The sequence below is a fragment of the Bacillus sp. SM2101 genome, assembly GCF_018588585.1.
In the GTDB taxonomy this organism is placed as follows: Bacteria; Bacillota; Bacilli; order Bacillales; family SM2101; genus Nanhaiella; species Nanhaiella sioensis.
On record NZ_JAEUFG010000002.1, the window covers coordinates 76,838 to 307,523 of the forward strand.

The 230,686-nt window shown below is 34.0% G+C and carries 199 protein-coding genes, 5 pseudogenes and 1 riboswitch (1 of these 205 only partly in view); of the genes and pseudogenes, 63 read left to right on the forward strand and 141 right to left on the reverse strand.

Features of this window, described 5'->3' with window-relative positions; genetic code table 11:
- The 3 genes from JM172_RS02585 to JM172_RS02595 form a co-directional block, all read right to left on the reverse strand.
- Positions 1–184 (reverse strand): hypothetical protein (locus JM172_RS02585; RefSeq protein ID WP_214480520.1); only part of this gene is annotated, 184 nt, incomplete at its 3' end.
- Positions 185–654: 470 nt separating this feature from the next.
- Entirely contained in the window at positions 655–1,287 is a 633-nt protein-coding gene (locus tag JM172_RS02590; protein ID WP_214480521.1) for a response regulator transcription factor, read from the reverse strand.
- 2 nt (positions 1,288–1,289) lie between these two features.
- Positions 1,290–2,213 carry a sensor histidine kinase gene (locus tag JM172_RS02595; RefSeq protein WP_250886475.1) on the reverse strand — a complete coding sequence of 308 codons (924 nt, stop codon included), beginning with the start codon at positions 2,211–2,213 and terminating at the stop codon, positions 1,290–1,292.
- Positions 2,214–2,680: 467 nt separating this feature from the next.
- Positions 2,681–2,799: riboswitch (SAM riboswitch) on the forward strand.
- Between the two features lie 151 nt (positions 2,800–2,950).
- On the opposite strand from JM172_RS02595, the gene JM172_RS02600 reads away from it, so the two are divergent.
- From JM172_RS02600 to metH, 4 genes are read left to right on the forward strand one after another with little or no spacing between them, the layout of a single operon-like run.
- Complete coding sequence (locus JM172_RS02600; protein WP_214480523.1) at positions 2,951–4,075, forward strand: methionine biosynthesis PLP-dependent protein; 1,125 nt, start codon at positions 2,951–2,953, stop codon at positions 4,073–4,075.
- Positions 4,068–5,252, forward strand: coding sequence for a cystathionine beta-lyase (metC, locus tag JM172_RS02605; protein WP_214480524.1), 1,185 nt, complete (start codon positions 4,068–4,070; stop codon positions 5,250–5,252). The genes JM172_RS02600 and metC overlap by 8 nt, the downstream gene beginning before the upstream one ends.
- Entirely contained in the window at positions 5,249–7,102 is a 1,854-nt protein-coding gene (locus JM172_RS02610; RefSeq protein WP_214480525.1) for a bifunctional homocysteine S-methyltransferase/methylenetetrahydrofolate reductase, read from the forward strand. Before metC ends, JM172_RS02610 begins: the two co-directional genes overlap by 4 nt.
- Positions 7,092–10,553, forward strand: a complete 3,462-nt coding sequence (metH, locus tag JM172_RS02615; RefSeq protein WP_214480526.1) for a methionine synthase — start codon at positions 7,092–7,094, stop codon at positions 10,551–10,553. The genes JM172_RS02610 and metH overlap by 11 nt, the downstream gene beginning before the upstream one ends.
- A gap of 83 nt (positions 10,554–10,636) precedes the next feature.
- Here the strand turns inward: metH and JM172_RS02620 are convergent, their stop codons facing one another.
- Entirely contained in the window at positions 10,637–11,620 is a 984-nt protein-coding gene (locus tag JM172_RS02620; RefSeq protein ID WP_214480527.1) for an alpha/beta fold hydrolase, read from the reverse strand.
- Positions 11,621–12,442: 822 nt separating this feature from the next.
- Between JM172_RS02620 and JM172_RS02625 the strand changes: the two genes are divergently transcribed.
- Both JM172_RS02625 and JM172_RS02630 read left to right on the forward strand, forming a co-directional pair.
- The gene (locus JM172_RS02625) at positions 12,443–13,033 is read left to right on the forward strand and encodes a matrixin family metalloprotease (RefSeq protein WP_214480528.1); all 591 of its coding nucleotides are present in this window, start codon (positions 12,443–12,445) and stop codon (positions 13,031–13,033) included.
- A 14-nt stretch (positions 13,034–13,047) separates the two neighbouring features.
- Complete coding sequence (locus JM172_RS02630) at positions 13,048–13,686, forward strand: hypothetical protein (protein WP_214480529.1); 639 nt, start codon at positions 13,048–13,050, stop codon at positions 13,684–13,686.
- 412 nt (positions 13,687–14,098) lie between these two features.
- On the opposite strand, the gene JM172_RS02635 is transcribed toward JM172_RS02630, so the two are convergent.
- Together JM172_RS02635 and pdxR (JM172_RS02640) are read right to left on the reverse strand one after the other, a co-directional pair.
- Entirely contained in the window at positions 14,099–14,521 is a 423-nt protein-coding gene (locus tag JM172_RS02635) for a DUF5412 family protein (RefSeq protein ID WP_250886476.1), read from the reverse strand.
- 266 nt (positions 14,522–14,787) lie between these two features.
- On the reverse strand, positions 14,788–16,197 hold the full coding sequence (gene pdxR, locus JM172_RS02640) for a MocR-like pyridoxine biosynthesis transcription factor PdxR (RefSeq protein WP_214480530.1): 1,410 nt from the start codon (positions 16,195–16,197) through the stop codon (positions 14,788–14,790).
- A 102-nt stretch (positions 16,198–16,299) separates the two neighbouring features.
- On the opposite strand from pdxR (JM172_RS02640), the gene JM172_RS02645 reads away from it, so the two are divergent.
- Complete coding sequence (locus JM172_RS02645) at positions 16,300–16,863, forward strand: pyridoxamine 5'-phosphate oxidase family protein (protein ID WP_352222770.1); 564 nt, start codon at positions 16,300–16,302, stop codon at positions 16,861–16,863.
- Positions 16,864–16,943: 80 nt separating this feature from the next.
- Here JM172_RS02645 and JM172_RS02650 read toward each other — a convergent pair whose 3' ends face one another.
- From JM172_RS02650 to JM172_RS02670, 5 genes are all read right to left on the reverse strand, one after another.
- A complete protein-coding gene (locus tag JM172_RS02650; RefSeq protein WP_214480531.1) occupies positions 16,944–17,564 on the reverse strand; it encodes a class I SAM-dependent methyltransferase in 621 nt (206 codons plus the stop codon).
- 67 nt (positions 17,565–17,631) lie between these two features.
- Positions 17,632–18,570, reverse strand: a complete 939-nt coding sequence (locus tag JM172_RS02655; protein WP_214480532.1) for an aminoglycoside phosphotransferase family protein — start codon at positions 18,568–18,570, stop codon at positions 17,632–17,634.
- Between the two features lie 723 nt (positions 18,571–19,293).
- Complete coding sequence (abc-f, locus tag JM172_RS02660; protein WP_214480533.1) at positions 19,294–20,931, reverse strand: ribosomal protection-like ABC-F family protein; 1,638 nt, start codon at positions 20,929–20,931, stop codon at positions 19,294–19,296.
- 392 nt (positions 20,932–21,323) lie between these two features.
- Positions 21,324–21,824, reverse strand: coding sequence for a GNAT family N-acetyltransferase (locus JM172_RS02665; protein ID WP_250886477.1), 501 nt, complete (start codon positions 21,822–21,824; stop codon positions 21,324–21,326).
- A 380-nt stretch (positions 21,825–22,204) separates the two neighbouring features.
- Positions 22,205–23,095, reverse strand: a complete 891-nt coding sequence (locus JM172_RS02670) for a TetR/AcrR family transcriptional regulator (RefSeq protein ID WP_214480535.1) — start codon at positions 23,093–23,095, stop codon at positions 22,205–22,207.
- Positions 23,096–23,915: 820 nt separating this feature from the next.
- Between JM172_RS02670 and JM172_RS02675 the strand changes: the two genes are divergently transcribed.
- Complete coding sequence (locus tag JM172_RS02675; protein ID WP_214480718.1) at positions 23,916–25,424, forward strand: MDR family MFS transporter; 1,509 nt, start codon at positions 23,916–23,918, stop codon at positions 25,422–25,424.
- Between the two features lie 119 nt (positions 25,425–25,543).
- Positions 25,544–26,086: a hypothetical protein gene (locus tag JM172_RS02680; RefSeq protein ID WP_214480536.1), complete on the forward strand. Its 543-nt coding sequence runs from the start codon at positions 25,544–25,546 to the stop codon at positions 26,084–26,086.
- A gap of 109 nt (positions 26,087–26,195) precedes the next feature.
- On the opposite strand, the gene JM172_RS02685 is transcribed toward JM172_RS02680, so the two are convergent.
- From JM172_RS02685 to JM172_RS02700, 4 genes are all read right to left on the reverse strand, one after another.
- The gene (locus tag JM172_RS02685) at positions 26,196–28,106 is read right to left on the reverse strand and encodes a glycoside hydrolase family 3 protein (RefSeq protein ID WP_250886478.1); all 1,911 of its coding nucleotides are present in this window, start codon (positions 28,104–28,106) and stop codon (positions 26,196–26,198) included.
- A gap of 379 nt (positions 28,107–28,485) precedes the next feature.
- Positions 28,486–29,811, reverse strand: a complete 1,326-nt coding sequence (locus JM172_RS02690; RefSeq protein ID WP_214480537.1) for an ABC transporter substrate-binding protein — start codon at positions 29,809–29,811, stop codon at positions 28,486–28,488.
- 87 nt (positions 29,812–29,898) lie between these two features.
- Positions 29,899–30,789, reverse strand: coding sequence for a carbohydrate ABC transporter permease (locus JM172_RS02695; RefSeq protein WP_214480538.1), 891 nt, complete (start codon positions 30,787–30,789; stop codon positions 29,899–29,901).
- A 22-nt stretch (positions 30,790–30,811) separates the two neighbouring features.
- Entirely contained in the window at positions 30,812–31,702 is an 891-nt protein-coding gene (locus tag JM172_RS02700) for a carbohydrate ABC transporter permease (RefSeq protein WP_250886479.1), read from the reverse strand.
- A 157-nt stretch (positions 31,703–31,859) separates the two neighbouring features.
- Between JM172_RS02700 and JM172_RS02705 the strand changes: the two genes are divergently transcribed.
- Together JM172_RS02705 and JM172_RS02710 are read left to right on the forward strand one after the other, a co-directional pair.
- The gene (locus JM172_RS02705) at positions 31,860–33,671 is read left to right on the forward strand and encodes a sensor histidine kinase (RefSeq protein WP_352222836.1); all 1,812 of its coding nucleotides are present in this window, start codon (positions 31,860–31,862) and stop codon (positions 33,669–33,671) included.
- A gap of 204 nt (positions 33,672–33,875) precedes the next feature.
- On the forward strand, positions 33,876–35,486 hold the full coding sequence (locus JM172_RS02710) for a response regulator (RefSeq protein ID WP_214480540.1): 1,611 nt from the start codon (positions 33,876–33,878) through the stop codon (positions 35,484–35,486).
- Between the two features lie 302 nt (positions 35,487–35,788).
- Here JM172_RS02710 and JM172_RS02715 read toward each other — a convergent pair whose 3' ends face one another.
- The 8 genes from JM172_RS02715 to JM172_RS02750 all read right to left on the reverse strand — a co-directional run bounded on the left by JM172_RS02715 (position 35,789) and on the right by JM172_RS02750 (position 43,843).
- A complete protein-coding gene (locus JM172_RS02715) occupies positions 35,789–36,394 on the reverse strand; it encodes a DUF2306 domain-containing protein (protein WP_250886480.1) in 606 nt (201 codons plus the stop codon).
- A gap of 180 nt (positions 36,395–36,574) precedes the next feature.
- Positions 36,575–37,315, reverse strand: a complete 741-nt coding sequence (locus tag JM172_RS02720; protein ID WP_214480541.1) for a toast rack family protein — start codon at positions 37,313–37,315, stop codon at positions 36,575–36,577.
- Positions 37,316–37,659: 344 nt separating this feature from the next.
- On the reverse strand, positions 37,660–38,343 hold the full coding sequence (locus tag JM172_RS02725; RefSeq protein WP_214480542.1) for an ABC transporter permease: 684 nt from the start codon (positions 38,341–38,343) through the stop codon (positions 37,660–37,662).
- Between the two features lie 57 nt (positions 38,344–38,400).
- A complete protein-coding gene (locus JM172_RS02730) occupies positions 38,401–39,324 on the reverse strand; it encodes an ABC transporter ATP-binding protein (protein ID WP_214480543.1) in 924 nt (307 codons plus the stop codon).
- A gap of 95 nt (positions 39,325–39,419) precedes the next feature.
- On the reverse strand, positions 39,420–40,355 hold the full coding sequence (locus JM172_RS02735) for a sensor histidine kinase (RefSeq protein ID WP_214480544.1): 936 nt from the start codon (positions 40,353–40,355) through the stop codon (positions 39,420–39,422).
- A gap of 1 nt (position 40,356) precedes the next feature.
- Positions 40,357–41,055 carry a response regulator transcription factor gene (locus JM172_RS02740; RefSeq protein WP_214480545.1) on the reverse strand — a complete coding sequence of 233 codons (699 nt, stop codon included), beginning with the start codon at positions 41,053–41,055 and terminating at the stop codon, positions 40,357–40,359.
- A 569-nt stretch (positions 41,056–41,624) separates the two neighbouring features.
- Entirely contained in the window at positions 41,625–42,911 is a 1,287-nt protein-coding gene (locus JM172_RS02745) for a S41 family peptidase (protein ID WP_214480546.1), read from the reverse strand.
- Between the two features lie 14 nt (positions 42,912–42,925).
- Entirely contained in the window at positions 42,926–43,843 is a 918-nt protein-coding gene (locus tag JM172_RS02750; protein WP_214480547.1) for a hypothetical protein, read from the reverse strand.
- 1,012 nt (positions 43,844–44,855) lie between these two features.
- On the opposite strand from JM172_RS02750, the gene JM172_RS02755 reads away from it, so the two are divergent.
- Both JM172_RS02755 and JM172_RS02760 read left to right on the forward strand, forming a co-directional pair.
- On the forward strand, positions 44,856–46,418 hold the full coding sequence (locus JM172_RS02755; RefSeq protein WP_214480548.1) for an ABC-F family ATP-binding cassette domain-containing protein: 1,563 nt from the start codon (positions 44,856–44,858) through the stop codon (positions 46,416–46,418).
- Between the two features lie 565 nt (positions 46,419–46,983).
- A complete protein-coding gene (locus JM172_RS02760; protein ID WP_214480549.1) occupies positions 46,984–47,730 on the forward strand; it encodes a MerR family transcriptional regulator in 747 nt (248 codons plus the stop codon).
- Positions 47,731–47,799: 69 nt separating this feature from the next.
- Here JM172_RS02760 and JM172_RS02765 read toward each other — a convergent pair whose 3' ends face one another.
- On the reverse strand, positions 47,800–49,956 hold the full coding sequence (locus tag JM172_RS02765) for a PAS domain S-box protein (protein ID WP_214480550.1): 2,157 nt from the start codon (positions 49,954–49,956) through the stop codon (positions 47,800–47,802).
- 393 nt (positions 49,957–50,349) lie between these two features.
- A complete protein-coding gene (locus JM172_RS02770; protein WP_214480722.1) occupies positions 50,350–51,750 on the reverse strand; it encodes a sigma-54 interaction domain-containing protein in 1,401 nt (466 codons plus the stop codon).
- Positions 51,751–52,107: 357 nt separating this feature from the next.
- Between JM172_RS02770 and JM172_RS02775 the strand changes: the two genes are divergently transcribed.
- Positions 52,108–53,307 (forward strand): ornithine--oxo-acid transaminase, encoded by a 1,200-nt coding sequence (locus tag JM172_RS02775; RefSeq protein ID WP_214480551.1) that lies wholly within the window; start codon positions 52,108–52,110, stop codon positions 53,305–53,307.
- A 218-nt stretch (positions 53,308–53,525) separates the two neighbouring features.
- On the opposite strand, the gene JM172_RS02780 is transcribed toward JM172_RS02775, so the two are convergent.
- On the reverse strand, positions 53,526–53,942 hold the full coding sequence (locus tag JM172_RS02780) for a DUF6326 family protein (protein WP_214480552.1): 417 nt from the start codon (positions 53,940–53,942) through the stop codon (positions 53,526–53,528).
- A gap of 264 nt (positions 53,943–54,206) precedes the next feature.
- A complete protein-coding gene (locus tag JM172_RS02785; protein WP_214480553.1) occupies positions 54,207–55,184 on the reverse strand; it encodes an NAD(P)-dependent alcohol dehydrogenase in 978 nt (325 codons plus the stop codon).
- A 168-nt stretch (positions 55,185–55,352) separates the two neighbouring features.
- On the opposite strand from JM172_RS02785, the gene JM172_RS02790 reads away from it, so the two are divergent.
- Positions 55,353–55,970: a TetR/AcrR family transcriptional regulator gene (locus JM172_RS02790; RefSeq protein WP_214480554.1), complete on the forward strand. Its 618-nt coding sequence runs from the start codon at positions 55,353–55,355 to the stop codon at positions 55,968–55,970.
- A gap of 103 nt (positions 55,971–56,073) precedes the next feature.
- Here JM172_RS02790 and JM172_RS02795 read toward each other — a convergent pair whose 3' ends face one another.
- Positions 56,074–56,385, reverse strand: a complete 312-nt coding sequence (locus JM172_RS02795; protein WP_250886482.1) for a winged helix-turn-helix transcriptional regulator — start codon at positions 56,383–56,385, stop codon at positions 56,074–56,076.
- Between the two features lie 566 nt (positions 56,386–56,951).
- On the opposite strand from JM172_RS02795, the gene JM172_RS02800 reads away from it, so the two are divergent.
- On the forward strand, positions 56,952–57,956 hold the full coding sequence (locus JM172_RS02800) for an LLM class flavin-dependent oxidoreductase (RefSeq protein WP_214480556.1): 1,005 nt from the start codon (positions 56,952–56,954) through the stop codon (positions 57,954–57,956).
- An 878-nt stretch (positions 57,957–58,834) separates the two neighbouring features.
- Here the strand turns inward: JM172_RS02800 and JM172_RS02805 are convergent.
- Positions 58,835–59,677: an SDR family oxidoreductase gene (locus JM172_RS02805; protein WP_214480723.1), complete on the reverse strand. Its 843-nt coding sequence runs from the start codon at positions 59,675–59,677 to the stop codon at positions 58,835–58,837.
- Between the two features lie 238 nt (positions 59,678–59,915).
- Between JM172_RS02805 and JM172_RS02810 the strand changes: the two genes are divergently transcribed.
- On the forward strand, positions 59,916–61,172 hold the full coding sequence (locus JM172_RS02810) for an MDR family MFS transporter (protein WP_214480557.1): 1,257 nt from the start codon (positions 59,916–59,918) through the stop codon (positions 61,170–61,172).
- A gap of 290 nt (positions 61,173–61,462) precedes the next feature.
- On the opposite strand, the gene JM172_RS02815 is transcribed toward JM172_RS02810, so the two are convergent.
- Positions 61,463–65,047 carry a chitobiase/beta-hexosaminidase C-terminal domain-containing protein gene (locus tag JM172_RS02815; RefSeq protein ID WP_214480558.1) on the reverse strand — a complete coding sequence of 1,195 codons (3,585 nt, stop codon included), beginning with the start codon at positions 65,045–65,047 and terminating at the stop codon, positions 61,463–61,465.
- Between the two features lie 346 nt (positions 65,048–65,393).
- The gene (locus JM172_RS02820; RefSeq protein WP_214480559.1) at positions 65,394–66,155 is read right to left on the reverse strand and encodes an aminoglycoside adenylyltransferase domain-containing protein; all 762 of its coding nucleotides are present in this window, start codon (positions 66,153–66,155) and stop codon (positions 65,394–65,396) included.
- 264 nt (positions 66,156–66,419) lie between these two features.
- Here JM172_RS02820 and JM172_RS02825 point away from each other — a divergent pair, with 264 nt between their 5' ends.
- Complete coding sequence (locus JM172_RS02825; RefSeq protein WP_250886483.1) at positions 66,420–67,208, forward strand: nucleotidyltransferase domain-containing protein; 789 nt, start codon at positions 66,420–66,422, stop codon at positions 67,206–67,208.
- A 489-nt stretch (positions 67,209–67,697) separates the two neighbouring features.
- On the opposite strand, the gene bluB is transcribed toward JM172_RS02825, so the two are convergent.
- The gene (gene bluB, locus JM172_RS02830) at positions 67,698–68,360 is read right to left on the reverse strand and encodes a 5,6-dimethylbenzimidazole synthase (protein ID WP_214480560.1); all 663 of its coding nucleotides are present in this window, start codon (positions 68,358–68,360) and stop codon (positions 67,698–67,700) included.
- A 598-nt stretch (positions 68,361–68,958) separates the two neighbouring features.
- Complete coding sequence (locus tag JM172_RS02835; protein ID WP_214480561.1) at positions 68,959–69,180, reverse strand: YdbC family protein; 222 nt, start codon at positions 69,178–69,180, stop codon at positions 68,959–68,961.
- A 268-nt stretch (positions 69,181–69,448) separates the two neighbouring features.
- Here JM172_RS02835 and JM172_RS02840 point away from each other — a divergent pair, with 268 nt between their 5' ends.
- Positions 69,449–69,868 carry a hypothetical protein gene (locus JM172_RS02840; protein WP_214480562.1) on the forward strand — a complete coding sequence of 140 codons (420 nt, stop codon included), beginning with the start codon at positions 69,449–69,451 and terminating at the stop codon, positions 69,866–69,868.
- A 169-nt stretch (positions 69,869–70,037) separates the two neighbouring features.
- Here JM172_RS02840 and JM172_RS02845 read toward each other — a convergent pair whose 3' ends face one another.
- Both JM172_RS02845 and JM172_RS02850 read right to left on the reverse strand, forming a co-directional pair.
- Positions 70,038–70,364: a nucleoside triphosphate pyrophosphohydrolase gene (locus JM172_RS02845; protein ID WP_214480563.1), complete on the reverse strand. Its 327-nt coding sequence runs from the start codon at positions 70,362–70,364 to the stop codon at positions 70,038–70,040.
- 184 nt (positions 70,365–70,548) lie between these two features.
- Positions 70,549–72,336 (reverse strand): S9 family peptidase, encoded by a 1,788-nt coding sequence (locus JM172_RS02850; protein ID WP_214480564.1) that lies wholly within the window; start codon positions 72,334–72,336, stop codon positions 70,549–70,551.
- A gap of 389 nt (positions 72,337–72,725) precedes the next feature.
- Here JM172_RS02850 and JM172_RS02855 point away from each other — a divergent pair, with 389 nt between their 5' ends.
- A complete protein-coding gene (locus JM172_RS02855) occupies positions 72,726–73,898 on the forward strand; it encodes an oxalate decarboxylase family bicupin (RefSeq protein ID WP_214480565.1) in 1,173 nt (390 codons plus the stop codon).
- 490 nt (positions 73,899–74,388) lie between these two features.
- On the opposite strand, the gene JM172_RS02860 is transcribed toward JM172_RS02855, so the two are convergent.
- A complete protein-coding gene (locus tag JM172_RS02860; protein ID WP_214480566.1) occupies positions 74,389–75,855 on the reverse strand; it encodes a protein adenylyltransferase SelO in 1,467 nt (488 codons plus the stop codon).
- Positions 75,856–76,100: 245 nt separating this feature from the next.
- On the reverse strand, positions 76,101–78,833 hold the full coding sequence (locus tag JM172_RS02865) for a GTP-binding protein (protein WP_214480567.1): 2,733 nt from the start codon (positions 78,831–78,833) through the stop codon (positions 76,101–76,103).
- A 217-nt stretch (positions 78,834–79,050) separates the two neighbouring features.
- Between JM172_RS02865 and JM172_RS02870 the strand changes: the two genes are divergently transcribed.
- The gene (locus JM172_RS02870) at positions 79,051–79,494 is read left to right on the forward strand and encodes an SRPBCC family protein (protein ID WP_214480568.1); all 444 of its coding nucleotides are present in this window, start codon (positions 79,051–79,053) and stop codon (positions 79,492–79,494) included.
- Positions 79,495–79,660: 166 nt separating this feature from the next.
- On the opposite strand, the gene JM172_RS02875 is transcribed toward JM172_RS02870, so the two are convergent.
- The gene (locus JM172_RS02875) at positions 79,661–79,852 is read right to left on the reverse strand and encodes a YwbE family protein (RefSeq protein ID WP_214480569.1); all 192 of its coding nucleotides are present in this window, start codon (positions 79,850–79,852) and stop codon (positions 79,661–79,663) included.
- Positions 79,853–79,908: 56 nt separating this feature from the next.
- Entirely contained in the window at positions 79,909–80,505 is a 597-nt protein-coding gene (locus JM172_RS02880; protein WP_214480570.1) for a GNAT family N-acetyltransferase, read from the reverse strand.
- 368 nt (positions 80,506–80,873) lie between these two features.
- On the opposite strand from JM172_RS02880, the gene JM172_RS02885 reads away from it, so the two are divergent.
- Entirely contained in the window at positions 80,874–81,530 is a 657-nt protein-coding gene (locus JM172_RS02885) for a hypothetical protein (protein WP_214480571.1), read from the forward strand.
- Between the two features lie 377 nt (positions 81,531–81,907).
- Here the strand turns inward: JM172_RS02885 and JM172_RS02890 are convergent, their stop codons facing one another.
- The 4 genes from JM172_RS02890 to JM172_RS02905 form a co-directional block, all read right to left on the reverse strand.
- Entirely contained in the window at positions 81,908–83,989 is a 2,082-nt protein-coding gene (locus JM172_RS02890; protein WP_214480572.1) for a choice-of-anchor J domain-containing protein, read from the reverse strand.
- 775 nt (positions 83,990–84,764) lie between these two features.
- Entirely contained in the window at positions 84,765–85,832 is a 1,068-nt protein-coding gene (locus JM172_RS02895) for a tetratricopeptide repeat-containing glycosyltransferase family 2 protein (RefSeq protein WP_214480573.1), read from the reverse strand.
- A gap of 476 nt (positions 85,833–86,308) precedes the next feature.
- Entirely contained in the window at positions 86,309–86,848 is a 540-nt protein-coding gene (locus JM172_RS02900) for a hypothetical protein (protein ID WP_214480574.1), read from the reverse strand.
- Positions 86,849–87,164: 316 nt separating this feature from the next.
- Complete coding sequence (locus JM172_RS02905; protein ID WP_214480575.1) at positions 87,165–88,205, reverse strand: class I SAM-dependent methyltransferase; 1,041 nt, start codon at positions 88,203–88,205, stop codon at positions 87,165–87,167.
- A 564-nt stretch (positions 88,206–88,769) separates the two neighbouring features.
- Between JM172_RS02905 and JM172_RS02910 the strand changes: the two genes are divergently transcribed.
- Positions 88,770–89,318: a hypothetical protein gene (locus tag JM172_RS02910; RefSeq protein WP_214480576.1), complete on the forward strand. Its 549-nt coding sequence runs from the start codon at positions 88,770–88,772 to the stop codon at positions 89,316–89,318.
- A gap of 117 nt (positions 89,319–89,435) precedes the next feature.
- Here JM172_RS02910 and JM172_RS02915 read toward each other — a convergent pair whose 3' ends face one another.
- Together JM172_RS02915 and JM172_RS02920 are read right to left on the reverse strand one after the other, a co-directional pair.
- A complete protein-coding gene (locus JM172_RS02915) occupies positions 89,436–90,824 on the reverse strand; it encodes a sensor histidine kinase (protein WP_214480577.1) in 1,389 nt (462 codons plus the stop codon).
- A complete protein-coding gene (locus JM172_RS02920; RefSeq protein ID WP_214480578.1) occupies positions 90,817–91,491 on the reverse strand; it encodes a response regulator transcription factor in 675 nt (224 codons plus the stop codon). Before JM172_RS02920 ends, JM172_RS02915 begins: the two co-directional genes overlap by 8 nt.
- Before the next feature lie 612 nt (positions 91,492–92,103).
- Here JM172_RS02920 and JM172_RS02925 point away from each other — a divergent pair.
- Positions 92,104–93,171, forward strand: a complete 1,068-nt coding sequence (locus JM172_RS02925) for an MBL fold metallo-hydrolase (protein WP_214480579.1) — start codon at positions 92,104–92,106, stop codon at positions 93,169–93,171.
- 102 nt (positions 93,172–93,273) lie between these two features.
- On the opposite strand, the gene rlmD is transcribed toward JM172_RS02925, so the two are convergent.
- Genes rlmD through JM172_RS02945 form a run of 4 tightly spaced genes read right to left on the reverse strand, consistent with a single transcriptional unit; the run spans position 93,274 to position 96,691 of the window.
- Positions 93,274–94,707 carry a 23S rRNA (uracil(1939)-C(5))-methyltransferase RlmD gene (gene rlmD / locus JM172_RS02930; protein ID WP_214480580.1) on the reverse strand — a complete coding sequence of 478 codons (1,434 nt, stop codon included), beginning with the start codon at positions 94,705–94,707 and terminating at the stop codon, positions 93,274–93,276.
- A gap of 11 nt (positions 94,708–94,718) precedes the next feature.
- The gene (locus JM172_RS02935; RefSeq protein WP_214480725.1) at positions 94,719–95,591 is read right to left on the reverse strand and encodes a DNA-3-methyladenine glycosylase family protein; all 873 of its coding nucleotides are present in this window, start codon (positions 95,589–95,591) and stop codon (positions 94,719–94,721) included.
- Positions 95,592–95,630: 39 nt separating this feature from the next.
- The gene (locus tag JM172_RS02940) at positions 95,631–96,182 is read right to left on the reverse strand and encodes a ribonuclease FAU-1 family protein (RefSeq protein ID WP_214480581.1); all 552 of its coding nucleotides are present in this window, start codon (positions 96,180–96,182) and stop codon (positions 95,631–95,633) included.
- 35 nt (positions 96,183–96,217) lie between these two features.
- Complete coding sequence (locus JM172_RS02945) at positions 96,218–96,691, reverse strand: 8-oxo-dGTP diphosphatase (RefSeq protein WP_214480582.1); 474 nt, start codon at positions 96,689–96,691, stop codon at positions 96,218–96,220.
- 557 nt (positions 96,692–97,248) lie between these two features.
- Between JM172_RS02945 and JM172_RS02950 the strand changes: the two genes are divergently transcribed.
- On the forward strand, positions 97,249–98,136 hold the full coding sequence (locus tag JM172_RS02950; protein ID WP_214480583.1) for a DUF4097 family beta strand repeat-containing protein: 888 nt from the start codon (positions 97,249–97,251) through the stop codon (positions 98,134–98,136).
- 191 nt (positions 98,137–98,327) lie between these two features.
- The gene (locus tag JM172_RS02955; protein ID WP_214480584.1) at positions 98,328–98,723 is read left to right on the forward strand and encodes a VOC family protein; all 396 of its coding nucleotides are present in this window, start codon (positions 98,328–98,330) and stop codon (positions 98,721–98,723) included.
- A 97-nt stretch (positions 98,724–98,820) separates the two neighbouring features.
- On the opposite strand, the gene JM172_RS02960 is transcribed toward JM172_RS02955, so the two are convergent.
- From JM172_RS02960 to JM172_RS02970, 3 genes are all read right to left on the reverse strand, one after another.
- A complete protein-coding gene (locus tag JM172_RS02960) occupies positions 98,821–99,345 on the reverse strand; it encodes a GNAT family N-acetyltransferase (protein ID WP_214480585.1) in 525 nt (174 codons plus the stop codon).
- A 268-nt stretch (positions 99,346–99,613) separates the two neighbouring features.
- Positions 99,614–99,907 carry an antibiotic biosynthesis monooxygenase gene (locus tag JM172_RS02965; RefSeq protein ID WP_250886484.1) on the reverse strand — a complete coding sequence of 98 codons (294 nt, stop codon included), beginning with the start codon at positions 99,905–99,907 and terminating at the stop codon, positions 99,614–99,616.
- Positions 99,908–100,064: 157 nt separating this feature from the next.
- Positions 100,065–100,547 (reverse strand): XRE family transcriptional regulator, encoded by a 483-nt coding sequence (locus JM172_RS02970; RefSeq protein WP_214480587.1) that lies wholly within the window; start codon positions 100,545–100,547, stop codon positions 100,065–100,067.
- 238 nt (positions 100,548–100,785) lie between these two features.
- Here JM172_RS02970 and JM172_RS02975 point away from each other — a divergent pair, with 238 nt between their 5' ends.
- Positions 100,786–101,148, forward strand: coding sequence for a GIY-YIG nuclease family protein (locus JM172_RS02975; protein ID WP_214480588.1), 363 nt, complete (start codon positions 100,786–100,788; stop codon positions 101,146–101,148).
- Between the two features lie 216 nt (positions 101,149–101,364).
- Here JM172_RS02975 and JM172_RS02980 read toward each other — a convergent pair whose 3' ends face one another.
- From JM172_RS02980 to JM172_RS03005, 6 genes and pseudogenes are all read right to left on the reverse strand, one after another.
- Positions 101,365–102,030: a glycosyltransferase gene (locus JM172_RS02980; protein ID WP_483297236.1), complete on the reverse strand. Its 666-nt coding sequence runs from the start codon at positions 102,028–102,030 to the stop codon at positions 101,365–101,367.
- A gap of 592 nt (positions 102,031–102,622) precedes the next feature.
- Positions 102,623–103,219 carry a histidine phosphatase family protein gene (locus JM172_RS02985; protein WP_214480589.1) on the reverse strand — a complete coding sequence of 199 codons (597 nt, stop codon included), beginning with the start codon at positions 103,217–103,219 and terminating at the stop codon, positions 102,623–102,625.
- 98 nt (positions 103,220–103,317) lie between these two features.
- The gene (gene htpG / locus JM172_RS02990) at positions 103,318–105,198 is read right to left on the reverse strand and encodes a molecular chaperone HtpG (RefSeq protein WP_214480590.1); all 1,881 of its coding nucleotides are present in this window, start codon (positions 105,196–105,198) and stop codon (positions 103,318–103,320) included.
- A 288-nt stretch (positions 105,199–105,486) separates the two neighbouring features.
- A complete protein-coding gene (locus JM172_RS02995; protein WP_214480591.1) occupies positions 105,487–106,047 on the reverse strand; it encodes a GNAT family N-acetyltransferase in 561 nt (186 codons plus the stop codon).
- Between the two features lie 237 nt (positions 106,048–106,284).
- Positions 106,285–107,286 (reverse strand): annotated as a pseudogene (locus JM172_RS03000) (phosphotransferase enzyme family protein).
- Between the two features lie 45 nt (positions 107,287–107,331).
- Positions 107,332–107,832, reverse strand: a complete 501-nt coding sequence (locus tag JM172_RS03005) for a GNAT family N-acetyltransferase (protein WP_214480592.1) — start codon at positions 107,830–107,832, stop codon at positions 107,332–107,334.
- 314 nt (positions 107,833–108,146) lie between these two features.
- Here JM172_RS03005 and JM172_RS03010 point away from each other — a divergent pair, with 314 nt between their 5' ends.
- On the forward strand, positions 108,147–109,076 hold the full coding sequence (locus JM172_RS03010) for a phosphotransferase enzyme family protein (protein ID WP_214480593.1): 930 nt from the start codon (positions 108,147–108,149) through the stop codon (positions 109,074–109,076).
- A 513-nt stretch (positions 109,077–109,589) separates the two neighbouring features.
- On the opposite strand, the gene JM172_RS03015 is transcribed toward JM172_RS03010, so the two are convergent.
- The 5 genes and pseudogenes from JM172_RS03015 to JM172_RS03035 all read right to left on the reverse strand — a co-directional run bounded on the left by JM172_RS03015 (position 109,590) and on the right by JM172_RS03035 (position 113,775).
- The gene (locus JM172_RS03015; RefSeq protein ID WP_214480594.1) at positions 109,590–110,462 is read right to left on the reverse strand and encodes a toast rack family protein; all 873 of its coding nucleotides are present in this window, start codon (positions 110,460–110,462) and stop codon (positions 109,590–109,592) included.
- 230 nt (positions 110,463–110,692) lie between these two features.
- A complete protein-coding gene (locus JM172_RS03020) occupies positions 110,693–111,388 on the reverse strand; it encodes a Type 1 glutamine amidotransferase-like domain-containing protein (RefSeq protein WP_214480595.1) in 696 nt (231 codons plus the stop codon).
- Positions 111,389–111,481: 93 nt separating this feature from the next.
- Positions 111,482–112,261 (reverse strand): Cof-type HAD-IIB family hydrolase, encoded by a 780-nt coding sequence (locus JM172_RS03025; RefSeq protein WP_214480596.1) that lies wholly within the window; start codon positions 112,259–112,261, stop codon positions 111,482–111,484.
- Between the two features lie 318 nt (positions 112,262–112,579).
- Positions 112,580–113,006, reverse strand: a pseudogene (locus tag JM172_RS03030) (NUDIX hydrolase).
- Between the two features lie 298 nt (positions 113,007–113,304).
- Positions 113,305–113,775: a GNAT family N-acetyltransferase gene (locus JM172_RS03035; protein ID WP_214480597.1), complete on the reverse strand. Its 471-nt coding sequence runs from the start codon at positions 113,773–113,775 to the stop codon at positions 113,305–113,307.
- A 308-nt stretch (positions 113,776–114,083) separates the two neighbouring features.
- Here JM172_RS03035 and JM172_RS03040 point away from each other — a divergent pair, with 308 nt between their 5' ends.
- Positions 114,084–114,242, forward strand: coding sequence for a hypothetical protein (locus JM172_RS03040; RefSeq protein WP_214480598.1), 159 nt, complete (start codon positions 114,084–114,086; stop codon positions 114,240–114,242).
- Between the two features lie 70 nt (positions 114,243–114,312).
- On the opposite strand, the gene JM172_RS03045 is transcribed toward JM172_RS03040, so the two are convergent.
- From JM172_RS03045 to JM172_RS03075, 7 genes are all read right to left on the reverse strand, one after another.
- A complete protein-coding gene (locus JM172_RS03045; RefSeq protein WP_214480599.1) occupies positions 114,313–114,789 on the reverse strand; it encodes a GNAT family N-acetyltransferase in 477 nt (158 codons plus the stop codon).
- Positions 114,790–115,318: 529 nt separating this feature from the next.
- Positions 115,319–116,086: an SDR family NAD(P)-dependent oxidoreductase gene (locus tag JM172_RS03050; protein WP_214480600.1), complete on the reverse strand. Its 768-nt coding sequence runs from the start codon at positions 116,084–116,086 to the stop codon at positions 115,319–115,321.
- A gap of 475 nt (positions 116,087–116,561) precedes the next feature.
- Positions 116,562–119,564 carry a carbohydrate-binding protein gene (locus JM172_RS03055; RefSeq protein WP_214480601.1) on the reverse strand — a complete coding sequence of 1,001 codons (3,003 nt, stop codon included), beginning with the start codon at positions 119,562–119,564 and terminating at the stop codon, positions 116,562–116,564.
- A gap of 278 nt (positions 119,565–119,842) precedes the next feature.
- On the reverse strand, positions 119,843–120,385 hold the full coding sequence (locus tag JM172_RS03060) for a GNAT family N-acetyltransferase (RefSeq protein WP_214480602.1): 543 nt from the start codon (positions 120,383–120,385) through the stop codon (positions 119,843–119,845).
- A 51-nt stretch (positions 120,386–120,436) separates the two neighbouring features.
- Positions 120,437–121,429, reverse strand: a complete 993-nt coding sequence (locus tag JM172_RS03065; RefSeq protein ID WP_214480603.1) for a phosphotransferase enzyme family protein — start codon at positions 121,427–121,429, stop codon at positions 120,437–120,439.
- Between the two features lie 47 nt (positions 121,430–121,476).
- The gene (locus tag JM172_RS03070) at positions 121,477–121,797 is read right to left on the reverse strand and encodes a MazG nucleotide pyrophosphohydrolase domain-containing protein (RefSeq protein WP_214480604.1); all 321 of its coding nucleotides are present in this window, start codon (positions 121,795–121,797) and stop codon (positions 121,477–121,479) included.
- Positions 121,798–121,848: 51 nt separating this feature from the next.
- Positions 121,849–122,181 (reverse strand): ASCH domain-containing protein, encoded by a 333-nt coding sequence (locus tag JM172_RS03075; RefSeq protein ID WP_250886485.1) that lies wholly within the window; start codon positions 122,179–122,181, stop codon positions 121,849–121,851.
- A 250-nt stretch (positions 122,182–122,431) separates the two neighbouring features.
- Here JM172_RS03075 and JM172_RS03080 point away from each other — a divergent pair, with 250 nt between their 5' ends.
- A complete protein-coding gene (locus JM172_RS03080) occupies positions 122,432–122,782 on the forward strand; it encodes a DUF952 domain-containing protein (protein WP_214480606.1) in 351 nt (116 codons plus the stop codon).
- A 175-nt stretch (positions 122,783–122,957) separates the two neighbouring features.
- Here the strand turns inward: JM172_RS03080 and JM172_RS03085 are convergent, their stop codons facing one another.
- Complete coding sequence (locus JM172_RS03085; protein ID WP_214480607.1) at positions 122,958–123,314, reverse strand: rhodanese-like domain-containing protein; 357 nt, start codon at positions 123,312–123,314, stop codon at positions 122,958–122,960.
- A gap of 261 nt (positions 123,315–123,575) precedes the next feature.
- On the opposite strand from JM172_RS03085, the gene JM172_RS03090 reads away from it, so the two are divergent.
- The 5 genes and pseudogenes from JM172_RS03090 to JM172_RS03110 all read left to right on the forward strand — a co-directional run bounded on the left by JM172_RS03090 (position 123,576) and on the right by JM172_RS03110 (position 129,379).
- Positions 123,576–124,754: a TsoY family (seleno)protein gene (locus tag JM172_RS03090; protein ID WP_214480608.1), complete on the forward strand. Its 1,179-nt coding sequence runs from the start codon at positions 123,576–123,578 to the stop codon at positions 124,752–124,754.
- A 138-nt stretch (positions 124,755–124,892) separates the two neighbouring features.
- The gene (locus tag JM172_RS03095) at positions 124,893–125,588 is read left to right on the forward strand and encodes a response regulator transcription factor (RefSeq protein ID WP_214480609.1); all 696 of its coding nucleotides are present in this window, start codon (positions 124,893–124,895) and stop codon (positions 125,586–125,588) included.
- Positions 125,581–126,585: a sensor histidine kinase gene (locus tag JM172_RS03100; protein WP_214480610.1), complete on the forward strand. Its 1,005-nt coding sequence runs from the start codon at positions 125,581–125,583 to the stop codon at positions 126,583–126,585. Before JM172_RS03095 ends, JM172_RS03100 begins: the two co-directional genes overlap by 8 nt.
- A 100-nt stretch (positions 126,586–126,685) precedes the next feature.
- Positions 126,686–127,447, forward strand: coding sequence for an ABC transporter ATP-binding protein (locus tag JM172_RS03105; protein WP_214480611.1), 762 nt, complete (start codon positions 126,686–126,688; stop codon positions 127,445–127,447).
- A pseudogene (locus JM172_RS03110) lies at positions 127,437–129,379 on the forward strand (ABC transporter permease). Before JM172_RS03105 ends, JM172_RS03110 begins: the two are co-directional and overlap by 11 nt.
- Before the next feature lie 160 nt (positions 129,380–129,539).
- On the opposite strand, the gene JM172_RS03115 reads toward JM172_RS03110, so the two are convergent.
- From JM172_RS03115 to JM172_RS03130, 4 genes are all read right to left on the reverse strand, one after another.
- Positions 129,540–130,070, reverse strand: coding sequence for a GNAT family N-acetyltransferase (locus JM172_RS03115; RefSeq protein ID WP_214480612.1), 531 nt, complete (start codon positions 130,068–130,070; stop codon positions 129,540–129,542).
- Positions 130,071–130,108: 38 nt separating this feature from the next.
- Entirely contained in the window at positions 130,109–130,570 is a 462-nt protein-coding gene (locus JM172_RS03120) for a hypothetical protein (RefSeq protein WP_214480613.1), read from the reverse strand.
- 466 nt (positions 130,571–131,036) lie between these two features.
- Positions 131,037–132,794 carry a hypothetical protein gene (locus JM172_RS03125; RefSeq protein WP_214480614.1) on the reverse strand — a complete coding sequence of 586 codons (1,758 nt, stop codon included), beginning with the start codon at positions 132,792–132,794 and terminating at the stop codon, positions 131,037–131,039.
- Between the two features lie 463 nt (positions 132,795–133,257).
- Entirely contained in the window at positions 133,258–133,968 is a 711-nt protein-coding gene (locus JM172_RS03130) for a DsbA family oxidoreductase (RefSeq protein WP_214480615.1), read from the reverse strand.
- A 137-nt stretch (positions 133,969–134,105) separates the two neighbouring features.
- On the opposite strand from JM172_RS03130, the gene JM172_RS03135 reads away from it, so the two are divergent.
- Positions 134,106–134,672: a TetR/AcrR family transcriptional regulator gene (locus tag JM172_RS03135; protein ID WP_214480616.1), complete on the forward strand. Its 567-nt coding sequence runs from the start codon at positions 134,106–134,108 to the stop codon at positions 134,670–134,672.
- A 477-nt stretch (positions 134,673–135,149) separates the two neighbouring features.
- Here JM172_RS03135 and JM172_RS03140 read toward each other — a convergent pair whose 3' ends face one another.
- The 12 genes from JM172_RS03140 to hypB all read right to left on the reverse strand — a co-directional run bounded on the left by JM172_RS03140 (position 135,150) and on the right by hypB (position 146,594).
- Positions 135,150–135,653: an NUDIX hydrolase gene (locus JM172_RS03140; RefSeq protein ID WP_214480617.1), complete on the reverse strand. Its 504-nt coding sequence runs from the start codon at positions 135,651–135,653 to the stop codon at positions 135,150–135,152.
- Positions 135,654–136,499: 846 nt separating this feature from the next.
- Positions 136,500–137,132 carry an HAD hydrolase-like protein gene (locus JM172_RS03145; protein WP_214480618.1) on the reverse strand — a complete coding sequence of 211 codons (633 nt, stop codon included), beginning with the start codon at positions 137,130–137,132 and terminating at the stop codon, positions 136,500–136,502.
- A gap of 422 nt (positions 137,133–137,554) precedes the next feature.
- Complete coding sequence (locus JM172_RS03150) at positions 137,555–137,737, reverse strand: hypothetical protein (RefSeq protein WP_214480619.1); 183 nt, start codon at positions 137,735–137,737, stop codon at positions 137,555–137,557.
- Positions 137,738–137,986: 249 nt separating this feature from the next.
- Entirely contained in the window at positions 137,987–138,151 is a 165-nt protein-coding gene (locus tag JM172_RS03155) for a hypothetical protein (protein ID WP_214480620.1), read from the reverse strand.
- 391 nt (positions 138,152–138,542) lie between these two features.
- The gene (locus JM172_RS03160) at positions 138,543–139,037 is read right to left on the reverse strand and encodes a DHHA1 domain-containing protein (protein WP_214480621.1); all 495 of its coding nucleotides are present in this window, start codon (positions 139,035–139,037) and stop codon (positions 138,543–138,545) included.
- Between the two features lie 272 nt (positions 139,038–139,309).
- A complete protein-coding gene (locus tag JM172_RS03165) occupies positions 139,310–140,398 on the reverse strand; it encodes a hypothetical protein (RefSeq protein WP_214480622.1) in 1,089 nt (362 codons plus the stop codon).
- 563 nt (positions 140,399–140,961) lie between these two features.
- A complete protein-coding gene (locus JM172_RS03170) occupies positions 140,962–141,123 on the reverse strand; it encodes a CD3324 family protein (protein WP_352222802.1) in 162 nt (53 codons plus the stop codon).
- Between the two features lie 317 nt (positions 141,124–141,440).
- Positions 141,441–142,217 carry a class I SAM-dependent methyltransferase gene (locus JM172_RS03175; protein WP_214480623.1) on the reverse strand — a complete coding sequence of 259 codons (777 nt, stop codon included), beginning with the start codon at positions 142,215–142,217 and terminating at the stop codon, positions 141,441–141,443.
- Between the two features lie 258 nt (positions 142,218–142,475).
- Positions 142,476–142,817: a hydrogenase maturation nickel metallochaperone HypA gene (locus JM172_RS03180; RefSeq protein WP_214480624.1), complete on the reverse strand. Its 342-nt coding sequence runs from the start codon at positions 142,815–142,817 to the stop codon at positions 142,476–142,478.
- Positions 142,818–142,955: 138 nt separating this feature from the next.
- Positions 142,956–143,111: a hypothetical protein gene (locus JM172_RS03185; protein WP_214480625.1), complete on the reverse strand. Its 156-nt coding sequence runs from the start codon at positions 143,109–143,111 to the stop codon at positions 142,956–142,958.
- Positions 143,112–143,198: 87 nt separating this feature from the next.
- Positions 143,199–145,889 (reverse strand): FAD-dependent oxidoreductase, encoded by a 2,691-nt coding sequence (locus JM172_RS03190; RefSeq protein ID WP_214480626.1) that lies wholly within the window; start codon positions 145,887–145,889, stop codon positions 143,199–143,201.
- Between the two features lie 36 nt (positions 145,890–145,925).
- Entirely contained in the window at positions 145,926–146,594 is a 669-nt protein-coding gene (hypB, locus tag JM172_RS03195; protein WP_214480627.1) for a hydrogenase nickel incorporation protein HypB, read from the reverse strand.
- A 473-nt stretch (positions 146,595–147,067) separates the two neighbouring features.
- Here hypB and JM172_RS03200 point away from each other — a divergent pair, with 473 nt between their 5' ends.
- Together JM172_RS03200 and JM172_RS03205 are read left to right on the forward strand one after the other, a co-directional pair.
- Positions 147,068–147,622 carry a PadR family transcriptional regulator gene (locus JM172_RS03200; RefSeq protein ID WP_214480628.1) on the forward strand — a complete coding sequence of 185 codons (555 nt, stop codon included), beginning with the start codon at positions 147,068–147,070 and terminating at the stop codon, positions 147,620–147,622.
- A 103-nt stretch (positions 147,623–147,725) separates the two neighbouring features.
- Positions 147,726–148,238: an anthrone oxygenase family protein gene (locus JM172_RS03205; RefSeq protein WP_214480629.1), complete on the forward strand. Its 513-nt coding sequence runs from the start codon at positions 147,726–147,728 to the stop codon at positions 148,236–148,238.
- Between the two features lie 397 nt (positions 148,239–148,635).
- On the opposite strand, the gene JM172_RS25590 is transcribed toward JM172_RS03205, so the two are convergent.
- Both JM172_RS25590 and JM172_RS03215 read right to left on the reverse strand, forming a co-directional pair.
- Positions 148,636–148,929, reverse strand: coding sequence for a shikimate kinase (locus JM172_RS25590; RefSeq protein ID WP_483297237.1), 294 nt, complete (start codon positions 148,927–148,929; stop codon positions 148,636–148,638).
- A 293-nt stretch (positions 148,930–149,222) separates the two neighbouring features.
- Positions 149,223–150,245, reverse strand: coding sequence for a Gfo/Idh/MocA family protein (locus tag JM172_RS03215; RefSeq protein ID WP_214480630.1), 1,023 nt, complete (start codon positions 150,243–150,245; stop codon positions 149,223–149,225).
- A gap of 404 nt (positions 150,246–150,649) precedes the next feature.
- Between JM172_RS03215 and JM172_RS03220 the strand changes: the two genes are divergently transcribed.
- On the forward strand, positions 150,650–150,886 hold the full coding sequence (locus tag JM172_RS03220) for a hypothetical protein (protein ID WP_352222839.1): 237 nt from the start codon (positions 150,650–150,652) through the stop codon (positions 150,884–150,886).
- 128 nt (positions 150,887–151,014) lie between these two features.
- On the opposite strand, the gene JM172_RS03225 is transcribed toward JM172_RS03220, so the two are convergent.
- The 7 genes from JM172_RS03225 to JM172_RS03255 form a co-directional block, all read right to left on the reverse strand.
- Positions 151,015–152,121 carry a DUF4179 domain-containing protein gene (locus JM172_RS03225; protein WP_214480632.1) on the reverse strand — a complete coding sequence of 369 codons (1,107 nt, stop codon included), beginning with the start codon at positions 152,119–152,121 and terminating at the stop codon, positions 151,015–151,017.
- On the reverse strand, positions 152,118–152,684 hold the full coding sequence (locus JM172_RS03230; RefSeq protein ID WP_214480633.1) for a sigma-70 family RNA polymerase sigma factor: 567 nt from the start codon (positions 152,682–152,684) through the stop codon (positions 152,118–152,120). The genes JM172_RS03225 and JM172_RS03230 overlap by 4 nt, the downstream gene beginning before the upstream one ends.
- Positions 152,685–153,056: 372 nt before the next feature.
- Positions 153,057–154,085, reverse strand: coding sequence for a LacI family DNA-binding transcriptional regulator (locus JM172_RS03235; protein WP_214480634.1), 1,029 nt, complete (start codon positions 154,083–154,085; stop codon positions 153,057–153,059).
- A 235-nt stretch (positions 154,086–154,320) separates the two neighbouring features.
- On the reverse strand, positions 154,321–156,690 hold the full coding sequence (locus tag JM172_RS03240; RefSeq protein ID WP_214480635.1) for a glycoside hydrolase family 31 protein: 2,370 nt from the start codon (positions 156,688–156,690) through the stop codon (positions 154,321–154,323).
- Between the two features lie 37 nt (positions 156,691–156,727).
- Entirely contained in the window at positions 156,728–157,570 is an 843-nt protein-coding gene (locus JM172_RS03245) for a sugar ABC transporter permease (RefSeq protein WP_214480636.1), read from the reverse strand.
- Position 157,571: 1 nt separating this feature from the next.
- Positions 157,572–158,855 carry a carbohydrate ABC transporter permease gene (locus tag JM172_RS03250; protein ID WP_214480727.1) on the reverse strand — a complete coding sequence of 428 codons (1,284 nt, stop codon included), beginning with the start codon at positions 158,853–158,855 and terminating at the stop codon, positions 157,572–157,574.
- A 104-nt stretch (positions 158,856–158,959) separates the two neighbouring features.
- Complete coding sequence (locus tag JM172_RS03255; protein WP_214480637.1) at positions 158,960–160,249, reverse strand: extracellular solute-binding protein; 1,290 nt, start codon at positions 160,247–160,249, stop codon at positions 158,960–158,962.
- Positions 160,250–160,506: 257 nt separating this feature from the next.
- On the opposite strand from JM172_RS03255, the gene JM172_RS03260 reads away from it, so the two are divergent.
- Positions 160,507–162,282, forward strand: coding sequence for an alpha-glycosidase (locus tag JM172_RS03260; protein WP_214480638.1), 1,776 nt, complete (start codon positions 160,507–160,509; stop codon positions 162,280–162,282).
- A gap of 114 nt (positions 162,283–162,396) precedes the next feature.
- On the opposite strand, the gene JM172_RS03265 is transcribed toward JM172_RS03260, so the two are convergent.
- From JM172_RS03265 to dnaN, 12 genes and pseudogenes are all read right to left on the reverse strand, one after another.
- Positions 162,397–163,395, reverse strand: coding sequence for a hypothetical protein (locus tag JM172_RS03265; RefSeq protein WP_214480639.1), 999 nt, complete (start codon positions 163,393–163,395; stop codon positions 162,397–162,399).
- A gap of 148 nt (positions 163,396–163,543) precedes the next feature.
- On the reverse strand, positions 163,544–163,762 hold the full coding sequence (locus tag JM172_RS03270; RefSeq protein ID WP_410625941.1) for a hypothetical protein: 219 nt from the start codon (positions 163,760–163,762) through the stop codon (positions 163,544–163,546).
- Between the two features lie 24 nt (positions 163,763–163,786).
- Positions 163,787–164,353, reverse strand: coding sequence for a nucleotidyltransferase domain-containing protein (locus tag JM172_RS03275; protein ID WP_214480640.1), 567 nt, complete (start codon positions 164,351–164,353; stop codon positions 163,787–163,789).
- Positions 164,343–164,906 (reverse strand): histidine phosphatase family protein, encoded by a 564-nt coding sequence (locus JM172_RS03280; RefSeq protein ID WP_214480641.1) that lies wholly within the window; start codon positions 164,904–164,906, stop codon positions 164,343–164,345. Before JM172_RS03280 ends, JM172_RS03275 begins: the two co-directional genes overlap by 11 nt.
- A gap of 188 nt (positions 164,907–165,094) precedes the next feature.
- The gene (locus JM172_RS03285) at positions 165,095–165,451 is read right to left on the reverse strand and encodes a nuclear transport factor 2 family protein (protein ID WP_214480642.1); all 357 of its coding nucleotides are present in this window, start codon (positions 165,449–165,451) and stop codon (positions 165,095–165,097) included.
- Positions 165,452–165,499: 48 nt separating this feature from the next.
- Positions 165,500–165,736, reverse strand: a pseudogene (locus tag JM172_RS03290) (SAM-dependent methyltransferase); the annotation flags it as partial.
- A 67-nt stretch (positions 165,737–165,803) separates the two neighbouring features.
- A complete protein-coding gene (locus JM172_RS03295; protein WP_214480644.1) occupies positions 165,804–166,184 on the reverse strand; it encodes a DUF6463 family protein in 381 nt (126 codons plus the stop codon).
- Between the two features lie 19 nt (positions 166,185–166,203).
- Positions 166,204–167,127: an AraC family transcriptional regulator gene (locus JM172_RS03300; RefSeq protein WP_352222810.1), complete on the reverse strand. Its 924-nt coding sequence runs from the start codon at positions 167,125–167,127 to the stop codon at positions 166,204–166,206.
- Positions 167,128–167,651: 524 nt separating this feature from the next.
- Positions 167,652–168,509, reverse strand: coding sequence for a phosphotransferase enzyme family protein (locus JM172_RS03305; protein ID WP_214480646.1), 858 nt, complete (start codon positions 168,507–168,509; stop codon positions 167,652–167,654).
- A gap of 261 nt (positions 168,510–168,770) precedes the next feature.
- Positions 168,771–169,037, reverse strand: a complete 267-nt coding sequence (locus tag JM172_RS03310; protein ID WP_214480647.1) for a CD3324 family protein — start codon at positions 169,035–169,037, stop codon at positions 168,771–168,773.
- Between the two features lie 405 nt (positions 169,038–169,442).
- Positions 169,443–169,880 (reverse strand): VOC family protein, encoded by a 438-nt coding sequence (locus JM172_RS03315; protein ID WP_214480648.1) that lies wholly within the window; start codon positions 169,878–169,880, stop codon positions 169,443–169,445.
- A 288-nt stretch (positions 169,881–170,168) separates the two neighbouring features.
- On the reverse strand, positions 170,169–171,299 hold the full coding sequence (gene dnaN / locus JM172_RS03320; RefSeq protein ID WP_214480649.1) for a DNA polymerase III subunit beta: 1,131 nt from the start codon (positions 171,297–171,299) through the stop codon (positions 170,169–170,171).
- 316 nt (positions 171,300–171,615) lie between these two features.
- Here dnaN and JM172_RS03325 point away from each other — a divergent pair, with 316 nt between their 5' ends.
- Positions 171,616–172,836 (forward strand): MFS transporter, encoded by a 1,221-nt coding sequence (locus tag JM172_RS03325; protein WP_214480650.1) that lies wholly within the window; start codon positions 171,616–171,618, stop codon positions 172,834–172,836.
- Between the two features lie 282 nt (positions 172,837–173,118).
- Here the strand turns inward: JM172_RS03325 and JM172_RS03330 are convergent, their stop codons facing one another.
- Positions 173,119–174,045, reverse strand: a complete 927-nt coding sequence (locus tag JM172_RS03330; protein ID WP_214480651.1) for a DMT family transporter — start codon at positions 174,043–174,045, stop codon at positions 173,119–173,121.
- 100 nt (positions 174,046–174,145) lie between these two features.
- On the opposite strand from JM172_RS03330, the gene pdxR (JM172_RS03335) reads away from it, so the two are divergent.
- A complete protein-coding gene (gene pdxR / locus JM172_RS03335; RefSeq protein WP_214480652.1) occupies positions 174,146–175,621 on the forward strand; it encodes a MocR-like pyridoxine biosynthesis transcription factor PdxR in 1,476 nt (491 codons plus the stop codon).
- A 94-nt stretch (positions 175,622–175,715) separates the two neighbouring features.
- Here the strand turns inward: pdxR (JM172_RS03335) and JM172_RS03340 are convergent, their stop codons facing one another.
- Entirely contained in the window at positions 175,716–176,570 is an 855-nt protein-coding gene (locus tag JM172_RS03340; protein WP_214480653.1) for a GNAT family N-acetyltransferase, read from the reverse strand.
- Positions 176,571–176,730: 160 nt separating this feature from the next.
- On the opposite strand from JM172_RS03340, the gene JM172_RS03345 reads away from it, so the two are divergent.
- Positions 176,731–177,570 (forward strand): alpha/beta fold hydrolase, encoded by an 840-nt coding sequence (locus JM172_RS03345; protein WP_214480654.1) that lies wholly within the window; start codon positions 176,731–176,733, stop codon positions 177,568–177,570.
- 33 nt (positions 177,571–177,603) lie between these two features.
- Here the strand turns inward: JM172_RS03345 and JM172_RS03350 are convergent, their stop codons facing one another.
- From JM172_RS03350 to pdaA, 4 genes are all read right to left on the reverse strand, one after another.
- The gene (locus JM172_RS03350) at positions 177,604–178,641 is read right to left on the reverse strand and encodes a sensor histidine kinase (protein WP_214480655.1); all 1,038 of its coding nucleotides are present in this window, start codon (positions 178,639–178,641) and stop codon (positions 177,604–177,606) included.
- A complete protein-coding gene (locus JM172_RS03355; protein WP_214480656.1) occupies positions 178,638–179,348 on the reverse strand; it encodes a response regulator transcription factor in 711 nt (236 codons plus the stop codon). The genes JM172_RS03350 and JM172_RS03355 overlap by 4 nt, the downstream gene beginning before the upstream one ends.
- Positions 179,349–179,399: 51 nt before the next feature.
- On the reverse strand, positions 179,400–180,026 hold the full coding sequence (locus JM172_RS03360; protein WP_214480657.1) for a DM13 domain-containing protein: 627 nt from the start codon (positions 180,024–180,026) through the stop codon (positions 179,400–179,402).
- A 132-nt stretch (positions 180,027–180,158) separates the two neighbouring features.
- On the reverse strand, positions 180,159–180,923 hold the full coding sequence (gene pdaA, locus JM172_RS03365) for a delta-lactam-biosynthetic de-N-acetylase (RefSeq protein WP_483297239.1): 765 nt from the start codon (positions 180,921–180,923) through the stop codon (positions 180,159–180,161).
- Positions 180,924–181,260: 337 nt separating this feature from the next.
- On the opposite strand from pdaA, the gene JM172_RS03370 reads away from it, so the two are divergent.
- Positions 181,261–182,928 carry a DUF3981 domain-containing protein gene (locus JM172_RS03370; protein ID WP_214480659.1) on the forward strand — a complete coding sequence of 556 codons (1,668 nt, stop codon included), beginning with the start codon at positions 181,261–181,263 and terminating at the stop codon, positions 182,926–182,928.
- 724 nt (positions 182,929–183,652) lie between these two features.
- On the opposite strand, the gene JM172_RS03375 is transcribed toward JM172_RS03370, so the two are convergent.
- Positions 183,653–185,185, reverse strand: coding sequence for a fumarate hydratase (locus JM172_RS03375; protein ID WP_214480660.1), 1,533 nt, complete (start codon positions 185,183–185,185; stop codon positions 183,653–183,655).
- 245 nt (positions 185,186–185,430) lie between these two features.
- Between JM172_RS03375 and JM172_RS03380 the strand changes: the two genes are divergently transcribed.
- Entirely contained in the window at positions 185,431–185,676 is a 246-nt protein-coding gene (locus JM172_RS03380) for a hypothetical protein (protein ID WP_214480661.1), read from the forward strand.
- Positions 185,677–185,856: 180 nt separating this feature from the next.
- Here the strand turns inward: JM172_RS03380 and JM172_RS03385 are convergent, their stop codons facing one another.
- The 3 genes from JM172_RS03385 to JM172_RS03395 form a co-directional block, all read right to left on the reverse strand.
- Positions 185,857–186,075 carry a hypothetical protein gene (locus JM172_RS03385; RefSeq protein ID WP_214480662.1) on the reverse strand — a complete coding sequence of 73 codons (219 nt, stop codon included), beginning with the start codon at positions 186,073–186,075 and terminating at the stop codon, positions 185,857–185,859.
- A gap of 305 nt (positions 186,076–186,380) precedes the next feature.
- Positions 186,381–187,295: an NAD-dependent epimerase/dehydratase family protein gene (locus JM172_RS03390; protein WP_250886486.1), complete on the reverse strand. Its 915-nt coding sequence runs from the start codon at positions 187,293–187,295 to the stop codon at positions 186,381–186,383.
- A gap of 265 nt (positions 187,296–187,560) precedes the next feature.
- Positions 187,561–187,743 (reverse strand): SE1561 family protein, encoded by a 183-nt coding sequence (locus JM172_RS03395; RefSeq protein WP_214480739.1) that lies wholly within the window; start codon positions 187,741–187,743, stop codon positions 187,561–187,563.
- Between the two features lie 275 nt (positions 187,744–188,018).
- Here JM172_RS03395 and yfkAB point away from each other — a divergent pair, with 275 nt between their 5' ends.
- Together yfkAB and JM172_RS03405 are read left to right on the forward strand one after the other, a co-directional pair.
- Entirely contained in the window at positions 188,019–189,155 is a 1,137-nt protein-coding gene (yfkAB, locus tag JM172_RS03400; protein WP_214480663.1) for a radical SAM/CxCxxxxC motif protein YfkAB, read from the forward strand.
- 84 nt (positions 189,156–189,239) lie between these two features.
- Positions 189,240–190,121, forward strand: coding sequence for a mechanosensitive ion channel family protein (locus tag JM172_RS03405; RefSeq protein ID WP_250886500.1), 882 nt, complete (start codon positions 189,240–189,242; stop codon positions 190,119–190,121).
- Positions 190,122–190,330: 209 nt separating this feature from the next.
- Here the strand turns inward: JM172_RS03405 and JM172_RS03410 are convergent, their stop codons facing one another.
- Together JM172_RS03410 and cax are read right to left on the reverse strand one after the other, a co-directional pair.
- On the reverse strand, positions 190,331–191,140 hold the full coding sequence (locus JM172_RS03410; protein WP_214480665.1) for a YfkD famly protein: 810 nt from the start codon (positions 191,138–191,140) through the stop codon (positions 190,331–190,333).
- A gap of 928 nt (positions 191,141–192,068) precedes the next feature.
- Positions 192,069–193,121, reverse strand: a complete 1,053-nt coding sequence (gene cax / locus JM172_RS03415) for a calcium/proton exchanger (RefSeq protein WP_214480666.1) — start codon at positions 193,119–193,121, stop codon at positions 192,069–192,071.
- Positions 193,122–193,410: 289 nt separating this feature from the next.
- Between cax and JM172_RS03420 the strand changes: the two genes are divergently transcribed.
- On the forward strand, positions 193,411–194,598 hold the full coding sequence (locus JM172_RS03420) for an MFS transporter (protein WP_214480667.1): 1,188 nt from the start codon (positions 193,411–193,413) through the stop codon (positions 194,596–194,598).
- 368 nt (positions 194,599–194,966) lie between these two features.
- Entirely contained in the window at positions 194,967–195,113 is a 147-nt protein-coding gene (locus tag JM172_RS03425; protein WP_214480668.1) for a BH0509 family protein, read from the forward strand.
- A gap of 195 nt (positions 195,114–195,308) precedes the next feature.
- Here JM172_RS03425 and JM172_RS03430 read toward each other — a convergent pair whose 3' ends face one another.
- Positions 195,309–196,256, reverse strand: coding sequence for a DMT family transporter (locus JM172_RS03430; protein ID WP_214480669.1), 948 nt, complete (start codon positions 196,254–196,256; stop codon positions 195,309–195,311).
- Between the two features lie 271 nt (positions 196,257–196,527).
- Here JM172_RS03430 and JM172_RS03435 point away from each other — a divergent pair, with 271 nt between their 5' ends.
- Positions 196,528–198,477: a heavy metal translocating P-type ATPase gene (locus tag JM172_RS03435; RefSeq protein WP_214480670.1), complete on the forward strand. Its 1,950-nt coding sequence runs from the start codon at positions 196,528–196,530 to the stop codon at positions 198,475–198,477.
- Between the two features lie 376 nt (positions 198,478–198,853).
- Here JM172_RS03435 and JM172_RS03440 read toward each other — a convergent pair whose 3' ends face one another.
- The 3 genes from JM172_RS03440 to JM172_RS03450 are packed head-to-tail and all read right to left on the reverse strand — an operon-like array spanning position 198,854 to position 200,534.
- Positions 198,854–199,696, reverse strand: coding sequence for a YihY/virulence factor BrkB family protein (locus JM172_RS03440; protein WP_250886487.1), 843 nt, complete (start codon positions 199,694–199,696; stop codon positions 198,854–198,856).
- Positions 199,697–199,709: 13 nt separating this feature from the next.
- Entirely contained in the window at positions 199,710–200,036 is a 327-nt protein-coding gene (locus tag JM172_RS03445; RefSeq protein ID WP_214480671.1) for a YtxH domain-containing protein, read from the reverse strand.
- A gap of 27 nt (positions 200,037–200,063) precedes the next feature.
- Entirely contained in the window at positions 200,064–200,534 is a 471-nt protein-coding gene (locus tag JM172_RS03450) for a low molecular weight protein-tyrosine-phosphatase (RefSeq protein WP_214480672.1), read from the reverse strand.
- Between the two features lie 522 nt (positions 200,535–201,056).
- On the opposite strand from JM172_RS03450, the gene JM172_RS03455 reads away from it, so the two are divergent.
- Both JM172_RS03455 and JM172_RS03460 read left to right on the forward strand, forming a co-directional pair.
- Positions 201,057–201,281 (forward strand): DUF1128 domain-containing protein, encoded by a 225-nt coding sequence (locus tag JM172_RS03455; RefSeq protein WP_214480673.1) that lies wholly within the window; start codon positions 201,057–201,059, stop codon positions 201,279–201,281.
- A 303-nt stretch (positions 201,282–201,584) separates the two neighbouring features.
- Positions 201,585–201,725, forward strand: coding sequence for a hypothetical protein (locus tag JM172_RS03460; RefSeq protein WP_214480674.1), 141 nt, complete (start codon positions 201,585–201,587; stop codon positions 201,723–201,725).
- A gap of 574 nt (positions 201,726–202,299) precedes the next feature.
- On the opposite strand, the gene JM172_RS03465 is transcribed toward JM172_RS03460, so the two are convergent.
- Both JM172_RS03465 and JM172_RS03470 read right to left on the reverse strand, forming a co-directional pair.
- Positions 202,300–202,680, reverse strand: coding sequence for a phage holin family protein (locus tag JM172_RS03465; protein ID WP_214480675.1), 381 nt, complete (start codon positions 202,678–202,680; stop codon positions 202,300–202,302).
- A 406-nt stretch (positions 202,681–203,086) separates the two neighbouring features.
- On the reverse strand, positions 203,087–203,281 hold the full coding sequence (locus JM172_RS03470; protein ID WP_214480676.1) for an XtrA/YqaO family protein: 195 nt from the start codon (positions 203,279–203,281) through the stop codon (positions 203,087–203,089).
- Positions 203,282–203,519: 238 nt separating this feature from the next.
- On the opposite strand from JM172_RS03470, the gene JM172_RS03475 reads away from it, so the two are divergent.
- Positions 203,520–203,876: a helix-turn-helix domain-containing protein gene (locus JM172_RS03475; RefSeq protein ID WP_214480677.1), complete on the forward strand. Its 357-nt coding sequence runs from the start codon at positions 203,520–203,522 to the stop codon at positions 203,874–203,876.
- 107 nt (positions 203,877–203,983) lie between these two features.
- Positions 203,984–204,463: an ImmA/IrrE family metallo-endopeptidase gene (locus tag JM172_RS03480; protein WP_214480678.1), complete on the forward strand. Its 480-nt coding sequence runs from the start codon at positions 203,984–203,986 to the stop codon at positions 204,461–204,463.
- 124 nt (positions 204,464–204,587) lie between these two features.
- Here JM172_RS03480 and JM172_RS03485 read toward each other — a convergent pair whose 3' ends face one another.
- From JM172_RS03485 to JM172_RS03495, 3 genes and pseudogenes are all read right to left on the reverse strand, one after another.
- Positions 204,588–205,106 (reverse strand): RNA-binding S4 domain-containing protein, encoded by a 519-nt coding sequence (locus tag JM172_RS03485; RefSeq protein WP_214480679.1) that lies wholly within the window; start codon positions 205,104–205,106, stop codon positions 204,588–204,590.
- A 374-nt stretch (positions 205,107–205,480) separates the two neighbouring features.
- Positions 205,481–206,017 (reverse strand): annotated as a pseudogene (locus tag JM172_RS25595) (methyl-accepting chemotaxis protein); the annotation flags it as partial.
- Between the two features lie 952 nt (positions 206,018–206,969).
- Positions 206,970–207,509, reverse strand: coding sequence for a GNAT family N-acetyltransferase (locus tag JM172_RS03495; protein ID WP_214480681.1), 540 nt, complete (start codon positions 207,507–207,509; stop codon positions 206,970–206,972).
- Between the two features lie 394 nt (positions 207,510–207,903).
- On the opposite strand from JM172_RS03495, the gene JM172_RS03500 reads away from it, so the two are divergent.
- Both JM172_RS03500 and JM172_RS03505 read left to right on the forward strand, forming a co-directional pair.
- The gene (locus tag JM172_RS03500; RefSeq protein ID WP_214480682.1) at positions 207,904–208,455 is read left to right on the forward strand and encodes a pyridoxamine 5'-phosphate oxidase family protein; all 552 of its coding nucleotides are present in this window, start codon (positions 207,904–207,906) and stop codon (positions 208,453–208,455) included.
- A gap of 88 nt (positions 208,456–208,543) precedes the next feature.
- Positions 208,544–209,395 carry a phosphotransferase gene (locus JM172_RS03505; RefSeq protein WP_214480683.1) on the forward strand — a complete coding sequence of 284 codons (852 nt, stop codon included), beginning with the start codon at positions 208,544–208,546 and terminating at the stop codon, positions 209,393–209,395.
- A gap of 134 nt (positions 209,396–209,529) precedes the next feature.
- Here JM172_RS03505 and JM172_RS03510 read toward each other — a convergent pair whose 3' ends face one another.
- The gene (locus JM172_RS03510) at positions 209,530–210,438 is read right to left on the reverse strand and encodes a pseudouridine-5'-phosphate glycosidase (protein ID WP_214480684.1); all 909 of its coding nucleotides are present in this window, start codon (positions 210,436–210,438) and stop codon (positions 209,530–209,532) included.
- On the reverse strand, positions 210,439–211,533 hold the full coding sequence (locus JM172_RS03515) for a carbohydrate kinase (protein WP_214480685.1): 1,095 nt from the start codon (positions 211,531–211,533) through the stop codon (positions 210,439–210,441).
- Between the two features lie 426 nt (positions 211,534–211,959).
- On the opposite strand from JM172_RS03515, the gene JM172_RS03520 reads away from it, so the two are divergent.
- Positions 211,960–212,634: a response regulator transcription factor gene (locus JM172_RS03520; protein ID WP_214480686.1), complete on the forward strand. Its 675-nt coding sequence runs from the start codon at positions 211,960–211,962 to the stop codon at positions 212,632–212,634.
- Positions 212,631–214,013 carry a HAMP domain-containing sensor histidine kinase gene (locus JM172_RS03525; protein WP_214480687.1) on the forward strand — a complete coding sequence of 461 codons (1,383 nt, stop codon included), beginning with the start codon at positions 212,631–212,633 and terminating at the stop codon, positions 214,011–214,013. The genes JM172_RS03520 and JM172_RS03525 overlap by 4 nt, the downstream gene beginning before the upstream one ends.
- A gap of 289 nt (positions 214,014–214,302) precedes the next feature.
- Here the strand turns inward: JM172_RS03525 and JM172_RS03530 are convergent, their stop codons facing one another.
- A complete protein-coding gene (locus tag JM172_RS03530; protein WP_214480688.1) occupies positions 214,303–214,770 on the reverse strand; it encodes a GNAT family N-acetyltransferase in 468 nt (155 codons plus the stop codon).
- 235 nt (positions 214,771–215,005) lie between these two features.
- On the opposite strand from JM172_RS03530, the gene JM172_RS03535 reads away from it, so the two are divergent.
- Entirely contained in the window at positions 215,006–215,779 is a 774-nt protein-coding gene (locus JM172_RS03535; RefSeq protein ID WP_214480689.1) for an SDR family oxidoreductase, read from the forward strand.
- Positions 215,780–216,157: 378 nt separating this feature from the next.
- Here the strand turns inward: JM172_RS03535 and vanY are convergent, their stop codons facing one another.
- From vanY to JM172_RS03560, 5 genes are all read right to left on the reverse strand, one after another.
- Positions 216,158–217,036: a VanY-A/VanY-F/VanY-M family D-Ala-D-Ala carboxypeptidase gene (gene vanY / locus JM172_RS03540; protein ID WP_214480690.1), complete on the reverse strand. Its 879-nt coding sequence runs from the start codon at positions 217,034–217,036 to the stop codon at positions 216,158–216,160.
- A gap of 103 nt (positions 217,037–217,139) precedes the next feature.
- A complete protein-coding gene (locus JM172_RS03545) occupies positions 217,140–218,255 on the reverse strand; it encodes a sensor histidine kinase (RefSeq protein WP_214480691.1) in 1,116 nt (371 codons plus the stop codon).
- A complete protein-coding gene (locus JM172_RS03550) occupies positions 218,248–218,949 on the reverse strand; it encodes a response regulator transcription factor (protein WP_214480731.1) in 702 nt (233 codons plus the stop codon). The genes JM172_RS03545 and JM172_RS03550 overlap by 8 nt, the downstream gene beginning before the upstream one ends.
- A gap of 460 nt (positions 218,950–219,409) precedes the next feature.
- Positions 219,410–220,051 carry a metal-dependent hydrolase gene (locus tag JM172_RS03555; protein WP_214480732.1) on the reverse strand — a complete coding sequence of 214 codons (642 nt, stop codon included), beginning with the start codon at positions 220,049–220,051 and terminating at the stop codon, positions 219,410–219,412.
- Positions 220,052–220,263: 212 nt separating this feature from the next.
- The gene (locus tag JM172_RS03560; RefSeq protein ID WP_214480692.1) at positions 220,264–221,802 is read right to left on the reverse strand and encodes a glycosyltransferase; all 1,539 of its coding nucleotides are present in this window, start codon (positions 221,800–221,802) and stop codon (positions 220,264–220,266) included.
- 1,038 nt (positions 221,803–222,840) lie between these two features.
- Between JM172_RS03560 and JM172_RS03565 the strand changes: the two genes are divergently transcribed.
- From JM172_RS03565 to JM172_RS03580, 4 genes are all read left to right on the forward strand, one after another.
- Positions 222,841–223,932 carry an NAD(P)/FAD-dependent oxidoreductase gene (locus JM172_RS03565; protein ID WP_214480693.1) on the forward strand — a complete coding sequence of 364 codons (1,092 nt, stop codon included), beginning with the start codon at positions 222,841–222,843 and terminating at the stop codon, positions 223,930–223,932.
- 162 nt (positions 223,933–224,094) lie between these two features.
- Positions 224,095–225,009 carry an ABC transporter ATP-binding protein gene (locus JM172_RS03570; protein ID WP_214480694.1) on the forward strand — a complete coding sequence of 305 codons (915 nt, stop codon included), beginning with the start codon at positions 224,095–224,097 and terminating at the stop codon, positions 225,007–225,009.
- Entirely contained in the window at positions 225,006–225,719 is a 714-nt protein-coding gene (locus tag JM172_RS03575) for an ABC transporter permease (protein WP_214480695.1), read from the forward strand. The genes JM172_RS03570 and JM172_RS03575 overlap by 4 nt, the downstream gene beginning before the upstream one ends.
- Complete coding sequence (locus JM172_RS03580; protein WP_214480696.1) at positions 225,720–226,451, forward strand: ABC transporter permease; 732 nt, start codon at positions 225,720–225,722, stop codon at positions 226,449–226,451. It abuts the gene before it with no gap.
- A gap of 147 nt (positions 226,452–226,598) precedes the next feature.
- On the opposite strand, the gene JM172_RS03585 is transcribed toward JM172_RS03580, so the two are convergent.
- The 4 genes from JM172_RS03585 to JM172_RS03600 form a co-directional block, all read right to left on the reverse strand.
- Positions 226,599–226,865: a DUF3949 domain-containing protein gene (locus tag JM172_RS03585; RefSeq protein ID WP_214480697.1), complete on the reverse strand. Its 267-nt coding sequence runs from the start codon at positions 226,863–226,865 to the stop codon at positions 226,599–226,601.
- Positions 226,866–227,158: 293 nt separating this feature from the next.
- Positions 227,159–227,509 (reverse strand): HIRAN domain-containing protein, encoded by a 351-nt coding sequence (locus tag JM172_RS03590; RefSeq protein ID WP_214480698.1) that lies wholly within the window; start codon positions 227,507–227,509, stop codon positions 227,159–227,161.
- A 541-nt stretch (positions 227,510–228,050) separates the two neighbouring features.
- Complete coding sequence (locus JM172_RS03595; protein WP_214480733.1) at positions 228,051–229,895, reverse strand: ABC transporter ATP-binding protein; 1,845 nt, start codon at positions 229,893–229,895, stop codon at positions 228,051–228,053.
- A protein-coding gene (locus JM172_RS03600) for an ABC transporter ATP-binding protein (protein WP_214480699.1) crosses the window boundary here: on the reverse strand, positions 229,876–230,686 show its 3' portion. Its footprint extends 932 nt past the window's final position; only the last 811 of its 1,743 coding nucleotides appear in the window; its start codon lies beyond the right edge, outside the window; it ends in the stop codon at positions 229,876–229,878. Before JM172_RS03600 ends, JM172_RS03595 begins: the two co-directional genes overlap by 20 nt.

Here is a 230,686-nt window from a genome sequence, read left to right on the forward strand (position 1 = left end):
TACTATCCAATTCTCCATTTTTACTATCCAATTCACTACTTTTACTATCCGTACCCTTGTATTTACTATCCAATTCTCTACTTTTACTATCCGTACCCTTGTATTTACTATCCAATTCTCCACTTTTACTATCCGTACCCTTGTATTTACTATCCAATTCTCTACTGTTACTGTCCGAAGTCAAACTGTATGAAAAAAAGAGCCTTTTCGGCTCCCAACCTACGCACTAAGCTTTAATCACGTTAGATCATTGTTTTATCGCAATCCTAAATGCATTATCAAGCTTCGAAGAAACAATGTTAGGATAGTAATCCATCGCTTGTTTTGAAGATAATACAAAATAAGCGTCACTTGATCACCCACAACCTGTTGGGTGATCGCGATTAACTCTTTGCTAATACCTCTTTGTTAAAATGGTGCTGACACAGCTAAATCTGATAAGTAACAACAATAATAGTATGCAATGCCCACAAGCTCATCTCCATCCCAAGCACTCAAAACGTTGTTAAAATGTGAAAACACCTTCTCAATTCTTTCATGGTCATCATATGGTCGCTATATACTAGAACTTTGGAATACATGTGCAATGTCTTGCCGACATAATGGTACATTAATCTAGTAATTAATCACCGTACTTTTCTCATTTTTATCTTCTTAGGTAATATCATTTTTCACAGCAAAGATGGCGAGTTGTGTGCGATCCCGTAAATCAAGCTTCTGTAGTATTTGCGTAATATGATTTTTTACAGTGCCTATCGACAAGTGCAATTCCTCAGAAATTTCCTTATTTGTTTTTCCTTCGCCTACTAACTTTGTTACAGCAAGCTCACGGTTTGTTAATGGAATGTCTATTTTTCCCCGATGTCTATCTGTCAACAACCGAGGCATCACTTTTGCAGCTACTTCGTCATGTATAGTCATACCTCCGTTTAAGCTACTATGTATTGCACTAACGAGTTTCGCTGGCTCTGCTGTTTTTAGCATAAAGCCATTGGCACCATCTTTAAGTGCTTGCATTGCATATTCATCATCGTTAAACGTCGTTAATATTAATATTTTCACTTGTGGCCATCGCTGTTTAATTTGGCGAGTAGCTTCAAGACCATTCATATGGGGCATTCTTATATCCATTACAACAACGTCAACCATATGCTTCTCCAATTGTTCAATTGCCTCATGGCCATTTCCAGCTTGAGCCACTACTTGAAATTGGTCTTCTTGTTCAATCATCATGACAAGTCCCTGCCTAACAATTGCTTGGTCTTCTACTACAATAATGTTATACATATTTATATAACCTCCTTTGCATATACAGGAAATGATCCTTTAACTACAAAATGAGACTCTGTTTGATTGAAGTTTATATCCCCATTTAGCTCTTCAACACGTTTCTGCATGTTACTTAGTCCAAATCCAATAGTAAAAGATTCGGTTTTAAAAATCTTATTCGTCACTTCAAAATAAAGATCTCCAACAGCTGATTTACCAATAGTTACAAATACTTCACGAGATTGTGCATGTCGCATCGCATTTGTTAGTGCCTCTTGTATAACTCTATATAAAGTAACACTTTGTTGATTGGACAAGCTCACAGATAAAGCTCCTTGCTTCGTCGTAAAATGCACGAGTATATGACTCTCTGATTCTAACTTTCTAATTAATTGAAGCACTGACGACAGACCTGCAAATTCTTCATCTTTAAGTGTTTTAACCGCATGCCTCGTTTCTTCTAAACTTTCACGAACAAGCTTTCTCAAAATTCCATATTCCTGTCGTTTTTCTTTCATCGAAAGCATTTCGATTTGCATGAGCAATGCTGTTAATTTATGACCGACAGAATCATGAATCTCACGAGCAATTCCTGTTCTTTCTTCTAATCGAGCTGCCCGTTCATTTCGTAAACTAATACGTTTTAGATTTCGATATTCACCTAAAAGCTCTTCATACATGTCTTGTTTATAATTGGTCTCCGTCATTTTTTTATTTAACAAAATGCTCAAATAATAAAAAAATATGAGTATAACAACCAATTCAACATTTATAGCATTAGTAAAAATCACCAGCATACCCATTAAACCGGCACTAACGGCTGAAAATAGTTGATAATGCTTTTGTGATAGTAGTGAAATAGCATCTATCGTTATATACAAAAATAGTAATTTACTAAAGGTATATTCGTCTTGAATAAACAAAACACTCGAAATAAACAACATACAAAGAAGCAGAGAATAGAATATTAGCTTTTTTTTAACAATAGGAATGAAAAAGAAACAGACGAACGACAAAGCACAAACCAAAATGGATATGTACCACCTTGTTGAATAAGATACTTCTACATAGAGAAACCCTCCCCACAAAGCTGAAAAAGTAGTCAACCTTATTAAAAAGGTTTTCATATATAACACACCACCTGCATACAATTTACCTAATTATTTTCTGTATTCTTTATCCTTGTTGAACACGTTATATATTGATCATACCATTTTTTAACTTATAAAAAAATTCTAAAAATATCTTGCAAAACAGTCAAATCTATTGTAAATTTATATGCAATCAATATTTAATACATTAACTCATTCAACTTAAAATCATTAAATCAGGTGGTAAATATAGCCCACGTGATCGAAAGCTCCATCTTTTAGAGGTAGGAGTCTTAAAAACTAAGATAAATAAACAATTCATCTTATCAAGAGAGGTGGAGGGACTGGCCCTTTGAAACCTCAGCAACCAGCCGAATTTATGGTCAGGTGCTAAATCCAGCAAGCGAAATGTATATACTTTTCGCTTGGAAGATAAGGAGAGCTGATGATTAAACTCAAAGCCTTCTTATCAGAAGGCTTTTTTTATTTCTCTTTTATGGATTTAAAAGTCCTTAACGTTCTAAAACTACCACAAAACTTTACCACTTTAAACAAGTATAGAAAACCAAATGAAATGAGGAGGAATTTATATGACAAGAATAAATATCGAAACAGCATGTGCCCAGATTGGAAACAGAAGTGAAAATGTTACTGGGACGGTCAATCCACCTGTCTATTTGTCTACAGCCTATCGTCACACAGGTATAGGCGAATCTACAGGGTATGATTACATTCGAACGGGTAATCCAACACGACAAATTGTCGAACAGGCAATAACACAACTTGAGGAAGGTGATCAAGGCTTTGCTTGTAGTTCAGGTATGGCTGCGATTCAAACAGTATTAGCTCTCTTTGAGCAGGGTGATGAACTGATCGTTACACATGATTTATACGGAGGAACATATCGGCTATTTGAAGAATCTTTTCGAAAAAATGGGTTTACTTTTCACTATGCTGATTTTAGTGACATAAATGCTGTAGAAGGGTTAATAAACAGCAATACGAAAGCTTTATTTATAGAAACTCCAACAAATCCACTTATGCAAGAGGTTGATTTAAAAATTGCAGCAGAGCTTGCAAAGAAAAATGATTTATTATTAATCGTGGACAATACATTTTATACTCCACTGTTACAAAAACCTATAACTCAAGGGGCAGACATTGTCATCCATAGTGCGACAAAATACTTGGGGGGCCACAACGATGTGCTAGCAGGGTTAATTGTTTCAAAAGGAGAGGAGCTATCTGCTCAACTCGGTAATTACCATAACGCAATTGGTGCTGTATTATCACCTTTTGATTCATGGTTACTCATCCGTGGAATGAAAACTCTTCATTTACGTCTAAAACAGCATGAAGAAAATGCAAAAAAAATCGCTTCATTTTTGCAAACGCATGAAGATATTGTAGAAATCTATTATCCACAGCGTGGTGGCATGTTGTCGTTTAAAATTCGAGAAGAAAAGTGGGTTAATCCATTTTTACAAAACTTACGCCTAATCACTTTTGCTGAAAGTCTTGGTGGCGTTGAAAGCTTCATCACCTATCCAGCTACACAAACACATGCAGATATACCTGAAGAAATAAGAGTTGCAAACGGAATTTGCAATCGCTTATTAAGATTTTCAATAGGTATCGAGAATGCTGATGATCTCATAGATGACCTTATATCAGCATTAAAAGCTGCTAAGGAAGGAGTAAACACCTATGACTAATTCATTTTCTGATCAAACTAAGCTACTTCATAATAAGCATAAAGTAGATCCTCATACAGGAGCAGTAAGTGTTGCAATTCAGCATGCATCAACATTTCATCAAGATGATTTAGAGAATTTTTCAAAATATGACTATAGTCGTTCTGGTAATCCTACCCGTGAAGCTTTAGAAGAGACGATAGCAGAATTAGAAAATGGTGTGAGAGGCTTTGCTTTTTCCTCTGGAATGGCAGCCATATCAAGTGCTTTTATGCTGTTATCAAAAGGAGATCACGTCCTCATAAGTGAGGATGTGTACGGTGGAACATTTCGGGTTGTAACGGAGGTACTAACCAAATTCGGCATCGATCACACATTTGTTGACATGACGAACTTACAGGACGTTAAAAACTCTATTCAAACAAATACGAAGGTAATATATATTGAGACACCGTCAAACCCTTTACTTAAAGTGACTAATATTAGAGCGATTGTCACACTAGCTAAAAAGCAAGGTTGTCTCACATTTTTAGACAATACGTTTATGACTCCAATTTTACAGCGACCATTGGATTTAGGTATAGATATCGTTTTGCATAGTGCAACAAAATTCATATCAGGACATAGTGATGTCATCGCGGGGCTAGCCGTTGTCAAAGATGAGCAGTTAGCCACCCAACTTGCCTTTATTCAAAATGCATTCGGTGCAGTCCTTGGGGTTCAAGATGCTTGGCTCGTCTTACGAGGCATAAAAACATTGCACGTCCGCATGACACAATCTTCACAAAGCGCATTACAGCTTGCGCAATTTTTACAACAACACCCCAAAGTTGAGGAGGTTTACTACCCAGGTTTAACTGACCATGAAGGATATACCCTTCAACAAGAGCAGTCTACTAGCCCAGGTGCTGTATTATCTTTTAAATTAAAGAATGTTGAAAGTGTACGTATTCTTTCAAAATATATAAAAATACCAGTATTCGCTGTTAGCCTAGGTGCTGTTGAATCCATTTTATCTTATCCGGCAAAAATGTCGCATGCAGCTATGCCTGCTCAAGAAAGAAATAAAAGAGGAATCACTGACGGGCTTTTGCGACTATCTGTTGGTCTTGAAAATCCTCTTGATCTTATAGCAGATTTCTCACAAGCATTAGATCAACTTCCAACACAGCAGCCAGAGTATAAGGTGAGCCTATGAAACTACTAGAACGTTTAAAAAATGACATTTTAATTGCTGACGGTGCGATGGGGACCCTCCTCTATTCATACGGTGTCGACTATTGTTTTGAGGAACTTAACCTCACTCAACCAAATCGGATCCAACAAGTACATGAAGCATATATTCAAGCAGGAGCTAATGTTATCCAAACTAATACGTATGGAGCAAATCGTGTTAAATTAGCTAGATACGACCTTGAAAATAAAGTAAAAGAAATTAATAGAGCTGCAGTTCAAATAGCAAAACGTTCCATCGGGAAAAGTAACGAGCATTATATATTAGGAACTATAGGTGGAATTCGTGGCGTAAGGAAAAGTATTGCCGAACTTGAAGAAATTAAAGGGGCTTTTATCGAACAGCTTGATGCACTGTTAGAAGCAAATGTTGATGGAATCTTACTGGAAACCTATTATGACATTGAAGAACTATACACCGTACTGCAAGAAGTAAGGAAAAGAACAACAAAACCAGTCGTTGCCCAAGTGTCTATGCATGAAGTTGGCGTACTACAGGATGGTACCCCATTACATGAAGCATTTTCAAAGCTCGAGCAACTTGGAGCAAATGTGATTGGAACAAACTGCCGACTCGGTCCTTATCATACAATTAAGTCACTTGAGCAAGTTCCTTTGCCTAACAATGCATACCTTTCTGCCTACCCTAATGCAAGTTTACCAGACTTAGTTGATGGAAGACTGATTTATGAATCTGATGCTGAATATTTTGCAGAGGCAGCTATTAGCATGCGCGAGCAAGGAGTTAGATTGTTAGGTGGTTGTTGTGGAACGACACCAAAGCATATTGAGGCGATGAGGAAAGCAATAAATGGTTTAACTCCAATTGATGAAAAACGTGTAAAGGAGCGTAAACCAATTTCAGTCAGTAAGCCTACCGTTGCTGCTGAACCTCATTTACACGAAATGGTACAGTCTAGACGCACAGTCATTGTTGAGCTTGATTCACCGAAACATTTGGATACAGATACATTTTTCAAAGGTGCACAAGCACTTCAACAGGCTGGGGTTGATGTGATTACCTTAGCAGATAACTCTCTAGCAACTCCACGCATAAGTAATGTTGCAGTTGCTTCAATTTTAAAAGAAAAATATAATATACGCCCTCTCGTTCATATTACTTGTCGTGATCGAAACATCATAGGGCTTCAATCACATATTATGGGTATTCATACACTTGGTATTAATCAAGTATTGGCTGTAACTGGTGATCCGACTAAAGTTGGTAATTTTCCAGGTGCTACTTCAGTATATGATGTTTCATCATTTGAATTAATACAAATGATCAAACAATTTAATAACGGACAGTCTATCTCAGGAACGTCATTAAAATTACAGACGAACTTCGGTGTTTCAGCTGCCTTTAACCCAAATGTCCGTCATTTAGAACCAACCGTAAAAAGGCTTGAAAAGAAAATCGCATTCGGTGCTGATTCATTTATTAGTCAGCCTGTGTTTAGCCAAGAGCAAATAATCCAAATATATAAAGCGACCAAGCATTTACAAGTTCCTATCTTTCTTGGTATTATGCCGTTAACAAACTATCGTAATGCCCAATTTTTACACCATGAGGTTCCTGGTATTAAGCTTGCTGATGACATCTTACACCGTATGAAGAGCTGTGGAGACGATAGAGAAATATGCTCAGCAGAAGGTGTGAAAATTGCACAGGAGTTAATAGATACGGCTATGGAATATTTTAAAGGAATCTATTTAATTACACCATTTTTACGCTATGACATGACTGTAGCATTAACAAACTATATCCGTAAAAAAGATGGAGTAAGAGAAAGGAAGGTTCATCATGTGCTTTGAGCGTTTTCAACAAGAGATCAACAAGCGAATTTTAATAATTGATGGAGCAATGGGGACGATGCTTCAAGAAGCAAACCTAACAGCTGAAGATTTTGGAGGAGAAGAACTTGACGGCTGTAACGAACATTTAAACATCACAGCTCCTCATGTCATTGACTGGGTTCACCGATCTTATCTAGAAGCGGGGGCTGATATCATTGAAACGAACACTTTTGGAGGAACCCCCCTCGTTCTAAATGAATACCAACTCGGACATAAAGCCTATGATATAAACAAAATTGCAGCTGAAATTGCCAAAAAAGCAGCCGAGGATTTCTCAACTACTGATAAGCCTCGCTTTGTTGCTGGATCTATGGGACCAACAACAAAAACACTTTCTGTTACTGGTGGAACAACATTTTCTGAATTAGTTAATGAGTATGAAACACAAGCTAAAGGCTTAATTGATGGTGGCTGTGACCTTTTATTACTTGAAACATGTCAAGATATGCTTAATGTAAAAGCTGCTTTTTTTGGTATTAATAATGCTTTTACATTAACAAATAAAACCTTACCACTCATGGTTTCAGTTACGATAGAACCGATGGGTACAACGCTTGCTGGACAAAATATTGAAGCATTTTATTTATCTTTAGAGCACATGCAACCAGTATCCATCGGCTTAAATTGTGCGACAGGCCCTGAATTTATGACCGACCATCTACGCACATTATCACAATTATCTCAAACAGCTGTGAGCTGTTACCCTAATGCTGGTTTACCTGATGAAGAAGGTCAATATCATGAGTCTCCACAATCATTAGCAAGGAAAATAGCAGGCTTTGCTAAAAATGGTTGGCTAAACATTATTGGAGGGTGCTGTGGGACAACACCTGAACATATCCGAGCGATTGCAAAAGAGGTAGAAGGTCTTAAGCCTCGAAGTGTCCAAGAAGGTAATCATCAACACACTGTAGCTGGGATAGAACCACTTATATACGATGATTCTATGCGACCGTTATTAGTTGGAGAGCGTACAAATGTAATCGGCTCAAGAAAATTTAAAAACCTCATTGCTGATGGTAAGTTTGAAGAAGCTGCTGAAGTCGGTAGAGCACAAGTAAAAGGTGGGGCCCACGTAGTTGATATTTGTCTAGCCGATCCAGACCGCGAAGAGCTAGATGATATGGAGCAATTTATTCAAGAAGTTGTAAAAAAGGTGAAAGTACCACTTGTTATTGATTCTACAGATGAAGCAGTGATAGAAAAAGCGCTATCTTATTCACAAGGAAAGGTGATCATTAACTCAATTAACCTAGAAGATGGCGAAGAACGTTTTGAAAAGGTCGTTCCACTTATTCATCGATATGGGGCTGCTGTTGTTGTTGGAACCATTGATGAAATTGGCATGGCTGTAACGAGAGAACGGAAGCTAGAGGTCGCAAAACGTTCCTATGATCTACTAGTAAATAAATATAAACTTAAGCCAGAAAATATTATATTTGACCCTCTCGTCTTCCCTGTAGGTACAGGTGATGAGCAGTATATAGGCTCAGCGAAGGAAACTGTTGAAGGGATTAGGCTTATTAAAGAAAAATTACCACATTGTTTAACAATGCTTGGCATAAGCAACGTCTCTTTCGGATTACCTGGTGTAGGGCGTGAAATTTTAAATGCCGTTTTCCTTTATCATTGCACAGTAGCTGGTTTAGATTATGCGATTGTCAATACACAAAAGCTTGAAAGATTTGCTTCCATTCCACAAGAAGAAGTGACTCTAGCAGAGAATTTATTATTTGAAACAACAGATGACATTCTAGCTGAATTTACAGCTTTTTATCGCGGGAAAAAGAAGGAGCCGAAAAAAGCAGCCATCAATAGATCCCTTCCAGAACGACTCGCTGACTATGTGATTGAAGGTACGAAGGAAGGCTTAATACCTGACTTAGAAATCGCCTTAACTAAATATGATACACCGTTAGATATTATTAACGGACCTCTTATGGAAGGTATGGCTGAAGTCGGTCGTCTCTTCAACGACAATCAGCTGATCGTAGCGGAAGTATTACAAAGTGCAGAAGTGATGAAAGCTTCGGTTTCCTTCCTCGAGCCTTATATGGAAACAAATGATGGAGCTGGTCATGGAAAAGGGAAAGTATTATTGGCAACTGTTAAAGGTGATGTCCACGATATAGGTAAAAACCTTGTAGAAATTATTTTAAGCAATAATGGCTTTCAAGTCGTTGACCTAGGTATCAAAGTGACACCACAACAGCTGATATCAGCCATTCAACAAGAACAGCCTGATATCATCGGCTTATCAGGGTTACTCGTTAAATCAGCTCAACAAATGGTCTTAACTGCTCAAGATATGAGCCAATCAAACATATCAATTCCTATATTAGTTGGTGGGGCAGCTCTATCTCGAAAATTTACCGATCGAAAAATTGCTCCCGAATACGAAGGTCCAGTCCTATACGCGAAAGATGCGATGGATGGCCTTTCAATCGTTAACCGCCTGCAAGATGAAGACGAAAAGAATAAGATTTTATCAGATGTAGCAACGAAGAAAGAAGCTTATAAACAGATCAATACAGCTACTAAAAAAGAAACTGCTGTAGCCGTATTAGAAAAAATTAAATCTAGTGTAGCGACTAATATTCCAATAACATTGCCAAATGATTTAAAAAGGCATGTCTTAAAAGGTTATCCTATAGGTCATCTTGAGCCATATATTAACATGCGCATGTTATTAGGACATCATTTAGGGCTCAAAGGAAAGGTAGATCAGTTAATAGCTGAACAAGATGAGCGAGCACTTGCCTTAAAAGAAGTAGTTGATAACTTACTTCTTGAAGCAAAAACAGCTAACCTATTACGAACTGCAGCTGTTTATCAATTTTTCCCTGCTCAATCAAAAGACGATGACGTCATCATTTACGACCCAAATGATAAAACAACAATCCTAGAACGTTTTACGTTTCCTCGACAACGTAAAAAGCCATATTTATGTTTGGCTGATTATATTCGTTCAGTCGATAGTGGTGAAATGGATTATGTTGGTTTCTTCGTCGTTTCAGCTGGCTTTGATGTGAGAGAAAAGGCAAATATGTTAAAAGAAAAGGGCGAGTTTTTAAAAAGTCATGCCATTCAAGCACTCGCACTTGAGCTAGCAGAAGGGTTTGCCGAACGCATTCATCAAATGATGAGAGATCAATGGGGATTTCCTGACCCAGCTGACTTTACAATGCAGCAGCGCTTTGCAGCCAAATATCAAGGTCAACGCTTTTCATTTGGTTATCCAGCATGTCCAAATTTGGACGATCAAGGAAAGCTTTTCCGCTTATTAAAGCCAGATGACATTGGAATTTCTTTAACTGATGGCTTTATGATGGAACCTGAAGCATCTGTCTCGGCTATTGTTTTCTCACATCCTGAAGCGAAATATTTTAACGTGATCGAAAATAACTAATTGAATGAATTGAAACAAATGAAGGGAAACCTCAATTATTATAGAGGTTTCCCTATTATGTTCAATACCTTTGTCAATAAAATCTATTGAGCGACAGACATGCAAACTTCATAAAACTTATTAGGTTCTTCAAAATTTGGAGCATGAGCAGAATTCTCAAACCATATAAGCTCTTTTTTGGGTGCTTCCACTATATTAAAATAATCCACAACTAATTCGTGAGGCGTCTGATAATCATAACGCCCAACACAATAAAACACTGGAACTTTAAATGTATGAGCCTGTTTAATTAAATTTACTTCCATCAACTCATCCCAAAGATTATTAATAGAAAAACGTTCTCCATTTGCCATATACTTTACTAAATCGACAAATGAATATTCACGAAATGATATCGATGAGAGAATAAACTTACTTAATGACATATTGTGAAATGATCCACCAAATTTCCGTAACCATTTTCTTTGTAAAAATAAATCTACCTGATCTTTATATGGGGGATTGCCAATTTTCATCAACTGTTCAAGCGCTTTTTTATTATTCGTTTCATTTGCTTTATGTAACGTATATTCATAGGAGATTTCTTCATTTCTCTCCATATTGACTACTTGACCTACACCAATATATGCGTGAATTAACTCAGGATACTTCGAAATGAACAGAGACCCTAATACACTCCCCCATGAATGACCAACTAAATAGAGTTTTTCTTGCTTAAAGCGCTGTAGTAGCTCTTCAATAAGTTCATGAAGATCAAGCAAAAACTGATCTATATTCATGCTAGAAACTGGGATATTACTAGCATAAGATTTACCAGCCCCTTTTTGATCCCAATTCACTACTACAAAATGTTCTTCTAATTCTCTTTGAAATTTCGGTGCAAAACCTATTTGGGCAGTACCTGGACCCCCGTGTAGAAAAAGTAGTATTGGATTCTTTTTATTCTTCCCTCTCATTAAGACACATTGTTGAATTTTTCCAAGTCGCAACATTTCTATAGATGCGACGCTCTCTTCGATAAGTCTACCATTTAAATCTTTAAAACTAGGCGTTCTACTTATAATCATGTGTATCCTCCCCCTAGTCTTCTTAAAATATGAATATTATAATTTACTGCCAAGTACTGTTACCCTTTGACTATACTTGATAACGAATGTTTAAGTAACAGCCTTTAGCAGGTTATTACTTCCACCTAAAGGAGGATTATTCAACAACCAAGGCGAGTCCAACCTCCTCCTATCTGAAATATTTTGATGTGACATCTCCCACTACGTAGAGGTCTCTAGAGGATTTTTTACAGAATAAATATTAATTCCAAATTAATAGATAAAGCACTATTGATAGAACACACCGAAGAAAAATTTAAAGGGAGAACTTTATCCGACTATAAAGAAATAACACCAATCATCGTAAGCTCTGCCACGATTGTTACTAAATTTGAATAACAAGCAAGACAAGGGTATTTGATACTAACCGTTTTAGCTATCACAATATGTTTAGTTATCGTACGAAAACAAATTGTTATTCCAAAGCAGCTAATGAACAGATTTAGTTTTTTCAGCAGTATACCACTAAGACATGATCTATGTTGTTACCAATTCAATTTACAGAAATATTCTACAAAGTGATTGGACATTAGAGCAAAGATTCCCCTCCCAAATGAGTTGTCAATGAGTCTTTATCTTTACAAATAGACAGTATGTCAATAAAGTGGATAAGCACTTACTTAGGCATTTAATATCATTTTGCTATTTCAATATTAAAAAGAGTGTTTTTTATAAAATAACGATCGTATACATCAGAAAAAGCTAGAAGGTGAGGTGAAAATGTAAATTAGTTACCATGTTAGTAGTTTGTTGGCCATTTTAATTAGAAGGGAGAAAATTTTTATGTCTTCTCGTATTAGCTCTAAAGTTAGAGTGTTATTTCTATCAGCCTTGACGATGTTGATGCTTTTTGGAATAGTTATAGGTTCGACAAATGCTGCTCCAACAGATGAACACCCCTCCTCAAATTGCTATAAAAAGATTTCTCGTTATAGTGGATGGGAATATGATAACAATCAACAAATTAACATTAATTTCACGTATACTCAGAATGGATCTTATGATTACAGTTATCGCATTGATCTCGCTGGTGAAGAATGGAATGAACATTTTAGTTTCTTTAATTTCAATGAAGTATCAAGAGGAAATAATCTTGCAATAGAAAGTGATGATTATGGGGATACCGGATGGGTCGGTGCTGCTTATTATGCACGTTCACCAAAGGATATATATTTAAATGAATATTACCATAAAAATTATTCTTGGTACGGATTTGTTGAGTATGAACGTACTGCCATTCACGAGTATGGTCATACTCATGGATTAAGCCATACTAGTTGTACAACTGAAATTATGAGTAATAACTCTAATAGAGATATTAGTCAAGTTGATCTTGGTGATGGAGATATTAGTGGTATTAGAAGTATTTATTAAAAGGAGGAATCAACATGAAAAAATGCCTCATTGCATTGGTTACGGTAATTACATTAGTAGGTTGTAACAATATTATTCAAAGTTCTAATCCTGTTAAAGCTCCTTATCAACAAGGCGTGGATGCTAACCCTTCAGAGGTTTTCGCAGATATGAATGAATTAGCCCAAAATACACCTATCGTAATAGTTGGGCAAGTAAAAACTGAAGGCAAGGCATTTGATTATAAAGGGATCAACTTCTATGAATCTACAATTCAGATTAAAGACATTTACCGAGATCATGATAATAGTCTTTCGAAAGGAGACACGATTACACTATTACAAAATGATGTAGGTGAATTGGACCCTCTTGTCAAAAAAAATGAAAAGGTTCTATTCTTCTTAAAGAACTATGAAGGTCCAGTTATTGATGATGCTTACAGATTTATGGGACTTTATCAAGGTCATTACAAAGTCAAAAAAGATGGAGAAATTGTTGCTGTCGGCAGCAAAAAATTAGAAGGTGTAGAAGGGCTATTAACTTCAGATCTTAATGCTATGTTAGAAGATTCTCCATACGTACCGATTGAATTAGACGTAATGACTGCAGAAGAGATTGAGAAAGCAAATGAAGAAGAAAGAAAACTAAAAGAAGAGCATGATAATAACAACTAATATATCAATAACAACTTTTAATAAACGCTTTTACCTCACAGATAGTAGTTATTTACAACATTAAAACATACAATCCTATTAAGGTTCTTCTAGTTTTTAATAAACCTCAAACAAAGTTTATGAGAAGAGTCCTAAAAACAACGACGTTAACCACACCTGTTTTGATCTAAGGTTGATCAAAACAGGTTCTTTTACATAGTCTGTCTTCGTATGATTGTTGTTTTTCCGACAAGCCACATTTTTTCTCCATTAAAATGAAGACAACAGAATAAAATTACTACCTGCTAATCTAATTAATAACAATACAACAAAGTTTACGAAAAGATCCTTTCATATTAAAACTACTCATTCGAATATTGTTTAACCCTCTATATAATGAATACTATCTAGTAAACACCCGCTATCACGATAACTATTCATATTGATAACAAGTCTCATATTCATCCTGCATTAACCAACTTTTACACGCTAAACCATATTCATGATAGATCTCTTTACCAATTTCCAACATAATACTTCTGCTTGAATTTGGAACTTCTGAGTTTTCATTTTTTATATATAGAATATTCTCGTCATTCCAGCTCATAGAAAAACCACTTTTTGCTTCACTATAATAAACTGTTTGAATTTTATCATTCTCATCATGATATGTAACATCTACCCATATTTTCACGCCACCAGCTGCGCCACCGTATGGCATATAGTAGGCATTTGCAGTGTATTTCATTGTTGGAGAAGTCAATGGAATTAAGTAAGACTCACCCTTAAGGCTATCAAATGTAAAGAAATAGTTCCTATAAACAAATAATCCTAGAAATAAAATTAATCCTGACAAAGTAGCAAGTAATAATTTTGTGGGGAATTTTTTCTTTTTAACAAAGAAGATTATTAATTTAATAGTAAAGATGAAAAATACCAGTAAAGTAGTAACAAATAGAAAGAAACCGATTATATTTAATAAAATAGCTATCCCCTCATTTTTGAACCTTTATGTTATTGATATTACATGAGCTCTTACTTACAATGAAAATACTCCAAATACATTGACTACTAACCGTTTTTCCAAAAAGAGCCAGGTTTTTAATATCATAATAAAAGCATTTAATCTGCAAACCAAACTTTACTTAAATGTTTTATCCCTTCATCAATTTTTTCTGATGACATCCCTCCAAAGCCAAGGATAAAATGAGCGGTATCTGCTGTTGACTCTCCCACCCAATATTTTTTAGCTGAATATATATTAACTCCAGCAGAAATTGCTTTTTCATGTAGCTCTGTTTCATTACGATGTGGAATGCTAATAATTACATGAACTCCTGCATGTGTACCTTGTACGTTCACTTTATTCCCCATATAGTTATGGATTGCCTCAATTAATACACGATGCTTTTGAGCATATACTTTACGCATTTTCCGGATATGGCGTTCAAAATGACCCTTTGCTAAAAAATGTGCTAATGTTTTTTGAATAAGTGCAGCAGCTGGTTGGCTGTACGTTACAAAATGAGAATGATATGTATGTAATAACCTTGTTGGTAAGACCATATAATTCACTCTGATGGCTGGCATAAAAGATTTAGAAAATGTGCCAATATAAATGACACGTTCATCTCGATCCAGTGCTTTTAATGCAGGAATCGGATTTCCCTGATAACGAAATTCACTGTCATAATCATCCTCAATAATAAAGCCATTATTTTGGATCGCCCATTGTATGAGGCGAAGACGTTTTTGAATAGGTAGAACCATCCCCATTGGGAATTGATGTGACGGTGTGACATATACAGTTTTAGCGCTTCCCTTTGCCAATTGATCTATATTTAAACCATCCTCTTCGAGTGAAATAGCTTCTAAATTAAAGCCATGATTTGCAAAAACCCGCTGTGCACCATCATAACAAGGGTTTTCTACGGCAACCGTATCATTTGTCTTCATAAGTATTTGACTTATAACACTTAACATTTGATACATGCCAGCTCCGATAATAATCTCGTCAGTCGTACAAGAAATTCCTCTTGCTTGATACAAATAATGAACAAGCTGCTGTCGTAACTGTATATCACCTTTTTTATCACCATAAAATATGAGCTGATCATCATTAGTTGCCAACACTTCATTCATGTGTCTTTTCCACAGCTTATAAGGAATATGTTCAAGGTCAACATTTCCATATCGAAAATCGTACGTAAAATGCTTTTCCTGTTGAACATCTGCGGTATCTTTTTTAGTAGGTATAGTATGTATTTGAGATAGAAGGTCTTTGTCCAGTTGGTTAACAATTAGTCTTTTCCGTGGCTCACTTCTTACGTACCCTTCTGTAATCAATTGTTGATACGCATACTCTATCGTATTTCTACCGACACTTAAGTGGTCGGCAAGGCCACGAATCGATGGAAGTTTTGCTTGTGGTGGGATTTTACCCGTTTCTATCTCTTTTATAAAGTATTGATACACTTGCATATATAATGGCGTTTCACTATCCTTATCTAAGCTTAATGTGACTTCAAGCATGTGTTCCTCCAATCTATCCCCTAGTGAAATGTAAAAACTGTACCTTTTCGAATAGTCAGATTGTTAATACAATTACTTTACTAAATAAAAGGAGGGGCTTCAATGTATACAATGAGAAGAGAAGAAAAACAAAGTGTGAATCGACAAAAAGTTAATGAATTTTGCCACCGTATCAAAGCGGGTTATTTAGGTTTAGCAGATGGTCATTTACCGTATGTCGTTCCACTTAATTATGTATGGATGAATGATTGCATATATTTTCACGGAGCTGAAGAAGGGAGAAAACAACGTATCATTGAAGAAAATCCACAAGCCTGCTTCACAATTGCAGAAGATCAGGGTACAATTACAAATCCAGTACCAGCACATACAAGCACTGGCTATTACAGTGTGATGATCTTCGGTAAACTCGAAATTGTACATGACATTGAGGAAGCAACCTATGCTATGCAAGTCATGCTTGATAAATATGTGCCAGGCTATTTTAGTGATAAACTATCAAAGCACCACGTATCTTCATATCGTTCTTCTAAAAATAGTAAAACCGTAGTGTACCGCCTTCGTGCTGAACAGGTTACAGCGAAAGAAAACAAACTAATAGATGAGGCACTATTTTACAATGGTCGTACAAGAGAGCAAGATTTAGAGGAAAGACCGTCTGAATAACAAAAATTTATGAGCTCTTAAAATAACCTCCCTATGTTCACTTTTCTTTTTATTCAGGGAGGTTACATTTGCAATTTCATCTATTTTTTGGCTATGATGTATCTTAATTTGTAAGTTCTTTCAGTTTGATCTATATACTCTAACTTTTCGTCTATTGAGCCTGTCTGAATGACTTCAGCATGTTTGAAATGGTTTACTAAGTCCTCCTCACTAAAAAAATGAGCGACTTTTCCTGGCTTATATTCAAATGTGTCCTTTTCTACCTCTACACCTTGACCATAAGAAGAGTCTTCGTTCGAAAAGCAGGTTAAAAAAATCATTCCATCTTCAGCTAACTGATCGATACACTTCTGAATAAATGTCATTCTTTCAGATAACAAAAACAAGTGTAATAGATTATAACAATAAATCCCATCATATTTTTTATGAGGAATAGGTAAATCGAATACTGACCCTTCAATATACGACGTCGACTTATCATGTTCTTTAGCAGTAGCAATAGCTTGCTGTGAAAGTTCTATTGCATCAACTTTAAAAGTAGTCGCAAGTGCTTTCGAATTTCTTCCATAGCCTGCGCCTGGTACTAAAACAGTTTTTGCACCATTGTTCAAGAAAAGTTTAGTAGCAGTCTCTACCGTATTGCTTGGCAGTTCTCCCCATATCTTTCCTTTACTAAAACGTCTATTCCAATAACCTTTCATGATACCCGTCCTTTATAGTTATAAACTATAACTAAGTTTCAGCTTATGAAACAACTCATTATTTGTTTTAGTTTACATATTTTAATGCTTCAATTTCCATTCCATAATTAGCTTCATACAGCTTGTGAAATATGTCAATTGCTTGATAAAATTTATCGTCATAAGTTCCATCATGATCAACTGTCCATGAAGTAGCTAACACGGTATGACAGTAGCCCCACAGCAGTAAGCGTTCTTTATTAAGCTTCAATTCCTGCGTAAGAATATCAACTCTTTTTGCTACTACGTCGTAAGCGTTTTGGTCAGGTAATTTATTTAGCAGAAATTGAATTAAATCATATTCGATTTCACCGACTAACCCTTTAGGGTCAATTGCTGTCCATATTTCATCTGTAAATGATAGAACATTGTAATGATGAAAATCTCCATGAAGGAGAAAGTGTTGTTCTATCGTTCGATTTAAATATGTAAAAACTTTCAAAGCTACTTCTAGTGTATGTTGTGAAATAGGGCCAAATCCTTCTGGGTGTTCTTTAATCAGGTTCCGAAGCTTTTCTTCTCTACCATGTGTTGATGCGATCCTAGTTTCCTTTGGAGCACGTATAGATAGTTTTTTGATTACGTTAGCGGCTAGTCGACAAGCTTTAGCATCATCTTCAATTTCTGCTAAAGTGTGTCCAGGTGAGACTTTTTCCAGTATCATTATTCCTTTGTCTTTGTCGAAATCGATTAGTTGAACCATGCCTTTGCCACCGAATAACGTTAACGCTTCAATCTCATCAAGAAAACCTTCTCCCGGAATGCAAATTTTCACTACTACCTCCCTCCCATCATTCATAATCGCAGCGGCAACGTAATTTATCGATAGGGTAAAAGGCTCTTTTATCTTCAAATGCCACTTTTGCTCGCAATCACGGATTAATTCAGGTAGCCTTTGTAACCAAGCTGCTCCTTCTTCTTTAAAATATAAATGAACTGTTTTAACAAAGTGATCTTGTAATTCCATATATGCCCCCGTCTCTACAATATTCCATGTGATGAATGAAGGTCTATCCTTTCAAGCCTTAAATAAGGCTTTATATAATTAGCAAGCCATTAACGAAGAAGTTTTATTCTTAATCTGATAGCTTTTTATTCTACTAATTGTATATACGGAAAATTTATAGAATAGTTTCATATTTTGGTATTTTTATATAATCTCAGTTTTTGTGAACATTTTGTATGTGTTGTTAGTATTCGTATTAAGAGATAGTGACACAAGCATAACAAGAGTTTCTGAATCGTATTTTAATGAAGGAACTTAACAACTAAGCTTCCAAATGTCCTTCTTACTAAAAGGCTATTTTCGCATTAATTGTTGTTCTTCGTAATTAGGTCTAGATTCGATAATAACTAACGTTCGGGACATCTTTTCTTCTGTACAACGAAGACTAACATATAAAACGACTTTTCATGGTAATAATTTGGTAACCATAGCAACAAAGTTTATGAAAAAAGCCTACAAAATAAAAGACCAATCCACGTTGTGAATTGCTCTTTTACAATAGCTGTTTGTATTAATTGTTATTTTTCTTACTAAGAATTAGATACCTTCACTACTAGAAATCTGGGCATCTTTTCATCTGAAATTCGATGACAAACGTTTATAAGCACTTGCTTTTTGGTTAATCCACACTGTTTACAAGCTTCTCTATTCTAGTTTCAACTCTCCGCAAGGTAACCGTCAAGACTATTTTCGAGATTTCTTATTCACTAACTGCTTCTTTTGTGCTAGTAAATTCGAAAACCTAGCTTCAAGCATTTGTTTTTCATCTTCATTTGTGATTAGTGATAATCTACTTAACACTTCTGTTAACTCCATTTCAACCGCTAACAAATTCGTTTCTTCTTGTTGTTGTTCAACAGAATCATTTGACTCTAATAAGTCAATATCTTTCAAAACACCTTTGTCATGCTCAATTTGTAAAATATGTGTCGCCAATTCTTGGACGAAATAACGATCATGAGTTACAAACAAAATTGTTCCTGGATAAGATGTTAACACCATTTGTAACGCTTCTTTTGTTTGAAGGTCAAGGTAATTGGTCGGTTCATCTAATAGCAGAACATTATAATCTCCTAAAAAGACTTTTACTAATTCAGTTTTTACCCGTTCTCCTCCACTTAACATGGAAACTTTATTATGGACATTTTCCCGTTTAAATCGTAGCCTCGATAACACAGTTCTAATAAATTGCTCTGAATAATGACTGGATTCTTTTACATTTTCTAAGATCGTTTTATGCTCATCTAGACTTTCTAATTTTTGATGGAAATATCCTATGGAAGCAGGTTTAGCAATAGAAATATCCTCATGCCTTGTTGCTATCATATTTAATAATGTTGTTTTGCCTACACCGTTTCTTCCAATTATAGCAACTCTTGCCCCTGGTTTAATGGCACCGTTTAAGTCACTAAATAACAAACGATTTCCCATTTTTACACTTACTTCATTAAATGCAATTGCCCTTTTGCTATGAATTTTCTTAAACTGACTAATGTCAAAGGTGATATCTTCTTCTTGCTTTGGTTTTTCCTTTTTCTCAAGTTGATCAATTCTCGATCTAAGTGCATGTACACCTTTATCTAATTTCGCTTTCTTTTGACCAACACTTCTTTTATGCAATCTCGCTTCAGAATTACCCATGCGGCTTGGTGCTTTTTTCAATGATTTTGACTTTTGGCTTTTTTCTACTGCAGCTTGTTCTAGACGTTGTTTCTCCTTCACATATTGCTCGTACTCAAACTGCTGTCTATCTTTCAAATGTTTCTTTTGCTCAACATATGCTTCATAGTTGCCATCATAGCAATGTACCTTTCCTTTATCCAATTCCCAGATCGTGGTACAAACTTGATTAAGAAGTTGTTGATCATGAGAAATAATAATGACACTTCCAGCAAATGCTTTTAACTCTCTTTCAAATTGTTCTATTCCTTCTACATCTAAATGACTTGTTGGTTCGTCAGCAATGATTAATTTAGCATTTGCAGACAAAGCTGATGCTATTTTCTTTCTCGTTTCTTCTCCCCCACTTAAAAATTGCTTCCTTTCTTTAGGAATTCTCCAATGGCCATTCAATTTTTGAGGAATATCGCTAACTTCGAGATCTTCAAGCTGCGGTATATAAGCAATCGGACAATATACGTTGACAATTCCACTATCTGGCTCAAGTTGTTCCACTAAAATTTTCAATAACGTAGATTTCCCTTCCCCATTCTTACCGACAACCCCTATTTTTTCACCATTAAACACTTGTAATTGTTGAATATTTAATATCGTACGGTCTCCATAAGACTTTTCAATTTGATTCGCATCTAACAATAGCATAAAAAATCCTCCCTACAATTCTAGAGAGGATTAGCTGTAATATTTAGGTATGTAATGATGTTAAAAAGTTCAGCAAAAACGGCTCAATTTTTCAAAAAGATTAGAAATTGGTACATTTACTCCAATTATTCTTCACCATTTTTTTGAACACATCATTCCTGCTATAATTTCAACCATATTAATGGTCCAATTATAACACATATAAAAATAGTACCTAAAAATGCATAGACTAATCCTATCTAGACAACATTTATTAAAAATAAACTATTTAAATAATGTCTAAAAAAATAGGATTAATTCCACATTCGTTTAAGTACCGTTCCTTTCCACTTTAATTATTATTATCATTACATAAATTTGCAATTAATGTCAACCACATTTTTTTCTTGACATCAATAAGGGAATGAATCATTAATACACGTTACAGTGTTCTTTTCCCAATCACTTCTTATGATCGTATATCCGACACCATCGTGTAATATCCCCCCTTGAGGCCAACCATTTCTATGGTATGCTTCTTTTACGTACCCACAATTATATAGCGTTTTTCGCATCGCATAATTATCATGTCGCGTATGTGCTTCTATTCTTACAATATGAGCAAAGTTTTTAAAAACGTATCTTGATAGCCAGTTTACACATATTGAACCAAACCCCTTGCCTCTATATCGGTTTTTAAGGCGTAGATCAAATAGACATGTAGGATCAGCTAAATCAAAGATTCTTATCATGCCAATAGTCTCATCATTCATAGTTATCAAAAATGTTTCATTGCCATTTTCGGTGTAATATCCATTTGTTATAGATTCTCTAATCATATCTTCTGACGGCATTTCATGTCCATGAAAAGGCCAGGTTTCAGAAGTTAACAATTTTACTAATTCGGCATACATTTCTTTAGATAGTTTGTTGAAGTTTAGCATAATTCCCCCGCCTATTTTTATAGGAGTTTTTTATAATACTATTAACATAAGTTACAAAATGTAAATTTCGAACTCCCCTCGACTTCAGATCTCAAGGGATTGTATTGGGGGTCTTCTGACCGAGAAATAATAAAATATAAACGGAATCCCAAAATTGATCATACACATTGTTGGACCCCTTATTTTAATAAGATTGTTTTCGTATTGGTTGTTGCTTTTCGTTCTAATAGATAAGCAGGTATAAACCTACCGTTCGTAACATCTTTTCTATTGTTACAATAATTTAGGTTTCATAAAAACTCTTCTTACTCTCCATTTTTGAATAACAACAGAGTTAACGAAAAGAGCCTTTACAAATAAATTTCAAGAAGTTTTTCAATTTTTTTTACTTCACTATTGATTTGCGAATCTTGCTGGCTTTTCAAGAAAAATAGGAGGCTTTCAATTAACACCACTTTAAGCTCTTCCTTGTTCATTTCCTCTTCAAGTGCAAGGAGCGTCGAAACAAATCTTTCCTTCACCATCTCTTCAAGTGACGTCTTTTGTACATGCTCTCTCATCTTATGAATGCTATGAGTAATTTGATCTCTCAGATGCTCTTTTGCAGTCCGTTCCCCTATCATTTCATGGTCAAAAATTGAGTTTGTCAATAAGGGCTCTTCATCATCCATCATGCTCTCAACAATGGCATCAAGTCTACGCACGATGAAAGCACCCATCCTCTTGACATCCAATTCTGCTTCGCCAACGAGTAAATTAAATGTATACTCCCTTTGAATTCCATTTAGCATCGTTACACAATCTAATAAATGTTTTTCTATTTTATTACCATATACTTCACGTAAACGCAGACTGTACCAACTTAGAAATTGCGATCGCATTCGAAAGATATATTGGCGAATGTCATCATTGACTTGAATGATTTGTTCTCTCATTTGCAATCGCATAAAATCCTTATAATTAACTGCTTCTTGGAGCTGAACACTAATTTGCTCAATGAGTATTTCTTTTGGGGTTAGCTTTGAGTTTCTTTCTACCATTGAAACTTTTTCAAACAGAACGTCATAGTAATGCTTAAAAATAGTCATTAACAACTCTTCTTTAGAACTGAAATAATTGTATAATGAGCTTTTAGCAATTCCACTCTGAACCGCTATTTCTTGCATAGATGTAGCATGATAGCCTTTTCTAGCAAATAGCTTCATTGCTGAACTCACAATTTCTTGCTTTCTACTCTTCAATTCGATTCTCTCCCTAATTATTGATCATGAAATGGAAGACCTTATCCACCCTCAACGAAGGAAATTTATTAATTTGAGCTCCTCACGCCACCAAGGTAATTTCGAGGGCTTTGTGCTGAAGCCCAACAATATTAAACATTCATTTTAAGCACAAATATACAAATGAGCTCATTTAAATATTTCAAATAGGTTGTTATTGCATTGGTAGTTATTTTTCGTACTAAAACTTAAACACACATAGTGTTACGTAACATATTACCTTCTCTATAGCATTGAAAATGGCTACAACTACCAATTAGTAGCTCAAATTTTCTTGGAATAGCGACAAAGATTATGAAAAGAACCTTACCCAAAAAAGTTTAAAATAATACATACTTATGTGACCGAACGGTCGTTTTCTTCCATCTTATCCTAATAGTTATACAATTTCAATAAGCTTGTATTCACAGCTTTATATTTGACTTATGAAGTTGATTATCATATACTATGACCGAATGGTCGGTATATATATAAGAATAAATTATTTATAAGAAAAGTATAACATAGCTAAGGTTATAAATCGTTTTCTAATTTTAGCTACATTAAGAATGAAAAAGCATACTCATTATTCATAAGTACCTGCACAAACGACCGAATGGTCGTTTGTGTTTAACTTATATTATATTAATTCCTTCTAATCATCATTACCATCAATACTTTAATTTTGGCATACTAATGATGAATTAAACAAATTGTATATATTTTAAAAAAGGCGGGGAGAAAATTGGGCACACAACAAGGTATTAATACAAAGTTAGTCTTAACTGGCTTAATCATTGGGATGTTTTTTAGTGCACTCGAGCAAACTGTTGTTGGAACAGCCATGCCAACTATTATTCATGATCTAAATGGTTTTTCAATATTTGCATGGGTGACAACAGCTTATTTAATTACTTCGACAACAGTCATTCCAATTGTAGGTAAGCTAGCCGACTTATACGGTAGAAGAGGCTTATATTTGTTAGGGGTTATTATCTTCATGATAGGTTCGGCACTCTGTGCCACTGCTTCATCTATGGAGCAGCTTATTATTTATCGAGGTATACAAGGAATTGGTGGCGGTATGATTATGCCGTTATCACAAACAATTGTTGGTGATATTTTCACAGCCGAACAACGTGCTAAATGGCAAGGTGTCTTTGGGGCTATCTTCGGCTTAAGCTCAGTCATTGGGCCATTCATTGGTGGATTTATCGTCGATACAATTAGCTGGCATTGGATTTTTCTCATTAATGTCCCATTTGGAATACTATCAGCTGTACTCATTTTTATCGGCTTAAAGCAAGAGGATTTTTCAAGGAAAGAAAAAGTAAATATCGACTTTTTAGGGATTTTCACATTAATTCCATCTGTTGTACTGCTACTTCTAGGTTTAACTTTTGGTGGAGATAAATTTGAATGGGCTTCAAGTACTAGTTATATCATATTTGGTGGTTCATTATTATTACTCATTATTTTCATATTTATTGAAAGAAAGGCCAAGGATCCAATATTAGATTTACAGTTATTTAAAAATCGTGTCTTTGCAACAACAAGTGGTTTAGGTTTCTTATTAGGTTTAGGAATGTTCGGAGCAATTATGTTCGTCCCAATGTTTATGCAATATATTTTTGGTGTAAGCCCAACAGAAGCTGGATCTACTATGACACCAATGATGATCTCCCTTATCGTTGCAAGTATTATCGGAGGAAGATTATTGCTCCGCCTTCGCTACCGCACAGTATTAACTGCTGGCATGGCTATTACGATGACTGGCTTTTATCTTATGAGTACGATGGGAGTTGAATCGAATCAGTCTATAGCATATGGTTATATGATTGTCATGGGGTTTGGAATGGGGCTTGTCATGCCAACACTCATGATTGCTGTCCAAAATGAATTTCCTAAATCTCGATTAGGTGCTGTTACTTCAGCCTCAACCTTTTTCCGTTCAATTGGCGGAACAATCGGGATCACGGTTTTAAATGCGGTGATGAATAAATCAATCGAAACAAAGTTAGCTGCTGCAGCTTCAACTGAAACTAACCAAGTTGCTTCTGGTATTCTCGATAGCTTAGTCGGTAAAACAGATGACTTACTTAAAACCATGCTTGCACCTATGACACCTGACATGCCAGAAGATGTAAGTAATATAGTTGTTAACACAATTCAATCAGTGTGGACACAATCCTTTTCCACCGTCTTCTTAACAGGTCTTATCTTCATTGCTCTTGGAATAATCGTTGCACTATCGGTAGGAAGTGGCAAGATTGAAAGAGATACAAAGAACAAGAAAGTAAAAGCTTCTTAAATTAAAGCCCCATCTATACAGATGGGGCTCTTTCTTACTTAGCTTCTGTGTACTATTTCTAAACACGATGATATGCTTAAACTAGTTGATATCAGTAGCTGCACAGGGGGAGAATTTCATTGGAAACTGTATTTATACTAAGCTATGGCTGTAGTTTGGATCATAGCAATATTGATTTTTTACTAAAAGACCGATTAATGCCTTTTAAAAAATTTTATAATAACGTAAATAAAAATATTTCTAGCAATCCAGAGATTAAATTAATTTATGATGTTTTTGATGTACATAGTGAGAGGCACATCGAAAATAAGTATTTTTTGGAGGAGTTTTATATAAGTAAAACTCAATTGGCTTCCTTTGAACACTCACTATTTAAATTAAAAGGAAATCATATTCGATGTAGACCTAATACAAGAGGGCATATTAATACATATATGAACGGTAAAGAATACACTGGTCGTGTTTTCGTTACATCAGAGAACAACAATCGTTTAATATTCCTCGATGATGAATCTATGGATAATGCAGAACTTAGGCAAAAGCTACACCTTTTACCTGAGCAATTGCAATGGCTTGTTTTCTCAAACGACTTTGAGTACAAAGATATTGAATCTATTTTTACAGAATGGATTCAAATTCTCATTGAAAGACTCGTAAAATGATACTCAAAAAGCACCATCTGCAAGGTGCTTTTTGAGTATTAGTATTTAATCATTTGTAAGAGCAATGATCGTAGCTTAGGCAGTTAATTTCCTTCGTTTAGTCACACAACTACGGTGTAACCTCTGACTTACTTAAGCCAAAGCCGTAGTCAAATAAAATATACTCATCAAAATTGTCACGATTGTCATAAGCATCTAAATGAGTTGGCCAGCTAATTGGCAGCTTACCAGTAAAGTCTTTATCACCAAACAGTACATCTGCTACACCTGCACCTTCAGTCCCAGGGAGCCATGCAGCAACTAAGCCTGACCAATCATTCAGTTGTTCTGTCACAATCATAGGTCTACCAGCTACAAGTATTACAATGATTGGAATATTAGGATCTTCTGTACGAATATTTTGTATCGTTTCTAGGTCTACTTGCTTTAAATTAAGGTCATTCGTGTCACCATCAGTTTCTGCGTAAGGTTCTTCACCAATAACGACAAGTGCCACATCATGCCCCGCAGCACCTTTACCATTAACATCGTACGTAACAGTTTTATTAGGAGCTACTTCTTTTATCCCTTCAAGAATAGTTGTTCCATCAGTAATATCACCAGATTTACCTTGCCAAGTGATCGTCCATCCTCCTGATTGGTTACCAATATCATCTGCATTTTTACCAGCTACAAATATTTTATCCATATCAGGTAATTGATTAAAAATTGGTTGCCCACTTATTTCATCATTTTTCAATAATACTAAAGATTCGCTCACAGCTTGACGTGCTAATGATTGATGTTCTTCTGACCCAAACGAATCAGCAAGTGACCGATCAGTTTTAGGATTTTCAAATAAGCCCGCCTCAAATTTCACACGTAAAATACGAGACACTGCATCATCAAGCCGTTCCATCGTAATTTCATTGTCATTAACTAATTGTAATGTTAATTTTAACGTCTCTCTCCAGTTCTCGGGCTGCATTAACATATCAACACCAGCATTAACAGAGACTTTGATTTGCTCTTTTAATCCAGAAACAGGATTTCCGTTATGATCCATAGTAATTTGTTGTATTCCATACCAATCAGAAATAACAAATCCATCAAAGCCTAATTCATCTTTTAGAAAGTCTGTTAATAATCGTTCATTAGCATGCATTTTTAATCCTTGTATGCTATGAAAGGATGCCATAACTGTTCTAACTCCAGCTTTTACTGCTTTTTCGTAAATTTCCTTATCCATTTCAATAATTTCTTCCTCAGTATATTGCGTTATATCACCTTGGTTTTTTCCACCATCTGTATAACCTTCACCGATAAAATGCTTTGCCGTCGCAACTACCTTAGAGGTTTGTTTTAAATCGCTAATGCTAGTCCCTTGAAATCCTTCGATATAAGCCACACCCATATCAGCAACTAAAGTGGCATTTTCACCGAAACCTTCATAGGACCTTCCCCAACGAATATCTTGAACACTTGCTACAGTAGGTGCAAATGTCCAGTTAGGACCCGAAGACTTGATCTCCTTTGCTGTTGCTATTCCTATTTCACGTATTAAATCAATATTTCTCGTTGAGCCTAAGCCTACACTATGTGGAAATATTGTTGCACCCTTTACATTATTATGCCCATGAACTGCATCAACACCATAAATAAGTGGTATACCTAATCTAGTAGCCAAAGCTCCATCTTGATATGAATTAACCATTTCTTCCCACAATTCCCTTGTGCTACTTTCTTCCACATTTAGTTCTGGGAAGGATCCACCACCATTCAATATTGAACCTAAATAGTAATCTTTCACATCATCTTTCGTAACAGATTTTTCTTCAGCTTGAATCAGCTGTCCAACTTTTTCTTCAACTGTCATTTTAGATAATAAGTCTTGGACACGATCTTCTATCGAAGCCTCTGGATCTAAATACACTACCTTTTGTGCGGGTTGTTCTAGTTGTCCGTATTTTACAATTATAATTCCAACTACCGTTACTATAATAATCATAAAAACAGAAATAATCAGCGGTTTTTTCTTCATAGCTTACCCTCCTAAAACCATTCTTCTATCCTCCTCAAAGAGTATAGAAATCCACTTTATAATCATAATGAAAAAGCAAGCTATACATAAGTAATGATATTTTGGAAAACGTTTTCTTTTTTTGGATGAAGTAGTCTTGAACATGATAAAGTTTCTCAATCATTGAAAAGGGAATACAATTATTTATTGTATTCCCTTCTTAATCATAATTACTTATGGCTCTTTTCATAAGCTTTGTTGCTATTTTTATTAATAATGGACAATTTGACGAGTTTTAAGAGTCCTCAATAATTGTTTAAGTAGAAAAGATGCCACGAATGCTATATGTTTACGTTCTTATACCTTTGAACGAAAAGCAACAATCAATGCGAAAACAGCCTTACTTATTGTTATTTTTTTCAGCGGCATCGTCCAACTGCTCAACAAAATCTTCAGGGCTAAGTTGATCAGAAAGTAATTGTTGATGTTGTTGCATAATTTCTTCTTTGAATTCTGGTGTTCCCTTATCTAATACTGGTGTTCCACTTGAAGTCTCAATAGAATTAAACAGTTCAATTAAATCATTTTGTAACTCTGTTTCATCTCCTGTTAAGTAACTGTCAAACTGTTGAGCTGGGATTGTTGCACCACTTTGCCATGAAGATTTCACCCAGTTTTCTTGTTTAAAGAAGTATTGCAAGAACTTCACTGCCTCTTCCTTATTCTTAGAATTATTTGAAATAGAGTAGCCACCACCAAACCAAGCAGCCACATCATTTACACTGCCTTTATCAGTCGAAGGATACGGCATAACACCAACATTCTCTCTGAAGCTCTCTGAAAAATTCTCATCAGCTGCAAGGCCCATTTCCCAAGAACCCATTAAATACATAGCCGCTTGTTCTTGACCGAATAAATTGCGTGCAGCACCATAATCAGATGTTAAAAATCCGTCTTGAAAACCGCCTGCATCAGCCAATGTTTTCATGAACTCAGCAGCCTTAATAAATTCTTCTGAAGTAAAGCTATCTTCACGACTTAAAGCTTTATCCATTTTTGAAAAGTCGCCTGTTTCACGTTGGAGTACATATTCAAACCAAATTGGTAGTGACCAGCCATCCATACCATTAATAGAAATTGGATTTATATTTTCTGCTCTTAATTTCCCAATAACATCTAAAAGCTCATTTTGTGTTTTAGGAATCTCTATATTATTTTCTGCAAAGATTTTTTTATTGTAATAGAGTACGAATAAATCTGCATTTTTAGGTAAACCATACGTTTTACCACCTTTTGAGTAACCATCTAAAGAACCATTAACAAATCCATAATCTGTATAGTCTTCTTGATTTAATTCTAATAATAAGTCATTATCAATAAGTGGAGCTATAAATGATTCCTGTCCCCAAGTATGCATAATATCTGGTAGTTTGTTAGTTGAAGAGTAAATTTTAATCTTATTCTTATATTGTTCATCCTGTAAAGCTTCTACTTCAATCTTAATATTAGGATTTTCTTCCATATAAACATCTATAATTTCTTGCTCAACCTTACCAACTCCGACTGAACGATCTGGGTTTGCACTAAAGAATGTAAGCGTGACTTTACCTTCATCATCGGCGCCTCCCTCATTATCACCTGTTGAGTTTTCTGTACCACATGCAGCAAGACTTAAAATAACCATAATACTTAACAACATTGTCAAAAGTGCTTTCAATTTTCCCACGTTTATTCCCCCTTCACTAACATTTATCATAATGTAAAGGCTTTCATAGCGTAATGTATTATTTTTTAGATAATGTTTTCATTTTTACTATCCTTTTACAGCACCTGATGTAATCCCTTTTGTCATCTGTTTACTAAAGATTATATAAATGATAATAGACGGTACTGCTATCATCGTCATCACTGCAAACTGTGCCCCATAATTAGAAGAGTATTGACCAGTGAATTTTAATATTGAAAATGGTAACGTTTTTAATTCATCAGAAACGAGGAACGTATTTGCGATAATAAATTCATTCCACCAAGTAATGAAGTTTAATACACTAATTGTTGCAATCGCTGGCTTTGTCATCGGTAACATAATTCTAAAAATGATACCAAACACACCAGCCCCGTCCATTACTGCTGATTCTTCTACCTCTTTTGGAATTGTTTCTAGAAATCCTGTCATAATAAACATACTAATTGGTAGAGAAAATGCAATATACGGCAATATAAGTGTAAACATATTATCTAACATATTTAATTTATTAAATATAATAAAGTTTGGTAGCAAAGTCGCATGGATCGGAATAATCATGCCGAGAAGAATGATATTCATAACAGTAGTTTTATATTTCCACTTCATTCGTGTAAAGGCATATGCAAGCATTAGAGACAAAATAGCAGAAACGACCACAGTGATCATAGTAATTAATAAACTATTAAAAAAGTATCTCGGAACACTACCGTAAGTAAAAGCATCAATATAATTCTGCCATTCAAACGTTTCTGGCCATTTAAAAAATGCAGAACCGAAAAAATCACCACTTTTTAAAAATGAAAAGTTTATTAACCAAATTAATGGAAATATTTGTCCGAGTGCTAATATGATCATGAGAGTAAATAATAGCATCTTTTTTATCGAAAATCGCTTACTAGTACCTTTATCATTTAAAAACAGCGTTTTGTTACTAGACACTGGTAATTTGGACTCCATTTTAATCCCTCCATAATTCCTGTTAGTATTCTCCCACTTCCTTCTTCAAGGTTTTGTTTAATACGACCGTTAAAATCAAGCAGAAGATTACAAACAAGACAGATATTGCATTTCCATACCCATATAAAGAGGAGGAAAAAGCAGTATTATATAGATAGTTTCCTAAAAATTCTGTACTATCCCCAGGTCCACCATTTGTCATTAGAAAAACCGTTTCCATTTGTTTTAAACTAGTTACAACAGCAATTACAATGGCTATTCTCATCACTGGTGACAATAGCGGAATAATAACTTTTGTATATAATTGAAAATTATTTGCTCCATCAAGCCTAGCTGCTTCAAACACAGAGTTTGGGATCGACTGCAGCCCAGAATGGTATAGTAATAGGGCATATCCAAATCCTTGCCACATAACGACAATGATAATTGACCAAATTGCAATGTCTGGATCACCTAACCAATTTTGTTTTAGAAATGACAGACCAACTGAATCTAAAACTTTGTTTAGCAAACCATAGTTAGGATGAAGGATGCTTACCCATAATTTAGATGTCACAACAATAGATATGACAGCTGGAATAAAGAAAATTGCCGAAAAGAACTTTTCCCATTTACCACAATGAGTTAAAAAAATGGCAATAAGAATAGCTATCGGATGTTGAATAAGTACTGTTGCTCCAGCTAATAACACAGCATTCCATAGCGATTTCCAGAAAACTGAATCATTAAATAAAATTTCTTTAAAATTGTCTAAACCTATAAAACTGTAACTTCCAATTCCACTCCAATCTGTTGACCCATAATAGATACTCATTAAGACTGGTATTCCAATCATAAAAAAGAAAATAGATACCCCTGGAGCAACTAGAAGAAATATAGTCCATTTATTACTTAATACCTTATGCAGTTTCATCACCTCCAGTAAATCTTCTATTCCATCATAAAAAATTTCAAAATTAATGTTAATGCGTCATATTTTAGATAGCGTTTTCATTTTTCATAATTTCTATCGTACTTATAAATTTAGTTTCTACTTTCGTGATATGATAGGGTATACAAAATTGATTAAGGTGATGAGAATGATTCCATCTAAGCTTTTATTTTGGTATATTAACCTCCCAATACGACATAAATTACTCGTTTGGTTTGTACCATTAATTCTTACAACTGTAGCGATAACAGGCTTCATATCTTATCAAATTGCAGCAAAGCAAGTATTTAGCAAGATTGATCAAAACCAAGATAACCTACTAAAAAAAAGTATTGACCAATTTGATCTCATTGCTCAAGATGTGAATGATTTTACAAACTACCTTTTTTTATCATCTTCCGTACAAGATTATTTGAGTTCAAATAGCCCCAATACTAACCTAAGGCAACAAATGAATGAATCATTATCAAAAATATTAGTAACGAGACCAAACATTCATTCTCTTATTGTTTATGATATAAATAGTCTAAATCCATTTGAGCAGCCATTGACAATTAATCAAGGAAAGATAAGTGCAGAATCATATGAGTTCTTCCGTCACACAATAATATATGACAAAGCAAAGAAACAAGACGGTGATTCAATTTGGTATTTAGCTAACTCTGAAAATAGCTTATTTATAGGAGATAACCAATTTAAACTTCTTAATGTAAGAATGATTAAAAATATTTATGATTTAAACCCTGAGGGATTCGTCGTAACTGGAATTAACGAAAAATTCTTACGAAAAAAATATATGTCTTTAGAAGACCCAGAAACAGAGATGCTAGTAATGAATAATGATGGCCAAATTTTAACTGCAACAAATCAAGATTGGGTTGGTAGTTACTACTTTGATATACCCCCTTTTCAAACTAGTAAACATGTAATAGAAGAAATGCCTAGAAAATATACGACAGACGATTGGATCATTAGTCATGATCAATCTCCATTAACCGAATGGCGTGTTGTCATCATTCAATCAAAAAAGACCGTATTACTTGAGCTTAATCAGATTCGATTAATTACAGTAATTGCGATCATTTTGTGCTTTATCGGCGGTAGTATAGTTTCGTGGTTTGCGGCTTTTAGACTAACTAGTCCACTTAAGAAGCTTATAAGGTCGATGAGAAAACTAGAAAATGGAGATTTCTCGCAAAGTGTGAAATTTGTTGGAAATGATGAAATAGGACAACTAGGACAAGGCTACGACAATATGGTTCATAGAATAAAAAAATTAATAGATGACGTATATTTCTCTAAAATCCAACAGCGAGAAGCAGAGTTAAAAACATTACAAGCTCAAATAAATCCCCATTTTTTATATAACACACTTAATACAATATGCTGGACTGCTCAAAGGAAAGGGGAACCTGAGATTGCTAATATGGCATACGCTCTATCAAGTGTTTTTAGACTAAGTCTTAATAATGGAAAAGACTCAATTACAATTAGACAAGAAATTGAACTAGTAAAAAATTATTTGTACATACAAGAACAGCGCTTCAAACCAAAATTAACATATGAGATTGACATAGTCCCTGAAGTACTAGACATTGAAATACCCAAATTGTTAATACAACCATTTATAGAAAATGCAATTCTTCATGGTATAGAGCCTAATAACGAAAGTGGCTACATTAAAGTTCAAATTAGCCACCATCATGACACATGCCTAATTGAAGTAACAGATAATGGTGTAGGAATGAACGAGAAGACAGTATTAGAATTAAATCGCTCATTAAAATCCTATCAATTTAATAGCACTAACGAAAAACAAGATAGAAGCTATGCAATTTTAAATATAAAAGAGAGATTGAAACTATTGTATGATGAACAAGCTACCTTAACTTTCCATAGTGTTAAAGGACGAGGAACCAGAGTAGAACTTCGTCTACCACTAGAAAAATAATTATACTTGACCAATACCGGACAAGCGTTGAAATATAGTTTTTATTATGGATTTTTTCATATATATATATTGTTGTTTAACGCACGAAAATCTTATTTTAAAATGATTACAGTCATATAATTACTCATCTTCCTCTTCTAATATAAAAATACAAAGAAATATAATAATGAGAAACTAAACGACTTAGGAAGGAGAAAGTTCAATATGTTTAAACTATTAATTGTTGAAGATGAAATAACCATTCGAGAAGGTATGGAAGAAATGATTAATTGGCAACAATACGGAATTGAGGTATGTGGTATTTGTGAAGATGGCTTAACAGGCTATCAAACATTCCTAGCTACAAAACCTGATATTTTATTAACAGATATACGGATGCCCCAAATGAATGGCTTAGAACTTATTGAAAAAGCACAAGAAACTGGATATGATTTTTTAGCCATTCTACTTTCCGGCTACAATGAGTTTAGTTATGCACAAGAAGGTATTAGGTTAGGTGCTCACGATTACCTGCTTAAACCCTGCCTCCCAAATGACATCTTAAATGCAGTTTTAACAGCCAAGGAAAAGCTAGAAACAGCAAGAGAGTCAAAGGTTGTTAAAAAGACTTGGGATAAACATTTACCTACATTAAAATGGCAAAAGCTTTCAAGTTGGCTAAAAAGTGCTGATCATAATTATAAAAAACATTTAGACGATATTGAGGAACTAAGGATATCATTGCAGGATGCAAATATACAAGTCGGTGTAATTAAAATTCACTATCCAACTACACATAATACTAGTAAACAAAAGGACAATCATTATTTTCAAACTGTCCTTGACATAACCAATAAGTTTATTAGTGATTTTTATAATAATAATTATATAGAAGTTTTCCAACATAATTATGAAATTGTATGGTGTGCCAATGTAACAACGTCTTATAATGAGCAACGTCTTAATGAACACTTAACTAGCATGGTGCTCCATATTAATAAAGCAATTGAATACTCAATCAGCATAGGTGTGGGGTCTATACAACCAAGCATTAACCTTCTCCATTTGTCATACAAAGAAGCATTAAATGTCATCGAATATCAATTTTATGAAGAAGCAAGTGACTCTTTCCTTTATTCACAATTGGCTCAAAGAGCAGCAAGCACTCTTAATGAACCAACTTTTCACACTAAAGCTATTGCTGAGCAAGAAGAAAAGATATTACATTACTTAGAACAAGAAGAATTTAACTTAGCAAATGATCAGTTATATATTTGGCTGCATCAACTTAGCCAAAATTCAACAACCTCGAGAAAAAACCTTAACATGATAGCAACAGCTTTTATCCTAGAGCTGGGAAAACTATTACATCGAAAAAACATTCAAAGTAATGAATGGATTCAAAACCAGCCATATCAAATAGACTTAATAACAAAAGCAGAATCATTTAATGAATTAGTCAATCTTGTTCAAGAAAATGTGGATATTATTATTTCGTTAATTAAAACCCAAGTACCTATTCACAAAACTGTAAAAGCAGCTTTAGAAATAATTCATGAAAAATATCATGAAAATATCACACTGGATTGGCTCGCAAAAGAAGTCTTTGTATCTACGACTTACCTTAGTTCACTTTTCAAGCAAGAGCTCGGGATAAACTTCTTAGACTACTTACACAACTTTCGTATCAATAAGTCTAAGCCTTTGTTAAAGGATGGGTTGAAGGTTTATGCAGTAGCAAAACTTGTTGGCTACCAAGATGAACGTCACTTTAGCAGCACATTTAAAAAACGGGTTGGACAAACCCCTTCAGAATACCAGCGAAAGGTGGGATAAACGATAACAAGAAGTATATAATTTATTATCCGTATTTTGCTTTATAGACACACTTTAAAGAAAGTATGTGTATTTATAGTGAACGTACAAAAATGAACAAAGCTCTTTAGCTAAAAATAAAGGCTCTTTTCGTAAAGTTTGCTGCTATGTTTCAATAAAATTAGAACAGCATGATGTGGTTTTATACGGGTTTCCTCATTGCCTATAAATCATGATGTCACGAATGCTAATTGCTTACCGGTTTATTCCTAGTCCGGTAAATAATATTCTAAGCGATAGCTACTTAAATAAAAGTTCTCAAATTAAAGTTTAAGAGCATTGTCATGAAAGGCTTGTGACCTCATAACTAGTTCTACAACAATCAGGTTAGGAACCCAACATAACCACGAGATTATTTGATAGCTAATATGAAACGAAGCCTCACCAAAGATCAGTATAAATATTGGTAACCATATTCGTAGCATCACTGCTGCAAATGTCAGTGCATAGTTTCTCATCATCCATTTGCGATGTAAAAGGATTTTTTGCTCTTTAATCATTTTTAGAGCAATTAAGCCAGATAATAACCAGCTTACAGCTAACAATCCAAAGCCAACCTGTGCTATCAAGCCCCCTGTTGCGTAAAATGCTAACAATAAACCTGAAATACCACCAATGAAAACACTAAGGAGATAAACTTTGCCCATCATTTTGTGAACATTAATATTTCTTTTCCTGAACCTTTCAGATAAAAGAAATGGACCAAGTAGCAAGGAGCATAAACTACCGAAAACATGAACAAAGAGTGTCACATACCACATCTTACTTTGTGGTCCGTATTGTTCAATTTTATCACTTATAAAGCCTGAGGTTTCTACACCAAAAAAGCCGTATTGTAACACTGCATAACTGCAAATTACAAGTGCCAATAAAAGTATCCCCCACCATCCCAACCTCTTCACTCTCTACACTCCCATCCCTACGAAAAGGACCTTCTAAGGATTACTAGGTCAAAATCACTCTCTAAACGATATTTACACCGTTCAGAGAGAAGTGTTAATTCAATATAATTCTAAATATTTTTAATATTCAATATATATGACGCTACATTATTTTACTTCAAATGTAATTTCACCAATACCGACATCTGTATCAATATCTATTATCACATCAGCATTTTCAAAGGCATCATTTACATAGATTCCGTTACCATCAGAAATCAGTCCTTTGAAATTAGCAGATCCGATCCCCTTTTCTGAATGAACCCTTACTCCCACTTCATTAGGAAGCAGAATTGTTGTACTCCCTATACCAGCGTTAATACGGACATCAAAGCTCTTTTCCCAATCACCTCTTAAATCTAATGTCATATCACCAACACCAGTATCAATCTCTAAATTACTTAACAACAAACCACGTAAATCTAATTCAGTATCGGATACCCCAGCATCAACGTTAAGGTCTATTGGAACCTCATCCGATAATTTTAAATCCCAATTATTTTTAAAGCTACCTTTACCAGGAATATCAAAATTAAGATCGAAAAAGGAATTTTTACGGTTTTGGGTAATTTCTACCTTCCCAGTCTCTCTTCTCACATCATATGATACATCAGGTTTTAAATTTTTATCTTTGTATGCTATATTTCCTTCAACCCATTCATTTGCCCCTTCAGATACATGTATATCACCTACTCCAAAGGAAAGATTAACATCTAGTTCTTTCGCTTGATCTTTTTTTATCTCAATTGTTTCTTCTCTCTGAGTAGTTCCGCCGGTTGTCATACTAAACCCAAATGCAGCAATTAATAACGTACCGATTACAATACCTACAAGTGTAATTTTCCTCATTGAAAATTTCCCCCTTTTAGTTAGCTAATATTTATCATACTGGAGATTCCCGTTACCATTAACGCTCTTGAGCTCTAATTGTTGCTAAGACCTGAGGCTTAGAAGATGGATCTTTCCTACTAAGGGATTACCCAATACAGACTAATATTGAACGTTCAAGTAAACTTAAGCCTTTAATATTAGGGAACCGTTTTCGATTTGCTGTTATAAGAGACTAATTAAGGACAGCAACAACTAAATCTATGCATTGAACTCATGCTACATGAGCAAAGATATCACGAATGCTTGGGTTATACGTATTTATTTTTTAGTACGAAAAGCAACAATCAATGTGAAAACAGCCATTACAAAACATCTTCATTTTCTATATTTCTTATCGATACGTAAGCAACCCCTACCCCTATAGCACATAGAGCCAATGGTATGATGATAATGGAACTTAAGGAAAAGCCACCATTATTTGAATTAAGTATTGAAATAATTATTATGGAGGAAACAATCGTTGCTGGTACTGATTTTTTCTTCATACCAAAATAAAGCGGAATTAAGCAAATGCCTGAAGCTGCAACGGCTTGAACCGCCATTCTACTAAACTGATTTACAATTAAATCCGTCGTCATAACATCTGGGATATAATGATTGTATGACTCAAGTATAATAAAAATAGTAGCTATAATTATATTAGATAACAAAATTGTAAAAAAAGTAAATCCGCTAATCATGATCAGCTTCGAAAATATCAACTTTTTTCTGTTAATAGGATAAGTAAATAGGACAGAAATTGTTTTATTTTTATATTCATCAATAATTAATTTAGCAATAAGAACTGCCGCAAAGATTACAAAGGTAATTCTAACAAACGTATCAATTATTAAAAATAACTCATTATAATCTGGGATAAAGTTGTCTTTTTCTATATAATAAATCATAGCAAAAAAAAGTGTAATTGAAATATTCGCTATAATTACTCCTCTCATAATCCCTTTAAAATTATGTTTCTTTAGTTCTAATTTCATTAAATTTAGCATCATATCCACCTCTCATCGTTATACCTTTATTCTTCCTCAGTTCTTACCTCATTCAGTTTAAGCAATCTTCCCATCCCCATTAATCATTTTTAAGAAATATTCCTCTAGTGTATTGTTTTTCTTTGTAATAGATTCAATGTCGACATCCTTTAAAATTAACGCTTTGGAAATTTCACTTTGTGAAATATTTGAATCATAAATTCTAATACATTTTTCATCCATTATCTTAAAATTTGATATGCTAAGCGTATGTTCTAAAACAAAAACAGCCCTTTTACAATCTGTTACTATCATTTCGATAAACTCAGTATTTAATTGTCTAACATTATCCATTGAAAGCTCCTCAATTAATATTCCGTCCTTAATGATGCCAATTGTATCTGCAATTTGTTCAATTTCTCCTAATATATGACTCGAAATGAGTAACGTAATACCGTACTCCTTGCTTAACATTTTGAATAAATCTCTTAGCTCCTTTATACCAACAGGATCAAGTCCATTTATCGGTTCATCTAAGATTAATAACTCCGGTTTTGTAATAATCGCTCGTGCTATCCCAAGCCTTTGTTTCATACCTAGCGAAAAATGTTTAACCAATTTGTCGTCTACATTTTTTAAATTTACAAGTTGCAACGCATGATTTATAGCACTTTTATCGTGATATCCCATATACTCACAGTGCAACTCCAAATTCTCCTTTGCTGTAAGCTTTTCATAAAAAATGGGATACTCAATAATACTTCCCAATCTCTTTAAAATTTCGTAAGATGTGTTCGTTAATTTCTCACCGAAGATCTCTATTTCACCACTCGTTGGCTTAAATAAATTTGTTATCATCTTCATAATTGTTGTTTTACCAGCCCCATTAGGCCCTAAAAAACCATAAATTTCACCTTTTTTTACTTTCATGTTTACATTAGAAATTATTTCTTTACCTTCTATTACTTTAGTCAACTGGTTAGTTTTCAAAATAAAAGTCATGTTCATTCCCCTTTCTTAAAGCTTCTATGTCATATCATACCCATCATAATTTTCTTTTTTATCTCTTATTTCTTACAAAAATCTTAAGATTGCGATCATAATGTTAATCTGTTTAATTTAAAGCAAAAACTTGTTTTTTCATGTGGAATACTATGTAAAGTTATTTCCCCTGATAATTCTTCAATCAGTCTCTTCGTAATTGTAAGTCCAAGTCCACTCCCTTGAAACTGTTTATTTCTTGAATCGTCAAGGGTAAACAACCGTTCAAATACTAGGTCTTTATGTAATTCATGAATCCCTTTCCCTTTATCCCAAACTTCTACGTATACGTACTCAGGATCGTTCGATAAGTTAATTCCAATTGTCTTTCCATCGCTCCCATATTGAATCGCATTCGAAATTAAATTGTTTAATATTCTATCAAGAGCTTCTTCATTTGCTAGTGAAAAAATCGTATTTTCAGGTATATCTATAACAACTTTGAAACCTTCTGCTGTTAAAATATCATAAAAGCTCAATATGTTTTTTTTACAAATCTCATTCATATTCACTCTAGTCAAAGCTATTTCTTTATCCCCTGACTCCAGCTTTGCTAAATCGAAAAATTTATTAATGAGTTCAGATACTTCAATCGTTTTGTTATGTATTTTCGTTAATAATCTATTTCTTTCTTCCATGCTTATATTAGGATTTTGAATGATCGTTTCAATATAACCTAACACGACAGTCAATGGTGTTTTTAAGTCGTGAGAAATATTTGAAAGCATTTTCTTCATTGATATTTCTAATTTAGTGAAATCAGAAATCATTTGTTGATTCTTATTCAATAGCCGATTGATTTCAATTAACAGCATTTGTAGCTCATTATGACTTGTGACAAGTAATAACTTTTCACTAGAATCTTGTGTAATAATGTTGCTTAGCTTCTTATAGATATACGTTATATCATTATCTCGATTACGCATCGATTTATATTGTACGAAAATAACAATTGTTAATAGGCCTATTACCATAAGCAAGAAAAAAGTCATTTCAAACGTCCCCTAACTTATAGCCAATGCCCCATAAAGTTTTAATATAAATAGGCGAAGAAGGGTTCTCTTCAATTTTTTCTCGCAACCTTCTCATATGTACATTAATGATATTCTCATCTCCAAGATAACCATCATCCCATATCAATTGATAAATCTGCTCTTTAGTAAAAACTCTATTCGGATGTGAAATAAATAACTTTAAAATATGAAATTCTTTTGAAGTTAGCTTAATTTCCTTCCCATTCTTACTAACTGAAAAATTATTAAGGTCAACTTTAAGTCCATTATATTTCACTATCTTCGCTTCATTAGTTTCCCTATTTTGCGAATATTGTTTAGCGCGCCTTATTGCTGCTTGAACACGAGCGGACAACTCTATCATTGAAAATGGCTTTGCAATATAGTCATCTGCACCAAAACCTAAACCTAATGCTTTATCAACATCACTGTCCTTAGCTGACATGATTAAAATTGGGATCGTACTTTTTTCTCTGATTAACTTTAATAAATCTATACCATTAAGTTGTGGAAGCATAATGTCTAATAAAATCAAATCAAATTCGTTATTTATTAGTATTCTTTCAGCTTCTCTTCCATCATAGGCAGTCGTTATCAAATACCCTTCTTTTGTCAAATATTCTTCAACCATTTCACTAATTGATAGATCATCCTCTACAACCAAAACTTTTGCTTCCATAACCCATTCACCCTTTTCTTAAAAATGCATAGTCACAAAATCTGTTTTTATTGTTGATAAACTAATAGCCTTTACTAACATTACTAGATATAAATTAACAAATCCTTTATTATTAGTATGTTTTATGGAATTTTACAGCTCTAATATGTTATTTTTTTACACCTTTAATATGTAATTTAAATTATATTTTCATAGACTGCAGTATGTAAAAATAATGCTCACTTCTCAACAATTGATTACGATATAAAAAATGAATCATTTGTTAAAGAGATGGTTGTATGGTATTTAGCCTATGTTACCAACATAGATAATTCTACTGATTCCAGTATTGATGTAAAAGCTCATAGCTTCATAGCGACCATATATGATGCATAAGGCCAAAGTATAATTTCATTTGTCCCGAACTGGCTTGATATGGACCACATAAACAAAGACGCTTTTTAATATAAAAGCGTCTTAATGAATAACAATGACTATATTATGAATATAAGTTGTTATTATTAAATGAACTCTAAGGATCAATAATTGTTTTGTAATAGTCGTAAACCAGATCAAGCGTTCATTCCATTTTAATGAACGCTTGACTTCATTAAAATCTTTTGTGCTTCTTTTAAATCTATATCTTCAACAATATGTAACGGTGTCCAAGGAATATAAACATCTGGCTTAATGCCTACACCTGACATCCCCCTACCTTGCTCAATTCTAGTTAACCTAGTAGTTGGATACCATAGTTCGAATAAATTATTCCATTTCATAACTGCGAGGCTAGAGTAATCATTTACACCTGCTGTAGGTCTGCCGATTACTGTGACCTTTGAAGACTTTTTACATAGTTCAACAAAAGAGTCACCTGAACTTCCACAATATACATCTGTAAGTATAATAATTTTATTTGGGGATTTTGAACCTGAAAAGATGGCTAATTGCTTTAAATCACTGAAATCAAACTTAACGAACCCTTTCCCTTGATGTTTTTCCCATTCATCACGTAAAACCGTAAGAGATTTCAATGCAATTGGATCTTTTGTCATTTTTATAGAGTTATTGATGCTATCGATACAAAGACGATAATTACGGTCAGTACAATGAAAATACATGTCATCTTCACTTTCATCAAAAAGGTTAATAACCCTATCTTCAAAAATGTACGGAAGTAATGAATAAAAGGAAGTATCACTCCCACCATGGTTTACTCTTACGTCAATTAATAGATTTTCACTATTTGCTATTTCTTCCGCATGCTCATTAATTAAGTTGGTAATCGCCTCTGGGTTATCAAAATCAGTAATAGTCATCAATAATGTACGGTGTTGTAGCTTTTCAATCGTATATGTTGGAATATAAGAAGTTTGCTCATATTTTGTTAGTCCAACAGTTTTTTTCACTCCTTCATGATCGATTAGCTCGCAATATTCATATTGATTTATTACTGCGTTCCAGTCCTGTCTTTCTGGATTGGCTGATTTTAAATTTCTTTCGTGTATTTTTGCTAATACAGGAATTGATATATTGTCGATTGAAATAATTTTTTGTCCTTTTTCTACACTTGTTGTTTCTTTACCAACTGAAGTGATGTACAAAAAATCATTATATCTCCTAACTTTAAAATCGCTTTCATACTGTTTTCCTTCGCTGCTATTTAATAATCGAAATTTTATATGATGGTCTTTAAAATCAATTAGATAGTCTTTAACAATTTCAACAAATTTTTGTGGATTTAAAGCACTGTCCTCCTCTAGACTCTTAATCTTAGAAAGGTAATTATTTGGATGATCCCATCCTCGTTTATCAACACACCCTGAATAATCATGCTGCATAATAGAAACAATTTCGTTAAAAATTTTATAATACATTCGGTATCCTCCAATTACCTTTGATATGTTATGAGCGTCGGCGAAGGTGAAAACGGAAAAAAACTTGCCATTGCTACGGAATATGGATCAGTATTATCGATTTCAGCTTCAATGGCTTTATATGCTCTAGTTTTTGCGAAGTTAATTTGATGAGCCGTCAGTAGTAAAATTAAGTTTTCATCTATACCATTCTTTGTTCCACGCCAGCCAAATTCAAGTTTATTCATATCATCTGAATAGTGTAAAAGCGAAAATGCCAATACATTACTTTTATATACTATAATATAACTACCTTCTAAAAGGGTGTCCTCGTTATATATTAATTGTTCCCATTTATTTAAGTCATGAACACCTAATGGGTTGATAGTATGTGTTGATTCATACGTCTTTTTTATAAGCATAACAATTTCTTCTTTAAGTTCGTTGTTACAGCTAATATCCGAAAGGCTCACTACCGAGTATTCATCATGTTTAAGCTGTAATTCGTTTACAATCACTGACAAATCAGCTACTGATGAAAGATCTAATAAACTGTTATACGTTCTTCTAACTTCTCTGAAACCCGTTGATTCATAGAAATTCTTAAGCTTAAGCGTGGTTTCCCAAATTGATGTTTGTAAAGGAAGCATATCGTCACAATAGTACTGAAGTTGTTCAAGTAATTTATGCAAGTCAACAATATATAATGGCTTAGCAGCTATAGAGATGTACGTACAGTACGGATGGAATACCGATTTCCAAGCTACTGCCATCCCTACTAAATTCTTATTATATAAAACAGAGATGGAACATATTTTCATGGTACTCTTGAACCCTCTTAAGAAATACTCCTTTGACTGTTCATCATCTCCAAAGCAAGAACGCAGTAATTCTTTCATTTGTTTTTCTGACTGAAAACTGTTTATGTCATATTCTAATCTATTATCTATCATAAAATCTCCATACCCTTAGTATAAATATTTGACCACAATATACCCATTTCAATTACCTACGCTTTATTGTCTTTAACATATTAATATGTGACTTTATTGGTTTTCTAGATAATTTTATTATTTAATATTTATACCCCCAATCCATATTTATCCTGTTTTTATATATTTTATTAGTTTACGAACACTTATGCTACTAGAATAAATAACAAAAAACATTTAATTGTCAACTTTTCACTATGACTACGATTAGAGGTAGATTGCTTTTAGGCTTTGACTTGGTGTTCATATCAATCATTCAGACTCATTTTATGTTTATTGAAGAAATTATTTTATGTAGTTTACCTAATCTATCAGTAATAAAAAATCTGTTGTGAAAATCATGACAATTTTTTATCTCTTGACCGAATACCTTAGTATCTACACAAGTACTTCATTATATTGCTTGTAATTTTATTATCTTTTACTCAGCTTAGCGTTTATTATAAAGAATCAACTACTTACATGCTGTAATATGAGTGACAGACCATTTCTTTAATTATTTGATAACATATATTTTTATACATTAATTCGGTGTATTGAAAATCCTTCTTCATCCTGACGGGATCTAGAAACTTAACTTTGTTGCTACTTCTACTAAACTTTGACAATATGATGAGTTTTATGAGAACTCAATCATTGTAAAAGTAGCAAAGATGCCACGAAAACAACCTATTATTAAAAGTAACAATGAATGCGAAACCAAGCTTCATCACAAAAAAAATAATCTGTCTTTTTTAGAGTGGTTTCCCACCAATTAGTGTACTTTATCCTAGAATATCATCGAGATAAAATTGGAATATATCCACGATACTGCTTCTTCATTCTATATGTTATGATTGACAGAAGAAACTACAGAAAAAAACCTATATAATTAGGCTGTTTATTTACAATTGAAAACAATAGTAATCTAGACTCCTATTTAGTATTATGAGTCGAGGTAATTCTTTAAGATATATATTGGAGGAATAAATCAATGAGTTTATTAGCAATTGATGACTTAAGTCATAGTTTTGGAGATCGTACGCTTTTTAAAGATGTTTCTCTACGACTATTAGCTGGAGAACATGTGGGGCTAGTCGGGGCAAACGGTGTAGGTAAGTCGACGTTAATGAATATAATTACCGGACAACTAATCCATGATACCGGTAGAGTGGAATGGACGCCGAATGTTGAATATGGCTACCTTGATCAACATACAGTATTAACTCCTGGAAAAACAATAAAAGACGTGTTAAATGATGCTTTCTTACCACTTTTTGAACAAGAAAAACAGTTGAATGAGATAACATCACAAATGGCTACTGCCTCTCCAGAGGAATTAGAAGTCTTACTAGAAAAAATGGGAGATATTCAAGATCAGCTTGATGCTGGAGGGTTTTATTCACTCGATCTGAAAGTTGAAGAGGCAGCTCGTGGACTTGGCCTAGATGCCATTGGTTTAGAACGAGATGTTGCCACACTAAGTGGGGGGCAACGCACAAAAGTATTACTTGCTAAACTATTATTAGAGCAACCGAAAGTACTATTACTAGATGAGCCGACTAACTTTTTAGATGTTGAGCATATAAACTGGCTTAGCCATTATTTAAAAGAATACCCTCACGCCTTTATGTTAATTTCACATGATACAGAATTTATGAATAGGGTTGTAAATGTAATATTTCATCTCGAATTTTCAAAGTTAACAAGGTATACCGCAAACTACGAAAAATTCCTAGAAATGGCGGACATCAATAAAAACCAACACCTTCAAGCATATGAAAAGCAACAAGAGCATATTAAAAAACAAGAAGATTTTATTGCAAAAAATAAAGCACGATATTCAACTACTGGACGAGCAAAAAGTCGCCAAAAGCAATTAGATCGGATGGAGAGGATTGATCGCCCTGAAATGGCGATGAAACCAACATTCGAATTTAAAGAATCACGTGGAAGTAGTCGTTTTGTCTTTGAAGGAAAAGACCTTGAAATAGGCTATACAAATCCACTATTACCTAAGTTAACAATGACGATCGAGCGAGGAGAAAAGATTGCCATCGTTGGATGTAACGGAGTTGGAAAGTCTACGCTATTAAAAACGATACTAGGGACGATCAATCCATTAAGTGGATCAGCTATGCGTGGAGATTTTCTCTATCCATCTTATTTTGAGCAAGAAGTAAAAGTAGAAAGTATTACACCTATTGACGATGTTTGGAATGAGTTTCCACAGTTAGACCAGCACCAGGTGAGAGCAGTACTTGCACGTTGCGGCTTAAAAAACGAGCATATTTCAAGACCTCTTAATCAATTAAGTGGTGGAGAACAAGCAAAGGTACGTCTATGTAAGTTACTCATGAATGAAAGTAACTGGTTACTGTTCGATGAGCCAACAAATCACCTAGACGTCGTTGCCAAAGAAGAGCTAAAACGAGCGTTAAAAGCTTACAAAGGAACGGTTCTCCTAGTGTGTCACGAACCTGACTTCTATGAGGATTGGGTAACAAAAGTTTGGAATGTTGAAGAATGGGCTAACGAAACTATTGAACAAGCATAACTAAGAAAATACCAAATTTTTCAACACCTAAGACTATTCCATAGGTAAAATTAAGCCAATACGGTATAGTTAGACATTCATAAAAACTAATGCACAATCGATTAAGACCGTTAAGTTAACAACTTGCGGTCTTTTTTATTTTCTGATCGAAGGTTGATCTGGTATAAGAAAAAATACTTAATCACCACTATTTCGTAGTAGCTTTCCTTCTATAAAATAGTAATATAACTTTGTTTGTCGCTGAAAATTTGTAAAATCCAACAAAGTTGTAAGCTATTTTACCTCCATCGTTTTAAAAAAGTAAAAGATCCCTTAAAATTTTCTACATCCATCCTTATTTCTTCTCATATCTCTTTTTTAGGCCTTTTCGTAATCTTTGTTGCTATTGCTCCTAAACTAGAAACTTTCGTAACAGTCATCGTTTTATATAAGAAAAATACCACAAAAGCTATGGTATTCGTGGTATTTTTTGTACGAAAACAACAATTTATGAAAAACTCCCTTTTCATATTGACTCTAACGTTACGTTATACTTTATAGTAAAAGTTGAAGGGAGGTTATAACCATGTCAAAGAGAGTTAAAGAAGTTGCAGATTTGGTAGGTATAAGTGTGCGCACACTACACCATTATGATGAAATTGGACTGCTAAAACCAGCTAAAGTGACTGAAGCTGGTTATCGGCTATATACCGATGATAATCTTGAAACATTACAACAAATCCTCTTTTTTAGAGAGCTTGGCTTCCCTTTAAAAAAAATTAAAGAGGTTATTAATAGCCCTTCATTTAACCGGCGTGAAGCGTTAGAACTTCACCAACAAATGTTAATAGAAAAGCGACGTCGACTAGATAACATGATTACAACGATTAATAAAACAATCAAGCATATGAAAGGAGAAATTCACATGACGAATAAAGAAAAATTCGAAGGCTTTGATTTTAGTCATAATCCCTACGAGGAGGAAGCACGTAAACGGTGGGGAGATCAAGCTGTAGATACAGTAAACACTGGTATAACAAATATGTCTAAAGATGAAAGGGAGCATTTTTCCAAAGAGTGGGACTCAGTGTGTATGAAGCTTGCATTACTTCGAGATCGTTCACCTGAATCACAAGTAGCACAAGAAGCAATTAAAGAATGGTATGATCTTTTGAATAAGATAGGAAATTATTCTCCTGAGGCATTTAAAGGATTAGGGCAATTGTATGTTAATGATGATCGGTTCACAAAGAATATTGACAAATACGGTGAAGGCTTAGCAAAATTCATGTGTAAATCAATGGGAATTTTTGCAGATAACATGAAGAAATAACCATTATCATTTAACCTAGAAAATTACCACATACAAAAAGGGCAGAACTCTCCTGCCCTCTTTTCTATGCTAAGCCGTTTTAGGCAACAAAATATTAAAGGTTGTTCCTTTGTTTTCTTCACTTTCAATAAAAACTTTACCATAATGACTTTCAATTATTTTAAAGCTAACCATTAGCCCAAGCCCATTTCCATCTTGTTTTGTCGTATAAAATGGTTCACCTAACTTCTTCATCTTTTCTTCTGGAATGCCTACACCTGTATCATGAATGGAAATTTGAACATGCTCATCGAGAATGACCGCTCTTACAATAAGGTCTCCACCATTTGGCATCGCTTCTATACCATTTTTAATAAAGTTTAAGAAAACTTGCTTTAAGCGATTTTCATCACATGCGACCTTTATTTCTTCCTCGTTATAGTCGAATTTAAGTTTTACTTTCCTTTTTTTAGCTTCAAATTCTAACAATGATAAGACATTATTTATCATTGGTATAATATCCCTCACTATTAACAATGGTGCATTAGGTTTTGCAAGTACCATAAAGTCCTCAACAATAGAGTTCACTCGTTCAATTTCATCAAGAATAATATCGAGGAATTCCTGTCGTTCAATATTATTTTCATCCTCTCTTAAAAATTCCGCATACCCCTTCATTGAAGTGAGTGGATTTCGAATTTCATGAGCAACACCTGCTGCTAATTGACCGACCGCAGCTAATTTATCTTGTCGATGGAGCATTTCTTCTGTTTTTTTCTGATCTGTGATGTCATTTCTAATCGCTAAATACTGATACGGTTTTCCATCCTCATTAGTAAAAGGTACAATTGTTGTATAAACCCAATAAAATGTTCCATCCTTGGCTTTATTACGAATTTCACCTTTCCATATGTCACCATTCCCTATCGTTTGCCACATGTTTTTAAAGAAATCAGCCGAATGGTATCTAGAGTTCAACAAACTATGATTCTTGCCGAGCAACTCCTCTCTATCGTATTTAGAAATCTTACAAAATTCATCATTTGCATAAGTAATAAAGCCTTGACGATCAGTAATTGCCACAATTGTTGATTGATCTAAAGCATATTTGATATCGCTTATTTCTTTTAATTTATCCTTCAACTGAAGCTCTGTCAGCTTTTTACTCGTAATATCATTTCTAATCGATACATATTGATAAGGTTTTCCTTTGCTATTAAGTAATGGCACAATCGTTGTATCTACCCAATAATGGGTTCCATCCTTTGCTCTATTTCTAATTTGTCCTTTCCATACATCACCATGACCAATCGTTTGCCATAGCTCTCGGAAAAACGTAGATGAATGATAATTAGAATTCAAAATTCTATGGTTCTGTCCAAGTAATTCATGCTCCTCATATTTGGATATTTGCACAAATTTATCATTCACGTATGTGATAGATCCTTTAGCATCAGTAATAGCGACAATTGAAGATTCATCTAATGCGGTTGTAATATCCTTTGCATATGTCTCTTTAGACGCTACTCTTCTATTTAATGAAATGCTATTTGCCAATAGTCCTGAAAAAATCATTATAGAAAATACTAGTACAACAAATAGTGCTGTGACATCTTGATTCCCACTTTGCTCCAATCCACCCCCGCCGTGAAACTGGAGGTTAGAGGCTCTAATTAAAATAAAATGATTTTGTACAATTGCACAAGTAATTAGAAAAGAGCAAATCGGTGTGATCCATGTTCGAATAGTTGCAGACTGTGTTGGCAGCTGAAACAAAATCCAAAAAGTAAGTACAAAAGTTCCTAATACGATCATACTTGATAAAGCAACTAGCAACAAATTATAGACAACATCAGACACAGCTGAAATACCAATAATATGGCTAGTGACAAGACCAATCGTCATTACTAAACTACATATGAAAATATGTATAAATTTCGTGGATTTCTTAGTTACTAAAGAAAAGGAAGTTGCGGTAAATAATAGTGCTAGAATGAAAGAAAAAGTCGCTAGAGGTATATGAAATATCTTTATCCCTTTTGGAGCACTAGCAAGTATACCTAAAAAATTAACGATCCAAATGCCAATTGCCATAGAAATAGATCCACTAATAAATATACGTCGTTTATTTTTTTTTGCATTTTTATATATTAATAATAAATCTATAGCCGTATAAGTAGCTAATATAGTTAGTATAATCGACAATAATATAAGAAATGGATTAAACGACCCAACTATATATTCCATTTATCATCCAGTCTCCCTCATTTAAAGTTTACACTATAATTGTAATGGAATTGTTTGCTACATGGAAGGTCTAATATCTGCTTATACAGAAAAAACACTTAGCTGTGTTTCGTATATCAATGCTGTTTTCACCATGATTGTTGTTTTTCGTACTAAGAAAAAAATAACTATAAACCGAGCATTTTTCATGTATTTAGTCTTCTTAGCAACAAAGTTTATGAAGAAAACCTAAATCAATGAGGAACGATTCTTGTTTCATTAATATTGGTGTTCATACTAAAAACTAGCAGAGAAACACAATCTTTTATAAGCAACATAATTTTCGAAAAATACCTATCCAAAGTCTAGAAAAACATACCTAATTACTCAAATGTATTAACAATAATGATAAGTTCACGAATAGTCCCTGTTAATTTGATATTTTCTCAGTCGATATTGAAGGCTCTGTCTACTCATGCCAAGAGCTTTTGCAGTATTAGATATATTATAATCATTAACTTGAAGAGCTTTTGTAATATACTCAACCTCCATATTATTCATATATTCTTCAAGTGTTTTCAATGACTCCTCCTTATTTAAGGCAACGTGAATAGTATGCTGCTTGAACTGAGGTTTATTTCTAAATTGAATTGGTAAATGTGCAAATGTAATGTCTTCATTCTCTTCAATAAAATTCATTGCACCTTCTACGATATGTTCCAGTTCTCTTACATTTCCAGGCCAATCATATTCATAAAAAGATCTCATTACTTGATCGTCGATTTGTTTAACACTCATCCCAAACAGTTTATTATACTTGTTAATAAAACTTTTTAATAGCAGATTAATGTCCTCTTTTCTATCACGTAATGGCGGAATAAATACTGAGACTACACTTAAGCGATAATATAAATCCTTTCTTAATCGTCCTTCGGCAATTGCATCTATTGGATCTTCATTCATTGTTGCTATAATACGTACATCGATTGGCGTATCTTTCGTGTCTCCGATGCGACGTATACTTTTTTCTTGAAGTGCACGTAACAGCTTAGCTTGTAATACAGGATTCAAAGAATTGATTTCATCAAGCAGTAATGTCCCGCCTTCCGCTTGTTCAAATAACCCTGGCCGCTCTATTGCTCCTGTAAAGGCACCCTTCTTCGTACCAAATAATAGCCCTTCAATAAGATGATCAGGAAGTGCAGCGCAATTCTGTGATATAAAGGGTTTTGCAGATCGAGAACTACCGTTATGAATGCTTTGAGCAAATAATTCTTTTCCTGTTCCAGTCTCACCGACAATGAGCACGGATGACGATGTTCGTGTTGCTCGCTTACTAGTCTCAATTAGTTCCTTCATTACTTGACTATCACTTAAAATATGTTCAAATGTAAAAGTTGCATTTCCTTTTTTCTGCATATTTTCGCGTATAAGTCTCTCAAGTTTAGTTACATCTTTAGCAATTTCCATCGCACCAATCATTTGTTTTTTGCTATCGCTAATTGGAAAAGTATCATTTATAGTTGTAATTTCTTTTCCTAGTAGGTTAAAATATGTTTGTTTTACATTCCTTGTTATATGCAAATGTTGGAGCGCTTGTATGAGTGTGCTTGATTGTTGATCCTGAAATGTATAGCTTTCTAATAAATTTTTGTGTAACACATCTTCACGTTCCATGCCTTCTATTTGTGCCATTTTTTTATTGTATATTATCGTTCGTCCATGCTGATCTATCACATGTACACCGACATCAATTTCATCTACAAGTTGATCAAATATAAACAGAAGCTTATTTTCATGTTCTTTGTTATTCATCTTCATCACCACAATAATATTGTAGATGAACAACATGACAGCCGCAATATAATTATGCACCAATCATACAATGTAATAACATGACGCAAATTTTTTTTGCATAAATACATATTTATATTTGATAAATACTAATGATACAAGTCTATTTCCCATTGACTGTTGTTCTCGACTATGAAATGAACATATACATACCTAGACTTTGTGGCGTTTTTTCTTCAGTAAAACAAGTAATACCATATAAAACCACTTATTACAGTTTAAATTGGGAAACAATAGTGTAAGAAAAGCCTTTTGTTGGCATGGAAATTGCAATGCATATTACTACACTATTTTTAAGTAAAAGAAGGAGAGAATTTGATGAACAATACAACTTCAAATCGCATCATTGAACAAACTGAGAAGTACGGAGCTCACAACTACCATCCACTACCTATCGTTATTTCAAAAGCAGAAGGTGTTTGGGTTGAAGATCCAGAAGGTAATAAATATATGGATATGTTAAGTGCCTATTCTGCAGTTAACCAAGGGCACCGTCATCCAAAAATAATTCAAGCATTGAAAGATCAAGCTGATCAAGTAACATTAACCTCACGCGCTTTTCATAACGATCAACTAGGCCCTTGGTATGAAAAAATTTGTGAATTGACAGGTAAAGAAATGGCTTTACCTATGAATACAGGTGCCGAAGCAGTTGAAACGGCAATTAAGGCCGTACGTCGTTGGGGTTATGACGTTAAAGGTATTGCACAAGATCAAGCTGAAATTATTGCTTGTGAAGGAAACTTTCACGGGCGAACAATGACAGCCGTTTCACTATCTTCTGAAGCTGAATATAAACGTGGCTTCGGTCCAATGCTTCCAGGTATTAAGCTAATACCATATGGCGACTTAGATGCATTGAAAGCAGCGATTACTCCAAATACTGCAGGCTTTCTACTCGAACCAATTCAAGGCGAAGCTGGTATCGTTTTTCCTCCAGATGGATTCTTAAAAGAAGCATATGATCTATGTAAAGAACAGAATGTATTATTTATTGCTGATGAAATTCAAGCAGGCTTAGCACGCACAGGAAAAATGTTTGCTACTGAATGGGAAAACGTAGAACCAGATATGTGGATTCTCGGAAAAGCACTAGGTGGTGGTGTGTTCCCAATCTCTTGTGTAGTTGCAAATAAAGACATTCTTAATGTATTTAACCCTGGTTCTCACGGATCAACATTTGGTGGCAACCCACTTGCGTGTGCGGTATCACTTGCATCTTTAGAAGTATTAGAGGATGAAAAGCTTGCAGAAAGATCATTAGAGCTTGGAAATTACTTCACAGATAAGCTAAAAGAAATTAATAATCCAATGATAAAAGAAATACGTGGCAGAGGGTTATTTATTGGCGTAGAGTTACATGAACCAGCACGTAAATATTGTGAAACACTTAAAGCAGAAGGTTTGCTATGTAAAGAAACACATGAAAATGTTATCAGATTCGCTCCACCACTTGTTATTAAACAAGATGAGCTTGACTGGGCGATTGAACGTATCCAAAAAGTATTAGGAATGTAACGTCTTGGTCTATCACTACAACAAGATAGTGACGAATGACTAAATAAGTGCAAATACAAAATGCTCCAGCGTCTTGTTGACCTCAAACAAGCGTTGGAGCATTTTGTAACGTTTTAATTATTTGCAACATAGATTGATTAATACGAGTAGGATGAATTCATAATGATAGTGAAAGGATCTTAGTGTGGTGATATTGTTAGAAGGAAAAATAAAGCAGGTTACTTTGAAGGGCTAGAGCTAGGCCAACGCCATGCACACCATATGATTGCGATTAACGCTATTATTTCCATAATTAAAAAGAATATATCATCTAGATCATTTATACCACCAAAGATAATTAGCATAATCATTGTAATGAAACTAGCAATAATGTTTATTAAGCGATTAATTCGGTGCTGTAAAATTCGAGAGAGAATTACCATAGCAATTGGAATCTCTAACAGTATTCCAAATACCAATAAAAGCTCTTCGGTAATTATCGTTCCATTCACATTTCCCATCATCATTTCCTGTAGAAGCCCAGGTCTAAATAATTCATGTATATCCCGAAAAATGACATTTAACAATACAAATATCCACAATGCTGAAAGTGTTGTTTTTCTATCAAGATCAATTACTTTTTTCTCTGTAAGCACTCTCATTCTCCTTTCTTAACGATCTAATTCTACATGCTGTTATTGTATTTATTGATGCTTTTCATACTTAGAGCTAAACATGAATTAACTAACGATCGTAACTTCCTTTCTGATAAAAAAGACTAAAAAATTATATAAAGCATATTTAATTGCCTCAATTTTTTTGTGAACCAAGTTTACGAAAAGAGCTTTGCTGTTTTATACATCAATACAAAACTATTATTTGTAGAACGATAATTAAATCACCTCACCTAGCTAGTGTAGTTAAACTACAGTTATAATCACTTTTCCTCTAGCACGCCCAGTCTCAAGATACTTAAGCGCTTCAGCTGCTTCATTTAACGGAAAACATTTATCAATGACTGGTACGACTTTCTTAGATTCAAGTAGCTCCTTCAAATAAAGCAAATCTTCTTTGTTCGTATGAACCGTTTTCATCATTCCGATAGTTTTCCTGCCAGTTCGAGAAACCCGTCTTCCATTGACGTTAATTTCAATTAAACGAGCGATATTTGTAAATCCTGCTATAGCACAAGTCCCATTCGTTCTTAACGCCCTTTCTAAATCTGAAACAGAACGATTTCCTACAGCATCAAAAATAAGATCATATCCAATTCCATTATTCGTAAAATCTTCATTCATGTAATCAATCACACTATCTGCACCAATAGAACGTACCAAATCCGCATTTTTTGAGCTACACACGCCAGTTACCTCTGCTCCGATTGCTTTCGATATCTGTACTGCAAATGTCCCCAAGCCTCCTGATGCACCATTAACCAACACTTTCTGCCCTGGTTGAATTTTCCCTTCATTGCGCAAGCCTTGCAATGCAGTAAGGGCAGCAATTGGAACAGCAGCTGCTTCTACAAAAGATATGTTAGCAGGCTTCATAGCCAATGCACCTTCAGGGACTGATACATATTCTGCAAAACCTCCCAAGCCTGTTTCAAACTTCTCCCCAAATACTTCATCACCTATCTTAAAATGTGTTACATTGCTACCAACCTCAACAACTTTTCCAGCAATATCTGCACCAAGCCGCATGTTTTTAGGTTTAAAGAGACCATTTTCTATACGAGCTAAAAATGGCTTCGCTCTCATAAAACGCCAATCAAGTGGATTAGCAGCAGCTGCATACACTTTTACAAGAACTTCTTCTTCCTTAGGAATCGGCTTTACTACTTCTTTGTATTGAAGAACATCAGGTGACCCGTATTTAGTGAAAACAATAGCTTTCATCAGTTTCCTCCTTCATGTTATTTATTAAGGTTTAACAAATTTTGGTTATTATTGAATTTTATTCATCTTTAGTGTATACTATACGGTGTAGTTTACATTTAGTCAATACCTATTTTGCACTACACGGTGTAGTTTATGTAAAATTTTTTAGAAAGTGAGTATGAAGCGATGGATAGCAAAAAAGTTGTGGAAACATCAAAAAAACGTCAAGCTATTATGGACGGGGCTATTAAAGCCTTTGTAGTAGAAGGATACGAAAAGGCTTCTATGGATCGTATTTCCAATCATGCAGGAGTTTCAAAACGTACAGTTTATAATCATTTTTCAAATAAAGATGATCTATTCCAAGCAGTGTTCAAAAGGTTTTTATCTGAACAAGAATTATTAAAAAATATAAGCTATTCTCCTGATAAAACGATTGAAGAACAACTTGAGCTCTTTGCTGATGCAGAACTTTTTCTAGTTAATGACCCTAATCGACTAGCATTGTGTAAAGTCCTTACTACTGTATTTATGCAAGATTATCAGCTACTTAAGGAAACAAAATCTAAATATGGTCCCCCTCACGATAATCTCGTAGCATGGTTAACATCAGCAGGTGCAGATGGACGTATGAAAGTACCTGACCCATACATGGCTGCTCAAATTTTTCATGCCATGGTTGAAGGAGCTTTAACATGGCCTGCACTTTTCCAGCCTTGTCAGAGTAATGAACAGTTTAAGCCTTTAAAAGATGAAATAATAAAAACTTTTTTAAGTAGATTTGGAAGCAAAGCATCATGCTAATACCACAGTCAAACTTTCATAAAATCAAATGAAAGTTGACCATTAACGCAAAATCTCTATCACTATTATTTAAGTGATAGAGATTGCCATTTTTACTATCCATTTAATGTGTCCATTTCTCTGCCCATCTTTCCAACGCTGTAATCGTTTCAGCTAAGTCTTTACCTTTTTCGGTCAACTCATATTCAATCCGTACTGGAGTTTCAGGATAGACATGCCTAACGACATAATTATCTTGCTCTAAATTTTTTAAGCGCTCTCCTAATACACGGTGACTAATGTTATCAATGTCATCTGTCATCTCTTTAAAGCGCTTCGAGCCTGACAATAACGAACGAATAATTAAAAGAGTCCACCTCTTTCCTAATAAATCACATGTGTGTTGGAAGTTCGCACATGACTTTGATTTTTCCAAACAATTCACCCCCAAAAAGAGCTTATATAAGTAACTTTTTTCATCTTGATTATTTTTTCTTGCGAAGAAATAACTACGTTTGCAACTATGTGTTTTCCTCATCTTTTTATCTATTTAACGCTGACACTCGCGTAAGCCCGTAATTTAATATGATTTTGTGAATACTGCAACAATGTTTTTGAAAGTCTGTTTTTCACATTGATTGTTGTTTTTAGCACTAAGGACTTGCCTCGTACATAACTAGAGTATACATGACGGCTTTCTTCTGAAAACGATGACAACCTTATAAGTAACAATAGCAGTAAAGGTTATCGAAAGAGCCTTTTGAAATAAGCTTTGCATTCACATATATTGTCTCTTTTTGTACAACACTAAAATAAACATGTATGCCAATACTCATGATACTATTTTTAAATTTGTCATCATAACACGAAAGTTACTAGAAGGACTTATATATTTTGACAGATGCGTTATTTCATTATATCATAAAGAAACAGTTAGTTACATTAAGTAAGTAAATAATATAAAATTACTATAATATTCTATTATGAAAGGAAATGAGATAAATGGTCCGATTAAGTGTGTTAGATCAATCACCCGTACCTGAAGGTGTGACACCTGTCGAGGCGATCAATCAAACAGTGAAGCTCGCTCAAATAACAGAAAAGTTAGGCTATCATCGTTATTGGGTTGCTGAGCATCATAGTTCTACTAATCTTGTAAGTTCCACACCAGAAGTGCTTATATCACATATAGCTGCAAAAACATCAAAAATTCGTGTAGGTTCAGGTGGGGTCATGCTTCCACATTATAGCTCATATAAGGTAGCTGAAAATTTCCGCATGCTCGAAGCGCTTTATCCGAACCGTATAGATTTAGGAGTAGGTAGAGCTCCAGGTGGTCATTCACTTTCAACAATGGCCTTAACAGGAGGAGATACGAAGAAGTTCAATCAATATCCAAACCAAATCCAGGAATTAGTCGGTTATTTACACGAAGTTGAAGAATATAAGCTACACCCTGGGTTAATAGCAACACCTGAAATTTCAACAGCACCTGAACTTTGGATGTTAGGTTCTAGTGGTGGCAGTGCTAAATTGGCAGCCGAGTTAGGCGCTTCATATACATTCGCTCATTTTATTAATGGTAATGGTGGGCAAGGTGTCGTTCGTCATTATCAAGAGAACTTTAAACCGTCTCCTGTGAATCAACAGCCTCATACGAGTGTTGCTGTCTTTGTCACTTGTGCTGAAACGAATGAAGAAGCAGAAAAAATAAACAAAAGTATTGATTTAGCAGCACTATTGTTAGAAAAAGGCGAGAGTAAACGTGGGGTTCCTAGTATTCAACAAGCGCAAGAATATAATTATACTGAGTTGGATTACATGAGAATGAAAGAAAATCGTAAGAGAATGATCGTAGGTAACCCAATCCAAGTAAAAGAACAACTAGAATCATTAAAAGAATCTTACAATGCAGATGAAATAATGATTGTAACGATTACGCATGACTTTGATGCTCGAGTACGCTCCTATGAACTCATCGCTGATGCTTTTGGAATAACAAATTAACTTATAATGATACAACATTGACTATTGTCTTTAATGAAAGAATAAATATACTATTAATAAATATTTGCAATATAGCTATTTACTACCTTCCAAATATATTATATACTGGATAATGATAGAAATACTAAGGAGGTCTACACATGATAAACGAAACAATTAACTCAACGAACTTAATATGTAATAACCGGCCTCTATTGGATTCTATACTTTAATAAAACAAATTTATTATGCATGTAAAACCATAGAGAGCCTCTCTATGGTTTTTTTATGATGCTAGAATAAATATGGCGCTTTATATTCAAGCTAACCATATTTTTCTACAATAGTGTTAAATACTTTTTTGTTGTGCCTCTCTTTAAGAATAATTTTGAGGTACTCCCAAACTAAGTATTTATATAAATTAAAAAGACCATAACGGTCTTTTTTTTATTTTATCTAGAAAGGTGATGATTAAGATGAAAAAGCACATTATTCGATTAAGTAGGTTAATAATATTTCGGTTTTATTAACAAGGCTCATTTTTCGTAAAAGCAAAAAATAGCCATGATCAACGTGTAACTAAAAACATATTTCAAATTAAGAGGTGAACTTGTATGCACAATCCAGATTTCCTAAAGGATCTATCCCTTTGGCATTTTTATGACTTAATGCGGGAATGGCGAAGAAAAAAACAAATAAGCAAGGATTAATAATAACTACGTTGAAGATACATTCTTTATAAAAGAAAAAATTAGCCAATAGGGTCAGACTTACCAAATCTATTATTTCGAACAGAGCTGATAGTCTCTTTTACGATTTTAGGGGGTCTGACCCCTTAACCCTTTTAACAATCATTCTTATAATCTTAGCGACAAACTTACTAGTAGATTTCTAACATTCTACTTATATAATAACCGTAAAATAATCTTTTCCCATATGTTCCATGGTATTAAATGCTTCATGAACACGTTCATTTTTATACCTTTACCAATTTTATAACGAAGCTTTGGATTGTGTTTATTTGCAACAGATACAACCAACTTTGCCACATCTAAGGGATACCCCAAGTTTTTTTCTTCCTTTGCTAGCCTTTCTTCAATTTTTGCTAAATGTGTTGCATAAGGAGAGTCCTCATTCCCTATCCCTGTAGAATTGGATCTTCCCTCCTTCCACACATTTGTGGCGTATGAACCTGGTTCAATCAACACAATATCAATTCCGAATGGCTTACATTCTATGCGTAGCGATTCACTATAGCCTTCAACTGCAAACTTTGAAGATACGTAAGCAGATATAGAAGGAAATCCTATCAAACCTGAAACACTACTCATATTAATAATCCGACCGCTTCTCTGTTTCCTCATTATAGGTAGAACTGCCTGAGTCATTGCCATCAAGCCAAATACATTCGTTTCAAATTGCTTACGGTACTCATCAATCGTAACTTCCTCAGCAAAGCCTCCCACTGCAAAACCTGCATTATTGACGAGTAAATCTACACTGTTATACTTTGAGCATTTTTCTACTAACTTATTAATAGATTCCTGACTCGTTACATCAACATATTCTATATCTACTTGTTCGAGTAAGTTGTGACTATTTAATTCCTGTTCAAGTTGTGCTGATTTTGTAAGGTCCCTCATAGTTGCGACTACATGAAAACCGGCCTTTGCTAGCTCGATAACCGTTACATATCCAAACCCGCTTGAAGATCCAGTAACGATAGCTGTCTTGTTAATCATCACTTTCCAACCTCTCTTTGTATGATAAATATATAACAATCATATGTTAGATTACTTTTTTATCCATAATTTTTACTTTGTAAATTATTGTTTTTTTGATATAGAAAATATGACATGATTAATATATGGGTAATTTTTCATATAATCACTACCAGAATTTATTTTCTGTATATATTACAATATACCCTTTTTATCACTTGTCGAACAAAGGATAATTATTGGGAAGGAGGAAAATCTCATGTTGAAAGAGTTACATCCCAATATTCGTATTAGAATATATACGTCGTTTTTGAGTCGCGTGATCGCTTCAATGATTTTCCCATTTATGGCAATCTATTATACGAGAGAGTTAAACGCTACTTATGCAGGATTCTTTATATTAACTCAAGTCGTTATTCAATTTTTCTCTAGTTTATATGGAGGCTATTTTGCTGATACAATTGGTAGAAAAAAAATGATGGTCATTGGTGAATGTTTGAAAGTATTCGCTTTTCTAGGTATGATCACAGTAAATTCCCCCATTTTCACATCACCCTGGGCTACATTTTTAATGGTCATTATTATGGGTGTGGCTTCAGGTCTTATAAATCCAGCAGCTGAAGCGATGCTGATCGATGTAAGTACGAAAGAAACTCGTACTTTAATGTATTCGATCAACTACTGGGCTGTCAATTTATCAATAATGCTCGGATTACTGGTTGGAGGTTGGCTTTTTATAACTCATTTTTTCGAGCTACTAATAATCTTATTTATCATCTCTATCATCACTTTAACGATGACAATTACTCTTATTAAAGAAACATATACTTCAAAAAAACCAGTAGAAGCGTTGAAACCGTACGGAATAAAACCACTACTGCTAAGCTATCAAACTGTGATAAAAGATATACCATTTGTCTTATTTACCATTGGTGGGATAGCAATATTATCACTAGAGCACCAAAGAAACAATTTTATAGCAGTAAGATTAGAAGGGGAAATTATTCCAACAGTTGTGTCTCTATTTGGAAATATACAGTTTTCCTTAGATGGAGTAAAGCTCTTAAGTTTATTATTCGTGGGGAATACGTTAATCATCGTATTGTTTACTTCATTTGTTTCAAAATTAATAAAAAATAAAGCAGAACAGCCCATAATGTATACCGGGTGCCTATTATTTGGTGCAGGATACGCGATTCTCGCCTTTTCAAATGATGTGTTATTGTTGTTTATTGCAATTATTATATTGTCTATCGGTGAACTATTGTTTGTTCCAACTAGACAATCGATTCTAGCAGACATTGTAGACGATACTCGTCGAGGTGCTTATATGGCATTTAATGGATTTATTTTTCAAATTGGCAAAATGTTCGGGGCACTCGGTATCATTGTTGGACAACAAATCGGTGGAATTGGAATGAGCTTTTTATACATATTATTTGCTTTTATCGGAATAGCATTCGCGAGATTAGGAATTGTTAGAAAGCATGAAACAACGAATGAACATGCTTCATAAACAGCAGATTAATGCTAGTAATCGTTATTATATTGTTTGAAATGAAACGAGACGATAAATGTCTCGTACGATGAATTGTTCCTCAAAAAATGTTTGATTGTTGCTTTTCGTTCTTTGATATAAGCACGGCTGCATTTAGCATTCATGGTGCCTTTTCTACATTTACAAATTTAGCTCTTACAACTACAATTTTCATTTTTAGTAAAATCAACAACAATGTTTACAAAATGAGCCTTACAAAAAGAGGATGACTCAAGGTCATCCTCTTAACAGTTATATCATTTATCTAACTACAGTTTCTTTAAAATTTTCTCTAATTCATTTTCTACTTTATCTACATACTTAGAGAACTTGGACATTCCATGCTTATTTACTTCTGTTACCATTTTAGCTAAGTCACGCTCGATATGATCAGCAGACGTTTCAACATGTTTCACTGTCTTTTTATCAGTAACATCAGCTAAAATAACTTCAGTAATTGTAGCCTTCACATCAGTTGCACTAACTTCCTCAGCTAAGACCAATTCAGCTAGAATTTGAGCTAACTCCTCAGCAGATAAGCTACCATCTTTAAAGTCAACAACTAAGCTGTTTAATTCTTCGATTGGATCAACAGCAAATCCTATTTGAACTAATATAGGGTCATGATCACTCGCTGCACCTGACGCTTCTGTAAAGTCTGTATTAATGTTAACAATGTCTACTTCAGTATTAGCTGCTACATTGTTTGATACTAAAATGTGGTCTAACACTTGTGAGTTACCTTCATAAATATATGTGTAACGTTCTTCCTTAGGTAACTCTTCAATCATGTTTGTTAATACGTCACCTTCTAGCGTACGTAATGGAGCTGAGAATTCAAAGTCGTTCATGTCTCCAAGTACTACAAAGTTTGCATCTGGATTTACTGCTAATGCACCATCAATGAAGTCGTTTAATACTTGTGATTTGTCAACACGACTAGGCTCACTACCTAAAACAACAGGTTGTTCACTACCATATAACGCTCCGTCACCACGTTTTGAATTTAAGTGATTCGCTATAACAACGACTCTTTCACCGTTGAACTCAAATTCAGCTGCAAGTGATTTACGAGAGTTACTAAATGCTTCATTTGTAGGGTCGATGCGTCCAGGGTTCATTGTTAAGCCATTTTCATCGTATCCTACAGCAGTTGTTGCATCACCAGCTGGTTTATCAACTAGACTTACACGCTCTGGGTTATAAATATATCCCACACGGATATTACCACCTGGTTGTCCACCATCCATCTTGTCTTCTGGTGCGATATCTGTGTACTTATAAGTCGGTCCACCAGCTGCTTCAATTGCTGCAATTAACGCTTCATATGTTAAACTAGCGTCAGTTGTACCGCTATCAGTTGGTCCATCATTGTCTTGTACTTCTATTAATCCTACAATGTCAGGAGTTTTTAAGTTTTCAATAATTGAATGAGCTATTTTGTCTATTTTCTCTTGATCAGTTTCAGCAGAGAAGTTTTCGACATTGTATGAAGCTACTGTTAATTTATCTTCTGCTTTTTCAATGTTCGTAATTTCTCTTTCTAGTCCACCGTCAATTACTTCTGGTAGATCTTCAGTTAATACTAGCTTAAAGTTACTGTAATCATAGCTTAGAACACCAGTTATTGGTCCATCAAATTGATCACCTGTTTTGAGATCCATATCTTTGCCAAGCTTCACTAACAAACGCTCTGGATTGAAGTCTTCTGGTGAAATGATTACACCACCAGCTTCAGATCGATATGAGTCAACTGCACTGTCTACTACAACTGGAACTTCTTCGTATTTAGGATGTCCGACAACTGTCGCACCATCTAATACGATACGCATTCCTTCTAAGCTTTCGTAGAAATCAATGCCATCTTCTTCAGGGTCAAATTCAGCAAATGCATCATTATCAATCACCTTGGTCGGTTGGATACGGTCATCTCCGATTACAACAGGTGCTGGTAATGGTTGATTAGATGCTTCAACTGTTACTGTAGATCCTTTAATTTCTGTCGTTAATAAATCTTTTGCGTCATCATAACCACGCGGTTTAAACTCTTCTACCTCACCTGTAATAGATACAAGGTCGCCGACTTTCACACCAGAATTTTTGAAGTAGACATAGATTCCTTCTGATGTACGAATGTCGTCATCAGCTTCTACTGACTCCATGAAGAAACCATTTGATCCATCTAAGTGTGTAACGATACCTTTTACATTTTTAACAATTTCCCCATCATATAAGGAAACATGTCCTACACCTTGAATATCATGAATATTAAGGGAATCAAGCGGTAAAATTGCTTGGTAATCGAACACAGCAACATCACTTGTTTCTCCGTCTTTAACAACAACCGCTTTAATTGTTACATCTTCTGTAACTTCTATAGCCTCACTATATACTTCACTTGCAGTTGATGGATCTGTGCCGTCTACTGTGTAGTAGATGACTCCACCTTCTACTAAAGTTGTTAATTCAACTGTTGATCCGATTTCAATTGTACCAGATGCTGGGTTTGCAAATACCGAGAAGATATCTTCAACCACATCTATTGCAGATCGTGGTGTAAGCTTATATTCACTAAAATTATAATCAATTACTCCAGTGATATAATCATACGTTTTACCTACTTCTAGTAGACTACGATCTTGTGGACGTAGTTTGAACTCACCATTTACATCTACACCAGTGAAGTTTCCATTACTATCTACTTCAGTAATTGTTACATTTTCAACTTTTACTAATTCAGCTTCAACAGCTTCACCTGTAGTGCTAGTTAAATCAGCTGACGATATAATTTGTGGTGCTGGTACACCTTCATTATTGACGATTACGTCAATAGTATCTACTTCTAATTGAGCCATATCATAATATTGATTCATTGTACCTTCTGCTGAAATACGGTCACCAATATTCGCTGCAATATCACCACGAACGACGATTCCAGCTGAATCATCTTGTACGAAAAGATTTGTCTTTCCACCTGTCACAAACGAAGCAGTGACAACTCCTTCAATTTTCGCTTCACTACCTACTTCAAGTGCGCGTGTATCTGCGATAGGTTGCACTTCAAGTGGTGCTTTTACAGTATATGAGAATGAAGCTACATTACTTGCATCCAATCCTTCTTTTACTGCAATCGCTTGAATCGTTACATCTTCATTGATTGCGATTGGTGCATCATATAATGTGCTTTCTGCCGTTGGTACTGTATCATCAGTTGTATAAAAAATGTCTGCACCATCAGTTGAAGTTGACAATGTAACTTCTGTTCCAGCGTCTACTTCCCCCGAGTTAACAGAAGCCTTAACTTTTGAAGCTTGTGTAACTTCTCCATCAAAGCTTGTCCAAGTAATGTTATCGATAACGATTTGTTTGCCTGTTACATTTACTAACTGAATTTCTACCTCTCCAGCAATATTTAACTCATCTACTGAAAAAGTATGAATATCAGTGTCATCAAATGCTTCTGATAAACCTTTTGATTCACCATTTATAAATAACTCTACTTGTCGGTTACCAATTCCAGTGAAACCTTTCTTTAGATCTACTGAAAAAGAGCTAATACCGTCTGAAATTGGGCTAGAATTAATACTACTATTGTCGCTTGAACGACGTAACATTAATCCATTACCATCAATTGGATAATCACCTTCATCACGTGAAGCAACATATGACCAAGTCACCCCATCGTTTCCAACAAATGAGTCTGTTCCATAACTTCCTGTTGCATTAGAGTTGTCAAAAGTTTCAACAAAAGTTTCTGCTGCAAACGATTGACTCACAAGTCCAACGTTAAATAAGTTGAACACTAATAAAGCCACCAATACGAAGCTTGTTCGCTTTCTAGTAAGCTTAGACACTTGCATTCTCCTCTCTCAACTATGTTATATTGAATACGTTTACATTGAAAGCAAAAAAATATAGCCTAAGAAGTCTGATGTATGACTTCTTACTTTTGCTTCTATTTCATTATAACAGGATTTATATAGGTATTCAGTATTGTTTTAAATGTAAATGTTGGGATTCATAAAGAGTTAATATTCTAAATCATCCTTCTTTTTTCGCAAGACTATTTTCGTCTTTCGTCTACCTATGCAATGAGTCTAAAAATAAGCCTAGGAACATTCTTATAAAAATTAAAGGTAAATGTCACCTGATCACGCTCCTAATAAATGTACTGTTTGAAAGCGTTAGATTTCAAGCACCCTACTTAATAGGCATGATGTTTTTTCTTATCTCATGTAACATATATTCTGCAAAACTTAATAATCTAACGTCTGTAATATTCATTTCTCCTAATTGACCAATATACACTTTTACAGCATCACCGATTATTTTTCGATATCGTTGGGGTAAGTTTTCCTGACCCCAATATCCACCTTCAAGTTTTGAACAAATAACACCTTCTGTTACATAATAAAGTACCCGACACAAGTTTAAAGTGAAGTAGACTGCATCATCCACAATTTCATTTTTGGCATTTTTAATATCGTACCAAATAGCATCAATATAAATATCTCTTGGTACGTCTGTAAAAACTTCATCAATTTCTTTTCCATATAAGCACTTACCTCTATGAAAAATAATAGTCAAATGGGCCGCTAATTCAGGATCTGTATACCCTCCGCATATATAATTATTGTCTGATAAGTATCTTTCCTTATGAAAATTTGAATAGTGCAACTCAAACGGTGTTGGATGTACGATTTCATGTGCAAACCTCTCCAGAATGACACTCATTTCCACTCCCTTAGGAGGAACATTTTCTAATTGAATAATGGCATGAATGAGTTCTTTTTTTGTACTAAAATCGATTGGTTGTTTTACGACAACAACAAAATCTATATCACTCGAATCATTATAGCAATTCATCGCCAGTGAACCATGTAAATATATACCTACTAGATTATTATCTAATATACGCTGATATGTATCTATGATTTGATTTAATAGTTTATAGGGCTCCATTTTATACCTCGTCTTATTTTTTAAATGATATATAAAGGCTGTTTTCGCATTAATTGTAGCTTTTCATACTAAGAGCCAAAAACGTACACAAATAGAGTTCCTGATATCTTTCCTTCTGAACAACAATGACTAACCATGTAAAACCACTATACTTGGTATTAATTGGATAACAGTAGCATCAGTTTACTAAAAGAGCTTATATAAATTACCAATTTATATTATATAATTAAATGAAAAAAATAGAATATACTTCGGAGGAATATTATGGATGATATTAACAACACTGGGAGTATTAATTATGGTGATGCAGGAACAAGTAGTGAACTTGGCAAAGCTTTAGCTAGTAGATTAAGTCCTATCGAAGCTGCAAGAAAATTTATACACTGTCATTTTCCAAATTGTCATGCAGCTATACTCGCAGGAAGTGTCATAAGAGGTGAGGGGACAGAGACATCTGACCTTGATATCGTAATTTTTGACAAACATGTCGATCGTTCATATCGAGAATCACTCATTTATTTAGATTGGCCTATTGAGGTTTTTGTTCATAATTTATCTTCCTATAAGCAATTTTTTAATAGTGATTATAAAAGGGCAAGACCATCTTTACAAAGAATGGTTTCCGAAGGGATTGTCATAAAAGACTCCGACATCATAGGTCTAATCAAACAAGAGGCTAATGAAATATTAAGCAAAGGACCAGAGCAGTGGTCCGAAGAGACTATTACTATGAAACGATATTTCATTACTGATGCCCTTGATGATTTTATTGGCTGCACTGATAGGTTCGAAGCTATCTTTATTGCCAACACGTTGGCTGAACTGGTTCACGAGTTTGTACTAAGAACGAATAGGCAATGGACCGGTACGTCTAAATGGATTGTTCGCTCTTTAAATCATTTTGATAAGTCGTTTACGAAGGAATATGTCGAAGCGTTTGATTTGTTCTATCAAACGAATAATAAAGAAAAAATCATTACATTGGTAGAAAGCGTGTTACTGCCCTCTGGAGGACGTCTATTTAGTGGATTTTCTATAGGCAAAAATAAATAAGAGTTTGTCCTTACTATTTTCTAGGTCAATTTCAATAATTTACGGGTCTATTCACTCGTTTTTCGGGTCAATTTCACTGATTTACGGGTCTATTCACTCGTTTTTCAGGTCAATTTCAATGATTTACGGGTCTTTTCACTCGTTTTTCGGGTCAATTTCAATAATTTACGGGTCTTTTCACTCCTTTTTCGGGTCAATTTCAATAATTTACGGGTCTATTCACTCCTTTTTCGGGTCAATTTCAATGATTTACGGGTCTATTCACTCGTTTTTCAGGTCAATTTCAATGATTTACGGGTCAACTTCCTATTTATTCAGATCTTTCATCTATTATCCATATTAAACAAGCTCTTCCGCTTGCTCACACGTTGTAGCAAGCGGTTTATCTACATATACATCTATTTGTGTTAATGAGAACAAGTTGAACTATGGATGCCGAGCATAGTACTTTACACTATCTCATTTTTAGTTAACAGCAATTCAAGGTAACTAAACTTCTTCATGCAACTCCCCTTTAGCTCCCCATGTTTCATAGTAGATTAACTTTTGTAGATCTTGACGCTTTTCCCAGTTATGGATTTCTAGCAAAGGAGCTTTAGGGTAATTATCTGTATAACCAAGTGATAGAAGTGCAACTGGGTCGATATGTGGAGGAATATTTAATATGTCTCTAACATCATTCTTTTTGTAAAAACTTACCCAACCTAGTGCAATTCCTTCGACACAAGAGGCTAACCACATATTTTGGATGGCACAAGAAACAGACATAATATCAGTTTCAGGTATCGAATTTCTCCCGAGTACATGTGAACCACCGCGTGTCGGGTCACATGTAACACAAATCGTTAGTGGCGCTTGCTTTAAACCTTCAACTTTTAAATCTAAAAAGTTGTTCTTCCTCTCCCCTTCATAATGAATGGCCAATGCTTTACGTTCCTTATCCGCTGCCCAAGCTAACTGTTCTTTCACATCGTCTGTAGTTATTAAAATGAAATTCCATGGCTGCATAAATCCAACTGATGGACCGCTATGCCCTGCCTGAAGAATTCGTTGAATAGCATCTACTGGTAATGGATCAGATAAAAAGGATCGAATATCTCTTCTTCTGCCGATGACCTTGTAAACAGCATCTCGTTCTTCATTTGAGAACATCACATCACCTTCAATCAAAATATTGTTTGTATACTGCGATTATAGCATGTATAGGTTTAGTTATAGTTTATGAAAGGACGCCTTAAATGTTATTCATGTTTTCCCAAAAAGAGTAAAATAAACAGGCTGTTTTCGCATTAATTGTTTCTTGTCATACTAATAAGTATAAATCAAGCGCTTGGTATCTGTTTCAACGTATAAAACCACCTAATAATAGTTACAAGAGACCCTTTTATAATCATTAATATTTGCTAAATTTAACATCCTCGTCTCCATTATTAAATACGGAATGATTCCTTAATACTCAGTTATGTGACAAAATGTCGCATAACTAAGAGGCTGACACAAAAAGTCAGCCTCAAGGAATTTCAACACATTGAAGACCTTATCAAAGCTCCAAATAGTAGTAAGCTTCTCTTACTATAAGACACTTAAGTATAATTGAAGCTCTTAACGTGATCATGCTGATAGAAATAAAAGAATGCATGTAATCTCTTCTTCATTCTTATAGCATAAATAGATATTATGAAGAATACCGCTACATGAAAAATGATTTTAACGATAGACTTGAATAAAAAATCAAAAGAAACGTTGTGACTTACAGCTCCATCGTATTTAACATGTCTCTGAGCTTAATCAATTCATCTTTCGTAACTGTGATACCTTTACCCATTTTTTCGCCATCAGGAGACCACTCTCTAATATCAAATTTCGGATCTCTATCGTTCCAGCTAATACTTCTAAGCTCTTTTGTCCAACCTTTCGCTGACTCAGAAAGAACTCCAAATCTATCTATTACTTCATATTTTATATTTGCCATATGATCACCTCATTTTTGTATAGTTTGTTTTATATAATAAAATATTATCACATTGACAACAACCCATTGCATCTTCTCAATTAGGAATACATCATCCCTACCTCCTATGTATACAAACAATTCTATATTTTCCACATGGGCTATATAAGAAGCAACTTTTTTAAAAAGAGATAAGAAATTTTAATATCTAATAAGTTAACCAAAAATTAGTACAATCACACCATTCATATAATGTAAAATATAGACATGAAGTATGAGGGGGTTATTTGTGAAAAAGCTGTTATCGCTATTTACACTTGTTTTATTTTTAGTAGGATGCAATTCAGGTTTAACTTTTTCAGAAACAACTATGAACCATGTTGATAAAGATGTTAGGGAATTTTTCGAATCGGTGGAGAGCGAAAATGGGGTTTATCTTTTTTTTGATGGCAAAAAAGCACTTTATGTGCTTTTAAACGGAAGAAATGTAATACAAGGAGATCCAGCTACTTACTATACGAATTTTAATGTAGAAGCTACTGATGATACAATAAACGTTCGGTTTAACAAAGATGAAACTGACGATTACACTAATAAGACCTTAAATAATCATGTATTGTTTAAGATAAATAAAGATAAGGATTATGAATACATTCGGTTTTTTAGTAATGGCCAAAAAATACCTATCGATGTAGTATCAGGTAACTAATCATGTCTCTCTTTTTTAGTCTACTAAGAAGTATTTGAAAGATAAGCAAATGATTTTAATCTGACGTATAATTACCCCGTCCTAATTATAGGGCGGGGTAAACATACTTGTTTCATTTTAGAAACTTGCTTCTACAAGATGATTTGAAATGAAGATGTTTCACATTCACTTAATGATCCTCCACATCAATGAGAAACACTTTATCTTTATAGCCACCTCTATTTTGGTTCTTTAAATCTCGCCTTTCCTCAACTTTCTCAATGGTTACATGATGAACTTTTGCTAATGCATGTATGAGTTCAAGTACATCAGCTAACTCTTCTATAGCAGATTCATGATCTTTAGCATCAAGATACTCCTGCATTTCTTCTATCAGTTTTTTCTTTAATTCTTCCGTATATTCTTCTTCTGATAAATGTTTTATTCGATATTTCTTTCCTGATTCTTCAATAATTTGAGGTATGTAATCACGAACAAGTTTGTTATACAAGGGCATATGGACACTCCTTTGAACTATGAACCTTTCCCAGTTTATATTCATGAACAAAATATAAATAATGATTGTCTAAAAAAATTGAATGAAACTAAAAGTGAAAATGAAATACTAATTGTACATTTAAAAGGAGCGTCAAAAAGTCAAATATTGACTAGTTTGACAGCCCCATAGTTATTTAATCACATTACATATATTTTTCAAGGAATGCTGATACAGTTCTATAAACCTTTAACTCATTCTCCAGCTTTGAAAATCCATGTCCCTCGTCTTCTAACACCATATATTCAACATCTCGACCTTTTTCTTGTAGTGCTGCTACGATTTGATCAGATTCTGCTTTTACAACACGTGGGTCGTTCGCTCCCTGAATAACAAGCATTGGTTTGGTCATATTATCTAAATATGTAATCGGAGAAAATTCAATTAACTTTTCTTTGTCTCTTTCCGGGTTTCCGACCCATTGATCCATACTTGGTTTCCAGAAATCTGGTACAGAATTAATAAACGAAAACAAATCACTAGGACCAAAAATATCAACTACAGCTTTAAAATATTCCGGATGCCTTCCATGTAGCAATAATGACATGTAGCCACCATAGCTTCCACCTATTAGAAAAATCTTATCTCGATCTGCATAGCCATTTTTAATTAGGTATTCTAACCCTTCAATATTATCAAGGCGTGGACCATGTCCCCAATCACCTTCAACCATTTTTGTAAACTTCAACCCATATCCAGTAGAGCCTCGGAAATTAGGTGCAAAAATACTAAATCCTTCATTAATTAAATATTGAAACACACCTCTAAAGAATTTTCGTTCGCCATATTGAGGTCCACCGTGTGGCCAAAAAATAACATGACCATTGCTATGTGCAGCTGTTGCTTTAAAGAAGAGTGCTTCTATTTCGAGTCCATCAAACGACTCATACTTAATTACCTCGGGATCGACTAACTGTTTCTCATCTACACCGAGCACACGATTGTTTGTTAGTTGCTTCCATGAATGTGAGTTACTTTCTTTTTTATAAATATTTGCTGGCTTTGTAGCAGAAGTGCCTAATAAATATAAATGACCACTTTCTGTAACAGTTAACTTTTGAACCTCTCCTACTGGACTCTCTACCTCTTCTAATTTCTTCGAATCTATTTCGTATCGATATAGAAGATCTTCAACACCCTTTTCGCTAACAGCGTACAGTTGTTTATGTTGTTTATCATATTTAATCATTTTGAACCCTGCACCAGGTACTGAAACTAGTTTGTTAAACTCTTTAGTTTCAATATTAAATTTAGCAATATATGAAAAATCCTCACCATAATCAGTTATTAGAAAAATTTCTGTCTCTGAAACATATATAGCATCTGTTACAGTGTGCTGCTCATTCGTTTCTGGTGTTAAGGAAATGATCTCCTCATTTACTTTTACATAGGATAGCTTGTGAGTGTTAGAGAAAAACTTACTAATAATAAAGCTCTCTTCACTAGGGCTAATATCTAGTAAAAATGTAGCCGCGCCTTCCCCATCATGAATGACTTGTTCTTTCCCTGAATCGAGGTGATAGCAATAACTCTTTAGGAAAGTCGGTTCATCTTTTGAAGATGTATAGTATAAACGTTTGCCATCATCTGATAAAATCGGTGAAATGTGACGATTGCCTTCTGAGGTTCTAACTGGCTGTAATTCGCCACCGTGTGGAGGAATCATATAGAATTGAGCGTTTTCATCCCCTTCATGATCAAATGCTGCGATTACAAATTTTCCACTCTTATCATACTGAAGTCCATGGCAGCTTTGATCATTAAATGTAAGTGGATATGGAAATTCATTTGGTAAATCCATTGCCCACAAATTAAATTTACCACTAATATTCGTACTGAAAATAAGCTGACTTTCATCACTACTTACTACAAAATCTTGTATTTTATATGCTCGTAAAAATTGTTCTACATCTGGCTTTTTAAATGTTTCCACTCTGTCTTCCCCCTAATTAGTAGATTATCATTTAAACTGTTTTCACAATAATTGTTGCTTTTCGTTCTAAGATATAGGCACGTATAGTTGGACCTTTGCTACTTTTACAATTACTGAGCTCTCATAAAACTCATCATTCTGTATATTTTTTAATGAAAAAAACAACAAAGTTTTACGAAAAGAGCCATAAGTTATTATGTAATATGCTCACTATTCATATTTTATTTTAAGTGACGACATTGTCACTTTCAAGTGTTTTTTGTTAATTTTCTTAATTTTTTTATTATGTTTATTTTAACTTTTTCAATGGACATATGGATAACATGGAATTCATAAACTATATATCATAAACATCCAACGTTAGGATCACATATCAAGGAGTGTTCATAATGAAAAAACGACATCAGATTCATTCGGAAGATGTGCCTCAGCCAATTAGGGAAGATGGAGCTGGTGCTACTGATCTTGGACCTAGAGACATTTTGAGAGATATAGAGAACCCCGATATGCTCGTCCCTCCTAAGACTGATGCTGGCAGAATACCTAATCTAAAGTTCTCATTTTCTGATACACCAATGAGTCTATATCACGGAGGGTGGGCACGAGAAGTGACTGTTAGAGAACTACCAATTGCAACTACAATCGCAGGTGTCAATATGCGTCTAACCCCAGGTGGCGTACGGGAGTTACACTGGCATAAACAAGCCGAGTGGGCTTATTTGCTTCTAGGGAAAGCACGGATTACAGCAGTTGATCAGGATGGTAGAAACTTTATTGCAGATGTAGAGGCAGGTGATCTTTGGTATTTTCCACCTGGCATTCCACATTCGATTCAGGGATTGGATGGAGGCTGTGAATTCTTACTCTTATTTGATGATGGAAATTTTACGGAGAGCGATACCTTTATGCTCTCTGACTGGTTTGCTCATACACCAAAAGATATATTGGCAAATAACTTTGGAGTATCTGAAAATGCTTTTGCTCATATTCCTACCAAGCAACGTTACATGTTTCAAGCACAAGTTCCTAAGCCTATTAACGATCAAGCTATTCAAAGCCCCTATGGAACTGTACCAAAGAGCTTTATACATCGTTTAATGGCACAAGAGCCAATCATAACTTCTGGAGGAACTGTTCGAATCGTTGATTCTACCAATTTTCCTGTTTCAACTACGATTGCAGCAGCTCTAGTTGAAATCAAGCCTGGTGCCATGAGAGAAATGCACTGGCACCCAAACACAGATGAATGGCAATATTATCTTACTGGTAAGGGAAGAATGACAGTATTTGCTGCAGAAGGTACCGCGCGAACCTTTAATTATAGAGCTGGAGATGTTGGTTATGTCCCGTTTGCTTTCGGACATTATATACAAAACATAGGAGAAGAAAGTCTTTGGTTTTTAGAAGTTTTTAAGAGTAACCGCTTTGAAGATATATCTTTAAATCAATGGTTAGCATTAACGCCACATGAGTTAGTGCAAACTAATTTGAATGCAGGGCCAGAGCTAATGAACGCTTTACGACAAGAGAAGTGGCCTGTCGTAAAATATAATAATACGTAAATAATAACTAGGTAAATTGTTATAAATCTCCTCTTTTCCTTCACGATAAAAAATCAATACATTTTGAACAGTAAAGGCTTTGTATGCTCTAGCGCTACACAGTCATTGTAAAAAACGCTTTCTTTTAAGTCATCTCCTGATTGAAATACACAAATAGACCTTTTAATAAATCCAACGCTTTTCGTAAAACACTGATTAATTTCTGGATAAAGACATGATTCTTTGATATGTCCACTGTTTCCAATTAAAACCTTGTTCTATTATAGTGTTTATTACTTCATCTATGGACAGCTTAGGATTTAAGATGGTCCCGTTTTTTGTTTACTACAAGATAAGCAAGATACAGATACATATTTGTAATTTAATAACATATTTGCCAGACGGCAGAACCTTTTAAAAGTTCCACTAATATGAGATTTTCGACACTTATTAGTGGAACTTTTTTAAGTTTTATTGAGGTTTTAATATCAAAACCGATTTCGCCACCCAATCATGTACCACAAAACGTTCGGTATGGTTTGACTGATGGGTCTGGTGGTGTGCTATATTCAATCTGTTCCGAAGTGTGGTCGTATGGGTTCGAAAGGACGTGTAGTAGTCGCTGCATCACGCTATAATCTCCTCTTTCCACTGCTGCATCAAGCGCATCCTCTACCCGATGATTGCGGGGGATGATTGCAGGATTATTACCCTTCATCAACTGTTTCGATGCAGCGCTCGATTCTAGTTGCCTTTCTAACCTCGCTTGCCACCTTTCATACCAAGTAACAAATTCCCCTGTCTTAAACATCACTGTATCCTGTAAAGTATCAAAAGTTAATGCACGGAATGTATTCGTATAATCAGCACGGTTCTCTTGCATCATCTTTAAAAGATCTTTAATAAGAATTTCATCCTGTTCCTCTTCATTAAATAGCCCAAGCTTTGCTCTCATACCTGAAAGCCAATGACTATAAAATAAATCATTATATGCTGAAATCTTTTCCTGAGCGATGTCAATTGCTTGTTTCTCTTTAACATGTAGTAGGGGCAACAAAGATTCAGCAAACCTTGCGAGATTCCATCCGCCTATCATTGGTTGATTACCAAAAGCATAGCGTCCTTGTGTATCAATCGAACTGAACACCGTAGCTTCATCATAATGATCCATAAAGGCACAAGGACCATAATCGATCGTTTCTCCGCTTATCGTTGTGTTATCAGTATTCATTACTCCATGGATAAAGCCAACAAGCTGCCATTTAGCAATAAGTGAAGCTTGGCGCTCGATTACTTCCTGAAGTAGTGCAACGTATCGATTTTCATCGGCACTGACATCAGGAAAATGCCGATCCAAAGTATAATCTGCTAGTATTTTGAGTTCTTCAACTGTACACCCATTCCGAACGTATTGAAAGGTACCAACACGTATATGACTGGCAGCGATACGAGTTAATATAGCACCTGCTAAATCCGTTTCACGTATAACTGGCTCACCAGTTGTTACTACTGCCAAACTACGTGTAGTGGGGATATTTAGAGCATGCATCGCCTCACTAATAATATATTCACGGAGCATCGGTCCAAGAGCTGCACGACCATCACCACCACGGGAATATGTTGTCCTACCTGAACCTTTTAGCTGAATATCAACAAGCTCACCTTGAGGTGTATGCTGTTCGCCTATTAGTAAAGCCCGACCGTCCCCCAGCATAGTAAAGTGCCCAAATTGGTGTCCTGCATAAGCTTGTGCAATAGGCTGAGCACCTTCAGGAACATCATTACCAGCAAATATCGCGAGCCCTTCTTCACTTTGTAGTTCCAGGACGTTCAACCCTAGTGTAGCTGCAACTTGCTCGTTAAGTATTATTAACTTAGGTGATCGTACAGGGTTTAAGCTTAAACTAGAGAAGAATGACTTCGGTAAACGAGCATAACTATGATCTAGGCTCCATCCGATTTCTTTTTTACTTGTCATTGTAACTCCTTTGCTATACATATTTTTTGTAGTCCTTATTTTTTTACAAACAAAGTACCCTCTTTTTCTATCACTGTTTTCACATTGATTATAGTTTTTCGGTAAGATTGACAACCGTATAAAGTTACAGTTTTCAGTTCTCATTTATTAATAGCAGCTATATTCACAAAAATCGCCCTGCCAATAACACTTATGTTACATTTTAGTATAAATCTAAAAACGATCTGTAGCACCAATCAAACATTTTATTTATTTTTTATTAACCATTCCTGTAGTTTATGTCTTAAAGTAAATAACGATACAGGGTCATCTACTAATTGCGGATTTGATCTCATATTCATTAACGTTTCAGTGTTTTGGTCAATTTCTTGTTTCATCTCTTGTAAACTATCATCTAACACTTGATGCGGTTGTGTAAAGAAAGATGATATATCCTCTGCTAATGATTGTTCAAACCAATTGAACCTTTCTAGCAATTGATTTGTAAAGGCATCTGTTACATCAACGTAATCTTCATTTTCAACAAAATTTTTGTACTTATTATATATCATTTCATTATTTGGCTGCAGCATTCCAAACAACTTTCCAGCACTCTTTAGCATCATCTGAGAAGGAGTTCGTCTTAAAAAGATATTCTGCTTTGTAAAATTTGTTTTTACTGCCAATCTATTAGCATCTCTTCGCCAATCATCTAATAATTTGAAGTCGCATTCTAATTTCACTTTTTCTTCTTCATATATTTTATTAAATTCAACGCTCATTTCAGTTAAAAATTCCTGACTATCTCGTAGTACTTCTCCCGACATTTCAACCCATTGTTCAATGGAATTGCGTAATTTAGGTAAAGTTGTTTGTTCAATATATTGTTGTATCCTCATATTCATTTCTTCATTAATTTGATGGTGAATCGTGCCTAAATCACTAAGCTCACTAATCATATTTGAACATTCTTTTAATATTCTTGGAATATTGTCTTCCAATTCTGCTCTATACTCTTCTTTACGCGATCTGAACATATTTATAATCACTTGTACTTTTTCTTTCTCTATATCACTTAATTGGTTAATTGCCCCATTTAGCTTCGATACCATTTCTTCTTGTGATTGTATTTCATTCGTTAACGCTTGTTCATTCTCAATGCGTTTTTGCAAAATATAAGTAATCGTTTCTCGAATATAATAGAGAATCTTTTTCGTACGTTCATGCATGAGCTTTTTATTAGTTAAACCTGATTTCACCGCGTTCGCTAATTCATTAAAGTTCGATTTGTTCATTTCATGTTTCGTGTATGAGAAAATTCGAGCATTGGGGAAATACTTGTGAATGATAGCCTTAGTATCCGCTATCGTTTCTTCATGAATATCCTTATAATAATCCCTTTCTACTGTCATTGAAACAAAATGCACAGGTAAAGACGGATTCCTTTCTTGTAGCTTAATTAACAATTCCACCTCTTTTTCTGTCAAAATGTTGCTACTATCAAGAACAAAAATTAATGAATCTGCAAGTGGTAGATATTTTACAAACATTTGGTTATGACTTAAGAAGCCTGGCGTATTCATCATCGTTATTTGATGTTGTTGTAGAAATGTTGATGGTAGCGTAAAATCAAAGATGGTATTCGTGTCAATCGAACCAAAAGAAAGCGTTTGATGAAATTCACTTAAACTTGAAATTTCTTTTACAGCCGAATCCAAAACCTCTTTGATTTCCTTCTTCTCTCCATTGTTAAATACGACAAAAGGTGTAGATCGGTTCTCTGCTAAAACATGATCCCCAACCAAGGAATTGATAAAAGTAGCTTTTCCATTTTCAAATGCACTTGCAATTAGCACACGTTGTGTTTGTAAACTTGTTAGTTCGTTTACAAGCCACTTCAAACGATTACCTACATGTAACGAGTGTTGGTTTGACCAAGTTAAGATGTCATCAAATAAAGTTAAACTATCCTCAAGTCCGTTCTCATACAGATGATCTGTTAAAACGTGTTGTTCACATTGTCGAGCAATATCAATTGGAATGTCACCATTAAAAACCTCATTCCAAGATAAGATTGCTGCAGACACAAACATTGCTTCATTATCAGGTGTAATATGTTTCCACACGTGCAAATAGATAGGGACAAGTTTAGCTAACTCTTTAATTGAATATGGCCCATGCAGAAAATCTATATAAGATTTCTTGTATAGTTCACTTAACTTCTCCCACTTACGAAGTTTGTTGTCTTCATCATCCTCTCCAACTAATATCTCATTAATCACTGTAATCCAAGCAAAATAGTATTCCTCGTCTTTATAGCTCATCCAAAGTGATTGGACCATTGACTCAAAATGAGATAAATCAATTTGGTACAAAATAAGCAAAGGTTCCTTAAAAAGATCGGGGTTTATTGATTTTGCCCAACCTTCATCTATGTATATCATTAAAGTGTTATACCACTCGATTGATCCTAATCGTACTGCTTCATTTTTTGCAAGCTCAATCATGCTAAAATAATCTTCTTGTTCCTCAAAATAATTTTGAGCTAACTTCGTTACATTCGAATAATCTGGGTTAAATGCAACAGCATCTCTAATAGCTTTATTCGCTAACTGTGTATTTCCTTGGTCAATATAAAGAGTATGTAACTTTAAAGAAATTTCTGAAGTAAGTGTATTAGAGGTTGTTATAATTGAAGAATAAACATGCTCAGCCTCAGCATACATCTGTAATTCAAGGTATGCATCTGCAATATTTTTCTGAGCCCAAGGTTTAAGCTCATTTTCAACCTTTTCCCATTTAAAAATGGCTGCTTCGTAATCATTACTTAAGTAGTAAACCTCCCCTTGAGCGTACCTAATAAAGGATAACTCAGGCTGTTCACGTTGCTGCTCGTTAACAAAAAGCTCACCAAGCACACGAATAGGATAACTTGATTGATAATCTCCCATAAAAGTCTCGTAATAAGACTTATTAATTAATTGTTGTTCTACAGTCATGACATTCCTCCGATGTATTTATTGCTAAGCCATATAGCCAAAACTGACCGCTGTTACTGTATTCTAACAAAATTCTAAGCAAAGTAGATTTCAATACACTTTCATTTTTGTTACAAACAAAGAGAAAACTGTAATGATTCACAAGAAATGAATAACTTATTAACAATTTATGTTAATGTAATACTATAGATTAATAACAGAAGGGAGTGCTTGAACAGTGTTAACAATTCACCATAAAACATATATTAAAATTCCAAAAGAAATAGTATATAAAACGATTACTTCTGCAGATGGCTGGAATGCATGGTTTACAGACCAAACATCTTTACATATGAATGCGGATGGCACAGGTGATATTCGGTTCAAATGGAGTAATTTCGGAATTGAAAATGCGAACCTTGAAGATGGTGGAAAAATAATTGAGAGTATACCTAATAAAAAATTTGTTTTTCAGTGGTCACCAGGAACAACACACACTACAGTCACTCTTAAGTTAGAGCCATATAAAGAAGGCACATTGATTGACCTCACAGAGACTGGTTATGCTAAATCGGATAAAGACCTCAAGGCATGTATAGGGTGTGCAACAGGTTGGGGAGAAGCACTTACCCTATTAAAGATATACTTAGAAGAAGGAATTGTTTATAAACAGGATTTATAAGCAATAGTTGAAATTGCAATAGTATAGGAGTATCATCCAGTTAACTTAATATATTATTGCTATTTATACTATACTAGACGACGGTTTATGGATATTCCATCGTTACTAAGTTGAACAACTACTACATACATTAGATGAAAACAATCCCTGTGAAAACAGTCTATATTTACAAAATTCTCTGCACCCTACCAACTTGACCATCAATTAACCTTACTTTAATACCATGGGGGTGATGAGGTGAGTTTGTTAGAATATCTTTTACAATACCTCTAGTTAGTGCTCCAGTCATTTGATCTTTTTTTAACACAATCTCTACTTCAAGCCCTCGTTTAATATTTGACCTTTGTTGACCGTTCATTGTTATCACCCGTTCTCCTTTATTATGTAATACGGTGTTTGCAAATTTATTACTAATTATATATGATCAATAAGATTTTTTTCAAAGCAAGTACATTCATGAACCCTTTTGAACTTTGCTTTTATATTGTCTTTATTATCACCATTATAATGGGAAAAAGCTTGAACAGGGTGTAATGCTGGCACTTTAGCTGTTAATGTATCTTTCATTTCTAGACTACCATCAATATACACATGCAAATAAGATTCTACATCTATAAACTTATTTTTTTTGTACCATTTATGCACCCAAGGGTCATCCCTAGTCCATGCTTCTAAGCGATTTAAGCCTTTTTCTATCGCTATCTTCTCTGCCTCACATAATAGTAAATTACCAATACCGTTCCTACGAAAATCAGGATGAACAGCTATATGCCAAATCATTCCTCCTAAACCGACTCCTCTTGAACATAGTGTCCTTTCCACCAATTCGTACTCAATGTCTATTAATCCAACAATTTGACCTTGTTCTACTGCCACAAGTTCAATTACAGGGTTGTTATACGTCTCTTTTTCCCTTATTACATTATCAAAGTAAGCTGTGTCCAAAAATGATAATACTCTACACCTTACCCAACCTGCTTCGTCCTTTGAAGTATAGTTCCTAATATGCATGATTTCCTCCTATAAATATTCATGAAAGTCGTCCATTCGACTATGAATGTGACGAGAGGGAAAAACTTATCAATACTTTATACTTTGGTCTTTATTAAAAGCTGTTTTCGCATTTATTGTTGCTTTTCGTTCTAAGATTTAAACACGTATACATCTATGGTTCGTGGCATCTTTTCTTTTAATAATTATAATATCTTATATTACTTATCTTACTGTCCATTTTTAAAACAAAGTTTACGAAAATAGCCTTATAAAATTTAAATTTATAGAACGATCGATAGAATGAGTACACTATGTTAAAATAAATTCTACAGTTACATAAATAGTTATTTACATTAATATTAACAAAATCATTGGTGGTGTGAACTATGAACAAGGAACAGAAGGATAAGCAACTTACTGTTACGAGTGGCAAATTAAAAGACATAGACGCCCAACTAGAAAAGTTAAATATTCGCGGTTCTGTTACTATTCTTCAGGATGTAAACGTTAAAGTAATATCATCACATGGATCTAGCTCATTTCACTCAAAAATTGTTGCTGATCTCTTAAAAAATGCGGGTTCTTGTGTAATAAAAGGGAATTTTGAAATAGCTGAAATAGAGAATATGGGCAATTTACATATTATGAATGGAAAAGCACAAAAGATTGTAAGCTCAGGCAGTGTTACAATTGATCAAAAACTTCAAACAGACGAAATGAAATGTAAAGGAGTCGTGTTTGCAAAAGAGTTATTTGCAAAGCAATTTCACATCAAACTATCAGCCAAAAGTCATATAAATAAGTTAATTGCTGAAGAAATAATTGTGGAACGAGATAGAAAAACTATCCCCTTAATTAAGAAAAAACTAGTAAGCAAGTTTATTAAAGGGGAATATATTAATCTTTCTCATGCAGAAATTGATGTTGTTGAAGGGAATAATGTAGAAATCGGCAAGGATTGTAAAATCAACACACTATATTATAAAGAAGGCTACAAAATCTCTCCAAACTCTCAAGTCTTACATATTAAAAAAAGCGGATAGAGGCATTGGATTTGAAACAAATGCTATTTCGTTACTTATATTAAACATCCCTATATTATATGTAGCGCTTACGCGAAGTGCATTCATTTCCGCCTTACTGGTGTTTTACGATCTTTCAACTCTGATCACACTCAATTGACTATTTGTTCTTGATCGACATATTCCAGTTACCCTAAGTATTCCTTCCTTTACCTTTCCTTGTTTCTTGCTCGTTTTTGTTCGATGTATGTCAAAGGCTTTATAAAATGATTGATATAGATGTAAAGGTAAGAAAATCCTATACACTTTAGTTGGTATGTATAGAAGAACATAGCCTTGATAAAAACAAAAAGAACTAAGCGTTGCGCTTAGTTCTTTTTATTTACATGGTACAAACTCTAGTTACCGTTTTTGTCTTTTTTTGAATCACTTTTCGTAATAATTTCGTATGTGAAATCAACGAAACCTTTTGTACCAGCAGGTGGTGCATACCAGATGATCATATAGTTTTTACCGTCTTTAAATAATTGACGTAATTCTAATGCATCTTCGTCATTTACATTAAATGGTTCTACATTGACAACTTTATACTTTTTATTCTTGCCATCTTTACCAACAGCTCTTTCATTAATGAACGTTACAGCATAATCAACATATTGTCCTTTTACTTCATTGATTGATTTTAAACCATCTAATGAGTTTCCATCATGAACATAGTCGATTTCTGGTATTTCGATATTATCAATGAACCAACCTGAATCATTGTATCCCCAGTCAGTCATATAGCGGAAAGCAACTAAAATCTCTTGACCAGCGTAATCAGAAAGATCAAATGTTTCTTTTTGCCAATCATCATAATGCCCAGTAAATCCTGGAAGATTTTCTTTAATCTTTGGATAACCTTCTGTTACGATATCCGAACGAGTATTTTCATTTGCTAGGCTTGTCCAATTTTCGCCACCATCAGTTGAAACTTGTACAATCCCAAAGTCCCATTGTTCTTCAATATCAATATAATTATCGAATTGCAACGTTGCTTCGTTTACATTGCTAAGGTCAGCTTCTAAAACGATAAAATTATCTGCTTCATCACCTTCGCTTGCCCATAATACTTCATTACCTGACCCTAATGGATCTTGAGCTACTTCCCAAGGAATCGGAAGGAAATCAATTCCATCAAAGTTAATTGTACGAATCTTATCATCTAATTCAATAACTTTGAAGTTTCCTCCCCACGCTGGAACACCATCCTTTTCAAAAGCAGCTGCAGATTCAAAATTCACCTGTAGATCAATGCTTTCAAATTCATAGATTCCATCACCTGGTTGGGCGCTATCAATAACTAATGCTGTGTTAAATCTACTAAACAGTTCAGGGAAATCAATACCTGTATTAAATGCTGACAATTGGTTGTTTACACTTTCTATACCATTAGCTTCATCTTTGATTAACTCTTGAATAAACTCTTGTCCAAATTGTTCACTTAAGTAAAGCTGTAGTAAATACGCTTGGCCGTAATCTGCTAGCGTTTCTGGGGCCATGCCAGCTGCTAGAAACTCATCCCACTCTACAAGTGAATTTTCTGGGTGATCTAAGAAATAATTAACATGACCCATTGGATGACCATAACCAGTTAAGTACTCTGCATAATCAGACATACCCTCATTGATCCAGTTCTCTTCATCACTATCATTATCATCATGAATTAAATGTTGATATTCATGCGCAACCGTTCCTAGGAAACCATCTAATCTATTTTCCCAATCTAACGTATCAATTGTTATAATATTACGGTCAATATATGTTTCAAATAGAGAATAATAAAACCCTGCAGTAAAAAATGGATAGTCTGGATCATTGAAGTTTTCATCAACGATGTTATCCACTAACATGATGTTTTTACCTTCTTCAGATAGATAATAATCTTCAGGTAAATCAAGAATTGCTGGTAATTGAGCTTGCTCTCCAGTTAAAAAGTCTGATTGTCCGAAAAACTCTGTTTCTACTGGATAAATATTATTATCAAATTCATCTCGTAATTTATCAACTTGTTCCTGAGTGACTACGTGAGCTGGTCTTGGGTCTCCCTCTGGGAAAGAAAGGTCATCTGCAACCCATACTTCTACATTTTCGCCGACACTGCGGAGAGTAAATGTTTTCAATTGTAAATCTTGGTTTAGGAAATATTTAGTACCACCATCAAATGAAAAAGTACCCTCAGATGAATTTTCTGCATCTACTTCCTCACCGTTTAAATTAATGTTATCAACTTGAGCAGCAATTTCTTCTCTAGCCTTTTTTAAAAAGCCTTCATCCTCAGCTTGTGCTCGTAATTTTGCTCCGATATCTAAAACATCACCATATCTCTCAGCATTCCAATCTTTCGAAGCTGCGCTCACTTGAGCCCCACTCAAGGAAGGTGTAAGTAAAGACAGTGTTAGTGCTGTTGCTGAAACAGCTGAAACTAGCTTCTTTTTCATATGCATTCCCCTCTCTTTTACCTTTTTTTCCAATTTCCCACATGATGAATTAAGAAAATTGTCGACTGTAATCGCTATTATACAATAGTATTTTAAAGTTTATAAATAGTTCGAATATATTAATTTTAAGAGTTTTCTGCATTTTACTAACAAAATATAGTGCGAATGAATTATATTTATTGTATTTTTTGTAATAATTTGAAATTATAACTATTTATTTATCATTTTATTATTCTACTAAAAAACACATTAAGTATTACCTTCTTATCTACCACTTCTTATTATCATGGAACCATGGCGTATTGTTGAAAAAGGTTTTTGTGCAACTGTATCACCATAGAATAAATAAACTAATAAGAAGCCTCTCACAATTAACTGATGCCGGCTAATTGTGAGAGGCTTAATATCTTACATTACAGAAAATGAAACACTACGATATTCCATTCTAAAGTAAAGGCTCTTTTCAGACACTTTGTTGCTTTTTTATTTACATTTGAATATTTGATGTGTATTAAATGTTTTTTATAGTCTTTTGAGAAAAAAAGGTGTCAAGAACTCTAGTTGTATACGTGTCTACCTCTTAATATGAAAAAACAACAGTTAATGCGAAAATAGCCTTACTAAATGACAACAGAAAAATGGTGTATTAGGCGGATATTATCATTTTACAGAAGAAAAAGTGTCACGAAACTATACAGTGAGTACGTATTTATTTCTCATGAACCATTGCGCAAACAGGCAAAGTCAGTGAACATCTGTATTCATCAACAAATATTCAATTATTATGATTTGTTATTTTTTGAAAAAACTGATTATACTCATTTACTACAGAACTGTCAGGTATATATTTTGCTGCCAAGTCGTTATGCAATTTCGCGTTTTGATAATCCTTTAAATGAATATAGCAGCTACACAACTCAAGGTGAGGAAGCCATGTGTAACAAGGTTCCTGAAAGATTGTTACACGATCCTCTAATTCTGGGATATCAAGATTAGTAGCTATTTTATACCAGCTTATCGCCTGAGTTATTTCGTTTTTTATTTGAAAACAATATGCTAATCTACAACACATTTCTGCTCTCGGAGAATCAATTGTAAAAGATGTTAAACAATATTCAATTGCCTTTTCATAATCTTTTAGACTAATATAAGTATCCGCAAGCTTCCAACATGCATAGTTACGAAAATCTTTAGCCTGATTTTCTGTGGCTAAAAAGGAGACGAATAGTTCAATGGCTTTATCAAATTGTTGATGATCTAAGCATTCATTTGCATAATGAAGCACATCCCTCGGAGGTAACGTTTTCTTTTCTGCAATGACTTTTTCGTATATTTTTATGTTGCGATCTGATTTTGTTCGAACTTTTTTATGCTGAATAATAATATTTGCTTTAAATACTTTACCTGAAACTTGAATTTCCTCATGAACATATCCATGCCATTTAAAATTACATTCCTTCTTCACTATCCGATTACGATAGATTGTTAAGATCGGTCTTCCCTCTGAGTCAAAGCTATATTGGTAAGGCATCATGATCGCATCAGGGTTAAGCTCCAACAGGTTTTTCTTTATTTCAGCAATTTTAAGTTGACTTTCATTAGGTACAATATCATCAGCATCAAGCCACATAATATAATCTTTCGTAGCTTTTGAGAAGGAGTAATTTCGAGCCTTTGAGAAGTCATCTACCCATTCAAAGTCATAAATTTTATCAGTATATTTCATTGCTATTTCCTTCGTTCTATCAGATGATCCAGTATCAACAATTATAATTTCATCCATTAATTCGGCTATAGAAGATAAACAATTATCTAATACTTTCTCTTCATTCTTTACAATCATACAAAGGCTAATTTGCATGCTTTCACCTCCGTTTAGAGCACATTGTTGCTAATATTTTATGATCTACGGTAGAAGGTGTTACAACGGAAAAACAGATCTAGAAGTGAGGTTTTTTTTGAATCCTATATACACAGTTTGAAAACCTTAATCAATTCAGCTAACACGTTTTCAAATTATACAATTTAACAAAAGGAAAGATCATTATTGAACAGTTCAATCTCTATTTGACTAGCAAGTTCGTAAAATACGTAAAGTATAAAAAACCACTAATTTTCTCCTCAAAATCAACAAGCTTACTTGAAACAAACCACATAAAGAAAACAAACAAAAGAGCAACTTCAAAATAAGCATTACATTACTTATTGAAGTTACTTAACTTTTTTCTGTACACAATCCATCATCATTAAATATGTTAATATGTCTCTAATATATATTTAACCAAGCTTATAAAATAAAATTCTTTGCAAGCAGTTCATTTAAGTGTACCTTGTTATCGCTAAATCTGGTGACCTATACGATACACTACCCGTAACTTGACTTGGCACAACAGTAACTGGTTGGTCTTGAACATCATTAGATATAAAAATAGTTTTTGATACAGAATGCGTACCTTGATTAGTTTCAAAGGTAAGTGATTCATTTAATGGGGAGCCACCTACGTTTACTTGAAGACTTATACTTGAATTTTCTTGTAAACTACAAACCATACCATATGTGATTTCATATATTGCCCCTCCAGCAGCTGGAAGTATGATTGTATTTGGCGTAGTTGTCGTATCAAAGCCTCCAAAACATGGTCCCATATTAGGCATAATAATAGGTTGATCCTGGATAGCAGTCATAGAACCAACGGCAGAATCAAAAATTGAACAAACACCTAATGCGCTACCTGGCGGGCCAGTATTTCCCGTTGGTCCTTGTGGACCTTGTGGACCAGGTTTCCCCATTGGTCCTTGTGGGCCAGGTGGCGGTGATGGAACGACTCTACACTTACAATCTTTGTCCTTATCATACATAACTTTCACCTCCATTCGCTTTAGCTAGTTATATTTATATTTATGACTGTTTTTCTTTTTTGCTTGGACTAACTACAACAGCTTGCCAAAAAAATGTAGACATTCATATACGATAGCCAACATTTTACATCAAAACTATTAAATTAACTCTTTCCTATATGGTCTTTTCAAAAACTATGTGCCAATGTTTCAAAATTTATATGTTTAACATCGCTTTACAAAAGACAGAATGCCACGAACTCTTAAGACAAAAAAAACTATAATCTCTCGTATAAAACAATGTATTAAAGCATCATTTATTTCTGAGTTTGACGATTCATTGTTTCGTTACGATAAGCTCCATCGATCCATAAAACCTTTTTGAAGCAGAGTACTCCATACATACAAAACCGCTTATTTCTAGAGCTTTTAACAATGACGTATATGAAAAATAATTTACATGTTCGCAAACTCTCCACATGGCATCTTTATCCTTCATAATTGCTGTATAGCCACTTTCAAAATTGGGTGTTGAAATCCATAGTATTCCATCTTTTTTCAACAGAGTGCGGACTTTCTTTAACACCTTCAATGGCTCAGGTGTGTGCTCGATAATATCTCCTAAGATGATCACATCGTATAATTCGTTAGTTTCATAATGCATAATATCAGTTTTAACGATAGGTATTTCTAACGTATCACTAACATGTTTCGCATATACAGGACGTATTTCTACTCCAGTAATGCTATAGAGAAACTCTTTAGCGACAGCAGCCATTTCGCCAGCCCCTGTTCCTATATCTAACAACTTGCTCCCTTTTGAAAAACGCTTTATGTTACTAAAGATATCTCCTATAATAGGTAAAGTTTCAACCCTTTGTTGGAAATACAATTCTGGAGATGAATTTGTTAAAATCTTGTTAAGCTCGATTGGATAATTATGAGCAAAGATATGGTTACAAGATCTACACTGCATCCATATCCTCACTGGATTAAACCCTTGCACAAAATCTACATTTGTCAGGGAGTTATAACATGAATGCAGTTCACCTTGTAACGAACATAATGGACAAGCTGTTACCTTATGTTCTGATTCTTTGAAAGAAAGATAGTTGAAATGATACATAGGATGAGTTTCTGGTATTAGCTTATTAGCTAACAAGGGGTCTTGAAGAAAAGCATTCGTGTGAAATTGTGACGATTCCTTCACCCATTTTTTTCTATTATAAATTTCACCTAAACGAAAGGAAACTATGGGTGAAAGCTCTTTATGCGCTTTATCGTACAATAGTAAATATTTTTCTTCGGCGTCTTGGTCTTGATTATTTTTTAATAATTGCTCTGCCTCAGTAAAGACATCTTCGTAACTATTATTCAACACAACCCCTACTTTCTTTTCATTTGTCAGTACCTACTTCCTAATGAGGAATTGTACATACTGAGTAATAAAGAAATCAACCATCGTTCCTTAGCTCCTACTATGAAGAAAGCTAGACATTCATGACTAATAATAAAAGTTCACAATCCCAATGAAAAAATTGTAATCATTAGTCCAAAAAAATTTCCAAAATAATGATTTTTTATAAACTCTTCAATCAGTCACTTCTTCATACTGATATATACACCTGATCGTAACTATAATGCGATTCCTCGCATCAAGTATTAAACTTGTTCAAATTATTGTATGTGCATGGAAGAAAAAAGTGTTTACTCGATAGTATGAAAGGTTTTAGGCTTATCTTTTTAGCTCGAGTCTTTCAGTAAGAGTCGGATAAATCGATAAGCTATACACCTTTATACCAGTCATAATAAAACTTCGATAAACTTTGTACAGTTCTCAATAAAATGCACACTTAACCCACACATGAATTACACATGAAATTCATATTGAAATGTTTTAATACACTTGTAAGAAAAATTTTCAAAAGGAGAGAATACTAATATGAAATTTTTATCTTTAGCAGTTGCAGGTGGTCTATTAACTACAGGATTAGGAGCTTCAGGAGTCTATTTAACTGAAGACGAAAACTTAACAACAGAAGAAAAATTATTACAATATGGTACTGAGTTCGAAGGGGGAACCCAAATAGCTATTAAAGATATTCCTCAAGATCTATGGAATGAAATAGAGGCTACTAATTCTATAGATGAGCATAACTATCAACTTTTAGAAGTTTATGAAGACGACAAAACCGGACTCCACTTTGTACAAGACCCTGAAACAAAAGAATACTTGCACAAGTTAAAAACACTTAAAACAGATATCAATACAGGTGAAATCTTTGACGCTGAGACAGACGAATTATTAACAAAGCCATCAGAAATTGTTGAACGATTGTGGGTTGAGGTTGAAGGAGGGATGCAAATGTCAAAAGATGATGTTCCAGAAAAACTCATGAATCTTTTAAATGATGAATTAGGCCCTATTGAAGAAGAATATAAACTGATCCAAGTTGATCCAGAAACAGGAGAGCCTATTGAAGAAAAATAAAGTAACCAAATTGATTTAATATACAAATGTCCATAGGAGCAATGAACCGAGATTTCTCCTATGGATATTATAATTAGAAATGCTACTTATACCAACTAAACCACAATACATATTTGGTTATACTGGAATATTAATCGTAAATAATACGCCATTCTTCACATTTTTTAATTCATATTGTACATGGATAATATTAAAAACTCGTTTTACAAGATACAATCCAATACCTGTACCACCAGAATTACGATTCCTTGACTTTTCCAATCTATTAAATGGCTCAAAGATTGTTTTTAAGTGGTCTTCTTCAATGAACACACCTGAATTAAATACAGCTACGTTAATATTTGTACCTTCCTTCTGACAAGAAATTTGAATTTCTGCTTCATTAGGAGAATACATCATCGCATTATGAATAACATTTCTTAGCCCTTTTTCTAAAAGGTTTTTATCCGTTTGAACGATTATATCAGGATCAATTTCTAGACTTACATTTAATTTTTTGTCAGATGAAAAATAGGAAAAAGAATAAACAATATCCTGTAAAGTTCTAGATATATTCACGTCAGTTAAAGATGGATTAAACCCTTCATTTTCGATTTTAGAAAGATTCAAAATTTCTTTAACAAGACCCTCAAGGTCCCCCATCACGTTCAAGCTTCGTTTCAAGTAACTATCGCGATCTTTATATATTCCTATACGATGAAGCATCCCTTCTAGTTGACCTTTTACGATCGTGATCGGGGTTTTTAATTCATGTGAAATTGCCGCAAATAGATCTTTTCTTTCTGCTTCAATACTTTTTACATGTTCGATGTCTTTTGTTAATAATTCATTTGCAATATGAAGATCATCTATTGTCCTTTGTAACCTAGATGACATATTATTTAAGGTTTCTGCTAGTTCACCAATTTCATCCTCTGCTTTATACTCACTTTTAGTTGAGAAATCTAATTTCGCCATTTTTTTCCCTACTGAGTTAAGTTCTAGTAAAGGCTTGGATAAAATTCTTGCATAAAACATAGCTCCTAAAATCGAAATGAGAAAAATGACAATGATTACATAAGGAAAAAACCTTAATATAGCACTTTGAGCTTCATCAACAGGCTGCAAGGTTTGAGAAATTTTAATAATATAATCTCTTTCTTTCAAAGAAATTGACTTCTCTAATTCATTTGTTTCTAATAATTTTTGGCTAAGATAATCTTTTGGAGCTGTAACCAAACCATATTCGCTTTTCGTATCTATTAAGTATACCATTGCATTATTTTCATCCTGATATTGTTGTGAGGCTTCAAAGAACTCTGGTAAAGTCTTACCTTCAGTCTCTTTAATTAAATCAGACATTGCAATTTCTAATCGATTCAATTTATAATCCTTATAATATCCTGGAAGGAAAAAATAAATTGAAAAGTAAATCATTAAAGAAGCACTTAATAGTAATAGCGTTGTTATAACAAAGATTTTGAAAACGATACCTCTATGTTTCATTTGACTAAAAAATTTACTCATTTATCTTATATCCTAATCCAACGACTGTTTTAATGTAGTCACCGTTTATTTTTTTTCGCAGATTCTTAATATGAGTATCAATGACTCTTGTATCTGCATAAAAATCATATCCCCATAGTTTATCAATCATCATTTCTCTTGTAATTACCTTTCCTTTATTTTCCATTAACAGCTGAAGCAATTCAAATTCCTTCTTCGTGAGGTTCACCAAACCGTTTTCTTCATAAGCTTGGAAGGATTGTAAATCAAGAATTAAGTTTTCATATGTAAGCTGTGTGCTTGTTTTAACCTTTGGTCGTTTATTTCTTCTAAGTATGGCTTCTACTCTCTTAATAAGAATGTTAAAAGAAAAGGGTTTTGTAATATAATCGTCAATACCTAACTCAAAACCTTTAATTTGCTCAACATCGTCTTCTAACGCAGTAAGCATAATTATCGGAACTTCAGACTGTTGTCTTATAAGTTGACAAAATTGAAACCCATCCATATTCGGCATCATAATATCCATAATAATAAGGTCTATGTCTTCATATTGCTGAAACATTGTAAACCCTTCAAGGCCGTCACTTGCCAATTTCACATGATACTGCTGCGATAATAGAAATTCGCTAATTAGTTCGCGAATATCATTGTCATCTTCAACGACAAGAATTGTAGGCATGATCATCACTCTCCCCTCATACATAAGCGGCATTATAAAATATTATCTCATATCCATGTGTATTCTATGTGGAGTTGTCCATTTAATATATAGGAGTTTCAAAGGAAGAAAGATTATGATAAGTAATCAACTTAGTTTACGGAATGAGCCTTTTATTCCAAAGTAAGGTTTCTTTATCAAATACCTTCTCTAGCCCTTTTAATCCTTTCATGTGCTTGTTTTACAGAAATCAAAAACTCAATACACTCGTATTGATGGAAAATCTATTATTTCAATTGCCTGAGTAAATAAGAAAAGATGTATGTTAAGCTCTTCAACAGTCTATTAATTTGCTATGGATACATCAGAATGTTGAGATCTCAGCATTTTCAATTGTTGTAGGACAATTCTCTTTTTTGGACATATGTGACTTCATTTCTACTAATCGTTTATAAGTCTCCATTTTGAGAACCTCGTGTATAGTTATATAAGGTGTTCCTAACTAAACAAAATGAACACTTTTTTGTTCGTTTGACTCGAACATCTTGAGCATAATAAAAAAATAAATTCGCATAATAAAGACAGTGAAATTAGTCTTTTTTCACGTACCTAATTCAATTCAAAGAAAGGGTGTAAAACATGTCACAAAAACGACGGATTTCAAAAAAATTGATTGTAGTTTGTATTATGGCACTTACACTATTACAAACAACATATTACGCTCAAAGTGTTATGGGATACGAGCAGGAAACTGAAAGAAATGACATGATAATTAAAACAAATAGTAGTAGTGAATTAGAAGAAGACAGCCCAGTAGCTCCACTTCCTGAAAATGCAAAAGGACCAGCTATTCCCATGGATAAAGGGTATTTAGTCGAGGAAATAGGAGATGGAATTTATGCAGTAATGGATGGTATTTTCACGACGATGTTCCTCACTACTGGCAAAGGTGTAATAGCGGTAGATGCACCACAATCGCTAGGAGAGAAGTATTTAAATGCGATTAAAGAAGTAACGGATGAACCGATAAAATATCTCATTTATACTCATGCACACAAAGATCATATTGGTGCCGCATCTTTGTTTCCTGATGATGTAGAGATTTTTGCGCATGAAGAAACAGCAAAAATATTAGAGAAACGTCAAGATCCTAACCGTCCAATCCCTACAAAACCTTTTAAAGGTAGTCAGAAGAAGTTAAAGCTTGGTAACAAGGAACTTCTATTAGATTATATGGGGGATAATCACCAAAGAGGTAACATATTTATTTATGTACCAGATCAAAAAGTTTTAATGGCTGTGGATATCATTTTTCCAGGCTGGGTACCTTTTCGTTATTTAGCTCTTTCTGAAGACATTCCAGGGTACATAGAAGCACACGCTAAAATAATGGAATATGACTTTGACACATTAGTTGCTGGTCATGTTACGCGCTTAGGTACCCGTGAGGATGTACAAACTCAAATTGACTACATGAATGATGTACAGAAAAATGCTGAAAATGCTCTGAAAACCACTGATCTTAATGCAATTGGGCAAAATGTCGGCTTTGAGAACCCTTGGCACCTCATGGATGTTTATTATGATGAGATGATTAAATCTTGTAATGACGCGACTGTTCCAAAATGGATTGACAAACTAGGTGGAGCTGATATATATACTGACACTCACTGCTCCAAAATAATAGATAGTTTACGACTTGATTAATGAAACAATGTGAGGGTGTATACAAGCCTCAGGAATATTATGATTAAAAGTAAAAGCAGCTTTTGCAAGCTGCTTTTACTTTTTGATGCCTTCTTACTTTTACTATTTATTCAACTCCAATACTGCGACTGCCTCTACATGCCCCGTATGTGGGAACATGTCAACTGGTTGAATATATTTTATTTTATATAGTCTATTTAGCTTTTCAATATCTTTAGCTAGTGTTGATGGGTTACAAGAAACATAGATCACTTTTTTCGGTTTAACCTTTTGAATTGTTTGTAATAACTCATCGTCACAGCCTGACCTTGGTGGATCGACAACAATTGTGTCTGGCTTCCAGCCTTCTTTGACCCATTTCGGTAGCAGTTCTTCGGCTTTTCCTTGGACGTAAGTGGCGTTTTTGTAGCCGTGTTTTTTAGCATTTTTATTAGCGTCTTCAATAGATTCCGCAATGACATCCATACCACGAATTTCTGCTGCACCCTCAGCCAACCATAGACCAATCGTTCCTACACCACAGTATGCATCAACAATTTTTTCTTTACCAGATAATGCGGCTGCTTTTTTCACTTCTTCATATAGCTTTACCGTTTGGATAGGGTTTAGCTGAAAAAACGTTCTCGCCGATAACTCAAATGATAAGTCACCGAGTGTTTCTTGTATGACTTCATTACCATGTATATGAACTGTTTTTTCTCCGAAAATGAGCGACGTTTTTTGACCGTTAATGTTTTGCATTATGGACTTTACTTCTGGCAAACGATTTGTAATTTCTTTGATTAGATGTTCTTTGCGAGGTAGCTTATCCGTTCTCGTTACAAGCACAACCTGTACTTCCTCTGTTTTAAAACCAACCCTGGTTACAATTGTTCTAATATCTCCTGAGCGTGATTTTTCATTGTAAATTGGTATTTGCATGTCTTGTAATATACGTTTAATGACATTTGTCACTTTGGTCGTTGCTTCATGCTGAATCATACAGTTATTGATGCTCACAAGTTGATGTGAATTCAAGCCATACAACCCGGCAATAACATTTTGCTTTTGCATACCTAGTTGGAATTGGCTTTTGTTTCTGTAATTCCATGGGTCTTCCATACCGATGGTTTCTTTAATTTGAATTTTTTCAACAGGTACTTTTCCATAACGTTCAAATGCCTGTACTACGATATCACGCTTTTGTTTTAACTGCTCATTATAGTCAAGGTGCATTAATTGACAACCACCACATTTAACATATAAAGGACATGGTGCCTTAACACGGTGTGGTGATTTAATGCGAATTCTTCTAATAATAGCTTCTGCATATTTAGAATGAATAACCGATGCTTCGGCTAAGATTTCTTCTCCAGGTAAGGCTCCTGGTACGAAAACAACTTGTTTTTTGAAATACCCTACACCTTCACCATTAATGCCAAGTCGTTTGATCGTTAACGGGAATTGCTGACCCTTTGTAAGGGTAATTGATGTATCTTGTTTTTGCTGTCTATTTCGATTTTGTTGCCTTGAGCGATTTTGTCGTTTCTGTTTCATTGTCACAACTCCTAAGAATTTTCAATACTACGCCATAAATACAATGAAGCATAGCTTAAGTATGGAGCCCACTTCTCACTTAATTCATCCATTTCGTCTTTAGTGGGCTTATCATCCAGTGAAAAATATTTTTTTAGTGCATTTTGAATACCTATATCTGCTTTTGGAAAAAGATTTTTCCTACCTAATCCAAATAATAATACATTTTGTGCTGTCCACGGACCGATCCCACGGATTTTCACAAGAGATGAAATAACATCTTCATCCGGCATGTTGCTTAGTTCATCTAAGTTTAGCTTTCCCTCAGAAATTAATCTCGATGTATCTATAACATATTCAGCCTTCCGCTGACTAAATTGTAATTCTCTCAGCATGTCATATGAAAGTTCTGCAATTTGTTCCGGTGATGGGTAAAACCAAACACCATCTACTTCACTTCCAAATGTTTTCACAAAACGCTCAGTTAGCGTAAATGCAAATTTTAAATTTAACTGCTGATGAATAATACATTTCATTAAACAGCCGTATAAATTAAAATCAAGAACAAGAGGTGTTCCACGATGTTCCTCAAATAACTTATTTAAATTAGTTTGTTTAAAGTGATCTGCGATTTTTTTTAGAGGAACATTCCACTGAAATAAGTGATTTATAATCTTCATTACTTCATCTTGAAGCGCACTTTGTTCACCACTTATTATAAAGCTTGGATGGTTGATAGTACCAATACTTCTCACCGTAGCGATAGTTCGTTCATCATCAATATAAAGTGGTATCTTTACCGTTTTTGCCTCTACATCAGCTTGATTTAATGGATCTAGTGATAAACGTCCCAACACTCTATTAAAATCGTATGGAGACGAAATGTCAACTTCTTTTACCCACATAATTAACCTTCCTTCCTTTTTTATCATCGAATCTATTGGTTAAGTGCACCCTCCATCACAATTTTTAAGCATATGTTTATGAGCTGCTGACAAATGAAGTAGCTTGAAAGAGCCTTCTTCAAGTTGTTGATGAATTCGTTTCGCTTCTTCCCAAGCCTTATCGTATAAGGTTTCATCTATTATTCCTTTTAATCGCGCATCTTCTAATTCATCAGCATCTTGCTGAAAAATTGCTCCAGATGGTAATACAATTAAATCTAAAAATAAATCATCCATATAAGGTATATTATTTTCTACACCATTCTTGTTACAAATATCTATATACCATTGAACAACTTCACCTTTTTCATTAAACATAGTAGTAACTGAATGATGTTTATTTAGCGGGAATTGTTGAAGCCAATTATAGCCCTCATCAACTATACAGACATTTTGCGTTCCATAACTAACAGTTAATGGCTCAGTAACTTTATCAATTGTTAGTAAAGATATATGACCTTTAAAGTCACTAGTATGAAGATAAGCTTGAGAATACCCACTTTTCACAATACGCTTCCAATTAGAGCGATCTGCATATTTACGCTTTAGCATTTTATTGTGCACTCCTTGAATTACTCTGAAAGGTTTTACGTTTTTTTAATATTAACAATACCCTCTTTATCACTTTCATTGTCCCATTCTACTTGTATTTCAAACGTACTCTCTTCAAAGAACAGAGGAAACCTTCTCCTTATTGAGTCTTGCATAGGAAGATTGTATGCTTCCTGTATTTCTACCCAAACAGGACGACCTTCCCGAGATTCTTGTAGTAATTCACCTGAGAAATCATTCGTAAAATAATTAAATATCATATATCTATCTTTTTTATCCACATTAACATATTCATATAAACCTTTGAACTCAAGGTTATGTACAACAAGGCCAGTTTCCTCCTTGACTTCCCTTATAGCACTATCAACTATACTCTCAGGAAATTCAACCTTTCCACCGGGAGGTATAAATCCTTTAAAGCTATCATGCTGCCTATCCAATAGTAACACCTTGTTCCCATCTTGTATCATACATACAGTCCAAATTTTATAGTTAATGTGGTCACTCATTAGAAACTCCCCCTAATAAAAAATGAAATTTTTTTATCAGCTGTTTGATATCTTAATTGAAGTATATTTCCTATAAAGATGATAGTCGAAAAGTATAACATCGGTTTCGGACAGTATAACACGTTTGTTCGACAGTATAACTCCGATTTTGGACAGTAAAACATGGTTTTAGACTGTATTACATTGGTTTCGGATAAGTAAAACATATTTTTCTGACAGTATAGCATTTGTTTCGGACTGTACATCACGATTTTCCGACAGTATTACATCAGTTTTGGACTTTAAGACACGCTTTTACGACTGTAAAAGAACTTTGTTGGAAAGTAGGACAACGTGCGGCAATATGACCAAATATCATTATTATACATGTATCGGATGAGTTTCTATACTTGACACACCATATAGAAATCCCTATTATTAGTTAAATTTGTTATAATTAATATAAACAATATGAAAATAAGCGCTAGCACAGTCTACACCTAAATATTGTTAGAATGGTTACCAATATAAAATTCTTAATTTTCAATATATTGAAGTATTTTTTGAGGAGTGAGTGTATGAATAAAATCTCATATGGAGCATCAATTTTATGGAAGAGGTTTGTTAAAGCGTCAGTTTCCACCATTGATAAGAAAATAAAAGATGACATGGTTGAATTGTCTGAGAAAAAATCATTTTTAAGTGACGATATAATTCGAATAAAAATAAATTCTTGTTCTAATAACGTAAGGTTCATATGTTCACATGACAATGAGATCACAGTAGAGCTAACAGGACAAGTAAACAGCAAATTAGCAGATAATTTCATACTTGATACAGAGGTCAATGATAAAGAATTAAATATTGCATTACGATCAAAAAAAACATCTCACATTGGTATAATCATTGATCTGTCTATTTTAAAAATAACAGTTCCTCAGAAACACTTCGATTCAATTGATATTGACTCATCGACAGCCGATGCAGATATTGAAGATATATCAGCTAGTACAGTTACATTTATTTCAGATTCAGGAGATATTAACGCTAATAAAATCATAGTAAAAGACACTTTATCTGTTGAAACATCTAGTGGCGATATTCATATTATGAATACGAAAGCTTCAAAACTTAATGTACGTTCATCAAGTGGATACATTAACACACGATATGTAACAGCCATGTTTACAAACAGTAAAACATCTTCTGGAGATATTAAATTAATCACAAATGAGCTTAAAGGCAAAACAACCGTAGAGTCAAATAGTGGTGATGTTTCAATTATATCTGATAATCAACCAGAATCACTTAAAGTTGACTTTAAAAGTTCTTCTGGTGATGCAAATATTCGCTTACAAGGACTTACATATGATAAAAATAAACGTAATGCGGTCGTGGGAACCATCGGTAGTGGAGAGCATGAGCTGACTGTAAGAACTAGTTCTGGAGATTTTTCATTAACATAAGCTTCCTCCCTCATTGCATACTTTAAGGTGATTTTTTTTTGAGACTGCCACCTATGAATATTAGTAGTCAAAACAGTATGTGTACAACCAAAGTACGAAAAAATATTACTACTTTTGAGCAATGATAAATTGGATTCACCTAGATATACTAGTCTATAGGAAAGACTAATATATGAAACGGGGAAATTCACATGAAAAATTGTGTTCAGTTCAGAATAGCAAGACCTACGGACAACTTTGAAGAAGTCATTACATTTTATGAAGAAGGCTTAGGGTTAACAAGAATAGGAAGCTTTCAAAACCATGACGGGTACGATGGTGTGATGTTTGGCTTACCTGGAGTAGAATACCATTTAGAATTTACTAGACATGTTGATGGGAGTCCATGTCCTGCTCCAACAAAGGATAATTTGCTCGTCTTTTATATACCTGATATTAATGAAATTACAGAAATAAAAACGAAGTTGGACTTAATGGGGTATCCCGAGGTTGAACCTGAAAACCCATACTGGCAGGAAAAGGGAATTACTATTGAAGATCCCGATGGATGGCGGATTGTACTTATGCATTCACACGGTTTAACTTAGGATAACATTATTATTTATTAGCAAGTTTTCCACACAAACAAAATGTACCAGAGCTAACATTTAACTTGTTCTGGTACATTAGTTGAAACGAGTCCACTCATTTTATCATCGAGTAAACATATGTATCATAAGGTCTACCATTCTGATATATATTATTTCTTAAAACGCCTTCTTTTTGAAACCCAAGCTTTGTTAATAGATTATTAGAGGCATCATTTTCAAGGAATACAACTGCGCCTATTCTAGTTAGATCAAGTGAATCGAATCCATAGGTAATAATTTTCCTAATGGCCTCTGATGCATACCCTTGCTGCCAATAAGCTGGATTAATTTCAAAACCTATTTCAGCTCTTTTGTATTTAGGTATCCAAGCATTAAAGCCGATTGTCCCAATGATTCCATCAGTGCCCTTTATTTGTATCCCCCACCTAATCCCCCTTTTTTCTTTATAATTATTTGCAAAGAAGTTTACTATATTTTTTGCTTGCTCTATACTCACTAACGATTCCTGCCCATAATACCGTGTGACATCGTCATTAGAAAAGCAAGCAAATATACCTTCAGCGTCCGCTTCTGTAATTTCTCTTAAAATTAATCTATCAGTTGCTAATTCTGGAAACACATCATCACCTCTTATAGATTTTACAATTAAATTTCGTTTTCTCTAATTTACTTTTCATCCTTTATTAAAAAAATTCAAAATGATTCCGCTAACAAGATTTCACCTCTTACAGGAATACCATTTTCTGCATAAAAAGGTGTTTCAGGCTTCGTTTCTCATTGCGAAAATAACCTTAGGAAAATACTATCTTTCTTTTATCAATGGTGCTAGTTGGGACGAGCTTTATTATAATTACCTTTTTTATAAGCTCCTTCACATTTGCAACCAATCAAAGCCTGCTATAATGCTGATGAAGTCGCTCAATACATTCCTCCCAAGCTGGAATGCTATCATTTTCCCAATTCACCTTTTCTAATTCGTCTGCAATTTTCCTTGAGGTTTTCATGGCTTTTAGATGACTTCCTGCATTTCTATAGTTTTTCATAGCACCTTCGTTTTCCCAAACAGTTAATGTCCAAAAAGTATCCCATCCTTCTTGATGCAATGAAGAATGCAGCAACCCATTAGCTTTTTTTACTTGTCTTGTTGATTTATATGTATGAAAAAAGAAGATAGGTAACATTCTTTTACCCCTCAGATGAAGTCTAGTGACAGAAATAAACACTTTTCCACCTCTCGAGTATGTATTTTCCTATTTTTCTTTATTTTCTCATATTTGTTTTAAAATCTCTACTATAACTAACACCGTCTACTTTTTTAGGATAGGATTTCTGACAGCTCTAAACACGAATTTTTTCTAAAAACAGATTTATATCGCTTTCTTCAATATTTTCTAGTTGGTCCAAAAAAGTATCAATGACTGCATTTAACTGATCATTGTCAGCATTTAACATAGTCGTTAAACGGAGAATTCTAACCTGCTTCGCTTTTTCCTTTTGAAGCTCAATTAATTTCTCCTTCAAAATTATAGAATCCTCTTCCTTAGTTGCTTTATTCACCTCAAGCATTTCCACGTCAATTTTCGTTATTGGATCAAGAGGTTTTGCAAACTTTTTCTCATTGACTAATACATCAGCAGGAACTGCAAAATAGTCACATAAACTTTTTAACCTTTCATTTGGTATAGGTCTACGTAGTTTAATCCAGTCAGAAAATTGTTGAGGTGTAATATTTAATAGCTTTCCTATTTGAGTGTAGGATTGCTCGTTACGAACAACTAAGTATTCTAATACGGTTTTTGAGTTTAATAGCCTCTGATACACATGATTCACCTCATCTTAATTTTTTTTCGATTGTAATCGTAAAAGATTTTAAAGTCAACTTCAAGTAATTTTTACAATTTTTTTATACATTTATATTTGACATATTTTATGTCTATGTTATGATTGACATAAATTACGTCACTTTAAACTAAAGTTTATATGAGCAAGTACCTTTTCTTCTTGCTTACTTAGCTGGTCATTAGCAAAACTATAACCTTATACTAAAGGAGGTCTTCATATGGACAAACAGCAATTGAAAAGAGATTATAAACAAACCCATACTTTGATGGGTGTATACACGATAACGAACCTTGTAAACAGCAAAATGTATGTTGGAAGCAGTATGGATTTAGCTAAGATCATTAACCGCCATCAATTTGAACTAAAGTTTAAAACTCATTTCAATAAGGATTTACAAAAAGAATGGGATTTATATGGTAAAGACAACTTTTCTTTTCAAATATTGGAGAAAATAAAGCCTGAAGAGGAAATTGTATTGGACTACAATGATTTAAATAAATACACTAACAGGATTAGAGACTTAGAAGAGAAATGGCATGAAGCATTACGAGCTGATGATAAGTATGTTGTTAAGATTTAACCACAGACTTTTCAGATCAAGATAACTTCTTGGCTATACTAATTTGTGCACAAATCGTATTCATGGCTAATCAATGAGATAACTAACGCAATGGAACCCTTTCTTCAGCCAGTACTCTTTTCATAAAAAATGCCACTAATTAGTCTCATGTCTTATCTAAAATAAAGTGGTGTCTCACGAATTGAGACACCACACTTCATCTTTTGTTGGCAAATATTAATGTCCGGAGTTAAACTGATCAGGAAATTGTTTAATAATCCCTTTAGCAAGCACATCTGCAAGCATAATGATATGTTTTTCTCCTGCATCAAAAGCAGCTATATCAGCGTCCCAATCCTTTTTTAATCTTGAGACAACCTCGTCGGCTGTTAATTTCAAATGTTCATACAGAGATTCTTTTAATTCTTCCTCTTTCCAGTTCGGATTTGCTTTACTTAGAAAAACTGCTAAATCATCAGCATTTCTATACCATTCTTTAGTGGATTTTTCCAATGCCTCTTTATCTTCTCTCTTTGCAGCATCAATAATTTCTCCTGCTATTTCAATATGTTCAGTAAGTAATTTTGTTAACTGTTCACCAGCATCTTCTCCGTAATATGGTTTTATAGCATTACCAATGTCGGCTTGATTTTGAAGCAATCTAGTAAGTACTGTTTCTTTGTCTTCTAATTCAGCAATAGCACTAATGATATAATTTCTCGTCCAGACAGTATGGTCTATCCAAAGTTTACGTAGGTCAAATTTAAAATTTACTACCGATTTGGTGTAACAATCCGTATGAGCCTTATGTTTACTGTTCGCGTTTGTACTTACAGGTCCAGCTAGTAGAGCAAATAACACAAGAACTGCAACCATTGCGTTAATTTTGTTACGTCTCATCATTAGTCGATTCACTCCTTCTGTATTATTGAAGTTACTTTCTTATTTATTTTGGTTGATTTTATTTTTTTAATTCAAAAAATCACACTATTTTCATGTGGGCTGTTATTTTACAGAGTTTTTTTCGTAAGCTTTGTTACTATTTTTACTTAAGGCTCTTTTCGTAAACTTTGTTGCTATTTTTATTAAAAATAGACAATTTGACGAGTTTTAGGAGTGCTCAATAATTGTTTAAGTAGAAAAGCTGCTACGAACGCGATATGTTTACGTGCTTATAACTTTGAACGAAAAGCAACAATCAATGCGAAAACAGCCTTACTAAAAGGGGGAAATACGATGAGATTAATGAGAACTCAATATATTTAATAGTAGAAAAGGTGCCGCGAACGCTAAGTGTATACGTGCTCATATCTATGAACTAGAAGCACCAATCCATGCTAATACAATCTATCCATGAAATCACCTTTCTAATTAAATAGAGCAACAAATTTTTCAAAAAAAGAAAACGCTTAGACATTACGCTAAACGTTTTAAAAATATTCCTAGCACAAACTTATGTAGTTGGATATTCGCATATTTCAGATGTAAAAATTGTTCAGTAATGAACTATGTTTTCTTGGTCGTTATACTGAGAAAGGTGTGAAACAACATTGTAATTTTCTATGCTCCATTTGCCATCAAAATGTAAGTGACTCATACATGTATTTCTTAAAACCGTTTTTGTTCCAATCTTGCCATTAGACAATGTAGCTAAAATGGCATTGATGACTGCACCATGAGAAACAAGTAATATTTTTTGATTCGTAAACCTTTCATGTAATTCATAAAGTCCTTCCATAGAGCGTTTTTGTAAATCGGTCCATGCTTCTTGATCTCTATATTTTTGATCTGGAAATTTAGTATTTCTTTCTTCAACAGTCATCCCTTCTGCATCTCCGTAATGCCTTTCCATAAACTTTTTCACTTCAATAAGTGGAATGTTGTGGTTGTTATTTATTATTTGTGCTGTTTGTTTTGCTCTTTGTAATGGGCTTGTAGCCAGTATGTCCCACTGGGAGTTTTTCAAAAACTCACTACACTGGTGAGCTTGTAAAATACCATTACTATTTAGTGGTGTTTCTTTTGTCCCTTGAAGTATGCCTTCTTTGTTCCAATCGGTTTCTCCATGTCTTATTAAACATATTGAAGTCATTTGTTAGCTCCTATTCTGAACAGCATTGTCATGTTCAATAACCCTTTCTCTAAATGAAAGACTCCCTTTACAATACGAGTAAAGGGAGCAAGCATTTGTTATACCATGATTTTACACATATCATTCGTAAACTCTACAGGATCATTGATCGGCAACCCTTCAATTAGAAGCGCTTGGTTATACAACAGGTTTGTGTATAAGTCTACTTTTTCCTTATCTGTTTCAAAAGCACTCTTTAATGATTGGAACACATCATGGTTAATATTAATCTCTAACACTTTATCAGCTTTAATATTTTGGTTATCAGGCATTGCATTAAGGACTTTTTCCATTTCTATACTTACTTCACCATCAGTTGATAAGCATACAGGGTGCGTCTTTAATCGTTTTGATACTCTAACATCCTTCACTTTGCTTGATAATATATTTTTCATATATTCGAAGAGGTCTTTATTGCTTTCCTCCTCTTTATTATCCTCGTTTTGCTTGTCATCAGAATCAATTCCTAAGTCACCACTTGAAATAGACTTAAATTCCTTTTCTTTGTAATTCATTAACATTCTAATAGCAAACTCATCTATATCATCAGTGAAATATAAAATTTCATAACCTTTATCTAGTACCATCTCTGTCTGTGGTAGTTTTTCAATTCTATCGTGTGTTTCTCCAGCAGCATAATAAATATATTTCTGATCTTCTGGCATTCTTGACACATACTCATCTAGTGTTACCATCTTCTTCTCTTTTGAAGAATAGAACATGATAAGGTCCTGCAATTCTTCCTTATGTGTGCCGTACTCACTATACACACCATATTTTAATTGTCTACCAAAAGATTGATAAAACTCTTCATATTTTTCTCGGTCGTCCTTTAGTAAACTTAATAATTGGCTTTTTATTTTTTTCTTGATATTTTTTGCAATAAGCTTTAGTTGACGATCATGCTGTAAAATCTCTCTAGAAATATTTAAAGATAGATCTTCAGAGTCGACCATCCCTTTTACAAAACTAAAATGATCAGGCAGCAAATCTGAGCATTTTTCCATAATTAAAACACCATTAGAATACAGCTCTAAGCCCTTTTCAAATTCTTTTGTATAATAGTCATATGGTGTTTGTTGTGGGATGAATAAAATCGAATTATATCTAACCGCACCATCAACACTAATATGTATATGTTTTAGCGGCTTATCAAAGCCGTAATGTTTTTCAGCATAAAAATTCTCGTAATCTTCGTCTGTTAGCTCACTTTTATTCTTTCTCCAAATCGGAACCATACTGTTAAGCGTTTGTTCTTCTTGTACATCTTCAAATTCGTCTTCGCTACCTTCTTTAGGTCTTTGTTCCGTAACGTCCATCTTTATTGGGTAACGGATGAAATCGGAGTATTTTTTAATAATAGATTTTAATCGAAACTCTTCTAAGTATTCATCATACGTTTCATCTTCTGTATTCTCTTTGATTGTTAAAATAATATCTGTTCCTACTTCATCTTTTTCGTAAGGCTCAATCGTATATCCATCTGCCCCATGAGATTCCCATTTGTGTGCTTCTTCACTACCTAATGGCTTCGTAATAACAGTGACAACGTCAGCTACCATAAATGCTGAATAAAACCCTACACCAAATTGACCTATAATATCATGGCCATCTTTAACTTCAGTTTCTTTTTTAAACGCTAACGTACCGCTCTTCGCAATAACCCCTAGGTTATTTTCTAGCTCCTCTTTCGTCATACCAATACCAGTATCAGAAAGCTTCAATATTCTATTTTCTTTATCAATGACTACCTTCATATAGTAATTATCTTTTTCAAAAGTAATCGTATCATCTGATAATGCTTTATAATAAATTTTGTCAATCGCATCACTCGCATTGGAAATTAATTCTCTTAAAAAGATTTCCTTTTGTGAATAGATGGAGTTAATCATCATCTCTAATAACCTTTTCGATTCTGCTTCAAACTGCTTTACAGTCATATAAACCTCTCCTTTCAGTACAATCCTACTTTAATTTTTAATATATGTAAAACATACTGTTCATACATTTAGCACTCAAACTAATTGAGTGCTAACCCATTAATTAAATAACATACTAGACCGTACTATGTCAACATTTAGTGCAAATATAAGAAATCGCCGTTTTATTGGGTCAAATTCAGATGTTTATCGGTCAAATTATGCGGTTATCGGGTCAAATATTGATTTTATTGGGTCAATTTGAACTTTTTTCGGGTCAATATCAAGCTTTTATCGGTCTTCCGACTTTTAGAACACCTTAGCGTATATACAAGTATCTCTCAACTCATTCGAATCAATAGCTACAGCCTCATTTTTCAAAATTCGTTCTAACGTATAATTTAAAAGCTCTGGAATTGCTCTACTTTTTACATTTCTCGAATCACAGCGTATTTCAATTCTTCTCGCTTTCAATTCATCTTTAGCGAAATCAGTAATTCCTTGCACTGCTTCCGTCATATAACCCTTACCAGTGAAACGTGAATCAACCCAGTATCCTATTTCAAACTTTGGAATAGACCAATCGATTCTATGTAATCCGGAGGAAGCAACAAGCTGTCCAGAATCTTTCAAGAAAACAAGGAGGCGTAAATCATCTCTTTTCAAAAAATTCACATGTGCTTCCCTAATATTAATTTCTGTTTGCTGTTGGGATTGTTCCTTTTGTGCGAATGGCAACCAAGGCTGTAATTCAGGTAACGAAGCAGTAACAGCTTGATATACAGCTTCCCCATCACCCGGTTTTGGCATTCGTATGAGCAATCTTTCAGTAGTAAATTCCGTTGGAAAATCTAATAATATCGGATTCACTTAACCTCTCTCCTAGTCATAGTTGTTTTCTATATTTTCGTTGTGACTAACCCTTGTTCCTTCTCAACCATCAATAAAATGTATTAACATGTCTACAGACTGTTAACTCTGCCATGATTCATTAAATATACTTGAAAAATAACTATAAAACTGTCTTCAATATTTGATAAGGAGCTTCTATAAACGTTATGATAAAAGAATCTCGATAAGCGCCTCTTAATAATCGGTCATATCAGCTCAATTGAGTAAAGCTAATAAACCTTCTCCACGTTTTATATATATTTGTAAATGGTCTTCTAGTAAATTTGGATCGCGATTTAGTATATTTATAGTTTTCTTAGTGAAATTCCAATTTATACAACCTGATAACCATATTAATGACCTTAACCGCTCAAAGTCTTTATCATCTAGTATATCCGTTGCTCGATAGCCTTCTATAAAAGCTTCCGCTACATTAGATGACATCTTATGAGAATGTACTCCGTCAGTTCTTGAGTACCACTTCACGAGTCAAGCTAAACCTTCCACTCTATCTACATACCCAATTGATTCAAAATCAACGATGCCTTTTACACTTATTTGCTCATCCCAAAGTATATTTAACGGATTTAAATCCGACTGTACAATAAATTCATAATTCCCTACCGCTGATCTTTCAAAGTGATGTTCAATTAGCATGACATAATCTTCTATCATCTGTAGATGCTTTGCTGAAATATATGCTGTAGCAATATTTTCACGAATTTTGTTTATAAAATTCCTATAACCATGCAAGTGTGATTTTTTTATTAACTCATCACTATAAAAGTCACTTGATACATCATGAATACGTCTTGCCACCCTTCCAAATTCACCTGCAAGATATTCATTACAATGAGTGATATGTATACCTTCAATCCATTCAAACAAAATAAACAACAATAGGTTATTATCCCATTTGAGAGGTATAAATGGTTCATTTTTTGAAGTTTGTTTAACTCGCATAAATGGAATTTGATTATCAACAAGATAGTTACAAAAACGAATTTGCTCCAGCATAATAGTCTCATTCAATAAACCAAAGGCATGATGAGGAGAACGACTTTTGTTAATAAACCTTGCAGAATATCTTTTTCCACCAACAACTATTTTATAATGAAGATCACTATGCCAACTGTTATGATGTAGTTCTTTTTCAACAATTACTGTTTGTTTAGCTATCGTATAGTGCTTAAGAGCTTCATGAATTAATTTGTCCAAATATTTCTTATCCTCCTGCAATAGTATTGTGAGTTTACAATACTATCAAACTCCTACTTTGCGACTTCTTCTTTCTAATAAAATGACATCACGCCACCTACCTTGCATTTTGCCAATATGCTTTTGTATACCAATTTCTCGAAAGCCCGCTTTTTTGTGTAATGCAAGACTCGAAGCGTTCTCAGGAAAGATTCCCGCTTGTAATGTCCAAATTCCTTCCTCTTCACTCGATTTAATGAGCATATCCATCAGTTTCGATCCAATCCCTCTTCCTTGGCTAGCACTACTTACATATACACTTATTTCTGCAACACCATTATACACACATCTACTGGAAACTGGACTTAACGCAGCCCAACCTAAAACCTCGTCACCATCCCGTGCAATAAACCGACATTCTTTCAGATGATTACGATCCCACTCCTCATACATTGGAGCTTCATCTTCGAATGTGGCATTGCCAGTATTTATACCCTCTTGATATATGCCCTTCACTTGTTCCCAATCTTTTGGAACCATCTTGTCTAATATTATTTTTTTGGTCATATAATCACCTACCTAACATTACTATTCAATAATAATTTCTTAAATCCTGTTAGGATAAACAAGCAATCTGATGGATATTAATACTTGATTTTATCTTAACTAATTATCATACAAATATTAGCAGGAGAAATTGGCTCAATAATAGAAATACAAGCATGGGGTTATGTTCAACAAAGAGAAATCTCGTGGCTTTGTACATTCGAAACAAATAAAGCATACTGACTAAGTCCCTTTACTACTTCTCACTCAATGCATACTCGTTAAAAATTAACATGCATTTTTGAACATCTCCAACTAACTTTTGAGGTGAGATCATGTCTATAAAGCACCTTAGTGATTTGTCATCCAATTGGGGAATTGAGATTTCAAATTCAGCAAAACTATCAGAAAGAGCTACTCTTATAACTTCTAATAATGGAGAACGATATGTATTAAAGCAAAAAGAAAGCCCAGAAAAAGCGATAAGTGAAATAAAGCTATTGTTTCGTATAGATAAACAAGATATCAAGGTACATCTACCCATACAAACAAATGGAGGAGAATATTATTACTGTTCTGATAATGTTGTTTATTGTATTTACAACTACCTTGATGGCCAAACATTTAAAGCAATTGATACAGTAAAAAATACATCTATACCTGAACTACTTGGAAGTAACCTAGCTCAATTGCATCAAGTACTAAAACAAGTAAGTAATGATTTACAATTCCCGAAAAAGAACCTGTACAACCAAGTATTTGATTGGGCTGTTCAAGAAATATTAGATAATGAAGAAAATCAAGATTTATCAAGTATATATCATACTCTCCAGGTCGATTTAAAAAATGTCATACATGATTTACCACAGCAATTAATACATAGGGATGCACATATTTTTAATGTAATTATTCAAAAGGATAGACTTGCTGGTTTTGTAGATTTTGATATCGTTGAGCATAATGTTAGGTTATTCGATATTTGCTACTGCTCTACAAGTGTATTGAACGAAGTATTTTCTGATGAAGCTTTGAGGAAAAAGTGGTTTGATTTTATCAAAAACTTGTTTGCAAGTTATCATACAGTAAATCCTTTAAGTGAAGTAGAAAGAAAGTCTGTTGCATTAGTTATGTTATCCATACAAACAATTTTTATGGCTTTTTTTATGAATATACCTACCTTGTTTAACGCAAATAAAAAAATGTTCTTATGGTTATATGAAAATAAAGAGAGGATTTTAAAGCATAGCACACAAATGGTTGAATGATTTACGATCAGGATTATAATATACTTTCACATTTCTCATAAAGCTTTAGACAAATCACGTCTAAGGCTTTGTTCTCAAAGAATTAATTTCTAAACTTCAATAACAAATTGATTCAACAGAACCACTTAAGTGTCGTTTAATCTAGGTTCAATATAATAATCTGAAGATGTGGCAATCCCCACTTGTATGTCCCCTGACTAATTAACTTATGTTATGCTCGATCTCTCTCACCGACAAAATGGGGGCATGAGCTCAAAAAAAACTAGACATTCAATAGATTCTACCCCTTCAATGAACCCGTGACATCCTCCTTAAATAAACATAATGCACAGGTAATAATATCAACTTATGTTACTTTGTAGTATACACAATGACAAGTTGGCTTTGATCGTACACAGAGACCTTTTGGGATCTATAACGATAAATGGCAATGGATTCTCGGCTAGAACCAATTGCTTTTAATAGATATAAAAACATTCATACATGATAAGATCAATTTACTATATCTTCTTCTTACTTAACTATAAACTCTATATCTCCAGTAGTGAGAATTGTATTAATATTAACAATAACATCCGCATTTTCATAAGCATTATTTACGTAAAAGTCATCTGTATTTGAGAATAGTCTTTTAAAATTTGTTGATTGAAATCCTTTATTAGAGTTAATTTTAACTCCTACATCAGAAGGTAAATATATTTTTGTACTTCCCATAGCTTTTTTAAGAGTAACGTCAAAACTTTTTTCCCAGTCACCACTTAAGTCAATAGTTAGTTCACCAATTGCAGAATTGATATTTAAAATGTTTAATTGTAAACCTCGTAAATCTAACTCTGTGTATGTTGCCCCCGCATTAATATTAAGCTCCATAGGAATTTTATCTGTCAAATGAATATCCCATCTATTATTTTGACTACTAGAAAAAGCAGCATTAAAATCATCTATAATTGAAGCTTTGTCAGGTTGTTTTACTGTTATTGTTCCTTTGTCCATAATTAAATCATATGAAACATCTGGCTTAACTTCTACATCTTCATATTTAAATGTTCCTTCCGCCCAACCTTTTGCACCATTAGAAACATTTAAATAACCTGCACCATAATATAACAAAACCTCAAGTTCTTTGGCTTTGTCCTCCTTTATTTCATGTATTTCTTCTTTTATAATATTTTCCCTGGACTCTTCTTTGTTAACATTTTCTGTTATAGTTTCTATTTCATCATTTTTTGTCGCAGTTTCTTTTTCAGCATTTTCTGTTATAGTTTCTACTTCATCATTTTCTGTTATAGTTTCTACTTCATCATTTTCTGTCGTAGAAGTAAAGCCGCATGAAGTTACAAAAAATGACCCAATTATTACTATTACAAAAACAACAAACCCCTTCATTATTGATCCTCCCATAATTACTAGGTAGTAAGAAACAAATACTTTTACATTAAATTTGCAATATACAAATGAGAGATAGAGTCAAGGCTTACAAGATTTTGATACTGTATCTTTAATGATTTTGTGTAAACAAAGAATATATTCTACTAATAGCCATTCTTTATTCTATTTAACTCTTTAAGCATTGTGAGAGTTTAATTAAGATAGATAAGTATTTTTACAGCTATTTTTTAAGAGCCTAAAAAATATGTCTGTAACTCTTCCTCTATATTGTGATTATTCAAAGAGACTTGATAAGCCTTTGCATTTGGCCTTGAGCTAATAATTTTATTTACCTTTTGTTCAATAAAATGAATGGCAACTCCGTCATCTGCAGCAATACCGCCTTGTATGTCTCCACTATTAATTAATCTGTGATACGCTGGTCTCCGATCTATTTCTCCATCGTAGTGAGGACAATGGCTTCCTTTTAAAAAACCTAAACATTTAATAGACTCTAACCCTTCTCCAAACGAACTTGTAACACCTTCCTCAAACCAACATATTGCACCAGCACTAATACCAGCTAATATAATTCCTTTGTTCCAAGCTTTTCTCAAGATGTGGTCGAGCCCCCACTCTTTCCATAATACTAATAAGTTTTTAGTACTACCCCCACCCACGTAAATGATATCTTTCTTCAATAAAAATCCCTCTAAATCCCTTGTTTGTGGCTTAAATAAAGATAAATGGGATGGGCTACAATTTTGCTTATGAAAAAACTGATAAAATCTCTCTATATAATCTTCAGCATCCCCACTAGCAGTCGGAATAAAGCAAATGCTAGGCTTTGGTTTTATAGATTGCTTTAATATGTACTGATCCAACAGGGGATTGTCAGGTTCCATAGAGAAACCACCCCCACCTAATGCTATGATTTGTCTCACATAAATACCTCCAATCAATCTAAAACTTACACATTTAATGTTTATCCAGCAGTAGATGAAATCAACCCTTATAAAATTCCCAAATAATCCCTTCTACCTTACCATTCTCTCCAATATTTTTGCAACTCCGTCATTGTCATTAGTATCCGTTACCTCGTCGGCTATCTCTTTAAGTTCTTGGACAGCATTTGCCATTGCAATACCGTATCCATTCATATTAAACATGTCCAAATCATTATAATCATCTCCAAAAACAATGACATCTGATTGTTTGACACCAAAATGATTACATAATCTTAGTATCCCAGTTTTCTTTGATACATTTTTATTCATTATTTGAATGAGCTTACCATTGTCTGTTACGATTAATTTAACATACTCTCCGAACAGTTCCTGTAGCTTCTTAGCATCATTGAAACCTGTAAGTAACAGCTTTGTTGCTTCAAACTCTTTTAATTGCTCAAATGGTAAAATACGTGGACGATACTTAACATTGAATATTGAAGCATCACATATTTCTTCATTTGCAAACCATTTGTCTCGTACTTCAACACTTACCGAACAATTTTGATCGTAGTCTAAGCAATAGTCAAAGACCCTTGCTGTTATTTTCTTCGATATAGATATATGTTCTTCAAAATGTGATAAGTGATCAACAACAAGAGCACCATTGTAATAAACAAATGATGATACTTCTCGTAGCACGGTTGGTAAAAAGTCTTTGACTGTACGTGGAGGTCGTGCTGTAGCTATAATAATTTTTTTACCATTGTTATAGCAATTAAGCACAGCTTGTAAGTTTCTATTAGTAATGTGTTTTTCATTATTAAGTAATGTTCCATCAAGATCCAATGCGATAACAGCTGGATTCAACTACATTCTCCTCCCTAAATAGAGCCTTGCTAACTATAGTAAGCTATTATTTTTTTCAAAGGCTATTCTCGTAAACTGTGTTGTTGTTACCAAATCATACCATAAAAAGTGGTTATACATTGTTCTTCATCGTTGTACAGATGAAAAGATGCCACGAACAACGCTAGTTGTGTAAGCAACAATTAATGCGTAAACAGTCTTTTAAAACAAATTCGATGTTCTTACCACATATAAGTTAATTACATGAGTTTGAACTTAAAAATTAAAAATTCAGGTAGAGATTATTCCACCTGAAAAAATGTTCAACAAAAACTTCGGTTAAACCTTCGACAATCGCAGCTTGGAATCAGCTAGCGTAATATTTTCTACTAAATAATCTGGTAAGCCCTCGTGATTCATAACTTGTTCCGTAGCCAACCACATTACCTCGTCTACTTCATCAGGGCTTTTTGCAAATGGCTTGCCAGATTCATATTCACAAAGAAATACGATATCTACTACATGCTCTCCAAGATCGGTAACAAACGACGAGCTGTTTACATACCCAAGAATTGTAACTTGAACTCCAACTTCTTCAAATATTTCTCTCATTAGAGTTTTTTCTAAAATATCATTGTCCTTCTCTTTCAACCTTTCCACCAACTAAAGAGAGCTCACCACCTGCATGCTCTTCTTTCATACTGCGACGAATCATTAACCACTTTCCATCTTTATTAATAGCACCTTCAACATTGACAATAAACATGCGTATCCCCCTATTCCATTTTCTAAAATGTGAACCTCAGCGTTATTGTATGTATGAAATAAAAATTGTCCTCCAACCATTCCAAGTAATATGTAATGTGTTTTATTTAGGCTTTTTTCGTAAACTTTGTTGTATTTAATACGGACAAGTATGATGAGTTTTAGGAGAGCTGAATAATTATAAAAGTAGAAAACTTGGCACAAACGCTTGGAGTATATGTGCCTATAATAACAATGAGTACCACTAGATATGGTGACATCTTTTCTTCTATAAAAAAGTGACTGTTGAGTTAAAACGTTTACGAACAGAGCCTTTTATAAAAGTGAGTGCATCCTTCTTCAATATATTCGATCATATAATTACTAGACTTATATAAGTTCATTGCACTAATCCAATCATTGTCTGTTTCAAGAACAATTTTCTTATATCCAAATTGGCGAGCATACCCTTCTAGTTCATTAATCATCTTTCTAGCTAACCCTCTGCCTCTATACGACTTATGAACTGACATACGAACAATTCTACAAGTTTCTTCATTTTCTTTTATTAAGGCACCCGTACAACATAAAAAATTTTCATAACAACCTATTAAGAAGACAGATCCCACATTGGTATAAGCCTCTATAATATTTGTTAAATCAGGATTTAAAGACCGATCAAGAAACCCAAACCTCTCTGCTAAACCATCCAAAATCATTTCTTTTGCCTCATTTTCATGTTTTCTCGTCAGTTTTTTAATTGTTAAATTAAGAGCATATTTACTGAACACGCCCACCTCCATCCCCACTTTGTTCACTTGTGAAAAGCACTTTTTTATGAGTAATTTTGAGAATAGTTTGATTAATTAATATAATAAAATACTACAATTTCACTAGACTTTACTCACTTAAATGACACAGTTTAACTTAATCTTTACAATGTCGACAGAAGGTTTCGAAAAAACATGGAGACTCTTTGCTTTAGTTCTATTTTTTTATATTACCAGTTTAAATGATCACTGTGCTCAATTTTTTAGATGAAATATATTTGGAATCATATGTATGATCTAGGAGTATGGAAAAAGGAGATTACGTTTCTATGATTCAAAAATTGATTGTAGATGATGATGCAAGTATAAGGGAGTTACGTCATTTTCTTCAAACACAAGGCTTTGCTATTACAGGGGCTGCTAATATTATGGTTACGTATGATCAGCGTATGTTAGATTTATCTGATCGTATAATATTAACTAAGTGAATCGTCACATGAGATTAATGCCTTTCATTGAACTGAGATAGCTTTACTAAGGTCGTGTAAAAACGCCTCTTTAGTTATTCGATGAACAATCATATTCCATGGAAATAAATTCGAATGACCCACCATTTGTATTTTGCATAAAAGCCCTCCCCTCTACAAAGCCTGCCTTCTTATAGACCTTAATTGCCCGTTTATTAAAAATAGCAACTGAAAGAGTTATTTTTTGCGGATTATATTTCGTTTTAGCATAGTTCAGACCCGCTCTCAAGAAATCTAAACCTAAACCATGACCAGTTAATTTCGGCTTCAGTCCCAACCCTATATCGACTATAGACGTAGCAGTTTCGATAAAACTCATAAACCCAATAATTTCATTTTTTCTTTTAACTACATAATAATAATCTCTTCGTTTGTTTGCATTTAAAAATTCAACTAAATCTTCTTGGTCTGCTTCCATGTCATAAAAGGAATACTCTCCATCATAGTGCCAATTGAACGCTATATCCTCCGCTTGTTTTTGTGACATTTTTGTAAAGTCGTAAGTCATAATTCTTTCCTCTCTCTCAAAACATAGTCCTTTTCATGCTTGCTCACTGCTGCAATAGTCCAATTCAACTTTACTAATTAATAAAATTGTTCACATTTAATTAAAGTTGCTTTCACCTAGATTAATATATTTATAACTAATAAACATTACTTATTCAACTAGTATTCGTGACATTTCTGCTTCTATTAAATGATCGTTTAAAACCCCTTTTGTAACAATAGTAGAATGGAAATGAAAAGATAGTATAATTTACCTATAATTTGAAATTATAAGAATATTTATTCATAAATACTGCTTATAGAATGGCAAAGACGTAAAGTGAATATTAAACTTCTATTACCTGAATTCTTTATTAAATGCACTGATGGAAATGATGACTATTAAACTAGCCACTTTATTCTAGTTAACAAAATAAAGCGGCTCAAATTTATGACTTTTCATATGGTTACATACACTTTACCAAGAATAATCTATCTTTTATATATGTGTAACAAAATTTAGTATTAAGTCACTAGCATAACATCACATTCTATCTTAACCTTGTTGTCGCCCCACCATCTAAAGGCATGATTACACCAGTCACCCATGATGCACGATCACTAGCTAAATATAGAATTGCCTCAGCTACATCCTCTGGTTGACCATTTCTTCCTATTGGATGAAATTCATTAAAGGTAGGTAATGTTTTAGAAACTTGTTCTTCAGACATAAATGTGTTGTAAATTGGTGTTTCTACAACAGCTGGTGCAACTGCATTCACACGAATGTTATCCTTAGCAAATTCTACAGCTAAGTTTTTAGTAAGTGCGTGTCTGCCTGCCATTGCTGCTGAATATGCAGTAGATGGTGTCGCTTCTACTGATTGGATTGCCCACATTGAACCAGTATTGACGATTGCGCCACCTCCACGTTTTTTCATTTCAGGGATAGCTACCTGTGCTGGATAGAAGGTACCTTTAACGATCACATCAATATAACTGTTTAAATCATCTTCTGTGTGATCTAAAAAACCAGTTGGGTTGAAGATTCCCGTATTAGCAACTAGTACATCCACACCTCCAAATTCTTCAACTGCTTTTGCAACTAATTTTTCAGACGTAGCTTTAACACTTATATCTCCTGCCACATATGCAATGTTTTTACCTGTAGGATCAAGTTCCTTCGCTGCTTCAGTTAAGATACTTTCTCTTCTCCCATTTATGACTACTTTCGCACCTTCACCGATAAACTTCTTAGCCGTAGCCTTTCCAATTCCAGAGCCACCACCTGTAATGATTACCACTTTATCTTTGAACATCTTGCATTCCTCCTGCTGTTTTTATTTGACCTAGAGATCAATATCACTTGCTTATTCACATTTTACCTATCAATAGGTAGAATTGCAAGAGAAAAGATTTTTTTCTAAACGACTTTATTATGATTTGATAAAATAGCTATTTGAGTGGGTGTAGATCGGCAAGCTTTATTTAAAAGGGCCTTAATCCATACAAAGCTCATTTGTCTAGTACCATACTTTTCACACTTAACAGAAGTCGCCAATGACGTTTTTATTTCGATGACTTTACGAAATAGACTCCTTTGAATGTTTTTCAGCTTTAATTCGATATTATTTTTTCTCTGTTAGTGCATTCTCTGCTTTACAAGTGTTATTACATAGGGTCTTGAACGATTTGTTCTGTAGCATCTATTAATAACAAATCCGCCTAAACTATAAGAGTAGCCACTTTATTATCCCAATAATAAAGTGGCTACAATGATTAATTTAAAAGATATTAGGATGTTTTGTTAATCAGCTTTTCTAACTCTTTTGCTATCTTACTAATATATTTTTCACTGTCAAAATTCTTTTTATCTAGCTCTCCTGCCATACGCTCTAAATCTCTTTCAATATGCTCAGTAATATTTCGAACATGGATAACCGTTTCATTAGCAGTTTCTTCAGCTAAAAAAGCTTCTTGAAGTAAGATTTTCACTTCTTCTCCATCGACTTCACCTAGCATGACACTGTTTACGATCATTGCTGATAATTGTTCCATTTGATTCGAATCAGATTTGAACGCTTCAATATGCTGCTGAAGCTGCTGAGCTGAATTAATAAACTTAAGCCAATTTACGTTACCTATGCCTCCAGCTTCACTCTTAAATACAAGATATACATCATGGACACCTTTTGCGCCAGATATTTCAGCTGATTCAGTTACCCATGACTGCCAACCGCCTGTTTTCGTAATATTAATTGTTCCAATTAAATCTCCAGTAGGGCTATCTATATGAAGCTCAATCATCCCACCTTCAGAGTCAGTTGCTACCCTCGCTTCAACAGCTACAGCTCCCTCACCAAAGTCAACATTGTTGTAGCCTATATAATCACCATTATCAGTATGACCAACGTTCAGGCCTCCACCAACGTCACTAGAATTTTCAGTTTGAACACCGTACTGTGTATCATAGTTTTCAGCTTCAATTTGTTCAAAAGCATTTATTGCAGGATTGTCCTGTATGGCATCCGAAAATGTAAACCAGTTTAGGTTACCTATACCTCCAGTTTCACTTTTGAACACAACATATAGGTCATGAACACCATCTGCCCCTAAAACTTTTGCTGATCTTGTCACCCATGATTGCCAGCCACCCGTTTTTTCAACATCTATAGTACTAATGACAGGCCCAGTTGGGCTATCTAATCTAAATTCAAGTTCTCCACCATCGGCATCTGTAGCTACTCTCGCTTCAACAGATATTGCTCCACTACCAAAGTTAACATTTTTAAATCCGATATAGTCCCCGTCATCTGTATGCCCAACGTTTAAACCATAACCAGCATCATTAGCTCCTTCAGTTTGAATACCGAACAATGTATCATAGTTTTCAGCTTCAATTCTTTCAAATGCATTAACTTCGTTTGTAATTTCATTCGTTGCTGAAAATTCAAACCAGTTAAAGTTACCAATACCATTTGAGCCGCCTTTAAACACAATATACAAATCATGTACACCAATTGCATTTTCTACTTGGGCAGAACTAGTTATCCATGATTGCCAGCCACCTGTATTCGGAATATCTATTGTACTAATCAATGTGCCTGTTGGACTTCCTAATCGAAACTCTATTTGTCCTCCATCAGCTTCTGTAGCAACCCTTGCTTTGACAAGTTGGGCGCCATCATCAAAATTAACATTTTTAAATACTACATAATCATCATTATCAATTTGTCCAACTACTAAGCCGCCACCGATATCATTTGCTGATTCAGTTGCAACACCTTCCATTGAAGAAAAGTTTTCAGCTTCCATTTGTTGATACGGGTTAAGTTCGAATAATCCACTATCTCCTTCCTGTTCACCGTTCCATGTAAAGGTAGCTACTGCCCCAGCAGGAAGTGAATACTCAAACGCTTGTGTTCCCCATCTTACTTTAAACGTTTTTTGTTCATTTGTACTATTCATTGCGAGTAATACTTTTGAACCGTCTGGATTTTTGAATACAACATTCTCTATTTCCGTATTTTCATTAGACTCTATTCTCTTTGCCCCTGGCTTTACAAACTTACTAATATGTCCAAGCACGTAATACTCTACGTTCTTAACAATATCTCCAGTACCTTGATTTACTGTAACAACGCCACGACAGTCAACACATCCACCATTTATCGGACCAAAATTTTCGTCTAGTGCTAAGTTCCATAATAAGACTGATTTTGCCCAATTGCGCGTTGCACCTATTACAATATTAGACATATTCCAATTTAAATTATCACCAAAATCAGTTGCCCATTCCCCACCAGAACATTCAGTAAACCAAATTCCTTTATCTGGGTGTGCATCAAACACTGCAGATTGTGACTCTGGTGTACCTGCATAACAATGGAATGCACTTCCTGCTACATAAGAATTAGCCTCTTCATCATTTAACACTTGAATTGGATAATCAAATTCATTCCAATTGTGATCCCAGGCAATAATCTTTGTATCCATTCCTTCTGCGTTAAAGGTAGGACCTAGATAATTTTTCACGAAATCAATTTGTTGATTTGCATCCATATACATACTTGGATAGCTGGTTGTTTCATGATGAGGTTCATTTTGCACTGTCACAGCATAAATTGGTAATCCTTCACTTTCATACGCTTGAAGATATTTCACAAAATAATCCGCATAAGACTGAAAATGTTGAGGATCCAAGCTCCCCCCATTTAATGTACCACTCTCTTTCATCCACGCTGGTGCACTCCATGGTGTACCTAAAATTTTCAATTGTGGATTAATACTTTTAATTTGTTGCAGAACAGGAATGACATCGATTCGATCTTCGTCAATTGTAAAATGACTTAAGGTTGGATCTATTTCACCTTCAGGCATATCATCGTACGTATAGCTTTTTAGATTAAAATCCGACGCACCAATTGTTTGACGCACAAAGCTTAAATCAATACCCTTTTCACTAAATAAATCATTTAAAATTTGTTCCTTATCACTTTCATTTAATTGGTTCAACAAATACGCTGAAGAGCCTGAAACTGCAGCCCCAAATCCATCCATTTCTTGGTATTCAATATTTTCATCAATATGAATATTTGCGGATGAGCTATCTCGTGAAAACGTAATATCTTCTTGTTGCTCAAGTAATTTAGTTTCATCAGGGGTTGTAAGCCAAACTTGAACGGATTCACCTGCTGCTATACCTTTATCTATCCCAATAAAACTTGTAAAAGTTAAACAGAATATAAGAAAAAACACCGCTATTGAACGAAGAGTTTTACTATTTCTTTTAAACATGTGCTATCTCCCCCACCTTATTTATATTTATTTAACAAAAAAATGTAAACGTTATCATTATTAAGCCTACAAGTAGAGTTGTCTTATTTGTTTTTTGCTACATTTACTCACCTACCCTTTTATCTCTTTATGTAAACGTTATCATTTTATAATATTATCTTATAACAAACTTTATTTATATTCTATATTTTTTTACTCACAATGTTTTCCAATTCATCTATTAAAATGAGCAATATTAGGTCATTATGTTGACTTAATATTGCTCACATTTAGTTTATTTATACCCCTCTAGTAGAATTTAACTCAAAGTATGATAGTATACGACCATTGTAGTCTTTATTTATGAGGAACGTAAATCCAAGTTTTTCTAATACATTCATCGACCTCTCATTCCTTGTTCTAACTCTAGCAAACAATTTTTCAATCCTTAAATACTTAAAAGCAAAACCTATTGCTACATTAGCTGCCTCTGTTGCATAACCATTACCCCAATACTGTTGATTAATGAGGTAGAGTATTTCAACATCTTCTGTATCGTCTATATATCTTAAACCACAATGGCCGATAAGCTTGTCGGTTTCTTTATGTATAACTGCCCACACACCAAAGCCATATAGATTCCAATGGCTTACTATATTTTCCACGTAGTTTTTTGTCTCTTCACGGGACATCCCCTCTCCCCTGGCTAACCACATTCCAACTTCGTTTTGCTTGACGATTTTATACAGTGATTCAATATCGTTATGAGTTATTTTCCTCAAGTATAGGCGAGTGGTTTCTATGTTATCATTATTTACCTCGTTATCACTTAAGCTTTGCATCATATCACCCCTTACCCTTCGTTTATCAATTTTCTTGCAAGCCTATATTTTTTAGCCAATATGTAAGTTGAAATCTATGAATGGTATATCGTGTTCAATATTGTATTTCATTCTTTTAAAAACCTTGTTTACTTTCTCATTCGAATGATCGATGTTCATATATTTTGAAGTATATACATATGAATAAATTTGTCTGTAATCGAGAAAGTAAGGTATTTTTGCAAGCCAATATTTATCAAGCAAATTTTCATTCGTATACCCTGACATAAACGTTTCATAAAAACGCAAAGTAAAATCTCTTCTTCTTATTTGTTCATATGAAGGAATAGTTTGCACGGCGTGATATAACGAAATTGCGATATCATATGCAAACCAACTTTTCTCAATATCTCCAAAATCAAATAAGATAATCTCACCTTCATGTACATGAAAGTTATGATGATGGAAATCATTATGTATCATTCCATAGCTATTGATATCTTTATCTAACAATTGTAACTCAGCTATATATGTTTGCCACTTATCCAATACTTTTTTCTCAATTGGTGGGTATTCCGTAAAAATACTGTTATTGTTCCATTCTTTATTAATAACAAGGCTATTTCTAGAGGTAGGATATAATTTAGCAACATGATGCATCCTCCCCATAGCTTCTCCCCATTTCTTTACGGTCAATAAATCAGCTAAATGAAGATCAGCAAGAACTGAACCATGCGCCTTCTCGAAAGCCACGACGATATAATACTCACTTTCCCATTTCATTTCTTCAATGAACTTACCTTTTACAGACCGAACAGGTAATGATATGTTTAATCCATGTTCAAATAAATAATTCATCCATGCTAACTCTTGCTTTACTGAAGAAATATCATATTTAGTTCCTGATAGAATTTTTAATATAAAGTTGTTACCTTTAGCCTTACATTCATAAACATTTTGATCAAATCCTCCTAATAACTTCAATGAAGTAGGATTGACCCCGTATTTTGCTGAAACCTTTTCTAATAGTGAGTTTTGTATTGTTGGCCACCAACCTCTTAACATAGATTTCTTTCCGTTTGTTAACTTTCATTTTATAAAACTACCATACCTTAATTATTCGTATAGCGATTAGATAGTTTCTTTTTATGTTCATGAAAAATTTTTTCCAAAGAGATATCGTACTTGTTAGCGATAACAATTAAGTTTCCTAATACGTCACCCAATTCTTCAGTTAACTCTTGTTTATTTTCCTCAAATGTCCCACTTACTTCATCCGGTCTATCTCTTCCTATTTCAAGGGACCTGATCGCTCGTGCAACCTCACCCGTTTCCTCCGCTAGAAAACCAATTCGAATAAATATATCTAACTCTGACCACCCTCTTGTTTTATAATATTCCTTAACCCATTGTTGAAACTCAGTTACATCCATCATCTAGCTCCGCCTTTCATCAACCGTCCTGCCTCTTGGTTTTTTATGCTATTATTTAATTGTTTTGATCGAAATCGCTAAAACACCCCATCGTTCTTCTTGCTCAAGCGTGTATATTTCGTATGTTCCTTCAAGTAAATCTTTCATCGTCCAACCTTCACAGTCGATATCCTTTAAAGGAATATCCTCGTACATGTCTTTAAAAGTATAATAATTTTTTAGACCTGTTACATTTACCCTTAGTGTTTCTTCTGCTTCAGGAACAGTGATAAATTCAATAGTATCTCCAATTTTTACTTGTCTTCTTTTTTGATCATTTAAGCGTACTTCAACAGTTTTTTTGCCATCTTTAATCGCTTGTAGGTACGTTTTATATAACCCCATTCTGTGTAACATAAACTGCACCACCCCCATACACATAAACTATTTATATTATACGTCATTTGAAGAGTTCAGTTAAAAAAGAAAGAAGAATAAAATAAGCACCAAATATAAGCTGTTTTTAAAGATAGAAACTATTGTACAGGATGTTTATATGATCCTATATAATAGAAAAATAGTATAATATTATCTATACATTTATTTGCCAAAATGAACTTTTGGAACGTACTTAACTAAGAGGAGGGTTTGAAAAATGATATTACATATCATTGAAAAAGAAGCCTGGTTCAAGGCACAAAGAGAGGGAATCTATACTCCAACAAGCATAAAAACTGATGGCTTTATTCACTGCTCTACTAGTGAACAAGTTGTTGATGTTGCAAATTTTTTGTATAAGGGTCATACAGATCTAGTACTTTTATGTATAGACCCTAATAAAGTGGAAGCAAAGATTGTATATGAAGACTTGTATGAAGCGGGAAAATTATTCCCACATATTTATGGTTCATTAAACATGGCTGCTGTATTTAAAGTTATACGCTTTATACCAGATCGTAATGAAGGTTTTAGCTTACCTAAGGAATTAACAGATCTTAATAGTTAATGAGCTTTGCTGTTTTTTATCTTCTAATGTTGATCACAAGTTTCTAATAAGAAGGGGATCAGAGTTAGGTCTACCCTTCTTACTGATATATTACTTCATAAATGCGATTTAAATTTGATTAAACTACCTCTAACACTAATTTTTCTATATCTAATAACTAATTAAAACACTCTTGCTATAATGCACTCATACCACCCTTTACATTTGTCACTTGTTTAAAGCCGTTTTTCTTTAATAGTTTACTCGCTTGATTACTCCTCATTCCACTTTGGCAAATTACAACTACCTCTTTATCCTTTGAAAGCTCACTCATTTTTTTACTCAGTTGCTGCAAAGGTATATTTTTAAACCCTCGAATGTTGTTTGTTTTAAACTCACCAACTGTTCTAACATCGATAAATTGTTTGTTAGGTACGCTCATTTGATTTTTTAATTCTGTTACTGAAATTTGTCGTACACCTTTAGTCGGAACAAGTTTTTGAAAAAGAACTACAATAAATAAACCAATCATGATATAACCGATAAATTCCATCTATCTAACCTCCATTTTCTAAATTACCTACATGGGTATATTACGAAAATTATATAAGAAAGTCAACTAATAGAATTCTATTATCGTAGCCATCAAATTGTAACAATTTGTTTTTAACTTAAAGCTTCCTTATATGCATATCTTTATATGAAACATTTCCTGCAACAAAAAATTCTTCCCTCTTGAAAACTAGTTTTTAACTCGTTAGAATAGTGTTCAATTACCCATATGGGTATGTAAAATGTACGAAGGAGGATCTACATGCGTAAAAATTTAAAAGAACAATATAACCCAATGTATTTTTTATCATCACTCGGCAATGGAGGCTTAGCTGTAGCATTTTACATGTACCTCATGTTTATGGTCGAACACCCTGGCAAGCCGATGGCAAACTTTGAACATGTACTCAATGGCTTTAAATCAGGTAATTTTTTGCTAATATTAACGATTGCAATTGCTCTACTAGGCATTATTTACTTTGGATTTAAGCATTACAAACTACTATTTTGGAATATTGCAGAATATAGCAAGTTTAAGAAAACAAAAGCTTACAATAATTTAAGAGAATCTAACAATGAAGTTACATTAATGGCAATACCGTTAACACTCGCTATGAGCGTAAACGTTGTTTTTATTATTTTCGGTACTTTTATACCAAATCTCTGGAATTACGTTGAATATTTATTCCCTATCTCGTTAATTTCATTTATCGTGATAGGAGTATACAGCTTATACATTTTTAAGAATTACGTTACTCGACTCATGCTAAATGGAGATTTTGACTTTGTCATGAATAATAATCTCAGTCAAATGCTAATCACTTTTACCTTTAGCATGGTAGCCGTAGGTTTTGCTGCTCCTGCTGCGATGAGTCATACAAAAGTTGTTTCGACGATGGGTCTATTATTATCAATATTTTTCATTAGCATTGCCATAGTCTTCGTAACTATCCATTTAGTCCTAGGATTTAAGTCAATCTTCAAACAAGGGATTGACGTACAAGGCAGTCCTAGCTTATGGATGATGATTCCTATACTAACACTTATCGGCATTTCCATCGTGCGTAATTATATGGGCTTTAGTCATCATTTGTTACATGAGCCTAACCCAAGTGAGCTACCGCTATTAATAATTTTAACTATACTTGTATCGATTCAACTAATATTTGGTTTAATTGGTTTTTCAGTTCTTAAACGTACTAGCTATTTTAATGAATATATTCATGGATCAAAGAAAAGCCCTGGAAGTTTCGCACTTATTTGTCCTGGTGTTGCTTTTATGGTGCTAGGATTTTTCTTTATTCATTGGGGTTTTGTAAAAAACGGGCTAGTTACTCAATTTTCTACCGTTTATTTCTTGTTAATCATCCCTTATATTTATGTCCAAATGCAAACTGTACGTACAGTTTCAATACTTGAGAAAAAATTACTTCGTATATAAAAGTGATATGCCAGTAGAAGGATTTCAAAAATCAGGCTACTGGCTTTATTAACTTAACAAACACCTAACATTTTTTAGCATCTAAAAAGGTTTTGCTTTATAATTAATTGTGAAAAAGTTATAAAGAGTGGTGATTCGGTGTTTAAACTGTTATTGATTGAAGATGATAAGACTCTCTTTCAAGAGATGAAAGATAGGTTGACTCAATGGTCTTATGAAGTATATGGTATTGCAGATTTTAATCATGTCATTCATGAATTTACAACGATTAGACCACACCTAGTCATCATCGATACCCAATTACCTAAATTTGATGGGTTCCATTGGTGTAGAATGATTAGAGACTTTTCAAATGTTCCTATTATATTTCTATCATCGCGCGACCATCCTACTGATATTGTTATGTCGATGCAGCTTGGAGCAGATGACTATATACAAAAGCCTTTTCATTTCGATGTACTAATCGCCAAAATTCAAGCTACTCTTCGGCGTGTATATAATTATAACTCTGAACAAGGTAATCTCCAATCATGGTGCGGTGCCACAGTAGATTATGAGAAAAATATAGTAACAAACGATGTAGGAACAATAGAGCTAACAAAGAATGAAATATTTATATTAAAACAATTGATTAAGGACAAGAATAAAATCGTAAGTCGGGATAAACTAATGAATAGTTTATGGGACGATAAACGTTTTGTAAGTGATAATACATTAACTGTTAATGTAAATCGCTTACGACGACGGTTAGATGAACTAACATTAGGACAATTTATAGAAACAAAAGTTGGACAAGGATATATGGCTATCGAACAGGATAAAAACTATGATTAGAAGATTTTTGAAAGAAAGGCGAAGCTGGATATTGCTAGTTTTATCATTACAACTATTATTCATTTTTGTCGCTTATATTGATTCACTGATTCCGTTAAAACCAACCATTTATATCGTTTTTTTATCAGCCATCATTTTCAGTCTTTTTCTAATCATTCGTTATATTAAAGAAACAGCCTTTTATCATAGGTTGGAAGAACGTGAAAACAACCTTGACTTTGCAAATATACCTGAGCCTGAGAGTCCTTTTGAAAATATTGTTCAACAACAAATGCTTAACCAAATTGATTGGTTAAAACAAGTGAATTCTGAAAATTTAATTGCATTGGAGCAAGAAAAGGATGATTTGTTATCTTGGATTCATGAAGTAAAAACTCCTTTAACGGCAATGCATTTAATGATTGAACGCATTGAAGATAAAGAATTGAAAGCTAGCTTAACTTATGAATGGTTACGCATTCATCTGCTTCTCGATCAACAGCTGCACCAAAAACGAATATCGTCTATTGAAAACGATTTATTTATAGAACAAGTTGATGTCGAATCAATTGTGATCAAAGAGATTAAAACACTACAAACTTGGTGTATTCAACAGAGAATTGGCTTTGATATACATATCGACGAGACAGGAGTACTTTGTGATGCAAAATGGCTTGCATTTATTATAAGGCAACTGTTAACAAATGCAGTGAAGTATAGTAGTCAATCAGATATAAGTATTACAAGCTATCAACAAGATGGGCAAACCTTCCTTGAGGTGAGAGATTTTGGGAGAGGGATTGACCCAAAAGATTTACCTCGAATTTTCGATAAAGGGTTTACATCAACAACAAATCATGACGACCAAAATGCAACTGGCATGGGATTATATTTGGTCAAAAAAGCCGCAAAATCTTTAAAAATTACCATTTCAGTACAATCAATACTCGGAGAGGGTACTACTATTACTTTGACATTTCCAAAACGTAATGACTTCGTCAATATGATAGGCGTGTGACAAAAGTGTCACATGCCTTTATCATTTTGTTCGGACAATCGAAGGAAATGAAATCTCACTATTTTTATAATTAAACTATAAGAGAAAAGGAAGTGATGGTATGTATATTTTAGAAGCTAATAAAATTAACAAAAGCTTTGGTAATAAGTTTCATAGACAAGAAGTTTTAAAAGGAATTGATCTAAACATTGAAGAGGGCGAGTTTGTTAGTATTATGGGACCGTCTGGTTCAGGGAAAACAACATTACTTAATGTGCTATCTTCAATTGATAAGGTAAGTAACGGAACAATCACCATTGAGCAAAATGAACTTACAAAAATGAAGGATAAACAACTTGCTAATTTCAGAAAAAAGCATTTAGGTTTTATCTTTCAAGAATATAATTTGTTAGACACACTAACAGTCAAAGAAAATATACTATTACCGCTATCTATTACAAAAGTATCGAAGAAAGAAGCTAAACAAAAATTTCATGATGTAGCAACCGAACTAGGTATTCTAGACGTAAAAGATAAGTATCCTAATGAAATTTCGGGTGGACAAAAGCAGCGGACTTCAGCAGCTAGAGCATTTATCCATGAGCCTAGCATTATTTTTGCTGATGAACCCACAGGTGCGCTCGATTCAAAATCTGCATCAGATTTATTACACAAGTTAAGCGATTTAAACATAAAACGAAAAGCAACAATCGTAATGGTCACTCACGATCCAGTTGCAGCGGGGTATAGTAATAGAGTCATTTTCATCAAGGATGGGTTAGTATATACACAATTAAATAGAGGTGAACAAAATAGACAGCTCTTTTTTAAAGACATAATGAAAACACAGGGTGTTCTAGGTGGTGTACAATATGAGCATTAATCAGTTCATCATAAGAAACTTGAGAAAAAATCTAAAAAATTATTATCTATATGTATTCGCATTAATTTTTAGTGTGTCCCTTTATTTTTCATTTGTCACTTTACAATATGACCCTTCAATGGATCCAGTAAAAGGATCAATAAAAGGAGCTGCCGCTATTCGAACGGCATCTATTTTACTCGTAGCTATAGTAGCAATTTTTCTTTTATATGCTAATAAAATATTCATAAAACGTCGGGGTAAGGAAATAGGCTTATTTCAGCTCATAGGAATGACAAAAAGAAGGATTTTCAGCATTCTTTCTGTTGAGAACTTCATCCTATATTTTAGTTCATTAATGGTTGGAATATTTCTTGGGTTTTCAGTGTCAAAATTAATTGTGATGATTTTATTTAAGGCGACAAAGGTTGAAACAATCGCAACCCTACATTTCTCATCCGAAGCATTTACCCAAACCATTATAGTTTTTTCTATTATATATCTTTTTATTATGTTCATGAATTTTCTTTTCATCAATAGACAGAGCATTTTATCTTTATTTCAGGTGACTTCAAAGACAGAAGGCAAAATGAAAAAATTATCTATAGTTGAAATCATAATTGGAATACTAGGAATCATTTTAATCGTTATTGGCTATTATGTATCATCTGTACTATTTAATGGTTATTTTACCTCATTTAATGATTTATTTTTTGCGATGATAGGTATTTTAGCATCCGTTATTTTGGGAACATACCTTTTATACAAAGGTTCTGTTAGTGTAATTTCTCAAATCACCAGGAAAAGAAAGGAAGGTTATTTAAACATTAATGAGGTGTTATCACTTTCAACGATTATGTTCCGAATGAAATCTAATGCCTTGATATTAACAGTCATTACGACCGTATCTGCCCTTGCAATCGGCTTATTATCATTAAGTTATATTTCTTATTACTCAGCAGAAAAATCTGCTAGGAATAGTGTAGCGGCTGATTTTGCTTTCACCAATGTACAAGATGCGAAACAATTCGCACAGGCATTGAAGTCACAAAATATTAACTTTTTAGAAAGAAAAGTAGATGTGATTCAAGCACATGCCAATCTGGAGGATATATTAGATGTAAATATAGAAGAAATAAACACTGATCCAAGCTTAACGACTGTAGCAGTTATAGGTGATCATGCCTTGCAAGAAATTGACCTAGATCCAAATGAAATCCTTCTTGCAGGTTATGAGAATGCTAAACAAACAATGATGCCGATTAACAATAGTGGAGAAATTGAATTGATGGGGCAAAATATTGTCTTAAAAAAAAATATATAGGGATTAATCGTAATGACTTCTACATCTCAAGTTACTTTTCCTTTGGAGGATTAGCAGTTGCAATTGTAGATACCATAACATTCAATAAATTAACGACTGATTTAAATCCAGACATACAAAAAGAATCCTCTGTCTATATCGGACTTGATATTGTAGATAAAAAAAATCTTTCAGTTGCTAACGAAATTTTCCAAACACTAGAAAGCGAATTTTCTCATACTTCACGCGTTGACGTGAGTAACAATTTGAAAAAAAACTTTGGTCTGTTCATGTTCATTGTCGGATTTTTAGGCTTAACCTTCTTAATTACATCAGGATGCATCCTGTATTTTAAGCAATTGGATGAAAGTGAAGAGGAAAAGGGAAGCTTTACAATTTTACGTAAACTCGGCTTCACACAAGAGGACTTATTAAAAGGAATTCAAGTAAAGCAAATGTATAATTTTGGAATACCACTGCTTTTTGGGCTACTTCATAGCTATTTTGCAGTTCAATCAGGATGGTTTTGGTTTGGAACAGAGCTTTGGACACCAATGATTATCGTTATGATATTATATACTGCCCTGTATTCGATCTTTGGCGTGTTATCTGTTCTTTATTACAAAAAAGTCATAAAAGAAGCATTATAGTTGTTGAAAGGTCAGATTCAATTTGGTAGAAAAAATAGAGAGCCTGTTATCATGATAGAATTAAACAGGCTCTTATTCTGGTACTTTTATCCTTAGCTTAATAATAAGAATGGTTATACCTTAAGCTCAGAAAAAGTTAATAGAGGTTATGATAGTTATATCACACCACTATTTCATATTTACAATGCTCACCATAAATATTCGCAATGCCTTTTAATTCATATTTTCTTTGATAATAAGTATTTAATCCTTTATTACTTCGAAGACAATCAAAACGGATGTATTGTTTTCCTTGACCTTTTACTAATTGTACTGCCCATTCGATTAATTTTTCACCTATTTGTTTACCAGCATATTCTCTGTCAACGACTATTCGATGCAAATAAACAATATCATTGTTGTTTCGCGCTTGTCCCCAAATATCAGTATCCCATTCAGTTGGTTGATCCTCCAATGAAATCGTAGCAATTGCTTTATTTTCTTTCATTAAAATATAAGTATTCCCTTTTAAAATAGAATCTAATATCTCTTGTGTATTTTCCTCTAAATGAGTAAGATAATAATCCCATTGCGTTGTACCTTTTGTTTGTAACCATGTAGCTGCTTGAATTAATAGTTGTAAAACGACTTGAAAATCTTTTTCTTTTGCACTCTTTAAATGAAATGTTCCGCCATCCGCATAAAGCTCCATTTAATCCCCCTCTTTTCATACGGCTCTTGTCGATCTCGTTAAGCTTCACCAACAGCTAAAATGACATCTCCATATGTTTCACCATCTAAACGTACTTCATATCGCCATAGTCCACTTAAAGGCAGCATAAAGCTCACTGTAAAGCGGTTTAAACTGTCGTAACCAGAGGTAGGTTCTGTAATCGTTTGTGGGGGTATGGCATTAATACGTTTCCCCGTTTCCTTATGGTAGGCTTCTATTTCAATTGTTTTCCCATTAAAGGTTTCAAATGGTGCTGTGAAGCTAATCATATAACCATAAGACCTACCAGCAACAAGCGTAGGATCAGGATAAACAGTAAATAACGTCTCACCATTGTCACTATATTCTTGTCGGACAGTCCAATCAGTCTGGATCCTTTCGTTATCACTATCTACCTTTGCAGTTTCAGCTTTGCAACCAGTGAAAACAAGCGATACTAATAATAAGAAACTTAAACTAAAATAAATCATTCTATTCATCACACCACTCCAGTCAATTAAGGAAATTATTACTAAATATGACGCAAATGACCGGAAATTTGTTTCATGTTTTTAAAGGTTATTTTCAATACTTAGTTGCAGTTGTATTCTTACTAAATAAGCTCAACTTATGAGTTTTTATATAGAGCTGTTTTCACATTAATTGGTCCTTTATGCATAAGAACTAAACACGTTCGGCATCTTTCCACCAATAAAGACTATTAAAGTCATTAATACATCAGTTGCTAACATTTAAGTGAAAAAAGCAATAAAATTTAAGAAAAGAGCTTATATAATAAGCATTTGTTCTAAGGTATAAGCACGTATACATCTACCGTTCGTGGTATCTTTTCTACTTTTACAATTATTGAGCCCCTTTAAAAAGATCACTCTGTCCATTTCTAAGTAAAAATAACATCAAAGTTTACGAACAGAGCCATCCCTTTTTACGAAAACAATAGCATAATCACTGTATATTAACCTCAACTAGTGAAATTGGATTTACTTCGCCTACATCTAAAAGAACTTCATCTTTGTATAACAGTTGAACCCGTTGTAAAAACCATTCTACAGTTGATGGATGATCGATATCTTCGCTATGCATATACATAATTGGGGCAAAGTTTTTTGCATAATACATAGCTCGATTATAATCAGCCACGACGACATCGTTTGCTACAGAACTACCTGTTCTATCTTTAAACCATCCACTTCCTATTCCAAAGCTAGGACTCTTCGTACCAATTAAATCATCCTCATACGTATTTCCCCATAAGCCATCATAGGCTACCCATCTGTACAAATCATTCGTTCTGTAATCACTACCGATCAATGAGAAATTTTCTTGAATATCCCATATTGGACCTCTATTTGTCACATCATTTGGCAGTGGAAATCTAGAATATGTGGCTACCCTTGGATAACTTGCATGAGAAATCTTTGAAGAAAAACCTACAGGTCTATAATCATCTAATAACGTTGCTATTCGAGCATTTATGTGATAACTACTATGAGACTCACTCACTACAATAACGTCATTCTTAGAGGAGAAATGCACAGAGGGTTTGCTCCCAAAGTCTAGAGGCGTTCCAACTACTTTAGTTCCATTCCATTTTGACCACTGTATATTTTCACCATTTAATTGGCCGATATTATAGTATAGCCTGTCACCACCTTCATGAATTTCAAATATTTTACCATCTTGTGTGACAGTAACATCAGGAAGATACCCTGTATCATAAAACGTTCCATTAGAAGTCCAATCAACCTGTTCTCCATTTAAAGAGCCAACATTATAGTATAGATTTCCCGATGATTCATGCATTTCAACAATTGTATTATTTGATACTGTAACAGAAGGGTGACGGCCCGTATCGTATTTATGACCTTTTGTCATCCAGGTTATTTTGTTGCCGTTCAATTTCCCTACACTATAGTACAAATTCCCACCTGTGACCTCATTCTCATGAATTTCGATAATTGTTCCATCCGTAGTAACACTTACAGAAGGATTTTGTCCAGTATCATAATATGTTCCATTCGTTGTCCAATTGATTTTATCCCCTTCAATTGTTCCAATATTATAATATAATTTCCCACCAGTAACTTCATTCTCATGTACTTCAATAATTTTACCGTCATTGGTAACAGTAAGTGCTGGATTTTGCCCAGTATCGTATTTAGTTCCTAAACGAAGCCACTCAACCTTTTGATCAACAATTTTCCCCAAATTATAATAAAGACTTCCACCGGTAACTTCATTTTCATGCACTTCAATAACCATTCCATCAACAGTAACTGCTACTGATGGCTTTTGCCCTGTATCATAATTACTACGTTCATAGCTTTTCATATTTTCACTATATATAAAGCTGTCATCGTACCATTGCCCTTCATTTGAATGGGCTGCATAGTACACTGTTTCAATTTCCTCAGTCTCTTTATCAGCTATCACTCTTACTTTTTCCCAATCTCCTTCATGAGCACCTTGTCCAACTGCTCCATCCATTACGCCATTATATGGATAAAAAAATGAATATTGAACACCAACCTTTGTATCGTTTTCATAAACTTGCGCATAAGCCTTTGCACCTTCAAGGTCTCCTCTTTTTGTCAACTCATCGACAATATTTAAGCGTAAGTCCTCATTCTTCGCATAGGCTACTGTAACGTTAAAACATATTAAACTACTAAATATTAGTATAATGGTGACTAATTTCCTCATACTATTCTCCTCTTTTCCAATCTCTTTTTTTGATAAAATTGTACAGGAATCGAGATTAGAAAACAAAGTAATCTTCAGAATTTATTGTAAATTAAGATAATAGAACTATGATTTTAGATATCACACTCTCTTATTCTTTAACTTATGCTGTAAAAACGGCACTTCTGACCTATTTCAAAATCATGGGGGACATATACCTTCTTTGATACTACTCTCTAGGATGAGATGAGGTTTTAAAGTAGAAATTAGTTTATGTACCAAATGCTATGCTACGAATGTTAGCACTTCATTGTTCAATAAAATGAGAATAAGAAAAATATACGAAAAGAGCTTATAAAATAGAAAAAGGAACTTTCTTATAATGAACTGCATCCTTCATGTCAGTCGTTAATCATCGGATGTGTTCACGTCGAAAGTTCCTTATGTTTCTATATACAATGTTCAACTAGATATCTTTAGCTGTTCACTCACAGCCATTATCATCACAATAGGTACCTTTTGCATTTTCTGTATTAAGCGAAGTTAGTTTGCTTGATTGTTTTTCTTCTTCTAGCACTTTCTCTAGTGCACCAACAAATACTTCTGTCGGTTGCGCACCAGATATGGCATACTTATCATTAATGACGAAAAATGGCACACCTTGAACCCCAATGCTCCTTGCTTCGGATTCATCACTGCGAACCTCATCTTTATATTGCTCACTTTCTAATACTGATTTCGCTTGTTCCCGGTCAAGCCCAACATCTTCAGCAATATCAAGTAATGTGCTATGATCTCCAATATGCTTAGAATCGGTAAAATAAGCTTTTAATAATTTTTCAGTTAGTTCCTCTTCCTTACCAACAACCGAAGCATATTTTGCTAAACGATGAGCTTCAAACGTGTTTGTGGGTAGCATGTTTTCAAAACGAAAGTCCAAGCCAACTTCTTCAGCTCTTTTACGAATCCCCTCATTATTTTGCTTCGCCTGTTCAATGGACACACCGTATTTGTTAGCAATAATTTCATGAATTGATAAGTTCGTATCTCGCGGTGAATTTGGATCAAGTTCAAAACTTTTATAAGATACATCAGCTATATTTTTTAGGGATGTTCGTTCTAATGCATCCTCTAAATGTCTTTTTCCTATATAACAAAATGGACATACAAAATCTGAATATACTTCGATTTTCATCGTTTGCACCTCAATAATAGTATTTATGATGTTAGCATAACATAGTATGAGCAAATATTATTACGATATGCTCATGAGGTATTCATAAATAGGGCTTGTCATTTGACTACTTATCTACTTGATAGTAGATTATTTATATGGATAATAAAACTACATTACAAAAAATTTTAGATGTCGGTCAGCATCTTATTCAGAAAAACGGTTATAACGGCTTTAGCTATGCTGATATTGCTGAGCAGGTCGGTATAAAAAAGGCAAGTATTCATTACTATTTTCCATCAAAAAAAGAATTGGTCCAAGCTGTTCTACAGCAATATCACAAGGATTTTCTTAATGATCTTTTCCAAATAGATCAAAAGTTTAATGACCCTGTAAAAAAACTTAAGGCTTTTTTCCAACTGTATCGTAATACTCTAGACAATAACTCAAAAATTTGTTTATGTACGATGATGGCAGCAGAAATTTCTTCCTTCCCAGAGGAAATACGTGGTAATATTAATCAATTTTTTGTTGATAATGCAAAATGGCTTGAAAATGTGTTAGCTGAAAAAAAAGCAACTGAAAATCCTATACAAGCTGAGGATTTACGAGATCAAGCACGCCTATTCTTAGCGGTTGCACAAGGTGCTCCCCTGTTAGTAAGGACTTCTGGAAATTTTGCACAATATGATTCTATGGTGGACCATTTATTAACAAATCTTTAAAAAGCGTTACAATAAAACCAGCGTTGATTATCCACATCAACACTGGTTTTATTTCACCTGCATAGTTATCTTTAGTATAATTTAAAACATACGAGACCCTTAGCCCAATTGCTAATAAAAAGGCTAAAACTTCATAGGTTCACTCTTCTTCAGCACTATTAGTAGTCGTAAGTTTCTTTTCAATAGTTTTTCACCAATATCAAATCAAACTACTCCTGTAACCAATAATAATATGATTTTCGTCAACATTCCTTAAACGCACTTCTTTTTAACCTTAATTAACTGAGTAATTGATTCTCAAGTATAGACTGTACAAAATTAGTTTGTTTTTCTGCATATTTATCTTTATTTTTATTTACTAAGCGTTTTTTAGCTATTCATACTCACTTCTCATTTTTTCGTTACTTCTTAAATAATCTCTAAAAAACAACTGTTCATGCAAAGATAACAATCACAACTAAGTATTAAAAAAATCCTCTACATAACACTTTTTTTACTATTTAATGCCTCATTTAATACTTGTAAAGAAAGTTCATGGTCATTCATTACATATGGTATTTCCTCTGGTTCTACCCAAATACGTGAGGAAGTTTCATTCTCTCTTTGGAAAGGAAAACACTCTTCTATTTCCATTCGATAAAATATTTGATAGCCAACAAGAGGATACTTCCCACCATGCTTAAAGAGTGGATTATGTTCGTGACTTACTTCAATTGCTCCAATATACTCTACCTTACCTTTGACATAACCTTCCTCAAATGCTTCTCTATGAAACGCTTCCTCAGGTGATTCTCCATCCTCAACATGTCCACCTGGTATATTAAATCCTCTACCTTTTACATCCACTAACAGAATTTTACCTTGACTAAAACAATAACCATGTGCGCTTGTAATTTGTTTAACGTCTTGTATATGTACCATTGGTAACCATGAAAGTTTTACGTGATGTCCATCCCAATTTACAAAAATATGGTTGCTCATATATTATCCTTTCAATAGCAACATATTGAGTTTCCTTATTAATATGCTATTTTCACATTTTTTGTTATTTTTCGTACTAAGAATTCTACAACTTGATTTTGTAGCATATTATCTTCTAAAATAATCACAAAATCTCTTTAAGCTTCTTGTTATTTGTAATAATAGCAGCAAAGTTTACAAAAAGCCCCTTTTAATAAGCTTAGCATGAATTTATTCTATATAATGTAATTATTTCCAAATTACTTAAGCTATTTCTCATCGGTGCTTATGAGATTCACAGAAATGAAGAACCATATAAAACATTTAATGCTGATAATATTCAGTTTAATTTATGTGGCTTTAGTAGAGGAAGGTTTACAAGCAAGTAGCTACAACATAATACAAAAAGAGGACAATTGATAACTACGGGGATGTGGAGTTTAGCAATCTTCTTGCCATCACAACTAAACAAGAAGATTAATTACCACTTTTGTAAAATAACTAGAAAAGCTAACAAATTTAGATTTCACCGCAAAGTATCGGTGCTTCATAAGTGTTGTCTTTGTAATTAAAGTTATTTAATTATTTACTTTGTTACTATTATCTATTACACGAAGTAAAATAACTGAGCCTCTCATCCCTCGGTTGAATGAGGAAAAAAGACAGGCTCTCGATGAATGTGTGGAATTTCTCCCCCGGTTATCGAAGCTATTTTTCTCTCAGCTCAATAGACCCTTTCCGTGAACTATGTTACTAATAAATTTAATAAAGCAACTCACTAGAAAAGGTTACGTAGTAATTGAGAAGAAAACCCCCCCTGAATTTTAGTTGAACCCGGGTTTAAGTCTATCTATGAAGAACAACAAACTACGCTTCCTTATCAAGGATAGTTAATAGTTCAGTAGGTTTATTTATAATATAGTCAGGTCTTTCCACTTCCAAGCTTTGTCTTGCGTCGTACCCCCAAGTAACAGCAACAGATGTAACACCTATTTCCTTACAAGGAGGGATATCACGAATTTCATCACATATGTATAAAACTTCACTGTTCTTTAACTCGAGTCGCTTCAAGAGTTTTTTTATTGTTATGTTTTTTTGAAATAATGACCTTGTGCAAATTACGTTATCAAATACATCAATATTGTTTGCTTTTAAAAATGTTCTTATGTTTTCTTCATTATTGGAGGAGATAATGTCTAGTTTATATTTCCGTTCTTTTAGGTTCATTAGAAGATGTTTTATACCTTCTACCACTATTAGTTCATTTATTCTTGTATTGTAGTTTGATTTCATATCATAAACTATTAAAGGCAATTTATACCATGATACCCCTAACATTTTACACCTTTCTTTTATTGATAAGGTGCTCATGTACTCAACCTCATCTTTGCTCATTTTTCGATACCCATATTTTGTTGAAAGTTCATTGAAAAGTGATACTGCTAAATCTCTTGATTTGACAAGTGTTCCATCAAAATCGAATATAACATGTTTAATCAAGGTAACCATCCTTTCTGAAGTTGTTATTGCTGAATCTCAACTAGATAATCTATTACAAGTAATATGATAAGTAGGCTCTTCTGATAAACTTTGTTACCAGGTTTAAAGAATTAACTACCGTGGCAGAACCTTAACAGTTATAAATTTTAAGAAACCTGCAAAATAAAAAATAGCAAAAAGAGATCATTTAAAAGTAGCATATTTACCGCAACTAATCCGATGATGCTAACTCCATACAATAATCACGCAATTAGTTTGTTATTTTTCGTAACTACTAAACACAATTATAAAGAGTATTATAATTTCGCTCAGCTTTCTACTAGAGCTCCATCCAATAAAAAATAGCTTATCCATATTCAATATTAACAATATTGGAGAATTAATCAATTCATTAAAAAACAATAATCAAAATTACCAATTACTCAAATAGAAGTGAAAAAAATAACATAGTTTTTGAAAAGAGCCTTTATGGTATCCCCATATCTCATGCCCCCATTTGTTTCAAAACCTGAATATCTTGAACGCCCACTTGCAGCAATTAAAATAATAACTAAAAGAATGAATAGTACTAGAACAATTCCTGCTGCTGAACTATGTCCGCTCATGTAAATCCCTCCTTTCTATATTTGATGTAATATATATTATGAAAGGAAAATCTAAACTGCTCGGGTTAATACTCTAATACAAGCGCACATTTTTCATAGGTTAAAACCCCACTACATAAATAGTGAGGTTTTCCGTACGTGGAAAAGATGAAAGAAGGTGATCACCTTCAAAAGATGAACCATATTTCGAACGTCCACTTGCAGCAACTAAAATAATAACTAAAAGGATGAATAGTACTAGAACTAGTACTATATCAATACACAACCAGTTGGATGCCTGGTATCCCCATATCTCGGGCCCCCATTCATTTCAAAACCTGCATATCTTGAACGCCCACTTGCAGCAATTAAAATAATAACTAAAAGAATGAATAGTACTAGAACAATTCCTGCTGCTGAACTATGTCCGCTCATGTAAATCCCTCCTTTCTATATTTGATGTAATATATATTATGAAAGGAAAATCTAAACTGCTCGGGTTAATACTCTAATACAAGCGCACATTTTTCATAGGTTAAAACCCCACTACATAAATAGTGAGGTTTTCCGTACGTGGAAAAGATGAAAGAAGGTGATCACCTTCAAAAGATGAACCATATTTCGAACGTCCACTTGCAGCAACTAAAATAATAACTAAAAGGATGAATAGTACTAGAACTAGTACTATATCAATGTACTTGTATCGGAACATCAACCCAAGCAGTTTAGATTTATGAACCTAGCATATGTTACGTTACATATAGAAAAAACAAAAACTTCTCCTTTTTACGGAAGAAGCTTAATTTATAAGTTGTTTATAATTCCTTCATTTGTATTCACCAAACATTTGCGAAACAGCTTCCGTTTCAATATCTTCAAACGTGTTATGAAACTTCCAATATAAATCGAAGATTGTATTTTCGTAGTTTTGATAGAATCCGAATAACGAATACTTAGAGCCGTGAAAATCGTCAATACTTTCGTAATTAAATTCAACCCCTGCGGCGTTTTTATGTCCGCCACCGCCAAGACGTTTTGCAATTTCACCCACGTCAATGTTCGGTTTGCTACGCATTGAAATCTTGCGATTATTGGCGTCAATCATGATAATTGCGTCCAAGTTCAACCGATTCAATAGTTCATGACCTGCTTCGGATTGATAACGGTCAGCAAATACAACGCCAACTTGCTTATCACCTGTTAATTCGTAGATAACGATTCCTTTTTCGAGTTTGTAAATATACCGTTCAATTGCTTCTTCTTCCAATTCAAGTAGAAGTTCGTCGGATTCCGTGAAATTGATAGGATTCGTAAGTCTCAAGCAACGATCTTCAAAACGGTCGATTCCTAAAATGTAATAAAGACGATTTAATCGTTTTGAATCAGGGTGTGCATGTACCCAACGGTCATAGTCGTCAACAAGAAGAGCAAATTCACGGAATCTATCGGGAATGCCCTCGATATAATTGAAGACTAATAATGTATTAAAAACAGGTAAGTATATATTACATGATGTAATACATACTTACCTTGATTTATTTGACCTTATAATGAATAAAAGTCTATCATTTTTTTGTTCAAATTAAATCTTTTCTACTTTACATGTACAGGGTTATTAGTTTCCTCGGTCTCATTGTTTTGCTCTAGATTGTTGAGAAGTGTAAATTCTAGTAAATGACCTTTAGAGAAAGTGTCTACCAACATATGTCCATAGTCTATGTTAGAGCTTGCTCCTGTTAATATTAATGAGGATACCCAAGGAAACTCTTCAATTAACAAATCATCTTTGAATGGATACAACATCAGAGCTTTCTCATGAATATATCCTGATTTTAGATCTTTCGTAATGTTAAATGTTGTCCAATATTTCTCCAATAGTTTTTCAGAAGTACTGTAATTATTATCAACATATGTTACATTAACATAATCCTTGCCAATGCTATAATTTAAATCATCATAAATAGGGTTCGCGTCAATAGCTCCCCTTAACTGTAACGTTTTATAGTCCGTACGGTCCATCAGTTTCATTACAATTAAAATAGCTTGTTCTCTAGAAATGCTATCAGAGTTATCCTCTTCTCCAATGACCCCATTAAAAGGAAATAAAGATTCATTAGCTTCCTTAAATACATGTTTTCCTGAAACAAAACTTAAGGATGAGTCCACAAGCTGATTAACATAACCTTCTAAACCTTCAGCTTCAGAGTACTTCATCGCTCCTGTTAAATCTTCCTTAATATTTTCCATGCTAAATGTATTCATTAACATGTCAACAACCTGGTCTCTTGTAACTAGATTATTAGGAGAAAATGCTGTTTCTGTTATACCGTTTACACTTCCAATGATATAGGCAAGCTTAACGTGATCTAAATCTGTATCAGAAAATGGAGTATCTATTGTTACTTTATCTAGAACCATCTCTTTCGTCCAAAATAGAGTATAGTCTGTATTTTGTAACTCTATAAATATAGCATTTACTAGAAGCTCTGCAAACTCTTCCCTTGTTATAGAATTAGCATATTGTGACTGCAATCTTTCTGGAACAATGCCTAAATCAATGCCTTTTTGAATCGTGTTTTTTATCCCACCAATAGGAGTATCCCATTCCTCTATACTGGCAGATATAGCTGTTGAAGGCAGGATTAAAACTAACACGAGCATAAATGATAAGAACTTTTTCATAACAAACCCCTCCCTACTTAAAGTACCGTTTTTTACAAAATTATCTTTAAGTATAATTATTTTCCATTTTAATTATACTTAAAGATAAGTAAAATGAAAGATAACTTAAAAAAGATTAAATCTTAGAATAATTCAATAGATTCAGAAAGAAACTGAATCATTCTGATCTTTAATTTTGATATAACACTTAATCAGACTAACAACTAATAATATCATTATCATAAAGAAAGGCTCTTTTCGTGCTTAGTTGCGAAAGCAGCGTCTTCATAGACTAAACTTTGTTTCAATAGCTCCTAAACTAGAAGATGAAGATGATGTTTTACTCAACAGTGTTTTATGGAAAAGAAGATACCCCAAACATGAACGATATTTATGTTTAGCTCTTAAGTTAAGCAAAAAATAATGCGAAAACAGCCATTACATAAAAAACACTGGATGGATTAATCCATTCAGTGTTCTATCTTCTTTGAATAAACTATTTATTTTATGCTATACACAGAAAGACTATATTTTTCTGCGAGGTCGTCAATAGTTTTCCCAGTTTTAAATTCTTCACAGATTTTTTAATTTCTACAGTTTAAATATTCCCTATTCCCTGAATTTTCGCCCCATTTTTTACGAACTCCTTCAGTGTTAGGTATATAAACTACTTGTCCTTGAACATATTTTTGTATTTCTAGTATTAGTTGGTCAGGTAAGACATGATTAGCGTTAATATATTTCATTATAACCCACTCCTTGAATTTGTTTTCTTAAATTTAAGGAGTTACAATTATATGAATCTTAATCTTATGTATTGGTTATAAAAGTATATTAAATATTTTTTCTCCTTTATCGCTATACCTCACTTGGTCAACCTATTATTGAGACTTCTTGAATTAATATTATAAACGTCATCTGGTATACCTCCTATTCACGACATTAAGTTAATATTTTTTAAACTAACCTACCTATTATTTTAAAACAGCTAAGCGTCTGTATAAACATAAAGGTTATTTTTCACTATTCAGTAGATTGACGGGTATGGAACAAAATATGCAAATTACTTTACTTTCCTACATACAAAGACCATGCTATAGCTATCATTGGTGATAGGTGTTTCATTCCAATCTTTAAATATATGTAAAATCTCAAATCCACTATCACTTAGTAAGCGTTCCATTTCTTTTGGAAATACATATCGCAAAGTTATTTTTGTACTTGTTTCATCTATTTTGATTCCATGTTCATTCTTAACTTTTCTAATTGTGGTGTAATGCTGAAGTTGATTAAGTGAGTCATATGTACTAATCGTTGACAGATCAACAGTTTTCCCATCATTTCTTGTGTAAGTTCTCCAATACTCTTCTGTATTTGGTTGCAACAGTTCTTCAACACTAGGGAACCTTGTATCAAAAATAAAAATCCCATCATGTTCTAAATGTCTGTTAACAGAAGTTAACAAGTGATTTTGCGCTTCATTCGTAAGAAAATGCTGAAAACCATTCCCAACCATGTAAACCATTGAACCCACTTCACTTAAATTTAGCCGGGTACAATCTTGCTCTACCCATTCTATCTGTAGATTTTGATTATTTGCTTTATTTTTTGCTTGTTCCAACATACTTTTATAGATATCCACACCAATTAGTTTATACCCTTTTTTCGCTAAGGGGATCGTTGCTCTACCTGTCCCACAAGCTAAATCTATTATCATACCCTGTTGTTTAGAAGCCCACTTGGTGAGAAAAGGAATATCATTCAAAAATGTGTTTTCCATATCGTACAAGTTGGCATCTTCATACTCTTCAAAATTATTTGATGTTAGATGTTTCTCCATTCAATTCTCCTTTAATGTAATCATTTTTTTACTTACAAATTTAGCATATATTTATATATATTCAATAACAATGTTACAGTTTGAAAGTCAAAAACAGGCTAATCACTGAGAATTAGCCTGTTTTTGCATTGATCATTTTTTTGTAGAACCAATTAAACACGTGTTCAATTAAAGTTCTATCCTCTATAAGAGTTAGCAGTTTTATGTTAAATATCATGATGTTGTATGCTTTGAGTAGCTCGTTGATTAGCACCTAGCCTAACAAGCGATAATTTCTTTTATCATAAATTCTTTTCCGCATAAAATCTCAAAGTCTTTCATGTGGCATTTAGAGCACTTACTATTATTCTCTATTAAATTAAAAACTATATTGCACTTTTTGCAAATCGCATTACCTGGTAAGGTCTCAATTTTTAATTTCGTAGACTGCAAAATTGTACCATCTACCGCAGCTGGGTAACACGCCTCAATATATTTAGGAATTAATGAGGAAAGCTCACCAATTTGAAGTACTAAAGTGTCTATTTTTGTTAATGCATTCGTTTTAGCAAAATCTTCTACAGATTTTATGACATGAATAACTACACTTAACTCGTGCACCTTAACTCCCCCTACTCCTCAAGTAAGAAAAGAGCAAACACCCACAATCCAACTTAAACTACCATGCCCGTACCCGCTCCAAAAGGTACCGACTAAATACCATTTTTGAAAATGCATCGTCTGATTTATTAACGAACACTAGACAAGCAAAATAACAGGGATTGAAACCGATGGTGCTAAAGCTATTCTATTATTATAGCTCTCAAATTTCTCGTTCTTTATCATTGGATATATCTCGCTTCCATCTATATCACAAGCTGTTGTCGTATTGGCATCTTTTCTATAAAAAGACACCACTATCTGCTAGTTTGGGGAAAACAGCAACATAGTAAAGTTAATGAAAAGAGCCTTTAATTAACAACACAGTTTGCTAATAGAAATCTAGCTGTTTTCTTTTGAGAAAATAGCTTTTAGGGTCTTAGGTACCTTATTTGTTGCTACTTTCACTTTACGTTTCACCATATATTTCTTTATTGTCGGTTTTATTTCATGCAATTCAACACTCGTAGCATCATATTTTCGTACCATTGAAATTGCGTCAAATTTACACTTGGTGACGCAGGAACCACATCCCACACATAGAAACTCATCAACAACCGTTGCGCCACATCCTAGACATCGTTCTGTTTCCTTTTTCACCTGGTCTTCAGTAAATGTTGAACGAAGATCCCTGAAAGTTTTTTTAGATTCAGCCACATCAACATGATCTACTGTTTGCCTCGGTATATGATCGTATCCTTTAAGGTCAAGCCCGTCTATATCAAACGCACGGTAATCTCTCTTCGTACGTCCAAGCAATAAGCTTTGACCTGGCTGAACAAAACGGTGAATGGAAATTGCACCTTCTTTGCCCATAGCAATCGCATCGATGGCAAATTTAGGCCCTGTTAATGCATCACCACCAGCAAATACATCTTCTTCGCCTGTCTGATAAGTTACAGGATCTGCTTTAATTGTTTTGTTTGGATGTAGTTGTATATTGCTGTCCGCAATCAAATGACCCCAGTCGATCGCCTGACCTACTGAAATTAAAATATTGTTTACAGCAACGATTTTCGTTTGATTTTCATCAAATTGTGGATCAAACTTGTTGTTTTCATCAAAAACAGAAATACACTTTTTGAATTCTATACCTGTAACACGTCCATGATCAACAAGAATGCGTTTAGGCCCCCATGATGTGTTGATACGAATACCTTCTAATAAGGCTTCGTCAATTTCTTCCATCATTGCCGGTAGTTCTCCCCATTTCTCTAAACAATACATATCTACTTGCGATGCACCAACGCGTGCTGCTGTACGAGCAACATCAATCGCAACATTACCACCACCAATGACAGCTACTCTTCCTGCTAATTTCATTTGTTGCTTAGCATTAACTTCGCGTAGGAAATCTACCCCTGTCATCACTCCTTCAGCATCTTCTCCTTCGATACCGATCCTTCTACCAGCTTGAGCACCTATTGCTAAATAAAATGCTTTAAAACCTTGATTTCTTAGCTCCTGCAAACTTACATCTTTTCCAACTTCAACGCCGGTCATAAACTTAACACCTAGGTCCTTTACAATATCAATTTCAGCTTGAACAACATTCTTTTCAAGCCTAAAAGACGGAATTCCGAAAGTTAGCATGCCACCAAGTGCTTGTTGTTTTTCAAACACTGTTACTTGATAACCTTCAATTGCTAGATAATAAGCACAGGAAAGACCTGAAGGACCTGCACCTATGACTGCAATTTTTTTATCGTATTGATGTTTTATTTCAGGGATATAGCGACGATCCTTATTTAAATCTTGTTCAGCGATAAATTTCTTAATATCATCTATCGCGATAGGGTCATCAATGTCACCTCGTGTACAAGCAGATTCACAATACCTCGGGCAGACACGCCCACATACTGCTGGAAACGGATTTTCTTGCTTGATTAGCTCAAGAGCTTCGGTATACCTTCCTTGTGAAGCTAGCTTAATATAACCTTGAATTCCAATATGAGCTGGACAATCTGCTTTACAAGGGCTTGACCCAGAATCAACAACAACTTCTCGATTAAGCCGATAATTAGGGTTCCATTTATCTGGGCCCCACTCTGTATTATATGGAAGCTCCCTTTTCTCCACGATACTAGGTTCACAAATTTTCTGACCAAGCTTCAATGCATTTGATGGACAGTTTTCAACGCATTCACCACATGCAACACATTTATCTTTATCTACTTGTGATACATAATTTGACCTAACGATATCAGGATTTTTAAAATGGTTAGCATGACGCAATGCTAGACATGCGCATCCACAACAGTTACAAATAGCATGAGTTTTTCCCGGACCTTCTGTATTTGCGATCTGATGCATAAGACCGTTATCTTCTGCCTTTTTAATAATTTCAAAAGCCTTTTCACGAGTTATCTCTCTACCTCTTCCAGTGCGAATGTAGAATTCCGCAGCATCACCCAACTGAATACAAATATCCTCCTTCAAGTGGCCACAACCTTCTCCCATCGCTTCTCTGACTGCTCTGCAAGCACAATCAGAAACTGAAAAGGTATCATTATCATTGAGATACATAGAAACTTCTTCATAAGAAGCCCTTCTAGTTTCACCATCAATTGCACTTTCTATCGGAATAACCCTCATGACTCCTAAACCTGGGGGAACATTTCCAGCCAAAAATTCACCTTTACTTCTTGAATACTCTTCAAAACATTCGGCTATCTGCGGATATTTTTTGACATTTTCTTTGTTGACGACCATGAATTCCATTACACCAGGAACCCACAATTCCAGTTGAAAATAATCTATATCATCTTCAGAAAAAAAGCTTATAACACCATCATCCGCCAACTGAAACAAGATTTTTTCTACTTCCTCTACTTGTTTTCCTAATATAGCAGCGACTTCCTCCTTTGTCTTTGGTTGTCTCAGCTCAAGGCTAAGTGCGATTTCAGCCATCTCATCGGTAACAACTGGCTCAAGAATTCGATATTCAGGATCCTCAGGCTTTACTTCATGTTTTGAGCCACGTTTTGTTCGACTTATCTTATTTGCGAGATCAAGAACTTTTTCCTTAGTCATAAAGTTCAACTCCCCATCATATTTTCCTTCAATGTATTATTCGTTCCAGCTTTTGATTTGAGTGCGAATCCATTCTACCCACTCACTTATTCCCTCACCGGTTTTAGCTGAGATCGGAATAACTTTAATTTTTGGGTTTAATTTATGTACACGCTCTCTGACTGCTTCTACATCAAAATCAAAAATATCGATGGCATCCATTTTGTTAATTAATAAGACGTCAGCAACTTCAAACATTAAAGGGTATTTCAGAGGTTTGTCATCTCCTTCAGGTACACTTAAAATCATGGCATTTTTTGAAGCACCCGTATCAAATTCAGCAGGACATACTAAATTACCTACATTTTCTAATATAACGAAGTCAATGCCTTCTGTTCCTAATCCTGATAAGCCTTGTTTAGTCATATCAGCATCAAGGTGACACATTCCACCTGTGTGCAATTGGATAACTTTTGTACCTGTTTGTGCAACAGTATGAGCATCGACATCTGAGTCAATATCTGCTTCTAACACCCCAATGCTCATTTCATTCTGCAAAGCTTCAATTGTTTTTACAACAGTAGTGGTTTTACCTGAACCAGGTGATGACATTAAATTTAATAAAAAGGTTTTGTCTTTTTTTAAATCGCTTCTAAGCATAGCTGCCTGTTGGTCATTATCTTTGAAAACGCTTTCTTTAATCTCAAGTATTTTATAAGTTTCCATACTATTTCCCCCTCTATTTGATCATTAACGACCAGGTGGATATGAACATAAATACTCTATTGGAAAACAAATACATTACCTTCAAAATCAGTATAGCACTTAATAATCTTACGAAATTCGAACTTTTTGTGTTCTTTTTTACATCATTTCGAGACTGCAATTTATCTACGTATTTCACAGATCTGACAAGAATATGAATATATACTTTTTCATGAATCACTATATTTTTATAATCTCTTAGGACATGAAATAGACATTTTGAAGACTAGTGTTTAAATTTCATCATCTTATTTTGATTTCAAAACCCCCTATATTTCTATGGTTAAGAAAGAAATATCGATAAAAACATTTATTAACTATACATACTGACTAATAAAATGTTTAGGCAGTTGACTTAAAAATATCTAGAAGATATATTAGAATTATTTAAATTTGAATATTTGTATTTAACTATTAATAAAGGAGCCATTTTTATGAATAAAGCACAGTTTATTGTTTTAGGTATCTTAGAGCAGTTAGGAGAAGGTAGCGGTTATGATATTAAACACATATATGATCAAAATAAATTCTACCAGTGGGTAGATATAAAAATAGGCTCAATCTATCATGCTATAAAGCAGCTCCACAAAGAAAGTTTTATTAGTGAAGTGAAAAAATTACAAGAGGGAAACTATCCAACGAAGACAATATATACTGTTACAAACGAGGGGAAAAAGAAATTTGATACTCTACAGAAAAAATCGTTTTTAGGTTTATTTCCTGATTTTTATGGCTTTAAATTAGCACTAAAATTAAATACTCGTCGTACAGAAGAAGAAATTAATGAATACGCTCAAATGGCAATACAAATTATCGATGAAAAATTAGACGCAATGAAAGCACATTTAAATTCTTTGGAACCGAACAGTCACAGGTATACATACGATTCTTTTTTCATTCAGCATGATCAACGGTTATATGAAGCAGAAAAAGAATGGATTCAAGAGTCAGTTAAAAATATCGATCTAATTATGCGTTTAGAACAGTAATTAATAGCTAGCCACTTCAGAATTTAAGCATTGACAATTATTCAAATTTGAATATAATGTAAGTAACTAGTCAAATTTGAGTAATAATTTTGGAGGGGTTATATTGAGAGCTAGCTACGTGGAAAATGGAACTTTAGCCATCACTTTATTAATCACTGGAATTATGGCAGGATTTTTCTATACCTATACGTTTAATGTAAATTTAGCCATGTTAGAAGTAGACGGTGAAATATACGCAATTGTGCAGTCTCTATTTAACGAAAATGTTAGACACTTTATGTTTTTCATTTTTTTCTTTGGTGGTGGAGCAGCATCTATTATTGCAATATTAGTTAATTTAAAGCACTATAAGTCTTTTTCGTTTTGGTTAATCGTTACTGCTGGGCTGATATACATTTTTGGTATTATTATTTTCACTTCCCAAGTAAACCTACCTCTTAATTATGAAACAGAAAGCTGGATACCTAAGGCAGTGCCTGAAGATTGGATGCAAACCCGTGATGCATGGAACCAAGCAAATGCACTGCGAGTTATCTTCTCTTCTGTTTCGTTTGCTTGCTATATACTTGCTTTATTCCTAAGAGCATCCAAGATACCTAACCCTCAAAATATTTAAATAGCATGGTAAGTGCCAATTGATACTTACAGTCACTACTACACATAAATTGGCACTTATTATATTAATTGATTACTTATACTTTTCACACAAGAAAAAATCACTAATGAAAACAATTTGGTTACAGTTAATATCACTAGATATACTTACTTAAATTCCTATCATTCTTTAAAATAATTGAATCATATGTATTTTCATCTAGTTTACAAGATCTTTGGTTTACTTTCCTTTTCAAAAACAGCATTCCAGTGAAACATCATCTTAAAGATTTTTAGTGTTGGATAATAGTTTGCTTTTTCCAATCTTATTTTTTGTAGGATAAATCTCTTTATAATCCTTACTATTCTATTCGAGTATGGTGTATCCAAAAAAATAATTAGTCAGCGTTCTGAAAGCTTTACTCCACCCATTTATGAGTATGGGCACCCTCTATAATCCAAGTACTCGAACCGACTATTCCTCCTAAATATTTATCTCTTTCGCCTTCCTTTCTACGGATGTCACCGGCATCATGTCTTTTCCACACAACATGATCTAATTCATAATAAGGGATATTCAACGAATTTGATAAAGTCCTTGCTAGAGTTGTTTTTCCACTTCCAACTGAACCTACAATATGAATTTTTTGAGGAATACTATTATTCATATATTTATCACCACTTACTAACAATTTTGCTATTAGAGTTTTCATTCAATAAAAGTAAATTATGTCAACACCGACAAAATTGCTCTTAATCACATATCCAATCATTCCAGGTGTACACTTTAAACTCCTTCCTCTCATCAACTGGACCAACAAAAAGGCACTTTCCATTTTACAGAAAAGTGCCACCTGTCCAATTTTACCGCAATGATTATGTACTTAATATTTGAAGCTGTTAAATAAAAACTCCCTGCTTTTTAATAAAAGGAATTTATTCATAACATGTTGCTACTTCTATCGCGCAATCATCAATAAGGAAAATTCTATATAGTCGTAGTTGTTCAAGTTGCGAAAACTTTATCAATGACTAGTTGATTCTTGTGCCCATCATCAATAAGTGGTAAATCCTCATCTAACTTTTCATAAGTAAGATATTCGTAGACCTTTTCTAAAAAGGGCAAGAATGCAGGATAGTAACGATTTGCAATATCCGAAAGTTCTATAGCTTTGTTTTTTTGTTCATGTAATACTACTTCTTGGATAGGTTGATTTATTTTTTCTATTAATAATTTGTCATCATTTTTTAGAGTAACTGTCCCTAAATCACCGTAAATTTTCAAGCTAGAACCTATGCCGTGATTAACCCCAGTTAAAAGCTGAATAGAAAAAGTCGTGTTATTCGTCATTTTGCCATGAATGAAGAAAGCATCATCAGCGTCTCTTTCCTCCCCACCCCCATATGGGACATGAGTATGTACTAAACCGTTAACTGTATCGACCTCTGCATTAATTAGCCAACGCAAACAATCGATCATATGAGAGCCGAGTGCACCTAGCATACCTCCATATTGTTGTTTCTGTCCTAACCAACCTCTTTTGTTTGTAACAAGATTTTGATACTGTGAGTAACTAACATGGTATTCAAAATGCAATAGTTCACCAATTTCATTGTTCTGAATAAGAGACTTTACTCGTTGACGACTCGGTAAATACCTCCACTCAAAGTCAATAATAACCTTTTTATTATAATGCTTTGATAGTTGTATAAGTTCAGCAGATTGTTGACTGTTCGTAGTAAAAGGCTTTTCACAAACAACATGAATCCTTCTTTCTAACGCGTACTTTACCATTTCATAATGGTGAACTGGCATAGAACTAACAAATAGAACATCTAAACTTTCATTATCTAGCATCTGTCTCCAATCTTGATAATGAACAAAGCTATTCAAATCATTATTTAACTCATCTGGTATTTGGTGACGCTTCATTGTACAAACAGCGACTAAATCCATCTCTTCCTGAGCCTGAATGATTGGAGCTTGAACTCGCAAACCAAACCCACCACCTATAATTCCAACTTTCATAAAACCAACTCCCTCAATATTGTGATAGTCATCATATTAAACCCTCTTCATTCAAGCTGTGGTATTTCACATCATTATTCGTACATTAGCAAAGTCTATGGTAAAACCCATTTATCTTCATACCTTTTTTAAATCATTATTCTAATAATAAATGTACTCCCGAAGTGATGAATAAAGTGATTTCATTAATTATACTAGAGTGCAGTTTCCTTTAAAAATACTAAAAGTATATGGAAATATATGCTAATATTAACAGTGAAAGGTTATAAAAATCATAGAATACACATCCGCAAATTAGTGAAAAAAACAACACGAAAAGAACCTTATTCAGCCACCTACATCAAGTTAAAGTTGAGAAAGGTAGTTTTTCAAGGAAGGAGGAGAGCAATGAAAAAAAATTGAGTGTGTTATCCGCCATATCGTTCATCATTGGACTTATTACGTTTGTATTGATGTTAATCGGTATAGATGATTATTTATATAACTTCGGAATTTTCGTTTCAGTTATTGGGTTATTTCTGGCAATGTTTGCAGAAAAAGGGCTATCTAGAAAAATTGGCTTAGTTGGTAATAGCGTCATTGTATTGTTTATAATTATTATACCCCTCATTGTTACGACGTTTTTTTGGAATACGCCTTAATTTTAATTTTAGGATTATAAAAGAATTAATAGCATAATAAAAAGCTCAGGATGAAAACTCTGAGCTTTTTTGATGATTATACACTTTAAAACAATTTTTCCTCATCATTTACACGTACTTAAACACTTCTATTTCTTTAAATCTATTACTATTTCATCTAGCACCATTTCTTCAGTTTCTATAATTTGATAGCCCGCTTCTTCTTCCTCGATCCAATCTATTAATGACACATGTGGCGTGACGTATAATTTTGTTGCATTTGGATCAAGAAGCTCGAAGGTTTTCACCCGAAGCTTATTATATGCATCAATACTACCTCCATCATTCATTTGGCCTGTATAGCGATTTCCTAAGTCATCTCGAATTTCTATATCAGTATCTATCATATCCCACTTATTTCGATCTACATCCCTCGTCGATTGCTGTTGAATATACACAATCGACGTTAACGGAGTAACTAATAACCTATGAACATTGACTGTTATCGCATCTTGTTTAACACTATCATAAACGTCATATACTTCTCCATCTAGTGCGCTTACAGGAAAATTAAACTTCCATTCTCCTCTGATTTCTTGTTGTTTACTTGGGAGGTTAATACCTTTAATCTCCCATTCTACAGTTGCTGTATCATTATTATAGCCATGGCCAATATTTATGCTTTGCATGCCGACATAAGTATTGTCATCGATTTTTTTAGTTCCACCGCTCCCTCTATGTACATATGTGTCTTTACTTTTATCATATTCATAAGTTGAAATACCTGAGCCACCGCTCGCACCACTTATGTATAGTGATTCAACCAAAAGAAGCTCTTCACCTAAATCATCATGACTTTCTATAGAATATGTAAAAAATACAGACTCCCCATCAAATACCGCATCCTTAATTGTCACTTTAATTCCGTTGCTCTCCGCGGTTAAATTCATTTCCTTAGCATACTCCTGATGCTGATCGTAAAGATGCGTTTTACCTAAAAATTTAAACAAATCCCCCACAATTGGTATACCCACAGCTTGTGTAGGAAACGTTAAAACCAACGTAGTTAATGTAAGACAGGCGATCATTGAAGCTATAGCAACATTTCTTTTCCAACTTCTCGTTTTGTTCTTTTTATTTACTGACTGCTTTAATACCTTTTTCACTTTGTTTTTTTCAAATTCATCAACTTTCATTTCTTCAAATTCATTTTCATCCATGTCTAAGTCATTCAATAATTCATAGATATCTTTCATATGACATTCCCCCTTAAATGAAGGTTCGTAGCTTGTTTAGACAAATTCTTTTTTCCTCTGTATATTCGATTATCTACGGACGATTTAGTCAGCCCTACTTTTTGGGATATTTCTTCATTGTTTAACCCAAGAAAAAATTTCATAATAAATATATTACGATCTACAGGCTCCAATTCGTTGATAAGCTGTAATAACTCTGTTCTATCCTCTGCCATAATCAGTTCATCTTCCACTGATTTTCCATCGATAATATCTATTTCGCGAGAAGTAGATTCACGATTCTTAATAGCTTTTCGGTAATAATCTATCGCTTTGTATTTAGCAATAGCGCAAATCCATTTTTTGAAATCATTCTCGTCACCAGAGAATTTTTTAGCATTGTTCCAAATTGATAGGAAAGTATCGTTTGTACATTCTTCTATTATGCCTTCATTGTTAAGTGGAGAAAGAACTTTATATGTGATTCCTTTTATTAATGGCAAATAGTTATCAACAATAAACTCTAAAGCGTCTTCTTTTTGGCGCTGTAATCTCCGTATAAAATTTTTATTAGTAGACTTCATGTAACTTATTCTCCTTTTTGTAAGACTGCTTTCGCATTAAATATTGAATAATAAGATATATTCACGTTCAATTGCACCTTAATTAAAAAAATGCCAATCAGCTAAAATTATCGTCTAGCACCCAAATCTATATAATTATTAAGTTGCGAAAAAAGTCTCTTGTAAAAGCTTTTACACCTTATACAACGGATGAAAAATGAAATTTTCGCACATATTTGTAAAAAAATTATAAATTTATGTAAAATTAGTCTAATTGGGCAGAGATGTACATATTTGCAGTTAATTATAAGGGTGTTAACTAGTCATTTCAGATTGTTACAAATAAAAATCTTCCTTTAGCCAAAATAAATGATGCAACCCTTTAGGATTGCATCATTTATTTTGTAGCTCGATACACGAGCTTCTTTTAATTAGCTTGTGTGGAATAATTACTCTTTTGATCGGTTCTTCTGGACTTTCAACATGTAAAATGAGATTTTTTGCGGCTTCATAGCCAAGCTGATATATATTAATATCGACTGATGTTAGTGGTGGTCTTGCAATCTCTGATAATAAAACGTTGTTAAAGCTTACAACAGATATATCATCAGGTACAACTTTGCCCATCCTATCTAGCATATTCAGTACACCTAATGCCATGACATCATCTGATACAACTAATGCGGTAGGAGGTTGAGAAAGAGACATCAGTTCCAAAACCGCCTCTTGTCCCCCCTCCTTTAAAAATTCTTCATGGATTACATATTCATGTCTATATGTTAGTTGAGCTTCATGAATCGCTTTTTCATAACCGCCAAGTCGATCTATCGTTACAATAAGATGGTTATCCCCACCTACAAAGCCAATTCGCTCATGTCCAAGCTGGATTAAATATTCTGTTACTTCTTTTGCTGCTCGAAAATTATTATTATCAATATGAGTAATATCCTCAACATTTGTAAAAGGCTTGCCTATGACTACAAAGGGAAAATCCTTGTCACGCAAATATTGTAATACTTCATCATCCACACGAGAATATAAGAGGATAATGCCATCAACACGTCTTCCCTGTACCATTTGCATGACACCATCAAGCTTTTCGTCATCGGTTCCACCTGTTGATATATGCAATGCATATTGTTTCACATGGGCAGCAGCGCTAATTCCACGAATGACTTCAGGGAAAAAAGGATTTTGTAACGCTTTATCAGCTGTACTAGGCATCACTAACCCGATCGCTCTAGTAGAGTTATTCGCTAAGCTTCGCGCATTAAAATTAGGGTGATAGCCCAATTCCTTCATTGCTGCACGCACTCGTTCCTTCGTTTTATCACTAATTCGAGGGTGGTTGGCAATTACCCTTGAAACTGTTGACGGAGCAACATTTGCATGCTTTGCTACATCTTTAATTGTAACTACCATTTTTCCACTCCTCTTTCTTTTAGTTGGTTACAAATTAACCTTCCATTAACTAAGTTTGTTTTTCGAACTAATAAATAAGCTTCTTTGTATTTTTTCTTCTATATAGATGATAATCACATAAGACACTTTTTTATTGTTGTAATTTGAGATAAATAACAACTACGAAAAGGTCCTAAATTAAAGACATAATCATTTTACTACATCCACTTATTAGTTTGTGAGTATTTTTTAATAGCTATATGGAGAAAAGCATTTTTTTCGAAATGTTGTCATATGATTTATTTTTAACAATTTCTCCATTTACCTTTAGCTGAAGTTGGCTATTTGCTCCATGGATTACTACAATTAATTCTTGCCAATCAGGAATATATTGACCTTCATCCTTCACAGCGATATCTATCTTATTAGAGTAACAATGAACCGTAAAGGTCTTATATAAGTATTCGCCCTCTTTGTAAGCAAATGTTGACCCATCATCTTCATAAAGTGAATACGTATAAGTAGTGTTTGTATCTCCAACATACAAATGTAAGGTTCTGTTAACGTCTGTTATGTCTGTAGATTGTTTAATATCACCATGCGCAATCATTGTTCCCTGCTTAATAAAAACTGGCAATGTCTCCAAATCAGCCTCTATAAGCTGATGCTTACCACCAACAACAGGTTCGTCTGTCCAATAATTGACCCAGTTTCCTTTAGGCAAGTAAATGACTCGATGTTGAGTTGTAGGCTGTAAAATAGGTGCGACAATGACATTATCACCTATCATAAACTGATCTGATAAATTGTACGTATTTTCATCTTCTGGATACTCCATTAATAGTGGTCTCATCACTGGCATCCCTGTACGTGAAGCTTCTTCAAATAATGAATATATTTGTGGCAGCCATTGATAGCGTAACTCAATATACTTTTTAATAATTTTTTCATACTTTTCGCCGAAGGACCAGGGTTCTTGTCTTACGGTACCAATTGCACTATGGTTTCTGAAATAAGGTGTAAATGCACCAACTTGTGTCCATCTCGTTAATAACTCCCCATTGGAATCGTGTGCAAACCCGCCTACATCTGGTCCTGTAAAAGCAACTCCAGAAAGACCTAAATTCATACACATCGGTAATGCCATTTGTAAATGCTCCCAAAAGCTACGATTATCCCCTGTCCAAACAGCAGCGTATCGTTGAATACCAGCATATCCTGCCCTTGTTAATAAAAACGGACGTTTTCCATTTAGATGATCTTTCATTCCTTCATAGGTTGCTTTACCCATCATTAACCCATATATATTATGAAGCTCACGGTGAGTTCGTGGGTCATTGTCATTATCGTGCATAACTTTTATATCCATTGTCTTTGTTTCATTAAAAACAGCTGGTTCATTCATGTCATTCCAAATACCTTCTATACCTATATCACTATAGTAGGAGTGTTTTGCTCCCCACCATTTCCGAACGCTGCTAGAAGTAAAGTCAGGAAATGCGCTATTGCCAGGCCAAACCTCACCAAAGTAGATGTTACCTTCTATATATTTACAAAAATAACCTTCACGTATTCCCTCTTGATAAATTTCATATTCAGCATCCTCTTTCACTCCAGGATCAACAATTGGTACGAGTCGAATCCCTACCTCTTTAAGGTCTTGAATCATTTTTGCTGGTGTTGGAAATTGTAATTTATCAAAAGTAAACACCCGGTATTCATCCATATAGTGTATATCTAAATAAATCACATCAACTGGAATTTTTTTATCGGAAAATGTCTTTGCAATATGACGAACTTCTTGTTCAGATTCGTAGCTGTAACGAGATTGATGATAACCGAGTGCCCACTTAGGAGGAAGTGGCATTCTTCCAGTCAATTCACTATATTGATTAATTACATCCTTAGGTGTTGGCCCAGCCATTACAAAATAATCGATTTGACCTCCCGCAGCTGAAAATGTATAACTATCCGTTTTAGTTTGAAAATCAAAGGTTGTTTCCCACGTACTATCAAAAAATAGCCCATGAGCCTTCCCGTCTCGTAAGGTCATAAAATAAGGAATAGATTGGTATAATGCGTTCGTTTCAGGGTTATGTGGTGCGTATACATCGCTATTCCACATTGTCATTTTTTCACCACGTTTATCTAAAAAGCCTGTTTTTTCACCGAAGCCGTAAAAATGGTCATGTTCACTCATCATTTTATGACAAATGACATCTCCTTTTTCGTTCAAGCCAAGGCCCCTTGCTCCTTCTCCAACAATAAGCTCACCTTGTGTATCAAATATATTGATACGGAGTGGGGATTTCGTTATTTCTACTTTCAAGGTGTTCGTCCTTAACATAAAACACCCATCAGTCTCTTCCGTCTTGACTTCTATCTCTTCAGGCTTTTTCACCACAGCTACACTCGACTTCATAGATAAGTTGTTATCAACATTCATTACGATTCGAACGATATCCTCGCGAAAAAATTGAAGTGCAACGCTACCTCCTTCACAAAAATAGCTATACACATTGCCTTCTTTACGCATTCTTACTATTGAACTTATATCACGATAATTCACCTTAGTGTGTTTTTCATTTTGTCCAGGATGGATCGCAAAGCTGCTATCATCTAACATGTTATACCCTCCTATTTGAGAAGTGACTACTCGATATTTATCCTTTTGTTCCACCAGCTGTTAAGCCAGAAACAAAATACTTTTGAAACGATAGAAAGAGAACTGAAATAGGTATCGCAATTAATACTGACCCAGCAGCAAATTTCGTAAATTCATTCCCAAATTGTTTAGCTACCATATTGTATAGCCCCACTGCCAATGTAAATTTTTCTTCACTTCGCAGCAGCACACTAGCCATGATGAAATCAGCAAATGGAGCAATAAAAGTAAACAATGCCACTACAGCAATAATTGGTTTAGCAAGAGGCAGAATGATTTGAAAGAAAACTCTTAAATGGCTTGCTCCATCAATTCTTGCCGATTCATCAAGATCCTTAGGAATCGTATCTAAGTAACCTTTCATGAGCCAAGTATTCATTGGAATTTGGCCACCAACATATACGAGAATGAGCCCTAAATGTGTATCTAATAAATTTGTGACAAGTGCTAAAACAAATATAGCGATAAGTGCAGCAAAATTTGGTATCATCTGTAGTATTAAAAATGCTAATAAGCCGTTCTTACGACCTACAAAACGATATCTAGAAAAAGAATACGCAGTTATACTTACCATTAACACTGAAAAAGCCATCGTTAAAGTAGAAATCTTTACTGAATTCCAATACCACTTCAAGTAATCACTTTGTGCTGGATCAAACAAGTAACGATAATGATCTAACGTTGCATTTTCTGGAATGATTGATGAGCCAGATAAGATCATACCTGGGTTTAATGACGAACCAATGATCCATAATATTGGGTAAAAGATAATGACGGTCATGATTAGTACAACTAGATAGGATAATGTTAGTCTTATTTTTTTTTGATGTTTTATGTTCATATTACATCATATCCTCTTCTTGGAAAGATTTTGTTTTTCTAAATTGCCATAAGGCAACCGTAATAACAATCAAAGATAATATCATCGTTATCGCTGCAGCTTTTGAATATTGTGCAGATGTCATTGTTAATTTATAAATCCAAGAAATTAATATGTCTGTACCACCCGCATTTTGACCCGAAACTGCAGGACCTCCACCGTTAAACAAGAAAATGACGTTAAAATTGTTAAAGTTAAAAGTATATTGAGTAATTAATATTGGAGCTGTTGAATAAAGCACTAACGGTAATGTAATCTTGCTGAATTGGCCCCAACTAGAAGCACCATCAACAGTTGCAGCTTCATACAGTTCATTCGAAATTGATTGTAATACGCCAGTAGTCATCGCAAAGATAAATGGAAACCCTAGCCATGTTTGAATAAGGATTAATGCAATTCGCGTCCACAACGGCTCTGTCATCCAAGGAATATGATCTATACCAAAGGCTGCTAAAATATCACGATTAATCGTTCCAAACGATTCATTGAACATCCCAGCAAAGACTAAAATTGAAACGAATGCGGGTACTGCCCACGGTAGTATAAAAACCGTCCGTATGATTGCTTTACCCTTTATATCTTTTTGATTTACAATAATGGCCAAAAAAATACCTAAAGCAACTTGAAATGTTGTAGCACCAAATGTCCAAATAATTGTCCAAGCTAATACAGAGAAAAATGTATTTCTCCAAATAGGAACTTTAAAAATATCAATAAAATTCTGTATACCAATCCAATCTACTAGCTTCGCAGGAGGAGAATGATATAAATCGTAGTTCGTAAAAGACAAAAGAACGACGAATATTATTGGAAAAATGACAACAAATAGTAGTAATAAAAACCCCGGTGAGATCATTAAATACGGAAACCCATTATCTATGAGATTATGGTATTGCTCACGAAGTGTGTTTAATTTTCCACCTATATCCCTTTTGAGTCCAGTCTTATAAGCATCAACAAGATTAAATATAAAAAAACCTGCCCCTAATATAATAATTATTACTGCTAAAATGCCTTCAACTAACAGGAAAATAGAGTGATCTCGTGGTAGTTTTTCACCTAACGTAACGATTCCCCATAGGCCCATATTCAGTAGATCTTTAAATACGATAAAGAAAGATACAGTTAAAACAAGAAATAAAACACCTTTCAAAAATTGCCGATTATACAATTGGCCCACACCAGGGATCAATGATAAGACAACTGCAACTTTCCTATGATTCGATTGATATGGAGTAGATTCCATCACATACTCTAGCTCCTTCCCAAATTCCTTATGTAAGAAATCTTAATTGATGCCCTTTATTCACATGAGCAGTCTCCCCTTGAAGGGAGACTACTTCCAATTATTTATTCATCTGGATGATTTGTTTCAATATTTGTTGTTATCGTATTTACCGCTTCATCTAGTGCTGATTTCGGATCTACTTTTTGGTTTGCAACCAACTGTAATGCAGTTGCCATCGGTCCCCAAACCTCAGCCATTTCTGGAATATTTGGCATTGGAATAGCATATTGAGATTGAATAGCCACTGCATTTGCAGCTTCATTATCCGCAATAATAGGGTCCTCTATTAAGGACTTAACAGGAGGTATTTCTTGTGTTAATTCAAAACGAATTTTTGCATTCTCTTCATTCGTTAAATGTTCAACCAATTTCGTTGACCATTCAGGGTGCTTTGTAAATGAAGTTACTTGCCACCCCTTAACACCCATAAATGTTCTAACTTGTTCACCATTCGGTAAGGTTGGTAATGGTGCTACACCAAAATCAATTCCTGCATCAGTCATACCTTGAAATGCCCAAGGCCCATTCATAACAGATGCAACGTTTCCTTCATTAAACAGTCCATCCATCGTTGAGCCACCCGACTCACCTATGATCCCTTTAGGAAAAATGTCTTTATACCATTGTTGAATATATTGTCCTCCCGCTACTGAACCTTCATTACTTAAGCCAATATCATTTCGGTCTAGCCTACCTTCATTATTCTGAAATACGTAACCACCGTACCCTCCTAATACACCGTGGGCAAAATAAAAGTTGTCCCATAGTGCTAAAAAGCCAAATTCATCTTTATTATCAAAGTCATTTGCAATTTCAAATAGCTCTTCAAATGATTGAGGCGCTTCTTCCATTAGTGCTTTGTTATAAATAAAAACAGGTGTTTCAGTTGCTTTCGGTAAACCGTACAGCTTGCCGTTAAACATTTGAGCTGTAACTGAAGACTCTGTAAAGGTGTCTAATATACTTTGTTCTACCTTTATTTCTTGAATTAAACCTTCAGTAACTAATTGACCAATTTGATCATGTGGCACTGTGATAACGTCTGGACCAGTCCCAGCAGGACCATCTAAACGTAATTGATCTCTTTGACTAGTAGCCATCTCCACTTCTTTATACTCTACTTTAATACCATATTCTGCTTCGAAGCTTTTAATGGCTTCTTCCATTGCTGGGCCTTTCTCTTTATCCTCCCATACGATGAGCTTTTCTGGTTTTACTGGCATTTCACCATTTGTTTCGGTATCCCTATTATTATCACTAGATGATTGGTCTACCGCTTCTTGGGGTCCACAAGCTGCTAACATACTAATAAGGAAAATTGCCATCACACTAAGAAAGAATACCTTCTTCATTGCTTGTACCTCCTCATAAATGATCATATTATGCAAACGTTTGCGCAAATAAGTATAAAAATAAACCATCTTCATAAAATAAGAAAACGGTTCCATACTATTTGTCATCTCTATTATATATTTATTATTCTTCTTTTCAATACTTTTTTTACATATTTTCAAAGATTCGCACTTTCGAATATTGACTTCTAATTACACTTCAACTACCATATTGATAAAATAGTGCAAACGGTTTCTCATTTCAGGGAGGTATTACTATGATCATAGAAGCTATTTACCATAGGCCAAAAGACAATTACGCTTATGCATACGATGAAAAAACAATACATATACGCTTACGTACAAAGAAAAATAATATTGATAACATCAAGCTCATTCATGGAGATCCATATGATTGGAAGGAAAACAATTGGCAAACAAGCCAAACTTCCATGAAAAAAGAAGGAAGTGATTCCTTATTTGACTACTGGTTTGTTGTCATTCAACCACAGTTTCGTCGATTACGCTATGGGTTTGAACTAACTTCAGGAGATGAAACGATCGTTTATACAGAAAAGGGATTTTTCAATCATATACTTGTAGATGATATTACATATTATTTTTGTTTCCCTTTTCTACATCACAATGATGTATTTAAAGCTCCAGCATGGGTGAAGAAAACAGTGTGGTATCAAATATTCCCAGAAAGATTTGCTAATGGAAATGCTGAGACCAACCCTCCAAACACATTACCTTGGGGAAGTGAAGAAGCTACTTCAACAAATTTCTTCGGAGGTGATTTCGAGGGAATTATTAACCACATTCCTCATTTAGTTGATTTGGGTATAACTGGTTTATACTTCACACCAATATTTAAGGCATTTTCAAACCATAAATATGACACAATCAATTACATGGAAATTGACCCTCACTTTGGTGATAAAGAAACATTCAAGAAACTAGTAAACACATGTCATCAAAATGGGATTAAAGTCATGCTTGACGCTGTGTTCAATCATAGTGGCTACTATTTCCCACAATTTCAAGACGTCATAAAGCATGGAGAAAAATCACGGTATAAAAATTGGTTTCATATAAAAGAGTTCCCTGTACAAACTTCTCCTGCACCAAATTATGATACATTTGGGTTTGTGGAGACAATGCCTAAGCTAAACACCCAAAATCAGGAAGTGAAAAATTATTTACTAGATGTTGGCCGTTACTGGGTACGTGAATTCGGTATTGATGGGTGGCGTTTAGATGTGGCAAATGAGATTGATCATCAGTTTTGGAAAGAGTTTCGTTCCGCTGTTAAATCAATCAACCCTGAGGTTTATATTCTTGGTGAGATATGGCATGATTCAATGCCTTGGCTAGAAGGTGATCAATTCGATGCAGTTATGAACTATCCGTTCACACATACAGCTTTACAATTTTTCGCAAAGAAGATTGTAACAGCAACACAGTTTGCGAATGCGATTTCTCAAGTATATCACTCGTATCCACTAAATGTATCAGAGGTACAATTCAATTTACTAGGAAGTCACGATACACCAAGAATATTGACAGAATGCGAAAATGATATAGAACGTTTAAAGCTCCTATACTTGTTTCAACTTTCATTTCCAGGGTCACCTTGCATTTATTATGGAGATGAAATAGGAATGACAGGTGGACAAGATCCAGGATGTCGTAACTGTATGATTTGGGAAAAAGAAGAACAAAATACAGATTTATTTGATTTCCTAAAAAAACTAATTCATATATATAAGACTGAAGCTATCTTTAGTAAAAATAGTACCTTTCATTTTGTCGACACAAATGATGAAACGAACCATATCATTTATAAAAGAACGTCTCATAAAGAAGAAATATTCTTCGTTATTAATAATTCAGAGAATAACATTGACGTGGAGCTACCAATTGATATAAAAAATAAAAAACTCATTAATTTATGGACAGAAGAGGAGTTTGCGGCTGAAGCAAGCCATGCCATCCTACCTCTAGCACCACATCACTTCTCAATTTTGAAGGTTGTAGAGGTTACAAACTAAAATCATCAGGTGGAGGAAGTTTCCACCTGATGATTTTACCTCTAGATTTCCAATTAAGCTTTACATATTAATTGCAAAATATCTAAAATTAAAGTTATATAATATAATCTTTTGCTATTTCTGTGGAGCTATAAGCATTTCTTCTTTACTTATGCCGTCTTCAAAAGGACCAACACTACCAGAACCACCTGTGTAATATTCAACCTTATCTTCATTCAAAAAGGTAAAGTACGGTCTTACATGAACGATTGTTTTATTAATATTTGTCCGTATCTCATCTGTAATAGGAAAATAAACGAGCAAGTTATTAGACATAATGGTTAACGGTAAGGACAACGGTTCTCCATCAAATTGATCAAGGTCATATCGATCCCAATTTTCATCAAGTGAATATAACACATGATTACTATAATATTCATTCGTCATCCCCGGAAGCCAAAATAAAATATCCTTGAGTGTGGAACCTTTTGGCCCTTGTAATTTGACTATATATCCCTTAGTTATATTAGAACCTGCATCTTGATGCACCTTGATACCCTCCACATGCCAAGCACTTGGTCTATAATCTGTCATCGTTTCTATAATCGGAAAAATCTTATAGCTCCCCTTCATAGGGAAAATCATTTGTTCTCCATTAAATGATAACCTCAACTCGTGTGGAAGATAAGAAGCTTGCATCGTACTAGACAAAGGTGTTCTTAATGTAAACCCTCTATCATCCAAAATTCGTTCTCCATTAATACTTAATTCTATCTCTCCACTTATTAATCTCTCAGTTAACAAATTATCTTTATTAACCTCTACCATTAAAGGGGTCTTTCCTCGTACCGATGCTATGATATCCCCGTACGAATTCAACAAAGTAATTTCATCTAAAATAGGTATATCCTCCCAAGGGGAAGCTTTTTTCCATTGAACAGGTAAGGAAAACTCTAACCCCCATTCATGTTCACCCATTTCTACTCCAACGGAACCCACTTGTTTTTCTACATACAAGCCACTTGGTAATGATGATCGCATATTCGACCATAAAAGTGGTATGACTATTATTACTAACATTAGCAAAACAAAGGTTGATAGGAGCCATTTTTTCGTGAAAGGCTGCAGTTTCATTTAATCTTCCCCTTTCATTTGATAAACAAAGGGCTTCATACACCAAGCTTATCCTCATTCAGCTACAAAGTTTGTATAAAATGTATGACAATAGAACAGCTTTAAGAATAAGAGATCTAAAAGTAAATAAATACCAACATGTTACTTTCTACCTTTTAACATAGAGGCTACTCAACACGGCTATTAATATCGATATAAGTAATTTGTACATGAAGCCATAAACTAAGCCTTCTCGTATGTATGTAATGATTTTTGTTATTGTAGAGGCTTCTGGCACCCAATCAATTACATAACCAAAACCTAATATATGCGGTACACTTAAAATAACATAAGAAAGAATAATTGCCACAACAAATCTCTTCATCAAACCATACTTACTCCCTTCCAAGTCTTAAAGAAATTCCAGCCATGTATGTTCCGGACTATGAATTTGAATTGCATGACGAAGCCATTCTATTTGATTTTCATTAAGGTTTGGTAAAGCTGCAAAAAAATCTTGATGATCTTTCTCTCTCGTATTTTTCACTTTATATAGAAGCACAATCTGAGGATTTAGGAAAGGAATACGTGAAGCAGAATAGCTCCAAATACTCTCGACTGGATGTGTAATTAGCGCATCTCTTCTAAATAGCCATTTGTCATTATCAGCCTCATTTAAAAGAATTTCTAATTGCTGGTCATTGTATTTATTTTCAGCATGAATTTCGTGTATTGGAAGCTGCAAAAATTCTTTTTCCCATCTGTATAATGTACCGTTGCTAACTTTGTTAAATTCCCAGTCTTGGAAATAATCTTTTAAGTGAAGTTGGTCCTTTCGAAAGATGGCTATTTCTAAGTCATGATGGGGTCTTGTTTGCTTTCCAATAAATAAATCTATTGCCCAGCCACCAGCAATAAACCATGGTTTATTGTACGAGGACATTAATACGTTAACCCTATTACATTGCTCAAATTTCATTAATCTCACCTTCTTGCCATACCCTCTCTACACTAGTTGCCCTATCTTTACTAGTTAATAAATATACATCAGGGTTACTCAAACTCTTCCATTCGTCAAAACCAAAATGATGATTATACTTTTTCAGCAATAATGACATGATATTTCCGTGAGTAACGATGATAGTACTTTCAAAATGACTATTAAAGATTTCATTTACAACACATGAAATACGATTCATCGCTTCTCGACTCGATTCTCCCCCTTTATATTTTGCATCTAAATCATCATAAGTTCGTTTTAATTTCTCAAGCCAATCAGCTAAATTTTCTTCACTTAATATTCTTTCTGTTAGCCGTTGGTCGACTTCAACTGTTACGTTTTTATGCACACTTAACGGTTCGATTGATTGAATCGCTCGAATAAATGAGCTTGATATGATTCGATCTATTTTCTTGTCAGAAAAAAAATCTGACAAAAGTCTCGCTTGTTCAAATCCTTTGTTAGTTAATTGTGCTTCTGAAGGCTGCCCTTGTGCTTCACAATGTCTAACAATATATATTTTTTTGACCATCCTACTGCTTCCTTTCTATATCATCATTAAGGATCAATAAGCTTCGATTATTATTCGATAGTAACTTTATTCTAGAATATGGCCCAAAATCTGGACGCTTATTTTTTTGCGCCAGCCTTTTAAACCTCATTTTCAAAATAAATATATAGAAATTAACTACGCAAGCTTCATTGACATATTATGAATTATCAATTCGTCTTTGTTCCTTGATGAAAAAACATCTGCCAGCTACCATTACTATATTTCCAGATTGAACTACGCAACGTATGTTGTTTGCTTTCTTCGTTATATATTCGGTAAGTTGTTAACACTACATCCTGAGACAATGGATGTATATCAAAGTCACTCAACGTCATCTTAACTGCCCCTATCCCATCGTCACTAATATCCTCATTTTTATATAAGACTCTTCCTGAACTTCCAAATTCAAAAAAATTCTCAGATAGCAATTTTTTTAATTCATTTTTAGATGCACGAATTTCTGGCTTTAATAACTTCTCTTCAAGTACAAGTAATTGTTCTTTTAGTCTATTATCTCTTTCCATTTCATACCTCATTTATTTTTGCTTTTTCTATACAACGAGAATAAACATTTATATGGTACACTCAAAAACTTGAAACGAACTTCCTTTCCCATATCCATCTTTTATGTCATGAATAACAATATTTTGAAAGCCATTAGATATAAGTGTGTTTCTAAATTCTTCTAACTCATAGAGTCGCATTGAGAAATCCATTATTTCTGTTTTTTCAATTTGCCCACCTTGGATTGATTGATATTTCAATTTAATACTCAGCAGTTTATTTCCCTCGTCATAATAAACTTTTCGATTATTTGAACTTTTAATCACCTTTATGCAATTAATTCCCTAGATCGTTTTTTAGAATGGTAGACTGCTAGTTTCTTGGATTGTAAGTAAATATTGTATCCGCATAAATTATAATTAGAGCTTGCGGAATAAATAGCCAAAAACCAGACACAGGAGATATGAATACTCCTAAAATCCCAATGATAAGAAAATACCAGCCAATGAAACGAGGTAATGGCTGTTGTCTTTCCTTCACATATAAATGCATAAATTGACCAATTATAACCCAAAATATCCCACATAATAAAAACCATACTGCAGCATTACGATCATATTGTGTCCCCACAGTATTGAAAATACCTTCTTTAACAATTTCCCCCAGCACACCCCACCCTATAATTAGACCCACAATGGTGTGTAAGATTCCTGTTCCAATCAGCAATATTCCGCTCAGTTTCCAAAGTTTCATTATAATTCCCCCAATAATGTTAGTTTGTGCATATTTTAGATGCAGGAGGAGTTTTTGTATTGTAAAAATACGACATAAATTCTTTTGATAAGACTGAGAGTGGGCTTAGTCCAGAAAATTGTTTAAAAACATTAATGAAATGAGATTGATCGTAGTATCCACCTTCATATATGATGTCTAGATACTTTTGTTTTTCGTATAAGCAAATCTTTTGTGAAGTTTCAGCAAATGTAGAGAGTTTCCGATAAAATGTAGGACTTACCCCAACCAATTCGCGGAAGATTCTTTGCAGCTGCCTCTGGCTAACATTTATTTCATTACATAGGTTTTGAATCGTTGTAAAACTGCTAGAATAAGTTAATTTATCGATTACATATGCTTGGATTTTTTGATAATCAGTATTCTTGTGATAATGCTTTAATAACAATAATAAATACTTTTCTATAATTTCGACCTTCTGCTTTAACGTCGAAGAATCTTTAATTTGATACTGTAATTCGTCTCCTAAGTTACCCCAAATTTCTGTAATACCCCTTAAATTATTTGTGAAATTTGCCATATTTTCATTACAAAAATGATGAAATGATCCTGGTAGAAAACGAACAGCTATCATACCTATTTTTCCTGTTGCATGTAAATCTATATAACTTTTTTGTATGCCAACTACATGGGCATCAGAAAGCTTAGATGGAATTTTTTTATGGTTAATAAATATAATAGGGGACTGATAGTGGAAGACCATCTCGATATTTATACTAGGTAAAACTCTAGGTAACTTGATTTGTTGATTGTCATTGCTAGATTCCCATATCCAATAACAATCTATAAATTCTCTCAAGTGTTTTGAAGGAGGTATGTATAAAATATCCAATACCCTCACCCTTTCATTTATGAGTTTACACTTATAATCGAATACTTTTTTTGCTATAGAAAGTTTTACCACATCACGTTTACTCTCTCCACATTATTTTTTTATTATAGTTTTATATTTAACTAAACCTTCTTGTCTTTAAAGTACTTTTTAGCTAAATATATCGTGATTTCTACCACACCATACATATATTAGGTAGTAGTGAGCTTTTAAAATTAACTAACAAAAAAAGAATTACATTGATTAATTTACCAACCTAAATAAATTATACCGAAAGGGTTTAATAGTAGTAAATATTTAACTTATAGACAAAGGTTCTCCAGCAAAATATTCCTAAAACGAAAGAAGATTATCTTTATTTCAGATTGTCACCTTAGAGTGAATATTTTATGCTCTTCTTCCGCTAATACTACTAGGCTGTTTTAGCATAGATTGAGGTTTTTTGTACACAACTAGATTTCGTAGCAACTTTTCTTCTATAAAATGATGGGTGTTGTGTAATACAACACCTTTATCTTCTAATTTAAGAACTATTGCAATAAAGTTTACGAAGTTAACGTACTACTATCTCTATTAACATTTGATAAGCATTACACCTATAACAAGAACTTTTCTCCTTGTAAGAATTTAACACAATTTTTTACTAAGAATGGGATAATATTGGAAAACTCTTTGTGTTCTTTTGGATTTTTAGCAAGAAATGCTAAATTCTTTATTATTGCCCATAAGAAAAATGCCTCCAATACTTGAATGTAGTCATCTTGAAGATTTCTTCCTTTTTGATAATAAGAAATAAAATTTTTTCTCCCTTGTGGATTGAGATGCAGAAAAGTTATTGCTATATCATATAAATAAAAACCAAAACCACATGATGAAAAATCAATTGGGGCAGATTGACCTTGATAAAGCACATAATTACTCTCATGAAGATCCGCATGAATTAGACCCCATGTATCTTTAGTTTTGTCCTGCGCTTTAATTATTAAGGATATTTTTTTAGTAGCTTTTTCAATTATTTCAAAATCGTTAGATGTCATTTTCCTGATTGACATCATTTTTTTTAATTGTTGAAGTGAATATATAAGATCTTCAGTTTCATAGATAGGTCTTTCAAATCCATCCGGTATGTTCCAATTAATCGAATGTTCATGTAGGGTAACCATCAATTGTGCTAGATTTTCTATTTCACTTTCAGAGGGTTGACCTTTTAATGTTTCACCTACAATATAAACTTGAAGTGTCCAATAAAAACTTGTGCCTGTGACTTTATCAAACACTAAAGTAGTTAATTCATCATATGTATTTTTTATCGTTCTTTGGACATTTAAATTTGTATCCTTTGCTATCGCTTTAAGCCATAGCAACTCTGATTCAATCATGTTAGCCGTTTTAATTCCTAAATGTTGTTTTAATACGTACTTATTATTATCATGTGCCTCAATTAAAAATGTCATATTATCATTCCACCCCAAGCTCGATATTTTTCGAACATTTAGTTTGAAATGATCATTCAACAATTGCTCAACTTGTTTGATATTATACATCTACTCACCTCTTTATCCTTAATCGTTATGATTACCTCAATTAAACTTTTTGCTATCATTACTTTAATTCTATATCATCGTTATAAATATAGAAAAAATAACCTAACACTAAACTCACCATAACAAAAGCACTGATCAAATATATATTAATGATGACCAGTGCTTTAATTACTATTTTTTTGAATATACGATTTTTTTTATTGTTTCTGTTGAAAGAAAATACTCGTCTGCTAATTGATCAATGGATCTTCCATTGTTAAATCCATTTTTAATTAAGGTGTTCCTATAGTCAATTTTCTTTCTGCCGCCAGAGTTTACTCCCCATTTTTGATAATCCTTTTTCGGTTTAGGAACATATATGATTTCCCCTGGTACATACTTTTGAAGTTCTACAAGTAATTCTTTAGGTAATTTTTCTGTAATTGTCTGTTTACTCATTTCTGCAGCCCCTTATTTAGTAAATATGATAAGGTGCAAAACCAAATGTGTCAGAAATGAACTCCTATGATTATGGTGATTTGTCACATCACCTTATGCAAAGTTTCACCTTTCAGACACTGGGCTTTGCATAAGGTACTGGAAAACTTTATGAACGTAAAAGCATTTTTCATTCTTACACTCCTTTCTAATTTAAACGGCTTTAGCTAACCTACTTTGACATGCCACAAAATAAAAACATTATGAATACTAGCCATTCTGAACAATTATAGCAAGGTGCTATTCCTACTATAAGGTAAGCCAAAGATTGCTGATTGATCTATTTCAAAAAAAGACTTATAGATAAGTTACTATATAGATATAAAGTTTTCTCATGAGTATGAGCTAGGAAGTATTATCATATGGCTAAATTTTGCGCATTGAACCTAAAACGATATTGTATCCATCCGGGTCTTGGATACAAGTATTTTTAAACTCCCACTCGCCGTGTGTGCCAGTAAACGGCTCAACCGCAATATTTCCACCATTTCCTCGAGCTTCTTTCACTAGACTGTCCAAATCATCCCAACTAAAATGAATAAACGTATCCCATCCGAATTCAGGGCCTTGCCAATCAGTTGGATAATCTGAACGCTTTTTTGATGCAGCGTTAGGTCTCACATCCTCAGGAAATTCCGATTGTTGGAGAATAATAGTCATGCCGTCTCTTTTTGCGTGTCCCCAGTCATCAATTTCACACCCTAGGACATCACGGTAATATTCCTGCGATTTTGTTAAGTTAGAGACTAAACGTACTTGAATGGTTTGTCCTAATTTCCCACGCTTTAGTTGGTTTACTTCCATCCCTAACCACTCCTGTTCACGAATTTATAAACTAGTTAAGTAAAATAAGGTTTCTATAATCTTTAACAGGTTCCTCCTTTGTTTTAAAAATAATCGTTCGACAAACATATAACTAGCCTCTCCCGATACTACAAATAGGGACTTCCGATAAATAACGATATAGAAACTATAATGCTAGACTTAGTCATTTGCTATCGCCACACTGAAAACTTCAACAATAAAATTTGCTTCTATAAATCTTGTCAATCAAATGTAGCATTATATGTAATTATAAGTTGCTGAAATATATTAGTACGTTCTCACTGGTGATATTAGGTGTAGGTGTGATATATTGCTCAGCGGTTGGATAAGAATTGGTTTCATCGAACCCCCAAAGCTGATGCTTATATCCTCTTCATTTATAACTCTTAAAGCATCCATTAAAAAGCTGCCATCGAGTGAAATGCTTAGCTCCGATTCTCCGCTTAAAGTCTTTACACTTTGGATTTCTTCTATTTGGCCTATTTGTGATGAATTTGATGAAATTTTCAATTTTGACTTATCTACAATTTCGAGGTGTATATTATTGTTTGTCCATTCATTAGCAAACAAGCTAGCTCTATCTATCCCATTTAGCAGCTGCTTCGTGTTCACAGTTATAACTGTTTTTGCATCTTTTGGTATTAACTCGTGAATGCTCGGATAATTACCTTCAATTAATCTAGAAAAAATGGAACTATTGTTCATGCTAAATGCTATATGATTCTCTGTTGCATGAATTTCTATTATGTCAGATTCATGATCTATTAACTTGGTTAATTCATTTAAGCAAGAACTAGGGACAATGAATGATTTATGGATGTTTGATTCAATCATGTGCTCTCTAAGAGCTAGTCTATGAGAATTTGTCGCTGCAACAGTTAACCTACCTTGTTGAAATAACATAAGCACACCTGTTAATATCGGTCTCGATTCATTTTTGGATACTGCAAATGATGTTTGTTTAATGATGTCAATAAAATCTTTACCTGTTATTGTAACGACTTGACTCTCATCCATTTCTGGTATGCTAGGGTATTCATCTGCATTCATACCATTTAAGCTAGTGATTATGTCAGCTGATTGAATCGTCACAGTGTGATTATCGTTTGCTTTCACATGAATATGATCAGGTAACTTCTTAACTATTTCATGTAAGTATTTCGCTGAAATCACAATACTGCCTGTATGATAAATATCCACTATGCGTAAGCCATCAATTACAGCTGGAATAGTTTTTTCTATTACAATATCAGAATTACTCCCTATAAGAGTTAAACTGTCCTGATTTGCAATCACTTTAACTCCTGTAAGTATAGGAAGAGGTGTTTTGTATGATATAGCTCTACTTACTTCTTTCATCGCTTTTTTAAAATGTTCATTGTTTATTGTAAATTCCATTAGAAAGTCTCCTCTTATTTCAAGCTCTCCATTAACAAATGCTTGATTTTCCAATCTAAAATCTATTTAATAAAACACTAATTCCTCATTCTAAAGTAGTAATTAAAGATCCATCCTTCCCCCCATTTATTATTATGAGGATTTATTAAAATGAAATCAAAGCTTCTTTTCATAACTCTGTTGCTATATTTTCACCAACTTTATTTAAAAGCCACAAAAACATATAACTCCTAAACGAAGAGATTACTTATATGGATTGAAAGACAACGAAATCGAAAACAATAACCCTTTTACATTTGTCCAAGGAGTGAATACAATGCGATTCAGCCATCATTTTTATTTTTATATAAGTAGTGAAGCTACTAGATTATTTTCAAGAGTGTTTTATGTCATGACTATTACTATATTTATTTTTAAAACAAGTGGTTCTGCCACAATGGCCGCCATGTTTCCGTTAATCGATGTATTATCGACATTACTTGCTGGTTTTGTAGCACCCTTAGTTATGGACAAAATCAGATTAAAGACAATAATTTTCGTATCCAAAGGACTAAATACGATAATCTTACTTTTAATTCTTTTAACTTTTACAATGTTTTCTCATTCAATAATGACCTTATTGATTTTCGTTTTTATTAGATCGTTTATAGACGGGTTGATCAGTCCTGCAAACTCTGCCCTGCTTCCACGTATCGTATTGAAAAGCCAGTTAGTGAAAGCAAATGGCTTTTTATCCATTACAAATCAAACATTAACTGTTCTTGGGTATACTCTTGGGGGCTTTATCGTAGTAAAGATAGGTGTTGTGCATTCATTACAACTAACCTTATTCATATCTTTACTATCATTCTTCTTATTTTATTTCGTGAAAGACGAGAAGGAAATGATCACCAATCATGCAACAAAAAAATCAGCATTCAGTTCCATGAGTGAAGGGTACTTATCACTATGGAAAAATCCAGCTTTGCGAATCATTACAACGATGGATATATTAGAAGGAATCGCCAATGGTGTATGGATTGGAGCGAACATCCTAGTATACGTAATTGAATTTTTGAATAAAGATGAAGCTTGGTGGGGGTACATTAGCGGTAGCTACTATATAGGTACAATTCTAGGTGGGTTATTCGTTGTTTCATTTTCAAAGTGGGTTAGTCATCGCCTGATCGCTAGCATGATTATTGGATCATTCGTAGTTAGCATTTTCACATTAATTTTCGGATTAACAACTAACCCGTTTGTACCAATATTGTTAAGTATTATTAATGGACCTGCATATCAATTACGTGATATTTCTCAACAAACTCTCTTTCAACAAAACGTGGAAGACAAACATTTACCGAAGGTTTTTGCAGCAAAAGGACTATTAACATCTGCTACACTAGGAATTTCTATAGGTATCATGGGTGTAATCTCAGATACATTCGGTGTACAGTATACTTTTTTCATAGCAGCGAGCTTATATGGTATTTCAGCCGTCCTTGCTTTGTTTATTTGGAGGAAAAACAAACAACAATTGAAAGCGGAGTTAACTTAAGGCTTTTTTTTAGCTAAATACGATTATAACTAACGTTCGTGGCATCTTTTCTTAGGTACAACAAAAACTAATATATAAAACCACTTTTTATGTTAATAAGCAACAAAGTTTACGAAAAGAGGCTTTCGTAAACTTTATTGCAATCTTTACTGTATATGGCTAGTAAGAACAAGTATTATTAGAACCCACACGTTTAAGTAGAAAAGGTACTACGAAAGCTGGATGTATACATTCTTACTAGTTACAAAAACAGCCTAATATAAAGATTAACTCCCCTTCCGACTATATGTTTTTAGCTACTTTTTTATTTAAACTCCCTTTTTTATAATATTCTTTAAATGTTTCTTGATTAGTAAAAAATACTCCGACAAGCACCAAAATTGAACCAAAGATAGAAATCAAGTAAATTTCTTCACTTAAAAAGGTAATACCTAATATCATCGCAATAATAGGTGAAACGTATAACCATGTAGAAGGAAAAACTGGATTTGTCTTACCAACTAGCCAATAAAAAATACCATGACCTAAAATTGAACCAAAGAAAATCAAATATATGAGTGATAGCTGTGCGGTTATATTGGAGAACGAGGCTAAATTTGGTCGTTCAATTATTAATGAGAGCAGAAAAAGCATGATACCTCCGAAAAGCATTTGAAAGCCATTTAATAAAAACGGGGAAAACTGTGAGCTTGATGACATTATTTTTTTTGACCTTATTGTCCCAACACTGTAGAACAGCTGGCCTAGAATTACAACAATGGAACCAATAATCCAAATCGCATTCACATCACCATTCATTCCTGGCCATGCTATGAGCGCTACACCACATAAGCTTGCAATCAAACCAAGCACTTGTATAGGTAAAAATTTGGATTTATCCTCATATTTTTTTAGTAAAAAGACCATAATCGGTCCGAATGCAGACAATACAGCAGCTAAACCTGAAGGAATATGCTGTTCTGCCCAATAAAGTGTTGAAAATGTGCCAAATGTTAAGAAGAAACCTATGATTGCTAATTGCAATATCATATGTAAAGGCGGAAATGGAGCTTGTCGAATTTTATAGAACAGTATAACAATTACTCCAGCAATAAAAAACCTAAGTGATGCAGAAAAAAAAGGTGCAACTCCTGCATCAATACCTATCTTTATTGCAAAAAAAGTTGTTCCAAATATGATACATATAAATAAAAAATTAAATAAAATCATATTACCCACTCCCCAATCGCTGTTTGTTTAGGTAATATTAAAATAAATATTCTATAACAGTAAAACACTTAATATAACAGTTAAAGAAAGGATGATGACATTGAATATATCTCTTTCAAAAGATTCTGATCACTCATTACCTGAGCAAATATACCTATCATTATCAGATCGTATTAAAACAGGCTTAATGTCAGAAGGAGATAGATTACCATCTGTTCGAAAGCTTGCTGATCAACTACATGTTAGTTTAGTCACCGTTCAAAAAGCATATGAATTACTTGAAAAAAAGCAATTAATAGAAAGAAGACATGGTAAGGGGAGTTATGTAAAAAAACAACATGAGCAACAAGAAGAGATATCTCATCATAACTGGCAAAATATGATTGTTGATTATTTACCGAGGGCACAAACATGGAAGGAGATGAAATCATTTTCTAATCAACTTAGATATAACTTATCACTCGCTAACTTGAGCGAAGAATTCTTGCCAGTAAAAGAATTAACTGCAGTTACTAAAAAAGTCATTACAGCTGAGCCAAATATTTTAACTACTTATGGCCCTGGACCTGGAGATAAAATTATACGTGAAACGATATGTGAATACCTTTCCCATTATGGCTTATCATCAACCGCTGATCAAGTCATCATCTCAACTGGTGTCCAGCAAGGGCTCGATTTAGTTGCTAAGACTTTTCTTAATGAAGGAGATGTCGTATTGGTCGAAGCACCAACATATATTGGCATTATTGATTTATTTAAATCCCGTGGCGTAACCATTAAAACGATACCTACCAATAAAGATGGAATCAATGTTAACGTGCTTTTACGTTTATGTGAGCAATTTTCACCAAAGCTCATATACACAAATCCCACTTTCCAAAACCCAATGGGGACAATACTTCCTCCGAAAAAGAGAAGGAGATTAATAGAAATTGCACAGGCTTTCAATGTAATCGTTATTGAAGACGATCCTTGGACAGAGCTAACTATAGAAGGTTCTGCAAAGCCTATCAAATCCATGGATGAGTACGGTCATGTAATTTATATGAGGGGGTTTAGTAAAACAATATCTCCTGGTCTTAGGATAGGCTGCATCGTAGCAAATGGGAAAATATTAAATAAGTTAAAGGCTGCCAAAAGTGTCTCAGATCTCGGCTCCCCATTATTAAATCAACGAATCCTTGCACGATTTATGCAAACATTTAACTTTGAAAAGCATTTTAAGAAACAAAACTCTCTATTAAAATATCGACGGAACCTCCTTATTCAAGCACTAAAAAGCTTAAACGTAGAAGGTGTTACATGGACGGTTCCTAAAGGTGGGCCCGTCATGTGGATTTCTTTTCCTACTCACGTAAACACAGATCATTTATTATTACATGCACAGAAACAAGAGCTATCGTTCCTACCTTCAGCAATGTGCTACCCAAACGATCCAGAATATCACCATTTAAGAATTAGTTATGGCAATTTAAATATTACTGCATTTGAGAAGGCATTAAACATTTTTGTAAATGTAACAAACGACTTTATGGAATCATATAATCCACAGCTAGAAGATTCACCACTTTTCTAGTCTCATTTCGATAAAAACCAGGAACCTATTACAGTTTCCTGGTTTTTGCACCTCATAATATATAGTCGTGATATTATCTGAGAACGTAAGTCATTTATCCAAAGGCGGGATTTAAAATTCCATACATATGGTCATTCTTTCCTGGTAAATCTGTAGCATATAAAGTCATTTGTGGAGATAATAGTATGTTTTTAAAATCATACCTCTGTTCTAATTCATTAATAAAATCCGCTTGATTTGAAGGTACATCAATTTGTATTGGACATGCGTGATGTCCAAAAATGTTGGATATTAATAGCTTAGCTATGCTAGGGTCTTTAGCTATCAACGGACTAACCCTGATCGCATTTCCTACTTTCGTTGTCATGCTTAACCCTTTAAGCATTCGATCCTCTCCCCTTACAACGAAACCACTTTCCATATTATAAAAAAGCTGTTCATACATTGCACTGCGATTAAGTCCAAATGCTTCTATATCTAACTGAATCACATCTATTAAATCTTCTATATTCATCTGTTCAATTTTCTCAAGCTCTCCTTGTTTTAACGGTAAATAACTATTATCTAACTGTAATCTATGGATATTTCTTATTGCTTTAAAACCAAGAGATTTGTACAAAGGAAACCCTTCTGGAGAAGAGACAAGTGAGATTGGTGAATCTAATTTATTAGCTTCTTCCATACATATTGTCATTAATTGTTTAGCTAATCCCTTACGACGATATCGCGGATGGACACAAACAATACCAATTGATGCAAGATTATTCTCATACTGAAAAATTCCTGCACAGGATATAATTCTGTTGTTATCGTAATGACCATAGAAAGTACCTACTGATAACAAAAGCTCAAACTGTTGCCCAGTAAAGCTCCAAGCTACGCTCGTTGTTAGTACTAGTAGGTCATCTATATTATCTATTCTTTTAACCTTATACTCCAGTTTATTCAACTTTTTCTCCCTCCCACAATTTAGCAAAATAATATTATATTAGATTACTTTATTTTACCTATTTTTACAATAAAACACTGAATTATGAGAGGGTTTTATCGTGAATTTGTCGAAAGTTGATTTATCAAAACAAAATTATTTCACACCTAGGAGGCTTTATATGTGGGTAAGACGATTTATTAATACACCTCGAGGGCAGTTTGAAGTGTTTACACAAGGAAAAGGCGAACCAATATGTATTACCCATCTATACAGTGAGTTTAATGAATTAGGCTATTACTTTGCAGATACTTTCGTAGAGGACTTTACGGTCTTTCTAATCAATTTAAAAGAAGCAGGTAATTCAAGTATTGCACTGAAAGAAGAGGAATTAAGTATGCTAGAAGCAGTAAACGATTTAGAAGCAATTAGGGACTCGCTAAATATTAAGAGGTGGTGCTTTGCTGGACACTCATCTGGTGGAATGCTTGGGCTAATGTATACTACGACATACCCCAATTCTATCAAAAAGCTTATGGTCGGTGGAGCTGCTGCTACAAATCAGTATATAGAGCACGAAGACAGTATGTATAGCCCACATAGTCATTTAAACAAAAAATTAAAACGTATCTTTTCGATTCTTAAGTCTCCTACATCCACAATTGATGAACGTAAAGTGGCCAATAAAGAATGGACGAATATGTCTTTATTTAATATCGAAAGACGTGATGAATACTTTACAAAACCTAGTAGTGGTAAAGTTGTCCAAAGAAGGTTGGACTATTTTTCATTCAAAGAGATTCCGGATTATGACATACGTAATGAATTAAAGCTAATCACAATTCCAACCTTTGTTTTTTGTGGGCGTTATGATACACAATGTCCTTTAATCTTTTCAGAAGAAATAAGTAAATGCTTAACAAATTCGACTTTATACATATTCGACTTAAGCAATCACTTTCCTTATATAGAAGAAAAAGAAAGATTTCTTGAAATGATTTGTGACTTTAAGAACTTATAACAAAACGACAGGTGCAAGATCGCCTGTCGTTCACTACTTATGCTGTTTCGGGAGTGTAAAATAAAATGTACTTCCTTCACCTTGTTTACTTTGCACACCAATTTCTCCGCCATGTAAATCTATAATAGATTTTGATATTGCTAATCCTAACCCAGCACCGCCATGAGCTTTATTACGTGATTTTTCAACCCGATAAAACCGCTCAAAAATATGTGGAAGCTCTGATTCGTTGATACCTTCTCCTTCGTCAGTAACACTGACCTTAACACAATCTACACTTTCCTTCACATCAATTCCTAGCTGACTTCCTCTCGGAGCATACCGTATTGCATTTTGTATAAAATTAATCAGCACTCGCTTTATTTTTTCGGGCATAATCATTAACGGAGAAAGCTTATCTGGAATTTGAACCGATATCTTCAAGCCGTGTTCTTCAATTTGAAAATATTGATTTTGGAGTGTTTCAACTATTAAGCTATCTAAGTGATATCGGGTAGGTTCAAATGCCTCAGTACCTGCCTCAAGTTGAGAAAGTTGAAATAAATCATTAATCAGATGATCAAGTCTTTTCGTTTCAAGACGTATTGTTTTTAAATATTGATCAAACGTTTGTTTATCTTCAATAACATCATCCTGCAGGGCTTCAACAAATGATTGAATTGAAGCCAATGGAGTACGTAAGTCATGTGAAATATTTGCAACAAGTTCTTTTCTCGATGCTTCAGCTTGCTTGATCTTTGTAAAGCTTTCCTCAAGCTTGCTGCTCATTTCATTAAAATGCTCTGCCAATTGCTGAAATTCTTTAGGTCCTATTGAGGAAACTTTACCTTCAAATTTACCCTCTGCAATTTTTTTTGATTCTAATCTAATAAGAGTTATCGCCTTTTCAATGGGTCTAATTAACAACCCATGAATAAAAAATGATAAAATACCAGCCGCTACGGTTACAATCGTTAAAAGCTCAATCGCCTCATTAGGGAGTAGCATTCGAACATAGCTTATCGTAAGGAATATTAATATGATAATAATACTTAGTGCATTAGCAATTAGTAGTTGCGTGCGCATCTTCATAACAATTCACGCCCAGTAAACTTATAACCTATACCCCATACAGTTTGAAGAAAGACAGGTTCTGATGGATTCTGTTCTATTTTTTCACGAAGTCTTCTAATATGAACAGTGACTGTAGTTGTATCCCCAAAGAAATCAATGTCCCATATTTTATCTAATAGTTGGCTCCTTGAAAACACTTGATTTGGGTGGCTTGCAAGTAAAAACAACATGTCAAATTCTTTAACAGTTAATTCAATATTATTATTAAACGCTACCACCTTACGCATTTCAGAATCAATTTCTAAGCCATCAAATTTAAGCTTAGTCGTTGTCGATTTCTCAGTTGACTTCTTACTACCAACATGAATCCTACGAAAGATAGCTTTCACCCGCAATACGAGCTCACGGGGACTGAATGGCTTCGTCATATAATCGTCTGCCCCTAGCGTCAGTCCCATGAGTCGATCCATTTCTTCTCCTCTTGCAGTGAGCATTATGATGGGTACATCGTCCTCATTTCTTATTTCTTCACACACTTCCCAGCCATCTTTTTTTGGCATCATCACATCGAGGACAATCAAATCCGGTTTGTGGCTTCGCCAAAGTGTTATACCTTCTTCTCCATTTGATGCTAATAAAACGTCATAACCTTCCCGTTCTAAGTAACGTTTTGAAACATCTGTTATGTTGGACTCATCATCAACAACTAAGATTTTCTGTGACATCCACTATCCACCTCTTACCTCTTTTCTCGTATTGTACCACGAGAGTGGATATTATTGCTTTTCAAGCATTGCGTAGCCGAAATCAACATCAAACGCACGACACCAAACGACTACTTTGTTATACTCACTTAAATCTACACCCTCAGGAATTTCATAGTTTTGATCACCTTGATTACCTTTTAATTTCCCTAAATCAACACCCTCACTCGTAGGCTGCCCTTCTTTAGTTAAATAAACTTTAAGATCGGGACCGTTCGTTACCGAGAATTGTTCAAACCGTATATACATTTTGCCATCTGCTGTGACAGTGAATGCATTACCGCTAATATTATGCTCATTATCAACTTCAACAAATGTTCCAGCGTAGGATTCGTTAGACATTTCTTTATCTTTGTTCATTGCTTCTTCAGATGCATCATCACTCATTTCTTCTTTTTCAGACATGCCTTCCTTATCTTCACCCTCCATTGTTTCTTCCATATCATCTTTCATCGCTTCTTCATCAGAACCCATATCTTCTTTATCATCCATCATTTCTCCATGTTCACCGGATGCGTTTGCAGAACCAGGTAACGGCTCATTCACTTGCTTGTCTATAAACAATGGTGACAACAACCACCACCCTATTAATACTGCTACGATGCCAATACCTGTAAACAACAGACTTTTTTTATTCATAATTTCGTTCACCCTTTCTTTTTTTGTACACTACTATAATCGCGGATGAACCTTATCAAACAATAACAAAAATCTTACAAAAGTATTAAATGAAATTATGTCAAAAAAAGAAAGTATTCTACGTTTACTATCTTATCTTTCAAAAATGATTGGCTCTAATAACACTTTTTCCATAATGAGTGTATCTAAGCTTTTGAAAGAGTATCCTTGTTCACGAAGATCGTCTATCACCTTTCCAAGTGCCTCTGTATTATCTTTTGATACTGCATGTAAAAGGATGACTGCACCAGGATGAATTTGTTTCATGATGTTATCATACGCATACTTCCAGCCTTTCTGTTGATCAATATGCCAATCAATGAATGCCAATGACCAAAAAACATTATGATAACCTAGCTGTTCTGATATGGCTAATGTTCGTTCACTAAAGATTCCTCTAGGTGGACGTAAGAAACTCATACCTTTTTGAGCTGTTAACTCCTCGGTTTTTTTCTTGACTGACTCCAACTCCTGTTTTAAACGCTCATCACTAACAGTTGTAAAATCAGGGTGCTTCCATGAATGATTACCAATGATATGTCCTTCTTCTACCATCCGTTTGACTAAACTCGGTTGATCTTTAAGATAATGACCTGTCAAGAAAAAAGTTGCTTTCACATCTTTCTCTTTTAAAACGTCTAATATTTTGGCAGTATATTGGTTATTTTCATACCCGTTATCAAACGTTAAATATATATCTTTTTTTGATGTATCCCCTATATAAAAGCTATTGTATTTTTCAAGTAATTGGTCAAGTTCCTCACCAGCTGAAGGTGGTTCATTATTCGTACTTCTTTTAAACCCCCAATGAATCGGCTCGTTAGATTCACTCGCTTCTGTTGTATATGAAAAAGTAATTGCTAATAATAGCGATAGAAAAATTGCTTGTATGAATCGAATCTTCAATCGACACCCTCCTAATAATATAAGTTCAACATATTTTTATTAGTTTTTTACGTTAGTTGAATTTCATACTAGGTAGAGTTTTCCGATGTCTATTTTATAAAGCTGTTTTCGTATAGATTGTTTTTCGCACAAAAAAACAAACATAGTTCATCTTTTCTTCTATAAAACGATGACTTCTTAGTTAGAAACTTTGGCAACACAGTTTACGACAAGAGCCAATTATAAAAATGAAACCTTTGATGCATATAGACGTAGTACAAGATATATATGCGGAGGGAGGAAGAACAAAGTGAAATTTGTTATTTTACTTACGATCTCTTTATTTATGATGCCTTGGACAAAACAAGAAAGACAATCTACAGTAAAAATAATATGGATTCCTGTGCTTTTTTGGTTAGTTATTGGAATAGTAGAGTATTTCTTTTTAATTGATAATCAAATAAGTTCAATTTTAACAACCTACACAATTGTTGCAGCAGGTTTTATTATTCTTAGTTCCTATTTTTATGAGAACCATAATAAAGTTTTGATGATTAAAGCAACGTTAAGTGTACTCCTCATTGCAGCTTTTGTTTATACAACCTTTTTTCATTCAATGATCATTGCTAAAAATAAATATGAAGGAGTTAATTTTGAAGTTCATGATATATCAGAACCTTTTACCAATGAGGATACACCTTTTTCTGTCCCACCAGAAACTGCTCGTAATAAAATGCTAAAGGTTTTTGGTAACATTGATAATGTCTCGTATTTTGAACTCGGTGATTTAACACCACAAATCGTCAACGGTGAGACATTATATGTAGCACCTATAGAAGCTTCTGGTTTTTTCAAAGCAAGAAAAGCCGGTTCCACTCCTGGGTACATTACAATGTCAGGTACAAACCCTGACGCAGAAGCCAGTCTCGCCTTAGGCTATGAGATGCAATATGTACCTAGCATGTATTTTAATGATAACCTTCAACGAATTGTTCGCAAGGCATTTCCTAAAGGGATATTTTATGGTGAACCGAAATTTGAGATAGCTGATGACGGTAAACCTTTTTATACAATGACATATGGTGATAAAGTTTCTCTACGTTCTGGATTTAATGTCAAAGGAGTAATTTTAGTAGACCCTAACACTGGTGATATTCAGAAGTATACTAAAGAAAAAGCACCTGCCTTTATCGATGGTGTGCTCAATTTCGAAACAGCTTCACTCCAGAATGAATACTTCGGATATCTGGCACATGGTTATTGGAACAGCTTATTTTCTCAAACAGATGTTAAAATACCTACCGATTGGGGTACGTACGAAGGCGTAACACCTATTTTTGGGAAGAGTGGAAAAATGTATTACTTTACAGACTTTACCTCTCCGAAAGAAGGTGTAGATTCAGCACTTGGTTACTCTCTCATTGACGCACGAACAGGTGAATTAAACTACTATAACGGTGAATTAGTAAAGGGGGTTATGGATGGCTCTGCAGCTGAAGAGGTTGTCGATAATACTTTTAAAAAGGAAAAGTGGCATGGTACGATGCCAGTTATTTACAACGTGTACGGTGAACCAAGTTGGGTTGTACCTGTTACAGATGATGGTGGTCTAGTTCGTCAGTATGCAGTGATCTTAGCGTCAAATGCAAAAGTTTTTGCTACTGGATCAACACAAAAAGAAGCATTCAATAAGTATAAAAGCGCCCTTTCTAGAACCGACTCCACACACCGCGCCTCTACAACTAGTGAAGAAAAGAATATAGAAGGGGATGTTCTGCGTGTTTATAAGGAAATTGATGATGGTGTAACTTTTATTTTTATACTTCTAGATAATAGCGATAAAATATTCATGGTTTCTTCCAGTGACTTTCCATATGCAATATTTACTGAGCAAGGAGATACTCTAAAGCTAGAGTATGCAGATAATAATGAACAAATCGTTTCCGTTAATCAATATCAAAACCTAGGGATTGATTAACATACACTTAAACAAGGCTAGTGCAAAATTACACTAGTCTTGTTTTTTCACGAATGTGCTCTTTTGACTAATAAATTTAAATATTGACCCATAAGTTCAGCAAATTGACCCGTATATCATCTAATTTGACCAGTAAACCATTTAAATTGGCCCGTATATTCAGAATTTGAACCGTAAAACATCTAATTTGACCCGTATATTCAGAATTTGACCCGTAAATCATCTAATTTGGACCGTATATTCAGGATTTGAACCGTAAAACATCTAATTTGAACCGTATATTCAGAATTTGACCCGTAAATCATCTAATTTGACCCGTATATTCAGAATTTGACCGATATATCATCTAATTTGAACCGTATATTCAGAGTTTGACCCATATAACATCTAATTTGAACTGTATATTCAGAATTTGACCCGTAAATCATCTTATTTGACCCGTATATTCAAAGTTTGACCCATATAACATCTAATTTGACCCATATAACATCAAATATAACCCGTATATTCAGGATTTGACCCATATAACATCTAATTTGACCCGTATATTCAGAATTTGACCCATATATCATCTAATTTGACCCGCATATTCAGAATTTGACCCATATAACATCTAATTTGACCCGTAAACAATAAAGGTTAGTCCATAAATCTACTGTACACCTCCAATAACAAAGGATCACTAGCAATTGCTAATGATCCTTTGAAAAATCATATATATCTCCTATTTAAAAACAGGATCTTTAAAAGTCGCTAGCTTTTCTAAAGATGATTTATCAACATCTTCGTGTAAGCTGTTGCCGTGAGAATCCATCGTTACTACAGCAGTAAACCCTTCAACTTGCAGATGCCACATTGCTTCAGGAATGCCAAACTCCATGAGGTCAACTCCCTCAACTGATTTAATACAATCAGCATAATATTGTGCTGCACCACCTATAGCATTTAAATAAACGCCACCATGCTCTTCTAAAGCTGCAAGTGTTTTTGGTCCCATACCACCTTTACCAATAACTGCACGGACACCAAACTTCTTCATAATATCACCTTGATACGGCTCTTCGCGAATTGATGTAGTAGGACCTGCTGCTTTTACATGCCAATTGCCTTCTTCATCTTTCAACATTACTGGTCCACAATGATAAATAATTTGTCCGTCCAAATCTACTGGCGCATCGTGGTCAGTTAAATATTTATGAATCGCATCGCGCCCAGTGTACATCATGCCATTAATATGAACGACATCTCCCACTTTTAATTCACGGATTTGTTCTTCCGTTATCGGTGCTTGTAATACAACTTCACGTGTTTCCGATTCCTCGTCAGCTTTATTTGCGTCATTAGCAAAATCTACTTTTTCTCCGTCCTGATACAACCATTCATTAATCTCGCCCGTTTCTGGATTTACAGTCATACCTAAGCGTCGATATGCCCAGCAGTTGTACGCTACTGATACAAAAAAGCTTGCTGGGATTCGGTTTATGACACCCACTTTACAGCCGAGAAGCGTTGTTTCCCCACCAAAGCCCATTGTACCAATACCGAGCTTATTCGCATTTTCCATCACGTATTCTTCAAGTTTACGTAAATCTTCGTTAGGGTTTACATCATCAACCGTACGGAAAAGCTGCTCTTTAGCTAACTCATAACCACTCGTACGATCTCCTCCGATTCCAACACCAATAAAACCAGCACTACATCCCTGTCCTTGCGCTTGATATACTGAATGCATGATACATTTTCTAATTCCGTCTAAATCACGTCCTGCACGACCAAGCCCCTCTAGTTCACATGGCAAACTATACTGGATGTTTTTGTTTTCACAGCCTCCACCTTTTAAAATCAGTCTTACATCAATATAATCTTTCTCCCATTGTTCAAACTTAATTACCGGAGTGCCTATACCTAAATTATCACCACTGTTGGCTCCAGTTAAGGAATCAACAGAATTAGGACGTAGCTTGCCATCCTTTGTAGCTTGTGCGATAGCGCTATAAATCGCATCCTTTACCTTTAACTGATTTACCGCTACAGGCGTTTTAATTTTAAATGTTGGCAAACCCGTATCTTGACAAATAGGCGATACATTTTCATCCGCCATGGAAATATTGTTCGTAATCGTTGATAATGACATAGCAGCTCGAGTACCTGCATTTTCACGTTTTTTCGCTTTTGCAATAGCACTACGGACATCCTTTGGTAAGTTTGTAGATGTTTCAACGATAAGCTTATACATACTTTCTTGAAGCTTCTCCATACAAAATCCCCCTTATATTCCGCTAAAATGAAGTTGTCTTATTTTTCACAATTAAATTATACTCCTACAATATTATTTTCGAAAGCGATTTCTTTTTCACACTACCAAATAGGAAAATAATGCTATAATTATTTTAGAATCTTATCGTAAAATTTGTTATTAAAGCTAAGGTGTTGGACACGAAAAACATCATTATTTTAATAAAGAACGGTCGAATTACAGTGGTTAGAGGAGGAATCAACAAGTTGAAGCTTTGTATACATTGCGATTCAGATATGATAGAAAAAAAGAACTATTTAGAATTTAAATTACCAATTGCTATGTTGCTATTAATATTCCCAAACGGTGTATTCTTTTGTTGGGTACCTTTTCTCATCCCAGGAAATTATGTATGTAAAAAATGCTATAAATCCTCGAAAAAGGTAAAGGAAATCGATTGGAGGGAATATGAGTTACTAGAAAAAATAAAAACACAACAAACAACGAAATAGTTTAAAGGCTATTCTATTATAGATCGGTGATTTTTGAATGGTTGATATAATAGGGTTCCTGAAGGCCCAAATTCGGTTCTAATGGTTGAAGTTCCCATTTTTCTGCTCTATATGTTTAATTTCATAGTCAAAAGGTTAAGAAGACTAGAATAAGCGCTTGGAATCAACCCAAACGCAATTTTATTTGTTATTGTTATTATAAATATTTCTGTGTACATAATCTGCATTTTTGTGAAAAGACCACTGACCTAAAAGAGTAGCTAAAACCATAAACATTCCACCTACCACAAAGCCAATCGTATAATAACCTATGAAAAAAAGAACGAAAGAACCTACAAGCGAAAGTATCAGAGCAACGATTAACCAAGTTTTTATTTTTTCTTTTTTTATATTATCCAATTTCATCTCTCCTATTATTTCTAAACAACATTTTAACGTAATTTTTAATTATATAAAATGATCTTTTCAAATAAATATAGTAATTATATTACCAATAGCATTCATTGTGATAGACTTTTTATCGCATTAATGTCAATTCTCTATAACTCGTATCGATCACAGATAACATCGTTTTGCTATGATAAGTGAGATAAAATAGCAACAGAGCTTATAAAAGAACAACATAAAAAAGGGCAGATAACTCTACAACTACATACCTAAGGCTAAAGATATGTACCATGAGTTCTGACCTTCAATGGTAGTACTTATTTCTCGTTAGCAATTATTTTTATTAAGTTTGGTAACCACTGATATAGATTAGTGAATGTATATCCTAACCCTTTTGCTTTATCAGTAGAGATTGTCCATGTTTTTTCAATTCCATATGGAGAGTGTTCGTCTTTTGTGGATTCTTTAGAAAGCACAGCATTTTTGCCGATTTCTTTCTCAATAAGCTCCATCAATTCACCCATCGAAATCGTTCCATCAGCACAAGCATTGATAGGTCCTGCAAAATCTTGGGTACCCGTCCAAGCAATAAAGTCCCCTGCCTCCTGCTGGTTAATAAAGCCCATTCCTACATCGAGATTAGGGAAGTATATTTGTTCTTGTTTTTTCATTTTGTCAATATGAAGCTTCAAACGTTCTGTATAATCATGCTCCCCCAACACAATCGGAATACGAACTGCTACAACTGGAAAAGAAGCATGTTGAAAAAAAGCAGCCTCTGCTTGTCGTTTGCCTTCCTGGTAGGATATTTCGTCCGTAGGAATAGGGTTAATTTCATATGTATATGGATCGAACAATTCTTCTGCCATATCCACACCATAGTCATAAACTGACATCGTTGATGTAAATACGTATTTACCTACCTTACCTTTTAAAGCTTCAATGGTAATTTCTGCATCCTGTGCATTATAGCATATTTGATCAAATACAATATCCCATTTACTATTTTGTACCGCAGTTATTACTGACTGCTTATCAAATCGATCAACCTTTAACTTTTTCACTTCATCGCCGAATGGGATTGTACTTTTTTGTCTCGTTGCAACAGTTACTTGAAAGCCCTTTTTTAATAATTCATTAACCAAATTCACTCCAAAAAAACGTGTTCCTCCGAATACTAATGCAGTTTTCATCACAACAACACCTCCGTAATCATTATATATTGAAGCCATTTAGAAAAACGAGAAATTTGAATCATAAGCTCCATATTCTTAATCTATGTTACCTTCCATAAATTCTAGACCAAGCTAACTCCCTTTTACTGTAAAAGTAAAAATCAGGTGTAGAGTATTCCACACCTGATTAATTAATTGTGGCTTATCGTAATAAGAGCTATACATGAATATAACTAACGTTCAACACACCTTTTCATACATATCATACACATCAGTTACTCATGTAAGTTAAAAAACGCAACAAAGTTTACGAAAAAAGTCTTTATTTATGATCTTTTATTTGTTCACATTTATCTTCAATATCATCAATCATCTGTATTAAACGATCAATATCTTCAAGCTTTGTTTCTTCTGGATCTAATGAGTCGATCGTCTCTAAAAACATATTTAATCGATCCTTCAAATATATTATTTGTGAGTGATTGCCATTTGATGTTTTATCCAACTAGCTCGCCCCTTTCTCTCTATTATCGTAACGAATTCACAACCATTTGACAACATCCCTCACAATTCTACATAATTATCGGAGGTTATTGTTTAGTCAAAGTTGTTTTCACATTGATTGTTACTTTTTGTCCAAAGATATAAGCACGTAGTCAAATAGCGTTCGTGGCATCTTTTCTACTTATAGAATTATTAAGCTATTATAATACTCATCAAAAATAGCAACAAAGTTTACGAAAAGAGCATTAGTCAAAAACAATCGTTAAGGAGTTATACATGAGCACAACAAAACAAAAAAAGCTAATTTCTCCCTTAAATGATCCATGGGAGGCATACACAGATGTTGAGGAGTTAGGTCAACTAGAATTAACAAATATTGAATTCACCACGACAACTTTATGTAATATGCGCTGTGAGCACTGTGCAGTTGGCTATACGTTACAATCAAAGGATCCACATCCATTGCCCCTTAATCTATTATTAACGAGGCTAGATGAGATTCCACATTTACGCTCCGTAAGTATTACCGGTGGTGAGCCAATGCTATCTTCATCCTCAGTTAATGGATATGTTAAACCGTTATTAAAATACGCTCATGATCGTGGTGTGCGCACACAATTGAACTCAAATCTTACAGTTCATTTAAGTAAATACGAACAAATCATTCCATATTTAGACGTACTTCATATATCACACAACTGGGGAACAGTTGAAGAATTTGCTGAGGGTGGGTTTGCGATGATGGAGCGTAAGCCAACGTTTAAACAGCGTGAAAAGTATTTTAACCAAATCATCGAAAATAGCCGAGCATTGTCAAAAGAGGGTGTTATGATCTCTGCAGAAACGATGTTAAACAAAAGGACTCTCCCTTATATAGAGCAGATCCACCATCAAGTGATCAATGACATGCTGTGTGCACGTCACGAGATTCATCCAATGTATCCGAGCGATTTTGCTAGTCACTTAGAAGTTCTGTCATTAGATGAACTCCGAGCAGCCATTCATCACTTACTTGACGTACGTGATGAAAATACATGGATGCTTTTTGGCACACTACCTTTTTATCCTTGCAGTGATAAAGATGAGGATCTCACCTTGCTAAGACGTCTATACGAGAGTAGAAATATATCCGTAAGAAATGATCCTGACGGTCGTTCTAGATTAAATGTAAACATATTTACTGGAGAAGTCATTGTCACAGATTTCGGTGATGCCCCCCCATTAGGGAATATACAATCGAATTCTTTATTAGAATCTTATCAGCTTTGGACGCAATCTCCTTTAGCAAAAATGTTAAGCTGCCACTGTCCTGCTGTAAAATGTCTTGGTCCCAATTTATTAGTAAAGGATCGTTATTACAAAGACACTGATTTTCTAACAAATGAAACGAAACTAGTAAGAAGCGAAGCTTAGCAGTTTCTATTGAAAAACTTAAGATTAATCGTTATTGTATATATAAATGTTGAAAATTAATTTCACAGAAAGTGTTGATAAATGATGCAAACTACGTTAGAAATACTAAATACAGTATGGCAGCATGAAATAACTAAAGTCATCCGTTTTGGGTTTATCGTTTGGTTAGCTGTCCTCATTATTAATAGAATGGTTCACAACTTTTTTAAGAGAACACATTTTTTTGAAGAGCGCAAAGAACAAACAATTGAAAGTATGGTTCGCTCGGTTACGAAATACGTAGCTACATTTGCTTTTATTATATATACGCTTGATGAGCTTTTTGACATTGAAGCTGAAAAACTCCTAGCTGGAGCTGGTGTAGCAGGAATCATACTCGGCTTAGGCGCACAAGGGCTAATAAAGGATGTGTTGTCAGGTGTGTTCCTGTTGTATGAAAAACAACTTGATAAAGGGGATTTTATCACTGTCAACAACACGTATAACGGGACGGTAGAAGAGATCGGACTCAGGTTTTTGAAGGTGCGTGAATGGAGTGGCAAGTTGCTTACTATTAGTAATGGGGAAATTCAACAAATCCAAAACTATAATATTGAAAATATGCGTGTCATCGAACGCGTCGTCGTTAGTTTTAGAGAAAATCCAGAAGAAGTATTCAAACTGTTAGAGCAAACTTGTGTTCAATTAAATGATTCTTTACAAGCTTATTTAAAGACGAACAATGAACAAGTCATTGAACCATTCCAAGTATATGGAATGACGTCCCTAAATGCTGGCTTTCGCGGCTATGAGTATACAATTATAGGCTTAGTGGATGACGCACACTTCTGGACTGCAGCGAAAGAGACTAGACGAATTGTTGCTCAAGCTATGTTTGACCATGATATTTTAATGGCTGAAGGCCAATTAATTGTACAAAACAACCAAGAAATGAACGACGAGACAAGCACAAGACAATTTCAATAGTTTTTTTCGTAAGCTTTGTTACCATTGAAAATAATTTAGAACAACAATAAATAATTCTATGCAAATGACCTCAATTCAAATGAGAATAGATGCCTAGGATGCTTAGTTTATTTTTATTTCCTAGTACGAAAAGCAACAATCATTAAAATACATTCTTTCAATAACAACAAAGAGCGCTATTACACTAAAGTCGTAATAGCGCTCTTTCCTTATCTCGGATGATTTGTTGTAACAAAGGAGAATGATACATGATCTTGGACAGGAATCCAAGCACCTATCCCTTGAGAAGTTACATTTTTAACCTCAATTTTCTTACTGTTACCCCTCAACACTAAATATACTTCACCATAGGTCACTTTACCTTTTTCATTCACAGCAGGTGAGTGTGAATATAAATAGCCCACTTTCTTTGGAGGTATATTATATATTTGCTCTTTTTTTGTACCTAAGCCAACAATCGTTTGAAACGATAATTGTAATTTAGTTTTGTCCATTGATTTTAACAGCATCATCTTTTTTACATCCTCTTCATTTGGGACAGTTGAAGTTAAACCTCCCTTCACTACCTTTTGGGTATCCTGGGTGTAAAATATTTTCTGAGGTGCTTCTCCTCCTCTATTATCAAAATAATTAGTATTAATTTTTTGATATTCCCAGTTTGTTGTCGTTTCTTGTGATTCATAATTTAATGGCCATTCACCTAAAAAAATCGTTGCACGATACCCAATTGCATGCGGTGCGTTACCTATAGAAGACTCATTTAAAATACGTATGAGATCCGGATTTTCTATTGTTACATTTGATCTTTCAATAAGCTTCTTAGCAAGTTCACTTGGCTCCAAGTATGGTAAATCTTCTGTTGGGTTTGGATAAGTATTTTCTTTTGAAATATTTACAACAGAATCAGGTATTACATATTGATTCTTTGCTGCTTTTTGCTTTTCCTCTGCTGTAATGACATTCGGATTTATTAAAGACATAAAGAATAATAATACAATAAACTGTGATATACGTTTCATTTGCAATTACTCCTTTCAAACACATAATCTTTTCATTAGTTTTTTCGAACAGACTATAGATTATCCAACTTAATTACATCAATTTGCATATTTTTCTTCAACAATACATTTACTAAGTTCAACAAACTATTTTCACAATTGCTGTTGTTGTTTTTAAAAGATTCATGACATAAACGATGACAAGCATTCAAAAATAAGAAAAGAACTAAAAAAAAGCGTGTAATAAACAGAATATTCAAATAAATTTTGAATATAATAAACTATACTTACCAAAAAGGAGGGATCTCGAAAGCATCATACAACACATAAGGAGGTATGCGTATCGAGTAGAATCATCGTAGTGACTACTTTAAAAAGGTACGAAATACGACAAGTGAGTTTGTGTGAATGTAGTTAGGTAATAATTACTTTGAATTTACGTAGATGATAACGATTGGAAATATATTTATTTTACAATTCCATTTCCTGAACATAAAAAATTAAGGGTGCTTCAACAATAATGTCTGAAATCATTGCCTATTAATAAATAACTTAATAGGTAGGTCAGATACATTGAAGGCATCCTTATTTATGTTCTTTGAATGATATGAGATTTAAGTTCAAAACATCTTGACTTTTGTTAACAATGGACAAGTCTTTACTATTCTCAAAGTTTGAAACTTGTGCCATCTTTTCTTCTTTAAAACAATGATAAAGGGATAAAACCACTTATTGCTCTTCTAATTTACAACCAATAGCAACAAAGTGTACGGAAAGAGCCTTATATAGGCTCTTTACCTATAGACTGCAGTTTCTTCGAGCTAAGAAATAAACACTTATATAACTAGAATACGTGCCATCTTCCTGTTTGTAAATATTTACAAATTAATAAAATTGCTTCTTGCACTTCTAATTTATTACCAATAACAACAAGGTTTTGAAAAGAGCTTTATAATAAGTAAAAGCCAATTCCCATAATGATATATGCTGCTAATAGTGTTGCACCTTCAAACCAGTTCGTATCTCCATCATTTGTCAAAACAATCGTTAAGAATACTGAAGAAGCCATGGCTACGAGCTCAGGAAGCGTAAACACAAGAGCCATTTTTGTCGGGAAGAATAAAGAAATAAGTACAAGTAGTGGTGCAATAAACATGGCAATTTGTAAGGTTGAACCGACTGCGATTTCTACAGCGATATTCATTTTATTTTTGTACGCCATAATAATCGCCGAAGCATGTTCAGCCGCATTCCCTACGATAGCAACAATGATCACCCCGATGAACAACTCGCTCCACCCAAACGTTTCACCTACTATTTCAAATGTGTGAACAAGGTTTTCTGACACGTAAGCAACTGCTGCAGTTGCTAGCGCTAAAACTGTAATGGCTACCTTTTTCGACCATTCCGGTTCCTCGTGTTCTTCTACCTCATCCGAGCTATGGTGATAAACCCCACGATGTGAGACAAGCCTAAAATATAGTGCAGCTATGTATAATGCCATTAAAATAATTGATATCCCAATACTTAAATCTAGCGTTTGGCTTTCAGTCATTTCCATTGAAAAAACTTCAGGGATTACAAACGCAACAATAACAGCAAACATTAGGAGACCCGCATTGTGACGAGCATCGTATGCGTTAAATTCTTGACGTTTAAATTTCAAGCCTCCAACAAAAAAAGATAATCCGCCTACAAGTAGTAAGTTCCCGATAACGGATCCAGTTAACGAAGCTAATACAACACCAATAAGACCAGCTTTTAGAGCAAAGATTGAAATGATTAGCTCAACTGCATTTCCAAATGTGGCATTTAAAAGTCCACCTATACGTGGTCCACTAACGATAGCAATACTTTCTGTTGCTCTCCCCATGTAGCTAGCTAAAGCAATAATTGTAATATTGTAGATAACGAACATTATCACAGGTGACCAATGCAATAGACTACCAACAACGGATAGTGGGATACCAGTAGCTACTAGGAGAAAAAATATTTTATTCATTTCCTCAAACCTTTCTGTTTATAGCTATAATTATTATTAGTAAAATAAGGGAATATTTTACTAACCATACTCTCATTGAATACTACATATATTTTTCACTTAAGCATTGAGAAATTATTACTAATTCCTCGTCTTATTTATACAAACAGTTAAGGGTGTATTACCGCTTAGAAAAAATAAATATAACAAATGATGTTATTTCTGAAAAACCCTTGTATATCTCTTCATTTATTTGTACGATCTTTATCGGGTGCATTTTATCAACATCGTTAGAAATAGAGGTAATACAATGGATAAAAATAAATTTCGATTTTGGATACTAGTTAGTATTGTTATGATTTCTGGTTTTTCACAAGGTATGCTACTGCCACTTATAGCAATTATTTTTGAAAATGACGGGGTTAGTTCGTCTTTAAATGGCTTAAACGCAACTGCGCTTTATATTGGGATACTTCTTATATCTCCGTTTATGGAGCAGCCTTTAAGAAGGTTTGGCTATAAATCTGTTATTATCATGGGCGGACTCATAGTGATCGTATCTCTCGCGCTATTTCCTCTCTGGAAATCATTTTGGTTTTGGTTTATTTTACGTCTTTTTATTGGCATAGGTGATCATGCACTACACTTTGCAACTCAAACGTGGATAACTTCGTTTTCCTCAGCCAAAAAAAGAGGACGAAATATTTCTTTATACGGCTTATTTTTCGGCCTTGGATTTGCGACTGGCCCATTATTAACTCCTTTAGTAAAAATTAATGAAACACTCCCTTTTGTAGTATCATCTTTGTTATGTCTCATTGGATGGATATTCATTTTTATGCTTGATAATGACTATCCTGAACAAGATATCGCGTCAAATTCTTTCAAAGAAACGATTCAACGTTTTAGTCAAGCTTGGAAATACGGTTGGGTTGCATTTTTACCACCATTAAGCTACGGATTTCTAGAATCGTCTTTAAATGGTAGCTTCCCTGTTTACGGTTTAAGGATTGGATTAGAGGTAGCAAGTGTTTCAATTCTACTTACTGCCTTCGCTATAGGAGGTATTGTGTTCCAACTACCGCTAGGCATGCTGAGTGATAAATTTGGTCGTAGAAATATCTTAATGGGCATTCTTTTCTTAGGTTTTGTAGCATTTTTAGCTGCCAGCTTTTTCGAACAATCCATCGTTTTACTAACGACGTTCATTTTCATAGCAGGTATGTTAGTAGGATCTACTTTTTCCATGGGTATAAGTTATATGACAGACCTAATGCCAAAAAATCTACTTCCAACAGGAAATTTACTTAGTGGTGTTGCATTTAGTGTAGGTAGTTTAGCAGGTCCTATCCTAGGAGGTACATTTATACAATTCTTCGAAAATATTAGCTTTTTCACTATTATAAGCATCATGTTATTAAGCATATTTTTTATCGTCACTTTTTTTGGTAAACAGCCTACCATACAAGAAAGTGAACCTGTGAGATTGAGCAAATAACTATTTAATACGAGCCTCTGTGCTACTGCATTCATCTTACATCAAAAAAATAATGTAGGACATCACCCAGATAAATTAGACCTCAACTTATATAGTTGAGGTCTAGTTGTGTAACAAAGCTTTTGTTGCATTAAATACTAAATTTAACAACGATCGTCAACTAAACTCCCCTAACTGTTCTCCTTAAATACAGTAGCAAAGTATAGAAAGAAACCACATCATTTATACAGTTACGAAATAACTCTCGGCAGACTAAAATATTTTCAAAAAAATCAAAAAAGTATTTGCACATTTTTATTAAACTGTTATATAATACAAACAAAGATAATACACTGTATTAAAACAGATGAAAAAAGGAGCGGATATAAATGAGTAGACAAGAAAGAAAAAATATGATTGAGTTCATTGAGAAAATGAAAGGTATGGATCGAGATCACTTAATCTACATGACAGACGCTGAAATTGAGCATATTTACAATACTACTTACTACCAATTTGAAGAAATCGCTGAATAACAGTTTACTGCTTTTCAACACAATACCTCATTAATAAGTGTTCAACCACTAACAATATTCCTTTTATAATCGAAATTCCATTAACATGATTAACTATAAAAAATACACCTCGATAACATAACATCGAGGTGTATTTTTGTATATTCGACTTTTGATAACACTCAATAGTTGGCAGCAAAAAAATTAGTACATGGCTTAACTAACTTGATCATTCACCTTTCTTAGCCGCTTCCTATCAGGTCGATTCACAATAATAATTCCTGATGTAACAAACAACAATCCAAATACAACGAAAAAGTGAATCGATTCTTGTAATAGTATACTAGATAATATTACACCGAATACAGGGACAAGAAATAAGAACATCGATACCTTGCCGACCTGATTATATTTCATGACATTATTCCAAAGCACAAAACCTGCTGCAGATAAAAATGCTAAATACAGCAATAAGAATAATGACTTTACTGTAAACTCAAAAGGAAATATACCTGCCATTATCATCCCTACGGCTAATAAACCAAAGGATCCAAATAACATTTGATAAGCAGTTAAATAGCCAACATCCATACTAAAACTGCCATTTCTCGCTTTTAAATTTCCAAAAGCACCCGAAACCATTGCAAGAAGTAATAATAATTCACCTAAGCCGAATGAAAAAGAAAAGGAACCTCTAGTTATATTTACTAAAATGACGCCTGTAAACCCAACTAGTACCCCTACTACCTTTTTTCTATTTAAGGAATCATCATTATACATAAAATGTGCAAAAATCATTTGAAATAATGACGTAGTCCCTGCGATTATTGATCCTTGTATGCCCGTTGAATAGCTTAATCCTATATAAAATAAAACATATTGAAAAAATGTCTGATACAAACCTATATGAACTAGTGGCTTAATTGTACTCTTTTTCAAAAAGATATTTCGTTTTATAAATACGTAAAAAACCATAATCATTAATGAAGCCAAAATGAATCGGTAACCAGCGAATAAAATTTGTTCACCAATCTCATTAGGTTGAATGTTCAATTCTTCATAACTGAGCTTAATGAATGGGAAAGCACTCCCCCACAAAAATGTCGCTGCAGCTGCCGCAGCGATCATCCCTAATTTATGAGAAAAAAAGCGTTCTGCTGTCAAATCAATACATCTCCTTGATCCTTTAAAGTACACTTACCTAGTTATAATCCAATCTAAAATTTTATACAAGTATTTTGAGCTTTTTAAGCACAATATTCTTTCCTTAATGCATATAGTATGGTAGAGTATTAAATAAGAAATATAATAAATATTTAATTAAAATTATTATAAAGAGTGCTGCTATCCCTATAAGATGGCAGCTTTCGTCATTTTATTGGGATATTGATTTTGATTACTTTTCTCAATTAGATTAATTAGGAGGAGAGATTTTATGGAAACAAGTGAAAAGGCAGTAATAAAAGATAATACCCAATCAACTTACATCAATTGTAAAACTGATCATACTGAAACATTTATTAACAAACTGCAAACACATATAGAATTAATTGCAGCTTTAAGCTCCGGTGTACTCATTTTTCTTGCATGGTTAATGGATACACTCAGTATGCCAACATTCTCAGTTTCCTTATATATATTAGCGTTTCTTATTGGTGGTTTTGCGAAAGCTAAAGAGGGAATAGAAGAAACTATTAAAAACCGCGAGTTGAATGTTGAAATGCTCATGGTCTTTGCTGCTATCGGATCAGCTTCAATTGGCTATTGGTGGGAGGGCGCAGTATTAATTTTCATATTCTCTCTTAGTGGCGCATTAGAAACATATACGATGAACAGAAGTAATCGTGAGATTTCGTCGTTAATGGATTTACAGCCTGAAGAAGCGATCTTACTAGTGGGTGATTCAGAAAAAACTGTTCATATCTCAGAATTACAAATTGGTGATACGATTTTAATTAAGCCTGGTGATAGAATACCCATTGACGGAGAGGTTCTAAAAGGGCAAACGTCCATTGATCAAGCGACCATCACTGGCGAATCGATCCCTGTTTCGAAGGATATCGGGGACGAAGTATTTGCTGGGACAGTCAACTTACGTGGTGCCATCCTTGTAAAAATGACCAAACATAGTGAAGATACTTTATTTCAGAAAATCATTCGACTTGTTCAATCAGCACAAAGTGAAAAATCTCCTTCTCAGCTTTTTATTGAAAAATATGAAGGAACTTATGTAAAAATTGTGTTAATTACTGTATTAATCATGATGTTCGCACCCCATTATTTATTTAATTGGAGCTGGACTGAAACATTTTATAGAGCAATGATCTTATTAGTTGTGGCTTCGCCATGTGCACTCGTTGCATCGATTATGCCAGCTACATTATCTGCCATTTCAAATGGTGCAAAGAAGGGTATTTTATTCAAGGGTGGTGTTCACTTAGAAAAACTTAGTGAGGTTAAGGCAATTGCTTTTGATAAAACAGGAACACTTACGAGAGGTAAACCTACTGTGACAAAAGTTCTCGTGCGAGATGGTCTATTTCATGAAGATGTCATTACAGCAGCTGCTTCATTGGAAAGTCATTCTAGCCACCCACTAGCTCAAGCCATTGTATCTTACGCAAAAAGCACCTATAAATGTACGCTTAGTCAACCTGATAGCTTAGAGGATGTTGCTGGTTGGGGAGTACAAGGTGTGTACAATAACCAAATGTGGAAAATAGGTAAAGCTGACTTCGTCGGCAGCGAATTAGCAGAACAGTTCCACGGTGGAATTGCCAATCAATTGGCTGACGAAGGCAATACAGTCGTTTTTATAGCTGACTCTAACGGAATCGCTGCAATTATTGCACTAAAGGACGCTGTTCGTGAGGAATCGATTAAAGCAATTCAAAGCCTTAAAGCACTTGGTATTCAAACGATTATGTTAACAGGAGATGGAGAACAAACGGCAAAGGCCATTGCAGAAGAATGTCAGGTAAATCACTATATCGCCGAGTGTCTACCAGAAGCAAAAGTTGAACACTTAAAGCAACTTAAAAGCAAATATAACAATGTAGCGATGGTTGGTGATGGAATCAACGACGCACCTGCGTTAGCTACAGCAAACGTTGGTGTAGCTATGGGAGAAGGGACAGATGTCGCATTAGAAACAGCAGACGTCGTTCTCATGAAAAACGACCTGTCAAAAATTGCGGAAACAATCAAGCTATCACAAAAAATGAATCGTATCGTAAAGCACAATATCATCTTTTCAATCGCGGTCATTTCCCTATTAATCCTGTCAAACTTCCTCCAAGTTGTTAATTTACCACTTGGTGTAATTGGGCACGAAGGAAGCACAATATTAGTTATCTTAAACGGCCTACGACTGCTAAAGGCGTAACAAACGCAAAAGGGCCTTGACGTTGTATATTCAAGACCCTTTTGCTTTTCTTTTTTGTCGCTGCAGAACCACTTAGTAAATACATCCGATGGCATAAAAAAATCAGATGCATTTGCTCCACTGTTTGTCGAGAATCAACAAGATACTTCCGCTTTTCTCGTTAATGATAACCGTTTGTGCCATTAGCACTGCTGCTTGTTTTATGTTTAGGGTTTGATCCAGCTTGTTGATTTTTCTGCTTTGTATCTCCATCTTTTTTCGTTTTTTTCGTCATTGCTTCATCCTCCTAGCTCATAATGATAAGAAACTTATCATCAATTAATATGGCTAGTTTTTCCCTAAGCATAATAGTAAATTATAGAAGAAAGCAATAACATTACTCATCACAATCAATTCTACGACAATTAATGATCGCATTAATTTCTCCACCCACGATAATAGTCATCCCAGTTAGGTAGAACCATATCATTAATACAATAATACCGCCGAGACTACCATACGTGGAACTATAATTTCCAAAACTTTCAACGTAGTAAGAAAAAGCTACAGAGACGATAATCCACCCAACCGTCGCAAAAATAGCCCCGGTTGTAACTTCCTTCATTTTCAAGCGTTTATTAGGTGCAATGAAATAAAGAAATGAAAATACAACCAATAAGATAATAGAACTCAGAATCCACCTTACCGCATTCCATGCATTCATAAATTCTATCGAAAAGCCAAATGATGACGAAATAAACAAGCCAATTTTTTGTCCAAATACAGGAAGTAATAACGCAACAACAATTACAAAAATCATAGCAAATGTTAATAAGATCGACACACCTCTAGCTACGAGAGGTGATCTACTTTCGTTCACTTCATACGCACGGTTAAAAGCTCTCACTACCGCATTCATCCCTATCGACGCTGTCCATATCGTCCCAATAATTCCAAATGAAAGAAGTGTGCTATTTTGTGAACCGACGATAAGCTTTAAATTCGCTTCAATCATTTCGAGTGTTTCACCTGGAGCAAATTGTTGAAATACTTCCATAACATCCTCTTGTGAAACAGGTAAATAAGCAAGTAAGGTCACTAAAAAAATTAAAAAAGGAAACAATGAAAGCAAGAAAAAATAGGCCAACTCAGCAGACAAACCTACAATATCATCATCATTAAACCGCCTAAAAAGCTCCTTAACAAAGAAGACGACACTCATTCTCCGCTTAGTCTCCATTTAGAACACCCACTTATCCTTCCTTATCGTTAAAAACTTTCTCTTTCGTATCCTTCACTACCTCTATCATTTGAGGAGTTGATTGTTTTAATTCATGGGCTTTAGTCGTAACAAACGATACATCTTCTTCTATTTCTTCAATCGTTGTTCTCACTGTATGTATTTGATCTTTAATTTTCACTGCTAATGTTGCAGGATCTTTTAGAAATTCTCCCGTAGTATGCACTGCTTTTCTTCCTTGTGTAACAACTTCTTTCCTTGTTTCCTTGTTTAGCATTGCAATTGCTCCACCTACAAAAGCGCCTGCCATCATCCCTTTGAACAAATTATTTGCTGACATGCTCACCTCTCCCTTTTATAACACCATTCAAATATTATGTTTATTTTTTATCATCTGCAGTAAATTCTCACAGCCTTTGACGACTAAATCATATACTTCTTCAAAATTCCCTGTAAAGTATGGGTCTGGCACATCATCTATATCACTTTCAGGAACAAGGTCAAGAAGTCTTCCAATATAACCTGTTTTATTGTACCCCGCCATCTTATGGAGGTTTCCAATATTTTCAGAATCCATACCAATAATATAATCAAAATTCTCTAAATCATTTTCAACAACTTGCCGTGCTTTCATACCTTCGAAAGGAATCCCCTTACCTGTTAGTATCCCTTGTGTACCTTCGTGAGGTGGCTTACCTATATGCCAATTTCCTGTGCCCGCAGAATCTATTGTTATTTTATCACCAAGACCTTGGTTGTTAACTATTTCTCTGAACACAGCTTCTGCCATAGGCGAGCGACAAATATTACCTAAACATACAAATAAAACTCGAATCATGTTTTCCAACTCCTTTATCTTTCCATCTCCATTATAAGCAAAATTTGATTTGATATGTAAGATAGAATTTAAAATGTCACTCTTGTTTCATTTATAATGCTCATATAAAATTATTCTTCCTTACATAGTATTTATAATGGTATATTTTTCAATGGTTATTTGATTATGAAGAGGCGTTTGATATTACTAACATTCGGAGTACCTTTTCTTTGCTAGATTAAAAATTTAACAATACACATCAGTTGCTCAATTGTTAATGTAAAAGGCTTTTTTCGTAAACATTGTTGGTATTTTTATCTAATTAGTTCTATAAAAAGTGATTTAATGTTGTTAGTCATCGTTGTAAAAAGCAAAACATAGTTTACGAAAAGAGCCTTATAAAAAAAAGATGTCAAGAGTTCTATAGTACGAACAGTATTTACTTGAAAGAGCAATTGCTATAGCCAGAAAACAATTAAAACTACCTACCTATGTTAAACATGTTACAATAATAATAATAGTAATTTTGGAAAGGATGACATGATGAATTTATCTCAAAAATCAGTAGATAATGTGAATTATATGATTGAACAAATTAAAGAAAAATTGAATGTACTTAATTTAGGGGCAATTAAGTCATCCCATTTTGACGAGGAAATGTACGAAGAACTAAAGGAAATTTATGAGCTTGTCATGAAAAAAAATTCATTCAGCCCTAATGAAATGCAAGCCATCGTTGAAGAATTAGGTAACCTGAGAAAGGTTTAATAATAACAGCTCATTTGAAACAAATAGTAAAGCTATCAGAATTATTGCTTTACTATTTGTTCCCTACATACTGTTCCGTCAATCGACACTCCCGCAATATGCGTCACACAGCACCGTTTTATAGAAGAGAAGATTGTACAGCGATAGTCGACTTCAAAAAAGAAATTTACTCCCCCCACTCATACAAAACGTTAACCCACTTACAGAATTATTTCATTAGGGCATTGAAGTTTTTACACGCTTCAATGCCCTATGAATGTTTTGGTACACGTTAGCATAGTAGTGTACAAAGGGGGGATGGGCATGGCGGCTCTTTGGCTAAAGACAATTGGTTTCTTAATTATTCTATTCTCAACTCTAGGTGTTTATATTTATTTTCTAAGAGTGTCACTTAACTCAGAAGATGCATCGATTATTGATCCAATCCCGGATAAAAAACAATAAATCACGCACAATTAAGCATCAAAAGAAACAAGTTTCTTTTGATGCTTATGCTTTTTTATTTGGTATTGTCCATTTCATACTGTTAATGGGTCAATTCTTCATTCTTTAGGGTCTGTTTCAACTGTTTATCGGTCAATTCTCCTTTCTTTCGGGTCTATTCCAACTGTTTATCGGTCAATTCTCCTTTCTTTCGGGTCTATTCCAACTGTTTATCGGTCAATTCTCCTTTCTTTCGGGTCTATTCCAACTGTTTATCGGTCAATTCTCCTTTCTTTCGGGTCTATTCCAACTGTTTATCGGTCAATTCTCCTTTCTTTCGGGTCTATTCCAACTGTTTATCGGTCAGTTCGCCATTCTTTCGGGTCAGTTTCAACTGTTTATCGGTCAATTCTCCTTTCTTTCGGGTCTGTTCAACTGTTTATCGGTCAATTCTCCTTTGTTTCGGGTCTGTTTCAACTGTTTATCGGTCAAATCTCCTTTCTTTCGGGTCTATTCCAACTGTTTATCGGTCCTCACCTCTTTTAATGGGGGCTATTTACTAGCCAATCAACACCTTTAATGATTTACTCGTTTTTCATTTTCTCGTCGATGCATTACTATTAAATACTTTGATTACTTCACGTATTTGTCGGGGAATTGGTACACCAAGTTTACCACCGTTTTCTGTAATACTAATAAACTCAATAATAATATAAGCGATTGTTACCCCGTCGCCAATGTAACCTGTGCTAAACACTATTTTTTCCAGTAAATAAACTGCGCTAATTAATAATAGGACGTACATTTTTTTCAGTAATCCTTTAAAACCATTTGCACCATTCAGATTTTTATCCATTAGACCAACAAGTAAGCCTGTAATACAATCAATAACCATCATTGCTAGGAGTATAGCTATTGCTAGACCTACACCTTCTATTAATAATGAGATGACATATCCAATTCCTACCCATTCCATACAAGCTCTCCTTTCTCAGCAAAAATATTCTATCTCAACCTTAACTTGTTCTAAGATTTTTTTATTCCATCTATCTAAAGTCAATTTGCATTTTTTCCATTCTCACTATTTTGTTTTGACTAACTTTTGGAATCTTAGGCTACGTGACGATGGTACTGTAATGGCAGTCCATGTTCCTATTAATGTTTTTAATTACTTACCAATCAAACGGACTAAGATACTCTTTTGACAACCACCTACAATTTTCACAATGATTTTTTATAGCTTAGTTGAATCTTTACCAAATCACCTCAATTCATCATTTTTTAGTTACTAAGTTTATAAGAAAGGACACCAAACCTCAGATATGATATCCAAAGCTTGGTGTCCTCCAGTCGACTGGTAGAACGTGATTTATTTTTCTCTGTTAAAACTCTTCACCTTCATCAAACTTAACTCTTGTCACTTCGTTTTGATGAGTAATAATCTTTGTTTCACCGTAACTAGGTAATTGAGAGATCTTTGCTTTCCCGTTACTTACAATAACAACATAAGGTGCCTGTTGTTCATTTACATTAGTTTCAAACGTTGAATCTGTGATATCTATTTCTTTCAATCGCATTTATCATCCCCACTACTTAAGGTGTAACGGGATTCACCTACCTTCCTTAAATAAATTGCCATATTGGCAAAAAATATTTCTTCCACTTATGAATATGTCATATTTTTGTGATAATATCATATTAACTTACCTAAAAGGTAATTGTCCACATCTTTTTACCATTTAGGTAATTATACTTACTTACCGAATTGGTAAATGCTAAAATATAATCATAAATAACTGTAGAGGAGAATATTCGATGAAGGTATTAGGGGAACGGATCAGATCGTTACGGCTAAGTCAGGGATTTTCACAAAAGGAGGTTGCTCATGCGATCGGAGTATCTAATGTCCAGCTCTCCCGTTATGAATCTGGTGATCGCAAGCCTGATGCGGAAACAATCAAGGACCTTGCAGATTTTTTCAATGTATCAACAGATTACTTGTTAGGACGAGCAGACAATCCCGTTTCATTAGCTCTAGTAAAACAAGAAGATCATAAAGAAAGCTTATTTTTCTTTGATCAAAAGAGTATTACAGAGGAGGAAGCCCAAGCATTAAATGATCACTTAAAATACCTGCGAGCAATCGCTAAAAAAGTAAATAAGGACGACTAATCATAGCTTACAAATATTTTAGTCAACTCCATTTAATTCTATTTCCACTACTAAATGATTGCAAATAAGAACATATGTTTGTATAATTTATGTAAGAGGTGAAATTTGTGGAAGTAGTATATAAACCAACACTTTTAGAAACATGGGTTTCAGTTTGGTATAAAAAAATGAACATCCATCAACCATCAGATATCCTTGAAGAAGCCATTTGTCAAATCAATAATATTTATTTTTTCCGAAGGCCCATACCGAGCTATTCTTATGAGAACGGCAAGTTTAAATCCATTACTGTTGATTCAAGAGTACAAGCTTTACAGCAGAGAGAACAATTTTTTCACGAGCTCTGTCATATTCTTCGACATTACGGCTGGCAATTACAAATGATGCCTCCAACATTTAGAGACTTACAAGAGCGTGATGCCCAACATTTCACTTTATATGCAGCAATTCCATACCATATGATAATGGCATATAATCTCAAAAGCTCAACAATCATCGATACACTTATAGAAGACTTCAAGGTTAGCGAGCAGCTATGTACAGAAAGAGTAAGAAGAATATTTAGAAATTCATCAGTTGTAAAATAACTCCTTTAGGGTAACAGTGTCTGTATATTTACACTTAAGATGTAGACATATCATGATGATTAATACTAGTAAACAAAAAAAGACCGAGAAATTTCTCGGCCCATCCCTATATAAAAACTACGGCTTAAACATCATGCTCAGTGTTAGTTATTAATAGAACAATGTTATCTCCACTACGTATTCTTGTACTTGGCTTAACATGTTGTTTATTAACAGTTATTAAACTGTCCTGCAACTTTTTTACAATTTCGTTTCTACTAATATTACTTAAGCGATCAGCTAACACTTTATCTATTCGAAAATCACCAATCACATGAATTATTGATATTTGAACACATGCTATCTCATTAACTACTAACGATTTATAACAAATTGGGGTATTAACTTCGTCATCAGTTGGGACAGCTTCATTCAACCTAATGTGATCGGTATAGCTTTTATAAGCTTCAAGCTTTTTATTCCACGTATGGTTTTTTTCACACTTATAAATCGCATATCGATAAATATTTTTTCCATTCGCATTATGGCGTCTAATTAATGTATCGTAATAGAGAACGACTCTACCACAATTTGAACAATAGCGTTGCTCTTGTATCACATCTTCCATATTAATTAAATTCCAATAAAAGTGTTTTACGTTCATTTTCTTCACCTCTTCACAAGATAAAGAAACGAAACAACTACTCGGATATATTTTGTAGCATGACCAATTTCTTAATTATTGCATATAAAAAAGTTCCCCCGACAGCGAGAGAACTTAGAATATTGCATACTACACATATTCGTTCCGTTCCTTTGTAATGGGATAAAAAGACAGACTTCTCCTAAGAAAATATATACTATTTCAAAGAAGCACTATCAAATTTGTTGGTCCATTACAAAGTAGATGTTGGCATAAACAGAACCGAATCCTTTCTCCAAGTAGATTTATTTGTATATTAACATACACTACTAAAATTACCAATATATTCTTATACTATTAACTGTTATAAAACATGCGTATCATTATTAAGCCTTTCATGAATCTAATGCAACAATCTTCTTTCCTAGGTTAGAAAAACCATCTGACAATCTAGAAATACTTTGTTGTTGGTTAATGACTAATTCTTTGACATCAGCAATACTATTTGTGTTCTTCTGAGTGATATTTGTGTTAACTTCAACTTTTGAACCTACCTCTTGCATCATCGATTGAACACCCATTATAAATTCTTGCAAATGTATCGTTTTATCATGGAAACTTTCCATGTAAGAATTTACATTTGAAGATATCATTCTTACATGATTCATTCCTTGTCGATTCTTCTTAATGGATTCCTGAGATCCAGTTATCGTGTGCGATGCTTTGTTAATTTTCTCTCGAAAAGCTAAAAGATGTTCACCAATTGATTCAGATGACTCTTTTGAAGACTCAGCGAGCTTTCTTACCTCTTCTGCAACAACAGAAAATCCTTTACCGTGTTCTCCCGCTCTAGCAGCTTCAATCGCTGCGTTTAATGCTAATAAATTCGTTTGTTCCGCTATATCTGATATTGTGCTTAAAGTGTCTTCAATAATTTGTGTTGTGTTTTTTACATCTTCCATTAAATCAACGGTTAGTTCAATGTCACAATTAAATTCTTCAAGATCTTTTTCTAATTCTCCGACTTTGCTCACGCTTTCTGTTGTTGCCTGTTTTGTAGATTCAACATATTCATTCATTTCTACAACGGATTTAGTAATATTTTCTATTTGTACATTTGTTGATTCCATTTCACTATACAATTCCTCTGTAAGGCTTGCTTGTTCACCATAAGCAATTACCATACTTTCAATTGAAGCCATCATTTCCTCAGACCGTTGACCTGCATCGTTTGTTTCAGTATTTAAATTCTCTTGATACTCTTTAACTGAAACAATTGAGGAATGGATATTAGCTAAAATGTGTGTAAGGTTATCTTTAGATTTGATCGCTTCGGCCTTCTGTTCTTCATTTTCTTCCCGTAATTTATTATTAAATCTCGTCTGTACAGCATTTGCAACGAAAACAAATAAAAATGACATTAAAATATATGCTGTATCTTGTTGCGTGATCTCAGCTATAGATTGTTCAAGATTTAATAACACAACTACGAATGTAATAATAAAAACTACAATGTTTATATTTCTTTCTTGATATATTCCCACTATAGTCATTAAAACAAATAAGAACATGATATTTACAATATGAGGATCTAAGACAAGTAACATGATCATGAAAGTGCCTGCTAGAAGGATATTAAAGTATTTAAATATATTCACATATTTCTTTAATTTAGATCGGTTGGAAATGAAATAAACTGGTCCTAAAACTAAATATATAAACCCTAATAAAGGTAATACTACATTTAAAGGCACACCTATTAATATGTTAAATATTTGAGTTAACGTAACCATTGCAGCAAAAATAATCATGACTATGTTATTTCTTTCATTCATTAATTTCATATTACTTTCCATGCAAAAAACTACTTCCCTTCTCTGTTGTTTAAACTGAAACTACATCTTTTATTTCGACCATTTCCTTCCACCAATTGAACGTGTTTTTATTTTCATAAACAACTACTGCATCCATTATTGCAGGTATTACATCTGCTCCTTTATAGAAAAATTTATCACTTACTTGTTTAATATCACACTTGTAAACTTTATCAATATATTGATAAACTTTGGGATCACATAAGGCAATAGCATGTGTGTATTTATATCTTTCTGCATATTGAACAGCCAACCTAATTCCATTCATTCCTAACACACCTCGATAATGAGGTAAAACGGCATAACCGTCAATTTCAAAGACTTTCATGTCCTCTTTAATAACGTCTTTAAATATTTCACTTGTAAATTCGCTCATGTATGCAGATGGTGAAAATTCAACAGTCCCCCCTGCTTCTCCATTATCAGCTATTAATAAAAATTTATCGGAGTGTTGATTATGTTCCATTTCAAATCCTTTTTCTTGCCAACACGATTGCTTAATGTTGTTAAACAAATCTAATTGAGATGTACTACTTACAACTTTATACATTGCTTCGCCAACTTTCTCCTCATTTATTAATTATTCCTATCCTTACTATATCGCCATTAATTACAAATTTTTAATACTACTTTCTATTTATTTCATAAAATTTAACAACTAGTTATTTTGTAACAACAAATTGAATTTTTTACCAATTTATACTTTTTAAAAATAAGTCATCAATGGTTCTAATTAGGAGATGCTCATAAAAATATGATGTAAGTAATAAGTTGACATATTATACTGTAAGTTCTTACAATTACGGTAATTCATTTAGCAAAATATAGGATGATTAACATTACTTCATCACTGATCACATACCTTCAACTATTGGAAAACCTTTGAAGACCTTCTTCTTTTTGACTGAAGTTCTTTACATTTTATAAACAGGAGGAGAATTTAGATGGGAAAACAATTTAGGGAGTTAACTGAAGAACAAATACACTTCATACAAGATCAACACATCTTTTTCATTGCCACTGCCCCAACGGGTGATGGAAGAATTAATTTGTCACCAAAAGGGTACGACTCCATAAAAGTCATCAATAACCATACTATTTCTTATGTGGATTTTGCAGGCAGTGGCAACGAAACAGCAAATCATTTACTCGATAATTCGAGGATTACATTTATGTGGTGTAGTTTTGAACAAAAGCCCCTCATTTTAAGAGCATATGGATACGGCGAAGTTATAAAAAAATATACTGATGAATATTTTACATGGATGGACAATTATTATGCTCATATCCCACCCGAATCAGCTAGACAAATTTTTGTCGTGAATATAGAATCTGTTCAAACTAGTTGTGGTTTTGCTATTCCGTTAATGGAATACGTAAACGATAGAGACACATTAAGTGCTTGGACAAAAAATAAGACTACTCAAGGAAAGTTAGACGAATATATAAAAAAACATGAACCTCGTCTAGATGAAAAATATCCTATACAAAAATAGATGAGCTTTAAAATATACAACTTTAGATTATATGAGGAACGAATGTAAAAAGACATATAGCCTTAATTTTTTTGAAGGGTTGAGAAATATGAGTGTAACAAAAATAATTAACCAATTAATAGAACATAATATTATCCCATCAAAACCAGAATATAAACCATTAACTGGTGGTACTGTTAGTGAACTATACCTAATAAAAAATGTGGATAACTCTCATTATGTTATTAAAATTAATGAAACTAATATTGTGAAGTCAGAGGCTGAATATCTTAATTATTATAAGAATATCAGTTTAATACCTAACCTTATTTTTGTAGAGCCATCGTATAAATACATCGTTTATTCTTTTATTCCTGGCGCTACAAACTATACACTGAAAAGTAAAAAAGACTTACTTATCACACTTGTGTTAGAGCTAATAAATAATTATCAAACAGTCACTTCAAAGGAAAATTGGGGATGGGCAGATGAACCAGCAGAATCATGGAGAGACTTTCTTAAGAGTGAAATCACTCGTGCGAACACTCACATAGCCCCTTATTTAGGCAGTGCTGAATATGATTTTGTTCTTAATTTAATTCCTGAATCATCTACTTCGACTCACCCGTACTTACTTCACGGTGATTGTGGTATGCACAACTTTATTTTTGACTTGGCAGAATTAAAGGGAGTCATTGATCCAGCACCGGTTTTAGGAAGAAGCTACTATGATTTAATTTATGCTTTTTGTTCCTCTCCAGTAGAGTTAACAGTAGAGACGATAGATTCAGCTATGCTGCATTTAACAACTGATGATCGTGGTTGCTTTTCATATAAGGATGTACTTATTGTCTTATACCTCAGAATAGCAGCATGCATCAAACATCATCCAGACGATTTTGATGCATATAAAAGAGCGTGGTATTACTGGAAAGAAATATTAACGAGGAGAAAGCTATAGTACCTATTAAATGAGCCTATTCTTTCATAGCTTCAAAATAGGAAGAAGTGTTTTATTAAGTAAAATCAAAGTCAAACAGCACCAGATTCCGGTGCTGTTTGAACTTATTATTTAGACGTGAGGGTAACCCATCTCTATAGATTTGCTGCTATTTTAGCAGCGACAATTGCATTATTTTTTACTAAGGCAATGTTTGCTATCAAGCTTCTTCCATCTGTTAATGCTTTCACTTTGTCTAGTAAAAAAGGTGTTGCGTCTTTTCCTGAAATTCCATTCTCTTCTGCTTCAACGAGCGCTTTGTCAATGATTGATGTAATATACACTTCATCTAATTCATCTTCAGTCGGGATCGGATTAGCAATGACGAGACCACCTTGTAATCCCAGCTCCCACTTCGTCTGAATTAAATTAGCTATTTCCTTCGGTGAATCTATTTGATAATCTACTTCAAATTGACTCGTTCTTGAGTAAAATGCTGGTAATGCTTTTGTGCCATGACCTATAACTGGAACACCGTTTGTTTCTAGATATTCTAACGTTAGTCCTAAATCTAATATTGACTTGGCACCCGCACATACGACTGCTACATTTGTTTGAGCAAGCTCTTGAAGGTCAGCTGATATATCCATCGTCTGCTCTGCCCCACGGTGAACACCACCGATCCCACCTGTGGCAAATACTTTAATGCCTGCAAGATGAGCACAAATCATAGTAGCTGCCACCGTTGTTGCGCCGTGCTTTTTCATTGCAACGATATACGGTAAATCTCTTCTACTTACTTTTTCTATTTCCTTACTCGTAGCTAATAGCTCAAGCTCTTCATTATTTAATCCAATTTTTATTTTTCCATCTAATATGGCAATTGTAGCAGGTACAGCACCGTTATCTCGAATTAATGCTTCTACTTCTTTTGCGGTTTCTACATTTTGCGGGTAAGGCATACCGTGCGAAATGATTGTTGATTCTAATGCTACAACCGGCTTTTTTTCTTCTATTGCCTTTGTCACTTCCTCTGAATACACTAGCACATCTTGTAAATTCATTTACTTATCCTCCTCAAAATATTGTTGATATGTTTTCACCAATAACTGCTCATGCAATTGGTTGTTAACCGTTTCTTGCGTTTGCAAAGTAAGCATTGAACAGGTCATTCCGTATTTACATGACTTCCTAAAATTTTCTCCTTTATTCATTGCATATAGAAAGCCAGCTACAAACGCATCCCCTGCGCCAGTAACATCTATCGCATCTATAGTAGGTGCAGTAATTTCTCCGTAAGCGCTATCATTTGTTTGGTAGATAATTCCTCTTTCGCCACGTGTAATAATGACATTCTCTACACCTAGCTGCTGAATTTTTTCACACAAAACACGATCATTTCTACACTCTCCAACTAATGTCATCGCTTCTTGTTGATTACAGATAAGCCAAGTAACTCCACCAAGAACATTAGGAAGCTTTTTCATCTTTGGAGCGGAAACAGGAGCAACGCAAAGCTTAATGTTATCTTGGCGACATCGTTCAATGATTTTTCGTATTAAATGACTAGGTAAATTAGTGTCTAGTAAGACAATCGATGAGGACGTGATGTGACTCCAACGTTTTTCAATAAAACTATCATTGATTGAATCATATATTGCCATGTCAGCAAGGGCGATAACCATTTCACCTTCTTGATCTAATACAGCTGTATATGTTCCTGTGTTCATCTTTGGAAGCTTCATAACTTGACTTGTATCAACGTATAAGTTTGTTGATCCAATCAACCATTCACCTTCTTGATCATCACCGACGACCGATACAAGTGAGACAGCACTGCCAATTCGCCCGATATTTTCTGCAATGTTTCTTGCTACACCACCACTAGATTGTGTAACGGAAACTGGATTAGACGAGCCGTACTGTATGCTCTCTTGTGATTGTGCTTTACGATCTACATTTGCTCCACCTATACATGTTATTCGAGACGCTTCTGGTAAAACATACGCTCTTCCAAGAATTTTTCCTTGTTTTGTCAATGATGAAATATAGCCTGCTATTGCTGACCTAGACAACTTCATCGTTTCTGCTAGCTCATTTTGCGAGATATAAGGGTTTTTACTTATCAAATGTAAAATATATTTTTCTTTTTCATTCATGAAAATACACCCCACATTCCAAAATAACAACATTTGTCTTAACAATAGACTTTTGTTTATTATTTGTCAATGAATCTCATAAACACTAACTTCTTGTAAGAATATGTATGATAAAATAAAATTAATTTAATAGGCTGTTTTCGCATCAATCGTTGTTTTACATACTATGATATAAACAAAGTTGACGTCTAGAATTCATGGTATCTTTTCTTTTGCAATACGATTACAACCGTATAAGATGACTTATTGCAGTTCTATTGGGGTCAATAGCAACAAAGTTTACGAAAAGAGCCTATCAATAAGAGTATAGTAGTTCAATTAAATTTGATCATCTACGAACTAGGTTGAGACTCTATCCCACCTAATTCGTAGATTCTCTGTGGGCTAAAACTAAAATAGACTAAGGTAAATTAGGAGAGCAATTGTATGGCTAAAAAAATTCTATACATAGAAGATGATTTAGAAATCGGCACTTGGGTATCAGCATGCTTGAAAGAGTGTGGATATGACATCACTTGGGTGAAATCAGGGGATGAGGCAATAAATTACGAAGAACAAATTGATCTTGTTATTTCAGATGTTATGCTACCTGGGCTCGATGGATTTACTGTCGGACAGCGTTTAAAAATGAAGTTTCCTGATACGCCAATTATGATGTTGTCAGCAAGAACTGCTGTAGAAGATAAGCTCCAAGGATTATCTTTTGCAGATGATTATGTGACAAAGCCTTTTCATATTGATGAGTTGCATGCTAGAGTCGAAGTATTACTTCGTAGATTTGGAAAAGCTTCACAGCAAATGGTTAAGCTTCATCACCTTGATGTATTTATTAATGAGTCACGTATTATCAATACTTGTAATAATGATGAAATCATTTTGACAGGAAAACAGCATAAAATATTCTTTTATTTATTGGACAATCTAAATCAAATTTTAACAAAGGAACAAATCTTTGAAGCGGTTTGGGGCGAGCAATATATAGAAGGAGATAAGACGTTAATGGTACATATCCGCTATATTCGAGAAAAGATTGAACAGAACCCAAGTGAGCCAGTGGTTATAGAAACAATCCGTGGAATTGGATATAGGATAAAGCAATGAAATTTCGTCATTCACTTCAAGCTAAATACATCATTATTATTTGTTTGGCAATCATGCTCGTACCTTTCGCTTTTCCTTTAACGATCATTCTCATTAATTTACCTTTTACAAGTACACTTGATAATGATGAGACCATTTATACAAACAGTATAAATCTTGAAAATATGTGGCATGAAGAAGCAGCTAAACTTGCTGGTGCTTCCGATGAAACAATTGACACCCGCTTACACGAGTTAAGCAAACTATACCCCGATGCTACGATGTTTTGGGTTGATGGAACAGGAAAAACCAGGCTGACAAAACCTATTGATGTGGACATTCAAAATCAATGGTCAGCCTCAAATAGTATAGCATTTATTAAGCAAACGTATGATAAAGACCCGTTTACGATCATTGCATTTATCGGTGAATCCACTACAGAAGGATTTATCATATTTCAAATTCAAAGAGACCTCATGTTAACTGAGTGGGAAAAGAACAGAGATCAATTTGAATACATTATTTATCTTGCAGTAATCATTTTAATGATCGGTTTTATTGTTGTATCATGGCTTTTTTTCAGAAGTATTCGCAAACGACTTATCTCACTACAACAGGTGATGACGCATCAAACAGCAGATGGTATCCCTGAACCAATACTCATTCAAAAAAAAGATGAAATTGCTCAACTAGAAGAAGCATTCAATCAAATGATTTACCAACTGAAACAAAGTCGAGAAAAAGAAAAAGAAGAAGAACAACTGCGAAAACAATTAATTGCAAACCTATCTCACGATTTACGGACACCACTTACTACAATTAGAGGTCATACACATTCATTGAATAAAGAAGAGCTCAGTACAGAAGGTGAACAATCTATTACGATCATTAATGATAAAATAGATTACCTTAGTCAATTAATTGATAATCTCCTCTCGTTCACGCTCATTTCGTCTAATAAATACCCATACAATCCAGAGAAGATTGATATATTACGTATCGTTCGTTCTTCGGTCGCTTCATGGTATCCGATCTTTGAAAAAGAAGGTTTTGTAATCGAAGTAAATTTACCTGAGCAGCAAGTACAATGGGTTGTTGATAAACAATGGTTTACACGCATACTTGATAATTTACTACAAAATGTATACCGCCATGCACAAGCAGGTAAGTATGTAGGAATTAGCATCATAAATCAACAAGGAAAAGACATGCTCATCATTAAAGACAAGGGTCCCGGTATGAATGCTGAATCTCAGCATAAAGGTGCAAAAGTTGGACTGTCTATCGTCCACTTAATGCTACAAAAAATGGAAATCTCTGTGTCACAAGTAAGCGATGAACACGGTACAATATTTTATCTTTCACAAAATGACTATATTAAGGATCACAGAACATTGTAGGGTGGATACATAGTTCCACCCTTTCTTTTTTATTGTTACTACACTAGAAGATAAAGATGTCATTTTACATAAAAGTCATCGCTCTATAAAGAAAAGGTGCTACGAAATCTAGTTGTATTTTTTAGTACGGAAAATAACAATCTATGTGAAAACAGCTTAATTTTATGAAAAGCTATATAAGGCTAAAATGAATAGCCAGAGTTTAAAACAAGATAAGGTGTATATGTATATATCAATCAGTACCAAGTTATCTGTCTAGAAAATGGTTTTGCACCATATTTACAATGTCTTAGTTAATCATATTCATCATTGCTCCCTTACAATGCTCAAATTCATTTCTGCTATAATAATCTACACTTTGGTCACTTGGCCAAACAATAATAAACTCATATTTTTGTTCTTTTGCCCACTTATTAATCGTTGATAATAGTTTACTTCCTATACCTGTTCCTCTATAGCCTGGAACAGTGTATACATTGGTCATAAATGCAAATGGATAAGTTACTCTCCCTGGTCTAGGTACTTTTTGTACAAGTTCTGTATATATATGTGAAACGATTTTCCCTTCAATTTCTACAACCCAAATAAACCACTCATCACTTGCTAATGACTTTATTAAAAAGGACTCACACTCTGTGTGAAACTTACTATATTCACTATCTTGTATTTTTCCATTTTCATCATCTTCTAATGTAAAATCCCATCTCATCTTAATTAATTGTTCAATATCTGTTGTTTCTGCAAGTCTAATATTCATATTGTTTTCATTCCTTTCACATACAGTTCATACTGCTTTGTTTAACTAAATTATTGTGAAATTCTTTTTTATTTGCTAAATTTATACAGGGGTTAACGAAGTTATACAGTTCAACCTAGATAAATTATACCAATAATCATGTATGACTACCTATCTAAGCAGTCTGCAAAACATTGTTTAGTTATCTATCTACCGGCATAACTAGATCATTATTTTTCGTAAGGAGGACATATCTATGCATGACTTAAAGGGCAAGATTGCTATTATAACAGGAGCAAGTAGGCTTAAAGGAATAGGAGCAGCAATTTGTAGAGAATTAGCCGAAACAGGATGCCATATATTTTTCACTTATTGGACAGATTACGATAAAAGCATGCCTTGGAGCATGGAATTAGATGAACCAATGAAACTAAAGGAAGAGCTACAACAAAAAGGTATTGATGTGTCTTGTATGGAATTGGACCTATCAAATCCTGATGCCCCTGAGCTACTCTTAAATCGAGTCGTTGAGCGACTTGGGTATCCCAATATTTTAATTAATAATGCTACATACTCTACGAATAACACGTTTGCTAATTTAACCACAAAAGAGCTAGATCAACATTATAAGATCAATATTCGCGCGACAACTTTATTGAGTATTCAGTTTGCACAAAGGTTTAATAAACAATTTGGTGGAAGAATTGTCAACTTGACTTCAGGGCAATTTCAAGGGCCTATGCCTGGTGAATTGGCTTATGCAACGACGAAAGGTGGAGTTGACGCACTGACGATTACTCTCTCAGCAGAACTCGCCCCCTTAGGAATAACAGTAAACGCTGTTAATCCAGGGCCTACGGATACTGGATGGATGACAGAAAATATTAGGAATGACCTAAAACCATCATTTCCTTTCGGAAGAATAGGTGAACCTACAGATGTTGCCAAGACGATAAAATTTCTCGTAAGCGAAGAAGCTGCATGGATTACAGGTCAAATTATCCATTCAGAGGGTGGATTTAGAAGATAATCTCATTAAAGACTCTTTTCGTAAACTTTGTTGCTATTTTCACATGAACAGTATGATGAGTATGATAAGGCTTCATAGGTTTTTAAAGTAGAAAATGTGACACGAATGCTAGGTATAGACGTGTATATATCTATGTATTCGGGAGATTAGGGTATGATTATCTTGCTATTCGTTATAACAATCTTTTAGTTCCAATTATTACTTATGCACTTTTGAATCTCTTTCATGCTTTTTATTATTAGCACCTGTATTAGTCTTATATCAACGCAAGTGGACATAAATTGCTATTCTACACAACTTATGTCCACATTCATTTTAATATCGCTATTTTTCACATTAGCCTTTATATATAATTGTGTAACTGATTTCCACTAAATATTACATTTTTTCATACACCGTCACAATGACTCCATCTATATTGTTACCTGAAATGTCGTATTGCTTATCAATAGGTACTTGAATTTCACTCGTTTGAGGAACAGGATAATATGAAACTGTATATTGATCACCATTCACATTCGCAAAGATGTTCTTTTCTTCTTTTAAATAATCTATATATTCTTCTAATGCTAGATTTTTTTCTTCCATTATAGCACTGTGAGGCAAACCAACATACCGGATATGCCATGGTTCATATTGAATTCCTGTTATGTCTATTTTATCCTTTGGATAGCGTACGATAAAGCCATACTTCCATGCATTTTGCTCTAACCACTTTCCTTCAGGTGCTTCACTCATCTTCATTTGAGTAGAGCCCACATCAAGGGATAGCCCTAGATTATGCTCGCTGGAACCTGCAGGTAGTGCAAAATCAGAGCCCAGTTCTTCATACAAGCTATTCTGTTCATCGAATCCCCGATAGCCACTACTAATAATAAAATGACTAACTCCTTCTTTGTTAGCTGCAGCTATCATGTCGGAAAAGTTGTATGCAACTTCTGTTGATAAATATATTTCAGTATTCATCAACCCATATCCATCTGTTAGTTCTTTGTGTGTGTATAAATTGACAATATCTAATTTTACACTCTCTTGAAGAACAGGATATTCATTGTTTACCAATAATAAATTCCCTTCAAAAATTTGTTTTTTGGCAATTTCAATTTTCTTCATTTTTATCGCTTTTTCTTCATCTTTCTTTACATCTACAACAATATTTTGTTCTTTTACTTTATCTTCGTAATATGGTGCTGCTGCTATATTAACTGCAATACCGAAGCACAATGCTATAAAAAAGAAAAACCCCAGCTTTTTCATTTTCAGTACCCCCTTGATCTAACTTACATATATCATAGGAGAAACTATTTAAAAGAAGAGTAGGGTAAATTTTAAATTTTTCTTAAACATTTATGCTTATTTTTCACACCTCATCTGTTGATATATCTACCCGTGGCAAGCGTACTTCGAATAGCGTTCGTTCCAAGCTACTTTCAACACTAATCGTTCCATTATGTTGCTCCACAATATTCTTTGCAATGAATAAGCCTAGACCGGTGCTATCTTTTTTATGCGTTCGAGCTTTATCACCTGTATAAAACATATCAAAAAGATATGGTAACTCATCTGCAGGAATATGATCTCCATAGTTTACAATCTGAATTACAACATCTCCACTATTAACGAACCCGTTAATATCTACATATTTCCCATCATATCCATATCGATTTGCATTAGTTAAAAGGTTTTCAAACACACGTGCTAACAATTCACCATCACCTATAATTTGTAAATTGGGTGAAATATCTAATCTAGCAGCCAAATAATTTTTCTCAAAGACGGGATACATTTCTTCATTTAGCTGTATCAATAATTCACTTAGGTTAACCTGTGTGTTATCAATTGTTAACATACCATAGTTCATTTGTGTAATTTCGAATAATTCATCAATGAGTTTCTCTAATCGCTGAGATTTTGTAAAAGCAATGGTTAAAAAATGTTTCCTCTGCTCATCAGTTAAATGTTTGTCATTAATGATCAGGTCTAAATAACCTAATACAGAAGTCAGCGGTGTACGCAAATCATGAGCCAAATTTACGACTAATTGATCCTTACTGCTTTCAGTTAAATCCCCTCTCTCTGTCGCTTCTTTTAATTTATTACTTGCCAAATTAATATCCTGCGCGATTACCCTAAACTCATCGTTTGAATAAATTTCTACACGATGTGCAAAATCACCTCGGGCAAGATAATGAATTCCTTTCGAAATCTCATTTAAATGATTCTCATAAGGTTTAGTAAATAAAAAGAAAAAGAATATTGAAAGTGGAATAAATATTACTAGAAAAAAAGTAATTTCACCAATTTCTGTTATAAATGAATACAACGGAAGAAGTAAGTCATTTCCAAGATTAACCATCGTCCGATAAAGTGCCTGAAATAACTTAAAGAACAAAAAAGATATGAGAGTAGATACAAGCATACTAAAGTAAAATAATACAATCATTTTCAAACGAAAACTTTGTAAGATTTTAACCATTGAATGCATACCCTACTCCCCACACCGTTTTAATAAACTTATTCTTTCTCTTATCTTCTGCGAGCTTCTTGCGTAACGTACGTATATGAACCATAACTGTGTTTCCACCTTCAAAATAGGCTTCTTTCCATACATGCTGAAAGATGTTCTCTACATTAAATACTTTCTTGGGATTACTAGCTAGTAAAAGTAATATCTCATATTCTTTTGGTGTTAAATCGATGTCTTCACCATATAGTGTAACTTCCCGTTGTTCTGGAGAAATAATTAAGCCACCAAACTCTAGAATAGGGATATCTTCTTTTTTTGTAGATTTGTTCAATTTAGTAAAACGGCGAAGCTGTGCGTTTACCCGAGCAACCAATTCAATAGGAGTAAATGGTTTCGTCATATAATCATCTGCCCCAATCACTAACCCATGTACTTTATCGAAATCAGAGTTTTTGGCACTCAAAAAAATGATTGGTATATTATAATCTTCACTACGAATTTGGCGGGCGACTTCATATCCGTCTATTTTCGGCATCATAATATCTAAAATGAGTAAGTCCACTGGTTGTTTGTGAATAACTTTGATAGCCTCTTCCCCATCAGTAGCTTTCATGACTTTATAACCTTCTTTTTCCAAATTGATTGAGATTAGATCAGCGATTTCTTGCTCATCTTCAGCTATTAAAATTGATATATGTTCCATTCTTTCATCTCCTGTAATAGATGGTATAATCAAAACTTTCACTCCAAGTAAATCATTCAAATAAGAGGTTTTATAAAAAAACTTGCCCTCTTTTAATCCTATGGATGATCAAGGGTACCGCACACCCAACAACCTAGAAAAAAAATGACAAGTTGTACATTTAAGATTAGTATTGAATTTTTAAAGATAATTATCCAGTTCGCAAATACTTTTCAAACACGCAAAGATTAAAAGCATGATTTAAAAGCGCAAATAGAATAATTGTCCGATAGTATTCTCTCTGTTTGGATAAATAAATTTAGTATCATATTCTCATTTAGAACGGGTAATACGCGTCCAGTATCTCATCTTTTTCCTCATCAACTAACTCTTCTAAATTCTGAGTTTTTGAATGAGCTTAAAGACATAAACATATGCATATTGAATATTTTCTTCAAGTAGATCAATATTCACAGAGTTTTCAAAAATATAATTTGTAGTTTTTTAGCTCATTTACATCAAAAAATGATGCTTCACCCTCTACATTTAGATTCTCAGCGTTCACTACGTAGTTCCACTGTGTTTTTGAAAATGGGTTGCCACTGACAGGTTCGAGAGTAATCTCTGCATAAGGGTATTCTTTCAATAATTCTTCTTGTATTTGAATCTTTGAATATCCTTTTAAACTAGCAAAGGATCTGAATAAGGATATCCCAATTATATCAGCTGATTCATTAATAGGATAGAACAAACTTAAGCCATTATCGAGAAGATCCATTAGCAAGTGTCCAATAACTAATGATGACAACATCGTTATCCATAGTAAACCTAACGTTAGTTCAGAATGAAAGAAGCGTCTTGCAATGATAGCCAACCCTAAGCTTAAGCTAGGAGTTACCAAAATAGAATGACCTAACATGTATAGGTTATTTGCATAGTTTACTTCAGTAGGAATGATAGAAAAGAAGATTGATGTTAATAATGTTAAATCTGGCGTAAGTCCAGCTATAAAGCCAAATAATAGTAGAGTCATCTTTTTTCTTCGTGACAGTTCTTTCTTTCGGCATATTAAATAGGCTACAAATGCTCCTATTGCCGCATGATAATCTATAAGAGATTTAATATTACTACTTTAATAGAAGGACAATCTAATAACAGATTTTTTTTAGTAAGGAAACGTGTATAAGATTTTTTTTAACTTCAAACCAAGCCTTGATATCAAATGCACTTAAAAGAGACGGCCAGTTAGTTATTGATAATGTAGCTACAAGATTTGACATAAACCTCCTCCTTTAAAATAAAAACGACCTTAAAGGTCGTTTTTTTATTATTAATTTATAACTCAATAAGATCTTTTGATTTCAATGTCTCGAATAAATTAATCCATTTTTTTGAGATGATTTCGTTTGTAAATTTAAGTTCAATATTTCGTTTAGCTTTTAATCCCATTTCTTTGATTTCATCCTGATTTTTTAGAGAAAATATAATTTTATCCGCAAGTTTTTCTATATTGTCTTTAGGGACAAGAAATCCGTCAATATTATTAGTTATAATATCTCTTGGTCCATAATTAATATCATAACTAATCACAGGGGTTTGATTAAGCATTGACTCCGCAATTACAAGGCCAAATGCTTCGGATTTTGATGTTAGAAGTGTCACAAGAGATTTATTATAAACCGAAGACACATCCTTGCTGTAACCTTTTATAAATACATTGGCATGCAGATTCATATGTGTAATCAATTTTATTAATCTTTCCTCATCAGCGCCATTTCCATATATATTCAACTTAGCATTAGGGAATTCATTAACTACTTTTGCAAAGGCCTTAATGGCATGGTCAATTTGTTTTATTTTGTCGTACCTAGCTACAATCGCTATTTCTTGAGAGTCATCTTTGACTATGTCATGATTTTTTTTAGTTATTGAGTTCGGTATTACATCAACATTTCCAAAATTGCCAAATTGATTAGTTATATCAATCTTGTGATCTTCAGATAAGACAACTAATGAGTCTAAATCAATCAAATTTGTCAATATTTTTCTATGCTTCTCTTTTATCTCACTTCCGAATGTGTATGGTTCTTGAAAATGGTTTGTGTGCAAAGGGTAAATTCTATATGCTAATGCTTTATCCATCGATAAAATTTTATCTGCAGATCCTATGCCATCGCATATTACAAACGGTTTGCTTTCTTCTTTTTCGCAGATCTCATTCAACCAACGTGAATGCAATTCTATGTTATTTTTAAACAAAGAAACACGGTTAGTATCACGTGTAAATAGAAATTGCTGTTGAAGATTCCCTTTCTCAGGATTAAACCACTTATTTAAATAAGTAAATCCGTCTTCTGTTTTGAAAATAACTTGATGCTGTTTATTGGTATTTACATTAAAGAATATTATTTTTTCGATATAACCTTTCTTATTAAATATTTCTCGTGATGTTCTGTTTCTTTGATTGTCAAAGTAATCTATATGGCTTAATGTGAAATCTTTGTTCCATTTTTTATATTTGACATATACTCCATCTTTAAAGTATCTAGCGTAAAATTTTGCCTGTAACTCATCCGATTGGATGTCGTATCCCTTTTCGTAAATATCTGAAGCTTCACCATAATACCTTAGTTGTTCATCAGAAACTCCACCTCTTGTATTAAGATCTTTATAATAATCATAAACATTTAGAATACCGACTTTATCTGACAATCGCCCTATTTTTCTTAGTTCTTCGGAGATAGACTGATATCTATTGTTATCATCTAATGTTACAAGGCTTACATTATATCCTTTTTCCGCTAATGCTCTAGAGCGATTAAGCATTACAGACGTCATTCCTCCGCGTTCAACTTCGATATTATGGACTACCATTAAAACTTTCTCTTTAGGTAACAGAAGAACCCCTCCTTATAAACTTTACGCTAAACTAGTTACACAAATATATTTATCCTTCAAGCAAATTCTTTAATATTACTACGTCTTTATCATCTTTACTTGTTATAGTTATTTTATACTGGTCATCTTTAATAGTCTTCCTGATATATTCTGAGTTAATGAAACTTTGCACCTCATTTGGTATGTCTGCCACTAACTCTTCAAACTCTGATTCATCTGACGATCTAATTTTCCAATACAATACTCTTTGCTATAAATAATTAATAAAAGAGACCAAATTCTTCCTTGTCTTCATCAGTTACATTTTATTCTATAATTTTTTCCTTTTTAATTCTAGCAGATTTGACTTAGTTTTTATCTCGCTCTATAAATTTTGAATACTGTTCTGAATCAGGAGATTGTATTAATTTTTCATGGTATCCTTTATCCATAACGCCTGATCTAAAATTGAAGATAAAAGCCATATTAGTATTCTTTCTTCGTCAACATTGTATTTATCAAATATTGTGAGAACAGCCTCTATTTGGTTTTCTATTTCTTTTTCCAGAAGATTCCTAGCTTTAACTCTAATTGATAAATCTATATTATTTTCGCAATGACTGTTATTTTCGTATTAAGAAGTAAACACCCACACAACTAGCGTTCGTGGCATCTTTTCTTCTGTACAACGATAGCTAACAATATAAAACCACTTTTTAAGTTACTAATTTGATAGCAAGAGCAAATTAGTTTACGAAAAGAGCCTTAGTATATTTTAAAGTAGATACCTTTTACTTTTTAATCCTGTTACAGCATGGGTACAACGTATACTACACTTTAATTTTCTTTTTCACGTTTTTTTTATTGTAACCAGCAATTCTTAAATTTTGTTTTATATAAATATAAAGAATTTCTTAAGTTTTATGGGCGATTATTTATGTCAACTGATACTCTGTTTAAATTAAGCATATTCTTTTTCCTTCCTCGTCTAAAAGAGTATGATAAGAACAAACTACTAAAAGGGCTGACTTAGATATGAAAAGGATTGTACTCGTTGGTGGAGGTCATAGCCATCTCCACTGCGTGAAAAAACTAAAGACAAATAAACAACCCGATATTGAATGGGTTCTAGTTTCTAGCTCTAGATATCAATATTATTCAGGTATGTTTTCAGGTTTTGTAGAAGGATTATATGAAGAGTCAGACATAAGAATTGATTTATTACAATTATCGAAATGGGTGGGTATTCAATTTATAGAATTAACAATAAGCTCTATTGATCCTATTAACAATACTCTTTACACAGCAAGTGGGCAAACGATCTCTTTTGATTATGTTTCCTTTGATATTGGCTCCTTAAATATTGATCCCAACATACCAAATTTAGCTAACAATAGCATTGCAGTTAAACCGAATCATCTTTTCCCGAAACATATAAATGATCTACGCTGTAGTAAGCACCCAGTTATTGTCGGAGGTGGAGCATCTGGTATTGAAATGGCTCTGTCATTGTTAGCATGGAAAAAAAAGTATACCCCTAATGACAGTGAAGTCACGTTAGTTCATTCATCTCCTCTACTTCATTCTACAGGGATAAGGTCATCAAAAATCATAACGCAATTGGCACATAAATCCGGATTAAATATAGTTAGTAAAGAAACTGTAGCCACAGTAACAAAGGAAAATTTAATTACACAAAAAGGAATTAGAATCAATTACTCTCACTTAATATATTTAGGGGGACCTCAAGCTTCCCCATTATTTAAAAATTCATCCTTACCGACAGATTCACACGGCTTCATGCTCATAAAAAGTACATTACAGAACATTAGATATCCTCATATATTTGGAGCAGGTGACTGTATTTCTATCGAATCAGACCTAAATATACCTAAAAATGGTGTAACAGCTGTTAGACAGGGTCCAGTATTATGGAAAAATCTTAACCGTATAGTACAGAAGAAGGATTTACTTGAATATCAACCTCAAAAAAATTATTTAGCACTAATATCTATTGGCAATCATCATGCACTGTTAACTTATGGTACGTTTGCTACCTCAGGGAAGTGGACATGGTATGCAAAGAATTGGATTGACCGCCGTTTCATGAATCAATTTCAGGTTTAAATACTGAAAGAGACAATATTAATAATTTGATGTTTGTCAGGATCAAGCTGTAGAAAACAACTGACACTTTTTCCTCGGTTGGTACATTTTAAACAAAATTTAAACTAACAGTTCCTCTCGTTTTAACCTACGGTGTGTAGGATGAAAGACGAGGTGATCATAATGAGTGAATATATTATTCAAACGACAAATTTAACGAAACGCTTTAAAGGAAGAATCGCAGTTGATCGTGTAAATTTAGAAATAAAATCTGGAGAAATTTACGGGTTTTTAGGTCCAAATGGTGCAGGAAAAACGACTACCATCCGAATGCTCTTAGGATTGATAAAGCCATCTTCAGGGGCAATTTTTATGTTCGGACGACAACTAAAACAAGATAAGCTTTCAATCCTTAGAAAGACCGGTTCTCTCGTTGAATCTCCATCTTACTATGGCCATTTAACTGGCTATGAAAATTTGGAAGCCGTGCGAAAAATTCTTGACGTACCAAAAAAGAGAATTGACGAGGTCCTTTCAATTGTACGTTTAACAAAGGATGCAAAAAGGGCTGTGAAAGGCTATTCTCTTGGAATGAAGCAACGATTAGGGATCGCTACTGCATTATTAGGAAATCCCGAATTACTTATTTTGGATGAACCTACTAACGGTCTTGATCCGTCTGGTATTTTAGAAATTCGCGAGTTAATCAAAAATATGCCGAAAGAACATGGTATCACCGTTCTCGTATCTAGCCACCTACTTAGTGAAATTGACCAAATGGCAACACAAGTTGGTGTCATTTCAAAAGGATCAATGATTTTTCAAAATTCTATTGAAACATTAAGACTACGGGCAAAGAGTAAAGTGCACGTTGCAGTTAGTGATGCTAATATAGCTTACCGCACGATGATAGCAAATGGATATACAGTTGAACAAAATGAGTCAGCACTATTATTTGACAACATAACAGATTTTCAAATTGCACATATCATTAAAACGCTCGTACATGAAAATGTGTCCATTTATCGTGTAGAGGAAATAAAAAAATCATTAGAAGATATCTTCCTCGAACTCGTTGGGGAGGCTGGTAGCCTATGATCGCAAAAGTATTATCTTCAGACCTGTTAAAAGTACGCAAAAAAATGATATGGTTTCTCATCTTTTTAGGTCCGTTTGGTGTAATAGCCTTACAAGCGGTAAACTTTGGGGTGCGCTATGACTATCTTACAAATTATTATGCCGCTGATTTATGGGGAGGGCTCCTAGAAAATATCCAACAATTAGCTACGCCTACATTAGTGCTAGGAATTGCAATTATTACGTCTATGATAGCTAATATAGAGCATCAAGTGAATTCATGGAAGCAGCTTTTAGCTTTACCTGTTTCAAGAATTACCGTTTTTTCTTCAAAGTTTTATTTATCAGCCATGCTCTTATTCCTGTCTTGTTTACTATTAGGCATCGGCTCAATCATTCTTGGTTTCATATTTAAATTTGGAGTTAGCATACCTTATATACAACTCTTAAAAGTATCCTTTTATCCATTTTTCGCAGCACTACCAATCTTAACTTTGCAGATTTGGTTGTCAATTGTATTCAAAAATCAAGCAATCCCTTTAACTATCGGCATTTTAGGTGGCGTACTATCGATGTATTCTATCGTGCTACCAGACTGGATTTTTTGGAAATGGCCCATGCTTATTAATGATTGGAGTAAGGTAGAATACACTGTATTAGCAGGTATATTAGTAGGTATGGTTATTTTTATGCTTAGCCTTATTGATTTTGGGCGAAGGGACGTGAATTAAGTGAAAGCATTTAATAATATTCTACGCTCTGAATGGTTAAAGCTTAGAAAATCACCGATTTGGTTACTTATTTTTGTAAGTCCTGCACTTGCCTTTATTACAGGCTTATTAGCACCGTTAGAAATTCCAGGCGCAGACTGGTTATATACACTTAGTATGATGACGATCGTTCATGCATTGTTATTTCTACCGTTATTAACTGGCATATTTGCAGCGTTCGTTTGTCGTTATGAGCATGTTGGTGGTAGTTGGAAGCAACTGTTAGCCTTGCCCGTTTCTCGGACTAGCGTATATATGTCAAAGCTTCTATTAGTAATGATTATACTGCTCGTTACACAGCTGTTATTTTTAATAGCAATACTCGCTGTCGGTCAAATAAGAGGTTTTGATCAAGCGATTCCTTGGGGTATATTGTTGCGTGGGGTACTTGGTGGTTGGATCGCAACATTCCCCTTAGCTGCTTTACAAATATCTGTATCTATTGCATGGGCTAGCTTTGCTGCTCCATTGGCAATCAATGTTATTTTTACAATACCAAATATTTTAATCATTCAATCAAAATACGGACCTTATTACCCTTGGGCACAACCTATTTTGGCAATGTTACCGAGCGGTGATACTACATTTGGTGTATTAAACTTCTCCTTAATAACGTTGTTATTCGTTATATTAGGTAGCTTTCTAGCCTTTTTCGTTAGCGGTTTAACATATTTCAATAAAAAAGCGATCTAAGAGGTTTATCAATACAAAACTGAACAATTTCTATTAAAAAAGACCACATACACTAAACACTAATTATAATGATGTAGGTCCATTAATTAGTGTTTGGTGCTATGTGATCCAATCGTTTCAGTTTAATCAAACGTTTGTTTAAATTACCTATGCGAGCTGTCTACGAACTCTTTTCTTATAGATTGAATATGCAATGAAGTTTGCTGGGAAAATAAATATGCTAGAATGTGCATTGAAATGGAGTAATTGCTCTTGGAATTCCATTTCATCAAAAAATTCTCCTTGAGAAAGTTGTTTATTTTTCTTTTCCTCCTCAATCTTTTTGAAATAAGCATACTGAATTGGAATCATTACAACATTAATTATAAGTAATAATGTAGTCATAATAATTATGAATAGCACCGAATCATTCATTGAACCAACCTCCAACAGTATATTTATAATACATCTCATATACGTGCCAAACAGTCAAAGAGTTTCATTTTTCTTATATAATTTTCCAAATAAATTTATACACGATAAAATCATTATAATTTCAATAAATTAACAGCAGAATGGAGGCGTTGTCACTTTGATGAGGATATCGCAAACACAATTTTATACGTTGGGTACTAAAATAATTGTTATGTGAATATAGCCTTACAAATGAGGCTTCTAAAATAACTCCCTTTTCTCTAAGAGGATGTTTCAAGAGGTTTACTTTAAGATTATTCATTTACTGAAGTAATTTTAACTATTGAGTTATTGTTAGCAGGAAATAAATCGACTATTTCTGCAATTGCACTTCCTTGTAAAACAAACATGATTTTTGCCAAACAGTATTCACCAAAAGTATCATATATCCTACCTGCACTCCTCGTACCCCTTGCTACAGTACGAGTGCTATTTGCAATATAACCTATTTTCCCTACATTAGGCATATACACTTCAACCGCTTCATCATCATATGGATTATTGTAATCTTTTATAAGTACTACAATTTCTCCCACAGTAATATATTCAGATTTATCATAATATTTCGCACCAACAATGGTCACAAAAAAAGGCTGAATATTCATCGTTCACCACCTAAAACTTAGCATTTAAACTGTTTGCTCATCTCAATATAAAACCTTTTCTTATAGGCGTCCTGTACCATGATAATAAGAACCACATTAAATATGAACATAAATGTTGAATCTATTATTATATTGTTCATTAAGGAAAGATCTCACCAGTATTACCAACGCTAAATGCGTGCACTAGAATTTGCAACATTCAAACGTACCGCTTCTGTCACTTTGTTGCTAGGTTACTATTTGTAGCATATGGTAACGATTTGGTTGACAGAACCTCTCCTTAGCTATAAAACTAATAAATGTTTACTACTAAATATATAACATTCCTTACTAAAGCCTGGCTAACATCTGATACCAAGAGTAATAAAATTTCCCAGAAGAACCATTGTTGGGAAGTTAGCATAAATAAGTATTCACTTTAATTAAAAGGTGACTCTAGTAACAATTTTCCAAACCCTTCTTAGCTATTGTTGGATTTGTGTCATTGTAACCATGAGCCACCTTCTATTATTCCCCTTGTTAAACGCATGAAAATTACATATTATTCCCCCATTGTTGCATTCGACAAATTAACAGAAATTCCTGCCAATTTTTTATAAAACCCTTTTTTCTCTAGTAGTGTTTCATGTGTTCCTTTTTCTTGGATACGACCATTATTTAATACCAAAATTTGATCAGCCTTACGAATTGTGTTCAGTCGATGAGCAATAATAAAGCTTGTTCTACCGTTCATTAATCGCTGTAGTGCTTCTTGTATTTTAATTTCTGTAATCGTATCGATGCTACTTGTCGCTTCATCTAAAATGAGGATAGATGGATCTGCTAGAATCGCTCGTGCAATAGATAATAACTGTTTTTGCCCTTGACTTATTCCAGAACCGTCCTGTGTTAATACTGTCTCATATTGTTGTGGTAATCGTTGAATAAACGAATGAGCATTTGCTAAAGCTGCAGCCTGTTCAACTTCTTCATCAGTTGCAGTTAGCCTTCCATAACGAATATTTTCTCTTATTGTTCCTTCAAATAAGAATGGATCCTGTAATACAAAGCCCATATTACGTCGCAAGCTCGCTCTATTTACAGTCGTTACATCTCGATCATCAATTAAAATCTTGCCCTTATCCACATCATAAAATCTCGATAGTAAATTAATAATTGTTGATTTTCCAGCACCTGTAGGACCGACAAGGGCAACTGTTTCACCAGGAGTGACAGTAAAGCTGACATCAGTTATCGTGCTTTCAGCTTCCTCATACGAAAAAGAAACATTACAAAAATCCACTTTACCCTGAATAGCCTGAAGGTGAGTCAAATTAGTTCCTTTGACTTCTTCTTCATCTTCGTCTAATACCTCAAACACTCTCTCTGCACCCGCAACAGCTGATAATAGTGTATTAAATTGGTTTGCTAAGTCATTTAAGGGGCGTGTAAATTGTCTTGAATACTCCGTAAAAATAACAATTGTACCGATAGAAATCATACCATTTAATGCAAATAAACCACCGATTCCTGCAATCAAGGCGAAGCTTAGATTATTTAGGACATTCATTACTTTAGGAATAAAGCCTGAATAAGTTTGCGACCAAAACGCTGTCCCTTTTAATCTCTCGTTTTTAACCAAAAATTCAGAGATGACTCGTTCTTCTTGAGAAAAAGACTTAACGATTCTTTGGCCAGATATGATTTCTTCAATGTATCCATTTAAATCTCCTAGATTTCGTTGCTGCTCTTTAAACACTCTTCTCGTTCTCTTTGTAATCCACTTCATCCCCAAAATTAACAAAGGGATAATTGTCATCGTGATCAACGTAAGCAATGGACTCAGCCATAGCATAACTGAAACAGTTCCGATTAACGTAAGTATACTCGATGAAATTTGAATAACTGAACTATTTAACGTTGAGCTCACATTTTCAATGTCATTCGTTACCCTACTCATAAGCTCACCATGCTGACGCTTATCAAAATATGGGATTGGAAGCTTATGGAGGTGTTCAAAAAGCTGATTTCTCATCCTAAAAACTGTTTGTTGCGCGATACCAATCATCCAATAGTTTTGTAATAATAGTGCTAAAGAGCGTAATACATATATAACCGCTAAGCCGATTAATAGCTTTATAAAACCTTCAGTATTTGACGTATTAATATAATCATCAATCGCTACCCCTACTAAAAATGGCCCTATAATTGCAAGGCTTGAGCTTACAACAACCATAAATAATACTAACGAGAGCAAGCTCTTTTTATAAGATAAGTACATCCAAATCCTTTTTAATGTTGTTAACCACTGTTGTGGCTTCTTTTTAGATGATTGAACTTGAGTTCCTTTGTCATCGTGTTCAACAATTCTTTTATATTGGAAAGGCTTAGTTAGTTGCTTGAGCATCATAAAGTGCCTCCTTTCCAAGCTGTGAATGAACAATTCTGTTATAAAGATCTGAATAAGTTAATAAATACTTATGATCCCCCTCTTGTATGTTACCCTGTTCATCTATTAGTAAGATCTTATCTGCTTGTTTAGCAGTACTAATTTTTTGAGTAATAACAAATGTAGTGCAAGCATACGTTTTTAACGCTCTTAATAATTTTGACTCAGTATGTACATCCAGCGCACTCGTACTATCGTCTAATAACAACATTTTCGGTTTCCTCACAAGTGCTCTTGCAATCGAAATCCGTTGTTTTTGGCCACCTGATAAGTTTATTCCTTTTTGACCTAGCTCTGTTTCATACTTATTCGGAAGCTCCCATATCGTTTCATGAATTTGAGCGTGTTTAGCGGCTTCAATGATTTCTTCCATAGAAGCATCTTCTTTCCCCCAGCGTATATTTTCTTTAATTGAACCTGTGAATAATAATACTTCTTGAGGAACGAATCCTATGCTTCTGCGGAGATGTTCAAGCCTCATCGTTTTTATATCGTGATCATCTATAAAAATACTGCCCTTACTCACATCGTAAAGACGAGGAATAAGTTGAACAATAGATGTTTTACCTGAGCCAGTTGCCCCTAAAATGGCGACTGTTTCTCCAGGGTTTACTTCAAAGGATATATTCTGTATCACCGGTTCTTGCTTTTCTGGATATTGAAACGAAACATTGCGAAAAGCTACTTTTCCTTCCCTGATTTGCAATGAAGAATTCGTATCAGATGAATTTATTACATCAATATCTGTT

What these genes read in the sequence shown, in the direction of transcription:
- JM172_RS02590 (WP_214480521.1), bottom strand. Translation starts at nt 1,287, where the DNA reads ATGTATAACATTATTGTAGTAGAAGACCAAGCAATTGTTAGGCAGGGA.
- JM172_RS02595 (WP_250886475.1), bottom strand. Translation starts at nt 2,213, where the DNA reads ATGTTGTTTATTTCGAGTGTTTTGTTTATTCAAGACGAATATACCTTT.
- JM172_RS02600 (WP_214480523.1), top strand. Translation starts at nt 2,951, where the DNA reads ATGACAAGAATAAATATCGAAACAGCATGTGCCCAGATTGGAAACAGA.
- metC (WP_214480524.1), top strand. Translation starts at nt 4,068, where the DNA reads ATGACTAATTCATTTTCTGATCAAACTAAGCTACTTCATAATAAGCAT.
- JM172_RS02610 (WP_214480525.1), top strand. Translation starts at nt 5,249, where the DNA reads ATGAAACTACTAGAACGTTTAAAAAATGACATTTTAATTGCTGACGGT.
- metH (WP_214480526.1), top strand. Translation starts at nt 7,092, where the DNA reads ATGTGCTTTGAGCGTTTTCAACAAGAGATCAACAAGCGAATTTTAATA.
- JM172_RS02620 (WP_214480527.1), bottom strand. Translation starts at nt 11,620, where the DNA reads ATGATTATAAGTAGAACGCCTAGTTTTAAAGATTTAAATGGTAGACTT.
- JM172_RS02625 (WP_214480528.1), top strand. Translation starts at nt 12,443, where the DNA reads ATGTCTTCTCGTATTAGCTCTAAAGTTAGAGTGTTATTTCTATCAGCC.
- JM172_RS02630 (WP_214480529.1), top strand. Translation starts at nt 13,048, where the DNA reads ATGAAAAAATGCCTCATTGCATTGGTTACGGTAATTACATTAGTAGGT.
- pdxR (WP_214480530.1), bottom strand. Translation starts at nt 16,197, where the DNA reads ATGCTTGAAGTCACATTAAGCTTAGATAAGGATAGTGAAACGCCATTA.
- JM172_RS02645 (WP_352222770.1), top strand. Translation starts at nt 16,300, where the DNA reads ATGTATACAATGAGAAGAGAAGAAAAACAAAGTGTGAATCGACAAAAA.
- JM172_RS02650 (WP_214480531.1), bottom strand. Translation starts at nt 17,564, where the DNA reads ATGAAAGGTTATTGGAATAGACGTTTTAGTAAAGGAAAGATATGGGGA.
- JM172_RS02655 (WP_214480532.1), bottom strand. Translation starts at nt 18,570, where the DNA reads ATGGAATTACAAGATCACTTTGTTAAAACAGTTCATTTATATTTTAAA.
- abc-f (WP_214480533.1), bottom strand. Translation starts at nt 20,931, where the DNA reads ATGCTATTGTTAGATGCGAATCAAATTGAAAAGTCTTATGGAGACCGT.
- JM172_RS02665 (WP_250886477.1), bottom strand. Translation starts at nt 21,824, where the DNA reads ATGTATGCCGAATTAGTAAAATTGTTAACTTCTGAAACCTGGCCTTTT.
- JM172_RS02675 (WP_214480718.1), top strand. Translation starts at nt 23,916, where the DNA reads ATGTTTTTTAGTGCACTCGAGCAAACTGTTGTTGGAACAGCCATGCCA.
- JM172_RS02685 (WP_250886478.1), bottom strand. Translation starts at nt 28,106, where the DNA reads ATGAAGAAAAAACCGCTGATTATTTCTGTTTTTATGATTATTATAGTA.
- JM172_RS02695 (WP_214480538.1), bottom strand. Translation starts at nt 30,789, where the DNA reads ATGGAGTCCAAATTACCAGTGTCTAGTAACAAAACGCTGTTTTTAAAT.
- JM172_RS02700 (WP_250886479.1), bottom strand. Translation starts at nt 31,702, where the DNA reads ATGAAACTGCATAAGGTATTAAGTAATAAATGGACTATATTTCTTCTA.
- JM172_RS02710 (WP_214480540.1), top strand. Translation starts at nt 33,876, where the DNA reads ATGTTTAAACTATTAATTGTTGAAGATGAAATAACCATTCGAGAAGGT.
- JM172_RS02720 (WP_214480541.1), bottom strand. Translation starts at nt 37,315, where the DNA reads ATGAGGAAAATTACACTTGTAGGTATTGTAATCGGTACGTTATTAATT.
- JM172_RS02725 (WP_214480542.1), bottom strand. Translation starts at nt 38,343, where the DNA reads ATGCTAAATTTAATGAAATTAGAACTAAAGAAACATAATTTTAAAGGG.
- JM172_RS02730 (WP_214480543.1), bottom strand. Translation starts at nt 39,324, where the DNA reads ATGACTTTTATTTTGAAAACTAACCAGTTGACTAAAGTAATAGAAGGT.
- JM172_RS02735 (WP_214480544.1), bottom strand. Translation starts at nt 40,355, where the DNA reads ATGACTTTTTTCTTGCTTATGGTAATAGGCCTATTAACAATTGTTATT.
- JM172_RS02740 (WP_214480545.1), bottom strand. Translation starts at nt 41,055, where the DNA reads ATGGAAGCAAAAGTTTTGGTTGTAGAGGATGATCTATCAATTAGTGAA.
- JM172_RS02745 (WP_214480546.1), bottom strand. Translation starts at nt 42,911, where the DNA reads ATGTATTATAAAATTTTTAACGAAATTGTTTCTATTATGCAGCATGAT.
- JM172_RS02750 (WP_214480547.1), bottom strand. Translation starts at nt 43,843, where the DNA reads ATGATAGATAATAGATTAGAATATGACATAAACAGTTTTCAGTCAGAA.
- JM172_RS02755 (WP_214480548.1), top strand. Translation starts at nt 44,856, where the DNA reads ATGAGTTTATTAGCAATTGATGACTTAAGTCATAGTTTTGGAGATCGT.
- JM172_RS02760 (WP_214480549.1), top strand. Translation starts at nt 46,984, where the DNA reads ATGTCAAAGAGAGTTAAAGAAGTTGCAGATTTGGTAGGTATAAGTGTG.
- JM172_RS02765 (WP_214480550.1), bottom strand. Translation starts at nt 49,956, where the DNA reads ATGGAATATATAGTTGGGTCGTTTAATCCATTTCTTATATTATTGTCG.
- JM172_RS02770 (WP_214480722.1), bottom strand. Translation starts at nt 51,750, where the DNA reads ATGAATAACAAAGAACATGAAAATAAGCTTCTGTTTATATTTGATCAA.
- JM172_RS02775 (WP_214480551.1), top strand. Translation starts at nt 52,108, where the DNA reads ATGAACAATACAACTTCAAATCGCATCATTGAACAAACTGAGAAGTAC.
- JM172_RS02785 (WP_214480553.1), bottom strand. Translation starts at nt 55,184, where the DNA reads ATGAAAGCTATTGTTTTCACTAAATACGGGTCACCTGATGTTCTTCAA.
- JM172_RS02790 (WP_214480554.1), top strand. Translation starts at nt 55,353, where the DNA reads ATGGATAGCAAAAAAGTTGTGGAAACATCAAAAAAACGTCAAGCTATT.
- JM172_RS02800 (WP_214480556.1), top strand. Translation starts at nt 56,952, where the DNA reads ATGGTCCGATTAAGTGTGTTAGATCAATCACCCGTACCTGAAGGTGTG.
- JM172_RS02805 (WP_214480723.1), bottom strand. Translation starts at nt 59,677, where the DNA reads ATGATTAACAAGACAGCTATCGTTACTGGATCTTCAAGCGGGTTTGGA.
- JM172_RS02810 (WP_214480557.1), top strand. Translation starts at nt 59,916, where the DNA reads ATGTTGAAAGAGTTACATCCCAATATTCGTATTAGAATATATACGTCG.
- JM172_RS02820 (WP_214480559.1), bottom strand. Translation starts at nt 66,155, where the DNA reads ATGGAGCCCTATAAACTATTAAATCAAATCATAGATACATATCAGCGT.
- JM172_RS02825 (WP_250886483.1), top strand. Translation starts at nt 66,420, where the DNA reads ATGGATGATATTAACAACACTGGGAGTATTAATTATGGTGATGCAGGA.
- bluB (WP_214480560.1), bottom strand. Translation starts at nt 68,360, where the DNA reads ATGTTCTCAAATGAAGAACGAGATGCTGTTTACAAGGTCATCGGCAGA.
- JM172_RS02835 (WP_214480561.1), bottom strand. Translation starts at nt 69,180, where the DNA reads ATGGCAAATATAAAATATGAAGTAATAGATAGATTTGGAGTTCTTTCT.
- JM172_RS02845 (WP_214480563.1), bottom strand. Translation starts at nt 70,364, where the DNA reads ATGCCCTTGTATAACAAACTTGTTCGTGATTACATACCTCAAATTATT.
- JM172_RS02855 (WP_214480565.1), top strand. Translation starts at nt 72,726, where the DNA reads ATGAAAAAACGACATCAGATTCATTCGGAAGATGTGCCTCAGCCAATT.
- JM172_RS02860 (WP_214480566.1), bottom strand. Translation starts at nt 75,855, where the DNA reads ATGACAAGTAAAAAAGAAATCGGATGGAGCCTAGATCATAGTTATGCT.
- JM172_RS02865 (WP_214480567.1), bottom strand. Translation starts at nt 78,833, where the DNA reads ATGACTGTAGAACAACAATTAATTAATAAGTCTTATTACGAGACTTTT.
- JM172_RS02875 (WP_214480569.1), bottom strand. Translation starts at nt 79,852, where the DNA reads ATGAACGGTCAACAAAGGTCAAATATTAAACGAGGGCTTGAAGTAGAG.
- JM172_RS02880 (WP_214480570.1), bottom strand. Translation starts at nt 80,505, where the DNA reads ATGCATATTAGGAACTATACTTCAAAGGACGAAGCAGGTTGGGTAAGG.
- JM172_RS02885 (WP_214480571.1), top strand. Translation starts at nt 80,874, where the DNA reads ATGAACAAGGAACAGAAGGATAAGCAACTTACTGTTACGAGTGGCAAA.
- JM172_RS02890 (WP_214480572.1), bottom strand. Translation starts at nt 83,989, where the DNA reads ATGAAAAAGAAGCTAGTTTCAGCTGTTTCAGCAACAGCACTAACACTG.
- JM172_RS02895 (WP_214480573.1), bottom strand. Translation starts at nt 85,832, where the DNA reads ATGATTGTAAAGAATGAAGAGAAAGTATTAGATAATTGTTTATCTTCT.
- JM172_RS02900 (WP_214480574.1), bottom strand. Translation starts at nt 86,848, where the DNA reads ATGTATGATAAGGACAAAGATTGTAAGTGTAGAGTCGTTCCATCACCG.
- JM172_RS02910 (WP_214480576.1), top strand. Translation starts at nt 88,770, where the DNA reads ATGAAATTTTTATCTTTAGCAGTTGCAGGTGGTCTATTAACTACAGGA.
- JM172_RS02915 (WP_214480577.1), bottom strand. Translation starts at nt 90,824, where the DNA reads ATGAGTAAATTTTTTAGTCAAATGAAACATAGAGGTATCGTTTTCAAA.
- JM172_RS02920 (WP_214480578.1), bottom strand. Translation starts at nt 91,491, where the DNA reads ATGATCATGCCTACAATTCTTGTCGTTGAAGATGACAATGATATTCGC.
- JM172_RS02925 (WP_214480579.1), top strand. Translation starts at nt 92,104, where the DNA reads ATGTCACAAAAACGACGGATTTCAAAAAAATTGATTGTAGTTTGTATT.
- rlmD (WP_214480580.1), bottom strand. Translation starts at nt 94,707, where the DNA reads ATGAAACAGAAACGACAAAATCGCTCAAGGCAACAAAATCGAAATAGA.
- JM172_RS02935 (WP_214480725.1), bottom strand. Translation starts at nt 95,591, where the DNA reads ATGTGGGTAAAAGAAGTTGACATTTCGTCTCCATACGATTTTAATAGA.
- JM172_RS02940 (WP_214480581.1), bottom strand. Translation starts at nt 96,182, where the DNA reads ATGCTAAAGCGTAAATATGCAGATCGCTCTAATTGGAAGCGTATTGTG.
- JM172_RS02945 (WP_214480582.1), bottom strand. Translation starts at nt 96,691, where the DNA reads ATGAGTGACCACATTAACTATAAAATTTGGACTGTATGTATGATACAA.
- JM172_RS02950 (WP_214480583.1), top strand. Translation starts at nt 97,249, where the DNA reads ATGAATAAAATCTCATATGGAGCATCAATTTTATGGAAGAGGTTTGTT.
- JM172_RS02955 (WP_214480584.1), top strand. Translation starts at nt 98,328, where the DNA reads ATGAAAAATTGTGTTCAGTTCAGAATAGCAAGACCTACGGACAACTTT.
- JM172_RS02965 (WP_250886484.1), bottom strand. Translation starts at nt 99,907, where the DNA reads ATGTTACCTATCTTCTTTTTTCATACATATAAATCAACAAGACAAGTA.
- JM172_RS02975 (WP_214480588.1), top strand. Translation starts at nt 100,786, where the DNA reads ATGGACAAACAGCAATTGAAAAGAGATTATAAACAAACCCATACTTTG.
- JM172_RS02980 (WP_483297236.1), bottom strand. Translation starts at nt 102,030, where the DNA reads ATGATGAGACGTAACAAAATTAACGCAATGGTTGCAGTTCTTGTGTTA.
- JM172_RS02985 (WP_214480589.1), bottom strand. Translation starts at nt 103,219, where the DNA reads ATGACTTCAATATGTTTAATAAGACATGGAGAAACCGATTGGAACAAA.
- htpG (WP_214480590.1), bottom strand. Translation starts at nt 105,198, where the DNA reads ATGACTGTAAAGCAGTTTGAAGCAGAATCGAAAAGGTTATTAGAGATG.
- JM172_RS03005 (WP_214480592.1), bottom strand. Translation starts at nt 107,832, where the DNA reads ATGACCAAAAAAATAATATTAGACAAGATGGTTCCAAAAGATTGGGAA.
- JM172_RS03010 (WP_214480593.1), top strand. Translation starts at nt 108,147, where the DNA reads ATGTCTATAAAGCACCTTAGTGATTTGTCATCCAATTGGGGAATTGAG.
- JM172_RS03015 (WP_214480594.1), bottom strand. Translation starts at nt 110,462, where the DNA reads ATGAAGGGGTTTGTTGTTTTTGTAATAGTAATAATTGGGTCATTTTTT.
- JM172_RS03040 (WP_214480598.1), top strand. Translation starts at nt 114,084, where the DNA reads ATGATTCAAAAATTGATTGTAGATGATGATGCAAGTATAAGGGAGTTA.
- JM172_RS03045 (WP_214480599.1), bottom strand. Translation starts at nt 114,789, where the DNA reads ATGACTTACGACTTTACAAAAATGTCACAAAAACAAGCGGAGGATATA.
- JM172_RS03050 (WP_214480600.1), bottom strand. Translation starts at nt 116,086, where the DNA reads ATGTTCAAAGATAAAGTGGTAATCATTACAGGTGGTGGCTCTGGAATT.
- JM172_RS03055 (WP_214480601.1), bottom strand. Translation starts at nt 119,564, where the DNA reads ATGTTTAAAAGAAATAGTAAAACTCTTCGTTCAATAGCGGTGTTTTTT.
- JM172_RS03060 (WP_214480602.1), bottom strand. Translation starts at nt 120,385, where the DNA reads ATGCAAAGCTTAAGTGATAACGAGGTAAATAATGATAACATAGAAACC.
- JM172_RS03065 (WP_214480603.1), bottom strand. Translation starts at nt 121,429, where the DNA reads ATGTTAAGAGGTTGGTGGCCAACAATACAAAACTCACTATTAGAAAAG.
- JM172_RS03070 (WP_214480604.1), bottom strand. Translation starts at nt 121,797, where the DNA reads ATGGATGTAACTGAGTTTCAACAATGGGTTAAGGAATATTATAAAACA.
- JM172_RS03075 (WP_250886485.1), bottom strand. Translation starts at nt 122,181, where the DNA reads ATGGGGTTATATAAAACGTACCTACAAGCGATTAAAGATGGCAAAAAA.
- JM172_RS03080 (WP_214480606.1), top strand. Translation starts at nt 122,432, where the DNA reads ATGATATTACATATCATTGAAAAAGAAGCCTGGTTCAAGGCACAAAGA.
- JM172_RS03085 (WP_214480607.1), bottom strand. Translation starts at nt 123,314, where the DNA reads ATGGAATTTATCGGTTATATCATGATTGGTTTATTTATTGTAGTTCTT.
- JM172_RS03090 (WP_214480608.1), top strand. Translation starts at nt 123,576, where the DNA reads ATGCGTAAAAATTTAAAAGAACAATATAACCCAATGTATTTTTTATCA.
- JM172_RS03100 (WP_214480610.1), top strand. Translation starts at nt 125,581, where the DNA reads ATGATTAGAAGATTTTTGAAAGAAAGGCGAAGCTGGATATTGCTAGTT.
- JM172_RS03105 (WP_214480611.1), top strand. Translation starts at nt 126,686, where the DNA reads ATGTATATTTTAGAAGCTAATAAAATTAACAAAAGCTTTGGTAATAAG.
- JM172_RS03115 (WP_214480612.1), bottom strand. Translation starts at nt 130,070, where the DNA reads ATGGAGCTTTATGCGGATGGCGGAACATTTCATTTAAAGAGTGCAAAA.
- JM172_RS03120 (WP_214480613.1), bottom strand. Translation starts at nt 130,570, where the DNA reads ATGAATAGAATGATTTATTTTAGTTTAAGTTTCTTATTATTAGTATCG.
- JM172_RS03125 (WP_214480614.1), bottom strand. Translation starts at nt 132,794, where the DNA reads ATGAGGAAATTAGTCACCATTATACTAATATTTAGTAGTTTAATATGT.
- JM172_RS03130 (WP_214480615.1), bottom strand. Translation starts at nt 133,968, where the DNA reads ATGAAAATCGAAGTATATTCAGATTTTGTATGTCCATTTTGTTATATA.
- JM172_RS03135 (WP_214480616.1), top strand. Translation starts at nt 134,106, where the DNA reads ATGGATAATAAAACTACATTACAAAAAATTTTAGATGTCGGTCAGCAT.
- JM172_RS03140 (WP_214480617.1), bottom strand. Translation starts at nt 135,653, where the DNA reads ATGAGCAACCATATTTTTGTAAATTGGGATGGACATCACGTAAAACTT.
- JM172_RS03150 (WP_214480619.1), bottom strand. Translation starts at nt 137,737, where the DNA reads ATGAGCGGACATAGTTCAGCAGCAGGAATTGTTCTAGTACTATTCATT.
- JM172_RS03155 (WP_214480620.1), bottom strand. Translation starts at nt 138,151, where the DNA reads ATGAGCGGACATAGTTCAGCAGCAGGAATTGTTCTAGTACTATTCATT.
- JM172_RS03165 (WP_214480622.1), bottom strand. Translation starts at nt 140,398, where the DNA reads ATGAAAAAGTTCTTATCATTTATGCTCGTGTTAGTTTTAATCCTGCCT.
- JM172_RS03170 (WP_352222802.1), bottom strand. Translation starts at nt 141,123, where the DNA reads ATGAAATATATTAACGCTAATCATGTCTTACCTGACCAACTAATACTA.
- JM172_RS03175 (WP_214480623.1), bottom strand. Translation starts at nt 142,217, where the DNA reads ATGGAGAAACATCTAACATCAAATAATTTTGAAGAGTATGAAGATGCC.
- JM172_RS03190 (WP_214480626.1), bottom strand. Translation starts at nt 145,889, where the DNA reads ATGACTAAGGAAAAAGTTCTTGATCTCGCAAATAAGATAAGTCGAACA.
- hypB (WP_214480627.1), bottom strand. Translation starts at nt 146,594, where the DNA reads ATGGAAACTTATAAAATACTTGAGATTAAAGAAAGCGTTTTCAAAGAT.
- JM172_RS03200 (WP_214480628.1), top strand. Translation starts at nt 147,068, where the DNA reads ATGAATAAAGCACAGTTTATTGTTTTAGGTATCTTAGAGCAGTTAGGA.
- JM172_RS25590 (WP_483297237.1), bottom strand. Translation starts at nt 148,929, where the DNA reads ATGAAAACTCTAATAGCAAAATTGTTAGTAAGTGGTGATAAATATATG.
- JM172_RS03215 (WP_214480630.1), bottom strand. Translation starts at nt 150,245, where the DNA reads ATGAAAGTTGGAATTATAGGTGGTGGGTTTGGTTTGCGAGTTCAAGCT.
- JM172_RS03225 (WP_214480632.1), bottom strand. Translation starts at nt 152,121, where the DNA reads ATGAAAGATATCTATGAATTATTGAATGACTTAGACATGGATGAAAAT.
- JM172_RS03230 (WP_214480633.1), bottom strand. Translation starts at nt 152,684, where the DNA reads ATGAAGTCTACTAATAAAAATTTTATACGGAGATTACAGCGCCAAAAA.
- JM172_RS03235 (WP_214480634.1), bottom strand. Translation starts at nt 154,085, where the DNA reads ATGGTAGTTACAATTAAAGATGTAGCAAAGCATGCAAATGTTGCTCCG.
- JM172_RS03240 (WP_214480635.1), bottom strand. Translation starts at nt 156,690, where the DNA reads ATGTTAGATGATAGCAGCTTTGCGATCCATCCTGGACAAAATGAAAAA.
- JM172_RS03245 (WP_214480636.1), bottom strand. Translation starts at nt 157,570, where the DNA reads ATGAACATAAAACATCAAAAAAAAATAAGACTAACATTATCCTATCTA.
- JM172_RS03250 (WP_214480727.1), bottom strand. Translation starts at nt 158,855, where the DNA reads ATGGAATCTACTCCATATCAATCGAATCATAGGAAAGTTGCAGTTGTC.
- JM172_RS03255 (WP_214480637.1), bottom strand. Translation starts at nt 160,249, where the DNA reads ATGAAGAAGGTATTCTTTCTTAGTGTGATGGCAATTTTCCTTATTAGT.
- JM172_RS03260 (WP_214480638.1), top strand. Translation starts at nt 160,507, where the DNA reads ATGATCATAGAAGCTATTTACCATAGGCCAAAAGACAATTACGCTTAT.
- JM172_RS03265 (WP_214480639.1), bottom strand. Translation starts at nt 163,395, where the DNA reads ATGAAACTGCAGCCTTTCACGAAAAAATGGCTCCTATCAACCTTTGTT.
- JM172_RS03275 (WP_214480640.1), bottom strand. Translation starts at nt 164,353, where the DNA reads ATGAAATTTGAGCAATGTAATAGGGTTAACGTATTAATGTCCTCGTAC.
- JM172_RS03280 (WP_214480641.1), bottom strand. Translation starts at nt 164,906, where the DNA reads ATGGTCAAAAAAATATATATTGTTAGACATTGTGAAGCACAAGGGCAG.
- JM172_RS03285 (WP_214480642.1), bottom strand. Translation starts at nt 165,451, where the DNA reads ATGGAAAGAGATAATAGACTAAAAGAACAATTACTTGTACTTGAAGAG.
- JM172_RS03295 (WP_214480644.1), bottom strand. Translation starts at nt 166,184, where the DNA reads ATGAAACTTTGGAAACTGAGCGGAATATTGCTGATTGGAACAGGAATC.
- JM172_RS03305 (WP_214480646.1), bottom strand. Translation starts at nt 168,509, where the DNA reads ATGACATTTTTAATTGAGGCACATGATAATAATAAGTACGTATTAAAA.
- JM172_RS03310 (WP_214480647.1), bottom strand. Translation starts at nt 169,037, where the DNA reads ATGAGTAAACAGACAATTACAGAAAAATTACCTAAAGAATTACTTGTA.
- JM172_RS03315 (WP_214480648.1), bottom strand. Translation starts at nt 169,880, where the DNA reads ATGGAAGTAAACCAACTAAAGCGTGGGAAATTAGGACAAACCATTCAA.
- dnaN (WP_214480649.1), bottom strand. Translation starts at nt 171,299, where the DNA reads ATGGAATTTACAATAAACAATGAACATTTTAAAAAAGCGATGAAAGAA.
- JM172_RS03325 (WP_214480650.1), top strand. Translation starts at nt 171,616, where the DNA reads ATGCGATTCAGCCATCATTTTTATTTTTATATAAGTAGTGAAGCTACT.
- JM172_RS03330 (WP_214480651.1), bottom strand. Translation starts at nt 174,045, where the DNA reads ATGATTTTATTTAATTTTTTATTTATATGTATCATATTTGGAACAACT.
- JM172_RS03345 (WP_214480654.1), top strand. Translation starts at nt 176,731, where the DNA reads ATGTGGGTAAGACGATTTATTAATACACCTCGAGGGCAGTTTGAAGTG.
- JM172_RS03350 (WP_214480655.1), bottom strand. Translation starts at nt 178,641, where the DNA reads ATGAAGATGCGCACGCAACTACTAATTGCTAATGCACTAAGTATTATT.
- JM172_RS03355 (WP_214480656.1), bottom strand. Translation starts at nt 179,348, where the DNA reads ATGTCACAGAAAATCTTAGTTGTTGATGATGAGTCCAACATAACAGAT.
- JM172_RS03360 (WP_214480657.1), bottom strand. Translation starts at nt 180,026, where the DNA reads ATGAATAAAAAAAGTCTGTTGTTTACAGGTATTGGCATCGTAGCAGTA.
- JM172_RS03375 (WP_214480660.1), bottom strand. Translation starts at nt 185,185, where the DNA reads ATGGAGAAGCTTCAAGAAAGTATGTATAAGCTTATCGTTGAAACATCT.
- JM172_RS03390 (WP_250886486.1), bottom strand. Translation starts at nt 187,295, where the DNA reads ATGGCTTCAATATATAATGATTACGGAGGTGTTGTTGTGATGAAAACT.
- yfkAB (WP_214480663.1), top strand. Translation starts at nt 188,019, where the DNA reads ATGAGCACAACAAAACAAAAAAAGCTAATTTCTCCCTTAAATGATCCA.
- JM172_RS03405 (WP_250886500.1), top strand. Translation starts at nt 189,240, where the DNA reads ATGCAAACTACGTTAGAAATACTAAATACAGTATGGCAGCATGAAATA.
- JM172_RS03410 (WP_214480665.1), bottom strand. Translation starts at nt 191,140, where the DNA reads ATGAAACGTATATCACAGTTTATTGTATTATTATTCTTTATGTCTTTA.
- cax (WP_214480666.1), bottom strand. Translation starts at nt 193,121, where the DNA reads ATGAATAAAATATTTTTTCTCCTAGTAGCTACTGGTATCCCACTATCC.
- JM172_RS03420 (WP_214480667.1), top strand. Translation starts at nt 193,411, where the DNA reads ATGGATAAAAATAAATTTCGATTTTGGATACTAGTTAGTATTGTTATG.
- JM172_RS03425 (WP_214480668.1), top strand. Translation starts at nt 194,967, where the DNA reads ATGAGTAGACAAGAAAGAAAAAATATGATTGAGTTCATTGAGAAAATG.
- JM172_RS03435 (WP_214480670.1), top strand. Translation starts at nt 196,528, where the DNA reads ATGGAAACAAGTGAAAAGGCAGTAATAAAAGATAATACCCAATCAACT.
- JM172_RS03440 (WP_250886487.1), bottom strand. Translation starts at nt 199,696, where the DNA reads ATGGAGACTAAGCGGAGAATGAGTGTCGTCTTCTTTGTTAAGGAGCTT.
- JM172_RS03445 (WP_214480671.1), bottom strand. Translation starts at nt 200,036, where the DNA reads ATGTCAGCAAATAATTTGTTCAAAGGGATGATGGCAGGCGCTTTTGTA.
- JM172_RS03450 (WP_214480672.1), bottom strand. Translation starts at nt 200,534, where the DNA reads ATGATTCGAGTTTTATTTGTATGTTTAGGTAATATTTGTCGCTCGCCT.
- JM172_RS03455 (WP_214480673.1), top strand. Translation starts at nt 201,057, where the DNA reads ATGAATTTATCTCAAAAATCAGTAGATAATGTGAATTATATGATTGAA.
- JM172_RS03460 (WP_214480674.1), top strand. Translation starts at nt 201,585, where the DNA reads ATGGCGGCTCTTTGGCTAAAGACAATTGGTTTCTTAATTATTCTATTC.
- JM172_RS03465 (WP_214480675.1), bottom strand. Translation starts at nt 202,680, where the DNA reads ATGGAATGGGTAGGAATTGGATATGTCATCTCATTATTAATAGAAGGT.
- JM172_RS03470 (WP_214480676.1), bottom strand. Translation starts at nt 203,281, where the DNA reads ATGCGATTGAAAGAAATAGATATCACAGATTCAACGTTTGAAACTAAT.
- JM172_RS03475 (WP_214480677.1), top strand. Translation starts at nt 203,520, where the DNA reads ATGAAGGTATTAGGGGAACGGATCAGATCGTTACGGCTAAGTCAGGGA.
- JM172_RS03485 (WP_214480679.1), bottom strand. Translation starts at nt 205,106, where the DNA reads ATGAACGTAAAACACTTTTATTGGAATTTAATTAATATGGAAGATGTG.
- JM172_RS03495 (WP_214480681.1), bottom strand. Translation starts at nt 207,509, where the DNA reads ATGTATAAAGTTGTAAGTAGTACATCTCAATTAGATTTGTTTAACAAC.
- JM172_RS03500 (WP_214480682.1), top strand. Translation starts at nt 207,904, where the DNA reads ATGGGAAAACAATTTAGGGAGTTAACTGAAGAACAAATACACTTCATA.
- JM172_RS03505 (WP_214480683.1), top strand. Translation starts at nt 208,544, where the DNA reads ATGAGTGTAACAAAAATAATTAACCAATTAATAGAACATAATATTATC.
- JM172_RS03510 (WP_214480684.1), bottom strand. Translation starts at nt 210,438, where the DNA reads ATGAATTTACAAGATGTGCTAGTGTATTCAGAGGAAGTGACAAAGGCA.
- JM172_RS03515 (WP_214480685.1), bottom strand. Translation starts at nt 211,533, where the DNA reads ATGAATGAAAAAGAAAAATATATTTTACATTTGATAAGTAAAAACCCT.
- JM172_RS03520 (WP_214480686.1), top strand. Translation starts at nt 211,960, where the DNA reads ATGGCTAAAAAAATTCTATACATAGAAGATGATTTAGAAATCGGCACT.
- JM172_RS03525 (WP_214480687.1), top strand. Translation starts at nt 212,631, where the DNA reads ATGAAATTTCGTCATTCACTTCAAGCTAAATACATCATTATTATTTGT.
- JM172_RS03530 (WP_214480688.1), bottom strand. Translation starts at nt 214,770, where the DNA reads ATGAATATTAGACTTGCAGAAACAACAGATATTGAACAATTAATTAAG.
- JM172_RS03535 (WP_214480689.1), top strand. Translation starts at nt 215,006, where the DNA reads ATGCATGACTTAAAGGGCAAGATTGCTATTATAACAGGAGCAAGTAGG.
- vanY (WP_214480690.1), bottom strand. Translation starts at nt 217,036, where the DNA reads ATGAAAAAGCTGGGGTTTTTCTTTTTTATAGCATTGTGCTTCGGTATT.
- JM172_RS03545 (WP_214480691.1), bottom strand. Translation starts at nt 218,255, where the DNA reads ATGGTTAAAATCTTACAAAGTTTTCGTTTGAAAATGATTGTATTATTT.
- JM172_RS03550 (WP_214480731.1), bottom strand. Translation starts at nt 218,949, where the DNA reads ATGGAACATATATCAATTTTAATAGCTGAAGATGAGCAAGAAATCGCT.
- JM172_RS03560 (WP_214480692.1), bottom strand. Translation starts at nt 221,802, where the DNA reads ATGGTAGTCCATAATATCGAAGTTGAACGCGGAGGAATGACGTCTGTA.
- JM172_RS03565 (WP_214480693.1), top strand. Translation starts at nt 222,841, where the DNA reads ATGAAAAGGATTGTACTCGTTGGTGGAGGTCATAGCCATCTCCACTGC.
- JM172_RS03570 (WP_214480694.1), top strand. Translation starts at nt 224,095, where the DNA reads ATGAGTGAATATATTATTCAAACGACAAATTTAACGAAACGCTTTAAA.
- JM172_RS03575 (WP_214480695.1), top strand. Translation starts at nt 225,006, where the DNA reads ATGATCGCAAAAGTATTATCTTCAGACCTGTTAAAAGTACGCAAAAAA.
- JM172_RS03585 (WP_214480697.1), bottom strand. Translation starts at nt 226,865, where the DNA reads ATGAATGATTCGGTGCTATTCATAATTATTATGACTACATTATTACTT.
- JM172_RS03590 (WP_214480698.1), bottom strand. Translation starts at nt 227,509, where the DNA reads ATGAATATTCAGCCTTTTTTTGTGACCATTGTTGGTGCGAAATATTAT.
- JM172_RS03595 (WP_214480733.1), bottom strand. Translation starts at nt 229,895, where the DNA reads ATGCTCAAGCAACTAACTAAGCCTTTCCAATATAAAAGAATTGTTGAA.